Below are 230,686 nucleotides of genomic sequence, written 5' to 3'. Positions count from 1 at the left end.
AAATACTTCAAATACGTCGTCCCAGTATTCGGCGGCGAAGTTGACGGTTTTTAGTTCGATGCCTAGTTTGTCGCAAACCTGCTGTGCGTCGGCTAAGTCTTGCATCGCCGTGCAATACTCGGTGCCATCGTCCTCTTCCCAGTTTTTCATAAACAAGCCGGTTACCTTATGGCCTTGTTCTTGCAGGGCTAAGGCGGTAACAGAAGAGTCGACGCCGCCGGACATGCCGACGATGATTTGTTTGCTCATTCTAAATCGATAAAAGACTGTAAGATGGTAAGCGGATAACGGTGACCTTTCAGGTATTCGTCCACGGTGCTTAATACCAAAGGGCTGCGTAATTGTTGGCTTTTTGCGTAAATTTCATTGCGACTTAGCCAGTGAGTGTCGATAATGCCGTCATCGAGAGGTTGTTCTGGATTGTGGTTGTTGACCGTGCCGGAAAAACAGAAGCGAACAAAACTGGGCATATGCGGATTTCTACGCCATAGTTGTGTGGCGATTAATGCCTCCGGTTCAAATTGCCAAGCTGTTTCCTCCCAAACTTCTCGTTTGACGGCATTGATCAAATCTTCACCTTCTTCCAAATGACCGGCGGGCTGATTGAACGCAAGGCCTCGTGCCGTTGTCTCTTCAACCAGCAGAAAGCGGCCACCTTTTTCGATTACGGCTGCTACGGTGACGTGAGGTTTCCAAACCATGATGTTGATAGAAAACGGTAAAAGGCGCGCATTTTACTAGAAATGTTTTTTATATGCGTAAAGATTGAAATTTAATGTTTAAGACGCTATTTTTAAGACCATAATGATTCACAGCACGAAAGCTTATGTCCGATTTTGAACCCTTAAAAGATGTTGACGGTAATACTGCGCTGCAAGAAGCCAAGCCGCAGCTGAAAAGACCGCCACTGTATAAGGTTATGTTGCTTAATGACGACTTTACGCCGATGGATTTTGTCGTCGAAATATTGACTGTTTTTTTTAACATGAGCGAAGAGAAAGCCACGCAGGTGATGTTGCAAGTGCATACGCAGGGTGTAGGTGTTTGTGGTACCTATACTAAAGACGTTGCTGAAACCAAAGTACATATTGTTAATGAATATTCTCGCGAGCATCATCACCCGTTGATGTGCACGATGGAAGAGGCGTGAGGGGTAACCATGCTAAGTAAAGAACTTGAAGTGACATTGAATGCTGCTTTTACCGGAGCTCATGCCAAACGGCACGAATTCATCACGGTCGAGCATTTGCTGCTGGCCTTGTTGGACAACGTCACGACGATACCGATTTTGATTGCTTGCGGCTGCAATGTTAATGCGTTGCGGGCCGAATTGACGCGGTTTATAGACGAGACCATTTCCTTAATTCCGGAAGGTATACAGCGAGAAACCCAGCCGACTTTGGGTTTTCAGCGCGTGTTGCAACGGGCGGTTTTTCATGTGCAGGCCTCTGATAAAAAAGAAGTGACCGGTGCCAACCTATTTGTAGCCTTGTTTAGCGAACAGGATTCGCATGCCGTTTATCTGTTGAACAAACAGGATATTACCCGTCTGGATGTGGTGAATTATCTAGCTCACGGGGTTTCCAAAATCGAGCAATTCAGAAAAGAGAGTAGCGAAGAGCCGGAAGCTGACCGCGGCAGCAGTGATGCGTTGTCCAGTCCGTTAGAAAAATACGCGACCAATTTGAACGATGAAGCGCTTAAGGGCAACATCGATCCGCTGATCGGCCGCGAGCTAGAAGTGGAAAGAACTATTCAAGTGCTTTGCCGCCGCCGCAAAAATAATCCGCTGTTGGTAGGGGAGGCGGGCGTCGGTAAAACTGCAATCGCCGAAGGTTTGGCGAAAAGAATTGTCGAAGAACAAGTACCGGATATATTGCTTAACAGCGTCATTTATTCCTTGGACATGGGGGCCTTGGTTGCCGGTACCAAATATCGCGGTGACTTTGAAAAACGCTTGAAAGCCTTGATTAACCAGTTAAAAAAAGAACCCGACTCGATTTTATTCATCGACGAAATTCACACCATCATCGGTGCGGGTTCGGCTTCGGGCGGGGTGATGGATGCATCTAACCTGATCAAGCCGGCATTGGCGTCCGGACAGCTGCGTTGCATAGGTTCCACTACTTATCAAGAATATCGTGGCATTTTCGAAAAAGACCACGCCTTGGCGCGGCGCTTTCAGAAAATCGATGTGGTAGAGCCATCGATCGAAGATACCGTACTAATTTTGAAAGGCCTGAAGTCGCGTTTTGAAGAGCATCATGGCCTGAAATACACACAAGAAGCATTGCGGCTGGCGGTAGAGTTATCCGCTCGCTATATCACCGATAGACATTTGCCGGACAAAGCCATTGATGTGATTGACGAAGCCGGTGCGAGACAGCGTTTGTTTGCCGGTATTGAGCGCAAAGATCTTATCGATACCGCAGAGATTGAAGAGATTGTCGCCAAAATTGCTAGGGTACCGGCGCAATCGGTGTCGTCCAACGATATTGATAAGCTATCCAACCTGGAAAAAAACCTGAAAATGTTGGTGTTTGGTCAAGACGAGGCTATTTCAGAGTTGGCGTCGGCGATCAAATTATCGCGAGCAGGTTTGCGCGACACCACTAAAACCATAGGTTCTTTCCTGTTTGCAGGCCCTACCGGCGTCGGTAAAACCGAAGTGACTCGGCAGCTTGCTAAAGTATTGGGTATCGAGTTAATTCGTTTTGATATGTCAGAATACATGGAGCGGCATACCGTATCGCGTTTAATCGGCGCGCCTCCGGGTTATGTCGGATTCGACCAGGGTGGATTACTGACCGAGGCGGTGACCAAGCATCCGCATGCTGTATTGTTGTTGGACGAGTTGGAAAAAGCCCATCCGGATGTGTTTAACCTGTTATTGCAGGTAATGGATCACGGCACCTTGACCGACAATAATGGTCGCAAAGCGGACTTCAGAAATATCATTTTGATCATGACCACCAATGCCGGTGCGGAGGAAAGCAGTCGGGCGTCTATCGGCTTTACCCACCAAAATCATGCTTCGGATAGTATGAAAGTGATCGAACGGGGGTTCTCGCCGGAATTCAGAAACCGTTTGGATGCCATCGTGCAGTTCAAGGCGTTGGATATGTCCGTGGTCGGCAGCGTCGTCGATAAGTTTATTTTTGAGCTGGAAGCCGTGCTCGCTGATAAAAACGTCACGTTAACTTTGGAGCCTGCTGCGCGGGCTTGGCTGGCCGAACACGGCTACGATCCAAAAATGGGAGCAAGGCCAATGGCGCGATTGATTCAGGAAAAGATCAAAAAACCGCTGGCCGAAGATCTATTGTTTGGTCGTTTAGCGAATGGCGGTCACGTGCGGGTACATGTCGAGAACGATGCGTTGGCTTTTGCCATCGAGAGCAAACAGCTAATCGTTTCGGAGTTTAATCAAGTCGTGTAAAGCGAGGGAAGCAATCGCTTTCCCGGAGACGGGTTAGCGATTGCGGAAGGTAATGCGGCCTTTGGTCAAGTCGTAAGGTGTCATTTCTACACGGACTTTATCGCCAGTCAAGATGCGGATGTAGTGTTTGCGCATTTTGCCGGATATGTGGGCTGTAACGATGTGACCATTTTCCAGTTCGACGCGAAACATAGTGTTGGGCAGGGTGTCGATGACCTTGCCATCCATTTCAATCTGATCTTCTTTTGCCATAGTTAAAGCTCTAAATTTAAAACGGCTATGTTAGCATGAATCCTCTGCCGAGCCGCTAAAAAAGTCTTCCGGATAGTTGAATTAGCGCTGATGCAGGGCGTGTCAGACTTTTCTCCTTACTTCAATAATATTTGGTAAATGGCTGATACGGGTCAGCACCAAGCTGAGCTGTTCGGTATTTTCAATTTGAATCGTCATATTCAGAATGGCCGACAAATCGTCGTGAGTTTTCAATGAGGCGTTGCTGATATGCACTTTCCCGGCAGCTAATACCTGCGAAACGTCGTTCAGCAAATTTTGGGCGTTAAAGGCGTGAATCAAGATCGGCACGCTGTGATGCACTGTCTGTTGACCGCTCCAATCGGCTTTTAACAATTGCAATTGTTGCTCGGGCGATAAATGCCGGATATTCTCACAATCGCGGCGATGAATAGTGATACCGCGTTTATGCGAAATAAAGCCGATAATCTCGTCGCCCTTTACCGGCGAGCAGCAATGCGCCAGCGTGGTCACCACATTATCCATATCGGCGATAGTGATCGCTGATTGTGTAGAAGATTGGCTCGGCACCAATTTAATCGGTGTTGGTTCCAGCTCCGGAATTTTCAGTGCGCCAGCCAATTGCCGGTTATTGATGTCGCCGTGCCCCAGCGCTTCATAAAAGTGTTCTGTATCCGCGAATTTAAAATGTCTTAACAATTCATTGATATCGACTGTTTTTAATCCCAGTCTCTTACTTTCCTTCTCCAGCAGCGATTTGCCGGCGGTGATTTTTTCGGCCTGCTGCTGTTGCTTGAACCAGCTCTTAACCTTGCTGATGGCGCGCGGGGTCTTTAAATAACCGAGGTTGGGATTTAGCCAGTTGTGATTGGGCTGCCCATGTTTGACGGTGATGATTTCCACCTGCTCCCCAGAACACAGCTTGTAAGTAAGAGGTTTGATCTGGCCGTTAACCTTGGCACCGCGACAGCTATGACCCACTTCAGTATGGATGGCATAGGCAAAATCCAGCGGTGTAGCACCCTTAACCAAATCAATCAGTTTGCCGGCCGGTGTCAACACGAAAACCCGGTCGGAAAACAGCTCGGTATGAAAGTTTTCCAGCAAGTTGTCGGCGTTATCCTTGTCTTCCAGCAGTTGCCGGAGCGAGGCGATATTTTTTTCGGTAGCGGCGTTGAACTTGCTGCCTTCCTTATAGCGCCAGTGTGCCGCCACACCCAACTCGGCGAATTCGTGCATGGCTTGGGTACGGATTTGAATTTCGATGCGATTGCCGCCTTCGTCCAGCACCACGGTATGCAGCGATTGGTAGCCGTTTTCCTTAGGGTTGGCGATGTAATCGTCAAATTCGCGCGGAATATGCTGCCAGTGGCTATGTGCCAAGCCCAGTACCATGTAGCAGGCTGACAAATTGTCCACAACCACGCGCACCGCCAATAAATCGTATAGCTCGTTTATCGCCAGCTGCTTGCGGTGCATTTTGTTCCAGATGCTATAGATATGCTTGGGTCTGCCGTAGACCTTGGCCTGTATGCCTTCCTGCTTCAAACGGTCGTTAAGTGCCGCTAAAAACCGCTCAATAAACGCTTGGCGTTGTTCGCGATTGACGGCCAATGATTCGGAGACAAAGCGGTAATGCTCCGGATCGGCATAGCGAAACGCCAGATCTTCCAATTCCCACTTAAATTGATTGATGCCCAGACGATTAGCGAGTGGCGCATAAATGTCCAGGGTTTCCCTGGCAATAAAGCGGCGGATATTTTCTTGCTCGTGCTCTAGCCCTCGCAGCCGTTGGATGCGAAAAGCCAATTTAATCAGCACCGCCCGCACGTCGTGAGTCATGGCCAGCAGCATGCGTCGCAATATCTCGGCTTGGTTAGGCTGGTTTGCCATGTCGGTACTGTAAATGCTGACTTTATTCAGCCAACTCACGTCGTTAACCAAGTCGGCGACCACTGGCCCGAATTGGTCTCGTATTGCTGAGTCACTTAGTTTGCCGGCGACGCGTGAATCGCTTAGCAGCGCCGCCAGAATAGTTTCCAGATCGATATGCACACTCATTAAAATTGCAGCAACATCCACGCCTTTGGGGCGGACGTTGTCGCTGCAATCCGCCGAAAGCTGCTCAATCAGCTTCAGCGCCTGGCTTATCTGTAAGCTATCTGCTTCGGAGAAGCCGGGAAACAGCTTGGAAACGGAATTATCATTTTGAGTCATACCAATATTGTAAGGCCTGCAATGCGGGGCGGAAAGTGGCGGATTTGCTGTAAACTGGATTGGTATTGCCGGCCAAGCTGAAGTCAGAATTCGGTCGGAATCGTTTAGCCTCTGGGTCCCCGGTATCCGTCAGCAGCATGGCTATTGATACCGGTTGTCAGCTTAGAGTTGAGGAAAAGCGTCTAAATCGGGCGGCTGCCTTTTAAGAGCGGAAATCTTAAGATTTTCCAAAAACCGGCTTGGATACGCGAGCTCTTAATAAGCGTCTTTAGCCGTGATTTTGCCTTTGTTGTCGACCGCGACTTTCCATTTGCCGCCGCCCACTTCGATAAATAATTCGTATTCTTCGCCCACGCCGTTCGGATTAATGACTAATTCGGCCTTATGTAGCTTATAGCCTGGAAAGTTATCGGCCATTACTTTGGTCACGTCCGGTGATATTTCCAGGCCGTTTGCCAACAAGATTTCATTCGCAAATAATGCGCCGTCGTTTCTAAATAGCTCGTGTTTCAGTTCGTCTTCCACATCCTTAAAACTAACTTCCACCAGCTGTTGACCAAAATGGGTTTCGTGAGTCGCTTTAAGGTCCTGTGCTTGCGGGTGCCTTTTCAAAATATTGGCCCTGATCTTATCGGGAACCGGCACATTGCTGGTTTCTTGGGCTTGCACAGTCGATAAACTGCCGCAAAAAGCAGTGGCGGCGAGTAAAGAAAGTAATAAAGTACGCATGTGTTCTCCTGCAGTGGTGGGTTTCCCAGTGACTAAGATCACTGGGGATAGTTTCATTGTCATTTTTTGCTAGGGATAGCAAAAGCCGAATGTTGGGTGATTTATTCAAAATCAGCGCCCACTCCCGCAATGGAATGAAGCATTTTTTTGCGCTTAACCAGGTCCGATTATGCGATAAAAATGAAAAAGTGCCGGTATGATTTTTCCGCGAACTTCGGATAGATCAATATTTCTATATCGTTTATTCTAAAAGTCGTTTAATGCCATTGAGTTGACGGGGGAGCGGATGCGGCCCTTCAATAACTTTCCGCCGTTCCAGTCTAGCGCCATGGATTGTGCCCACTTTGCCTTTTTCTTATTAGCCTATGCCCAAACAATATCGCCGCTTTCGAGATATTTCCACCAGCGAGAAAATATTAAATACCGTATTCCTGTTGACCATCGGCCTGGGCTATCTAATGGCTTTGGTGAATTTGTACTATACCCATCAAGGTCGCGACGGCAAACGTGGTTTGTCGATAGACGACATTGTGATTATGTACCACGGCTCCACCACCCAATCTCGGCTGGGCGCGGCGATCAACGGTATCATGGCGCCAAACCTGAAGTACCAAGGCGACCAGGAAGTGATCTTGAAATGGATACAGGATGGGGCGGAGCAAGCGGCTTATGAACAGCTGATTGCGCCGATTTTGAATCGCGATTGTGTTCACTGTCACAATTCTGTTGCTAACCCAAGCCTACCCAATCTGACCCATTACGAAGGTGTGGCGGAAGTGGCGCATAAGGGTGGGGCATCGACGCCGGCGCTGGTGCGGGTGTCGCATATTCATCTATTCGGCATCGCCTTCATCCTGTTTTTCATAGGCAGAATTTTTCTGCTCTGCGATATGAATATCTACGTTAAACGGGTGGCGCTGGTGATTCCGTTCTTCGCCATGCTATTGGACGTGGTGTCCTGGTTTGTTACCAAACACATCTCTGAATTTGCCTACGTGGTGGTGCTCAGCGGGGCGTTGATGGGTTTGTCGATGGGGGTGCAAATACTGATGAGTGTTTATCAAATGTGGTTTTACCAAAAGGACTGATATCTTGACTGTTTCTCCTGCTTCATCTTTCGATACTGACTCGCGCAATTGTCCAGCCATGCTGATCAGCGCTCCGGCTTCCGGGCAAGGCAAAACCACCGTCACCGCCGCGCTGGCTTACTACCATAGACAACAAGGCCGCAAGGTAAGGGTCTTTAAAACCGGCCCGGATTTCATCGATCCGCAGATTTTGGCTTACGCCAGCGGGCAGCCGGGTTATCAACTGGATTTATGGATGATGGGCGAGGCGCATTGCCGCGAATTGCTGTATCGCGCCGCCGGCGAAGCTGATCTGATCTTGATCGAAGGCGTAATGGGCTTGTTCGACGGTGACAGTAGCAGCGCCGATTTGGCCCAAGCCTTGGCGGTGCCGGTGGGGGCGGTGATCGACGCCCAGGGCATGGCGCAAACCTTTGCTGCGGTCGCATTCGGTTTGGCCAACTATCGGCCGGATTTGGCGTTCGCGGGCGTGATTGCTAATAAAGTCGGTAGTGCCGGGCATGCGAAACTGTTGCAGGAGGCTTTGCCGGCCGACATGCCGTTATTGGCGGCAATGAGCCGTGAAGATGGGGTGGGCTTACCGTCCCGGCATTTGGGTTTATGGCAGGCAGATGAAATCGGCGATCTGGACACCCGATTGGCGCGGGCCGCGGAATTACTAAACAGCTTTACGCCCTGTGTTTTACCCGAATCGGTTACCTTTGCGGATGTTTCTACCAATCCGCCGCCACGATTATTGCAGGGTAAACGCATCGCGGTGGGGCGCGACGCGGCGTTTTCGTTTATTTATCAAGCCAATCTGGATTGTTTGCGAGCGATGGGTGCCGAGCTGTTGTTCTTCTCGCCGTTGGCCGATAGTACCTTGCCGGAAGCCGATAGCGTCTATTTGCCGGGCGGTTATCCGGAATTGCATTTACAAACGCTGGCCGATAACTGGGCGATGAAGCAGGCGTTAACCGCGCATCATCAAGCCGGTAAAGCCATCTATGCCGAATGCGGCGGCTTCTTGTATTTGCTGGATAGTCTGGCGGACAAAGACGGTCAGCGCGCGGCGATGGTTGGCTTGTTACCCGGCAGCGCCGTCATGCAAACTAGGCTAGCCAACCTTGGCATGCACAGTTTGCAATTGGCGCAGGGCGAGATTCGCGGTCACAGTTTTCATTTTTCCAAGCTGGAAACCAAGCTGGAGCCGATTGCGGTTTCCTCGCCGCAACGCAGCTTTGGTCATGGCGAGGGCTTTTTCCGCAACGGCTCCTTACAAGCCTCCTATCTGCACTTGTATTTTCCTTTCAACCCGCAACTTGCTGCCGGTTTTTTCTAGGCTTTGCAGAACGATTAAAACTGTTTCACAACCAGGGTCTATGGGATAATGCGCGGCTTTCACCGGCCAGACAACAGCAGGTACTCAAATGGACGAAAACAAAAAAAAGGCGCTGGGCGCCGCGTTGATGCAGATCGAAAAGCAGTTCGGCAAGGGCTCCGTGATGCGGATGGGCGATGTTGCGGCCAGCCGCGATATCGAAGTGGTGTCCACCGGTTCGCTGTCTTTGGATATTGCCCTCGGTGTGGGCGGCTTGCCGCGTGGCCGGATCGTCGAAATCTACGGTCCTGAATCCTCCGGTAAAACCACTTTAACGCTGCAAACCATCGCCCAGATGCAAAAACTGGGTGGCACCGCGGCGTTTGTTGATGCCGAACATGCACTGGACCCAGTCTATGCGCAAAAGATCGGCGTCAATATTGACGACTTATTGGTTTCGCAGCCGGATACCGGCGAGCAAGCTTTGGAAATCACCGACATGCTGGTGCGTTCCGGCGCAGTAGACATCGTCGTTATCGACTCGGTAGCGGCTTTGACGCCCAAAGCCGAAATCGAAGGCGACATGGGCGACTCGCACATGGGTTTGCAAGCGCGTTTGATGTCGCAAGCCTTGCGCAAATTGACGGCCAACATCAAACGTTCCAACACCTTGGTGATTTTTATCAACCAGTTGCGGATGAAAATTGGCGTGATGTTCGGCAATCCGGAAACCACTACCGGCGGTAATGCGCTGAAGTTCTATGCGTCGGTGCGTCTGGATATTCGTCGCATCGGTTCAATCAAGAAAGGCGACGAGGTGATCGGCAACGAGACCCGCGTCAAAGTAGTAAAAAACAAAGTCGCGCCGCCGTTCAAGCAAGCTGATTTCGAAATTCTATATGGCGAAGGCGTATCCTTCTTCGGCGAGTTGGTCGACTTGGGTGTGGAATTCGGCTTCGTACAAAAATCCGGTTCCTGGTATGCCTACAACAACGAGAAAATCGGCCAGGGCAAGGACAACGCCAAGCAGTTTTTACGCGATAACCCCGAAAAGGCCGTCGAATTGGAAAAAGCCATCCGTGAGAAAGCCTTTGCCAAGTTAGCCAGCGCGCCGGCAGCAGTCAGTGAAGATGACGACGCCGAGTTTGTCGACGGCGATTGAGCGTCGGCAACAGATCGAAGCAGTCTGCCTAAGGTTGCTGGCCCGGCGCGAACATAGCCGCCGGGAGCTGCTGGATAAACTGGCCTTGCGCGGCTTCAATCGCGACGAAGTAGAACCGGTTATCGATCAGATAGCCGAGCAAAATTGGCAAAACGATGCACGCTATGCCGAATGCTATATCCGACAGCGCATCCAGAATGGCTATGGTCCGATGCGAATTCGCTATGAATTGCAACAGCGCGGTATCAACGACGCCGATCTGGATGCACAGGCCGAGGAGCTGGGCGGCTGGCAAAATGTGCTGCTGGACGTGTATTCGCGTAAATACGACGACGAAAAATCGCTGACCCAAAACGAATGGCTGAAACGTAGTCGCTTTTTACAGCAACGCGGTTTTAGCGGCGAGATGATCAAGCAGGTTTTCGGAGAGTTGAAAATTAAATTTTACAGGGCGAATGCTGATAAATGATCTGTCAAATGATGGAAAAAATTCAGTTTGTATGCGGCGGACTCACTGGCGTATTCCGCTTTACCCGGAAAAATATCCTCTTCAAATTAAATATGGAGGTTTAATTGGAAAGATTTATTGGGTGGTTAAATGTCTCAAATTTGGCTGACTTTTTATCAATAATTGGTTTTTTTCTGAGCGTATACGTTTCGCTCGGGATTCGGAAAATTAAGAAAGAGTTCTTATTTAGAGCAAGATTACCAGACCTTCTAAAGCAATTGCAGAAGCATGCGACGGCCTTATCCACACTGCTTGATGACTTTCAAAATAATCAAGATAAGATTATAGAAGAACTTTCTATTGCCAAAGTAAATATTAATAGCTTATATAATAAATCTGCAGGTGAAGTAAAAGGTTCTTTAAAAAAGCTTGATATTTCTATAAATAATTTCCTACTGTGTCAAGATAAAAACTCAAAAATAATCAGAGGAATTTATTTGCAAATGAATATGGTCATACAGGAAATCAATAACTTAAAAGAGGATGAAAAGTGGAGACAAGGAAATGGCTAATCAAGAAGATCAATTAGTGAAGTTGGTTGCTAAGCTATTAGAGTTGACACAAGAATCTAAGTTGAGCTGGAAAATTGTTAGAAATGATTATGCAAAAGAGCCTGGTGGAACCAAAATAATTGGTGGAATTTTTGAATCAAAATATAAAGAAAAGGTTTTAAGAATATTCAAGCGCGAATACGATAACACAGAGGAAAACCAGTTATTTAATTTATATATGGCACAGCCATCTTATTCTATTGTTGTTGAGTTGGGATTTGCTGATAGCGAAGGAAATATAATTTGGCAGTTCCCAAGGGTTAGTGGCATAGTTGATCTGTATAAAGCAGTCGCCTTTAAAGTTGCAGGTGTAGAATCTTTTCTCAAGGATATATTGACAGAAGAAGACATCTAGCCCGTAGGATGTGCTGAACGAAGTGAAGCGCATCGATCGCGATTGATGCAGCTCTGGCATCGGCACATGCTTACAAACAATTTGTTAAAACGAAAAACATTGAAGTAACCACCATGAAAAAAATGACTAGCGCCGAATTGCGGGCCGCCTTTTTGGAATTCTTTCGCCAACACGGTCACGCCGTGCGCCCCTCCAGTTCGCTGGTGCCGGGTAACGATCCTACTTTGTTGTTTACCAACGCTGGGATGGTGCAATTCAAAGACGTATTCTTGGGGCGGGAAAAGCTCGATTTCACCCGTGCCGCCACCAGCCAGCGCTGCGTGCGGGCCGGCGGCAAGCATAACGATCTGGAAAACGTCGGTTACACCGCGCGCCACCATACCTTCTTCGAAATGCTCGGCAATTTCAGCTTCGGCGATTATTTCAAGCGTGATGCCATTCACTTTGCCTGGGACTTTCTGACCAAGGAATTGGGTATTCCCAAGGAAAGACTGTGGGTAACGGTGTTTGACGAAGATTCCGAAGCCGAAGCGATCTGGTTGGAAGACGTCAAACACGATCCGAAACGCTTCTCACGCATCGGCGCCAAAGACAATTTCTGGTCGATGGGCGATGTCGGTCCATGCGGCCCGTGCACCGAGATTTTCTACGATCACGGCGAACATGTCGCCGGCGGCCCTCCCGGCAGCCCGGACGAAGACGGCGACCGTTACATCGAAATCTGGAATTTGGTGTTCATGCAATACGACCGCGACAAGGACGGCAACCTGACGCCGCTGCCGGCGCCATCGGTCGATACCGGCATGGGCCTGGAGCGGATTTCGGCGGTGATGCAGGGCGTGCATAGTAACTACGAAATCGACCTGTTCCAAAACCTGTTAAAAGTGGCGGCGCAATTGGCCGGCACCAGCGATTTAGCCAATAGTTCGTTGCGGGTCATCGCCGATCACATTCGTTCTTGCGCCTTCATGGTCGCTGACGGCGTGTTGCCGTCGAACGAAGGTCGTGGTTACGTGTTGCGCCGAATTATCCGCCGGGCGATTCGTCACGGTTACCGCTTGGGTATTCAAGATACCTTCTTCTACAAACTGGTCGCACCGCTAGTGGCGGAAATGGGGGGGGCTTATCCAGAACTGGCGAATGCCCAGGAACAAGTCGAGCGGATACTGAAAAAAGAAGAAGAGCGCTTCGCGGAAACCCTGGAGCAAGGCATGAAAATTTTGGAAGCCTGCGTCGCCAAAATGGACGGCCATGTCATCCCCGGCGATGTGGTGTTCTTGCTGTACGACACTTACGGCTTCCCGGTGGATTTGACCGCCGACTTCGCTCGCGAGCACAAACTCAGCGTCGATCATGCCGGTTTCGAAGTGGAGATGGCCGCTCAGCGTGATCGGGCTCGCGCCGGCGGTACGTTTGCCGCTGATTACGATCAAGACATCAAACACGATAGCAGCACTGAATTTACCGGCTATTTCCACTTGGATGGTTCGGTACAAATCCTGGGCTTGTTCAAGCAAGGCCAGCCGGTCGAGGCTTTGGAAGCCGGCGACGAAGGTGTGGTTATTCTAGATCAAACCCCGTTTTACGCTGAATCCGGTGGTCAGGTCGGCGATAGCGGCCGTATCGAATGCGCTGGTGCAGTGTTTGAAGTTCACGACACCCAAAAACAGGGCGGCAAACTGTTTCTGCACAAAGGCAAGGTATTGCAGGGTTCACTCAACGAAGGCCAGGCTTGCGAAGTCAGCGTCGATGCGGAAACTCGCAAAGCCACCGAGCGCAACCATTCGGCAACCCATTTGCTGCACGCGGCATTGCGCACGGTATTAGGTGAACATGTCGCGCAGAAAGGGTCGCAAGTGAATGCTGAGCGTTTACGTTTCGACTTCTCGCATTTCGAACCGATGACGCCTACCGAAATTGCCACAGTCGAACGCTTGGTTAACGAGCAAATCCGCCTGAACAACCCGGTAGCCGCCGAAATTATGGCCAAAGACGACGCGGTGAAAGCCGGCGCGATGGCCTTGTTCGGCGAGAAATACGGCGATGAAGTGCGAGTATTGAAAATCGGTGATTTCTCCACCGAGCTTTGCGGCGGTACCCACGTTGATAGAGCCGGCGACATTGGCTTGTTCAAAATTGCCGGCGAAACCGGTGTCGCGGCAGGCGTGCGCCGTCTGGAAGCGGTCACCGGCCAAGGGGCGTTGGATTGGATGGATCAACGTGAAAAAGCCTTACTGAGCATCGCCGGTTTACTGAAAGCCGCGCCGGATAAGGCTGCCGACAAAGTCCATCAACTGATGGAAAAAACCCGCGGCCTGGAAAAAGAACTGGAAAAACTCAAGGCCAAACTGGCTAGCTCGGCCGGCGATGAAATGACTAACCAGGCTGTCGATGTCAACGGCGTGAAAGTGCTGGCCGTGAAACTCGACGATGTCGATCCGAAAGCCTTGCGCGACTTGGCCGATCAATTGAAAAACAAGTTGGGTAGCGCGGCCTTGGTATTGGCGGCGGTCAGTGGCGACAAGGTGAGCCTGATTGCCAGTGTGTCCAAGGATGCGATGGACAAGGTCAAAGCCGGCGAATTGGTGAATTTTGTTGCTACCCAAGTCGGTGGTAAAGGCGGCGGTCGCCCGGACATGGCGCAGGCAGGCGGTAACGATCCTGCCGGATTGCCGGCGGCTTTGGCGGCGGTGCCGGAGTGGGTGAGGGAAAGATTGGGTTAGGGTTAATTGTTACGGCGGGTGGTTTAAGTTTTTTGTTGGGAGATGGCGATGAAAACGGTTGAATATACTTGCTGGAAAGACGGCGATTTCTACTTGGGTTTTCTGAATGAATATCCTGATTATCTGACACAAGGTGAAACCAAGCTGGAATTACAGGAAAATTTGTTGGATTTGTTTAAGGATTTTGAAACGCAGGAAATTCCTTTCATTCGTAAAGTGGAGACTTTGCAGGTCGCCTGATGAAAAGACGGGATTTGCTAAAAATTCTTGAAGGAATGGGTTGTCGTTTATCTAGGCACGGTGGCAACCACGATTGGTATACCAACGAAGAAACGCGGCAATCTCAGGCGGTGCCGAGGCATAACGAAATTAACGATTATCTAGCCAAAACGATTATCAAGAAATTGAGTGGTAAATAGGCTATTGGTTTGGTTGTGTCGCTACCGCGACGGATTATTTTAATGTCGGTTCTCGGACCGACAACCGAGATACTTTTCTTTGCTTGTCCAAAGAAAAGTATCCAAAAGAAAAGACACCCGGACGCCGCTTGTTTCCTGCGCTCCTCGCTTTTGGCGGGGGTTGCCGAAAGGGGCTTCCTGCCCCTTCGTCAACGCGATGCATCCCTGCATCGCCCCTGCGGGCTAATCCCGCCAAAAGCTCCGGTGCTCGGCGCGGCATAAGGGATAAAACCTGCCCGGATGTAGGTTGGGTTAGCGATGGCGTAACCCAACATTTCCAGGCGGAAATTGTTGAGTTATGGCTAGGGTTGTACCTGATTAGGTGCAAGAAAATATATAGTTATTTTCTATAAATCAAATATTCCTCGAGGAGATTTTTTATGGTTGAAAAAGTACATTCAGTAGATGATGTGTTTGGAATCAACCGTGATCTTCCGCTTAATTACGTTGAAAGAGATAGCGCTGATAATGTTCTAGTGAATAATCTTGCAAGGCAGCAACATTTGGTGATTTATGGTAGTTCAAAGCAAGGGAAAACGTCGCTTAGAAAACATTGTTTAGATCCTAAAGATTATATAGTTGTACATTGTTCAAATAAATGGACATTAGATAATTTACATGAGGCTATTTTAAAACAAGCTGGATTCGAGCTTACCTTATCGCAAACGACGGCGATATCGGGGAAACAAAAAATATTTGCAAAGCTTAAGGCAGGAATATTTGGTGCTGAAATCGAAGGTGGTGGTGAGTCAGAAAACGTTCATGAGAATATTCTGACAAAAGCGCCACTTGAATTAGATCCATTAGATGTCAATGATATTATATCTGCGCTAACGAAAATTAAATTTAAAAAATTTATTGTGCTGGAGGATTTTCATTATCTCCCAATAGAAACTCAGAAGGATTTTAAGTAGCCCTAAAAGCCTTTCATGAAAACTCTGAGTTTAGCTTTATTATCATTGGGGTTTGGTTGGAAGAGAATAGGCTTAGTGTCTATAACGGCGATCTGACCGGAAGATTGCTGCCTATAAACGCCGATAAGTGGGAGCGGCATGAGCTCCAAAAAGTTATTTCAGATGGAGAAGCTTTGCTAAATATTTCCTTCGTAGATAACTTTAAAACTGGATTATTAGACTCTTGTTATAACAGTATTTATATCGTTCAAGAGGCTTGCCATCAATGTTGTATCGCTGAAGCAATATCTTTTACCCAAAATACATATAGAGAGATTGGCGGCAGCGTAAATTACGCTGATATTGTCAGTAAAGTTGTAAATCAACAAGGCGGGAGATTTAATTCATTTTTAACCCAGTTCTCTGAAGGTTTTCAAGATACAACACTTGAAATGCATAAATGGCTTCTGTATCCAATATTAACCGCTGATATAAACGAGATAGAAAAAGGATTTCGACAGGCTGAAATTCGAAGCACTTTACAAAGCGTACATCCTAGAAAGCAAGACCTTAATTCTGGAAATGTCACTCAGTCGCTTCAATCGACAGCGTCGTTACAGATTAAAAAAGATATTAAGCCTATAATATTGGATTACGATCAAACAAATCTAAGGCTGAATATTGTTGATAAAAGCTTTCAGATTTGGCTTTCAAAGCAAAACAGAAATGATTTATTAGAGTTGGTCGGTCTTCCCGCAATTCCTTAAAAAGAGAGGCAGGTTAGATATCTAGTACTTTACATTTTGTTTTGAATTTACCTGTTTTAACTTTCAAATTTAGGTGTTTTTTCCCGTATGCCGCGCCGAGCACCGGAGCTTTTGGCGGGATTAGCCCGCAGGGGCGATGCAGGGATGCATCGCGTTGACGAAGGGGCAGGAAGCCCCTTTCGGCAACCCCCGGCAAAAGCGAGGAGCGCAGGAAATAAGCGGCATCCGGGTGTCTTTTCTTTTGGATACTTTTCTTTGGACAAGCAAAGAAAAGTATCTCGGTTGTCGGTCCGAGAACCGACGTTAAAATAATCCGTCGCGATAGCGACACACTTATGTCGATCATCAACACAGATGGTTGAAAACGATGAACATTGCCGAACAAATTTACGAAACCGTCAAAACCTTGCCCGAACAAACTGCCTGTGAGGTATTGAGTTTTGCGGAAAGTTTGAAAGCCAAACAAGTCGACGAAGATCGCTTGCGTCGGGAGAAGGCGCTGGCTACGTTGGCTAAATATCGCGGCCGTTATAAAGCTGAAAAATTCCAGCGTGAAGATCGTTTTGGTCATTAAATAACTAATTTTTTGCAAAATCATGTCAACATCAATACATTTCCCTGTAATTGCAAAATAAAGGAAACAAGCGGAATGACCACGATCACATTCGATACTCATGTCTTTGTAAAGAAACTGAAAGCTGTCGGTTTTACCGAAGAGCAAGCGGAGGTTTTCGCTGCAGAACAGGCACGATTGATCGAAGATCAATTGGCTACCAAGCATGATTTGCTTGAACTCGAAACCAATTTGCGTCGTGAAGTCAAGCAATCTGAATTGCTGCTCCAAGCCAAAATGTCAGAAAGTAAAGCCGAGATGGTCCGCTGGGTTGTCGGTGTCGGTATGTTGCAAATTACATTGATAACAGCGTTGCTGTTACGGTTGTTGCCGGGGTAAAGCGAATAAGTCTACCTCGTCTGCCGGTGAGAGAGCCGCAGTAAAATAATCCATCTCCTCGTCCTTGCGCTCTCCCTGGGGGGGCATTAAAAAGCCAAAAGGTCAATAAAAACATGGCATTGTACGTCTATAAATTTGGCGGAACTTCTGTTGGTACGGTCGAACGTATCAAGGCTGTCGCCGATAAAGTTAAAAAAGCCCACGATGCGGGCGATCAGATTGTGGTGGTGGTGTCCGCGATGAGCGGCGAGACCAATCGCCTCGTGAGCTTGGCGAAAGAAATACAGCCGCAGCCGACCGACCGGGAACTGGATGTGTTGCTGTCCACCGGCGAGCAGGTCACCATTGCTTTGCTGTCGATGGCCTTGCATCAGGTGGGTTGTGAGGCGCGCTCTTATACTGGCGCTCAAGTGCGCATCCTGACCGATAGCGCTCACACCAAGGCGCGGATACGCGAGATTGACGAAGCCAATATGCGTGCCGATCTGGATGCCGGGCGGGTCGTCGTCGTCGCCGGTTTTCAGGGCGTGGACGAGCATGGCAATATCACTACGCTGGGTCGGGGTGGTTCGGATACCACCGGCGTGGCATTAGCGGCGGCCTTGAAGGCCGACGAATGTCATATCTATACCGATGTTGATGGCGTGTATACCACCGACCCGCGCGTGGTGCCAAAAGCCCGCCGTCTGGATAGCATTACCTTTGAAGAAATGCTGGAAATGGCCAGCCTCGGTTCTAAAGTCTTGCAAATCCGCTCGGTTGAGTTCGCCGGCAAATATAATGTCAAATTGCGCGTATTGTCTTCGTTCATGGAAGGCAACGGCACCCTAATTACCTACGAGGAATCAGAAATGGAAAGAGCGTTAATTTCAGGCATCGCGTTTAACCGGGACGAGGCCAAGCTGACCTTGACCGGCGTGCCTGATCTGCCGGGTGTGGCGTCGAAAATCCTGGGGCCGATCGCTGCGGAAAATATCGAAGTGGATATGATCGTACAGAATATTTCCGCCAATGGCACCACTGATTTCACTTTTACCGTCAACCGCAACGATTTTGCCCGCGCACAGAAAGTGTTGGAAGGCTTGCGCGTCGATCTGGGGGGCAATACGACTCTCATCGGCGATAGCAGTATCGTCAAGGTGTCCATCGTCGGTGTCGGTATGCGCTCGCATGCCGGCATTGCCAGTACCATGTTTAAAGTCTTGGCCGATGAAGGGATCAATATCCAGATGATTTCTACGTCCGAGATCAAGATTTCCGTCGTGGTCGACGAGAAATATCTGGAATTGGCGGTGCGCGCGCTACACAAAGCGTTTGGCCTGGATCAGGAATAATTTCAGCGCTCTGTTGTTAGTCGCAACAGCGGCTAGACAGTCAATAAATCCCCGGTTTTTTTTGTATCGAAGGCTGATACAAGGGCGGGGATTTTTTTTGATGGCTTTTTACAAAACTGTGTTAGATAACTTAAAAATAAAGAGGCATTTCCCTTATTTTTGATGTTTTTTTAAAAAGCATTTAGGTTTATTCAATATAATCAAACGATTATATTTTGGCATTCTTTGTGCATTTTACCTCCGGTGGATTTTAAGTTTTTCTGCGTGAGGTATGTTAATGGCTCAAGAATTAATTGTTGTAAATCAAGAAGTAGTGGCTCAGCAAATCAATACTGCCGGCTTGGTGCTGGGCGCGGGTTTGGCTGTGGCCTCAATGATTTTAGTGCCTGCCTTGGCGATGCGTCTTGGTTTAAGTGCTAGTTTGACTGGCGCATTGAGAATCGCATTGATGAAGGCATCCAGCCGGGCTGCACACGGTAAGCGATGACCAGCGTTGCGGTGTTCAGAGAACTACTGCCACGATAATTCTAAAGTTATCGATCACTCAGTGCTTGCAGTAGCCTTGGTTGAGCTTGCTGTAGTTTTCGAACTTGCTGTGTTTGCCTGGGTTATTTAGGCGCTATAATCCTCCCATGTGTACGGGTAAATAAAAGTGGGTTCGTGTGACAATGGATGAGAACAAGAAAAGCTGTGATCTTTGCGGATTAGCCGTAGAAGTGGAAGGGTTTAAATTAAAAACCCTGCAAGGCGAAAAGCGTTTTTGCTGCGAAGGATGCAAGGGGATTTATCACATGCTGCACGAAGCACAGGTTTTGCCTGAAGACGCCGACGATTCAACACACACCCAGTCTTAACCAGCAACGAGGATGCAGATGGCACATGTTCACAACCCAAAAAAGACTTCGAGCGATTCATCCATGACTAAGCAGGTGGTGGCTGGTACACTAGCCACTGCAACTGTAAACACTGGAGGAAAATTGATGACTAAATTAGCGAAACACCCTCTTTTGGTGTTCGGTGCAGGCATGGTGGCGGGCTATTTTGTCTACAAGTACAGAAAGGAAATTATTTCCAACGCCACAAAAACGATTGATGCGGGCAAGGATTTTGTGTTGCATCAAAAAGAAAATCTTGAAGACATCGTTGCCGAAGCGAAAGAAGACAACTAGCCCGTTCTATTCTATCGCTGATTTTGGCCATTTGGCTGTAACTTGAAACGGGTGGTTTCTGCTAAAACAGAGCCGCCCGTTTTACTTTTCCCTGTTGACTATGGCTATCCAAAAAGAATTTGTACTACGTTATCGACATGACGGCCATGTGCGTTTTCAAGTGCCCGCTCAAGTGTGTCAATCGGCCGTGGCGGCCTTGATAAGTCAGAAGCTTAGCGCGGTAAACGGCGTCCAGTCCGTGAGTCTATATCGGGGGCAGGGTAAATTGTCCATACGCTACGACGAAACGATCTGCGGATTTACTAGCTTGGCTAAGCAATTGTTTCAAATGCTTGCCGAGTTAGAGCAGCAAGGCCATTTTGAAAGCAAACCGCTAGTTGAGCAGGCTAAAAAATCGGTTCTTGGGATCAAAAAGCGTTTGCAGCGTACCCGCTTAGGTGGTTGGGTCAGTAAGAAATATCAAGCCGGTAAGGAAACGGTGCAGGCGGCCAAAATTATCGGCAAGGTCAGCACCAAAGGTCCGAAAGCCCTATTTAAAGATCCCGAGAAAGCCACGATCGATTTTTTAAACGATGTGCTGGTCTTGTATCTGATCAAAACCCACTGGACCCGCATCACCCAGGAGTGGCTAGTCAAGCCGATTGTTCATCGCTACGAGTGGATGGCGGTGCTTTATATGTTTTTCCTTTTAGTGCGTTCGCGCCGGCCTAAATAGATACTGCCAACGCCGATCCCGCGTTTTCAAGGGATCGGCCCCCTCGTCAATTACATTCTCAGTCGCCCATGGAAATCGATACTCGAAACTACGCGCATTTTTCCGTTCGACACCAGCTAAAAAATCGGATCCGTATCATTACCCCGGTGTTGCTCCGTGATCCGGAGCGCGGTTATATCCTGGAAATTCTGCTGAAAAAGCGCCCGGAAATTAAACTGGTGCGTTCGGTGTTTGAGATCGGCTCGGTAGCCATCGAATTCGATTCCGGCCAATTGCCGGTGAAAAATTTATTGATTATGTTGGATGCGGTGTTGGGCAATATCGCACTGAAGCAAACCGAGTTAAAAAAAGACAAGAAAAAAACCTTCGACGGGCCGCTGCAAGAAGTTGATTTGGCGGTACAAGGTATGAGTTGTGCCTCGTGCGCATTATTGATTGAGATGGTTTTAAACCGCGACGAACGCGTGAAAAAGGCCGGTGTTAATTTCGCCACCGAAACCGTCACAGTGCAGGGACAGCTCAGCAAGGCTGAGGTGATCGATAAGATCGAAAAATTGGGGTATGGCGCCATGCCCATCGATACGCTCTCGCAGCGGAAGCGGCTCATCGAAAAGGAGTTGCAACGAATTGACGTAGCCCGGCGTCGATTCATATGGGCAGGGCTGTTAACCGCACCCGTGGTGACGATAGCCATGACGATGGGTGGCCGCACCTGGATGCATTGGTTACAGTTTGCACTGACTACGCAGGTGGTATTCGGCACCGGCAGGCAGTTTTTTAGCAAGGCGTATCGGTTGGCCAAGCAGCGCGCGGCCAATATGGATAGTCTAATCGCGCTGGGTGTGGGTTCGGCTTATGGCTACAGCATCCCGTCTCTGTTTAGGCAGCGCGGCCACGTGTATTTCGAAGCGGCGGCAGCCATCATTACCTTTGTGCTGTTGGGCCGCTATTTGGAAGAGCGAGCCAGAGGCAAAGCCGGCGAAGCGATACGTAAATTGGTCGATCTGCAACCGCAAATTGCCACTTTGTTGCTGGATGACGGTAGCGAACGCATCGTCGATATAGATGATATTAAAATCGACGATGTAATGCTGGTGAGGCCGGGCGAAAAAATTCCGACCGACGGTTTGGTGATTGCCGGCCTTTCCACGGTCGACGAAGCAATGATCACTGGTGAGAGTATGCCGGTCGTAAAGAACATAGGCCAGCAAGTGATCGGTGGTTGTGTCAACGGCAACGGCGTGTTGCATATCAAGGCCACGGCGATAGGCATGGATACTGTGTTGGCGGGCATTGTGCATATGGTCGATCAAGCCCAAGCTGCCAAGCTGCCGATTCAGAAGCAGGTCGATAAAATTTCGGCGGTATTTGTGCCGGCGGTGATGGCAATATCCGGCGCGACCCTCGCGGGTTGGCTACTGGCTGGCGCGCCGTTTGCGTTTGCCTTTGGCAATGCGATCACGGTGTTATTGATTGCTTGTCCTTGCGCCTTGGGTTTGGCTACGCCGGCGGCGATTATGGTCGGCACCGGCCAGGCAGCCAAGCAGGGCGTGTACATCCGCAATGGCGAAAGCTTGGAAATTGCCAGCAAATTGAACGCTATTGTCTTCGACAAGACCGGCACTATCACCGAGGGCAAGCCCAGGGTGAGCAAAGTCTACAAATTATCGCGCCTGGCCGAAAACAAATTGCTGATGTTGGCGGCATCCGCCGAGAACAATTCCGAGCATTTTCTGGGCAAAGCGGTGGTGGCTTATGCCAGAGACGCGGGTGTCGAGTTGCAGGAATGCGCTTATTTTTATAGCGAAACCGGCCACGGTATTCGCGCCGAGGTGGAGGGTTATAAATTGTTGCTGGGCAATCGGGCTTGGCTGGAGAATCAGCAAGTTGATGTAAGTCGCTTAGTGGAGCAGGCCGACAATTTTGCTGATCAAGGGCAAACCCCGGTTTACATGGCGGTCAACGGCAAGGAAGCGGCTATATTCGCGATTGCCGATAATCCACGCCAGGAAGCCGCCGCCGCTATTGCGCGGCTGCACGAATTGGGTATCAAAACCATGATGGTCACTGGCGATACCGAAAGAACCGCTCACTATATTGCTGAGAACGTAGGCATAACCGATGTGGTTGCTAACGCCAAACCCGAGCAAAAATTGCAAATTATTCGCCAGTTGCAGGACGAGGGACACAACGTCGGCATGATAGGCGACGGTATTAACGATGCTCCGGCTCTGGCGGCGGCCAATGTTGGCTTTGCAGTCGGCAGCGGTACCGATATCGCTATCGAATCCGCCGATTTAACCCTGGTACAGGGCGATATTGGTAAGGTCACTGCTACTATCGAACTTAGCGCGTTTACCATTCGCGTCATCAAGCAAAATCTGTTTTGGGCGTTCGGTTACAACACCATAGCGATTCCGGTGGCGGCGTTGGGTAAACTCAATCCGATGATCGCTTCTGTGGCTATGGCCTTAAGCTCGGTGTCCGTTATCGTCAATTCACTTAGATTGAACAAATAAATGGAACACAATATGGAAGGAATGGATCATGCCATGCACGGCATGACCGAAATGGCTGCCGCTACGGGATTTGATTATTCACTGGCTTTCGTTGCCGGATTTTTGGGCAGCGGGCACTGCCTGGGGATGTGTGGCGCGCTGGTTTCCGGCTATTTCATGCGGGCCGGGAAAAGCCGTAGTTACCTGCCGTATATTGCTTATCAAGCCGCCCGTATTTCGGTGTATACGCTGATCGGCGTGCTGGCAGCATCTTTAGGTGTGGTTTTGGTGTCTAGCGGCTTGTTCGGCAAGATCCAAAGTATCTTGCAAATGATCATGGGGGCGGTTGTGATCGTGTTGGCGCTAGGCGTATTGGGCTGGATACCCTGGCAAGGCTCGGTACGATTGATTCCAATGCAATTACTACGCAAAGGTTACGCTGCGGCCAATCAAAAAGGCCCCTTGCTGGGTTCGATAATAGCCGGTGTATTAAACGGCTTGATGCCTTGCATGCTGACCTTTGCAATGGCGGTAAAAGCCACCACGGCGACAACCCTGCTTGAGGGCGGAGCATTGATGCTGGCGTTTGGTGCGGGCACCTTGCCAATGATGCTGTTTATCAGCGTCGCATTCGGTAAAATGAGCGTGAAACTACGCGGTTTGATGCTGAAGGCCGCGGCGTTCATCATGTTATTGATGGGGGCCAATACCATTAACAACGGTTTGAGTTTTTACCAAGATCAAAACTTCAACCACAGTCACTTTTTGGTGTTTGTGCAGGATAAACTTGATGAACTAATTGTTTTTCTGCATGAAACGCTCAATTATATCGGCAGTATGCTGAGCAGTATTCAAGGGGGGTGACTGCAATTCGACGAGCTAACTGAACTTAGTGCTGGAAATGTTCGAAATAACCGGTATAATGCTCGAATAATTTGCTGGTGTAGCTCAGTTGGTAGAGCAGCTGATTTGTAATCAGCCGGTCGCGGGTTCGAGTCCCATCGCCAGCTCCATATATATCAAAGGCTTAGGTGTTTTTCACCTAGGCCTTTTTTATTGCTTGTCCATAAAGTGTCCATTTTGTTGAAATGGATAATTTAAGTGATATTTGGCTTTGGATGGACAGGAGCGGTTTTAATTTGCTTTAAATAGTAGCGAATCGCTATTATATCAAATACAAAACACTGTATGTTGGTTGCAAAATCTTTTTACATACTATATATTGAATTAGCACTCTTGCTTTGAGAGTGCTAATTGATCGAAGAGAAGCCGCTAGAGGTTGCAGCCTCTAGCGGTTTGGCAGCGGTAAACTAATATCAGCGCACTGCCACCTAGCTTTTGTGAAAGGCGGCGAATAGTAAATGAATGCTTGAAGCATTTCAAGTGCTATTCCATAGGTTTCTGGCGCTGGTTCCTTATCTTAAGGAATTTGAAATGTCTAGTACAAATAAACCCGGTGGAAACACCGGTAAGAACGGCGGAATCTTTCAGGAAGTCGGTCCGCGAGGAGGTCGAAAAGACAACTTCGCGGCGGTTCCTGATAATAAAACTCTGCCGCCCACTTCTAAACCCGGTCACGCGTGGGAGCAGGTAAACCGAACTCCCGATAGTCACCGGAAGTAGTGGTTAAGGCGGTCGCAAGACCGCCTTTTTTATTTGCTCATAGTTTGCAAAGCGGATTCAACCGCTTCGCTTCCTCTAAATGCTCCGGTGCCAGGTGCGCATATCGCATCGTCATGTTTAACGAGCCGTGGCCTAGGATTTTTTGCAGGGTCAGAATGTTGCCGCCGTTCATCATAAAATGACTGGCGAAGGTGTGCCGCAGGACGTGGGTAAGCTGGCCCTTGGGTAGTTCGAAACTGCATTGCTCGGCAAGGCGCTGGAAAGTCTTATAACCGTCCCGAAATAGCCGGCCTTTGCCTTTGGGTAAACTCTCGAAAAAATCCGCATCGATAGGCACAGCGCGGCCCTTACTGTTCTTCGTCTTCTCGAAGCGAATCAGGCTCGGCTTGATTTGCTCTCCGCTGATCGTCTCCGCTTCGCCCCAACGCGCGCCGGTGGCTAGGCAAATCCGCGCGATATGGAAAGCATCGCTTTTCGATGCCTGTAAAATCCTCAGCAACTCGCCGATTTCCTCCAGGCTCAAATACTTCAGCTCGATTTCGTCCAGCTTCAGTTTTTTAACTTTGCCGATGGGATTAGTCTCCGACCAATCGCCCAGCCGAGCCAGCTCGTTAAAAATCGCATTCAGATAAGTCTGTTCGTGATTGATCGTATTGGGCGACACACCCGCCGCCAAACGTTCGTTGCGATACGCTAAAAAAGTATCGGCGTCGATCTCCGTTGCTCTGGGGTTCTTCAACCGATTACACATATTCCTAACCATCAACAGCCTGTTTTCCCCGTCCTTCAAATGCCTTCCGTGCGCCTCGTGCCATTTATCGACCAACTCCGAAAGCCTCCTGGTATCTTTTGGCGTAGGTTCCCAATCCGGCTGTTGCGTCTTATGCGCTTTAATCCAGGCTTCCCAGCGTAACGCCTCCGCCTTAGTCGGAAAGCTCTTTCGATACCGCTTTCCGTTAACTCCGTTCGGTCGAATATCGGCAAACCATTCGCCGGACTCCTGTTTTTTTATCGTCATTCGTTTTGAGTGAATTCTGCGGCAAAAATATAAATGATGTTAATGCTGTTCTTATTTCTAAGAGCTTGTTGGTTTTCCTATTATGAGATCGAATTTAATGGCTTCTTGGGGTTCTAGGTGATCCGGGAGATAGTGTTTTACGCAATCAATCAAGGAGATTACAGCTTCATTTGTCCATTTAATTTCAGGCATTACTAAAGGGTTTGGATTGAAATATCTATAAGCCATTTCATCGTTTCCAGAATGTAGACATTGCACTAAATTTATAAAGTCAGTTTCTTTTAGCGCTTGGGATGTTAAACCACTTGCCCGGCATTCGTTATATAGATTAACTAAATTATGTCTATATTTGTTTTGTTTTAGGGTTTTAGTGGGGTAATTTTTGTGTCGCAAAAATGCTTTAAGTGCTAGCTCGGTAGCATGAGAACAAAGCATGTAAATGGGGTTTAATTTTGCCTTATTTTCGCTGTCTTCTAATTTGGCTTTTAATAGTATGGAGCCTGCTTCGCAATACTCAATGGCGCCATTTAGGAAGGCATTAGGATGAATTTCGCTATCTGTTTTTTGCATCTTTGGAGGTACTTTAATTATTATGGTCATTGCTTTACATGCATCGTAATCTTGCACTTAGGATAATTCGCGCATCCCCAAAACTCCCCGCCGGCGTTCTTGCCTGATTTGGCGGTGCGCTTCACCATTTTAGTGCCGCATTTGACGCAAGTCGGCACCTGGTAATCGCCGGCGCGGGCCATGTCGTCCAAGCGCTTGTGGCTGATTTCGTCCAGGTTGTTCACCAAGCTAACGAATTCGTCGCAGTCGATCAATAACAGGTTTTTACCCTTGGCAAACTCCAAGGCATCCTTACTGTATTCCGACGTGGTCAGAAAAATACCGTGGCGCACATTATCTGCCGCCATGATGCCGTAAAGCTCTCGAATTAAGCTTACGCCGATGGGGCGGTTCCAGGATTTACATTGGCCGATGGCAAACACCTTGCCGGTAGGGTCCGCGATTTTAATATCGATACCGCCGTCGGCACCGATACACGTCACATTGGCATGGCAGTTCTTGATTCTAAGATACTCCATGCAAACATCCTCATATCGCTTCCATTCCAACGACCGCAAAAAAGGCTTGTCCCAACGGGCCGGCGCAACAGTCGGTTTCTTTTCACCGCCAACAGCCGCTAAATTATCGCCGTAACGGCCATGTTCCTTCTCTTGATGCCGCGCTGCACGGCTGGCACCGATGTTTTTAAGAATTGAATTAACCAAACTCATCATTGTTCCCTAGCTACCATTCTAATGTGTGTTTATGACTTCTGGATACGAAGCGTAAACAATCAGTAGGCTAGGCCTAAGTGATACACTTCATCGGATTTTGGAATATCTTTGACCAGCACCAGCATGTTGTATGCTTTGAAGATAGTCTTTAGTAAAGAATAAGTGTAAATATCGGATTTGACATTAGTCTTTTCCTAAGAATTAGAAGTAAAGCACAATATTGGGTTTACGAGAAATACTTAGTGTAAGCTTTTGTAAGGGGCTTATTTTTATTTTAAAATTTCTTCAATGGCGAGAGCTAAATCGCTACTTTGAAGTTCTCGATATATTACGGACATTGTATGTCCTATGAATGATAGTTCGAAATTTTTTAAAAATTCATCAAAATCTAGGGCAAAGCTTTTTCTGTTATTTTGGGAAAATCCGCAATCCGAAAATGACGCTAAAAACCATTTTCCATAGAGGCTGTTTTCATCTTTTACTAATATTAAGTTGAATCCAAAGCATTCATTTAAAATAGGGTTTCGATAATTTGATTCTAATTTGCCGAAATAAATAATTGAATTTTTTTTATAAATGCTTTCTTCGGGGCCGCTTAATATCATGCCGTACAGCTTCATTTGATTTTCTCTGTTTCTTATAATCTTTTCTTGTTCGTATTTTGAAATCTTATCCCACTCTGGAAAGTTGAATGAAACACGTTTGCTGTTAAAGTTAATTGATAGAGTTCTTCTTCTCAAATCTGAGTCATAAGGGGTTTCATGAATACTTATTTTTTGAGTCTCCAGGTGTTCGTTAACATTCTGAGAGATTTTTTTAATCTCGTCAAATATCTCCGTTATATGGAAGTTTAGTGTTTTTTTATAGGTGTTAATTCTTTCCAGCTCTTGTTGTCTTTTTAATTCTTCTTCTTGTATTTGTTGGATGGTAGTGTGGCCAATTGATGCCAGTCTCTCAAATTCTTTGCGTTCATTACTGCCTTGTTCAATTGCGTCATTTAAAGCAATAATTATTTCTTGTACGTTTTTGTATCTGTCTCCGACTCTTTTTTGAGTCATTTTTGATATTATCTGTTTAATTTTTGTTGGTATTTTTGGCTGTATTTTAGATGGGTCAGGTAGCTGTTGATAAATATGGAAGTCTCGCCATTCGTTTTCTGTTTTTGCATCAATAGGAAGCTCCCCAGTTAGCAATTCGTAAAATAATATACCTAATGAATAAATATCCATGGCAACTGAATTGTTGTCATTGAGCCAACACTCTGGTGCCATGTAAGGTATAGTCCCTGAGCCTTTGAATGACCGCGTTCTTGTTTTTTCATTTATAAGCTTGGCTAGACCAAAGTCTGCAATCGCTATATTATTGGTTTTTGATATAAGTATATTTTCTGGTTTTAAGTCTCTATGTATTATTATAGTGTGGGCTTCATTCATTCCATTTAGAATAGACTTCATTATTGAGAGACATTCGTCGAAGTCTATCCCGTTTTGCATTTTTTTTCTTAGGTTTCCATTTTCGAAGTATTCTTGGGCTATATATATGTAATCAACTTCATTAATTTTGATTTTTCCGGAATAAATTGTTTTAACTATATTTTTCCCTGTGAGTTGATGGGATATTTTAACTTCTCTTGTTAGTAGCTCTTCTTCTTCTTTGTCTGATATGGCTATTAATTTAATGGCTACAGATTCATTGCTTATTAAATCATCTCCTAAATAGACTTCGCCCATTCCTCCCTTTGCTAGGAATTTTAGATTTGAATATTGTGAAACTGAATCTATACCGGGAAGATTAGGTATTATCATGTTGTTTATCGATAGTTATTTGTTAATTAAAACAGAGCCTTTTTTCAGGCTGAGTGGCTTGGTTTTTAGTTTCGTTGTTTATCTTCGGCTGAATAAAATCTCTTCCATTTAGACAAAGCCTTATCCGCCGTCACCCAGCCCTGCCTAGTTTTTGCCGGGATTCCTCCAGTTCTGGGCTGATTTGGCCGGCCTCTGGATTGGTAGTTTCGGTGGCTATCCATAATGCATATTCGGGCCATAGCTTAAACACCGCTTCTAAGTGTTCTTCGGTCGCTCTGATCGGGTCTTTGCGCTTGATGTTTGACCATTTTGCCCGGTCAACGCCAGTCTTCTCTTCCAACGTTTTTGGGGTTTCTCCTTTAAAGTCAATTACTTCTAAAAGTCTTTCGCGTAAAGTTTTCATATCAGCGTGTAAATATAGCAATCAATAGTTGACAGGTGTTAAATTTGATTGCTATATTTACAATCAGTTTTTACCTGTAACCCAACAACCATTAATAGTAACCCATATGCCTGAAAACATGGAACAAGCCCAGCCATCGCCGCTGTCGCCCTTCGTCCCGGTGATGCATAGAGAACGATTTGCCGAACTAACCGGCATACCGTTCGGCGTGATAGACGGTTGGGTAAACCGGGGTTATCTCCCGACCATCATCATCGGCAAACATCGCCTGATAAACCTGGTCGAGCTAACCCAAACCTGTATCGAACAACTTCCGCGCTAGGCCGAGAGAGGAGACCGCAATGGATTCGTTACTTCAATTTATTTCCGAGATAGGCGCTGCCGTGTTTCCCAAAGAAATGCCGGAAACGATTGACTACTGGTTTGTGCCGCTAGTCTGGGCGGGCTTCCTGATCGCCGTTGCCTTATCGGCCGGCAATCGTCGCGACTAACACCGTAACCCGAGAGGTATCCATGATCGTTTCCGAACGCAACCTAAAACAAACCTGCGAATTCCTCGTTAACGAATACCGCTTTGGCCGTTCGAGTTACGAAGAGGCGCGCAAATCTTTCCGGGGCTTATCGCTGTTGCTGGTCGGCCATGTCGAGAAAAAACACATTCAAGCAGCGTTAGACAATATCGACGCTTTCAAGCAATCGAAAGCCAAAAAGGCGGTTAGTCATGGCTAATAAACCGAACAAACCCTCCGACTTTCCGATGTTTGCGGCCTTGGTCTACCAAGCGTCCGCCACTCGCATGGAATACACCGACTACCTGGAAACCTATGACGACTTGCTGAGGCTGTTGTTCTGGAATCCCGAGATAGACACGTTATTGGCGATTGAGTCTAGCCAGAGCGCCTTAGTGCATGGGGGCGGTCATGCTTGAGGACTTTAACCCGATTCCGGTGGATGAACTGGACGAGCGCTTACAGAAAAAGATCAGGCCGACAAAGCCATTGACGCTTGAAGAACGTGTGAAGTATGCGCGGATGAACGCGTCGATATTCCCGCGTCATTTGCGTAACGCGGCGAGCTTCAAAGCGGCCTTGGCCGCTGAAGCCGCCGACGATAACCCCCCACTACTAACAGGGGGGGAAAAAACGAAGAGCCCAGTGAATTCGACAGTTTGCCGAGTATTAAGGCCTTGGAAAAGTTTCACTTTATCGCGTTGGGTAAGGCTGGCAAGTACACGGCGGTCATGGTGCCTCTACCTGACAAGGACGCTAACCCGTGTTTGGCGTTTATCGATTGGGTCAATTTTACGTTTAAGTCGCACGCTTTCCCGTTGGAGCTGGAAACCGGCCATCCGGCGGTGAGCGACGACGATTATTTGCACTGTCTATCTGCCCGGCTTTACGACGTGTTCGGGTATGGCATTTCGCACAAATTGCCAAGCGGCCAAAACTTCTACAAAGAAACCTGGAACATGGGCATTCAAAACTGGGGAACGGTTTCGATAGGGGGCCAGCGGGATTCGGTGCTTGTCACGGTGAAGGGGCAGGGGCTTATGGCTGCTAAGCCCGGATGGGAAATGCGGCTTTACAAGTTCTTGCGGTCCATACCGGGTGCCAAGCTAACCCGCGTCGATTATGCCGCCGATAACTTCGCCAGCGAAACCGGCATGGACGATTACCTACAGCTTTACCACGCCGGCATGTTCTCGCTCAGGGGATTCCCCAAAGTCAGACAAGAGGGCAATTGGATCAGGCCCGACGGTAAAGGCCGCACCTTGTATCTGGGTTCTAAAGAGTCCGGGAAAATGCTGCGGATCTACGAAAAAGGCTTACAGCTGGCGAATGGCTTCCATGAGCTTTATCCGGATTGGATTCGCATTGAATTGGAGCTAGGCGCAAAAGATAGAGTTATCCCGTTAGATAGCTTGCTGCGTCCGGGGCAATATCTGGCCGGTGCTTATCCGGCCTTGGCAAAGTTCCATCACGTTCAAAAGCGCGTCGAGACCTTCAAAAACACGGCGAAAAGTACCGTGCAAAGATCGGTTGAAACGACTCGCCACCAGTTTGGTAAGCATATCTGGATGCATTCGGCCTTATTTGGAGCCGACGAGACCATCAAGATGCTGACCAAGGGTAAAGAACAGTTACCCAAAAACATCAATTTCGATACGCATGAACAATTGGCAATTGATGAATTTATCCACACCGAAAAACCGCTAGTTTTCGAGGCTGGCGACATACCACTCAACATTGACACAGCAAGGGGCAAATAACCATGGAAAAAATCAAAGCATTAGGCTGGAAACACTCAAAAGGCACGCTTGAAGACAGCACGCCTTATGACTTCGTCACCGTTTACGCCATCGCGCGGATGGAAAGCAAAGACAACCAGCGCGGTCTCGCCGGTGTGGATTTTCGGGCACTGCCGGAGATTAAAGAGCAGCTCCAGAAAATTCAGTTCGGACAAGGCGTGGTTGAGCTGCAAGTCGAGTTCGAGAAAATCGCCACCGGTAAAGGCATGTTTAAGGACTACATCGTCAACGTCCAGCCGCCAGTCGCTAAGGCCGGATAAACATGTCTTATCTGTGCTTAGCCGTATCGCCTTCGGGCGCGGTGTCCGGCGTCGAAGTTGCCGCCGCCAACAGTTGCACGTCAGCGGAATATATCGCGGTGATGGCGCAAGGCTACACGGATGCCCCAACGTTAACGGATTTGTTCGCTATTCCGATAGCGGACGACCTCCAGCAGGCTTTTATGATCGGGTTCGCTCTGCCGGTCATTTGTTATCTAACTGCCTGGGCGTATCAGTCGGTCATCGGCTGGTTCGAAAAAAAGCAGGGCGAATAAACCGGGCCAAAAGCCCAATTCAATCAACCTCAAAAGGGGAAATTTATGTTCAAAAGATTAGGAACGTTTTTACAAGTCGTTCTCATGAGTGCCGTGGCGTTGTTTGCTGTGGGTATCACTCCAGCAAACGCGGCTCTTGACTTTACCGGCGTCACCGGGGCGATTGATGCCACCACCATCGTGGCGGCTATCACGGCCGTCGCGGCAATCAAAATCCTCCCTGGTGTCGCCAAGTGGGGCTTTAATAAAGTCATTGGCTGGTTCCGCGGCTAATCAGGCCAAAAGCCTAAAAACAAGGCGGGGTCAAAAGCCCCGCTTTACTGTTGAACTAGGGGGTTTTATGCCTAATTTCCGAGAGTATCCACATGCGGAGCCTTGCCCATGTTGCGGCGGCGATGTCAGATGGGCAAGCGACGAATGGAAACCGTTAGTGTTTACCAAGGTAATGGAATGCTTGCGTTGCGGTTGGTATGAAGAAACTGTAGTCGATCAAAACGGCTGGTGCGACGGTGAGGATTTTGGGGACGACGACTACGGCGACGATGACGACGGGGACGAGGATTAGAAATGCTGTGGGCATTATTGTTTGTTCTGTTAGGCGTTGTGTGTTCCTGGGCGGTTATACAAGGGTTTTCGTCATGAACAAATCCAGTTCAATCGTGACTCGCCTCGCTGCTCTATTCTTATTAATGTCGTTTTCCAATATCGTATTTGCGGCTAGTCCCGGATATGCCGACACTACAGCAGCGTATAGCGCTTGTTCGGTATTCGCAGATGCTAACGGTCATAGTGCTGGCAATTGCAACTACTATGGTGCTTTAGGAACTTCTTCCGTTTGTGTCGGCGATGGTTTGATAGGTTATGCCGCGCAATGGTACGGCATGAACCAGCCTTTTACGACATGTGGGGCAGGATTCAAGCCATATTGTAGCGTAGACAATCAAGAACTCATTGCGGACGGCTCAAGCTGTGTCGCGCCTTGTACGGCAGACCAAACCCTTATAGCTGGTGTTTGTGTTGCCAATTGTCCTACCGGTAAACATCATCCAACAACATCAGGCGGAACCACGTCGGCAACGTGCGTCACTGACGGCGCGCCTATGTGTTCGGCTGTGGGTGTCGATGTAAATGCCTTTGTGCCTAAATGTTCGCAAATTGTCACGGGTTCCCCGTCTGCGTGTGTTGATGCCGATTACACCGATTTTCCCTTGGCGAGTTGTCCGCAAATCGATTGCGGCGACGGCATAACAGTTCAATACCCGGCATCGTGTCCTGATGTTAAGACATGTCCGGCAGATTTTATACTATCCCCGCTTGGTGAGGGGCTAGGTTCAACGTGTGTCAAACCTGCGCCAGATGAACAGACCGCGCCTTGTGTCTATGTCGGTACGTCTAAGGTTTGCGCGTCCGACCCCAATAATTGCGTCTATGCTGACGGGCAATTCACATGCCTTAAAGAGGTACAGACACAGCCTCCAGGCTCTACATGTTACTCCGTAGCAGGCAAAACCTATTGCTTGTCTGGTCAGCCCGAAGTTAAAACGACGGAAACGACTACAAATAACCCCGATGGTACTGTCACAAAGCAGGAAACTATCCAGCCGTCTATACAAGGCTCTCAGGCCCAAACCAGAACAACAACAACCGGCGCGGACGGTACAAAGACGACAGTTTCAACGGTGAACAACGATGTAAATTTGGCTTATGGCCTGTCTCAGCAATCGCAAAAAATAGACCTAAGCAAGGTCGAATTGAATACGGCAAGCACGGCGGCAAATACAAAGGACATAAAGGATTCACTCGCGGGGCTTAGCTCCACGCATGCTGGATACCGTCCAGGCGTCCCCACTGAAGGACTGCATCAAGATAGCGGCAAAACCTTTGGCGCGTCGATGACCAAGTTAAAGGACGGCGTGCTAGGCACGCAAATAGGCCAAACGCTAACGAACATTTTTAAGCTGACCATCCCGGCGTCTAATTGCCCAACGTGGACTATTCCGCATACTGCGCTAACGCCGGAAATTGTTATCGATCAACAGTGCGCACCTGTAATGGACTCTCACGTCTGGCCGGTGGTTCGAGCAGTCATGTATGTAGTGGCGTTGCTGATTGCGTTTACCTGGGCATTTTTGTAAGGGCGGATATGAAGTTTTTTGACTGGATGATAGACGGCATTACCAGCGCTTTCGACGCGCTCTTTGCGTGGTTGCGGCTGATCTATGAAAGCATGAAGGCGGCGCTATATGACCTGCCCCTGGTCATATTCGATAAGTTTGTTGATGCTCTGATAGGCGCGTTTAGCCTGTTCAATGGCATGCTCGACTGCTGCATGTCAGGCGCGGCAAGTTTGCAGGTTGCGGTAGATGCAATCCCGGCTGCAACCGGTACGGTGTATTTTCTCGACCGGGCGGGGCTTGTGCCGTGCTTGGCATGTTTGGGTGCGGCGGCGACGTTTCGCATGGTGCGTAAACTGGTTACATTGGGTCACTGGTAATGATAATTTTTCATGAGGGCTTGCCGAGATCGGGAAAAAGCTATGAAGCTGCTATTAATCGGATTATTCCTGCGCTCCAGGCGGGGCGCAAAGTGTTCGCGTATATTGAAGGCCTTAATCACGAAAAGTTTGCCGAGATTACCGGTAAGCCGCTTGATGAAATAAAGGGCAGGGTAGAGCATAGGACGCTAACAACTCAGGAATACGCCGCGCTGGCCGATGAGGAAAAGCAACGTGTTAGCAAGGGCAAAGATTCCTGGACTATCAAGACCTATCCAGGGCTTTTGCATCAAGTGGACGCCGAGCAAGTCAAGACCATCTATGACCATGTGGAAAATGACAGCTTAGTCATCATTGACGAACTGCAAGACTTTTGGCCGTCTGATCGCGCAAAGCTCGGCGACGGCATAACGCAATTTATCACCCAGCACGGCCACCGTGGGCTTGACATTGTTGTGATGGGTCAAGACCACCGTGATTGCCACGCGCTATGGAAACGACGCATTGACCAGCTCATAACCTTTGTCAAGCTGGACGCTGTAGGTATGGCAGACCGCTATACCTGGACGACGTTTAAGGCGAACAAAGGCAAATTTGTACAGCTCAGGTCTGGTCAAGGCAAGTACGACGAAAAGTATTTCGGCCTCTATAAAAGCCATACTGACGGCACTAGTAATAAGGCCACCTATAACGATGATAGGGCGAACCTGCTCAAGTCGTCGGCCATTCGTTACGGTTTGCCGGGTGCTTTAGCTGTTGGCGTAGTGGCCGTGTGGTATCTGGTGTCATTTATGACGGGAGGGCAAGACGTTGTAAAGGTTGCCAAGGCAAGCACGGCTGAGGTACAGCAAGGGCAGGTTGAGCAACGGGCAACGGCTAGGCGTCCAGAGCCAGAACAGGCAAGGGCGGAACAGGAAAAGCCAAAGGAATTGCCAAAGGCAATGAGTCATGCGCAATACATTGAACAGATAGTGACAAAGTTCAAGCCACGCTTGGCGGGGCTTATAACGGGGACTGGGCCAAGGGGAGAGCCAAAAACGGTTGGTTACGTAGAATTTATGGACGAAACCAACCACGTTAAAGAGCGATTCGACCTTAAGCAGCTAGAGTCCTTCGGCTGGGCATGGGGCGTGCGGCCTTATGGGCTAGAGTTGCACCGGGGTATGCAGTCTATAGCCGTTACGGCGTGGCCGATTGACGTGTACGGCAAGGTGCCGCAAAGCACGCAAACAAGGCTAAATAGCGATGAAAACCCCACATTTAGGGCCGCCAATGTCGAAAGGTCGTAATGTTTTGTTATGTAAACAGGCGGCAACGTGCAAGGGCGACATAACCGTTACCGACCAGGTAGCGGACGACCTGGCCAAGTAACGCCAAGCGTTACTGTCCGGATTCGATTTGCGCCGGCCGGGTAACATGCTGGTACTGTCCTTGTTTCCCGGTATCGGACTGCTGGATCGCGGCTTCGAAGATGCCGGCTTTTGCGTCGTGCGCGGTCCGGATCTGATCTTCGGCGGCGACATACGCCGCTTTCATGTCCCGGCCGGCCGTTTCGACGGCGTGATTGGCGGTCCGCCGTGTCAGGATTTCAGTAAAGCGCGACGTATCGAACAAACGGGCGAGGGCGCCGATATGCTGCATCAATTTGTCCGGGTGGTCACCGAAGCGAAACCGCAATGGTGGTTAGCTGAAAACGTGCCAGGCGTGCCGGATATTCGAATCGACTGCTACAGCTGGCAACGCCTCGACCTCAACGCCTCCGAGTTCGGCCACGATCAACGCCGATTGCGTCATGTGCAATTCGGCGCGCTCGACGGCTCGGCGTTACGCATCGACCGCAAAAAGTCGCCGGCGAGTAACGCCACCGTGCTTGCGAACGACAACAGGCCGCTAGCCGAGATTGTCGGCCTACAGGGCTTGCCGCCTGACTTCGACATACCCGCTTTTACGCGTGGCGCTTTAACCCGAGCCATCGGTAACGGCGTACCCTATGGCATGGCCTACGCCCTGGCTCAAGCCGTGCTAAACCGAACGACAGGCGTAACCCTTTGCGCCTGTTCCTGCGGACGTCCGGTAACGGGTCGCCGAATCTACTATGACGGTGCCTGTCGCAAACGGGCCTTTGATAGGCAATTCAAAAAGCAATTAGCGTAATGCGTTGCTAAAATTAATTATCGTAACGTTGCTTAAAACCCTTTTATAATGAAAATCAGCGAAATACTTAGGCGGCTTCAGGAAGATGGCTGGCGGCTTGATCGTACTAAAGGCAGTCATCGCCAATTCAGGCATCCAGAAAAGCCCGGCGTGGTCACTGTATCCGGTAAACCTAGCGACGACGTTGCACCAGGCACGCTTAACAGCATATACAAACAGGCAGGCTTAAAATGAAATACCTGATTATCATTGAACCCACCGAAACAGGTTTTTCCGCCTACAGTCCCGACGTACCCGGCTGCATAGCGGCTGCGGAAACCGAAGCGGAAACTCGCTCCTTGATGCACGACGCTATCGCCTTTCATCTCGAAGGCATAGCCGATGCCGGCGAACCCATCCCCGTCGCCCATTCCATAGCCGAATACGTCGAAGTGGCCGCTTGAGCCTGGGCACGTACCTTTAACAGTCAACTGAAACCCAAAAAAATCGACGCAAAAGAGCCGCAAACCTGCGGCGTATCAAGGGCTGTCTAATTTTTTGGGTTTAGCTTGCGGCGGTTGACTGCGAGACTAGAAAATCAAGCTATCAAACCCTGCCGGCAACATCCGGCAGGGGTGCCCAGCGGCGAGCGTTGGGGGTACGAGATATAAAAAAAGGGGCTTTCGCCCCTTCGTTTTTTAGTGATATGGATACATTTCTTCGGGTTCCCATTCGTCCGGATCTACGCTACTCCATTCCTCTTCAACCTCTGCCGCAATTTCGATTGTCCGGGTTCTTATTAAATCGGCAATTCGTTCGTAGTGCTTTCTCCAACGTTCGCTTAAATCATCCTGATAACGGTTTTCTAGCTCTGAAAACACTTTTGCGTGGTTAACTTCTTCTAGCTCTTTGTCGTATATCCAGCAGTTTCTGACCAGGAAAAATACGCCTGAAATTTTGTTGCTAATATTGCTTCTCCAATTCTCCAGGCTTTCAATATCCTGGCTTTTATCGTCCTTCATCAGGTTTTCGAATAGATTGATCAATTCATCCATTGTTACGATTATTGTTTCTAATTTCATGGCCTTATCTCCTTGCTGTATCAAAAAAACCGATACAGCGAGCAGGAGTGAAAGGGTCAAGGGCAAAAAGGAAAAAATCGACTCAACAAAAAGTCAAAAAATAGCGTCTATTTTTTGCTTTTTGGTGCAACGAACCCTTGAGGCTTTCACGTATTCGCTACACTCCCTTTTTTGATAGAGTGAGGTCGGCTGCTCGTCGCGTATCGCGCGGAGACACGGTAATAATCGCAGTGAGGGAGATCTACGGACTTTATCGAAGGGTGCGTTTAAATTAGAACAATTGGGTTTTTCGCGGGGGCTTCAGGCCATATATGCCCCCATAGCGAAAAACCCAACAACCGCGTAGCGCCAAGCGAAGCGCGGAGAGGATGGTAGGGAAACATATAAGCTCAGCTAACAACTATGCTTTGTTAGTGGTGTTTTAAGATGTCTATAAACTGTCCATTTTATAGTTGTGAACAGTAACTAAAAGTGACTGGATAAATTGATATGCTAATGATATTAAAAGAAATAGTAAATTGAAGTGACGCAAAGTGACTTATAAAAACGGCTTTGTAATCAGCCGGTCGCGGGTTCGAGTCCCATCGCCAGCTCCATATATATCAAAGGCTTAGGTGCTAACTCATCTAGGCCTTTTTTATTGGTGCTACGCTAGTGCTACGGCTTCGATTGAAACAAGTTGTATTAAACGTCCGCCGCCCAAAAACATCCCTTCCGACATTAAAAAACCGGCATGCTAACCGGTCTTTTTGGGGAATGGTGCAAATTTATCGATTCCCCCCACTACTACTAACAGGGGGTGAGGAGCCTAGTGAATTCGACAGTTTGCCTAACATTAAGGCCCTGGAAAAGTTTCATTTTATCGCGTTGGGTAAGGCTGGCAAGTACACGGCGGTCATGGTGCCGCTGCCTGACAAGGACGTTAACCCGTGCTTAGCGTTTATCGATTGTGTCAATTTTACGTTTAAGTCGCTAGATAGTATCGAGCGCCAGACGCCCCCGGAATTGCCCGCAAAAACCATTCAACTGGGCAAACGGCTGTACACGGTAAAACAAACCGTCGAGGCTTATCCGGCTATCAGGGAAGGTGGCCTGCGGTATTTGATATTTTACGCCGAGGACCACAAACCCAAAGGCTTTGCTCGCAGCATTCGCCGTATTGGTCGCGAGGTGTTGATTGATGCGGATAGCTTCGAAGCTTGTATAGCACAGCATTAAGGCTTGGTTTCGGATTTGTTGTAACTAACCAATTAGGTTAATATCTCAGCCATGGAAGACCAACACCCCATTGCAAGCTGTCGGTTATCAAGGCACTAATTGCCGACGGTAAGGTTAGGACGACCAAAAGCGCACGGGAAGGCGCGGCGGCTTTGGGGTTTTGTTTTGATGGCATGCTGGCGGTAATCTTGGGTTTAACCATAGTGGATTTTTTCAAGAACATGACCACCCATGCCGACCATAAGGTTTGGCAGGATGTTTATCGGCCCAAAACCTTGGCCGGCGATGTTTATCTGAAACTGACCGTCGTTGATGATGTGTTGGTCGTTTCGTTTAAGGAGTTGTGATTATGAAATGTCCGTCTTGCGGCGCTGCCGAGCTGGTGGGGGATACCCGAGACATGCCTTACACCTACAAAGGCGAGCCTACGATTATCTCGGACGTAACCGGCGAATTTTGCCCGGCCTGCGATGAAGTGATTACCGATGCCGACGAATCGCGGCGAACCATGGCCTTGATGATGGAGTTTAACAAACAGGTCAATGCATCGATTGTTGACCCCAGCTTTATTGCCAGCGTCCGTAAAAAACTGGCGCTTGACCAGCGGGAAGCATCGGAGATATTCGGCGGCGGTATCAATGCTTTTTCCCGCTACGAGAACGGCAAAACCAAGCCACCGCTGGCACTGGTCAAACTTCTAAAAGTCCTAGACCGGCACCCCGGTTTATTGGACGAGATTCGGACAGCTTAGCTTAGTTTTGGGCGCTGTCACGTGGGACACTCAGCTATAAATCAAGGCAGTAAACAGCAATGATCTTGCCCCCAATTCCCAGACACCCAGCTAAGAGAGTAATCTCAGCAACCTGAGGAGTCTTATGAAAACCAACGAATCCAAACCATCATCAGTCAAGTGCACTCAATATACGCCGCAGCTTAAGGAGCAAGCCATCGAACGAGCCAATCGCGACGGTGTGCCCAAGGCGGCTCAAGATTTGGGTATTGCCCAATCCATGCTTTACAACTGGGTGTCCTAAAGCCGCCAGACGGTCCAACCTTTTGAAGATCAAAACTGCAACAGGCCGAACTCGCACGGTTGCGATGTAAAAATGCCCGGCTGGCACAGGAGTTAGCCTTTGTAAAAAAGGCGGCAGAGTATTTATGCCCTATGGGTACTTCGCGAAAAACCCATCGTGAGGTACACCATGATTAAAAGCCATGAATCTGAATTTGCTGTCGCCCTCATGTGCCGGGCGCTATCGGTTTCCAAGGCCGGTTATTATCATTGGAAAATCCGTGCGCCTTCGCTACGGGCACAGGTTCGTGCACAATTAGCCCGTGAAGTGAAACGGGTGTTTGATGATGAGCATGCGCGTTCCGGCGCGCCGCGAATCGCCACATCATGAAAACCCATGGCTGTCGGGTGAAAGCGGCCAGAAAATACAAGGCAACCATCAATAGCAATCATTCCTGGCCGGTTGCGCCCAACCGGTTAAACCAGAACTTTGAGGCCGATCGACCGGATCAAAAATGGGTCTCCGACATCATCTATATCTGGACTGACGAAGGCTGGTTGTATTTGGCTGTCGTACTGGATTTGTATGGGCGGCGGGTGATCGGCCGGTCAATTTCAGAACGCATGACCGCCACATTATTCGGCGATGCTTTGACCATGGCGCTTTGGCGGCGTCATTTGCCCAAGGGTGTGATTGTGCATTCGGATCGCGGCAGCCAGTATTGTTCAACGGCGTACCAAAAGCTGCTGAGCAAACATCAATTAATTGGCAGTATGAGCAAGAAAGGCGATTGTTACGATAATACGGCCATGGAAAGCGGGAACCACAGCTTAAAAGTGGATGCGATCCACGGTGAGCGGCTTACAATCCGCCAAGTTGCCAAACAACATGTCTTCGCATATATCGAGGTGTACTACAATCAAAAACGGCTTCATTCAAAGTTGGGATATATGCCCCTGAAGCTTTTGAACTTAAATTTGTCGCTTAGTGAACTGTCTGTGAAATTGGGGCAAGATCATTTTCCTGAAGTCAACTTAATATCTATTCAGTCCAAAATAAGGGATAATCCAAGCTTCCATTATGGAAGTAACGTTTTTTTTAATTGAGAGAGATTTATGGCTGCACAAGTAGAAGGCAAAGTTAAGTGGTTCAACGATGAAAAAGGCTTCGGCTTCATCGAGCAAGACGGCGGCAAAGATGTATTCGTACATTTCAATGCGATTCAAGGTAGTGGCCGTAAGTCACTGAAAGAAGGTCAAAGAGTCACCATGGAAGTAACTGCCGGCGCAAAAGGTCCACAAGCAGAAAACGTCATCCCTTTATAAGCGGACAGTATTTGTAGAAAAATGCATGGCAGATAGTAAATATTTGCTGTGCATTTACAAGAATAGGTAAGCTTTTCAAATCAGACCCGATCTTGACGTTCATTGCCACGGGTGATGGCGTGTCTTCATTAGCGATACTATAAAAACCTTCGAATCTTTTTTTCTGAATCAACGATGACAGAGCCGAGTCCAGACGAAATAATGGCAGCATATGCTGCAAATGCCGTAACTTTCGCTCTTAGCAATTTTGGTATCTCGCTTGATTTTACAGTCGAGAGCATCGAACATATCGAATCGTTGGCAAATCGCTTGTTTCATACTCGACCTAAAGGGTTCATTGCTAGGTTATTTCGTAAGCAGCCCTCTGATAATGACGTCCAAAATGTTTGTAAAATGCTCGGTAGCTATATAGGCGAGGTGTATCGTCAAAATAAGGGTGGTGAATGGCAGATTAACCCAGACCACCAAGCTATCGGTTTGTTGGATGGCGAAACTTGGATTTTTCCCCTTGCCAAAGTACTTAAGCGCATCACTAATGGAAAGAAAGACGATTTGAGCGTCTATTTTGCGGAAATTCTTGAATAGCTTCCCGTTTGTCAATCAGAAGAAATTCTCGCTCGATATTTAATCAATTGGCCTAGAAACTAGCATAACATCCAGATGTGTAAGTATTTTTGTGTAACTGGGCATTAGGCAAGAAACTGCCGGTGCTTTAGGGAGGCTTATGGCCTTACCGAAATCAATCCCAACCGAACTCATCGATAGCTTGCTTTCTGACTATCAAAACCCCGAGACCTGCCTGCAACCGGCCTGCGAAACGACTGACCAAAGTGTTGGCGGAGCATGAATGCAGATGTCGACAACTGCACCGCAGACACAACAAATAGTGCTTACGCATTGACTATTCCAAATTATAACCAGTTTACAGAAGCCGCCGTGCGAATCCCTGCTGCCCTTCCGCGTTGTTAGGCTTTCTATGTGTTCGTCGCAAAGCTTACTTTAATCCAGGCTTTGGATTAAGCTAATAGCCGAATCGACCCAGAATTAATCGCTCTGCAAAATATCCTTAACCACCCGCAGTGCCGATTGGCTGGCGCCGTTGGAGTGGCTGTCCTCGGTAAAATCTCCGGCAAAATAAACGCGGCCCTGCGGTTTTCTTAACGACTCCGATAGGCTATCGAAGCGCGAGTGGCCGACCGGCCATGAAGCTATCGCGCGCGGATGGTAACGGTAAAAACTCATCCGTTTGACCGATTGCCGGAAACCCGGCCACTGTTTATCAAACGCCGCCAGCAAAGCTTCTCTAATCTGGTCCGGATCGCTCATCCGCGAGTTAAAGCGCTCCGCGTCCGCACCGCTGACCAATAAATTCAACAGCGCATCTCCGCCGGATTTTGATTCGCCCTCATAAATCACCCCCAGCGGACTGTCGGTCATAATCGGCAATATGCTGTTGCCGGCGCGGGTCCAGAAGCTGCTGGCGGCTTTATCCACCGTGACGTGTGCGGTAAAGTAGGCGCCGGCCGATTGCGTTTGGATAGCCTGTTTTCGCTCTGCGCTCAACGGCGGAGCAAACTGAATGTCGTTGAGCCGGAACAATGGAATGGCAGTGATCACGTACTTGGCGCGGAATACCCTTTGCCGCAAGCTGACCTGGTCGGACGTGAGCACTTCCACATTGTTGTCGGTGGCGGTGATGTGGGTGACTTGCTGGTTGAGTAGAATGCGGTCCCGGCCGATAAAATTGGCCAGCGCCTGCGCGGCGCGCTGATTACCGCCAACTACATGGCGGGGCGCGAGACCGTTGCCGGCAAAATAATGCCATTCGGCAATGCCGTCCAACGCGCTGATTTTTCGCCAGGAGGTGGCGTATTCCGGTTCAGTTTCGATGCGCACCAGCTCTTGGGCCTTGGGTGACAGGCCGCTGGTGCTTTCGATCCAGTCAGCGAAGGAAATCTCTTGCAGCGCCAGCATAGCCTCGGACAAGGGCCGCAAATCCAATTGCCGATACAGCTCGGCCATTTTTGCGTCCCAACGCCTATAGGCTTGCAATTCGTCGGTATCCAGCACCGATGCCAGAAACTCCGGGTTGGTATTTTGCGTAAACGGATACAGCTTGCCCTGGTAATAAAAACTGGAAAAACTGCTGTAAGCCGTTTCCATCGGCACATGTAAATCCCGGAAAATCGCGATAGCCGGGTTATTTTCCCAAAACTCTTCCAGCCCCACTTCGGCATGCGTGCCGTCCGGGTAAGTAGCGGTGTGGATGCGGCCGCCAACACGCGGACTCATTTCCAAAATCATGGCGGTTTTGCCGGCTTTCTTTAAATGATAGGCGGCGCTCAAACCCGACAGGCCCGCGCCGACGATCAATACATCGGCGGTAAGTGGTTCGGCGGGTAAGGCTGCGGAGCGCAGGCTCAGCGACACGGCCAAAACAATCAAAGAGACGAAACGGTTGAATTGCGTGAGTGATAGGGTAGTCATATGCGTCGCCTTGGGGTGTTGATGAGCTGCAAGCCGGTTAACAATCGAAATCGGCAGCGAATTCTGGCTACGGTACAAGCCAAATGTTGCAGGCAGGTGACCTGAGCGTAACTGAATGTATGCGGCCTGTCGCGTCACATAATGGTCACAAACTTGTCGTATTCTCGGGTTTTGTCCCATAGAAACCTGCCTGACTGATGAATTATTCCGCAACCGCACAAGGCAAAAGCTTTCACTTTCACGATTTGCGTACCTTGCTGGCCAAGGCGACACCGCGCCGGGCAGCGGATGAATTGGCCGGTTTGGCGGCGGATTCCGAAGTTGAGCGTGCTGTTGCTCAGCGAGTTTTGGCCGATGTGCCCTTGAGGCAGTTTATCGAAGAGCCTTTGATTGCGCCGGAACAGGATGAGGTCTCCCGCTTGATTCTGGAGCGCCATGATCCGCAAGCGTTTGCGCCGATTGCGAATTTAAGCGTGGGCGAGTTTCGCGATTGGCTGTTAACTGAGCAGAACGATGTGGCGGCAATATCCGCAGGCTTGATGCCGGAAATGGTGGCCGCGGTCAGCAAAATCATGCGCAACCAGGATTTGATTGCCGTAGCCCGCCGTTGTCGGGTCGTTACCCGCTTTCGCAGTACCATTGGCTTGCCGGGCCGCTTGTCCACTCGTCTGCAACCGAATCATCCAACCGACGATTCGCGCGGTATCGCCGCCAGTATTCTGGATGGTTTGCTCTACGGCAGCGGCGATGCGGTGATAGGCATCAATCCCGCCACCGACAATCTGCACAATGTCCACACCTTGTTGAATTTGCTGGACGAGATCATTGCGCAATACCAAATTCCCACCCAGTCTTGCGTACTGGCTCACGTGACTACCAGCATGGAATTGATGCGGCGTGGCGCGCCGGTGGATTTGGTGTTTCAATCCATCGCCGGCACCGAAGCGGCCAATCGCAGTTTCGGTATCGACCTGGCAATGCTCCACGAAGCCAAGGCCATGGCCGAAGCCTTGGGGCGCCGGAATGCTGGCTGGCAGTTGATGTATTTCGAAACCGGGCAGGGCAGCGCTTTATCCGCCAATGCCCATCACGGTATCGATGCGCAAACCTGCGAAGCGCGAGCTTATGCGGTAGCCAGGGCGTTCGATCCGTTGCTGGTGAATACCGTGGTCGGCTTCATCGGCCCGGAATATTTATACGATGGCAAGCAAATCATCCGCGCCGGTTTGGAGGATCATTTTTGCGGCAAGCTGCTTGGTGTGCCGATGGGCTGCGATATTTGCTACACCAACCATGCCGAGGCTGATCAGAACGATATGGATACCCTGCTGACGCTGCTGGGCGTGGCGGGCTGCAACTTCATCATGGGCATACCGGGCGCTGATGACGTGATGCTGGCATACCAAAGTACCTCGTTTCACGATGCGCTGTATCTGCGGCAAGTATTGGGCTTGCGGCCGGCGCCGGAGTTTGAGGCTTGGCTGGAGCGGATGGGTATTTTCGACGGTCAAAACCGTTTGGCGGATGGCCGTATTAGTACGCCACTGTTGAATAACTTCCACGGTTTGCCGAGAGCTCAACGATGAACGATCCTTGGATTGCATTAAGCCAATTTACCCAAGCGAGAATTGCGCAAGGCAGGGTAGGTTGCAGTCTGCCGACTAGCGCGCTATTGGATTTTCAATTCGCTCATGCCAGCGCTCGGGATGCGGTACACCAATCTTGGGATGTGGATGGCTTTGCCAAGGCAGCGGAAAAGCGGGCACTGGAAACGCTGATTCTGGCGACACCGGTAAGCAGTCGGACGCAGTATTTGCAACGTCCCGATCTTGGCCGCCGTCTGCTGCAATCCAGCCATGACTTACTCGCGACCCGGCAAAACCAGGCCATCGACGTGGCCGTAATTGTCAGCAACGGCTTATCTTCCACCGCGGTAGAGCATCATGGTTTGGCCTTGCTGCAAGCCGTGGTTGCCGCATATACCGAGCGGGGATTGCGGCTGGGGCCGATTTGTCTGGTCGCTGACGGTCGGGTGGCCCTGGCGGATGAAATTGGGATGTTGCTGAAAGCGCGGCTGGCAGTAATCATAGTCGGTGAGCGGCCCGGTCTCAGCGCCGCCGATAGTTTGGGTATGTATTTAAGCTACTCACCCAAACCGGGTAATACCGATGCCGAACGCAATTGCATTTCCAACATTCGTCCGCCCGCGGGTCTGTCTTTTAGCGCTGCGGCCGCCAAACTGGTCTATCTGAGCGAACAGGCCTTGCTAACAGGCTTCTCCGGGGTAATGCTCAAGGACGATATGCCGGAGTTTAAGCTGGCTGGGAATACCGATTTGTCTTGCAGTTCAGGGCCTAGCATCTCCAAAACATAAAGACTTTATCTAGGGATGGCGAGAGCGAGAGGTTCAATGCTGTGTATCGGCCATTTGCCGTAAGGCTAGCTCCGCTTCGGCGCGCGCGGGTTGTATTCTGGCCAGCTCCGTGAGTAGTGCGCGAGCAGCCTGAGCATCGGTACGCCCAAGGGCGGCTGACATGCGCAACAGCGGGTCGTACGCAGGGCGGAAATCCGGGCTGATACGCAACACGGCGAGTAGCGGTTCGCGCACTTGTGACAATATATCGCGCAGATTTGCGGACGGCAGTATGTTCTTGCCCGCCTCGATGTAGCGGTTTCGAGCAGACCAGTAAGCGGCTAGACGGTGGGTCAAGGCCGCATCGGTGGCGGCAATAATCTCCGTCGGTTCGATGGAAACTTCATGTAACAAGTTAATCAGTCTATCTCGTGGCAATGATTCCGGCGCATAGGCAATACGCGGTGCACGGTAGGCAACCACAGGGCGATCATCGGTGTTGGCTGCGGCATTGCCTGCGAAGCGGGCCAGTGCTTTCGGCCCGGCAACGAAGCTGCCAAGTAAGGCGACTTCGTCTTCAACGCCAAACTGCGTAGTGCCCATCGGCAATCTTGAGCCGGCTAAATGCGCGTGCAAGTGCTCGACGTCGAAGTGCCCGCCGATTTGTTGTCCGATCAACCCCAGCACCGGCGTTTCTAAGCTATTGCTGGCCAGAATGGCCGCCCCGTCCGGATAGACGCTTATAAACGACTGCACGATGTTACGCAGGGTTTCCAGATCGAGTTGATGTAAGGGTAGCCATTGGCAAAACAGGCCACCACTGGCAAGGCGCTCGCGCACGGCTCGGAAGTGTTCGACAGTGTAAAGCGCACCGGACCCGCTGCGCGCCGGATGGAAGTTATCCGAAACAATGACGTCGTAGTGTTGTTGGCTGGTGCGCACGTAACGGCGAGCGTCGGCCTTGATTAACCGTAGTCGAGGGTTGTCGCCTGCAAATACCAGTTGTCTGAAGTATTGCGATGCGTCGATAACCTCCGGCAACAGTTCCACGGCTTCGACCTGCAAGCTTGTATATTCGGCTGCGGAAGCTGCGGTCATCCCCGAACCCAAACCCAGGAACAGCGCGAGCTGCGGAGCCGGGTGCAGCAGTACCGGCAACAGCGCTTGTCGGGCATCGACCAACAGGCTGGAACTGCTGCCTTCTTGTTGCCGGCTATTGATACGCAGTCGCGCGACGCCGTCGGCGTCTTCCACCACGCTAACGGCGGCCATCGCGCCTTCTTGATAGCTGACCAAGCGTCCGCCAGCGGGGACTTCGACGAAAGTCAGCGGTGGCGCCCAAATGGCCAGTGCCGAAGCAAATCCTGCTGGTAGCCAAACGATGGGATTTAACCATGAACGTTTACTCGTCAGCGCCAGATAGCCAACGGCAATCACTAACAGCACGAATTTCGCTCCCAGCAAAGGAGTCATCAACACGCCGAACAACAAGGGTGCAACCGCCGCGCCTAAGGTATTGACGCCCAATGAACGCCCGAAACTGATGCCGGAGACGCTTGCACAGGCGCTGAGATGGCTGAACAAGGCCCCCATCACCAGCGTGGGCAACGCGAAGGCCGCTATAGCCAAGGCCGCTTCGGCACCGATGCCTGTTACTGTGTTGGCACCTAAAGTTTCAAGCAATGTGGCTTTAAATGGTTCGGACACCCACAGGCTAGTTGTGCCGGTTAGACAAGCCACTGCCAGCGCGCAAAGCAGTTGGTCGGTAAGCATTTCCCTATGACGGTGTTGAGTCAGCCAGCGCTGGTAAGCCGCAGCGCCAAGCGCACTACCCACCAGATACACTGCCAGCAACATTGCGAAGGTGTAGACGGTGTCTTCGGATACCTGACTCAGCACTCGCACCACTAGGACTTCATAAGCTATGCCTAGCAGGCCGGTAAAAGCCAGGCGTACCAGCGTGCGACGCGATTCTGGCGAAACGGGGTTTGCCTGTTGTACTGGCTCGCAATTATGCGGCAATGCGACAAGCGATAGCGCAGCGCAGAATAGATTAAGCGCGATGCAAATGGCTGCAGTGCGTGCCAGGCCCAATGCCGGCACTAACCAAAACGCGGCGGCCAGCACGCCGATCACCGCGCCAAAGGTGTTGGCGGCGTAATGCCTGGCGATGGACCGGCCTTCGGCCCGCAACCGGGCAGTCACTCTCTCCATGGCTGGCAGGGTTGCACCCATAGCGACAGTAGCCGGCAGCAGCAATAGAAATGTGCCGCAAAACGCTACCAGCCACTGCCACACCGGGGACGGCTGCGTACCGGTAACGTCAAGTAATTGTTCGCTTACAGGTGACATCAGAAGCGTAAGCACCACGCTCCACAACGCGATGATCATTTCACAGGCCGCATACCAGCGTAGCGGATGCGCGCTACTTTCAATGCGCGGTCCCATTGCCAGTGCGCCCAGTGCTAAGCCGCCGAAGAAGGCCGCGACTACCGCCAGCACTGCAGCGGATTCATGGCCCAGCCACAACGCGCACTGCTGAGTCCAGACAATCTGATACCCCAGGCCGGCAAAGCCGGAGGCCGTCATCAAGATCAGAGGAGCCCGGCGGGAACACATGTCAGTCGAAGCCGATAATATTGGAGATAATGAAGTATGCGAAAACAAGTCGGCGACCTTAGGTTTAGGGGCGAGGCTGATCTAGGTGGAACTGTATTTATAAACGGCGGGATGAAGTTAGCAATCAAGTGCCGAACTTGACGCTATACCCCCATGAATTCAGTTGCGTAGGTATGGCGTTCATGGCCAGCGTAAGCCGCCTCTCGCCGGCATTTGGCGGCACCGCGTGCATCAGATAGCTTGGAAACAGCACCAGATCACCCGGTTCGGGCTGTGGGCTGATCCATTTTTCCGCATTGAACGGGCCGGTGATGACGCCTTCGTGGTCATTTTTGAAAGCGAAATCCGTTCCGCCGGGGGACTTCATGAAAACCGTGCGCGACGAATCGTGCGTGGGCGTTAGATACACCACACCGGAAATAAAGCTGTTGGCATGATTGTGCATGGCCTGATAGCCACCGGTATCCAGTACGTTGACCCACATTTCCTTGATCGACCACCCCATGACTTCGCCAAACAGCAGCGCGCCAAATTCGCTTAACTTCGGCGTGATTAATGTGGCCGCTTCGACCAGCAGAGGGCTATCGCCGGGGCTGAGCATGGCGGTGTGAGAAAGCTTGGCAGACGAGTTGTTGTCTCGCATCGCCAGCGCGCTGAAATGTTCCACCAAGCCGTCTACCAGTGGGCGGGGCAGGGTTGCCGGCGCCCGCAGGATGGGGGTGGGGAAAATGCCGATGATTTCGTTCATTCGATTGCTTTAAGTAGAGGTGTGGGTGGTGGCGGGCTGTGCGCGCTTAGGTTCAGTTAAAGATGGCTAGCGTGCGCTCCCAGGACCAGTAAGCAGCCAGCGAGCCGATGCCGTAAAGCATGGCAGGCCGCGCCAGCGCGACCTTGGGCCAGCGCGAACTCAGACGCCATAACACCCACGCGACGGTCACCGTCAGCAATTGGCCGATTTCGACGCCGACGTTGAAGGTCAGCAAAGCCGGCAGCAGGTGGTTTTCGGGTAGGCCGATTTCCTTTAAAGCGCCGGCGAAACCCAGGCCGTGCACCAAGCCGAACAAAAAAGCCACCAACGCCGGATAACGTCGGGCCAGCGTCTGTTGCTTATGCAAAGCTTCGCCAGCGACCAGCATGATGGATAAGGCAATCGTGGCCTCCACCGGTGCCGAGCGCAATACCAGCCAGCCCAATGCGCTGCAAGCCAAGGTCACGCTGTGCGCCAAGGTAAAGGCCGTTATGGTCCATAGCAACTGGCGGTTGAAGCCGACCAGTAGTAGCAGGCCAATCACGAATAGCAGATGGTCAAAACCCGTGAGTATGTGTTCGATACCCAGAGTTGTGTAGGCCGACGCAATTTCTCCCAGTCCGCGCCTGTCGTCTGCCGAGCCGTATAATTGCGCGGTCGGTTGACCAGCCGTCAAGGTGTAGACCTTGGACTGACCATCGAGCCAGAAGATTTTGATAAGCGCGGCCGAAAACCGCTTGCCTACGCCTTGTATCGATAAGCTTCCTTTCAGTCCGGTATCGCCGCAATGTAATATGTTGGCTTCTGCCTGACAGCCTTCCGGCCATGCCGGTGTCAACTCTTCATTGACCGGACGTTTCTCACCAGCGCCCCACTGCCAAAAGAATTCGCCCGGCGACATTTCGCGGACTTGCATCTCGGCCATACTCATTTCATGAGCCCATGTTGTGTTGCTTAGCAATACGGTAAAAATCGCCAGCAGTATTTTTAAACTTTGCAGCTTCATTGCAGTATCACGGTTTCGTGTTTGATGGTGTATTTTTTCGCCAGGGCGCGCACGGCTGCAGTGCGTTGTTCAGCCATTGTGGCATCGGTCCAATCCTGCAAAACGACACCGTGTTGGTTTTCAAAGGTTGCAGGTTTCGGTGCAATAGCGGTGTCAACACGGATTGCTCGCCAGCCGTCACGGGTCGGCAGGGCTTGCCATTCGGCCAGTGGTGATGTTTCGAGCGCTTTGACAAATTCCGGGCCGTAACTCTGCTCGAGGTTAGCAATTGGCCGGCCTTTAAAGACCCGTAAGCCGGCCTGGACGTCGCCAGGGGTACCGGCGTTCAAACTTGCAACAAAGGCGCGCACGCTGGATTCGGAGATGTCGCCGGACAACACCGCCTCTTGAAAGTCATAGCGAGGCGGCTCATCGTATTTGGCGCGGTGGCTATCAAACCAGTCGCGCAGAATACCGTCGTCGTACGGAGGCAACTTGGTGTTGGCGTCAATCACGCTCAAGGCCTTGAAAATCACGCGTTCGCGGATGGCGTCGTCACCTTTGTCGAGCTGCATCGCCAAGCCTTCGCGATAAAGCACTTCGTTATCTAGCCAGACTTGTTGTAGCGCGGTCATTTCCTGTTCATTGGGTTCCCGGCCTCTGGACTCATGAAATAAGTCCTCCGATTCCTCGTCCACTTCCGTGGTGACGACAATCGTGTTCTTGTCGTCGGTTCTGCCAACAACCCAATAGTCGACGGCAAACAGCACGCCGCCCAGTAGAATGAAGTGCAACAGCGGTTCGCGCAGCCAGTTAGGCCAAAAGTTGGCGCAGCGGGTATGGGTGGAATCGTTATCAGTAGATCTCTGTAGTATTGTGGACATAATCAAATAGCGTAAAAAATGAGTGCCTAAGATTCCGGCAGAATCGCAAAATAAAGGGCAATTAGGTTCATTGCAGTACAAAAACCCCTAAAAACAAGAAAAGAGCCGCGCGACAAAACCTCGCGGCTCCTGGCTGCTAAAGGGTCAAATGACCCGCATCATAGAACGTTCAAATTGATGCTTTACCGCGACGGCCGACCGCGCCGAGCATTGCCAGGCCAGAGCCCAACAACCAGAACGCGGCCGGGACTGGCACTGAACTAACATTGTCCAGACCGACAAAGTTGGTTCCGGCGGCAGTCAAGTCAAACGACTGGGCAGCACCGTTGAACAAAAATGTGGCCTGCGTCCATGTGTCATATGCGCCGCTATTGTTGGCGGCTAGATCAAAGCTGCCCAGCAATGTACCGGTGCCGTTCAATCCTGAGTACGCCTTTACGGCACCAATTACGGCGACCGGACTGGAGTAGAAGAACGATAATCCGCTGTTTACGCCAGCGGCTACGTTAATGTACGCCGTGTCGTGCGCGTACGCGGTACCTTGTGCAGAAGGCGCGCCAGTGTAGTAAGTGAAGTCGGCATCGTTAGATAAACCGGACACGTTCACGAAAGACACACCGAGATTGGCGCCGCCCATGCTACCGTCAGCAGCGCTGCCGCCGTTGTAATAGTCGTTAACATCGCCGTTTGTGTAATCCCAGGTTTTCTCGAAATCCACCAGGAAGCCTGAGGCCGAAGCGAACGCAGGTGTACCGGCAAATAAGGCCACTGCAAAGAGTTGTTTAAGTTTCATTTTGTTTCCTGTCTATAAGTTACTTGACGCCGGCGACAATGGTAGAGCCATTGACCTGAACGTAAATCGGATTGCTGTAGAACCACAGATCAGACCAGGCCGCTACGTCATACGAAACCGCTTTTGCGCCAGCGATCGGACTGCTGCCGCTTGCTGTCGCCAAGTGTGATGGACACTTGTCGAATTCAGTTGTGCCGCTTGTGGCAGTACACGGAATGCTCAACCGGCTTGTGTCGCCCGCATTGGTATAAACGTCAGCCAGCGGGTTGCCGTTGGCGTCGGTCTCAAACGGTACGGCGGCTGGCAGGTTGGTGCCGCGTAGACGCACATACTGCGAGGCGGTGACAGCTGGAATGCGGTAGGTCATTTTCAGCAAGTCATTGCCAGCGTTGGTCCAGCCGGTATTGTTGAAGGTTTTGATGATTGCGGCGCTGGTGTTCTTAGCGGCTGCCGGAACGGTAGCCAAATCCGGATTGACCAGCCAGGTGTTTGGCCATTGGCCGGAATAGTCTGCCGCACCAGGCGTTTTATAGCCGGTCACTTTTCCGCTGATCACATCAATGTGATCAAGCACCGGCATGTTCAGCGCTTGGTTGATACCAACCTGAGCCAGCGACGGGTTGTTGAAGGTGTAAGGCGAATAGTTGGTTCCACTTGGATCGCGTGCCACGATGGATACCACGATTTCCGCACCCGGACGCACGACCAGTTTTTCACCCATGGTGGCGCAACCGGCCTTGTCGATGTCGGTATTGTTGGTCGCTGCGGTCAGTGCCAGCGCTTCTACAGACGCGTTGGTGCGTGCCGCTGGGCCAGGGTAAGAAGCGCAGGCGATGAAGCCCAAACGGTCGATGATTTGTCCGCTAGCCGACCAGCTGTTACCGCTACGCAAGCCGTCTACGATAGTTTGTGGACGCAATTTGTCGGATCCGTTACGCACCATGGTGTTAGTACGTTGATACTCGCCGGGGAAAAAGTCCTGTGTGGAGCGACGATCATCCGGACCGAAAGTGCCGCGGTTGTGCCAGTCGGAGCTGGCGAAGAACCACCAGTTACGGCCTTCACCCAACAGCGCATCCCAGACGCCGCCAACTTGCGCACCGTAGACACCGGTGCCACCCCAGGTTGTGCCGCCGACCGAGTCAACCAGAACGCCGCCTATGGTTTGGCGTTTAGGTTTGTATTCCCCGCGGTCGGAGGACGCGCCGTGGCCAGGTTGGGTCTCGAAACCGAAGGCGATCTTCGGCCCGGCGTTGTTGAAGTTACGTAAATGTTCGACGTTGAAGCCGTTGTTGCCGTCAGGGTTGAATGGTCCGGCGCGCTCTAAATGCGCGGGTACGTAATAGCTGCCGTTTGGATGATATGCCGCCATCCATTTCACGCCTTCGACGGTTTTCAAATGGCCCTTGGTGCCGGTGCCGGTGCCGCTAGGTTGGATCAATTTCTGGGCTGTGGCGCTCCAGCCTAATGAGGCATCGGTAGAATTAGCGCTACCGGGAATCGAGCAGTTCCAGTTGTTGCCGATCCCGCTGCCCACTGCGGTATTACCTTGGCTGGTGTCAGTGTCACCGCGGTCGAAGCAGTATTCCCATTGCGCCAGTGCATTGGCATTACCTTGGGGAGTATAGCCAGCGCTGTTAGGCAGGACGGCCGAGTCAAGTGAGCTGGGCATTTGGTCCGTAATGACGGACATCGATGTGTGTTCGTGACCGGCGACAACTGATTCGACGCCGATGAACAGCGGCAGGCTTTTCTCAGTAGCGAGGTATTCAATCAGCGGGTACTGAAATTCTTGAATAGACTGCCAGCGCCACATGTTCTTGTTGGGTGACGTACCTGACGACAAGCCCTTTGGCGTGATAGCTGGGTTGGTGTTCTGCCAAGTTGTAGTTGGCCCCTGAATTGTTACGCCATCGCTTGCGTAAACCAACGGGTAAGCCGGTGTTGCCAGGCTAGCGTCTTCGGCCAACGTACAGTTACGGTTGCCGTTACCGCCGTGCCCGGCTTGCACAAACCAGTCCAGACCCCAAGGCGTGTCGGTTTTGTCGGTGGCTTTCTTAACCAGCTTCTGCATCGAAATCGAGCCGTCCGAGCAGGTGGTATGGTTGTGAAAGTCACCAGATACATATTGGCCTGGGGCTTTGTCGGCTGCCGTTGCGACTGTAGGCGCAATGGCAAGGGCGGTGGTGCCGATGGCTGCCAGCATCGCGAGGGCGAGCGGGTTCTTTCTAAATCCTGCTTCCATTGTAACTGTTCTCTAGTAAGGGTTGGGAAATTCGAGGGTCGTACCTGACCGTTGCGAGCAACTGTGAATCCGTTAACATTTTTATAACCCAACTTTGTTACAGGGCATTTACAACCGTAAAAAACTAAATTTTTAGGGTGGGGGATTGCTGAGAACTTGCAGCGACGTGTTTTGCGTGGGGGCGAGCGGTAGCATATTCCCCGATGGCAAGCATAGTGATAAGGCTTTTCTAAGCGATAAGTCGGAACAGTGACTAGGTGGGCTTTGCGCAAAAGTAGGTGTGAAAATTGTAGGCAGGCGTAAATCGCGCGAGACGCGTTTCGCAAGTAATCCCGCTAAAAAATCATGTTTTGTGGGGTGCCTATATAACGGACAGCTACTCCGCCAAGTTTTCACGATCAATTCGGCATGATTCGCGAGAGTTTAAAATTTGCAAGACAGTTAACGCCGGACGGATTTGACTGGCTTATGGGCATTGACTAATCCGACAACACCTGAAATGAGTGGCCTATAAGGCTAGTCATATTCCTGTAACTTCATAAATATACTTTGAGTAAGCTGTGTAACGACTTCCCGTAGAGTTTTGCCACACTCTCCTTGATTGCAGCCACATTACGACCAGAGTTTTTGAAGTCGGCGTTTGTAACGAGCGTGGGTTTTTTCATATATGCGATTAAGCCGGTCTTTTAATATTGAAGGGGTGCAACATCCATTCTGGTTGCAACGATTGCAGTTTTGCTCAATTAATCGTCGGATGCTTTCTTCCAACGACCAGGCTTGTTCCACCAGTTTTTTCACTGATATTTTCACGTAACATTCTTCTTCTATTAGGGGGTTTGCCATGTCGTCTGAAAAATCAAAAGATGATAGAAAAAAGGTTGCTTTGAATAAAGAAACCTTCAAAACACTGAATACGTTTTCGAGGCTCAATGCCTTAAAATTGCGCCTGGTTGTTGATTCAATGGTTGATGTTGTCTTAAGCGACGAATATCTCTGCAGTCGGGTGATAGCACTTGCCGCCGAAAAAGAGACAATAGAAGAAGAATAGCAGAATCTGTCATTTAAGATAAAAGCATCGGTATTTGTTTGCGCGGCTCCAAGTTGAAATGCTTCGTACTGCGAAAATGGGCCGATACAACCAAGCTGAGCCCTTGGTGTTCAATACCATTGAACTTTTCAAAAAGCCGGAAACCGAATGAACGATTTTCGCTGTTTTCTAAGCGGTCAATTTCCTGCACTCATTTGATAAACCGCAGTACAAGATACTGCAGACAATCGACAGGGGGCTCCGACATGGTTTTTAAGGCTGTCTTTTTCAGGCGATTTTCCGATCTCCGTTTTTGCTGGCTGACGAGATTACACCGCGTCTGGTCTGGAAATCGGCTTGATTTGGTCGCCAATTATTTCTCGGACCTCTTGGTCGATTATGATCCATAGCCGGTGCTTCTTGGCATTGGTCGTCATACTCGCCTTAGCCCTTCAAGCCTGTACCGCGTGGAAAACCATGCCTCCTGCATTCGCGCTGGCGGCAACCGACTGCGAAGGCTTTTTCCAAGAAATGGATCGGTATATCGAAGATTACGATGTGGCGGACGCAGCTACAGCCCGGATCTCAGGCTTTCCGCAACTGCGTGTTGATCGTTTTCTGGCGTCGTTTGCAACGGAAAATATGACCGGGGAAGCTTATGCCGCATGGCTTGAGCATTTGCGGCAGTTGGATATGTCGGCCCGCTTAATAGAATGGCGTAACCTGCCACCCGAAGCAATCTCGCGGCTCGAAGTGTCTTTCGGACCTCATGTTGATACGACGGTGAATGTCTGTGGGCAGATTCTCAGCGAGCAGGCCCTGATTTATCCGAGTCGGCGCTCTCAACTGTTATCGGCGATCAATCCCCCCGATGCCTATTCGACCTGGCAGCGGTTCTTCGGTGTCTACTTTCTTACGCGTTGGACTATTGTTGAAGGTATTCGGCGCGAGCAGCAGGCGTTACGGGAGTCCTTCTTCAACGCCACGCAAAACCACTTCGGCACGAACCGGTCGATTCGATATGTGCCACCCACGGCGGATATTCTGGATGCTGCGGAAGTCGCAAAGATTCTCGAACAGTCGGCTAGCAAGCCATTGGCTATTCCGGAGCCTTCCGAAGACCAGTTGAGCCGATTATTCTCCACCTTTGCACCGGTATGGCGTGTCGATACGGCAAACGACAACGATCATATTGGTACTGTAGGAGTCGGTGCGGATGGGGAGGCCTCTATAGACACCGTGGACCCCGTTGTTTATACCCTGACCTCACATACTCGTTTCGGCGAGCAGGTGTTGTTACAGCTCAATTATGTCGTGTGGTTTCCGGCCAGAACAGCCGAAGCTTGGCTGGATCTTTACTCGGGCCGTTTTGATGGCGTGATTTGGCGGGTCACCTTGGGGATGGACGGCAGGCCCCTGGCTTATGACAGCATTCATTCCTGCGGTTGTTATTACCAGATTTTTCCGGGTGAGGGGGCGCTGGTCGTGCAAGCTCAGGACGGTTCTGAGCCAGTTTTGTCGCCAACATCGATTCCCACCCTTAAACCCAACGAACGGCTGACTGTCCGGCTAGCCTCGGGAAATCATTTCATCCGCGGCGTGATAGCGGAACAGCCGGTGCCGGAGCCTATTGTCTACGGCTGGTCTGATTACAACGAACTTCGCTCCCTGCCAGCGCCCGGCGGCCGGCATGTGAGCATGTTTAAGCCGGACGGATTGGTGGAGGGTAGCGAGCGTCTGGAGAGATTTCTACTTTGGCCCATGGGCGTGCCCAACGCTGGTGCTATGCGGCAGTGGGGAACGCACGCGATTGCCTTTCTAGGCAAACGGCATTTCGACGATCCGCGGCTTATGGAGAAACTCATCCGGCCTCTTGGAGATTAGCCGTGCAGGCTTGCCAGATCAGCATCAATCGTTTGTCTGCAGGTACCAGGTATTTATAGTTTAATTTAACAGCGGCAATACACTTACCATTCCCCAGGCAATACCACCGGCGGCTGGGATGGTCAACACCCAGGCCCAAACAATCCGTTCGATCACGGACAGTTTCAGTGTGTGCGGGTTCTTGGCAAAGCCCACGCCCATGATAGCGGTGGAAATACTATGCGTGGTGGAAACCGGCATCCCGAAATGAGCGGCGGTCAAAAGGATGGTTGCGGAACTGGTTTCTGCCGCAAAGCCGTTTATTGGATGTAGCTTGACCATCTTGTGGCCAAGTGTTTTGATAATTCGCCATCCGCCCACTGAGGTGCCGAGCGCCATGATTAAAGCACAACTGAGCACGATCCAGGTGTCGATGTCCTTTTCTCCACCATCCGGACGCAAGAATTCCGCCCAAGCAGGTAACTGATCGAGGGTGCCGGCGTTGTTTGCCGTAAAAATGGCTAGCGCGATAATACCCATGGTTTTTTGCGCATCGTTACTGCCGTGAGCAAAGCCCATATAACCGGCGGATACCAGTTGAGCCTTGCCAAATAAGGCGTTAATCCATTTTGGCCGCGAGATGTGTGCGATGAGGCCACCAGCAGCATTCATGCCGCTGATAATCGCCATCAACAGGCCCATGATTAAAATACCCAGGGTGAAGCCGGCAATTGGGGAGCTGATCATCGGAATCACAACTTTCCAGAGCAGTCCTTTGTTTTCCGTCCACACCAATGCTGTTTTTGACCAGATCAACACGTCCGGATTGTTGTGGCCGGCCGCCAGGGCCGCGCCGCATAAGCCGCCAATCAAGGCGTGGCTGGAAGAAGAGGGCAGGCCCAAGGCCCAGGTAATCAGATTCCAGATAATCGCCCCGGTCAGCGCGCAGATCAACACTTCAGAGGTGATTGTTACCACGGCGGTGTCGACCAGTCCGGACGAGATGGTTTTGGCTACTGCGGTGCCTGATAAGGCGCCGACCAAATTGGTCACCGCAGCGAGGATGACTGCCTGGCTAGGGGTTAATACTTTGGTGGCAACCACCGTGGCAATCGAGTTAGCGGTGTCATGGAAACCGTTAACGAACTCGAATATCAGTGCCGCCAGAATGACCAGCAAAAGCAGTGTCAGCATGACAGTCCTTCTATGAATTTTTTAAGACGATGTGATAAACGACATTGCCGGCATCGCGGCAGCGATCAATGGCTTTTTCGAGGATTTCGAACAAATTGGTTTTTACCAGGTAGCGGATCGGATCGGTTTCGTTGGCATAGACGTCGCGGTACAACTCCAGAATTTGGTCGTCGGCTTCCGCTTCAATGGTTTGCAGTTGATCGTTTAACCTTTTGACTTCGTCCAAATCCATGCCTTTGCGCAACTGGCCAACCATCTGCTCCAAAACCTGGCAGGCCTGCTCCAGCATCTTTGCGCGGCTGTTGAAGTCAACATCGCCGATGCGGCCCAAGGCTAAGCTATAGCGTTCCGCAAACTTTTCCACGACTTTGGGAATCTTATAAAGCGCGCCGTTCAACGCTTCAATATCCTCGCGATCCAGCACGGTCACAAAGGTATTAACCAATTCCTCGCTGATCTGGCCGAATAAATTCTTTTCCCGGCGCCGCGCCTGTTTGAATTTTTCCAATGACTGTTGGGTGGCGGATGTGCTTAGCAGCTCTATCAATGCCTTGGCCGAGGCGTGTGCCGATTCAGCACTGGCTTCAAGCAAGCCATAAAATTTATCGCCTTTGCCAAAGATGGTTTGTAGAGAGAACATGGAGTTTCCTTATTTGTGACAGTTTCATTAATTATTGTATAACAGCATAGGGCCGTGCGCAGGATCTGTCCGCACTTTAATGGAGCGCGCTGTTGGCGACTGCCCCAATAGTGGGTGTTTGCAGTTCGCTTTGCGCGGTACGCGCAGCGTCAAAAGTCGGGACAATAATGGTTTTGGCGCTGCTGAATTATTTTCGTGTTGGCCGAAAAAAAACTGGGGTTCGCGGCTTTGAGGTAGGGGGCGATGGAAAATTTTGAGACTGATTTCGTGAGGCGGAAGCGTCAAAAGTGCTATAGATCCAGGCTTGCAAATTAATGTTCAACGATTGTCGATAACGGCTGCGCCAACAGTTTTTCCAGGAAGAGGCTGGCTCGTTGTAAATTGGTTGCGCATCGCTCGCTTAATCCTGTACCCAGCTCGAAAGTTTCGGCTTGGATGCTTAGTAAATAGCACGGTGGTAGCGGTTGTTTGCCGACGGATTGATAGACCGACAGCAGCGCGGCCGGGCTCAGCGCGTGGCTGGAGTAACTGTGGTCTTGGGCTGGGGTTAATGGGGTAAAGGTAAAGCTGTCCGGGCAATTTTCCGCGGCATCGACAAACACCACCAGTTCGCGATCTTGCAAATCCAGCGCGTGTTCGATCTGTAATTGAAAGTCACTGAGCAATTCTATACTGCTTAAGTCGAGATGCTCGGCCAGATAATCCAAAAGCAAAGGGCCTACTGCATCGTCGCCACGGCTGGGATTGCCGTAACCGAACACCAGGATGGGTTTGCTCATTCGCAGCCGTGGATAAATTCGCCGCTGCTGTGCCGAACCAGTTTATCCACCAACTTGCCGTCCGCATCGACCAGTTCCAACTGCAAGGGCATTTTGCCGACCGCATGCGTGGCGCAGGACAGGCAAGGATCATAGGCGCGAATCGCCACTTCCAGGTTATTCAACAAGGGTTCGGTCAATTCGCGGCCCGACAAATATTCCGCCGCAACTTGCCGCACCGATTCGTTCATCGCTGTGTTGTTGCTGGTGGTGGAGACGATCAGATTGGCTTTGGTGACAATGTCGTTTTCGTCGATTTGGTAATGATGAAACAGCGTGCCGCGCGGCGCTTCGATCACGCCTATGCCTTCGTAGCGTTTTTCGCCCTTGGCGACCAAGTCGTTACTCAGTAAGTCCGGATCGTCCAGCAAGATTTGGATGCTCTCCGCGCAATGCAGTAATTCGATCATCCGGGTCCAGTGAAAGGCCAGGGTGCTGTGAACCATGGTTGCGCCGCCGTGCTGCTTGAACTCGACGCGCGCGGCTTCCGCCAGTGGCGTGTCGATAAAATCGCAATTGTTGACCCGCGCCAACGGCCCCACCCGATACCAGCCATCGGCTTTACCCAGCGCAGTCAGGTAAGGGAATTTCATATAGGTCCAAGAGCGCACTTCTTCGCGGATCAATTCCTGATAATCGCAGTAATCGTAATGGTCGACCAGGGGTTCGCCTTGCTGGTTTTTCACCCTAATCCCGCCGTGATAAAGCTCCAACGCACCGTCAGGTTTGGTCAAACTCAGGTAGTTGCTGCGGATGGTGGCGAAGTCGTCGTAATAGGGCAGGTTGGAGGTGTGGACTTTGGTGACCAGTTGCAAAGCGCCTTGCGCCCAGCTCACAATTTGGCCGATGTCTTGTTTCAGATAATCCCGCTCGTCTTTGCTCAGCGCTTTGTTCATGCCGCCGGGAATCGCGCCGGTGCCGTGAATGCGCTTGCCGCAGACCATGCGGATCACTTCCTGGCCGTATTTGCGCAGTTTCACGCCTTGCAAACCAATATCCGGATAATCCGCCAGCACCGCGACGATACTGCGTTTGCCTATCTCGCTTTCGAATCCGAACAGCAAATCTGGGCTGGACAGGTGGAAAAAATGCAAGGCATGCGATTGCAACACCTGACCGAAATGTAACAAGCGCCGTAACTTGTCCGCAGCCGGCGGCAGATTGGCCGGATCGACGCCGACCAACTGGTCTATGGCCTTGGCTGCGGCCAGATGGTGGCTGACCGGGCAGATGCCGCACAAGCGCTGCACCATCACCGGCAGCTCCCAGTAAGGGCGGCCCTGAATAAATTTTTCAAAGCCGCGGAATTCGACGATGTGCAGGCGGGCTTGCTGGACCTGATTGTTTTCGTCGAGCAGCAGCGTGACTTTGCCGTGGCCTTCCACGCGGGACACCGGATCGACAGCGACCCGTTTTAACTTGCCGGCTTCGACCAAGGCCGGATCGGCGGTTTCAAGATATTCGTACACGGGTTCCTCCGTTAGTCGTAATGGACTAACTCGTAAGGTAAAGTCGGGTCGCGGCCTTCGATCAATGCACTCAGGTAGTGCCAAAACACATCGGCGGATGGCGGACAGCCGGGCATAAAATAATCGATCTTGACGATCTCGTGGACCGGTCGCACCTTGTCCAGCAGCAAAGGCAATTCCGGGTCGCTGGGTATCTGCGGATTGTCCACGCCGATGCCGTCCTGGTAGGCTTCCAACAGGCAATCTTCCAGCTTGAAAAAGTTACGCAGCGCCGGCAGGCCGCCGTTGATGGCGCAAGCGCCGACGGCGATCAGAATTTTGCAGTTAGCGCGAAACTCGCGCAGCACATGCACGTTTTCGGAATTGCAAACCCCGCCTTCGATCAGGCCGATGTCGCACGGGCCGCAGTGTTCGATGTCGGTGAGTGGCGAACGGTCGAATTCGACGATGTCGGCCAGTTTCAGTAAGCGCTCGTCTATATCCAGAAACGACATATGGCAGCCGAAGCAGCCGGCCAGCGAGGTGGTGGCGATTTTGATTTTAGCGGCCATGTTTGATGTCCGGCGCGGGCGGCATCGTCGCCGCGTAGTGGGAGTCCGGGCCTCCGTTCTGCTGAGCCGCATCCGCCAACTTGGTCGGGTCGCAGCTTGGGTAGCCGCTTGCCTCACCGGCCTTGATAACTGCTTTTTCGCAGGCGACCTCGCTGATGGGATGCCCGTCATAAATGCGTTCGCCAATCGGCGTCAGGTAGGCGCTACGTTTGACCAGGATCGCTCCGGTCGGGCAGACATGGGCGGCCTCGTCGTTGACACTAATATCGCTGTCTTTCAGCTTGCCACTGGGCGAGTTGATGACTAAGCGTTTGTGGATGCCGCGTCCGGCGATGCCGAACACCTCCTTGCCGTCTTTTTCCTTGCTGGCGCGCACGCACAGATTGCAGAAAATGCAGCGGTCGTGGTCGATCAAAATATCCGGGTGCGAGGCGTCCATCTCGCGCTGCGCATAAAAATGCGGATAGTGGTTATCCAGCATGTTTTGATGGTAGGCCACGGCCTGTAACTGGCAATTGCCGGATTTTTCGCAGGACGGGCAAAAGTGGTTGCCTTCCACGAACAGCATTTGGGTGATGCGCTGGCGGTCGTGTTGCAGGTCCGGGCTGTTGCTGATCACCGTCTGACCGTCGGCAGCCGGCAGCGTACAAGCGGTATTGGTGCGGCCGTTGACTTTCACCGTGCATAACTTGCAACTGCCGTAAGGGGCGTAGCCCGGTCGGTGGCACAGATAAGGAATGTACACGCCGGCAGTGCGCGCCGCCTCGATAATGGTTTGGCCGTCGCTGAACGGTACGGCGATGCCGTCGATGCAAAGAGTGCCGCTCATATCAATTCTCCACTTGCGATAAATGCGCTGCGTCGTCATCGCGCTGCGCCATACGGCGGGCCACGGCCAGGGTGGCGTCCAAATCAAAACCCGGGGTAAAACTGCTTTGTTTTAATTGCTTAAGATACAGCTCCGGATGGCTGACCAAGGTGCTTAAAATCGGATTGGCGGCGGAATCGCCCAGACCGCAATGGCTGTTGTTTTTGACGACCAGGCATATCTCGTTGAGTTCTTCCAGATCGACCGCGGCGCCGTTGCCTTCGACAATTTTCCGCAGCTGATTTTTCAACAGCGTGGTGCCGACCCGGCACGGCGTGCAAAAGCCGCAACTTTCATGGGCGAAGAAATCGGTAAAGTTTTGCACGATGTCGAAAATACTGCGGCTATTGTTGAACACCATAAACGAGCCAGCGGTGGACAGGTCTTCGAAGGCTATGCGCCGTTGCAGTTCCCGGTTGGAAATAAAAGTGCCGGAAGGGCCGCCCACTTGCACACCCAGCACGTCATCCGCGCCGCAGTCTCGCAAAATCTCTTCAATTGATGTGCCGAATGGGTATTCATAAATGCCGGGCCGCGCGCAGTCGCCGCTGATACTGAGCAGTTTGCTGCCGGTCGATTGTGCGGTGCCGACTTCCGCAAACCATTGCCCGCCTTTAATGGCGATGTGGGTGGCGGCGAAAAAGGTCTCGACGTTGTCCACCACGGTGGGTTTGCGTTGGTAGCCGCAGATTACCGAGTTGGGCGGTTTGACCCGGGGTATGCCGGGCTTGCCTTCCAAGGACTCGATTTGCGCGGAGGCCTCGCCGCAGATGTAAGCGCCGGCGCCCATGCGAATTTCAATGTCAAAATCAAAACCTGACCGGCCGAGAATATTGCGACCCAGCAATCCGTTGGCGCGGCGGTGTTTTAACACGCGCTGCAATTGCTCGTAGAGGAATAAATACTCGGCGCGTAGATACAGTAAACCTTGATCCGAACCAATTATCGCCGCGCACAAAGTCATGCCTTCAAAGACTTGATCGGCATAGACATCGAGCAGCATCCGGTCTTTAAAGGTACCAGGTTCACCCTCGTCGGCGTTACAGATCACGTAGTGCGGCGTTTCGTTCTGTGCCGAACAGGTGCGCCATTTCAATGCCGTTTTAAAGCCGGCACCGCCGCGGCCGCGCAGGTTGGATAAGTCTACTTCCGCTAGGGTTTCCGCTGGTCCTCGGGCAAATGTGGCCGCTAGCGCTGTGCCGTTATTAAACGGCTGATTGAGCAGTAATCCGGGTTTGCGGATTTCTTCGGTAACCGCGAAAAACTCTGCAGGCCAGTCGGTCAAGGGGGCTTGCTGTTCGATCAGTTCGGCGATTACATCTATTTTGGAATAATCCAGGCGCGTCAAGGCATAGCCGTTAACCAAGCCTGCAGGGCCTTGGTCGCACATGCCGGTGCAGGAGGTATTGTTGAGGCTGACTAGACCGTCCGTACGGACTTGGCCAACTTTGACTTTCAGCTTTTCCGCCAGATAATTCAGCAGTTTTTCCTTGCCCAGCATCCGATCGGTAATCGAATCGCTGATGTAAATGTCGTAACGGCCCTGCGGCGCCAGGTGCAAGAAACTGTAGAATTCCGCGACAGCAATAATTTGGGTGCGGGGGATGTTTAGGGCTTTGGCAAGTTGCTCGATAGCTGCCTTGGGAATATGCAGGTACTGCACCTGCACGGCCCTTAGCATCTGTAAAAGCCTTTCCGGTTTGTGGTCCGCTTCTGCAAGAACAGACCGAATAAAAGTGTTCATCGTCGAGTTACTGGGCAGTTATATTGAATCGCGGTGTCCCATTGCATGTGAAAAATCATGAGCTATCCCGCATACCATTTTTAAGTGGGCGCTAGATTTTTCAAACTTATCGCTGGCAGCATACTTGGCGAATCGGCCCACACGTTTTTTGCGCGCGCCGATAGAATTCCAATTGCCAAGCGCAAGTGCCTGCCTTGTCTCTGAATGCGTAAACCCTGAAATCCTTCCGCGCGATCTTCACCGTCTTTTCCGGGAAGCATTTGCAAATGCGCCGTCATCCATGGCGCAATACTAAACAAATTAGTGGGGCGTGGACAGTAAAATATTGCCGATTAACAGGTGCTCATTCGGCTGAAGAGCTTGTGGCGTTGGCAGGAAATAGGTTTTTTACCGGACTCGCGGACGCAGTCGTGCTTGCGGTATTGATAACAGAGCACGCAACGGTTTAAGCGGCGCTGGTAACGGCCATAAGCACTAAACACCAAGCGTTCCAGGCGAGCTAATTTGCTATCGTTGACAGCAAACAGTCTGGTTTGCTTGGCGTGTAATGAGGCATAAAGTTGACGGGCTTGATCGATTAATATGTCGTTGTCCATCGTCATTACCTGGCTTAATCGCTGCTGAATCGAAAATAAACGGCGTTGGCATGTGCGATTGAACATGCTGAGCTAAATTATTACGTCTGCTTACGTTGAGCGCTTTGATTTCAATCAACGTAGCCTAAAAATGTCAATTTTGAATCAGTCCATGCTGACGGAAATAGAAGGCCACATTGACTAACCCGATCATCACCGGAACTTCGATCAATGGCCCAATGACTGCGGCAAAAGCCGCGCCGCTATTAATCCCAAACACCGCTACCGCCACCGCAATCGCCAATTCAAAATTATTGCTGGCGGCGGTAAACGCCAGCGTGGTGGTTTTGCCGTAGCCGGCGCCGATGGCTCTGCCCAGCAAGAAGCTCAGTAGAAACATCACCACGAAGTAAATCAACAACGGTATCGCAATCCGCACTACATCCAGCGGCAATTGCACGATCAAATCGCCTTTTAGCGAAAACATCACCACTATGGTAAACAACAGCGCGATCAAGGTCAGCGGGCTGATTTTGGGGACAAAATGCTGGTGATACCAATCCTTGCCCTTGGCTTTGACCAATAGAAAGCGCGTGCTAAAGCCGGCCAGAAATGGAATGCCCAGATAGATGAAAACGCTTTTGGCGATTTCGCCGATGCTTATATCAACCAGACTGCCCGGCATACCGAATAAGGGCGGCAGCACGGTGATGAACAACCAGGCATAAACGCTGTAAAACAACACCTGGAAGACGCTGTTAAATGCCACCAAGCCCGCCGCATATTCGTTGTCGCCGTCTGCCAATTCGTTCCAGACGATGACCATTGCAATGCAGCGCGCCAGTCCTATCAGAATCAAACCCACCAGGTAGTCCGGGTAATCGCGCAGAAACACGATAGCCAATACAAACATCAAGACTGGGCCGAGCAGCCAGTTTTGTAGCAAGGAAATCGCCAATATTCGCCAGTTGCGAAACACGTCGCCCAGTTCTTCATAACGGACTTTCGCCAGCGGCGGATACATCATCACGATCAAGCCAATGGCGATGGGGATATTGGTGGTGCCGACCGATACCGCTGTATTGAAGTGGGTCACTTCTGTCGGAAACAGAAAACCGATGCCAACCCCAAGCGCCATGGCGATAAAAATCCATAGGGTCAGGAAACGGTCGAGAAAGGATAAACGGGCGTTAGGGCAATGCGGGGTGTTCATTGAAATCTCCAAGACAGCTATTTACTGTGTGGTGCTATCGGCTGCCGGCGGTTTGCAGCAACTGCTGGCGGGCTCTAGTTGCACGACTTCATCGTCGCCAAATAAGGGAATGGCTTGTAAGGAATGGAAGGCTTCCCAGGCAATGCCTTGCGGATCGACAGTCCAGTATTTATCCGATTGGGCATAGCAGCAGTTGGCTTGCTTTTGCGCGGCGACCGGCAACTCGGCGGCGGCCAGATTTTGCTGGACTGCTTCCAGTTCCTCACCCGATTGAACTTGTATGCCCAAATGATCCAGACCTGGTTGGCGACCGCGACTGGAAATCGCAAAATTGACGCGCGGATCGTCCAATAGCCATTTGGCATAATCCTCTTCGCGGACGCTCGGTTGGCTTTGAAATAAGGCGTTATAAAAGTCGATATTTTTCGACAGATCCTCGACGGCGAGATGGATATGCAGGCGTTTCATCGCGTTTGCTCCGGGGTAAAAGGGTGGGTGAGGTTGGAGATTTGCTAGCGTTGTTTAGTGGGGACCTCTGAAAATTCCCTCTCCCTCAGGGAGAGGGCTGGGGTGAGGGATGTAAATAATTGATTTTAATCCCCTCATCTCAACCTTCTCCTTTATGCCCCGTAGGTACTAAGGGAGAAGGAGTTTTAGAGATTCCCCAATGGTCGCCAGCTAATGCTAGCAAGCGTTCGACGCCGGTCGGCTCGTCCTGCAACAATGGCACCAGCGCGTAGCGGCTGGCATAGTGATTGGCGACGGCAGCGATTTCCGACAATTCATTGGCGGCGCGTTGGCGTAATAGCGGGGAATGCACGGTGGTTGCCGCAACGCTGTTATTAATCACCCACGCCCAAGGTTCGATGCCGGCCCGGCGCAGATCGTTTTGCAACTGCGCGGCTTCCAGCACTGGGGTGGTTTCCGCCAACGTCACTATCAGCACCTTGGTTTGGCGCGGGTCCTGCAATTGCATCATGGGGGTGGTGAAATGCTGCTGGGAATCGCCCATTTGCCTTGACACTTCGCGATGGTAAGCGCCGGTGGCGTCGAGTAGCAGCAAGGTATGGCCGGTCGGCGCGGTATCCATCACTACAAATTTCCGGCCGGCCTCGCGGATGATGCGGGAAAAAGCCTGAAATACCGCAATTTCTTCGGTACACGGCGAGCGCAGGTCTTCTTCCAGCAAGGCGCGGCCAGGCGCGTCCAATTTGGCACCTTTAGTGGCCAACACATGTTGGCGGTAGCGTTCGGTTTCCGCATGCGGATCTATTTTGCTGACTGTCAGGTCAGGCAAAGCGCCGTTTAGCGTGTCCGTTAAATTGGCGGCTGGGTCGGAAGTGGTCAGATGTACCGGCAAACCGCGTCGAGCAAGTGCCACTGCCAACGCCGCAGCCAGAGTGGTTTTACCCACTCCGCCCTTGCCCATCAGCATCACCAGTCCATGGCCGTCCGTGGCAATCTCGTCGACTAGTGACGATAGATTGGCTGCCGATGTGGCGGGCGTAACATCATTGTCAGGCATGGATAGCGGCTCGGAACGACGCAGCAATTGTCCAAGAGCCATCAGCCCAACCAGATTGAAGGGCTTTAATTCAATGCGATCCGTCGGTAAGCCGCTCAGCGCCGCCGGCATATGGATTAAGGCGTTTTGCTCGCGACGATAGATTGCACTGGCCAGCCGATCTTGTGCGGTTTCGCTCTCCGGCAAAATACCGTTGATCAGCAAATATTGTTGCGACAAGCCGATGGCGTTTAATTCCTCATGGGTACGAGCCACTTCGCGCAAGGTCGATTGTTGAGCGCGGGCGACCAGGATCAACCGGCTGCGTTGCGGATCTGCTAGTGCGTCGACAGCAGCTTTATATTGGCTGCGCTGTTTCTCCAGACCGGCCAATGGCCCCAGGCAAGAGGCATCGCCTTTGCCTTGTTCCAGAAAGCCGCTCCAGGCGCCGGGGAGTTGCAGCAGGCGGATGGTGTGGCCGGTCGGCGCGGTGTCGAACACGATGTGATCGTAGTCGGCGGTCAATACCGAGTCGGTCAGCAGCGCGGTGAATTCGTCAAATGCCGCGATTTCCGTGGTGCAGGCGCCGGATAGTTGCTCTTCTATGCCTTTGACGATGCTGTCCGGCAACACGCCGCGCACCGGACCGACGATGCGGTCGCGATAGGCCTGGGCCGCCGCTTGCGGATCGATTTCCAAGGCCGCCAGGCCGGATACGGCCGGAATGGCGGTGATCTTGTTGCCGATGTCGATGCCAAATACCTGGCCGACATTCGAGGCCGGGTCGGTACTCACCAACAAAACCTGTTTGCCCGCATCCGCTAATTGCACGGCGGAGGCGCAACCGATGGAGGTCTTGCCGACACCGCCCTTGCCGGTAAAAAATAGAAAGCGCGGCGCTTGGTCGAGGAATTTGCGGTCGCTGTTCACAGCACTATCACCAGAAGTTAACAACAGCTGCTGCCGCTGCAACAGCCCGACGCGGCTTGCTCTTCCGCTACCTTAATCGCTGCCCAACGCGCCAATTCGGCTCGATTGGGATAACGACCAGCCAATGCGACTTCACCATCGACCAGGATCAAGGGCAGGGCTTCGGCGCCGGAACGTTCCAGAAAGGCTTTTACCACCGGGTTCTCGGCAAACGCCAAGGGCGTTTGGGCCAGATTAAAGCGCTCAATGTCGGCACCGTTCTGCTTGGCCCAATCGACATCGGCCGCAAACCCCACTAACTGCTGATCGACTTCCACACCGCAAACCCCGGTGCTGCAACACAAAGCGGGATCGAATATTTGAATGCTGGTCATGAGGTAACTCCTTAACAATTAAGGCAACAAGGTGCCGATGCGATCCAGTTCGGCTTTCAGGCGCTGCGGATCATTTTTTAATTCTTCCAACGGCAAAGCAAAAAACTGCTCGATGCGATGGCGCAGAATGCCATAAGCGACCATGAAGGCGGCGTCGATTTCCTCGTCTGTACCTTCAACATGGGCGGGATCTTCGACGCCCCAATGGCTGCGCATGACCGGACCCAAATAGGTCGGGCAGGTTTCGTTGGCGGCATTGCCGCAGACGCTGAGCACGATGTCCGGCGTTACCGGCAGGTCGTTCCAGGACTTGCTGTAATAGCCCTCGGTGGATATGCCTTCTCTGGCCAGCAAGGCCAGCGAGCGCGGGTGGATCTTGCCGGTGGGTTTGCTGCCGGCGCTCAGACCATGCCAGCCGGCCGGCGCCAAATGATTGAAAGTGGCCTCGCCAAGGACGGAGCGGCAGGAATTGCCGGTACATAGAAATAATACGTTCATGATGGAGTGTCGGTCTGGGTTGAGGGTAGAGAATCTTTGGTATCCGTGTCATTGCCGGAACAGGCTGAAAGCGACAAGCAGGCATTGCCGTTGCAACAGTTCTCGGTCAGGAACGCCAAAAGCTCGTTCATCGCCGCAAAGTTGGCGGTATAAATCACGAAACGGCTTTCGTTGCGCGAGCTGACCATGTTCGCATAAGCCAGTTCCTTCAAATGAAACGACAGAGAAGAAGGCGCAATGCCGGTGGCTTCGCTGATTTTGCCGGCGGCCAAACCTTCCGGGCCGGCTTGGACCAGCGCGCGGTAAATTGCCAAACGGGATTCTTGCGCCAGTGCAGCCAACGCGATAACAGCAGTTTTATTTTCCATATTTCAACGATAATTGAAATATGGAAGTGAGTCAATATTTGCATCGGTTTAGCGGACTGATAGCCGGTGAAATTGGCGGTATTGAAGGGGAAATTCATGCCAATAAAGAGCAGCCATTTACGCAGATGGTCCTGGGGAAGTTATTTTTCGCACGCTACACTGGCACAACGCGTGGCTTATCATGTGATGCTTGATGTGTTAAGGATGCGCAGCAGACTGGGAGCTTTTTCCCAAACCCGATTCAGGGAGTCGTCCCTGATTTTTTGAATACCGCCAAAGTGCAGGAGCCATGTTCAACACTATTTTCAAAGTATTAAGCAAACCGCTTGGTCTTGGCTTAATAAGCCTTTTGGCCGCTTGCGGCAATATGCCGGCCAAGCCCAATACCACCGATTTATCTTCGGCAAACTTGCCTGCCGTTGCCGCCGAATTTATCACCACCCGCGCGGGTGAAGAGCACGACCACGAAGCACACCAGGCATTGCCGGCAGAAGTTAGCTGGCGCTTTTGGCGCGATAGCCGGCAGATTACGATAGAAAGGCCGCAATTGGGGGTGGGGGAGCTGTGGCAGTTAAATGACCGGGAGCTTACCCATCGCAAGTTGTATCACCAAGACCGGCGGGCTATCGAATTTCAGGCCGGCGATTTGCGCATGCTGGAAATCGCGCCGTCCTGGCAAAAATTGGCGCTGTTAGTGGATAGTCAGCTGCTAGATAAGCTGATAGCCGAGGAAGTCGAATGGACCGACGGCATCCCCACTCGCGAATATCAAGGCAAAGTTGCGGACACCGAATGGCATGTGCTGATGCGTCTGGATTTGGCCTTACCGCTGTTGATCGAACGTCAGCAAGGTGATTTTTCCGAGCGCACAGAGTTATTGCACGCTTATCCGCTCCGGGCCGCGCCTTGGCAACCCACCTCCACTCAGGGCTACGATGTGATCGACTTTGCCGATTTGGGCGACAAGGAATCCGACCCGTTCGTGATCAAGGTGCAAGCGCAAATGGGCCATGAGCATCACCATTAAGCGCGGTAGATCCGTCAGGCAAAAAAAAGCCCGCTGTATCGCGTACCAGCGGGCCCGAGTACTACTACAGAGCTTACAACTAATCCATAAAACTTAAGGTGCCGGCAAAATCCGATTTTGCGGGCCGGGGGCTACAGTACCATTGACGCTAAAGTAGTTTTCCAGCGCGTCCAGATCCAGCGCGCCGCCCAGACGATTGCTGCCTTGCGTCAACACATAATACTGATCGCCGCCGTCCGCCATGAAATTGTTGACGGTAATCCGATAGCTGGCGGCAGGGTCGACCACGATGCCATTGATTTTGATACTGGCGGGATCGACGTTATCGCAAGCCGTGCCTTTTTCCTGCCATGCGTAACTGAAGCTGTTTGAGACTTGCAGGATACGGTTGAAAGGCTGGCCGGTTACGGGTGCGCTTGCCGGATAACCTACAGTGCAGCCGGTGAACTGTTGCTCCAGCAAGGTATGGATTTGCGCGCCGGTTAAGGTCAGCGTTACCACGGTATTGCCGAAAGGTTGCACGGTAAAGGCTTCCGCGTAAGTAACCTTGCCGTCACCTTCGCCGGCGGCGCTCGACGGATAGGTCAGGTTGGCGCGGATGCCGCCGGGATTCATGAAAGCCGCCACCGCTTCGCCGAAACCGACGTTTTGGGTAGCCAGCAATTGCGCGTCGGCAATCACGTCGCCCAGCGCCGATTCGCCGGCCGCGTTGGCCGTAGTGGTGATCGCCGCGCTGACGCTGCCTATCACCCGGTTAGCGATAGGGGTGGACAGGGCTTTGTAATTGTCGACGATGGTTTTAATCGCCGCGTTAGGTGTGATGCCCGTGTTGCGGCGATCAACGACGATGTTTTCCGCGTTGACGCTGCTGACTTCGCCGTTGGCGGTGTTGATGGCCACGTCGATGTCGGTCAAGACCCGGCCTTGCGAATTGGCGCTGGTCACCGAAATCAAGCGGCCGGCTTTGTTGGCGATTTGGCAGTTATAAGCTTGATGGGTGTGGCCGGAAATTACCAAATCCACTTCGTCGTCCAACTGGTTGACGATGGTTTTGATCGGCGAGCCGTCCAAACCGCCGTCGCAGCTGTTGATGGTCGATGCACTTTGCGTGATCGGTATGGTGCCGCCTTGATGAATCAACACCACCACCGCTTCGACGCCGCGCGCTCGCAATTTGGGTATCAAGGCGTTCACCGTGGCCGCTTCGTCTTTAAACTCCAGGCCGGCCACGCCGGTGGGGGTGACGATGGTGGGGGTTTCTTTCAAGGTCATGCCGATAAAGCCGACCCGCACTCCGCCCACCACTTTTACCGCGTATTGCGGAAAAAGGGTTTTGCCGGTTGCAGTTTCTACGACATTGGCGGCCAGGAATTTAAAATCAGCGCCCTCGAACGGCACCGGCGTACCGACCGCCGCGCCTTGGCAGGAGTTCGGATCGGTGGGATGGCAGCCGCCGTTTTGCATGCGTTTGAGTTCGGCCTTGCCTTCGTCGAATTCGTGATTGCCGACCGCGTTAAACTCCAGACCCAGGCGGTTCATGGTTTCGATAGTCGGTTCATCGTGAAACAGCGCGGACACCAGCGGCGTGGCGCCGATGATGTCGCCGGCCGATACCACCACGGTGCTGGGATTTTGGTTTTTCAAATCGCTAACATAACCGGCCATCCAGTCCACACCACCGACCGGAATATTGGTAGATGCCGCGCTGCTGGGTGTTTGCCGGAATGTGCCCGGCGATTCTAATTGTCCGTGGAAATCGTTGAAAGCGACGATTTTGATGGTGACGGTAGGGAGGGTGGTCACTGCATGAGCAAGGCCAAACGCGCCTAAACCCAGCGCAATGCCTGCGGCAAGTTTATTTAATGTCATTGGTTTATACCTTACTTAGTGGATTTGCGGCGACGCGAGACCCAGCCCAGCAGGCCGGCACCGGTTGCGTATAAGCCTGCAGCGGAGGGCAAAGGCACCGCCGTAAGAGTTTGTAATCGGATCGCACCGACAGTGGCGTTAAGTGGGATTCCCTCGTCATCTAAAGCTGATTGGATTAGTACGCCAGTGATGCTGTAATTTCCGGGAGCAAGTTTAAATATGCCCCGGCTGAAGTTGGCGTCGTTGAAGGCAACATCAAAATTGGTACCCAGATTGTCTGGATAGCTATTGGTCGGGGTGGACATATTTGTAACCCAAATGCTCGATGGTGAAGAACCATAGGGCGTTTGATTATTAAAGGGGATGCCGTTTCTTATTACCAGAAATTGATCGCCAGCATAGCCGCCATCTACTACCTGTAAAATAGCGGTTTTCGTTAAAGAAAAGTCAAAGCTCAAAGCATTGTTATCCAAATCTATCCATTCCAATTCACCGGAAGTAGATACTGAATTGTCTACGTCGAACGCATGCCAGGCGCCGTCGGCATTAATGGTAATGGCCTCGGCTTGCGTGCAGATTGCCGACAGCAAGGCCACGGCAAGAACAGATTTTTTGATCATTTAGAGTGCTCCGATTTCGACAGCCGGCAGGTTTTTGTTATCAGTCGCTGGCTGCTCGTTCATATTGGGTTGAGAGGTATCTGTCGCTATGGGTAAAGCAAGTACAGCCTAAGGATATTTTGTGATGAACATATGATTGCTCAATGAAGATTTCGTGAAATGTAATACACGGGGGGAGGGTTTTATCCCGGCGGTGGCTTTGGCCTGCGTGGTTAGAATGCAATCGATGGCATTCGCGGAATGAAGTATTTCTGGATGTAATTAGTCCGGCTTGGTTTTCGACTGTTTGAGCACAGAGCTTGGCTGTTGGGCAAAATAACTCCAGTGATGAGGTTCTGAGCTTGGCTGATTGAGTTCTGAAGTGGAATGATTGAGAAAAAAGCTTGGATGACGGAGAAATTTTCTCGGTTGTTCGAGTTCGGAGCTTGGTTGTTGGACAAAATAACTCCAATGATGAAGCTTTGATCTTGGCGGATTGAGTTCTGAACCGGAACGACCAAGAAAATTTCTTGAATAACCGAGTTTCGAGCTCGAGTAACCGAGAAAATTTCTCGAGTGATCGAGCTCTGACCCAGAATAGCCGAGTTATTTTCTCGATCATTGGACAAAATAACTCCAACCGTGTGGTTCCGAGCTTGAATGATGGAGAAAACTTCTCGGTTGCTTGGGGTCGAAGTGTCGCTATCGCGACGATTGTTTATAAGTCGGTTTTCGGACCGACGGCCGAGATACTTTCTTTTGCTCCGCCAAAAGAAAGTATCCAAAGAAAAGGCGGCCCGGATACCGCTTGTTCCCTGCGCTCCTCGGGTTTGCACGGGCTTGCCTGAAGGGGCTTCCCAGCCCCTGCATGCAACGCGCCGCATCCCTGCGGCGCCCCTGACGGGCTATTCCGTTCAAACCCTCCGGTGCTCGGCGCTGCATACGGGAGAAAACCCCGCCGCGAAGTTTGAAATCCAGCTAATATTTGCGCAGTTTTGTAGGGCGCATTAGCGATAGCGTAATGCGCCGAATGCTTGAGGCCATCACGCGGCGCAATAAAGCTACGCCTATTGACGCCCTATGAATTGCGCCTCATGGCCTTTTTGTTTGTGCTATATTTCTGCCCACTCTTTACGCGTTTATATGGAAATTTAAGTATGTCGGGCGCTCAGCCAGACCCAAAATTATTGATAAGATTTAGTTGCGCAGAAGGCTTCTTCGGTCTTCCGCGTCGCTACAGCCCAAAGAAGCCTTCTGCGCTTCCTTAAAGGTAAAGAGTAACTCGCGTTGGTAAAAGATTTAAGGAGGGTGTAAGAATTTTTGTGTAAACGGCCATGAGGTAGGAAACTACCGATCCTGATGAGGATGAAAAAATGACCGTATCACCCAAAGCCATTCCTGATGAATTACTCGATGCCTTAATGTCGAACTATCAAACACCCGAAGACCTGATCGGTGCCAATGGACTGTTAAAGCAGTTGACCAAAGCCATTGTCGAACGCGCCCTGGAAGCGGAAATGACCGCGCATTTGGGCCACGGCAAGCATGAGGCGGTGACCAACGCCAATAGCAATGCCCGTAACGGCAAGAGCCGGAAAACGCTCAAAGGCGACTTCGGCGACTTACCCATCGAGATTCCCCGTGACCGTCATGGCGAATTCGAACCCCAGATTATCGCCAAGCATCAACGGCGCTGGACGGGCTTCGACGACAAGATCATCTCGTTGTACGCCCGCGGCCTGACGGTACGGGAAATCCAGGCCCATCTATTGGAGATCTATCACACGGAGGTGTCGCCCACCTTGATTTCCTCGGTGACCGACGCGGTCCTTGAGGAGGTGAGCGCCTGGCAAACCCGTCCGCTGGATCCGATTTACCCCATCGTCTACCTCGACTGCCTACACACCAAAGTGCGGGACAGTGGCAGTGTGCGGATCAAGGCGGTCTATCTGGCTATTGGTGTCAATCTGGACGGCCACAAAGAGGTGCTGGGGCTGTGGATTGCCCAAAGCGAAGGCGCCAAATTTTGGCTGCAAGTGGTCACCGAGCTCAAGAACCGTGGCGTCAACGACGTTTTTATCGCCTGTGTCGACGGTCTAAAGGGGTTTCCGGAAGCGATCGAAACCGTGTTTCCCAAAGCCACTGTGCAGTTGTGCATCGTGCACTTGGTCCGTAACAGCCTTAACTACGTCAGCTACAAAAGGCGCCAGTCGGTCGCCGACGACCTCAAGCGTATCTATCAAGCCGCTACCGTCAGGGAAGCCGAACAAAAACTGGCCGAATTCGAGGCCAACTGGCACGAAGCCTATCCCACCATTGCCCCGATCTGGCGACGAAACTGGGACCGTATCATCCCGTTTTTCGACTATCCGCCCGAGATTCGCAAGGTGATCTACACCACTAATACCATCGAATCGGTGAACCGAAGCCTGAGAAAAATCATAAAAAATCGCGCGATCTTCCCCAGCGATGACGCATTATCCAAGTTGCTCTATCTGGCATTGAAGAATATCAGCCAAAAGTGGACCATGCCCGTCTATGACTGGAAAGCCGCATTAAACCGGTTTAGTATTCAGTTCGAAGACCGAATCCCTAACCGATAACTTAAACCCGTTTACACAAAATTCGGGATGCCCCCGATTTAAGATTAGAACATCTGAGCTCTTTCTCATTGGAAGGCTCAGAAGTTTTACTGACTCCTCCTATTATCTTTGCATGCGGTGGCAATACAGATGTCCGTTTGCCAGAACCTGAATCTGTTCGTGGCTATTTTATCCAACACGTCGCATCAAAAGAGCCACAGTTATCACCTTATATTCAATTGGCCGAAAATTTTAAAGATTGGCTGCACGATTCTAAGTATTCAGATCTTAAAACCTTTGAAGAAGACTTGGCGCACATTTCATCTTTGATATTGTTGTTTTTAGAAAGTCCTGGAACTATCGCTGAGTTAGGTCTGTTCTCAACGAACATTAATTTGATAAAAAAGCTAGTTATTTTTGTTGGTGCGGATCATTTTGGTAATGACTCTTTTATCAATTTAGGTCCCTTAAGATATATAGAGCAAAAAAACCAAGAAGCAATATACAGTTATCCTTGGAAAGATAAAGATATAAAAAATACTGTCAAAAATCATTTAGTAAACATCTCTCAGGATGTTAAGGATTTGCTAGAAAAGAAGCATAAAAAAGAGTTTTTTGATAAAAATAATCCAGGTCATATTGCTTTTCTGGTGTTTGAGATTGTTTTGATTTTTAAGGCGTTAAAATATAGTGAAATCTTTAATTTTTTGGCGTGCTTGGAGTTGTCGATTTCAAAGCCTAAACTTACAAGGCTTCTATTTCTTCTTGAAAAATTGGAATTAATTTCTAAAAAACGTTATGGTGGAAGTGACTTTTATTTTCCTATTCAGAAAAATAGTCGAGTCAGTCTTTCCCTAAAAGATAAGGATAATAAAATTGATAGATTGACTTTAACGATGGCTGCAATGCAGTTCTACACACAAGACCCCAACGAGAGACATCGTCAAACAATGCTTGGTAGTCTTTTTGTAAAAGAAGAAACCGGCGTCAGGTTATGATTTTACAATTTCTGTCAAATTTGCTTAATTTAGAAAAAAGAGAAATTATAAAATTTATAGCTTCTTCACCTTATCGGTATAAAGTTTATTCTATACCCAAACGGAAAAAAGGGGAGTTTAGACTGATTTCTCAGCCGTCCTCGCAGTTAAAATTTATTCAAAAAGCGACTTTGGATCATTTCTTCTCTGATCTTCCTGTACATAGCAGTGCAATGGCTTATATAAAAGGCAAAGGGATTAAAGACAATGCTTTAATGCACGCGGGAAATGCTTTTATGCTGAAAATGGACTTTCAAGATTATTTTCCATCAATTAAGCCAGAAGACTTTGTTAATCATATAAAAAGCTCATCCCAATTGAGGTTTTCGGAAGAGGATGAGTTTGTTGTTTGTAGACTCTTTTTTTGGTCGCCAGTTAGGGGTAAGCCGTTAGTAATGAGTATCGGAGCTCCTAGCTCTCCATTTATCTCGAATACTGTTATGTATCCATTTGATGAGAAAGTTGATTCATACTGTAAAAATAATGGGGTAATTTATTCACGTTACGCAGATGATTTGGTTTTTTCGACGTGCTCACCACAAATATTGTCCTTAGTGCCTAAATTTATTGAGGAAACTATAAGATTATTGTCGTATCCAAAGTTAAAGATAAACCGAGAAAAAACAGTTTTTTCCTCAAAAAAGCATAATAGACATATAACCGGCCTAACAATAACAAATGAATCTACCGTATCAATTGGTCGAGCAAGAAAGAGATATGTAAGTAGTCTTGTTCATAGATATACTCTTTCCCAGTTGGATAATGCACAGATAGTTTATTTAAAAGGATATTTGGCGTTTTGTTCTGACGTGGAAATCACATTTGTAAAACGATTGGAGAAAAAATACGGGGAAAGTGTTATTTCCGAATTGCTTAAAAATACTGGCGGATAAGCTGGATAGGGTCAACGCCGTTAAGTTAAGCCCCCTCTCCCGCGGGGACAATGCCGTTTAGTTAAGGCTTAACCGTTCGCCCTGAGCGTGTCGAAGGGTGAATGGTTAAGTCGGGTAGATACTCTGTTCAAAAGCAACAAATTTCATCATCTTTTACTCAGCGATGATCGATTCAGGGATGGCATAAAACCGTGTGTTATCGAACGGCTGGTCGTGCTTCAACATGCCATGGATCGCATGCAACAATTTACGCATGACAGCGCAGACAGCTTGTAACGGTTTCTTGCCGTTGTCGATCAGATGCTGGAAATAAGCTCGCACATGTGGATCATGCTGTTTAGCACTCAAGGCCGGCATATACAACGCGGAGCGAATATGCCGGTTACCGGCTTTGGACAGCCGCATTTTCTTGTGTATGCTTTTGCCGGATTCAAAGGCCTTGGGATCGAGTCCGGCAAACTTGCCCCATTCACGGTGCGACAGATTGGGCGGCAATAACAGCAGTTCGCCCATCAAGGCAATGGCGCTGGTTTGGGCAATGCCTTTGATGCCGGTCAACAGTTCGAATATGCGCTGAAGTTCCGGATGCTTGTCGATCAACGCTAGCGCCTCGCTAGCCAGGGTATTGATGCGCTTTTCCAGTTGACTAATCGCCAGCTTGGCATCGCGCAGCAAGGCCTTCGGAGTTTCCTCTGTCGCACTCAGCGCATGCAGATGATTTTTCGCGGCGGCCTTTTGACCGGTCAACGCATCGATGCGACGAGCATAATAGCGCAAGGCTAGGCTTTGATTTGACGGACGAGTCCAGGCGACGAAATTCATGCGCTCGACATATTCAGCCAGGGTATTGGCATCGACAGCATCGGTTTTACTGTTTTTCATCAATACCTTGGCGAAGTTATGCGAGGCCTTGGGATTGACCACCATCACAGGAATACCGGTGTCATGCAGCGCAATCGCCAGATCGAAATGGTAAATGCCGGTGGCTTCCAGGCACACCTTGATGCCGGGTAATTTGATCAGCTTATTGACCAACCGGGTACGGTCGCTACGGGTATTGGCATATTTTTGCGGATCGAACGGCTTGCCGTTCTTGCGGATCACCAACACCAATTCATCGGCTCCCACATCCACGCCGGCAAACAGGCGATGGACAGATTCAGCGGTAGTGTTGAGCGGGCGGTTCGTCATAATCGTTTTTGAATACAGTTAAAGGGAAGTACACTATTCATCGGTTCCCGACCCTGCACATGCACCTACCTTCCTTGTGTATGCAGGCTCTTAGCCTCGGATACTCCACGGTATGGGTGAATAGGGCGGGGGCCAATCTACACGGACAGGCTCTGGTAAACTACCAGTCCTCAGGGTGGGACGGCCTCCCAATGAACGATGACAGCTTAATCGGTTTTTCTGCGCTATCGGTTGTTAAAATTCATCATACAAGGGTGGGCACGGTTTTTGTGCCCACGCGGCATTAAATTATTACCGCTAACGGTGGGCAGAAAAGCGTTGCCCACCCTACGTTTTTTGATTTTCCACTTGATTTCGGGAGCGGTTTTCTCCCGTTATTCCGTCCCGAGCATCGCAGTTTTTGGCGAGAATAGCCCGCAGGGGAGCGGCAAGGATGCCGCTCGTTTTCGGAGGGCCAAGGATGGCCCTTCCGAAAACCCTCGGCAAAAGCAAGACGCGCAGGATTAAGGCGGAATGTCGAGTGGCCTTTTCTTTGGATACTTTCTTTTGGCCAAGCAAAAGAAAGTATCGCGGTTGTCGGTCCGCGAACCGACGTTAGAAAAAGCCGTCGCGCTAGCGATACCGAATTCTCAGTCCTCGAAAGGGGGTGAACAAATTTAGCCGCGCTTCCGCCGCATCCCCCCAAAACTCACCACCACCCCACTAACAAACAACCATAAAGTGGCCGGCACCGGCACGGCGGTAATATCAAACCCACGACTGGCATTAATCCCCATCGGGCCTTGGTTCAAAAATATCAAACCTTGATTGAAGTCGGACAAATCGGCAGCGATAGCCAGCGAAACCTGGCCGGCAGCCAGGGCTTTAAAATGCAACGTCGCCAGATTGAATGACTGCGCTGTCGATGGATCGCTGGCTATGCCGGGAAACGCCGAGCCGGCCGCATGCAGATTAACCAACAAGCTATCGTCGGAAAATAGTGGATTGATGGAACTGCCCTGAAATTCCAATAGGCCGGCAATCGAGCTGGTGGCATTTAAGCCAAAAGCCAATAACTCATCGGTGTTGTCGCCCGTGAACAGATCGTGCGCGACCACATCGATATCGAAAACATCGCCAACGTGGATATTATTGGTGGTCGTTTCCAGGCTGAAGGAGATGGTCGCTGCCCGGCAATTGGTGGCAGTCAACAGCAAGCTGACGCTGCATAACGCTATAGCACAAATCAAGTTTTTCATATTGTCATCCTAAAAATAATGTATCCAAGGCCACCGGCAAAGGGGTTGTCGGTGGCCATCCGGGTTATTGAGCGCTAGCTGAAGCGGTATAGCTGTTGTAATAGCCGTACCAGATCCGATAATCGGCGTAAGTCACACAACCAGTCGCGTCATAATCCGCTTCCCGGTTAAAACCAACTTTGCCGCTGCATTTACCGACTTGCGCCTTGATTAGATTGGCGTCGCTGGCATCCACATCGCCGTCGTTATCCAGATCCCCCGGTACGAACAATTTGATCAACAGCGGATCGTGGTCGGATGAACGATAAGCGTCCGCCGCGTAAAAACTGCTGATTTGGCCGGCGGTTTTAAACTCGGTGTTGTAATCCAGCGCGCGCGGTTCGTCGGCGTTGATGTGCCATTCGCCGGCGGCTTTGACTTGCGGTGCTAGGCTGGTGTTGGCTAGGCCGTGATCCAGATAACCGGCCGCGCCGTCGAACACATAGCTGTAAGCCACCTGATTGCCGACGAAAGTCTCCAGCAGGTTTTGATAGCCGGCGTTTTTCAGGGTGCTAATCGGATCTTCCTGGGCATAGCTGTTCAGGTCGCCTATGATCAGCGCATTGCTGGCACCGTTGTGGGTAGGATCGCCGGCCAGCCAGCTAGCCAAGGCTTGGGCGGCAGCCGTGCGGGTTTGGTTGCAATTGCCTTGGCCGTCGCCGGTGTCGGGGTCGTTGACATCAACGCAGTCCGAGCCTTTGGATTTCAGATGGTTAACCGCTACCGTCAGCAATTTGTTGGAGGCTTTGTCCAGGAAGGTTTGGGCGAGGGTGGGGCGGTTTTTGGTGTCGATAAACTGCGGATTGATCGAGGAATCCAGAATCGCCACATTGCCGACCACCGACACTTTCGCCGGCTTATAAAGGATGCCGACCGCGATTTCGTCGCTACCGACTTTGCTTAAACCAGGATTGATGAAAGCGTAAGTGCCGGCGCCGGCCAGTTGATTCAGGCCGTTGACCAGATCGGCAATGGCGCTGGTACTGCCGTAACCGTCGTTTTCGATTTCCATCAAGCCCACCACATCGGCGTTCAAGGCGTGGATGGCAGGAATGATTTTGTCGCGCTGGCGGTTGAATTCGGCTAGCGTATTGGCGCCGCGCGCAGTCGGGAAACCGCCGCCGACGCCGTTACCATTAAAGTAATTTAATACGTTGAAGCTGGCGATTTTCAACGAACCTAAGGCGGACAGGGCCGGAACCGGGCCGCGCGCGTTGGCGGCAACAAAGGTCAGAGGTTGGGTCGGTTGCAGGCGGTAGACGCCAAAATCGTAAGCCAGCACGCCGGTAGCTCCCACCACCGCATCGCCGCTACGTAATGGCGTGGTGGCGCTCAGGCCGGTCGGTTGCGGATAAATCACCGGGTCCGGATTTTGGGTATTGGAGCCGTCGTCCACCAGCAATTGGTTTAGCAGGTTTTGCGCGGCCACATCGTTGGCGGCCTGGCCGGGCGCGGCGACTTGGGTGGGTGTCAATAGCCGGCCGCCGGAAGACAGCAGGAATTCGCCGTAACGGGCCAGGTTGTAATTCTCGGTGACCGACAGGGTCTGCGGCAACTGCACCAGCATGCCTTCCCAACGTTCCGGATCATTGCCGGCGCTATCGAAGGGCAGGCTGACTTCCGCCGCCGCCGGCAAGGCGTTGCTGCTGGAGCAGACTTCAACCGAACTGATACTTTCCAGGCGGGTCATGCCGAAAGGTTCGGCAACGGTACCTATGATATGCACCTTATCGCCGGCATTGACCGGGATGTTGGAAACCACGAACAGACCTTCAGATGTAGCCGGGTTATTATCAGAATCGCTGCCTTGTTGGACGAAAAAGCCGCTCAGATTGCTGCTGTCTTGGAAGTCGGCGCTGACCACGGCTTCGACGTGTTGTACGCTGCCATTTAGTGGACTGACGCCGGCGCTACCCTGGATGGCGCTGATTAACGTGGCGGGTTGGCCGCATTGCGAGGTGGGCGGAGGCGGCGTGCTGCCGCCGAAAGTTTGCCCGGTATTGCTTGAGCCGAACGTATTGGCCGATGCCGCAGCCCATGTAAAATCTTCATAGCTGCTGCCGGTGCCTTTCAATTGCAGCGACTGGCCTACGGGAACACTGGATTCGCTGACACCAATGTCTACCCCCACTTTACCGGCGGCGGGGCCGCCGACAGCAGTAAAGCTGCCTTCGTAGCTTAAAAATTGCACAACGGTGCTGCCGTTGACTAAGGCCATGCCATCCGGCGCACCGTTCTGGATGCCGTCGGTTGGATAGCTGAAGCTCAGCGTACCGAAGCCAGTGCCGGATTGATCAGCAATCACACCGCTCAGCGCTTTCGTGTTATAGCTGGCGCCGCCGTTGCCGTTATACAGCACCAGCGACCAACCGCTGAGGTTGGTGCCGGCCGGTCCGGCAATTTCGATGGCTTCGCCGGAATCGGTGCCGCTGTTGTCGTAATGAATTTCGTTGATGAAAACCGGCGTGGCAGCCTGGGCGTTACCGAAGAAACCGAGGGTGCTCACTGCCGCCAGCAGCGGAAAGCTGCGCATGTTTTTTGCGATCATGGTCGGATTGTCTCTGTGCTTAAAAATCAGTAAACAGGCTTAGTGCCTGAGCTGACTCGCAGATATTCACGCTGCTCGGCCCAAGAGGCGGGCGGTGAGCGCGTCGCGGGATAGTTTCCAAAATTCTGCAAGCCCGGTCGTATTTTCCGGGATAACGCGGGAGGGAGGGTTAAGATACCGTGACGGTTTGCGGAAGTTTTGGTGACATGTAATACAAAGGCGGCCGGGCCGGTCGTGCCAGGGGTTTAGCAATTTACCGGACGGCGGTTTAACCAAGATACGGCAATTCTCCGTCATGCTGCTGTTCCAGTAGCGGCGTTTCTTGTGCCAGCCAGTGGATTAATTCCAGTCTGCCGTCCTGATGCTCAACGATAGCTGTACAACTTTCCACGAAATCGCCGGTATTGACGTACAGGAATCCCTCTATTTCCTTGATTTCGGCATGGTGGATATGCCCGCAGATCACGCCGTCCAGGCCTTCGTTTTTTAGGGTGCGGACAATGCTTTCTTCGTAATCGGAAATAAATTGCACCACATTCTTGACTTTGAATTTAACGAAGGCGGCCAGCGAAAAATGCGATTGCCTGCCGAACAGCCGTCTAAATAGCCGCAGGAATCGGTTGATTTCGATTAGCCAGTCGTAACCCAGGCTGCCGATCTTCGCCAGCCACTGATGATGTTTGGCGATGGTGTCGTATTCGTCGCCATGCACGATCAGGAAGCGTTTGCCCTTTACCGTAGTATGAATATCCGAATTTTTGACGACGATGTCGCCGAATATGTAATCGTCGTAATCGCGGACGTTTTCGTCGTGGTTGCCGGGTATATAGATGATTTGCGTACCGTGTCGGGCTTTACGCAAGATTTTTTGAATGATGGTGTTGTGATCGCGCGGCCAATACATTTTTTTGGACAAGGCCCAAAAGTCGATGATGTCGCCGACCAGATACAGCTTTTCGCTGTCGTTATGTTTCAAAAAATCCAGCAGGGCATCGGCCTGGCATTGGGTCGAGCCAATGTGCAGGTCGGAAATCCAGATGGTTCGATAAAAAGAGGTATTCATAAGCAAACGCCAAATATTGGTATCGGACGAAGGCTATTCTTGTCTGCGTTTATGACAGCAGCATGACAGCGCATGCTCGTCATTTTTCTGCGGACGAATGTGTGCAACAGTTTTTTCGGGAGTCTTTGGTAGGGCGGAGACGGTATCTTTTTGGGTGTTCTTATAAATATTTGTTTTCAAAACAATGGCTAACGCGCCAAGTTTTGCGTGTTTACATAAATTTGTCACATTCCTGTCACTTACTTGTTCTAAGGTTTTGCTATTGCCGAGCCCAGGCTAAACAAGCGTGAGAATTGCCGATGACGAATCAAATAGACACTGTAAATAATGTACATACCTTGCATATCTATGACACCGAGTTGGGGCATATGCATAGTTTGATGCTGGATATGACGGACCTTTTGGTTTATCAGCTGGAGCAGGCCATGCAGGCGCTGGACTATGGTGATGCCGAACTGGCGCAAAAAGTGATTTCGCGGCATAAAAAGGTCAAGCATTTCGAAAGCAAAATTGATGGCGAAGTGTTGAGCATCATTGCCCGGCATTGTCCGGTGGCAAATGATCTGCGCTATGTGATTACCACTTCAAAAATCGCGGTGGAGTTGGAAAAGATTGGTTTAGAGATTGTCGATTTCGCCAAGTTGATTACGGTGTTGTTCGATCCGAATACCAGCGACCCCAATCAAAAGCTGTTAACCGACATCGTCAAAATCGGCGGATTCATTAAGTTGATTCTGGATAAATTAATGGTGGTTTTCGAAAGTCGCGATTCCATGCAAGCCTATGCGCTGTTGCAGTGTGACCGGGATTGCGAATCGGAATTGCAGGAAGGCATTAAACACCAATTAGCCTTGGTGTTACACGATTCACGCATGATCCGTAGGGCTCTGGATATTATGCAAATGATGAAAGCCTTGGAGCGTTGCGGCGAGCATTGCCGGAACATCGCGGAGCATGCGATTTTCATGCTGGACGGTATTGACGTGCGGCATGGCGGTTTGGCGATGCTTGCTAACAACAGTAACAATCCAAACTGATTGACTGGAAATGCGCCAGCTTGGTTTTAGAGGCAATCTTTGACAACGAACCCTGTCAACAAAAACACTTATTTGCAAAATACTGTTGTCGATGGCGTCCTTAGAGAGTTGATGGACATTCGCGCGGAAATGGTTGCCGAAACCACGGCGTGCCAACTACGTGTCGATCAGGTTTACGTCAATAATCGGGATAGCGCTCGAAATCTCCTGCATTATCTTGCCCTGCGCCGCCGCGATCTAAGGCCTTTGCAATTAAAACTGGCGGCCTTGGGGTTGTCTTCGTTGGGGCGAGCCGAATCGCATGTGCTGGCAACCGTTGATGCGGTTTTGGAAGTTTTGCATCGCTTAACCGGACAGGACTGGATACCGCCAACCCAAGAGTCGGTAGTGGTGGATTTTGCTGCCGGCGAGCGGCTGCTTGTCGATCATACCCATTGTTTGTTGGGGGCGGCCGCAAACGGTCGCGGCGTGCGGATCATGGTGACGATGCCCAGCGAAGCGGCAGAAGACTATTCGCTTATCCATAACTTGCTTGAGCAAGGTATGGATTGTATGCGCCTCAATTGCGCCCATGATGACTCTGCTGCGTGGATGCAAATGATAGCTCATTTGCGGCAAGCCGAGCACGCCTTGGGCAGAACCTGCCGGGTAGTGATGGATTTGGCCGGCCCCAAGCTACGCACGGGTCCTCTCGATCTTCGGTTGGCGGTACTTCGAATTCGTCCGACTCACGACGACCATGGTCGGGTCACCGCGCCGGCGCGTGTCTGGTTAACAGCTGAGTCCCAGCCAACTGCTCCGCCTTCATTGGCTAACGCCGCCTTGCTATTGCAGGCTGAATGGCTGTCCCGTTTATATCTGGGCGAACAACTGAAATTCAATGATGCTCGCGGCGCCAAGCGGATGCTTACTGTCGTTGACATTACCGAGCAGGGTTGCTGGGCGGAGGCGAATCAAAGCGCTTATATCGTTCTTGGCACCGTTTTGCAGCACGAGCGGAAGGTGGCCCATTCCAATGATCGCGAAGTGACGATCAATGTGTTGCCGCAAGCGGAAAATGCCATTCTGCTAAAGCAGGGCGATTTATTGATTCTGACTCGTGACCTTGCGCCTGGTAGGCCGGCAACTTACGACAGTAGCGGTCAGGTGCTGACGCCAGCCATGATCGGTTGCTCCATTCCGGAGGTTTTTGACGATGTTAGAGCGGGGGAGCCGATCTGGTTCGACGATGGCAAGATTGGTGGCGTGATCGATAGAGTTGAGGCAGCTCAAGTTCTGGTCAGAATCACTCATGTCCGTTCGCGCGGCGAAAAACTAAGAGGCGATAAGGGGATCAATCTGCCCGAGAGTAGGCTCAGCGTCGGTGCGTTGACTCCAAAGGATATCGATGATCTAGCTTTTGTGGTTGAAAACGCTGACGTCGTAGAATTGTCTTTCGCCAATGGTGCTCATGATGTCGAGTTGCTGCATGAACATATGGCGCGTCTGGGGGATAGACGGCCGGCGATCGTGCTAAAAATTGAAACCAGGCGGGCGTTTGAAAACTTGCCGGCCATGTTGTTGGCCGCTATGCGAGCGCCTTGTTGCGGAGTGATGATTGCTCGCGGCGATTTGGCCGTGGAATGCGGTTTTGAGCGTCTGGCCGAGGTGCAGGAAGAAATATTATGGATTTGCGAAGCCGCCCATGTACCGGTGATATGGGCGACGCAGGTTCTGGAAACCCTCGCAAAGGAGGGGATGCCATCCCGTGCTGAAATTACCGATGCGGCAATGGGGGATAGGGCGGAGTGCGTGATGATTAACAAGGGGCCGCATGTGCTCAGCGCGGTGCGAGTGTTGGACGATATTCTCAGGCGCATGCAGCAGCATCAAGCCAAAAAGCGTGCCATGTTGCGCGAACTACGGCTGGCGCATACCCTGACGATCCAGCAAACCTCGATAGACGAGTGTATCTTGACCGACATAATTATTTAGCGCCATTAGGGAGTAAGGAAATGAGCCATGTTTTGCAGTTCCCGCTTCAAGATTTTGATGCTTACTGTACCGATTTGCACAAACTGAACCTTAACCCGGGTTATCTGATGTATACGAATCAGCATGCTGGTAACAATCAGCCTGCGGCTCGATTGATACCGCCAAGTCAGCTCGAGGCTGCCTTGGCTCATATCAATGCCCCTTCCGATGAGACATTTAAACATTTAGTGCAACTAGGTGCCTTATTGGATACGGAGTGGGATCGCAAAACCGATAATTGGGTGATAGTTTCTTTCGAAGGTTGGGAAGTGCTGCACAAGGCATTTTGTCGATTGAACCTTAGGGTTGAAAAAACGATGATGGAGTTAATTGGGTAAGCACTTAGCAGTAGCGCACTGCTTTGTAGCTCTCTGAAAAACAAAAAAGCCGGCATTGCCGGCTTTTTTATGTGGGTAGGCCTGTAACTGTTATTTGTGAATTTCCAAATGCAAGGCCCGGTATTCTTCGGTCAGTTTGTGCGTCGGTGCATAGTGAATCAAAGGCTGGGCATCGCTATGCGATTCGCGGACTTTCACCGAGGTGGAAATCTTGGTTTCCAGTACCGGCAAACCCTCCGCTATCAGCTCCTCAACCAGCTGCCGGGGCAGGTTGGCCTGTTTTTGATATTGGTTGACGATAACGCCTTCTACTTCCAATCTATCGTTATGATCGGCTTTGACTTCAGCGATGGCGCGCATCAGCGTGTACAGCGCTTCGCGGGCGAAGGTGTCGCAATCGAACGGGATCAGGCATTTTTCAGCAGCGATTAAGGCGGACAGGCTGTAAAAATTCAGGATAGGCGGGGTGTCGATGTAGATTTGATCGAAACCTTCCAGTTTTTCCAGCGCTTCTTTTAATTTGTAGATTTTATGCCGCGACTCCAGCCGGCTTTGTAAACCTTCCAGATCGGTATGCGACGGCAGTACATACAGGTTTGGGAAGGGGGTTTCGTGAATCAAACCGTCCAAGCCTTCCTTGCCGCCGCCGAATAAGCCCAGCCCAAGGCTGTCCTTGAAAAAGTGGGCGATGGTTTTGTCGGAATCGGCAACCTTATTGCCCAGCAGATACTGGGTGGAGTTGCCTTGCACATCGAGATCGATCACCAGGGTTTTTTTACCCTCCACGGCGCTGATGGCTGCTAGGTTGCAGGTAATGGTAGATTTACCCACGCCGCCTTTCTGATTGAAAATCACCCTGCGCATAATCGCCCTCGATTGCTAAAAAATAAAAGCCTGCATTATAAGGTTAAAGCCTGCAATATCAACAGCGTGAGAAACTGCTGCCTTTACACTCCGGGCAGGCCGGCATAATGCTGGTGGATTTAAAGGCGATTTGCTTGCCGCAGGCATCGCACACAAAAGTGCCGGGGCCGGCCACTTCGCCGCTCTTGTACGGATGATACAGTTTGGCTTCCATCTCCAACGCGGCCAGTTTGACCTTGGTTTTGTCGGCGATGTCCATGAAGGCATCCAAGGCAAAGTTTTCGATCAAATCGATGTCAAACTTCAACCATTCGGACAACGAGTTGCTGTCGTCTTGTTGCGACGGCGCGGTGGCGACATGTTCAACGTCGCGCATCACATAGTCGGCGATTTTATTGATTTCTTCTTGCGTGTGGCCGCCCAGCGCGCTGGTTTTTTCCTTGGCTATTTCCAAGGCGTCGGCGACGGAGTGCAAGGTATCGTCCAGAGCTTCGTAAAGATGGCCCATCAGATCGTCGTACGCTTTGATCAGTTTGTTTTCGCCCATGGCTGCTCCTTGTGTTGTTTTAATTTTCACGCTTTAGCTTTAAGCGTCTCTAAGGTATTCTAGCGCCTTTTTACAGCAAAAGACGAATAGGATGGAAGAGCAATACAAGCCGTCGGCGATCGAGCAAAAAGTACAGGCCGACTGGGAAAAAACCGGGGTGTTCACGGCTTCTGAAGATACCGGCAAGGAAAAATATTATTGCCTGTCGATGTTTCCTTATCCTAGCGGCAAGTTGCACATGGGGCATGTGCGCAATTACACCATCGGCGACGTGATCAGTCGCTTCCAAAGGATGCAAGGCAAGCATGTGTTGCAACCGATGGGCTGGGACGCCTTTGGTTTGCCGGCGGAAAATGCGGCGATGCAAAACAAGGTGCACCCTGCAGATTGGACCTATTCCAATATCGATTACATGCGCGATCAGCTTAAGCGTTTGGGTTTTGGCTATGACTGGAGCCGTGAGCTGGCGACCTGCGATCCGAGTTATTACCGTTGGGAACAATGGTTTTTCATCCGCTTGCTTGAAAAAGGTCTGGTTTATAAAAAAACCGCGCCGGTCAACTGGTGCCCGCATGACCAAACCGTACTGGCTAATGAGCAGGTGATCGACGGCTGTTGCTGGCGCTGTGATACTCAAGTTGAGAAAAAAGAAATTTCGCAGTGGTTTTTAAAAATCACCGCTTATGCCGACGAATTGCTGACCTCGCTGGATAAACTGCCCGGCTGGCCGGAACAGGTCAGAACCATGCAGGCCAATTGGATAGGCCGTTCCGAAGGCGTGGAAATGGACTTTGCCGTCGATGGTTTTGACGCGCCGATCCGCATCTATACCACCCGTCCCGATACCGTGATGGGTGTGACCTATGTTGCCGTGGCCGCGGAACATCCGTTGGCGTTGAAAGCGGCTGAAGCAAACGCCGACATCGCCGTGTTCATCGAATCCTGCAAGTTGATGGAAACCTCTGAAGCGGCGATGGAAACCATGGAAAAGCGCGGTATCGCCTCAGGTTACAGCGCTATCCATCCGCTGACTGGCGAATCGGTCCCTGTATGGATCGCCAACTTCGTGTTGATGAATTACGGCACCGGCGCGGTAATGTCCGTTCCGGCACACGACCAGCGCGACTATGAATTCGCGAAAAAATACGGCATTGCCATCAAGGAAGTGATAGCGGCGGCTGACGGTGCCGACGACAGCGTTGCTGAAAAAGCGTTTACCGATAAAGGCGTATTGAAAAACTCAGGCGAATTTGACGGCTTGACTTTCAAGCAAGCCTTCGATGCCATCGCCGCCAAATTGACTGGCATCGACAAGGGCGAGCGCAAAACCAATTTCAGATTGCGCGATTGGGGCGTATCACGCCAGCGTTACTGGGGCGCGCCGATTCCGGTGATTTACTGCGACGACTGCGGCACGGTGCCGGTGCCGGACGAGCAGTTGCCGGTAACCCTGCCGCGCGACGTAGTGCTGGACGGTTCGCAATCGCCGTTGGCCGCGCATCCGACCTTTCCGCATACTGATTGCCCGACATGCGGCAAGCCGGCTCGGCGCGAGACTGATACTTTCGATACCTTCATGGAATCGTCCTGGTATTTCGCCCGTTACGCCAGCCAGGATTGCGATAGCGCAATGCTGGACCAGCGCGCCAACTACTGGTTGCCGGTCGATCATTACATCGGTGGCATCGAACATGCGATTTTGCATTTGCTCTATGCGCGTTTTTTCACCAAATTGTTGCGCGATGAAGGTTTGGTGGTGTGCGATGAGCCCTTCAAAAACTTGCTGACGCAAGGGATGGTGATTGCCGAAACCTTTTATCAAATCGACGACCACGGCCACAAGCGTTATTTCAACCTGACCCAAATCGATGTCGAACGCAATGCCAAAGGCAAAATCATTGGTGCCAAATTATTGGAAGACGGCTCGCCGGTCACCGTCGGCGCGGTGGAGAAAATGTCGAAGTCCAAGAACAACGGCGTCGATCCACAGGTATTGATCGACAAATACGGAGCCGACACCGTGCGTTTGTACACGATGTTTACGTCGCCGCCCGACCAGTCGCTGGAATGGAATGACGCCGGCGTGGAAGGTGCCTTCCGCTTCCTGAAACGCTTGTGGCGGCAAGTCTATTTGCACGTCGAAGCCGGTTTGCCGAATCAAGCATTGGACAAGGCGGCGCTGAGCGACGATCAGAAAGTGTTGCGCCGCCAGTTGTATCAGGCTTTGCAAAAAGTCAGCGACGACATGGCGCGCCGCCATACTTTTAATACCGCGATTGCCGCCAACATGGAGTTGGTTAATGCGTTGAATAAATTTGAAGACGATAGTGCCAATGGCAGGGCAATCCGTCAGGAAGTACTGGAAGCCATAGTCTTGATGCTGGCGCCGATTATTCCGCATGCAGCTCAAGAGCTTTGGAATGAGTTGGGACACAACGATGACATCGCGGTCGCGGCTTGGCCGGTAATCGACGAGTCGGCGTTGCAGCAGGATGCCATCGAGATGGTGGTACAGGTCAATGGCAAGTTGCGCGGGAAATTATCGGTAGCGGCCACGGCTTCCAAGGAACAAGTTGAAGCGCTGGCTTTAGCCGACGAGAACGTGCAGCGCTATCTGGAAGGTAAGCCGGTCAAAAAGCTGATTGTAGTGCCGCAAAAATTGGTGAATATCGTTGTTTAAACGCTGGGTTTTCGAGAAACAGATGAATCAATTGAGCCGAATAATCTTGGTCGGGGTGTTGGCGCTGCTGGTCGGCTGCGGATACCATCTGCGCGGTTCGATAGAGATGCCGGAAGTGCTGAAAAACATGTATGTGTTTGGCGCTTCCACGCCGCTTCAGGGTCAGCTGCAGTCCATCATGAAAGCGTCTAAAGGTAAAATAGTCGGTTCTCCAAATGATGCGGGTGTGGTGGTCAAGGTGCTCAGGGAAGAGATGCGTAACCGGGTGCTGACGATCGGTTCCACTGGTAAATCCAGTGAGTCAGAGCTCGAGTATTATCTGCGTTTTCAGTTTTTCGACAGCAAGGAAAATGCCTTGATGGACGAGCAAGTCATCGAAATTTCCAGGGAATTTTTTAACGACCAGACCGCGGTATTGGCGAAAGGTAACGAAGAACAATTAATTCGTAATGAAATCTACAAGCAAGTTGCGCGGATGATATTGGCTAGAGCCAGAATAGCCGTCGATACTCAGAAAAAATAAGTATGCGTCTAAAGCTTGACCAGCTATCCGCGGCCTTGCACAAGGAACTGGTGCCGGTCTATCTGCTTAGCGGTGACGAGCCTTTACAGCTAGGCGAAGCTGCGGACGATATTCGGCGTGCGGCGCGTGCGGCAGGCTATTTCACTCGCGAAGTAATCTCCATCGATACTGGTAACGAGTGGCCGCAATTAAGCCTAGAAGCAGAATCCCTTTCGATCTTTTCCGACAAAAAACTCATTGATTTGCGTCTGCCTTCCGGCAAGCCGGGTTTGGAAGGCAGTAAAGCGCTAAGCGCGTATTGTCAGCGTCCGCCGGAAGATACCGTATTGCTGATCACGGCCGGTAAACTGGATAGTTCGGCTCAGAAATCGCAATGGTTTCAGGCCTTGGACAAGGTGGCGGCAGTCGTGCAAGTCTGGCCGTTGCAAGGGCCGGAGTTGTTACATTGGTTGCAGCGTCGAGCGGAGCGTAAAGGCATGCATTTGGAGGGCGACGCGTTAAAAAGTCTAGCTGTGCGGGTGGAGGGCAATTTGCTGGCCGCTGCACAGGAGCTTGAAAAGCTCTATATTCTGTATGGGGCTAAACGTATCAACAAAGCCATGGTTGAAAGCGATGTGGCTGATAGTGCCCGTTTCGATGTTTTTAAGTTGATGGATGCTTTGTTGTCTGGCAAGGTAAATCGCGCTGTTAAAATTCTTGCCGGGCTCAAGGCCGAGAGCGTTGCGGCACCGGTGGTGCTTTGGGCCATCAGCCGTGAAGCCAGAATGTTGATTAATATCAAGGCGGATTTAAAATACGGCGGAAATCAAGAAGCTATCTACAAAAAATATCAGATTTGGGATAAGCGCAAGCAATTGGTGCAGGAAGCGTTGCACAGGTTGAAAAGCAAGGATTTGCAGGGTATTTTGCAAGCGAGCGCGAACGCGGATTGCCTGATCAAGGGCCAAGCTGCCGGAGACGAATGGGAAGGCCTGTTTAGGATTTGTTTATTGTTTTCGAAAGGATTATAGCTGTAGACACTAATCCAGAATAAAACCGTCGCCCAAGCGTTAGTATAACGTGGGCGACGGATCGATGTGCTCTAGATCTTACAGCTTAAGCTATGATACTTTTGCGTTTACCGGCAGTCATCAAGCCAACCAGGCCAGTGCCGAATAGCCATACAGCTGCCGGGACAGGTACTGCTGTCAATTGAATAGAGCCATCTACCGCAGCAAGTACGCCTGTATTTTTGTTTTGGCCCAAGACGCTATTGATTCCCGACAATAAAGACGAGTTGTTCAGATTTATCGAAAAAGTCGAGTGTCCACCATTAATGCCTGGGGAGTAAACGTTGGAATCGTAGCTGCCGAAAATGCCGGAAAAATTCAAATCTAGTTGCTCGGCGCCTATGCCTGCTGGTGCTAGGACGCCGGAGCCGCTAGTGACGGTGCCTGATAGTATAGCTGCACCGTTATTGAAGCCACTATCGCCGTTAAAGCTGTAATCCGGTGTTGTGTCAAAGTACAGGTTAACGTTCCCACCGGTAAAACTAAATGATTGGAATCCAGAAAAATTAGCGTATGTGCCGCTCAGGGTTGCTGCTACCGTCAATTCAAAGCCAGAGCCGGCACCAGCAATATTCAATTCCGGAACATTGATACCGGTATTATTCAGAAAGTGCCCATCCACAATGGTTTGGAAGTAAGCAGTGAAGTGAGTTGCATCGGTGAATTGCACCAGCGTAACTCCGGAGCCGAAATCGTACGTATCAAACGGGCCAACAATCGCTTCATCGCCAGTGGCGCCAGGTGCCGCTTTATAATCGGCTGTGCCGACCCACGTACTAGCCATTGCAACAGGAGTGAACAAACTCAAACCTGCTGCCAAAAGTACGGTTTGCTTTAAACGATTAGTAAAAGTATTTATATCCATTACAACCTCAAAAAAAATAAAAATTTACGATCCCCCTTCCGTTAGGCTTATACCCGTTTTTGTCATCCAATTCAAATAACAATTCTGTTACACCGTTTTTTTGCTATTGCTTTTCGGACATAGCTCGCACAGTAAAGGATGCTCTAGGGGGCGTTTATGTGCGAGTTATTGTGAATTGACTGGTTTCATTTTGTTGATACCTTCATATATTCGTGGTTTTTTAGCAGGGATACATGAGCTACAATTCCGCCGCTTTGTTTAAACATTAATTTCAAGCCGAGGATATAAAATGGCCGAGTATAGAAAATATAAATGCAAAACTTGTGGGCATATTTATGACGAGCAGTTGGGCGATCCGCGCAACGGTGTCGCTGCCGGCACTCGCTGGGAAGATGTTCCGGAAGATTGGGGTTGCCCTAAGTGCGGCGCGGTAAAATCGATGTTTACCCTGGTTCGGTAATACCGGCTATCTGTGTCGGACAGAGAAAGGGCGCCATTTGCGCCCTTTTTTGGTTAATCTAACGACTGTTATACAAGTTTGTTCTTGATAAAATTGACTAGATTGTCGAACTCAACATTCTGGCTTTCTTTATCCATCCTACCCTGATATTCCACGGTACCGCTATCAAGGCCTCTGTCGCCGATCACGATGCGGTGCGGTATGCCGATCAGTTCCATGTCCGAGAACATGAAGCCGGCGCGGACTTTTCTATCGTCCAGTAAGACTTCGATGCCGGCATCAGTTAAGTCCTGATAGATTTTTTCGACCGTATCGATCAATCGATCAGATTTATGCATATTCATCGGGCAAATCGCCACCTGAAACGGTGCTAGTTCGTTAGGCCAGATAATGCCGCGGTCGTCGTGGCCTTGTTCGATAGCGGCCGCGACCACCCGTGAGATGCCAATGCCGTAGCAACCCATGAGCATGATCTGGTTTTTGCCGGCTTCGTTAACGATGGAAGCGTTCATCGCTTCGCTGTACTTAGTGCCAAGCTGAAAAATATGGCCTACTTCGATGCCTCTGGCAATCGTAATTTCCCCTTTGCCGTCAGGACTGGGATCGCCTTCGACGACCATGCGTAAGTCTGCAATGTGTTCAGGTAAGGCAAGGTCGCGCTGCCAGTTGACGCCTTGATAATGTTTACCGTCCTGGTTAGCGCCGCAAATAAAGTCGGACATCACTGTCACGCTACGATCAGCAACTATCTTGATACTTAGGTCGAACGGACCTATCGAGCCGGGTTTGCAGCGGCAGGCTCCGAGAATTTCCTCATCGCTGGCAAATACCAGTGGTGACAGTACGCCGTCGATTTTTTCGGCTTTTATCGGGTTTAATTCGTGATCACCGCGCAGTAATAACGCAACTAAGGTGTCGTCGTCGCCTTTGACAATTAAAGTTTTTAAACACTGCGCCGCACTGACCTTAAAAAACCCACTGACATCTTCGATGCTGTGCTGATTTGGCGTATCAATTAGGGTCCTAGCTTGTGTTGGCGCGGCGAGAGCGCCTTCCGGTGCTAAGGCTTCGGCTTTTTCGACATTCGCGGCGTAATCGCTGGCGGTGGAAAAAGCGATGGCGTCTTCGCCCGATTCCGCTAGTACGTGGAATTCGTGGGAAACTGCGCCGCCAATTGAGCCGGAGTCGGCTATCACTGCCCGGAATTTCAAACCGAAGCGGTTAAAAATATTGGTGTAGGCTTGATACATTACGTCGTAAGTTGCTTGTAGCGACTCCTGATCGAGATGGAACGAGTAAGCATCTTTCATTATAAACTCGCGCGAACGCATCACGCCGAAACGCGGACGGATTTCGTCGCGGAATTTGCTTTGGATTTGGTAATAGGTGATAGGTAGCTGCTTGTAGCTTTTCAACTCATGACGGGCGAGATCGGTGATGATTTCCTCATGCGTAGGGCCCAAACAGAATTCGCGGTCGTGGCGGTCTTTCAGTCGTGCCAATTCCGGTCCGTATTTTTCCCAGCGACCGGTTTCCTGCCATAACTCGGCGGGTTGCAGGGCGGGCATCAGCACTTCCAGACCACCGGCTTTATTCATTTCCGCACGGACAATATGCTCTACCTTACGCAATACTCGCAAGCCCAGCGGTAGCCAGGTATATACCCCGGCGGCGAGTTTGCGGATCAAGCCGGCGCGTATCATCAGCTTATGACTGGCTATTTCGGCGTCGGCAGGTATTTCTTTGACGGTGCTAAGAGGAAATTGGGAAGTGCGCATGGTGGACCTGAGGTTGGTTTATCAAAACCGCTATTTTAACGGCTAAACGCTAAAACCACGAATCACCAACGCTATTTGGGTTTATTCTATTAACTTTTAGCGTTGCTGTTGTCGATGAAATTTGGGAAACTTGGTTGGATAGAAGTCCAGGAAAAGGAAGTTATGATTAAAGTATTGCTGGTTGATGATCACGAGCTTGTCAGAAGCGGCATAGAGGCGCTATTGGCGGCTGAAAAGGATATTGTGGTGGTCGCTGTATGTAATTGTGGCGAGGAGGCTTTGCGCGTTGTCGAGCGAGAGCCACCTGATGTGATTTTGATGGATATTAATATGCCGGGAATAGGCGGGTTTGAAGCGTGTCGGCGCATACTGCAATCGCAGCCTTCGATTAAAATCATTGCGTTGTCGGTGCATAACGATGGGCCTATACCGCAGCAGTTGCTGAAATTGGGTGTAGTCGGTTTCGTGTCCAAGGCTTCGCCTGTCAGCGAAATGGTGGCGGCGATTAAATCGGTGATTTCCGGTAAGCGGTATTTGTGCCAGGATGTGGCCAGTAATTTGGCTTTTCAGTTTTTGCCTGGCGCAGATGTTTCGCCTTTTTTGCAGCTTTCCCAGCGGGAGGCGGAAGTGGTGCGGCTGATTTTATCCGGTAAGAGTATCCAGGAAATGTCGGAAGCCTTGCAGTTGAGTGACAAGACTATCAACACCTATCGCTATCGTTTGTATCATAAACTAAAGATAAAAAACGATGTGGAGTTAACCAGGCTGGCGGTCAAATTTAGTTATTTAGATGCTCTCTAAATAGCAGGGCCGTGTGTTTGATTAACGCACAGCCCTGAAGTACTTAGACCAAGGTGCGGGCTTTGGTGAAGGCTTCGCGAAAATCAAGAAATACTGGTTTTTCTGCTTCCAGCATCAGTTTTAACAACTCATGTTGCAGCTGGTATTTAACATTGCCTATCGCCAGCGCACCGACTCCGACTGCGTTAGCTGACTGATTGGCCAAGGTCAGCGGCGTAGATAAATCGTTAAGTTCTATGCCTTCTATGCCGGATGGCGGTACGGCATTAACGTCGCCCGCTACTTTTAATTGTTTGGCTTGTGCCAGCACGGCTGCATTGATTACGCGAATGCCGGCTTTTGCGGTGCAAAATACTAGGTCTGCATCGGCTATTAACGCTGCTTTTTCTTCGTCATTGCGTGCTACGCCGCCGGTCATACTGGCGCCAAAGCGCCGATTGTATTGTTTGGCTGCATCCTTGGCGGAATCTATTGATAGATGATCCACCAAGATTGTCTCGGCGCCTTGTAAGGATGCTATTACGCCGGTGGCGATGCCCACCGGACCGGTGCCGCCGAAAACAACTGCTTTGCAGTTTTTCAGTTCCTTGCCATGATGATCTTTCAGGGCTTTTTCCACGCACGCTACTAATGCCGCTGCAGTGGTGCAGGCGCCGCTGGGGTCCGCGAATACGGAAATTTCAAACGGCGGCACCATGGCCGGTTTGGTGGCTTGCAGCATGTCGATAGCCATGCCCATATCTCTGCCACCGATAAATATCGCGGTTTTTTTGCTGGCCGACGGGCTGCGCGAAAAAATCGCATCTTGGGTCAAATTGTGAATGCTCTCCAGTTTGACATTGGAGTAGGGCATGAGCACATCAAAACCTGCATCGAGTGCCATGTTAATGTCAAACGGACTGTTGTTTGGCATCGGGTCGAACATGTGGAGTATGCTGCGTTTTGCCATTTTTACCTTACCCTCTGTGATAGGCAGACTTTGGGGAGCTTAGCTAATTATTTGGTCGATTTGATGAATTCGCGGGCGACTTCAAAAGCGTGTTCGAAATGCAAAAATAGCGGTTGATCGCTTTCCAGCATTCTTTTCAGCAGACGGCTTTGTGCTTGGTATTTGATGTTGCCTATCGCCAGTGCACCTATGCCTACCGCGCCGCTGGTGGATCCCGCTAAGGGTTTGCCGTTGTCAAACGCATCAATTCCGGCAATACCGGCTGGCGGTACCGCATTTACATCGGCAGCCACTTTTAATTGTGCGGCTTTGGAAATTAATTCGGTGCTAAGTAATTCAATACCGGCCGCACCTGTTGCAAAAACCACGTCGGCGGTTTTCATGTATTCGGCTTTATCGGCGTCGGCACCTGCAAGTACCATGATTTTTCCATCGCCAAATTCTTCGCTGCACAGTTCTGCGGTGCGCTCGGCTTTATCGAGCTGTCTGCCTATAATTCTGACCTTGGCACCCGCTTGAGCAGCAATCACTGCGGCCGCTTGACCGACCGGACCTGTACCACCCAAGGCGATCACGTTTTTACCTTCCAGTGTGGTATCGAATTTTTCAGCCAGTTCTTTTTCAACGGCGGCAACCATGCCTGCAGCAGTGGTGAATGCGCCGCTAGGGTCTGCGAATACCGACACTTCAAAAGGCGGCACCATGGAATTTTTCGCCATTTTCAACATGTCCATAGCTTGCTTGGTTTCGCGACCGCCTATGAAAATGGCGGTGCGTAACAAGCCTTTGGGACTGCGCGAGAAAATGGCATCTTGGACCAAGCCCCTGACTTCGCTGGGTTCAACGTTAATGTAGGGGATTGCTGAAATCCAGCCAGCATCCATCGCCATATTGACGTCGAATGGGCTTAAATTCTTGGCTGTAGTCAGCATGTGCAGGATAAAGGGTTTTTCCATGATGGCCTCTTATAATTTGATTAGCCGATAAGTATAAAAGAAAAGGCTAGACGATAACAATTCTAGGCGAAACGCCGAATTGCGCTTTATTTTAAACGCGCCGGCACATGTGGCTCGATGGCGTGGTACATCAATTGATGCATCTTGGGGTTGCCAACGATAATGTTGCCGGATTGTAAGTATTTGTCGTTAAAGGAAAAATCCGTGGCGACGCCGCCTGCTTCCTGCACTAATAATACCCCCGCAGCAATATCCCATTCCTTGACGCCGATTTCCCAATACGCATCCAGGCGACCACAGGCCACATACGCCATATCCAGTGCGGCCGCTCCTGCACGGCGTATGCCCGCTGAGTCGGCACAGACGGCTTTGAACATGCCCAAATAGGGCTCGATATTTTCCATGGTTTTGAACGGAAAACCAGTGCCGATGAGGGCGCCGCGCATACTGCTCTGTTTGGTAACCCGGATTTTGCGATTGTTCAGCATCGCGCCTCCGCCGCGTTCGGCAGTGAATAGTTCGTCGCGGGTTGGGTCGTAAATGACGCCCAATTCCAATTTATTTTTGTTTTTTAGCGCGATAGACACGGCATATTGCGGAAAGCCGTGCAAAAAATTGGTGGTGCCGTCCAAAGGATCGATTATCCAAGTGTAGTCATTGCCTATGTGTTCGCCGCTTTCTTCGGCCAGAATCCCATGGTCGGGAAACGCGGCGCGAATGACTTTGATAATCTCATGCTCGGCGGCCCGATCGACTTCGGAGGCATAATCGTTACGGCTTTTTTGATCGATGGTGAGTTTCTCGATATTTTGTGAGGAACGTTGGATTAGGTCGCCGGCGTTCCGCGCTGCGCGGACGGCAATATTAAGCATCGGGTGCATAGATCGAATTGGAAATGAGCAGTTAGAAAACTCGGATAGGATAGCAAATTTTGCTAGAATCGCTGCTTTTTTAGCCGCAGAGGCCTGGCATTGCTATCTCATTTTAAAGTGGTTTTAGTCGAAACTTCCCATCCCGGCAATATTGGTGCGGTGGCTAGAGCCATGAAAAATATGCGGATGGATCAACTGCGCTTGGTATCGCCAAAGTTTTTTCCGCATGCCGACGCCACGGCCAGGGCCTCAGGGGCCGACGATGTACTTAGGGCTGCGACTGTCTTCGATTCCTTGCAGGATGCGATTGCCGATTGCCGGATTGTGTTGGGGGCCAGTGCGCGTGACCGAACCATCAGCTGGCCAAGTTTGACCGCACGGCAAACTGCCGAAAAATGGGTGGGTGTATTCCCAGAGCAAAATATTGCCTTGGTGTTCGGCCGCGAGAATTCCGGTTTGAAAAACCATGAACTCGATCTTTGCCATTTCTTGCTGCGCATACCGTGCAATTCCGAATACAGCTCGTTGAATCTCGCTGCCGCCGTGCAAGTAGTTGGTTACGAATTGTTCATTGCTTCGGGCCAGGAAATATTTAGTAACGTGGGAGATTACGGTGAGGAACCGTTGGCGACGGCCGAGCAAATGGAGGCGTTTTATGGCCATTTGCAGCAAACCATGGCCGACATAGGTTTCTTGCATCCGGAGCGCTCCAAATCGATTATGCGGCGTTTACGTAGAATCTTTAATCGGACCCAACTCGATACTAAAGAGCTGGATATTTTGCGGGGTATCCTGCGTTTCTCGCAAAATCACAATACCAAGTAAGCCCATGTTGTCCAGACTTAAAGAAGATATTCATTGTGTATTTGCCCGAGATCCGGCGGCGCAATCGGTTTTTGAAATATTGACGACTTATCCGGGGTTTCACGCGGTATTGATTCATCGCTGTAGTCATTGGCTGTGGCTGCGTGGTTTTAGGTGGGCGGGCCGATATGTATCCTTCCTAGGTAGATGGTTGACCGGCATCGAAATTCATCCCGGCGCCCAAATTGGCCGGCGGTTCTTTATCGATCATGGCATGGGTGTGGTGATTGGCGAAACCGCGGTGATCGGCGACGATTGCACGCTATATCATGGCGTAACCTTGGGCGGAACCAGCTGGAATAAGGGCAAACGCCATCCGACGTTGGGCAATAGTGTGGTGATAGGTGCCGGGGCTAAAGTGTTGGGACCGATTGAAATCGGTGATGGTGCCAGAGTCGGTTCCAATTCGGTGGTGGTGAAATCGGTGCCTATTGGTGTCACGGTAGTCGGTATTCCCGCGCATATAGTCGATGCCAAAGCCAAGCAAGAACAAGCGCGGCGCGATGCGATGGCCCAAAAAATCGGTTTCGACGCCTATGGTGCTACTAGCGATATGCCGGACCCTATCGCCAATGCCATCAATCTTATGCTTGATCATATTCATCAACTTGATAAGCAAATAGCCGATATGCAGCAGGTATTGAACGATGCCGGCATCAGTTGCCACCGCCAAGCAATATCCGTGTTGGACGACTGCGAGATTAAGGATAAACAATAGAAATCATTAAGAAAATGTCCCCTTACAAGCATAATATCAATTTTTCCAATTTCTGCCGTTCCAACGCTTTTTGATCAACCGCCTCGAAAATTTAAGTCCGTTTTCCTTAAGTTTTTCGAAAAATAACGAGGTATCAACCGCTGAATCCCAACGAATTCAAATTTCAGCCGCTGAAAATCTTGGAAACGGAGCGATAGCGAAGTGAAGATTTTTAGTCCCCGATAGCCGTAGCGCTGGGCGGGTTTTCGCAGCGAAGCGGAGAAAACCTGCAAGGCATCGCGACACGGCGTCAAGTCATGCGAGAGCCGATGTTTCGACCCCCTGTTGGGTCGAAACGAGGTGACGCGGACGAATCGGGGCCGCCGAAGGCATAAACTGCCAGCAAATTTTTCGCGCTGAAATCGGATGGGACCCATTTCAGCTTTACCGAAAAATGCTGGCGCTCTTGTTGATGCTTCAGATAAGAGTTGTGATCGAATACTTGACCAAATTACTGGGTTTATTTATAGTCCACCTTATTTTCATTAGTTTGTAAGGGGTATGACATGCGGCTTACCACAAAAGGGCGTTACGCGGTCACCGCGATGCTGGATTTGGCTTTTCACAGTCAATCCAATCCGGTAACTTTGACTGATATTGCGACAAGACAAACCATTTCCTTGTCCTATCTTGAGCAATTGTTTGCGCGTTTGCGCAAGGCCGGTATGGTGAAGGGTGTCAGAGGGCCTGGTGGTGGTTATACGCTTAGCCGAAGCGCCCGAGAGATCAATATTGCCGATATAATTGAGGCAGTCGACGAGCCGGTCGATTCAACCAAATGTGGCGGAAAAGCCAACTGCCATAACGATGAGCCCTGCCTGACGCATGATTTGTGGATGGGTTTGAGCGAGCAAATTCGCGCTTATTTAAAAGAAATTAGTCTTGGACAATTGCTGGAGCGCGATTTCGTCAGCGACGTGGCAAAAAGACAGAGTAAGCACGTGGAGCATGTCATCGAAATGCCACCCCGGCAGGAAAAACGCATCGCTTAATGATCTATCTGGATCATAACGCCACTACCTGTTGTGATGAGCGGGTGGTGGAGGCAATGTTGCCCTACTTGCATGCAATGTATGGTAATCCATCCAGTCTGTACAAGCTCGGTCGTGTCGCTCGCAGTGCAATAGATATAGCCAGAGAGCAAATCTCAGCACTTATCGATGCTCCTGGAGCACGGATAGTGTTTACCAGCGGCGGCACCGAGGCTAATGCGCTTGCTCTGGCGAATGCGTGTGGCTTGGGGCTAGCGATTTCAGCTATCGAACACCCCTCCATTTTCGAAAACGCCGAGTACAACCGGCAGCGTTTCCGCCAATTGCACACGCTTGAGGTGAATGAGGCTGGAGCAGTGCCCTTAGTTTCGTTGGATAGAGCAAATTGGCAGGCTGGCGACATGGCGTCCGTTATGTTGGCGAATAATGAAACCGGGCTTATTCAAGACATTGCAGCCATCACCGAACATTTGGCTGAGCGCGGTGTCAATGTGCATACCGATGCGGTTCAGGCCTTGGGTAAGATTTCATTTTCGTTCAAAAAGCTGGGCGTTAAGTTGATGAGTTTATCCAGTCACAAAATATACGGGCCAAAAGGAGGTGGGGCGTTGGTAGTGGCAGAAGATTTTGTTCTAAAGCCCTGGCTGCGCGGGGGCGATCAGCAGTATGGCTGGCGGGCCGGCACGGAAAATGTGGCGGCAATAGTGGGTTTTGGCAAAGCCGCCGAATTGGCTAAGGCAGAGGCCGCGTTACGGGGCGTGCGGGTGTTGGCACTCAGAACGCGATTGGAGCAGGCTCTACGCACCATTCCTGGTTTGGTGATTTTTGCAGAACAGGTCAAAAGATTGCCCAATACCGTGCAGTTTGGTATTCCCGGAATCAGCGGCGAAATGTTGTTAATGCAACTCGATCAGCGCAATATTGCGGTTTCCAGCGGCTCAGCGTGTTCGGCGTCGTCCGGTGAGATCAGTCCGGTATTGGTCGCTATGGGGGTGGAAGCCTCTTTGGCTAGGTCGGCCATCCGGGTTAGTCTGGGTAAGGACAATAACGAAACCGAAATCGATCAATTTGTCGATGTCTTAAAAGCGTCGATAGCAAATTAGTTAGGAGAATTAGCAATGGGTATTACCATTACCGAAAGTGCCGCCAAACAAATCCAAAAACAGTTACAAAAACGCGGCACAGGCTTAGGTTTGCGATTGGGGGTTAAAACGTCCGGTTGCTCGGGGTATGCCTATGTGTTGGATTATGCCGATCAGGCCGAAGCCGACGAGGTGGTGTTCGACCAATACGAGGTGAAAGTGCTGGTAAAACAGTCTGATCTGGACAAATTGAGCGGCATTGAGTTGGATTATGCCAAGGAAGGTTTTAACGAGGCCTTTAAGTTCAACAATCCGAATGTAAAAGGTACCTGCGGTTGCGGGGAGAGTTTTTCGGTTTAGCGTAAAAAAAACGCCGGCTTTGCGATCACGATAAAGCCGGCGTTATCGGCGTTTATTTCATATTAGCGCCGCAGTTTCCTTCCATTTTTTTGCCGTCAGCTGCTTTGTCGGCAGCTGGGGTAGCGGGTTTGTTACCTGCGCACTTGCCTTCGGTAGCGGCTTTGCTTTCAGTGCTTTTTTTCATGGAAGCGCCGCATTTACCTTCTCCACAAGAACCGTCTTTCATTTTATCGGCGCCCGCTTCAGGTTTGGCTTCGGCGGTCAACATATAGCCTGAGCTCAACTCTGACAGTGCAAATGGATTGTTGTCTGCCAGGGCTATATTACCTGCCAGCGTTGGTAGCAGAGATGCGCCGATTGCGATGGCGAACGGGGTTTTGTTGATTTTTTTCATACTGTCTCCTGTGGAAAAAACTAATTGTTGTAATAATCGGTCGGCAACACGGAATCCCGTGTTTTCGGTAACGGCCCTGTCGCTAATATCACAAAAAAGCTTTGTAAAGTAAAGGCGGGAAGATTCTGCCAATCGGCAGTATACTTGCGCCCGAAACCACCATGTTCCGCAACTTGCCGATGCGATATTCGCTATAACCATGACTTCAAAAACACCGATAGTACAACTGGGGGCCGAGGTATTGCGCTGGCGGGCGCAGCCTGTTGACGACTTTGCCTGCTCGGAGTTCCATAAACTGATTGAAACCATGCATGAGATTATGCTGGAGGCCAGCGGTGTCGGCATAGCTGCGCCACAATTGGGCGCTTCCTGGCAAATTTTGATCATCGCGTCCCGGCCTACATCGCGTTATCCTCATGCTCCGGAAATGCCGCCGATTGTGATGGTCAATCCAAGTTTCGAAATGGTGGACAGCACATTGTATAAAGACTGGGAAGGCTGTTTAAGCGTGCCGGGTATCCGGGCGCTAGTGCCGCGTTACCGGGCTATCGAAGTGCAATATCAAGATCAGCAAGGTGAAACCCACCGCTTGGCCTTACAGGATTTTCCGGCCCGCGTCTTCCAGCACGAGTTCGATCATCTATTGGGATTGGTCTATCTGGATAGGGTGGAAAATAACCAAGATATTATTGCCGAGACCGAATTTTTCAAACGCATCGCCGCATAGGAGCCAGCTGAATGAAGTTTGTGTTGTTGTTAATGGGCCTATTGACCAGTTACAGCAGTATGGCACTGCCGCCGCTGTCTTTCAGCCAAGTGGCGCAGGGTATCTATCTGCATACCGCCGCACATCATTGGCCGGATCGGGACAATCACGGCGAGATTGCCAATATCGGCTTTATTGTCGGCGAGCGTTGTGTGGCGGTGATCGATAGCGGTGGCAGTCCACAGCAGGGCGCCGCGTTGCGAAATACCATCAGGCAAGTTACCACCAAACCGGTTTGCTATGTGATCAACACCCATGTGCATCCTGACCATATCTACGGCAATATCGCTTTCAAGGAACCGGGCGTGCAGTTTGTCGGCCACCATAAGCTGGCGCGGGCCATGGCCACACGCGGCGACCATTATCTCGGTCGCGCGGCGGAATTGCTGAATATTCAAGTCAATCACGACAACATCATTCCGCCCGATATAGAGGTGAATGACAGCATGACCCTGAACATCGGTAATCGCGAACTGCTGCTGACCGCCCATCCCAGTGCGCATACCGATAACGACTTGAGCGTTTATGACAAAGCAACCGAGACTATGTGGCTAGCCGATCTGTTGTTTTTGGAGCATATTCCGGTGATAGACGGCAGCATCAAAGGCTGGTTGTCTGAGATGGAACGCTTGGAGAAAAATCACTACAAACTAGTCGTACCCGGCCACGGTCATTTGGTGAAAGATTGGCCGGCAAGTCTGCAGCCGCAAAAAGCCTATTTGAACGGTCTGGCTACGGAAGTACGGTCTATGATCAAACAGGGCAAAACCTTGGAACAGGCTGTAAATACCGTCGGCTTGCCAGCTAAAAAGAATTGGCAATTATTTGAACAATTCCACCGCAAAAACGTGACTATCGCGTTTGCCGAGCTGGAATGGGAAGATTAAACAGAGGAGATTAGAAGCATGCACAAGTCTTATAACGTTATTTATCTGCTGGCTTTAATGATTTTGCCGGTCATCGCCAGCGCCGAAGGCGACGACATTACCTGGAACACGGTTTTGAAAAGCCAGTTTTTTGCCGGTAAAAACATTGAAGAATCCAATGCGGTTATCGAATTGGACGCCCCCTATCGGGCAGAAGATCCGGCGATTGTGCCGGTTAAGGTCACCAGCAAATTTGGGCAAAGCAAAGATAAATACATCAAAAAAATCTGGCTGTTTGTTGATAAAAATCCGTTTCCGTTTGTCGGTGAATTTGAGTTCTTTCCGGAGAGCGGTAAAGCCGATTTGGCTTTGCGAGTGCGCGTCAATACCTATAGTGACATTCGCGCGGTCGCCGAAACCAATGACGGCAAGTTCAGCATGACCAAAAAATTCGTGAAAGCCAGTGGCGGCTGCTCGGCACCGATTGGTGCGGATCTGGATGAAGCCATGAAGCGGCTGGGCAAAGTTAAGTTTCGGCTTGACGACGGTATTCAAAGCGGCCAACCGGCCTTGACGCAATTGATGATCAGCCACCCGAACCTCACGGGCATGCAGATGGATCAAATGACCCGTTTCATCAGAAAATCGCACTTTATCGATCAACTGAAAGTGACTTTTAACGACAAGCCAGTGCTCAACGCTAAGATTGACATTGCGATCAGCGCCGACCCTAATTTCCGTTTCTATTTTGTGCCGGATAAGGCCGGTGAATTGAAGGCGGAATTTACCGACGTATCTTGTGAATCGCCGACCAGTCGGAACGTATGCAATAAAAGTGGCAGCTACTCGCAAAGCTATACGGTAAGTCCTTAATGGCTAGTCCTCCAATAAGAGGAATACTTTTTGCTTTAGGCATGCTGGTGTTTGCCGGCGATGCGTTTGCGCTACGTTGTGGGCATAAACTGGTTCAGGTTGGCGACTATAAAGCCGATGTGTTGGAAAAATGCGGCGAGCCGGATTCGGTGGAAGAGCGCAGGGCGATACGTGGTAGCCGCTTGCGGCATCCCTATGGCGCATTGGAGATAGACCAGTTTGAAGAAGTGCTGATCGAGGAATGGGTATACAACTTTGGACCGCGTAGGTTTCAGCAGCTATTGGAGTTTGAAGATGGCGAGCTGAAAAAAGTCCGTAAATTGAGTTACGGATACTGAACAAAAATAGTCAGGCTGATAGATGCAGCTCGGTCTGCCATCACATACTATTAAGATCGGTTAGTGCATCCGTGACCATGCTACTGCCGATGGAAATCATCAAAATGTCCGACGCAACTCGTACAAAGCGATACCCGGCAGGCGCAGCGCCTATTAGGGTGGAGGGGATGTTGTAATAAACAACATCTCTGGGCAATGGGTAACCTAAGCGCCATTTTTTAACGGCAGGCAACCGTTATGTTTCTTCTGTAGCCCCGGAGGGCAGTGACCAGAGCGGTACTGATCAGTGTAATATTGACTAATGCTTAGTCGGTGTTGGTCGTTGAAATAGCGTTCTTGGCGCGAATTAAAATCCTCGCGGTTATATGATCTATCATCATAATTTGGGTGATCTTCCCGTTCGTATTTCTGGTGTGGTTAATGCTTGTGCTCATTGCCGTGGCCATGCCCCGACTTTTCTGCGTATGTTGGAGCGACGCCGAGCGCGCTGACGAGCAATAGCTTCAATTGATGTCTGAGTTGGAAAGGTAGTTTGCGCATTTTTGTATTCTCGCGAGCTGGAGCTTGAGATAGGCGTCCGCCGGTTAACGTATGAAACATACGAAACTAGCATAGGCTGTTTTGGTGTATCTTCGGCGACAATCGCAAATTTGCGAATGCGTGCTTCGTTACTAGCCTACATTAGAAGAGTTAGATCTGCATGTATGTTTTTGAATTAGCGAGTATTTAATTTGAGGTGGCTGGATGGTTTAGCATTATTGGAGTTTTTCTTTCCTTTTTGTAAAAAAGGGCTATAATAGTCGATTCGAGTATGTTGCAGTAACAAAGCGCATTAATAGTGTAGGGAGATAGTATGCTTATCTTGACTCGTAGAGTAGGAGAGACCTTGATGATTGGTGACGATGTAACTGTTACGGTTCTTGGGGTAAAAGGAAATCAAGTTAGAATTGGTGTCAATGCACCAAAAGATATATCTGTTCATAGGGAAGAAATCTACGAGAGAATTAAAAAAGAGCAATCCGAAGAAGGGAGTACGGAAGGCTGAGTAAGTTATAGGAGAGATGGCCGAGAGGCCGAAGGCGCTCCCCTGCTAAGGGAGTATGTGCCAAAAGCGCATCGAGGGTTCGAATCCCTCTCTCTCCGCCACTAAATAAATCTTGACATAGATTAATAAAAAAAAGATAATAAGCGGCTCAGATAAGCGCCCGTAGCTCAGCTGGATAGAGTACTCGGCTACGAACCGAGCGGTCGGGAGTTCGAATCTCTCCGGGCGCGCCATATCGAGAACACGCAAAACATTAATCCCCTGTAGCTCAGTCGGTAGAGCGGGTGACTGTTAATCACTAGGTCGGCGGTTCGAGCCCGTCCGGGGGAGCCAAATAAATCAAGGGCTTAGCTAAAATGCTAGGCCCTTTTTTTTGCTCGTACGTTTGTTAATGTCGCATTCAATGTCGCTTTGTGCAATTTTTTTTGCCAATAGCGTTTCTCGTTAATTTACTGATTCAAATTTTCGCTTGTTTGGTTGTCCTTCCTTGTAATATTTTCCATATGCGAAGGAAATTTACGGTGGATGTGCAGGCAGTGCCACTCTGCATCGATTTGCTTGGTGGTGATCCAAGTGTTTCAGCTTAGCAGGTTGTTGAAAAAGGAAAATCGGTGGAGAAATTTTCCTAAAACTCCCAAATTTTCCATAAAAAGCCGTTTTTCTGGAACGAAAAATCAATGACTTACGTAATTTGGCTTTGCATGAAAGCCATTTTTTGGCAAAAAGTGGAGCAAGTTTTTAAATTTCAACAGCCTGTTAGAGAGGCGATCAAGGGTGTGGCTTTATCCGCACTCATTAAGCTGAAGTGTGGATCTATGTTGAGTGTAAATCGGAGCGATACGGCTCTGAAGCCTGTTTTATCGGAAGGCTTGTGGGTTGTCGTTTAAGAAATGACGGTCGAATCTTAAAGTGCTGATTCAATGAGTTGGTCAAGATCTTCTCTTTTGCAAACGGTCGTTCGTGACCCTATTTTTGCGGTAGGGATCTTGCCTTTCGCGACAAGGCGCCAGAAGGTTGCGATACTGATACCTAGATATTCGGCGGCAGATTTGGGTCGAAGATAAACTAAAGCCGGCTTGTCCATAATATCCTCTCTACTAAATGGGAGCGCATTGCAGGCGGTTTAATTGAATCAAATATCGTCATAAGGGCTTTATATCTATCATTTACGAAGTGACCGATAAAGGCTATCAAAAACCCTGAGTTGTAGCTCCAAGAGTTTTTCATGAGAGTTTTCTAAGCGGTTTTGCAGTAGGTGCTTCCTTGGTTCAATGAATTTGTTGATGTCTTGTGAGGTTTAATGTTTCTGCCTTGAATTGCTTGTCACCAGGTTGGTAAGTTCTCCTAGATAAGTGCGCTTAGTGTGCTGGTGGAGTCAAAAAATCTTGCAAGGAATTACTAAAAACGTTAGGCTCTGTCTTGGATAGATGTGATCAAGAAACATCTATAATTATTTTTGTTTCAAATGGTTGTGATATTTGAAATAAAAAGTAAATAATTGTTAAGAAGGTGTGGCGTGAAAATGTCAAAACCACTTCTTTTTTTCGTCATCTTGTTGCCCGAAACCATCCACGCTATGGATGATTTGGAGTTGATATACGGTAGCGACAAAATGATATCTATAGCATCCGGTCATGCTGTGCCGATAAATCGCGCGCCTAGCGTAACCTCGGTCATTACTCAGGAAGACATTGAAGCGATTGGAGCACGGCGCTTAGAGGATGTTTTAGAATATTTGCCCGGCATCCATGTGAGCAGTGCCAGAGCCGGCAATAAAGTGGTTGGGTTCCGAGGTATCTATTCCGAAGCCAATACCCAGGTTTTGGTGTTGGTGAATGGGATTCCCCTCAGAAATGCTGCAATCGGCGGCAAGCCGCTCGCTTGGACCATGCCGGTTAAGAACATATCGCATATTGAAATTATCCGGGGGCCCGGGTCTATGCTTTACGGTGGCGATGCGACTACGGGGGTGATTAACATCATTACGAAAACCGGAAATGAAATCAACGGCGGTTATGCCGGTGGTTTCTTCGGTAGCCGAGATACCTACGAAGGATGGTTGCAATATGGCGAAAAAGAAGCGGATTGGGAATACGCCGTTTCTTTGCAAGGAGGAACAACCGGCGGCACGCGGGGATATATTCAACGGGATGCCCAAACAGTGCTGGATGGGTTGTTCGGTACTGCGGCATCCCATGCGCCTGGATTCACAAACTATGGCCGTGACGATGTCGATGCGCGAATAGACTTAGCTTTCCAAGACTGGCTCAGACTTAGAGCAGGGTATCAGCGATTCAATAATGTTCAGACGGGGGAAGGTGCAGCGCTCGCGCTGGATCCGAATGGTTACACAGATGAGGATATTTATAATCTTGATCTTTCAATGAAACATCAGTTTTCCGATGCATTGGGCCTGGACACAACCTTCTATTTTGTAGGGCAAGATACGCGGTGGAATTACAATCTTTTACCCGCCGGCACTTTCGGAGGCTCGTTGCCTCAAGGGGCTGAAAGCCGAACGACATATTTTCAGGGCACGACCGGGCTAACCACCCAATTTAATTATGCTGGAATTCGGAAGCATAAAGCGACTTTGGGCGCCGGCATCATCTATCACTGGGTGACCGATGTCAGCAATAAAATCAACTACCTAATTACGCCGAACTTTGTCACGCAAATTCCATTAACCGAGGTGTCGGCATTCGGCAATGATCCGGTTTTAAGTTCCAAGACACGCACCAATTTTTACGCGTTATTTCAGGATGAATGGAATTTTGCCAACGACTTTTATCTGACCACCGGCTTGCGATACGACTATTATTCCGACGTCTTGGATGGAATCAGTCCACGCGTATCGTTGGTTTGGAATGTGAACAACAACCTCACGGCCAAGCTGCTTTATGGGCGCTCATTTCGGCCGCCGTCCTTTCTTGAAAAAAATTTGCCCTTAACGCCGGGTACAAACATCAAATCGGAATCGGTTAATACGCTGGAGTTTCAGATCGAAAATAAATGGTCGCCACGCCTTGCGACTTCCGCTAATGTGTATTGGTTTGAATTCAAAAATTTGATCACGTCGGTCAGCGATTCAACCTTGACCTCAATGACCTCGGTTTCACCGAATCCTGTCGCGTTTACCAATATCCCGAAGATCAATGGCATAGGACTGGAAACCGAAATGCGATACGCCTTTGCCGACGACTTAAATTTTTCGGTGAATTACAGCTATCATGGTGTCAGTGACAGTAATCAAACCGGTCTGTTGCCGAAGCATATGATCAAGTCATTGATCAACTGGGAATTTGTCAAAGACTGGAGAGTCGGCGCGCAATTGAATTGGATAGGGGAAAGGCATCGCCCCAAAAACGATTTGCGTGTTCCTTTGCGGGGTTATTTTATCGCCGGACTGACGCTGTCCACCCAAGTCGCAAAGCCGCTCGAGTTCGTGATAAGAGCCAATAATATATTCGGGAGTCAGGCCAAGGAACCGAGTCTAAACCCTATCTTGTTGCCGGGGGATGTTCCCCTTTACGATCGTTCCGTACTAGGACAGATTAAATGGACGTTTTAACGACTGAATTGCCGCTCATCAAGGAGCATTCACTGCTGATTCCGTTGCTGGGTTCTTTGAATAGTCCGGTGAAAACGCTGACAAGCATCCATCGGCAATACGGCGATCTGGTGCTGGGTCGTTTTTTTAACAAGAAACTGCTTTTTGTCTGTCATCCTGAGCACATTCAGGCCGTGTATGCGCAAGAAGCCCGGGGCTTGTTAAGCCGGGATTATTTATATGAGGCAAAAAAATCATTGTTTGGTGACGGCCTCGTCAATAGCAAAGGCGACGCTTGGATTCAGCAGCGGCGCCTGATGCAGCCGTTGTTTACCAAGGAAGCCGTCGGTGTATGGGAGCGGGTGTTCATCCATGAAGCGGAGAACGCAAACGCCAAATTGCTTTTGGCCGCTCCCGGTAAGGTCAATCTTTCCGAAGTGCTGAAACGATTGGTCCAGAGAATCTTTATTCAGGTCTTGACCGGGCGATCCGTTGATACCTTGGCAAATAGCGACGCTTTAATTCAAGCCATTGAAACCGTCAGCAAGGGACTATTGCCGCACCTGGTGGCCGAAATGATCACTAATGGCAAATTGATGAGGTTGATGCCCGGCAAAAGCCGCGCCTACCAGGCCGCGGTTGACTACCTATCGGATTTTGTCAGTCAAGAAATTATCCAGAACCAGGCTGGAGTGGAGCAGAGTTTGATTTCGGCTATGCGGCTGGCAGTCGATAGAAAGACCGGTTATCGCATGAGCAAGGCGTTTTTGACCGATGAGGCGATTAACTTGTTTTTTGCCGGACAAGACACCACAGTGAACGCACTTTCATGGTTTTTTTATTTTCTGGGTCAGCATGAAACCGTACACCATCGGGTCACGGCGGAAGTCAAAATCTATCGAGATGAGCCGTTGACTGCGGAGAACTTGCAGAAATACACCTATACCCGAGCGGTGCTCTCCGAAACCTTACGTCTATTTCCGTCGGCCGCGGCCCTTTCAACTCAAGCGATTGCCGAGATTGAGGTAGGCGGGCAGCGCATCGAAAAGCACACGATCATTATTTTGAGCATGTATGTTACTCATCGTCATCCCGCGCTTTGGGAAAAGCCCAATGATTTTTATCCGGAACATTTTTTAAGTCCTGGAGCGGATAAGCGGCACAAGTACGCCTATTTCCCGTTCGGCGGCGGCTTGCACAACTGTATCGGTCGGCATTTTGCGGAACTGGAAATGATGATTGTCATTGTGATCTTGCTAAGAGCTTTTACCTTTAAAACCTCGGGCAAAATTCGGGAGGCCGCGAGTATTACCTTGAAGCCGGCTCAGGACATTATCGCGACAGTAAACCCTTGTTAACGTGAAGGATGATTTGGGTTCGAATATGTTGCGTTTTTTGCCGTTCTCGGCAGCTCTCGCCGCTTCGGAGGACTTCGCACATTATTTTAGGAGTCATCGTCATGAACGCATTCGTAGTCACAGATCCATTCAGCGATACGGCGGCCATACAAGCTCAAATGATTGCGGCAGGGTTCAATGCCGAATCCGTGGTTTACGTTAAATCAGCCAGGGCGTTGATGGATGGATTGCTCACGCACCGCTGCGACGTTATCGTCGCAGAATACGCCGTCGCAAACATGGATATCTGGCGACTATCGACATTGATTAACTCGATGCGTTTTAACGCTCAGGGTCGACCCATTTTTTTGCTCAAGGAAACCTGCGAGATCGATATTCCGGTCTTACTTGCCAAGGAATATGGTTTTACTGTGGTGTCTTTAGAAAATCTGGCGGGCAGGCTAGTTGCGGTCAGCGATCCAACTAATCGACAGTTTGGCGGAAGCGCTAATCCTGTCAGGCATACAGTTCTGATCATCGAGGATGATAAGGATGCCTCCTTCACCGCTTTCCATGCCCTCAAAGATCTCTACGATGTCGATGTCGCCGACGACGGCTTGTCTGGTTATGCACTCTGGGAAGCAAAGCATCACGATCTGGTGTTGCTGGACTTGATGTTGCCCAAACTGTCGGGCGAAGACATTTTGTCCAAAATAATGGCGATCAATAAGAACCAGTCGGTCATCATCGTCACAGCCTTGGATAAGCCGAAGATTCAAAACAAAATGCTGTTGAACGGTGCCAGCGAATACCTGTGTAAGCCGTTCTCTTTGGATGCGTTAAAAACGCTTTGCCAGAAATTGTTGAATAAATCCAAGCTGCTGCATCAAGCGCATTTTGCGGAATCGAAACTCAATGCGATCAGAAACTTGGTTTGGTTATTAGATTATGCGCTGAGTCAAAATGATGCCGATAGGCTCAAACAGATCATGGCTGCTTTAAAAGGTTTGCTGCCCAATAATCTCACCGAAGACGAAAAAATAAGCCTCATTGCCAGGGAATTTTAACGGTAAACAGCGAGCCAGTACCCGGCTCGGAATATACACTGATACTGCCGCCCAACAATTCAATAAACCTCTTGGTTATGGAAAGTCCCAAGCCATGTCCGCCGTGTTCGCGAGTCAGGCTCATATCGGCTTGCCAGAAAGGTTCGAATATCAACTGCTGATATTCGGACGGGATGCCGCAGCCGCTATCGCGGACCTGAATGATGGCGCTCGCATTCTCGTGTCGCCAGCTCAATTGAATATCCCCATCAGCGGTAAATTTACAGGCATTACTCAATAAATTGCCCACGATATGCCGTAATACCTCGGCGTCGATGGTCATCATTCCCGGTTCGCCCGTCAGCGATAATCGGTTGCGGTTGCTGGCAAGGGCGGGAGCCAGCTTCGCGGCGCATTGTTCCATCAGTGCTTTGATATCGATGGTTTCCTGGTTTAGTTCGACTTTGTTGGCTTCCAGTTTGCCGTGTATCAGGACTTTGTTGATCAACTCGTTCAAATCCCGGGTACGCTCCAAGGCATTGGCATGGAAAGAGCGGCATAAGTCGAATTCCACTGTTTGCGGCAAGGCAGCCTGTATCAATTCCAGATAGGCGCCAATGCCGTGTAACGGGGTTTTCATTTCATGGGAAACCAGGGTCATGATTTGGTTCTTATAGCGATTGGCGGCGCGGCTGCCATCCAGGGCGATCTTCAATTCGCTGGTACGATCGGTCACGCATTGTTCAAGAATTTGTTCGTTACGTTCGATTTTCGCCAGCATGTCATTAAAATCGGCACTCACACGCTGCATATCGGGCGGTCCCTGAAAATTGACTCGATGACCGCGAATGCCCAGGCTAACATTCGTCAATGCAGTGACTATTTCGAGCAAGGGTGCGGTAAAAATGCCTGAAAATCGCCGCACCAGCAAGAACAGGATGACCAGCGCAGCCATCACGATAAAGCCTGACACCAAGACTATTTGCCGCATGAAGCCATCCAGATCCTGTTTGGACACCACCAGTTCGACGTAGCCCAAATAATCGTCGTCTTGATAAAGCGGGGCATAAAAACACCAGGCATCATCGGAATTGCGAACTTGAGTCTGCACGATAGGCGATGCGGGCAAATGGCATGCGAAGGCTTTGTGATTGGAAGACGCTATTAACGCATGTGGGCTTTCAAATACGGAGGCTTTTAATACATTCCTATCGCCGGCATAGGTTTGAACAATGTCCTGTGAGACCGTGGTGGCGTGCAGAATGACACTGTATTTGACTGAGTTTGCAAAGGTGAGGGTATAAGCCTTCCAGTATTGGCGAGTATAGTTGCTGGTATATTGGTAGGCTGCAAAGTACAGCGAGGCGACGATGAGCATGCCCGCCATCGCCACCGAGATCAGCACGACCAAATCGTAACGTTGCCGAAAGTCGAAGCGGTTAAGGGCGTCGAATAGCCGTTTCATTCGAGTACCAGCGAAAACGCGCTTAGCGCAGACGGATCGAAATGCATATCCATATGCTGAGCGACGCGTTGGTTTAAAGCAACGTCGACTTTTTTCATCGGCTCGTAAGTCACTGTTTGCTGGTTAGCCATGTCGCCCAATTGCTCTCCCAAGGCGAGCAGGTTCGGATTGAAGGTCATGAGCACCCCGTATTCCAAATGCGATAGATTGGTGGAGAGCAGCGCGATATTTTTGCGCCAGGCTATGTTGGACGCTTCGTAGAGTATGTCTTTTGGGATGTCGGCGGGTATCAAAATGGAGTCTTCAGGCGTGGCATCGTGCTCCAGTAATTCTCCGAGGATGCGCATAGTGGTTTTCATATCATTCCCCGTCCGGATAGTAAGCAGCGGTTTCGAGGTCGTTGCAGAGGAGTCTTGCTGCAGGATGAGGTGAGAGCTGTTTTCGACGATGAATACCTGTCTAATGCGTGGAGTCAGGCGCTGTAAGTTCGATGTCAATATTTGGCTGTCTAGCCTCAGGCTCACGCCATGAGATTCGGCATGATCGAAATACACCAAGCCAAGAAGGGATTGACTTCGATAAGGACTTGGCTTGATGAATTCGGCTGCTTGATTGCCCAAGGCGATGATAATGTCGGGGTGGATGCGGTCAATGCTTGGTTTTACGTCGGCTAGGCGTGCCGTTTCCGGAATCGCTACGGCGTCGATCCGTTTTACTCTGGTTTTAATGCCTTTAATCGTTGTGGCATAAATCGAACTGATTGGAGGGGCTGCGGCGGGGTAGAGCACTAAAACATGCGGCTCTTCGGCAATTGCCTTGCAAGAAATCAGGATGAGCCAGAGGCGCAGCAGTGCTTTAGAGATCCTTGCATTCATCGACTTGTTTTAGGCTCTTTAACTCTCGGATATAAGGTCTTGGATCGGCGCCGGACAGTAATTTCTTGCGCCAATATTTCGCTGAGTCGGCGCCTTCTTTCCATAGCACGATGGCTTGTATCGTTTTTCTGTAAATATCGGCTGCTGTATGAGCGGGAATGGCTGGATCGCTGATCCTGTGTAGGTCAATCGCTCTTAAAAGCCCGCTGACCGGATCTTCAAGGCCATTTCGGGTTTCTCCCCGGCCATCATTCAAGCGCGATAAAAAATCCTTAACGTCTTTATTAATGCCCAGCATCAGTAGCGCGCCGCCAAGCACTCCGGACACGAAGATTTCGGATTTGGGTTTCAAGTTATCGATCAAGCGCAATTCTTCACTGAACAAATGAATGGCTTTTTGAGCATTGATTTCCTCCTTTTCCCAAACAAATCGTTTGTCTTGTAGCGAGCGGGGTTTGCCTCTGAGGGCGATATTCAAGGCTTCGAGGATAAAGCCGTCTTTTAAGCGGTCGGAAGTGAATTCCAGGCCTAAGCCGGCGTAAATAAGCTTCACTGTTTCGTTGGGCGCTACTCTTTTCATGCGCCTATTTTGTACTTCGGTATTGAGCGCCGAGAAATCTTGCTCCGACAAATCGATGACCTGAGCGATCAGGTAGTCGGGCGGTGGTGTGTTGCCGGACAGCCAATCTTCTTTCCTCTGTTTGCCCGTCAATTTGTAAAGGGTGTCGCCCACTTTTACGACGACAACTAGCATCGAGTAAGCGGACAGGCTGCTCGCGTGTTTAAGTGTTAGTACGGTATTTTCTGTCCGAGCATCCGCAAAAGAAAACAAGATGGGTTCTTCGATGGCTAACCATTCCTGGAAGGAAAGGCTGATCAAAGTAAAGCCTGCAGCTGTATCGGTGTGCAATAAATTCATTAAACGTAAATTATCGTCTTGTTATACAAATTTAAGTCAATGATAAATAGATAAAAATAAGATAACGATTTTTTATAAAAAAAATCTTCGTAATTCTATACTTTTAATTTAGAGAAAGCGATGGTATTTTAGCCTCAAGTACAGAACGACGGCAACGGCGTGTGTCAGGCTAACGAAGTGTATTAACGCGTCAATCTTGAAAGCCTGTCGATGGCGAGATGGTTGAGTCATGATCAAAATAACGATAGTCAGTACGAAGGGTGGCGTTGGAAAAACCACGCTGACGGCCAATATGGGCGGCATATTGGCCGATTTTGGCTATCGTGTGCTGTTGATCGACGCCGATCCTCAGCCCACTCTGTCTAGTTACTACCGGATCCGGCAGCGTGCCGAACATGGCTTACAGCATTTTCTGGTTAACGCTACCGTCGATACCGTCATCAGCCAGACCAGTATCGATAATCTCGATATCATTCTGTCCGATGATCCGCAGGGCAAGTTGCGGGACTGGATTCGCGACACGGTCGATGGCCGGGTCCGACTTAAATACAGTTTAATGCAGTTGGAAGCGCGTTACGATTTTGTGTTGATCGATACCCAAGGTGCGGTAGGACCGTTACAAGATGCCGCGGTGGCTGCCGCCGATTTCATGCTGTCGCCCATTCCGCCGGAAATCTTGTCCGCGCGAGAATTCGTACGGGGCACGGTGGCAATGATTCAACGCCTGGAACCCATGGCTCGTTTGGGTGCGCCCATCGGGCCGTTACGCGGCGTTATTTACCGGCAGGATAGGACTATCGACGCCCGGAATATTGCCGAAGAATTACGCAAAGCCGCCTTTTTACCCAGCAAAGGTGCGATTTCGATTTTAAATACCGTGATCCCCAATGCGGTTGCTTATCGAGAGGCGGCTACGCATAAAATGCCGGTGCACCGGTTTGAACCGAAGCGCAAAGGTAAAGGCATGAGTGCGTTAGAGACCATGAAAGCGCTGGCTCGGGAACTCATTCCAAACTTACCCGATCTGGACTTATCGGTACTTGAGCAAGAGATCCTGTCATGACGACAAGAATCAAGCGGCCGAACCAGGATCAGCTCAAGGATTTACTGTTGGAAGGCCATTTTAAATCGGATACCGACCAAGCCGACCTCGCTACTAGCGATCCGATCATGCCCGCACAACTCTTGTTAACTCTGGCGCAAATCAAAACCTACGACCACAATCCCAGAAGGGAAAGAAATCCGGCTTATGACGACATCAAAGCCTCGATACGCGAACAGCGCGGCTTGAACAACCCTTTCACGGTCACGCTACGCCCGGGTGAAGAATGCTATATGATTCAGTCGGGAGGCAATACCCGCTTGGCCATCCTAAATGAACTGTATGCCGAGACCGGCGATGAGGCTTTCAATACCGTTCATTGCTTATATGTGCCTTGGCAATCGGAAGCCGCCGTTCTCTCCGCTCACCTGATAGAAAACGAATTGCGCGGGGAGATGGCCTTGATTGATAAAGCCTATGCCGTCAGGGAGTTACAGCACCAGCTGGAGACCGAATTCCGGCAATCTTTTTCCCGCACCGAATTGTGCAAACGGATTAAGGCCTTGGGTTATAGCCTGTCCCGACGCCATTTAATTCGCTTCGAGTATGCCCTGGAACTGGACCAGTTGATTCCGAATACGCTGCGGAGCGGCCTGGGTGCCAATCGAATCGATATCATCAAAAACACCGAAAAAGCCTATAAGCGAGTCTGCCAGGGCAAAACCGAGCAATTTGCCGCCTTGTTTGCGCATACGCTGTCGAGTTTTGACGATGAACAGTGGGATTTTGATGCGGTTCGCCGCGAATTGGATAAACAACTGGCGCCGTTGCTGAACATCGGCGCTAATCGTCTGCGTTTGGAAATCGATGCTTTGCTATTTAACCAATCAGCTATTGATGATGACTGGCCGGATGATCCAGGGCGACTTCCTGCTGACGTTAGTGCCAAATCACCCCCGCACAGTCATAGCCAGGATGAATCTGCCCATGACATTCCGCAAACCGATATTCGACTGCTGCAGATACCGCGCGAACCCCAACAGCACGATTCCAGTTCAGTTGCGAGCAACCAGTTAAAACAGCCAGCCAATATTCAAACACTCTACGAGCAGACCTATGGTTTGGCCAAACGGATCGCTGCATCGATTCAACTCGAAGCCAGTGTGTTGCCAATCAGTCAAGGCCTGGGCTTTATCGTCGAAAAACCGGCGGCGGCTTTCACCGCGCATGATACTTGGGGTATATGGTGGCTTTTGCTGGGGATTTCCGAACAAATCGTCAGTCAGGAGCGCTTCCCGTTGTGGCAACAGACGGCGTTGTATCGGCTCTATCAGAATGAGGATGCGGCTGAACTGCAACGGCTGGTAGGTCCTGCGCCCAGTTTGTCCCACTACCCGCACGAAGTGTTACAGAATGTGGATATCGTCAACGATCCGGTGTTTACTGATATCTGTCAATTGATCGAAACCTGCCGCCTGATTCGGCAACAATTTTCCAATACACAGCTTTGGCCCGCCGGGCCTTCCTAGCATGGAGGTGACTATGAATTATCAAGCCGAATTTGCCTTGCACACCTTGATGTATGTGTCGCGCATGGCAGCGGAAGGCGATTTTGACACGCCCCATCAATTGGGGTTGCGCAACGATCAAATCGAAAAGATCTTGACCTTGAGCACCCAGGAAATTCATGAAATGGCAATGACCACCAAGGCCCGCTATATGCGTATCCTGTTTGACGCCGATGCTCTGGATATTGCCATGATGGTCTGCGGTCGCCGTATCCGGCAGCGGGAACTGGTTATGCAGTTATTGACCGCCGGTGCTTCATTACCTGTCATGCGCACCCTGTTTGGTTTAACCAGTGCCGATACCGCCAATTATCGAAAATACCTGAATCTACCCAAAGCCGATGGCCGGCCTTTCATTCCGAACGAAGCCGAACAAGTCAAAATATGGGAACTCTGGAAATCCACCGACCAGGAACCGCTCGGCATAGCCGAACGTTTGCTTCATGTGCATCGAGAAACGCAGATCAAAATCAGTGCCATCTGGCCTTTGATCCAGACTTGGTTTGCCAGTGATCTCGATGGCCGTTGTTAATCGATACCGATCACATTAATCGCTGGATGATTACCGATGACAGTCCCAGCCATGACTTCGATCTCGGATTCGGTCCTGCAACTCGCCCAGCAGATTGCCAAAGAACTGGCCCAGTTAAAAATAGGGACCTCTACGCAAGGCAAAAACCATGACTCGCTGCTTTATATCGGTCAATGGCAGGATGCCATTCCACGCGCCATTTGGTGCGATCGACATTTAGAAGCGATCGATGTGCGTTGCTGGGGACTCATCCGGACGCAGGCCATGACCGACTCTGCGGTGATCTTATCGCTGCACCGCTTATTGCAAAGCCAATTAGGCGTCTCGAAACCGACCGCCTCGAAAGTGCTGTACGTGCTTCGTTTAACCCGCTGGATTTCATTATGCTCGGAGTTGCGCAATGAAACCGGTCAATTCAAAGGTCACATCTATGCGATCCATGACAGTCCGTTGGCTTTTACCGACGCCATCTATCTGGATCCGCATTACCTAACCTTCGTCAAACAGCAATGCCGGCACCAGCATGCGCAAATCCGGCGCCTTTCGCAAAACCTCTGGCAATCGATCAATCATTCGATAGCCGGCCAAGCGGAACTGTTTGACGAGGATGCGGGGCAAGGCATCGTGAACGATTTCTTTCGGCAGGTGAATGGTCAAGGCCGAAATCAGAACTTTACCCCTCTCCACCGGGTTAATTTATTTAACCCGGCGCAAGAAAGCCAAGTCAAAAAAGTGAACCCGGCGGAAAACGACCGGGTCAATATTTTTAGCCCGGCTTTGAGCCAAACAGAAAGCAACGAAAAACAATCGGTTAGCGATGGAGTTAACTATTTTGACCGCAGGCTCCATATAACTACTACAAGTAGTGGTAGTAGTTTAAATAAAACAACTACTACCACTGATTCAGCGATTCAGACAAAAAACTTAACCGCGCAGGCTTGCGACCCGCTGATCTATCCGCCGGACTTCAACGCCAGCGAGCGAGAGCTAGCCACGCTTTACCTGCAACAAGTCGCGCCTGAATTACAGCAGATGATACTGGATGAAACCGCGGCGCAAATACAAGCCAAACGCACCAGCAGCAAGCCGATACGAAACCCGGTCGCCTATCTGGCCTGGTTATGCCACGAACAAGCCAAAGGCAATCCCGTGTTGACCAGTTTGAATATCCGTTACCGGAACAATCGCGAACGCAAACAGCAAACGGATCAGCAGGTTCTGCAGAAACAGCAAGAACTGGCTGCCCAGAGTGAATCGACAACTAGCGCTACGAGCCGGCCTTCCGGCAAAGCAGAGCAAGAAAAACCAATTCAGCAACTCAGAGAGGCGTTAATCAACACGCGTAAAAACCGTTAATGCCCTGTGCGGGGCGCACACCCATCAACAATGTGAAAATGCCCTGTGCATGTCGCACAGGCTAAAAGCAAATTTAGGAGGCGCGAATCATGAATGCTCTTTTGGATCAAGAATCGTCACAAGCGGCAGCGTCCCAACCCGTTCGAACCCTCATCGAACAGCCCGGTGACTTGCGCAGTGAAACCCGGATGACGATACAAACCAAGCAAGCTCAGAAGTTAGTGGTTGGCCGAAAAAGCGCCGATCACGTCGAGCCCATTATCGGCTTACTGGATTTTGGTCGGCGCATGAAGTTAATCTGGCTGTCTGCCGAAGCCGATGACCCCTTTGCCGATTGGTTTTTAATCAAGATCGAGCAGTCCCTGACGGAGAGTCAAGCCTTGATTCAGGCCAAGACCGACTGGCTGAATGCTCGCCTTGCAGAGATTAGGGGTTTTGAAATTCAGGTGGCGCAGTCATTACAACCCTTGCAGGTGCCGATCTATTTCCAGAACCCGTACGGTTATATGGGTGCCTATTTGATTGCCGACTACGATGCCTTGGCGCGCAGTGTGTTTACCGCAAGGCACATAGCACTGATCGATCGCGCGGTTGCAGAGCAACTGTTGCAAGTGACCGGCAAAGCGATTCGCCGCACCTTCAATTTGGCCAGCCAATGGAAATTCACCGGTGTAACGCGGGAGGATGTTCTGGCCCAAACCTCCAATGCGCTAAGAGCAAGCGGCTTATTGGGCGTCTGTCCGGAGCCCATTTTATCCAAAACCCAACGGGCCAAGATTTCGCCGCTGATTAAAGAAAAGCCTAAAAGTCAGGCCAACATCGCTGTCAAAAAAACGAATGGCGGTGGCATCAAAACCGGTAGGGATAGTGCGGTTGAGACAGGGAAGGAACAGGGGGACGACGAGCCTTTAATACTGGTAGCAGAGTATCAACTGAGGTCGGTTATTGAAAATGACTCGACCGACAGTCAAGCAGGGTAGCTAACAGCGCTTACAAAAGGTTTTAACCTTTTAAGGGTAAGGGGAGGCTGACGCCTTTTATTCGGGTACTGGCATCGATAAACGTGAAGCATGTTAGTTGAGTTCGATAAGCACATCGCTGCCTGGTTGCCGTTTTCTACGCGGCAGGGTGTCTGGCGCAGAATTGCGCTACTTGAAGCGGAAAATCTTCAAGTGGTCAGGCTGATGAACCAGTGCGCAAGCGCTTTCAGACGGGTGATTCCGGAACCGCGGGAATTGTATCTCAACGTGCAACAGGTCCGGTCCTTGACGGTGTATATCCGATGGCGCCGTCAGGGCGTTCGCGGCAAGCAAGCTTATTGCTTGTTGAATAGCCCCGAAGGTCAGGCGTTTTTGGTGCGCCAATCAATAGAGGTGCGGCAATGTTACCAACGCTTCAACGACTGGGCATTAGCATTGAATCTAGCCCATTCATTGCGTTTGAATGAAATTCGGCGATTAAAAAAATATCTCAAGGATTTGAGTGATTCGGATTGCTGCGTTTGATTGTGGGATTCGATGAAAATCAGGTCATCGGTTTCTGAGCCTTGTCAGTTTCTGAAAGTTTTGAATCGACCAATACCCCGACCGTCGGAGCAGCTATCCAATTTCAATAGTGCAGGAATTCGGTGACTCAGTTGAATGTCAGGTATTCGGCAAGCAAGTTTACATCATGACTGATCTACTACGGCCAAAACTGGTCATTGGAGTTTTTTCAGAAAGACCTTAAATACTCAAGCGACCACCCAAAAGCTGCCACTCAGTAATTTAAGGGGCTGCAAACCCGCTACATAAATCAGCCCGGCACCCACACCCCCCAAATATTCCTATCTCGCTTGATGGACTCTATTGCCTAGTTTCTACCCCAACGACCCTATTGAGTATTATTTTTGTCCATTAATACACTTGTCATATTTGCCCGGTAGATTTTTTATCGCGGTCGTTATTTGAGCTGTTAGTCATTTCAACACGTAACCGCTTACTAGGTTAGTACGAGCCATAGATCGTAAAAGCAGTACACCTACGCACAAGCTTGTCTGATTCCGATTCGGGCGCTTAGGTTGGAGGGGGCCTGGCAGCGTCTCGTTTGGCGTTCAGGTAAAGGCAGTTTGAACAAGGTATGGTTATGGCATCGCGAGGTGCGATGGGCATCCAAATTTAAAACAACCGGTGTCAGATTTGATTGAAGCTGAGTACCTGCTCAGGTGATCGGATCAGGGAGAATATGGAAATGAAGCGTTTAAGATTGGGTGCGGTGTGCTCAGGCTTTTTCATGGCAACGACCGTGATGGCGGCGCCCGTCGACGATGCCCGACTTAAGGCCATGGCCTGGCTGATTACGCATCAGAGCGGCGACGGCAGTTGGCAGGGTGCACCGGGGTTGGAGATGGCGGAGACCGCCGCTGCGGTAGAAGCCTTGATCAATGCCGGCATGACCAAGAGCGATACCTATGCAAACGGTGTCGCCTGGCTGCAAAATCACGAAGCCTATAGCACGGACGCCTTAGCCCGCCAAGCCATTGCGCTGTATAAGTCAGGACGGGATGTCTCAGGATTGATAAATCGACTGATTGCGTTACGTAACGACACGTCTCAGAGTTGGGGCGCTTACGATCATTTCGGTGGCAGTTCTCCCGATACATCTCTGGCTTTGGAGGCTATCAAACAAACCGGAACCACTTACGCATCGGAATTTAATGCCGTTTGTTTTATTTATGGACAACAGAACACTGATTTTGGCTGGTCATATATAAAATCAGATACAGGGATTCCACCAAGCCGAGTCACCCCAACAGCATTCAATTTGATAGCGCTTCAGCGATACAACGGATATTCAGTTGACTGTACCAATGATCAAATCAGTAACCCCATTTCCGTATTGAGCTATATAACTTCCGGGATTGCCTGGCTGAAAACTCAACAGAAAACGCCCGGTGGCGGTTTCGGTGAAGGCAGCGCCGGCACTGTATTGGAAACCGCATTGGCCTATCGAGCGCTGGTAACCGTGGCCGGCGCTAACGATCCCGCCGCCGTAAGCGCTCAGAATTTTCTCATCGCCCAGCAACAAGCCGACGGCAGTTGGGGCGGTGGCGATGCGTTGCTGACTACATTGACGTTAGCGGCGCTTCCGGCAACCACCTTGGCCGATACCGATAACGACGGCTTGCCGGACGGCACGGAGACACAGGCCTTGCTCGGCACAAATCCCAACGTGCCCGATGCCTTTGGCTTGCTGAAGGGCAATGGTCGCAGCATTGCCGGTGTCACCACAGCCATCCCTCTAACCAAGGCCATCATCGATCAGCCCTATCTCTCAACGCTGACGCCCAATGACGGTGCACCCCCTTATAGTTGGTTATTGAGTTCAGGCCAACTGCCGGATGGACTCAGCCTGAATACTAATACCGGCCAGATTACCGGCATACCCACGGCGCTGGGTTTTTATAATTTCACCTACGAAGTGCTGGCAGCCGATATGCACACCTCCGTCACTAGTCAAATCGAGGTAGCCGAGCCTAGTGAACCCACACAAGTACCGGCACTACCGACCTGGGCCATGTTGCTGATGGGCGGGCTGCTTTGCCTCATCATGCGGCATATTGAGCAACATAAAACACGCGACCTTCGCTAAATATCTAAAGGCTCTGCCAAGGATTCTTCCATGTCACCCGTTTCTCGTTTTCGCTTTCTACTGGCGTTGGTTATGCTGTGCCAGGGCCTACTCGCGACCTCAACTCCATACGCCGCGCCGCAAGACCCAACCGCTTTGCCGGAGGCTGTGGTGCAATCGCTGCTCAAGGTGCATCAACAGCCGGGCAACGCCCTAGCGCAGCAACTGCGAGAGCATCTGGACGAGGCCGCCGAACTGCTCGACGAGGCGGATAACGAAGACCAATTGCAGCAGGCCGGTCAAGCCAATCTGCTACCCTCCAAACAAGAACTTTTGGAAGGCAAACGCTCGGAAATCGCCGATTTACGCCAGGATGTGGAGGCGGAACTCGACCGGATGCGCGCGAAGCTGTCCGGCCTAAAACAGCTCGACAAAGTGGTTGCCTTCGAGCGTTACACCAAGCAGGTAGCGCAGCGCTTCGACCGCATCGATCGGTCACTATCGGGCTTTTCGTCTGCTCGCGAGGACGTTGCTCGCCATCGCGCTTTGGGCAACGCCAAGGCCGAGCTGCGTGCTTTGCACCGCCGTGGACAAACCACCGAGACCACGCCCGAAGCGATTCTCACACCCACTAACCGACTGGGCACCGAAGTAACGCCCACACCGATTGCACCCAGTAAAAAATTACCGCGCTATCTGAGCGCCGGGCCATTCAAACCCGATACGCCAACCTATGCTTTTCTGCTGGATATGTTGGGGACACCAGCTGAAGCAGCGGTGCCGACGACGCCCAACGAAGCGGCGGCCTGCGGTTACGCGCCGACCGATTTGGCCGCGACGGAAGACGTGGTTATTTCCCAGGAAATCCGAGACCTTGCCGCGAAACTGAATTACTCGCCGGTCAAACTATATCAGTACGTTCATAACACTATCGGCTTCGAACCTTATTTCGGATCGATGAAAGGCTCACTCGGCACCTTGTATAGTAATGCCGGCGGCGCCACCGACCAAGCGTCACTGCTGATCGCACTGCTGCGCGCGTCCAACATACCGGCGCGTTACGTTTTGGGCGACATTCAAGTGAACGACGCCACGAACCTAGCTGCTAACGGTCGAGGCCCACGATGGATCGGCGCAAAAACCTATCAGGCGGCCGCATCCATATTGGCTACCAATCAAAACCCCGGCGCCGGCTCCTATGCGAACGGCATCCAATTACGCCACGTCTGGGTGGAAGCCTGTTTGCCTTACGGCAATTACCGGGGCGCATCTGCCGATAACACCGGCTATCGCTGGATTCCGCTAGACCCCAGTTTCAAGGACAAAACCTATCAACCGGGCATCGCGGGTGTTCAGCAAAACATTGCTTTCGACTACAGCGCCGCCGGTTATCTGGCTAGTCGTACCAATACCCTACCGCACGAACGCTACGCCGCCCAGGTCGAGACTTACATCAAAGGCCTGAACGCGGACAACACCTTGTTGGACGTACCTTATTTGGGCGAACAAACCGACAGAACCTATGACATTTTGCCGATCACATTACCATATGAAGTGGTGCAATACGGCAGTTGGGCCGGTACCAGTTCATCCGAAACCGCTAGCCTACCGAATAGCCACCGCTATCGACTATCCATTAAAGTCAGAAACAGCAGCGGCGCCGATCTGCTTGCTGAACAAATCCTGTCGCTGCCGTCCATCGTTCATCAACGTTTGACGCTATCATATGTACCGGATGCCGCTTCGCAAACGCTCTGGAACAACTGGAACGGCGACCTGGCCAGCCCGCCTGCCTTGGTGACTCTCCATCCGGTTATCAAAGTCAACGGCGTAATCCAAACAACGGGTACCGGTTCCATCGCCTTGGGAACGGAGCATCGGTTGATCATGAAGGTCACCCTGGATGACACCACGCGTAGCCCATCCTGTCCCAATGATGACCCTGCCAACAGCGCGCCCGATTCCGATCAGCATTGCTTCAACAAAACCGTCTACACCAATTTGAAAGCCGGCGCCCATCACGCCCTGATGGCCTACGCCCGGCAAGGTTCGGATCGTCTGCTGGCGGAACGATCCGACCGATTGATCCAATCGGTGCAAGCCGCCCCCACGGCACCGACACCCGCCAATGCCGCCAATTACGACGAAACGGAAGGCGAACTGCTGCATATCGCCTTGCTGAAATACCTGCGCTATGTCACCGACGCCGGACAGTACTTGGGAGAACTCAATGGCGTCAGCGGCGAAAGCGGCAACCACCTGGGGCTGACCGCTGCCGGGCTCAAAGTCGATTATCTGTTCGACCTACCCTATGCGGTACATCCGAGTGGGCCTTACATTGATGTCAAAGGCAATCTCGCACATCTGGTCAAACTCGATACGACCGCGCCGACATTGGCGGAAACCTGGCCGACATTCAAGCTGTTTGCTTACAGCGCTTCGGCCTATGAGCACTACATTTGGCAGGAGCTGATTCGTACCGACGCGGTGTCCACGGTACGTGGTTTGCAGTTTGCAGGCGAATCGGGCGGCGCCAATCCGTTGGTCACACTGACCTCGGCCAATATCGGCAACTGGTCGACGTTGATGGATGCCAGCATGGATCCATTTAAGGCCAATATTACGACCTACGTTAACGATGGTGCCACGGTGACCGTGCCCAAAAAGTCCATCGCCTACACGGACGGACAAGCAAGTAATAACCTGCAACCATGGAACGGCGGGGTTTTCATGGCTGAAAACCAGACCAAGAGCTATATCTCCGCGATGATCAACAAGCTGGGTGGCGGCTGGGCACTGATCAACCCCACCCCAGTCGCCACCAGCTTTCCGCGCGATAGCTTCCTGCCCAGCAACTTCTTCAGCAACTTCCCGATCAACTCTACCACGCTGTCCAATGGCTTAAACTGGCTGCAAAGCTGGGGTGGCGATCCGGTCAATCTGGCTACCGGCAATTTGTATCATTCAGAACGCGATATTTCGGTGCCGGGCCGGGGCTTGCCGCTGGTCTTCGAGCGTAACTACAACAGCCGCAATCCCCTGGATGGCCCCTTGGGTTTTGGCTGGACCCACAGCTTTAATCACAAACTGAACTTTTACGGCGTTGACGGCGGTTTCGTGAAAGTCGGCTGGCTGGACGGCAGCGGCGCGGAGCGTTTCTTTAAGCTGGCCGGCAGCAGCGTGCCGGTTAACAGCGCCTTCCAGGCCGCACCGGGCGTGTATACCGCGCTGAAACGCGAAGCCGACGGCAGCTGGAGCGTCACCGAGAAGAACGGTCTGCGCTACGGCTTTGAGAGCAATACCGGCGTCACCGCCGGGCAAGCGGCCCGCCTGCTGACTATCCAGGATCGCAACCTCAACACCCTGAGCCTGGCTTACAACACCGGTTGCGGCAACCTGCTGTGTACGGTAACCGACGGCCCTGGCCGGAAACTGGCATTTCATTACACCGCTAATCGCCTCGACCAAGTGCAAGTACTCGCCATCGGCGGCACGGTGTTGGCCACCCATCAATACGGTTACGACGGCAATGGCAACCTCACCACTTACAAAAGTCCGCTGGCGGTCGCCAGTCAGCATGCGCCGGTCACCTATGCCTATTACAGCAGCGCCGACGGCCAAAACCTGAACCATGCCCTGAAACGCACCACGGCGCCGCAAGGCGAAGGCATGCAGTTTTCGTACTACGTCGATGGCCGGGTGTTCCGCCACCAACGGCATAATAACGGCACGCTGTTGCCCGAGACCACCACCTTTCGTTACCAAGACTTCCGCCGCGAAACCGTCACCGTCGACGAGCGCGGCTTCGAACGTCGACATACGTTCGATGCCAACGGCAACCCGCTACGCATCGTCGATGAAGCCGGCGCCGCGCACGCTTACAGCTACGACCCGAATAACCCCTTCAATCGCCTCAGCGAGTCCGACCCGGCTGGCTTGAATGTGCAATACCAGTATGATGCTGCCGGCAACGTCACCCGCATCACCCAGCCCTCCGGCGCTACTACTGAATACTACGATTTCACCACCTTCAACGCTCCGCAGCGCATCAAGGACGCCAAGGGCAACTGGACGCTGCTCAAATACGACGCCAAGGGCAACCTGACCGACAGCGTCCGCTTGAAAGCCGGCATCGCGCCGACCGCCGGTACCACCCCGGCGCTGACCAACATCGCCGCCTGGACTAAACTGAATGTCGACGCCGCCACCGGTCAACCCACCCAAACCAAGACGCTACGCGACTTCACCGGCGCCACGCTGGGCAACTTCGCCGGCGGCACGGGACCGACCGTGACCACCACCTATGACGCCAACACCCTGTATCCGACCCAGATCGCCCGGCTGGGCGACAAAACCGGCGACGGCCTGATCAATGCCTCCGACCCGACCGACACCGCCAGCCTGCAATTCGACAACCTGGGCAGGCAGACGCTAGGCATCGACGCCGACTGGCAGACGGTCAGTAGCAGTTACGACGCCGATAACCTGCCGCTGACCGGTACCGACGCCGCCGGCCACTCGCGTGACTATTTTTACGACGGCGACGGTCGTTTGAAGGGCCAGGAATTAGTCTTGAACCAAAACAACCAGACCCGGCTGTGGGACAGCGCCTATCGCCGCTATGATACCGTTGGTCGCTTGCAACAAACCTTGGATGCCGGCGGCCACCTCGCCCAATACCAATACGACGCGACCGGCAACCTCACCCAAATCACCGACCCGGACAACTACACGCTGGGCTTCGATTACGATGCCGTCAACCGCTGGACCAAAGCCTACGACAAAGCCGGGCATCACGTCGACCGCAAACTGGATGCCGCCGGTCGGGTTAAAGCCGTCACCGACCCCAACGGCAATAGCACGCTTTACAGCTATTGGAACGCCGCGCAAGACGGCCGCCTGAAAAGCGTCACCCAGCCCAAGATCGCCAGCTATACTCTGGGGCAAATCCGCCAGTTTGACTACGATGCGCTGGGCCAGGTCGTCAAAACCACCGACACCCCGGCAGCGGGTGCCACCGAAGCCACCCGCGATACCCTGAAACATTACGACGCGCTGGGCAGGTTAATCCGCGTCGCTGGACCCGCTTATGTCGACCAAAATCCCGGCAGCGCAACTTTCAATCAAACCATCCGGCCGCTGACCCGCTACATCTACGACAACCTCGGCAATCTGAAGGAAATCAAAGCCGGCCAGACCACTGCTGACGGCGGCACCGCCATCGACGCCAACACCGGCGCGAGCAGCAGCGACACCGTCGCCACCCAGGTCAGTTACAGCTACGACGACTTTGGCCGCAAACTCAGCGAAACCGACGCCCTGGGCCAGGTCACCAGCTTCAGCTACGACCTGAACAACAACGTCAAGACTGTGCAAACGCCAGGCGCCAACGGCCACACCCTGACGTACGTCTGGGACTACGGCCATCAACTACTCAGCGTCACCGCCGAAGACGGTAGAAAGATCGACTATACCCGCAACCCGTTAGGGCAAACCACCCGCGCCGAAACCTGGAGCCCGACGCCAGGCAGCCAGCTCCAGGTGGCCTACGACTATGCGTATGACGCCGCCCACCGTCTGCAACAGGTCACCGACAGCCGAGGCCAAAAAACCCTCGACTACGCCTGGAGCCCCGGCGGCCAGCTGGACAGCCTACAAGACAACGACGGACGCGGCAGCTACTACCTGTATGACGAAGTGGGCCGGCTCATCAGCCTGTGGGCGCCTAACTTCGACCATTACACCTTCGATTACGACAACGGCGGTAGGCTGATCGAAGCCCGTTATCCCAACGGCATCGATCAAACCCTGACCTGGAACAGCGATAACAGCCTCAGCCAGGTCGCCCATAAGAACGCCGCCACCGTCATCCAACAAAGCCAATACAGCTACGACGGCCTGGGCAGACGGAAAACCAACCAGGAAGCCCTCAGCGGCCAAGCCACCCTCGGCTACACCTACAGCTACGACGCTCTCGACAGGTTGACGCAAGTCCAAAACGGCACCGCCGCGCAAACTCAAAGCTTCAGCCACGACGTTTACGGCAACCGGGTGCAAAAGCAACTCGGCGTCCCGGCCACCAGCACCACCGCCTACAAACACGATGCGGCTAATCAGCTGACCGAAGTACGGCAAACCAACCTCAGCGATACCCTGCTGGAAGCCTACCTGTATGACGCAGCTGGCCAGCAAACCAAAAAATGCAGCGGCACAACAGTCACCAGAACCAGCGACACAGTCTGCGCGGGCAGCACTCAGAACCAAACCGGCTACGACAGCTTCAACCGCCTCAATCAACTCCAGGTCAACGCCGTCACCATCGGCAGCTTCAAATACGACGACCAAGGCCGAAGAACCCAAAAAACCGAAGGCGCTATCACCACCAACTACCTGTACGACGGCCAAAATCTCTACACCGAGTATCCTGGCACCGGCTGGACCACCGCCAACGCCGTTTACGTACAAGCGGGCACCGACTATCCGCTAGCAAGACTCACCGGCCAGACCAACCTGCCCAGCGCCACGGCCCAGTACTACCACCAAGACGGCCTGGGCTCCGTGCTGGCGACCACCAACGCCGCCAAAGCCGTCACCGCCACGCAACGCTTCGACGCTTACGGCAGCAAAATCGCCAGCTCAGGCACAGTGCCGCAGTACGGTTACACCGGAAGAGAACCCGATGCCAGCGGGCTGATCTACTACCGGGCAAGGTATTACGATCCGAACCAGACAAGGTTTACCCAGCGCGACCCCTTAGGCTATTTCGATGGGCTCAACCGCTATAGCTATGTGCATAACAATCCGGTTAACTACAATGATCCGAGTGGCTCCATCGCAGCCAAGGTCACGACCTGGACGCAAAACCAAGACCAGAGTTACTATAGTTTTAATAGCAGTAATTCAAGTATCTTTAGTGCCCAGCCGACAAGCACATATAACTCATCCGGCAGCATTTTTACCGGCCAAAGTTATCAGGTGGCCGATGCGTCAGGAACAGTACCTATAGGCGGTTCGGAAGTTTCCTGCGGCCAAAGGCTTTGCAGCCAAATTGGCGGAATGCCAACACCTGCGGAACTTTTTGGGTTAGGTACCAATGTTGGCTCCACGATGATCGCTCCCGAGGTGAAGCTCGGCGGGGTGATTGCGGGCGGGGTAATTAAAGGTATTGTTAAGGCCGGAATGTTGGGTGAGCGTGGAGTTCAAACGGCAAGTAAAACGCTTTGGAAGGGCGAAGGTAGAGCAAGAATTGATGTGGAAAATCCCAATCCTGGTCAACGTCCAGGACAACTTCATTATCAAGATAATGCCGGTAATAAGTATCTGTATGACCCAACGACAAATTCTTTCCCTAACGCCCCTAAATCGGTAAACAAATTGTTGGATGATCCTAAATTTCAGCAGGCAATCGAAAAGGGTATGACAAAATATCTCGGGGAATAATATGATTCTAATGAACAAAAAAATGGCAAATGAAATATGTCTAATCGATTGGAACCAAAAAAAATTGCCTTCCATATTATCTGAAATTGTTTTAACAGGTTTTCGTAAAGAAAATGATTGTTTCTTTTTAGATGCTTTGACCAAAGGAAAAACAAATGTGACTTACAGCGATTTCCCGGATAAGACAGGTTATGAGTGTTTTATTAATTCCATTCATGTTGATGATTTTATTGGCTCAAATTATCTTGCGTACGCATGTTTATTTGTGGAGGCTTGTTTTGATATATGGAGAAGGAGTGGTTTTCAAGAAAAGCTTCAAGCAATTATTTCTAGTGACGAATTTGGTTCTTTAGTCAAGCTTCATATTGTTCGTAAAGGCGAAGCTTGGGTTAGTGATGAGCTTGATAAATATGAAGAAAGTATTCTTGTTGCAGATTCAACAGTACTGACCTTGCATTAATATTCCAATGTCTCGTAATGTCATGAGGTGCGCCGATAACGTGCGCCCATAGGATGTAGCCGACGCCAGGAGGCGCATCTATCGCACCGCTCTTTAACAATTTATCATCGGCTCCGCCGGGTGCTCCAGCGACTTGGACGCCGGCGGCCACGTCAGTCAATACCAATACGATGCCGCCGGCAACCTCACCCAAATCACCGACCCGGACAACTACACGCTGGGTTTTGATTACGACGCCGTCAACCGCTGGACCAAAGCCTACGACAAAGCCGGGCACAACGTCAGCCGCAAACTGGACGCGGCGGGCCGGGTCAAATCCGTCACCGACCCCAACGGCAATAGCACCGTCTACAGCTACTGGAATGCCACGCAAGACGGCCGCCTGAAAAGCGTCACCCAGCCCAAGATCGCCAGCTATACTCTGGGGCAAATCCGCCAGTTTGACTACGATGCGCTGGGCCAGGTCGTCAAAACCACCGACACCCCGGCAGCGGGTGCCACCGAAGCCACCCGCGATACCCTGAAACATTACGACGCGCTGGGCAGGTTAATCCGCGTCGCTGGACCCGCTTATGTCGACCAAAATCCCGGCAGCGCAACTTTCAATCAAACCATCCGGCCGCTGACCCGCTACATCTACGACAACCTCGGCAATCTGAAGGAAATCAAAGCCGGCCAGACCACTGCTGACGGCGGCACCGCCATCGACGCCAACACCGGCGCGAGCAGCAGCGACACCGTCGCCACCCAGGTCAGTTACAGCTACGACGACTTTGGCCGCAAACTCAGCGAAACCGACGCCCTGGGCCAGGTCACCAGCTTCAGCTACGACCTGAACAACAACGTCAAGACTGTGCAAACGCCAGGCGCCAACGGCCACACCCTGACGTACGTCTGGGACTACGGCCATCAACTACTCAGCGTCACCGCCGAAGACGGTAGAAAGATCGACTATACCCGCAACCCGTTAGGGCAAACCACCCGCGCCGAAACCTGGAGCCCGACGCCAGGCAGCCAGCTCCAGGTGGCCTACGACTATGCGTATGACGCCGCCCACCGTCTGCAACAGGTCACCGACAGCCGAGGCCAAAAAACCCTCGACTACGCCTGGAGCCCCGGCGGCCAGCTGGACAGCCTACAAGACAACGACGGACGCGGCAGCTACTACCTGTATGACGAAGTGGGCCGGCTCATCAGCCTGTGGGCGCCTAACTTCGACCATTACACCTTCGATTACGACAACGGCGGTAGGCTGATCGAAGCCCGTTATCCCAACGGCATCGATCAAACCCTGACCTGGAACAGCGATAACAGCCTCAGCCAGGTCGCCCATAAGAACGCCGCCACCGTCATCCAACAAAGCCAATACAGCTACGACGGCCTGGGCAGACGGAAAACCAACCAGGAAGCCCTCAGCGGCCAAGCCACCCTCGGCTACACCTACAGCTACGACGCTCTCGACAGGTTGACGCAAGTCCAAAACGGCACCGCCGCGCAAACTCAAAGCTTCAGCCACGACGTTTACGGCAACCGGGTGCAAAAGCAACTCGGCGTCCCGGCCACCAGCACCACCGCCTACAAACACAACGCCGCCCAGCAACTGACCGAAGTACGGCAAACCAACCTCAGCGGCAGCTTGCTGGAAGCCTACCTGTACGATCAAAACGGCCAGCAAACCAAGAAATGCAGCGGCGGAACGGTCACCCGAGCCAGCGACACCGCTTGCACCGGCACCACCCAAAACCAATCCCAATACGATAGCTTCAATCGACTCAATCAATTACAAGTCAACGCGGTCACCACCGGCAGCTTCAAATACGACGACCAAGGCCGCCGTATCCAGAAAACCGAAGGCGCTACCACCACCAACTACCATTACGATGACCAAAATATACACGCCGAATACCCCAACACCGGCTGGACGACAGCAAGTGCCGTCTATGTGCAAGCCGGCCAAGACCACCCGCTGGCAAGGCTGACCGGCAACGTCAACCTACCGACAGCGACGGCCCAGTACTACCACCAGGATGGCCTGGACTCCGTCCTCGCCACCACCAACGCTACCAAGGTCGTCACCGCCACGCAAAGGTTCGACGCTTACGGCAGCAAGATCGGAGGTACCGGCACCGTTCCGCAATACGGCTACACCGGACGGGAGCCGGATGTCAGCGGGCTGATCTACTACCGGGCCCGGTATTACGATCCGAATCAGACTAGGTTTACCCAACGTGATCCGTTGGGGTATGCGGATGGGATCAATCGCTATGCTTACGTTGGCAATAATCCGGTTAACTTCAATGATCCGAATGGTTTGTTTGCGAATAAGGTTTCCAACGCTTGGACTGCTGGAGCGAGTTACTACAACACTGCCAGCAATATTGCCAGCCAGATTGGTTGGGGCTGTGCAGGACAATTTGGACTGGATATATTAGCGTCCTCCGAAGTGCCAGTTGTCTCGCAAGCCGCCGGACTGGGTGCGGCCAGTATTTACGCCTATCAGGGTGATGCCTTCGGCACCTCCACCTCTCTAGCCGGCATGTTTCCGGTGGCCGGCATCATCGGCGATGCCGCCAGGATAGGACGCTGGGCTGATAAAGGGGTTGATTTGGCTAGGCAGGCTGATAATATTCCTGTACAAAACATAGCGAAGGAAATACCTATTTCTCGTGCGAAATATGGTGAAGCAGCGGACCATATTGCCGATGCGCAGAACGCTGGTCATCCCGTATTCTAACTATTGCTCGTGATGCAGCATCTACTAACAGGGATGCATCAATCGGCGGAATACCCAAAGTCACCGGCAAACAATTAGATGAGTATCCTCCGGCGATGTTTAAAGAGGGAGGAGCTGGCGCAAGTGTAAGACCAATTAATCCAAGGGACAATATGGCAGCAGGGGCATGTATTGGGAATGCTTGTCGTGGGCTCGCAAATGGAGATAAAGTTAGAATTAAGGTAACCGACTAATGTCCAAATTAGGATTAAACATTTATTTGTCATATTCCCAGCTATGTATATTTGCAAGCTCGCTAGCTCAACCATTCAATGACTGGAGTGAGCGAAACTATTCGCAGGGTTTTTCATGGAGACCCGGCAGCGTCTCGTTCCGCGGGTTGTTTGCTGATGGTGATCATAAAGTTAATTTATTTATCAACGAGCCAATTCAGAAGCTTGGCTCTGAATGTATTAGAGCATTTAGGGTGCCATTTGAAAGTTTTGATGGAAAAATTGAGATCGGAAGTATTTCAGACTTGTCTCCGCTAGAAATTCCAGCTGGGAAATATTCATTGCAAGTCGAGTTTCTTAATGATGCCGAAGGCGGTGCACCAGAAATTAATATTCGTTTCAATGAGGGGGAGACAGATTTCGAGATTATCAGGGCAGACGACGATATAGAGCTTTCAAACGAATTTGATTTAATTGCCCGTCCTGCTACGTAATTTACCATAGCTTCGAGGTGGGTTGACTGCGGGCTTAAATTAAGGATAGATTCATGACAGCAGCTTCCCGGCTTGATGCCGCATTTCCTCAATTTTCTTTGGCTTTTAAGCAAGCATCTTTATCAATGCAACGCGAGGCTGTAGCAAATGCATGCGCCATTGCAGTTTCGCGTACAAATTTAGAAGTTGATGAAATTGGAAATGCCTTGCAGTGTATTCGTGAAGATAGATTGCCTGATGAGGCTTTAATAAATAGGCTCAGTTTATTGGTTTCTAATCTTGACGATTTATACTTTCAAATAGATGAAGCGGGTGATAGCAAAGCAATTAATATTTTTTCTAAAGCAAGGGCTGCTTCCGCATTGCTTTTTGCTTTATCCGACAAGTCGCCGCAGCTCAATGAATCGATATATGAGGTATTAGCTGCTGTTGATGACCCAGCAGAAATTACAGATTCAATTAAGTTTGGTTGAGTAACCCTTAACAGGTTGGTGAAAAACTATAAAAATAGGATTAAAGCGATAACGCGCGCCCAGGATGCAAGGATTTCTTTGTAAGTGAGTAACAACACGAATTTTACCGGCAAAAGTCGTGAATGGCTTACTTTCACGCTATTCGTAGGCTGCTACGTGCTTTTTGACTACGCTTACTTTAAGATTCCGGTCGACCTGTTTTCAAATGTCATCTATTACCATGGTGTAGTCACGGTCTGCGCGGATGTGCTTAACTGGCTGGCTCCGCTGGAACATGTTTTTGCCAAGCAAAATCATCTGCTTTCCGCCAAAGCCAACCTGGAGATCGTGCGCGGCTGCGACGGTGCCGGGGTGTTATTTTTGGTGGTGTCCGCCGTTTTGGTTTTTCCATCCGGATTAAAGCGGAAGGTGCTGGGTCTGCTACTGGGCACCGGCTTGATCTATGGCCTAAATCTCTTGCGCATTTGCGTGCTGTATTTCGTCATCGCTTACCAACCCAGTTGGTTTCAGCTAATTCATACCTATGTGGCACCGACACTGATGGTTATTTTTGGGTGTTTCTATTTTGCCTGGTGGGCATTTGGCTCGACAAATAGACTCCATGAGCCGGCGTGAGCTGTTTGTTCTGACTCTGAAAGGCTTGCTAGCCTGGCTGGTGTTGTCCGGCTTGGTTTTGTATTTTGGGGAGTGGCTGGCAAAAGGGTTGTTCCCGTTGCTAAAGGCGGTCATGATCTGGATGTCTCCCGATCTATCGTCCAGCTTAAACTTGCTGAAATCAGTGCAATCTCAATTGGATTACTCGATTGAGTTGTCGGCCTGGGTGCTTAGGCCTGTTTACTTGAACGCCAATCATTTCATTCCGCCTGGCACCGAGTTGAAATCATCCGCCCATTTGCTGCATAGCTTTGTGCCGCTGGTGATTGAAGGATCGATTCTGCTGGTATGGCCGGTACAGCATTGGCGACAACGCTTTCTATTGATCGGATTGGGTTTGCTGACGGCGGTTCTGGTCGTCATGGCGACTTTGCCGGCACAGCTATTAGGCAAACTGGAAATATCGTTTCAAGACATCGCCGAGTCAGGCAGTAGCCCCCGCGCTATACCGTGGTTTGTAGACTGGATGGTGTTTTGCGAACTGGGCGGTCGCTGGCTTTTGGGGATTGTCGCCGCTTGGCTGTGTATTGTGTTACAGCGAGCCATACTTCGGGTTTGATCAACGAACGTCCGCTTTCTAAGAAATTGAACTTGATCGAAAGGATTCACAGAAAAATTTGACTGGCCGGTTTGGGTCGGTTGGACTCAGTCAGGTCTGACCGCTTCCAGGAATCGGGATTTCGTTGGCCGCTTTCCAGCAAGCAGTCTGAATACATACTTATCCCGGTGACCCTAAGGAAAGTTTGCGGTTACCGTTCGCGACTGACGCAATCATATCAAAATAGCTGCCTGGTTTTTGATCCGAATACCCTTCGCATAAAACCGATTAAAGATGGCTCAGAGTTTTGGCTGTTCATTCCAGCCAAAATTAGTACAGTTTCCCAACCATGAGTTGTAAGCCGACTGAGTTTGATTGCCCAAGTTGTAAAATCCGTTTAGTTCGACGCAAGAATCGCTACGGCTATTTTTGGGGATGTTCCAATTATCCGGAATGCCAGATGATTTTGCCGGATGAGGAAAGTAAACCCGGAAAACAGCGGTCAACGGCGAAATCTACTGGTGAAACCTGTCCTGAATGCGGTGAAGGCGAGCGGGTAGAGCGCACCATACGTAAAGGGCGGCGACGTGGGCAAACATTTATCGGTTGTAGCCGTTTTCCGGCCTGCACGTATACCGAGTATGTCGGACATCAGTGAGACAAAGACCGGTTCGTCAACGGATTTTGATAAAGCTTAGACCGAATGAAGCAGGGCACTCGTTTTTAAGCGTGATCACTGCGTTATCAGTGAGACCTTTTGCTACCGCGCATCTGCAAAACCGGTAGCCGATTCCTGCGGGAGTCGTGCAGATGTGATTCAACCATGGAAACATGGGCCAACCCTCCGGGAAATCGGTTTCCCAGTGGGAGGCACGACGTTTTTCCGGTTTTTGTCATTTTATCAACGGGAGAACGACCATGACTACAACCCCACAAACCAAATACTTCGACTTGCATATTCACGGCATCGGTTATGTCAATCGTATCCGGGAAGTGAACGTCAAACGCGGCGAAAACTTTTGGGCCTGCGATATCTCCGCCTTACACGGCGCCGAGGACGATGTGCAATATACCCGCTTCGATTGCCGGGTAAGCGGTTCGGAAGCCCAAAAACTTATCAAACGTATGCACAAAGCTTGTCAGGAAGAGAAAAAAATCCTGATCGGCTTCAAGTTGGGCGATCTGTATGCGGATACGTTTACTTACGAATCCGGTGTTAAACAGGGCGAAACCGGCGTTAGCCTGAAAGCCAGATTGTTATTCATTCATTGGATCAAAGTCGACGGTGTCAGTGTATACACTGCGCCGCCCAAAACTGAAGCGGACAACGATGTGCAGTCCGAAACCCAGCCGCTTGCCGATCCTAGTCCAACGGGATCTAACGATAGGGCACAGGCAGCCGTCCATTAAGTGCTAGGCACAGAACATCCAATGTTCTGTGCCTGCTTGATCCTATAACCAGGCGTCAGCCGTTTTCGCAGAAGGTCTTGTGATTGCTCAGCAGGGCAGGGCTTTCCGGGAAAACGCTAACTTTTAGCGTTGCCAACCGACGACACCGGCTGCCATCGCCGGCGATTGATGGAACCTTTTGTGCGGTAGACCGTGCATATTGAATATGACTTGAGATCACTCGCAAACCGGGTCAAGCAGCAATGAGGTCAGTTTAAACAACGGGAAACCGATCTCTTGGTGATGAGTGGTGGGTCTTTTTGAGACCTAAGCAAAGCATGATGGGCCGTCAAGCTGCTGTCCGTCATGGGAGTTTACCGAGTTTCACGACAAACAACGGTGTACAGGCCGGCAGTGCAGGGTGTGTACACCCGGTTTTTTCAGAATATCTGCCCCGATTCCGGCAGAGGTATTGTGAAAAACCGGTATCCGCTGATCGCTTGGGATCAACCGATATTGTTTCCGGAAACTTGAAGAAATAGCGTTTTTAACCGTGCTCACTGCGTTTCAGCGAGACCTTTAGCGACTGCGCGTCTGCGCTTCCAGTCGCCGATTCCTGCGGGAATTGCAGCAGACAATATTTTTTAACCCAGTCGGGGATCGATTTTCCCGGCGGCACGCAGTGGAAAGCATTCTTCGGCATTGTAATGTGGCGGAGAAGCTTATGAATACACCTCATGTACCGAAAGGTGAACCTTGCTTGGTTTGGGATACTGGCGAAATCGCTCAACAGCAATCCCAAGTGTTGCTCGAGACCGGCGAGGCTGACAATGCTGATCAAGCATTTGCATTAGCCTGTGAAGATGGCGATCTTTTTAGCTTTGCGTGGGAGGCGTTAACGGAACGGCTCTCGGAGATTCTACGTACCCTTAACCCTGCAGGCTATTGGCATGCCGAAGTGAGATGTTTTGGATGGCGCAGCCTCAGTGGGACTAAGGATTTTATTGCCGATGACGGCGGCCGGTTTTTGGATAATCTTCTGCCCAACACCGAGTGCACCTTCAAGGTGTTCGTGACTGATGATCATACGATTCGCCTGCAAAATTTTCACCACGATGCGCCAACCGGCAACGAGTGGTACACCGTCAAAGCGGTTGAGCCTTGGCCAAAAGATTAGTCGTCAAATCTGGCCGTCGCGAATGACGGATCTTTTCAACTGAGTGGCTTGATCCCGTCAAAACGGATGGAGCCGATTTTCATAACCCAACCGGGGAAACACATTCCCCGCGTTGCAGTGGGTGTGTTTCTTCGGTTTTATTTAACAGGAGAACGCCCATGTTATTCATTCAAGAAACCGATGGTGATTACCGTCAAGCCACCGAAGCCGATGTGCTGGATGCGGCCACCAAGCTATTCAATGGCTATTTTGCCAAAGGCACCGCCATTACCGAACCGGCCAAGGCAGCGGATTATCTGAAATTACAATTGGCACAGTACGAGCATGAAGTGTTTGTCTGCGTATTTTTAAACAGCCAACATCAAGTGTTAGCCCTCGACGAACTGTTCAGAGGCACGCTGGATGGCGCCAGTGTCTATCCGCGGGAAGTGATCAAAGCGGTATTACAGCACAATGCGGCCGCCATGATCGTGGCGCACAACCACCCGTCGGGAATATCCGAACCCAGTCAGGCGGATCGGACGATTACCGACAAATTGAAACAAGTGTTGGGGTTGATCGATGTCAAATTGCTCGACCACTTCATCATTGGTGAATCGGTTTATTCCTTTGCCGAAAACGGCTTGTTGTAACCGGTTTTAAGCCTGTCACAGCTTATTTTTTTTAACCCACCTGGGCATACCGTCCCAGTGGGGCGGTATCTCCCAGGTTTAACTGGGGAACTACCATGTTAGCTTCACGTTTTTCGACGGGTCAGATGATCCGTTCCCATTTACCGTTGACCGATGCGCAATTACGCGACGTGGTGCCATCGATTTACGCTGACGATGCGCATGCCTCGCGCTCTGATCGTTATACCCACATTCCGACTAGCGTGGTGTTAAACGCACTAAAGAAGGAAGGCTTCCAGCCGTTTATGGCGGTCCAGGCTCGAGTGCGAGACGATACTCGACATGGTTTTGCCAAACACATGATTCGGATGCGCCACGCCAGTCAAATAGAAATGCAGGATGCCGTTAACGAAATTATCTTGTTGAATTCGCATGACGGCTCGAGTTCATATCAAATGCTGGCCGGCAGTTTCCGGTTCGTGTGCCAAAACGGCATGGTCTGCGGCGATCAATACAACGACATCAGAGTCCGCCACTGCGGCAATGTGGTGGACAACGTCATCGAGGGGGCTTATGAAGTCCTCGATAACTTTGAGCTCATTACGGCCTCCAAAGCCGACATGTCGGCCTTGCAACTAAGCGAGGCCGAGCAATTGGCCTTTGCCAAAGCGGCATTGCCGTTACGTTTTAACGAAACGGATGCGCAACCGGCCGAGCAAACGGTGCTGCGGCGCAGGCGATCGGGCGATGACCGAAACGATCTATGGACGACCTTCAATGTAGTTCAGGAAAATTTGATCAAAGGCGGGCTTCCGCGCGTTAACCGCCAGGGCCGAGTCTCCAGAACTCGCCAGATCAACGGCATCGATGGCGACGTCCGTTTGAACAGGGCGCTTTGGACCTTGGCGGAAGCCATGAAAGCGCTGAAAGCCTAACTTAATCAACCCAGCCGGGGAACGCAGTTCTCCGGTTACGGGGATTTGTGTTTTCCGGTGCCTCGAATTACTTGGAGAATACCATGCAACAAATCAACCCGGAAACGACCAATCCACCGCGTCTTGATTCAACGGAACTACGAACGGCATTAAGTCAATTCACCGGTACCGAACTGTGGTATCGGCATTCTTTGAACAAACGAATGTTGTATACCGATGGCATCCGGTATTTCGCCAAAAACGGCGGCGAAATAGGTGCGTATTGGCTGCTCGATAAAACAGCGCTGGAAATTTGCCCGCTATTGGATCGCACAAATCAGGCTTTCGATGTGGTTTCGGTGATAGTAAACCTCGACCATAGCGCTGACATCATCGTGACGGACGGCAATGAAGAGCCGCTGTTAAGGCTCGATATTAACTTTACCGACCTGCAAAACGGCGAATGGCGGTTTTATCTGATCGAAGATGGCGATCATCGCGTGATGTTATTGCCTAGCGAATATTAGCGTCATTGTATGGAAGAAGACTCTATGAACACATTGACTCTCGAGCTTGAGCTCACCGAACAAGAAGCCTTGGCCTTAGCCCAATTCGTTAAACGCATTGGCTGGCAGGAAATTCGGATCAATGCCGTTGACGATGACGAAGCCTATCGCATGCGGGATGCCATTGCGCATGTTCGATCCGCTTTGTCCCGGCAAGGTTTCTCGCCCCGCTAATACCAAGCCCCGTAAGGGGCTTTTTTGTTGGCGGAACTAATCGCTTAAACAGGAACCATGATGAGCCGTCCGCTATTTACCGAACAATCAGCCGCGCACTTTTCGATTTATCGACAGTAAACCGCAACCAACTCCCGCCAGTCGGTGGTATAGCGCTGGGACAGACGTTCTGTCTTGGGTTTCCAGCTTTGGTCGATCCGTGTGCTGGCAATAGCAATCCCTTTCGGAAATCGGCGATTGATTTGGTCCAGGGTCTGCATCAATTCGGGGCTTTCTTGGGATTCTGCGTTGGCGAATAACTCGAATTGCTCCGGCGTAGTATGCGGTTGGATGTGGCTCAGTTGCACGCCGCATTTTTGATAGCTGTAGCCGGGGCGGCAAATCGCTTTCAGCAACTGTTGCACGATGCCGGTGATGACGCGGCTGTCCTGGCTGGGATTTTGGAGCTTTTGACTGGCTGCGCGTTGGTATTGCGGTTCGTATTCGGCAAACGGATTCGTACGAATGAATACCGTCACACAACCGGTCAGCGAGTGTTGTTGCCGGAGTTTTTCAGTAGCGCGACAGGCGAATTCCGCCATTGCCGGACTGAGTTCCAGCAGCGTAGTCAGCTTTCGGCTGAAACTACGCGAACAAACGATTTGCTGCTTGTCCGGTGGTATGGTTTCCAAGTGATGACAGCCGATGCCATTGAGTTCCATAACGGTTCGGGCTATGACGACGCTGAAACGTTGCTGCATTTTTTGCGGCGATTGCCGGGCTAAATCCCAAACCGTGTGAATCCCCAGTTGATTAAGTTGATTGGATAGCTGGCGGCCGATGCCCCAGATTTCATCGACTGGCACGATCTTCATCAGCTTTTCGCGCCGGATGGGATCGGACAGATTCAGTACGCCGCCGGTTTGCTTCCACTTTTTTGCCGCAAAGTTGGCGAGTTTAGCTAACGTCTTTGTCGGTCCCATGCCGACGCAGACCGGAATACCGACATAACTCTGAACGGTTTGTTTGATCTGCTTGCCGTAAGCCATCGGGTCTTGGATGCAGGGGTAAAGATCGGTGAAATCCAGAAAGGCTTCGTCGATGGAATACACTTCTACCGTGGGTGAAAAAGTTTCCAAAATCGACATCACCCGTGCCGACATGTCGGCATTTATGTGGAATTAAAATGCAAGCTATTTTTGAAAACAAACAGTTATCATTATGACGAACGGCAAAATTGGTTAAAATTTTAATAAAACCGACTTTTCAACAGAATCGGCCAAAACCGGCCGGTGATGATGTCGGCGAAATTTTTGATCCCTATCTGCAACGAATGGCGGCTTTTTGGCAAGCAACCTTGAGTCGTCTTCGGCTCGAGCCAGCCAATTCCGGACAGTTAGATTTGCATTGGGTTCGCGGCAATTGTATGCAACCCCGTCCTTCAGCACAGCAAGACCAATGATTACAACTTGACCACCGAATTTCGCGGAATTTCGAGATGTCCCGCTATTCCGGGAAGGGATCATCGAGCGTAAAAAGGCGATTCTGGACAACTTGCAGAGGATGTTTAGGAGGTTGGCTTTACCAAAGCCAACTAGAATTAACGCTGGAGGTGGGCACCGGTATCGTGCCTGTTTGTGTAAAACTTCGGATATAGCAATGCCTTTAAATGAAGACAAACTGTATGACATTGAAGAAGATTCCGCTATGAGTGATTTCATGGATGAGATATCCGATCAAGCTATTAGTGAATTTAAGCAAGATCGCCTTCGATCTTATTATCTAGATAATTCAATGGTCATGCGTCCGGCGGTGGACGCTCTTCAAGAAGGTAAACGACTTCTTGAAGATGAATATCCGTCCGCAGCACTTGTTTTTTTTGGCACATCTATTGAACTATTACTTAAAGCTACAGTTTTGCAACCGGTGGTTAAAGGTTTAGTACATAGTGATGTCTTTGCAGAAATTATTATGCAGCACACGCTTGGTCAGACGGGTTTTGATCGATATGAAAAGCTTTTGGCTGTGATATTCAGGGAATTATCCGGTGTAGAGCTTTCTAGCGTTAAAAAAAACGATGTATCCGAATCCCTTTTATCAGAGTGCAAGAGTTTACAAAAAGTGAGGAATTCTATAATTCATAGAGGTGAACGCTGTAGTCAAGAAGCGGCTAAAAATGGTTTGGATGTCGCTGTGGCTGTATATAGCCAAATTGTTGTTCCAGTTTTGAGTTCCATCCAACTCACTGTAATTGAGAAAGGAGAAATTGTGCCAAAATCATCAAATCTTCCTTCGCCATTCTGAGCACGGACTGCGTAAATGGACCTAAATCACTGCTCCAAACGGATCAATTATGGCTAAACAGCAGATATTTTGACACATATCAGGAGTTTCAATCGGATCGAGCTATGAAAGCTATGCGGACCTAAATATCGCTGGACTTCATAGACAAACCCAAGCTGGAATGGTAATCCCCCCATTTTGAGCAGAGTCTAAAAGTAGAGGTTAAGCGGCGAGTGCCGACTTTTGTTTTGGAGTGATGCCGCCAATAGCCATGTTGGGCCGTTCATGATTGTAGATCCATAACCAGTGCTCCGCAAAATCTTGAACCTGCCCGATCGATTCAAATAGGTATTGGGCAAGCCATTCGTAACGCACCGTTCGGTTGTAACGTTCAACGTAGGCATTCTGTTGCGGGTTGCCCGGTTGGATATAGTTAATCTGGATACCCTGTTGCTCGGCCCAGGTTTTTAGAGTCTCGCTGATATATTCCGGTCCATTGTCACAGCGAATGGCGTCAGGCTTTCCCCGCCACTCGATGATGCGATCCAATGTGCGGGTGACCCGCACAGCCGGTAACGAGAAATCCACTTCAATGCCTAAACCTTCCCGATTAAAGTCATCAATGACGTTGAGCAAACGGAAAGCCCGCCCGTCAGCCAGTTGATCATGCATGAAATCCATCGTCCACACGGCATTGATGTGATCCGGGACCGTCAAGGGTTGCGGGGTTTCCCGTACCAAGCGCTTCTTGGGCTTGATGCGCAGGTTGAGTGCCAGGTCCCGGTAAATCCGATAGACCCGTTTGTGATTCCAACGAAAGCCTTTCACGTTGCGCAAATATAAAAAACATAATCCAAATCCCCAGGTACGGTGCGTGGCGGTCAGGCGTAGCAGCCAGTCGGCAATTTCGGCGTTTTCAGTCGAGCGCTTTGACCGATAGCGATAACCGCTCGGGCTGATGCCTAAAGCCGCACACACCAACAGAAGACTGGCCCGCTTGGCCTGAATCAGGGGTTGCGCCATCTCGCGGAGGCAAGATGGCGTTAGGCCTTTTTTTCCAGGGCTTCCTTGATGATTTCGGCCTTCAGCCGTTCTTCGGCATACATTTTCTTCAGCCGCCGGTTTTCGTCTTCCAACTCTTTTAGGCGAGCCATCAGGGACGCATCCATGCCGCCATATTTGGAGCGCCATTTGTAAAACGTGGCAGAGCTAACGCCGTGTTCACGACAGATCTCCGGTACGGGCGTGCCGGCTTCCGCTTGCTTCAATATCGCCAGAATCTGGCTGTCACTAAATCGTGAGGTCTTCATGTAAAACTTCCTTCGTCTGTTACGAGAAAATTCTACTTTTAAACGCTGCTTTTTTCAGGGGGGATTACCGAATCTCTGGATCTGAAAAAGAAGGTGCCGATTCCATTGTAGTTTCTGGCGGTTACGAAGACGATCGGGATTTTGGAAATGTAATTATTTATACGGGCCAGGGTGGCCGAGGTATTTCTGGAAAGCAAGAAAAAGATCAAACTATGAAGAGGGGAAATCTCGCCCTCGTTGTTAATGAAATGGAAGGACTACCCGTCCGTGTCATACGAGGCGCTGACCCAAATAATTCATTTGCGCCTAAAAATGGCTACCGATATGACGGTCTATATAGGGTCGATAGTCATTGGTATGAAACCGGAAAAGCTGGCTTCAGAATTTGGCGGTATCGACTGCTTAAGATTGAAGATGAGAGCCCTTTACCACCAGCAAAATCGATTGCATCCGCTGTTACCGTTTTAGGGGGTGGCAATTTTGCGCCTGATCGAAAATCAATGACAGTTCAGCGTATCGTTCGAGACACAAAACAGGCCAAAGCTTTAAAAAGGCTATACGACTATACTTGTCAGGTTTGTAACATTCGAATTACTACTGCAACGGGGCCATACGCGGAAGCAGCGCATATTCGACCTCTCGGAAAACCTCACGAAGGCCCAGATACACCTGATAACATCATCTGCCTGTGCCCGAATCATCATGTGATGTTTGATCTTGGGGCCTTTTCTGTTGATGATAATTTCACCTTAATTGGAATTGATGGAACATTGACAGTTCGAAAAGGACACATAATCGATCTTGAGCATCTGGCGTATCATCGTAAGCATTACCTCAATCGAATACCGCCCGAGTAACTCCAATTAGCGATAGCGTAATCGACGGAATCTGGACTTCGAAATGTGCGCTTAAGCAAGCTAATAGCATATTCACTATGAATGGCGGCTTATCTTGCCTTTCCTACCCTCGCAAATTAAATCTTTTCTGGCCACAACGGGTCGGTTTGACATTGTGACGATCGTCCTCCTTCTGGTATCGGAATTCAATGACGGCTTTCCGGCGATGAATTCGAAGATCGGATGGTCGTATCACGACCCAAACCCGCCTATCGAGAGTCTCCAAAGCGGTCAGTCGGCCAAAGCCAGGCTCTGAACACTGGCGAACTACAAACCAGTCGTTGGCGAACTCAACCTATCGGCCATTAGGGGACGCTTACTTGAATCCATTCTCGGGCATATTAGTGTCCGCACTTGGAATCAAAGCGGCCAGTCAGAATAACTTTCAATACACACCGGCATGACCCTGGCAAATTGAGTTTGCTCAGGGCCTAATTAAACTAAGACTCATTTAATGCATTTGGCGAAACGCAAATCCTGATTGATGTCAGAAAATTTTACACTATTCAGGATTTATATTTCTAACTTGTTAATATAGAACATGGTTTTTTCAGGTGCAATTTTTGCTTGAGTTTTGGCAAAATTAGTATAAATGGAGAGTTTGGAATGTTGGATTTAATTTGTCCTAAAGTAAAGCGGAGAATGTTTTTTACTTCGTTAGCGTTTGTAAGCCTATTTAAGTTGCTCAGTGTAGACGCGCATGCCTCGACGACTGATGCACAAACCCCTATCGACGGCGGCGATGCGATTTTTGCAAACGCTTCTTCGGGCGCGATCATTGCCGACAACTTTAGCGTTGCCAGTGATTTTGATTTCGAAGCGCTGACCTGGTGGGGCAGTTATGACACTAGCGACACTGATGATTTCATTATCCATTTATACGGCGACGCGGGCGGTATTCCGGGCGCGAGTATCTACAGTTATAGCAGTACCAGTGTCAATGCCAGCACGACCTTGCTAACCGACATTAGTGGAGCGCCGGTTTACCGTTACGATTTCAACCTACCCAGCCCCGTATCTTTGACCGCCGGCAATTACTTCCTGTCTATAACCAACGAAACCACTCAATCCGGTTGGTATTGGCTGAACGGATCCGGCGGCGACAATCAACAATGGGCCTTGGCTTCCGACGGTATTACTTGGGCACCCGCCTCAGCTAGCGACCTGGCGTTTTCAGTGCAATACACAGAAACTGCCGTTGTTCCGGTTCCGCCGGCATTTTTGCTAATGATGTCGGGTCTATTGCTAGTAGGCAGAAACGCCCGCATCGTCAACATCGGCTAACGTCATTTTGTTTTGATGATCAATCGGGGTGACTTTACCCCGGTTTTTGTGTTGTTGTCCCATGAACGTGGCTCCTATAGCCTCCATGCCTTGGACAATGACGATTTCTCTAAAGCAATTGCCGCTGTAAAACAACAATAATCAGACGATGCCATTTCGACAAGGATTGAAACCCAACGCCAAATCCGATCTGGAGCAGGCGCTCAAAGAATGTAAAGGCGCTTTTTTCTCCGCTGCCGGCTTTAGCATGGTGATCAACCTGCTGATGCTAGTGCCGTCCATTTACATGCTACAAGTCTATGATCGGGTAGTGCCGACCGGGAACAAATCCACGTTATTGATGCTGACTCTGATTGTGTTCGTGCTATTTCTGACCATGAGTGTCTTGGAATGGGTCCGCTCGCAAATTCTGGTTAGAGTCAGCACCCGGCTGGAAACTTTGCTCAACCAGCGCGTGTTTGCGGTGGCTTACAAACAATCTTTGTATTCCGGCGGGCAACGCGCCACCACCCAAGCCCTAGACGACTTAACTGCTCTTCGCCAGTTTCTCACCGGCAACGGCTTGTTCGCCTTTTTCGATGCGCCGTGGATGCCGATTTATATTGCTTTGATGTTCGTGTTTCATGCTTGGTACGGCTGGTTCTCAGTGGTGACCTCCATCATCCTGGTGCTGATTGCGATAGCTAATGAAAAAGCTACGGCCAAGACCCTGGAAGAGGCCAATAAAGTGGCCATGCTTGGACGTGGCCAAGTGGGCAGTAATCTGCGCAATGCCGAAGTCATCGAAGCCATGGGGATGATGCCTAGAGTACGGCAACGCTGGCTGCTCACCACGCAGCAAGTCTTGCTCTTGCAATCGGTTGCCAGCGCCCGCGCCGGGTTGATCGGCGCTGCCTCGAAAGTGGTGCGTCTGACTTCGCAATCTCTGATTCTGGGCCTTGGGGCTTATTTAGTTATCGAGCGCGAAATCACGCCGGGCTTGATGATAGCCGGCTCCATCCTCTTGGGACGGGCCTTGGCGCCCATCGATTTGATGATCGGTACCTGGAAAGGTTTTGTGAATGCCCGTGGTCAGTATCAGCGCCTACACGACGTCCTCCTGCAAATTCCGGCAGATGCCGAGAAAATGAGCTTACCGGCGCCGACCGGTGTCGTTCGGTTCGAAGAAGCCCATGTTGTCCCGCCAGGTGCCAAGGTCGCAGCCTTAAAATCTGTCAATCTCACCATCGAGCAAGGCGATTTGCTAGGCGTAATTGGTGCCAGCGGTGCCGGTAAATCCACTTTTGCCAGAGCCTTGTTAGGCATTTGGCCGACCGCCAGCGGCAAAGTTCGCCTGGATGGTGCCGAAGTGTCGGCCTGGAATCGTGAAGAACTGGGGCCTTATATCGGCTACCTGCCGCAAGATATTGAATTGTTCGAAGGCAGCATCAGCGAAAACATCGCTCGCTTTGGTGCTATCGATGCGGAACAAGTGGTGGCCGCGGCGAAGATGGCAGACGTTCACGAGTTGATCTTACAGTTACCGGAAGGTTACGACACCAAAATTGCTGCCGGTGGCGGCGCACTGTCCGGCGGCCAACGGCAGCGCATCGGTTTGGCCAGAGCCTTATATGGCAATCCAGTGTTGGTGGTGTTGGACGAACCCAATTCCAACCTGGATGAGCAAGGCGAGCTGGCCTTGGCCAATGCCTTACAGCGATTGAAACAGAAAAAAGTGACGGTCGTACTGATTACCCATCGCCAAAATGTGTTGGCCAATGTCGATAAATTACTGGTGTTGGCGGGCGGTCAAGTAGCCGTCTACGGGCCTCGCGATCAAGTGATTGCCCACCTGCAACAAGCGCAACAACCTCCAGCCGGCCCGCGTGGGCCGCAATCACCGGTGTAAGCAGAATGAATTCACCTTTAAAAACGGACGCACTACCCATTCTGTTGCTGACCGATGACCGGCCGATTCGCATGATCGGGCTGATTGTCCTCATATCCACCCTAGGCGTATTTGGGCTTTGGGCCTATCTCGCTCCGATTGACGGCGCGGCACTGGCCAGCGGTTTTGTGGTCGTCAAATCGCATAAGAAAACCGTGCAGCATCTGGATGGCGGGATCGTCAGCCAGTTGCTGGTCAAGGACGGCGACATTGTCAAAGAAGGCGACTTGTTATTAACCCTGGATGGTACCGAGAACAAAGCCCAATTGGAAATTGCTCGCGGCCAATTTATAACCCTGGCGGCTCAAGTCGCTCGGCTGGAAGCGGAACGCGATGGCAAAACAACGGTGGTCTATCCGGAAACCCTAAACGACTCCGCCGACCCAAGAATTCTGGAAGCCAAAAAAACCGAGAATCAGATTTTTAGCGCACGCAAAAACGCCCACGAAGGTGAAATGGCGGTGCTGAAACAACGTATCGGCCAGCTCAATTCCAAAATAGATGGCTTGCATGGCCAACGGACCAGTAAGCAAGAGTTGATGGCCTCTTACAGCGAAGAAGTAAGGGATTTAAAAGAATTACTGGCGGAAGGCTTTGCCGACAAGCAACGCTTACGCGATGTAGAACGCAACCACACCTTAAACAGCGGTGAAGTCTCGGCTTTGAGTTCGGACATCGCCGCCGCCCAGATTCAGATCGGCGAAACCAAACTGGAAATCTTGCAGCTCGAAAAGAAGTTCCAGGAAGAAGTTGCTGGCAAGCTCAGTGAAGCCCAAACCGAGCTGTACGATGTCAATCAGCGCATGCTGGCCACTCGCGACAAGGTAGTACGGATAGACATCAAAGCACCGGTGGCCGGTCGCATCATGGGCTTGGCGGTGCATACCCTGGGTGGCGTGATATTGCCCGGTCATCCGATCTTGGACATCGTGCCGCAGCAGGAAGAATTAATCGTCGATGCCCAGGTCTCACCATTGGACATCGACCGGGTCAGCGTCGGCCTGGTCGCCGAAGTACGCTTTACCGCCTTCAAACAAGCCCTGACGCCCATCATCGAAGGCAAGGTCATCAACCTCTCCGCAGACCGGTTGGTTGAGGAAAAATCCGGTACCCCATACTACCAAGCGCAAATCGAATTGACGCAGGAAAGCTACCAGAAAATGAAAAACCTGGAACTGGTGCCAGGTATGCCAGTAGAGGTACTGATCAAAACCGGGGAACGGACGGTTTTCGAGTATCTCACCAAACCGATCAGCAATGCCTTTGCCCGTGCGTTTATCGAGGATTGATGGCATGAACCTACTTGGCAAGTTAGCACCAGCAATGCTTTTGATCGCTACTCAGCCTGTGGTCGCCGACGACTTGCTGGGTATCTACCAACAAGCTTTGCAAGCCGATCCACAACTGAGAACCGCCGAGTTAAAAGTCGATGTCGGCAACGCCCAAAAAGGCCAAGCCTTGGGCCAACTCTTACCGCAAATTACCGGCACAGCCAATTGGTCCAGCAACAAGCAAAGTGTGCCAGGCTTTACCGACCGAGATTACAACGGTACCCGCTACTACGTGTCCTTAAGCCAAAGCCTGATAGACTTTGCCAAATTCTGGGATTGGAAGCGCGCGCAGGAAGTTGAAAACCAATACAGTGCCGAATTGACAGAGGCCCAACACACCTTGATCTTCAGCGTCGTGCAGCGTTATTTCGCGGCGCTGGATGCAGAAGACCAACTGCAGCTGACGCAGATGGAACGGCAGGCTACCGAAACCGAGCTGGAGCAGGTCAAAAAGCAATTTGCCAAGCAATTGATCAAAGTCACTGACCTCTATGAAGTCGAAGCCCGGCTCGATCAACTCAAAGCCGATGAGATTGAAGCGGGGAGCAACTTGATCATCGCCCGGCAGGCGATGAAAGAGCTGACCAATACCTTGCCCACATCGCTTAACACACTACGCGAGGGTATCGAATATCACGAGCTAGAAGGCAAGCTGGACGACTGGATTGCCGTGGCTAAAAGCCAGAATCCGCAACTCGCTGCCCAACAGAGCGCCATCGAAGCCGCCAGCAACAATGTCGCGGTGCAAAAATCCAGGTACTTGCCGGTCGTGGATTTACAACTGAACTATTTCGATACCGACACCGGCTATCAAAGCGTCCAAACCAGCCATACCCAAACTCAGGTAGCGGCGATTAACGTTAATGTGCCGATTTTTACCGGCGGTACCACCACCCACCGGATGTTTGAGGCGCAAAGCCGGTTGGCGATGACGCAAGAAGAGAATGAAGCGAAAGTCCGCGCCCTAGTTAAGGAGACCAGCGACGCCTTCTCTGCGTCCAACGCCAATGCCCGCCGCATCAGTGCCTCGGAAAAAGCCCTGACGTCCGCCACTAAATCCCGGGAGGCCATGCAAAGCGGTTTGAAATACGGCGTACAAACCATCGCCGATGTGTTGCGTGCCCAGCAGGTCGAATACAAAGCCAAGCGCGAGCTGGCCAAAGCTAAGTATGAATACATCATCAACCGGGTGCGTTTCTTAAAAGCAATCGGCACGGTTAACGAGGAAAATTTACAAGAAGTCAACGGCTGGTTGAGCAGCGCGGCGGATATGGGTAGCCGTTGACAGTATCCACGAAGCGAGTTGATTGGCCCTAAAGGCTATAAACAAAAATGGCAACGCCAAGCCGCAATTTTGGGGCGGATGCCAAACCACATTCGAACAGGCAAATAGGTAGCCCACTTTATAAGCAGTGATGGAACACAATATTCAATACCAAACCCGGATCATCATTCTGGAAAGCCAGGAATTGTTCAGACTTGGTCTGCACACGTTTCTGGCTAGCCGACCCGAATTGCTGTTAGTGGCAGAGTTCGAGCGCTTTGAGCCTTTGTTGGAACATTTCGCCGAGTTGGCCCCGGATATTGTGTTATTCGATTTGCTGGCAGAAAGCGGGCTGGCGTTCCGGCAAATCCCGCAACTACGCAAATTGTTGCCCAACTGCCGCGTCCTGGCATTGGCATCCAATCAGGAGCAAGCCTTATTAGTGGAAGCATTGCATCACGGCGCGGCGGGCATTTTTGGTAAGCATCAAAGCGGCGAGTTGCTGTTAAAAGCCATAAGCAGTGTCGCCAACGGCGAACCCTGGTTTGACCGGCAACTATCGCATGCGGTCTTGCTCGCCGAGTCTAATCGCTTAGCTGCCATGCAAAGCGCCTGTCCGCCCTTGGCGGCGTTACTCAGTAAGCGTGAATATGGCATTGCCTGTCTAGTGGCCAAAGGCTTGTCGGCCAAAAAAATCAGCACCCGCCTAAATATCAGCGAAAAGACCGTCCGCAACAAACTGACCGCAGTGTATGAAAAATTGAAAGTAGAAGGCCAGATTGATTTATGTTTAAAAGCGCCTGAATTGGGATTTTGTAGGGAATTTAATCAAAGCTGTAGCTGGGATATTTGTCCCAATTATGCAGGATAAATAACCCGATTCTCCAGGATAGCTTGCTCTTACGGCAAATTAGGTAAATCGGCAATAATCTATGATGACCATCACGTTAACATAATTAGTTGCCAACTTTTTAGTAATTAGATATGTCGATAATTTCCTTCCCTTCGGCTGATAAAGAATCTAACGCAGGATATCGTCTTGTCAGGGAATATTAGGGAAATACAAGGGCTTACTGAATACCGATTTTGCACATGATATTGAAATTTGGGTTTCCAATATTAGCAACACCGCATTAACTAAATCAATTTGTGTTTTCAAGCATCAAGAGGATGTGAAGAAACATAATTTGTAGAAAGAATATTAGTTCAACAAAAAATTAAGTTTTATTGCTAATCACATATTTGATAAGGATCGATCATGACCAGCCTAGTATTCATCGATAAAAATGTTTCCAATTATGAGTTGCTAATTAGTGCGCTGCCCATGGGAACAGAATACTATTTACTGGATAGCTCACTGGATGGTGTTTGGCAGATAGCCGATATTTTGCAAGGTCGCGAAAACCTGGACTCTATTCAGATTATCAGTCATGGTGCAATAGGATTTCTGTATTTAGGCGCATCGGTCTTAAATAGCCAAACGATTGATGACTATCAGCAAAAACTACAACAGATAGGTAAGAGTCTTGCATCAAATGGTGACATATTACTTTATGGTTGTAATGTCGCCCAAGGTGACGTCGGGCTAACATTTATCAATTCTCTGGCACAACTAACTGGTGCCGATATTGCTGCTTCGGAGAATCTAACAGGTAATAATTTGCTTGGTGGTGATTGGACCTTAGAACAAAAAACGGGCGATATTGAGAGTAGGAGCCTTCTGGATCCTTCAGCACAATTTAATTACGTGGCTACTTTGGGGAATTTTGTCGGCAATGCTGGCGATAACACGTTGATCGGTAGTAATTTTAACGATTATCTGGCTGGCGGTGACGGGAAAGATTCTCTTTTTGGTGAACAAGGCAATGACAATTTAAATGGACAATGGGGTGATGATACGTTGGATGGTGGTGCGGGCAACGACCAATTGCATGGAGGTTCTGGCAACGATACCTACGTTTTTGGGGTGGGTTCGGGGCGGGATACCATCAACGAACACGATGATAGTGGGCAGGGTGGTAATGACAAAGTACTTTTTAGCGGTTTAAGCCAAGCCGACGTCAAGTTTGAGAAGATCGGTACGGCAGACTTAAAACTGACGATCAAAGCCACAGGAGAAGTGCTTTATGTCAGCAACGAATTCAGCGGCGATACCGGCTATGCGATAGAGACGTTCAGTTTCACGGATGGCAATCTGACGCTGGAGCAGGTCAATGCTAAATTCCTGGTTGGTACTGCAGGCGCCGATGTGCTTTACGGCTACGTCGGTAATGAGACCTTAAGTGGCAATGGAGGAAACGATACCCTGAATGGTCTGTGGGGTGATGATACGTTGGATGGTGGTGCGGGCAACGACCAATTGCATGGAGGTTCTGGCAACGATACCTACGTTTTTGGGGTGGGTTCGGGGCGGGATACCATCAACGAACACGATGATAGTGGGCAGGGTGGTAATGACAAAGTACTTTTTAGCGGTTTAAGCCAAGCCGACGTCAAGTTTGAGAAGATCGGTACGGCAGACTTAAAACTGACGATCAAAGCCACAGGAGAAGTGCTTTATGTCAGCAACGAATTCAGCGGCGATACCGGCTATGCGATAGAGACGTTCAGTTTCACGGATGGCAATCTGACGCTGGAGCAGGTCAATGCTAAATTCCTGGTTGGTACTGCAGGCGCCGATGTGCTTTACGGCTACGTCGGTAATGAGACCTTAAGTGGCAATGGAGGAAACGATACCCTGAATGGTCTGTGGGGTGATGATACGTTGGATGGTGGTGCGGGCAACGACCAATTGCATGGAGGTTCTGGCAACGATACCTACGTTTTTGGGGTGGGTTCGGGGCGGGATACCATCAACGAACACGATGATAGTGGGCAGGGTGGTAATGACAAAGTACTTTTTAGCGGTTTAAGCCAAGCCGACGTCAAGTTTGAGAAGATCGGTACGGCAGACTTAAAACTGACGATCAAAGCCACAGGAGAAGTGCTTTATGTCAGCAACGAATTCAGCGGCGATACCGGCTATGCGATAGAGACGTTCAGTTTCACGGATGGCAATCTGACGCTGGAGCAGGTCAATGCTAAATTCCTGGTTGGTACTGCAGGCGCCGATGTGCTTTACGGCTACGTCGGTAATGAGACCTTAAGTGGCAATGGAGGAAACGATACCCTGAATGGTCTGTGGGGTGATGATACGTTGGATGGTGGTGCGGGCAACGACCAATTGCATGGAGGTTCTGGCAACGATACCTACGTTTTTGGGGTGGGTTCGGGGCGGGATACCATCAACGAACACGATGATAGTGGGCAGGGTGGTAATGACAAAGTACTTTTTAGCGGTTTAAGCCAAGCCGACGTCAAGTTTGAGAAGATCGGTACGGCAGACTTAAAACTGACGATCAAAGCCACAGGAGAAGTGCTTTATGTCAGCAACGAATTCAGCGGCGATACCGGCTATGCGATAGAGACGTTCAGCTTTGCTGATGGCGATCTGAACAGGGACCAAGTTAATGCCCTAGCAACTTTTGGCAATAGGCTTGTTCTTACTGGTACCATTGGTGCTGATACCCTCACCGGCAACGATGGTAACGACACCCTGTACGGATTAGCCGGAAACGACAGCCTAGACGGCGGCGCGGGCGACGACACCTTGTACGGTGGAGCGGGCGATGATACCTATCGGTTTGGCATAGGTTCGGGCCAAGACAGGATTCAAGAGGATGACGGTCGGAGCGGGCGTGGCGGTACCGATCAGGTGATTTTCACCGGCCTGAACCAAGCCGACGTCAGCTTTGAAAAGGTCAATACCTATGACCTTAGAATCACCATCAACTCGACCGGGGAATCGCTTTACATCAAGGATCAGTTTTACCCGGACACCAGCTATAACATCGAAACCCTACTGTTTGCTGATGGCACGGTGACGCCGGCGCAAATCAATGAGCAACTCAGTACAGGTGGGAGCAGTGACGACACCTTGTTTGGCTGGACCGGAAACGACACGCTAACGGGTAATCAAGGAAATGATCAATTATACGGTTTGGCTGGAAACGACGCCCTAGACGGAGGTATCGGCGACGACACCTTGTACGGTGGAGCGGGCGATGATACCTATCGATTTGGCATCGGTTCGGGCCAAGACAGGATTCAAGAGGATGACGGTCGGAGTGGACGTGGCGGTACCGATCAGGTGATTTTCACCGGCCTGAACCAAGCCGACGTCAGCTTTGAAAAGGTCAATACCTATGACCTTAGAATCACCATCAACTCGACCGGGGAATCGCTGTACATCAAGGATCAGTTTTACCCGGACACCAGCTATAACATCGAAACCCTAGTGTTTGCTGATGGCACGGTGACGCCGGCGCAAATCAATGAGCAACTCAGTACAGGTGGGAGCAGTGATGACACCTTGTTTGGCTGGACCGGAAACGACACGCTAACGGGTAATCAAGGAAATGATCAATTATACGGTTTGGCTGGAAACGACGCCCTAGACGGAGGTATCGGCGACGACACCTTGTACGGTGGAGCGGGCGATGATACCTATCGATTTGGCATCGGTTCGGGCCAAGACAGGATTCAAGAGGATGACGGTCGGAGTGGACGTGGCGGTACCGATCAGGTGATTTTCACCGGCCTGAACCAAGCCGACGTCAGCTTTGAAAAGGTCAATACCTATGACCTCAGAATCACCATCAACTCGACCGGGGAATCGCTTTACATCCAAGATCAATTTTATCCGGATGCCAGTTTCAACATCGAAACCTTTGTGTTTGTCGATGGCACGGTGACGCCGGCGCAAATCAATGAACAACTCAGTACAGGTGGCAGCAGTGACGACACCTTGTTTGGCTGGACCGGAAACGACACGCTAACGGGTAATCAAGGTAATGATCAATTATACGGTCTGTGGGGCAATGACAGCCTAGACGGCGGCGCTGGCGACGACACCTTGTACGGTGGAGTGGGCGATGATACCTATCGATTTGGCATAGGTTCGGGCCAAGACAGGATTCAAGAGGATGACGGTCGGAGCGGACGTGGCGGTACCGATCAAGTGATTTTCATCGGCCTGAACCAAGCCGATGTCAGCTTTGAAAAGGTCAATACCTATGACCTCAGAATCACCATCAACTCGACCGGGGAATCGCTTTACATCCAAGATCAATTTTATCCGGATGCCAGTTTCAACATCGAAACCTTTGTGTTTGTCGATGGCACGGTGACGCCAGCGCAAATCAATGAGCAACTCAGTACAGGTGGGAGCAGTGACGACACCTTGTTTGGCTGGACTGGAGACGACACCTTAGTCGGTGGCGACGGCTACGACAAACTCTACGGCGGAAACGGAAACGACACGCTAATCGGCGGCAACGCCGGCACCAACAGCGACACTAACGGTAACGAATTATATGGTGAAGACGGCAACGATATTCTTACCGGCGGGGATCTTTCCGGATTCGGAGACATATTGTCCGGTGGTAATGGGAATGACACTTTAAGTGGTCTGGCGGGTAATGACCTCCTTAATGGTGATTCTGGTAGCGATAGCCTTCTAGGTGGAGATGGTAACGATACCTTAAAAGACTACACCAATAATATCGACGGCGTGGCGGACATTAACACCCTGAGCGGTGGCGTTGGTGACGATCAGTTCTACATCTATTCGCCGGATAGGCTTGATAGCAGCACTCTGACGGGAGGCAATGGCAGAGATATTTACCACCTGCAACTAGATAATGTCAGTACGGTCAACGTGACCGACTTTGCGGTTGGCGCAGTTGGTGATGTAATTGACATCAGTTCTTTCATCAATGCCATTGGTAGCGCGCCTTTTGATCCATTATCAGGGTACCTGCGTCTTAGACAGGATGGCGCCAATACGCTCTTAGAATTGGATCCTGATCGCGTCAGCAATAGCGCGCAAGGTTGGCGTACTGCATTGGTGTTGCAGAACGTTATTGCCACCAGCCTGACGCATGACAACTTTACACCGGCCATGCAACTCAATGGTGTCGGCCTGGATACCAGCAGCATTGCCGAAAATAGTCCGGCTGATACCGTCGTTGGTCACCTTTACACCTATGGGTTAGGGCTGGATGGCAGTCATACCTTAAGTTATACCTTGCTGGACAATGCCGATGGTCGTTTTACCCTGGTCGGCAACGAACTGCGCGTCGCCGCCGGTGCCATTTTGGACTACGAGTCGGCACATAGTTACCCGGTGGTCATACTCGCCGCCGACGGTCAAGGCGTTAGTGTCACTAGCAACCTCAACATTGCCCTAAACAATATAAATGAAGCGCCCACATCGCTGAGCTTAAGCACTACTAAAATCGACGAAGCCAGTTTAGTCAACGGCTTATTTGTAGCCAATGTATCGGCCAGCGATCCAGATGTCGGCGATAGCTTGCATTACAACTTATTGGACGACGCGGGTGGCCGTTTCACTCTTGTTGGCAGTCAACTACGCATTACTGATGCCAGCTTGTTCGATTTCACGACTCAAGCGAACTATACGGTAACTCTTAAAGTCATCGATGCTGACGGCCTCAGTTTAAGCAAAGATTTCAACATCAGCCTCGAACGGCATCCCGATCTTGCCGTTACGCAAATTGATGGCCCGCAATCCGCGCGTTCTGGCGAAAGAATTCAATTTTCCTGGATTGACGGCAACCCAGGCCTAGCGGGAGCCGATACGACTTGGACGGACAAGGTGTATTTGGATGACCCCAATACTGGTGATTTAGATCGCTTAGTGGGTACTTTTAATTTTACAGGCAATATTCCGGCGGGCGGCTCGATAGAGCGCATTCAAACCCTGGCTTTACCCAGTGATTTACCTAGTGGCGACTACCGTTTTGTCGTCGTCACCGATGTTAACAATTCAGTCAACGAAGGTGTGACCGGGGAAGCCAATAACACCACCATAAGCACGCAAACTATCCATATTTCCCCTGAACTAAAACCCAATCTTCAGGTAGGCTCGGTGACTGTACCTACCACCGCTTTCACGGGACATTCAATTGAGGTGCAGTGGACGGTAACCAATGCAGGAACGGCGGCCACCACTACTCCCGTGTGGAACGATGGGGTGTACTTATCGGCTGATAATGTATTCGACAGTAAGGATATTTATCTGGGTTCAGCGACTAATGCCGCTTATTTGGATGTCGGACAAACTTACAACAACAACGCAACGGTCTCATTACCCAAGTTAGAGGGTGACTATCATATTTTGGTTGTCGCGGACCGTAATGCGCAGGTTAGCGAAGGCAACGAAAACGACAATGTCCGGGCCAGTGCAACACTGACCATTCAGCCAATTCCCATTGCCGAGTTATCGGATTTGGCGGTTATTTCAGTCGCCGCGCCAGCGCAGGCCTTCTCGGGCCAACGCTTAAATCTCACCTATACCATTGATAACGCGGGACAAGCGGCAATTGCTGGAGATATTAAGTTTCCGGAGTGGGTAGAACAAATTTACATGTCCAAAGACGATGTGTTGGATGCTAGCGACACCCTGTTACAAACTATTGCTCGTGATCTTTATTATCAGACGGTGGTATGGGTAGATTTACCTTTTCATGATCTGCTAGGCGGCGGCGTGGGCGGAAACGGAATTGGATCCCCCTTAAACTCATCCGAACCTCAAGGCTACTACATCTGGGTAGACGACCCCAATTATATTCTCCCACTGGCAGGGGCGGGATCCAGCGGTGGAAGTATCGGTGGTTTTAGCTTTCCTGGTACATCATCAACCCAAAGGCATGGTTATTACAAATACGGCTACTACAAATACGAAACCGTCAATGATCTTCCCCAAGCCAACAACGCCACTCATTTTACGACGACCGAGAGCGTAACTTTACCGGTAGGCGAATCGGGTGACTACACCTTCTTTGTTCGGGTCATACCCGTTGCCCCCGTATCCAATGTATTCGCGTCCAATGATGTTGGTTTCGACAGTACTCCAACGGTCGTACATTTAACCCCACCGCCCGACTTAATGACTGAAAGCGTGGGGGTGCCCGGCACCGCGTTGGCGGGCCATACCCTTAACTTCAGCTACCATGTCAGCAATAGAGGCTTATCCAGCACACCCAATACCAACTGGACAGATGCGGTTTATTTATCCCTGGACAGTCTGTTGGATGCCAATGACATCAAACTAACAGAGCTCAATCACAGCGGCGCATTACAGCCGAATGAAGCATACAGCAACACTGCCACGCTGACCTTGCCGAACGGAATCACCGGTAATTATTATTTAATTGTCAGCGCTGACAGTAAAAATGAAGTTTTCGAACAAGATAACGCCAATAACGCAGTCAGTTCTGCCGCAATCACGATCAACAGCCAACCTGCTGATCTACTGGTCAACACAGTTGCCATGCCTACCACGGGCCAGGCCGGAAATGCCGTATTGTTAAGCTGGCAAGTCAGCAACCAAGGCACAGGCGACAGTATTGCCAATGCTTGGACGGATGCCATTATTGCCTCGACAGACGCCATCATCGGTAATGCCGATGATGTGTTATTGGCAACTTTTGCCCATCAAGGTTTGCTTAACCCTGGCGAACATTACAACCGCAACGAGCTGGTGGTATTGCCTAACAGCTTAAGCGGCAACTATTCAATTTTCGCCGTTACCGATTTCAACCATCAGGTTTTTGAAGCGGACCAAGAAAATAACAATGCGACAGCGCCAAGCAATCTTCTAAACATCTTGGCCAGTCCATCCGATTTACAAGTCAGCAGTGTTTCAACACCGGCAACGGCTGACTCGGGCAGAGCGATCAACATTGCCTACACCGTTAAAAACCTTGCCAACAGGACCGAAGCCAATTACTGGACCGATACCATCACCTTATCGACCGATGCGGTACTGGGAAATGCCGATGATGTCATTCTTGATACGGTCGGCCATTACGGTACGCTCGATTTCAATCAAACTTATTCCGTCAACCGCAACTTCGCGTTGCCTAATGACTTACAAGGCATTTTCAATGTTTTCGTAACCGCTGACGTCAATCACCGGGTGCAAGATAGTGTGCTGGGCAACAACAGCTTACAAGCTGCAAACACCCTCACGGTGGTACTCAGTGCCATGCCGGACTTGGTCATCAGCTCACTGGACGCGGCCAACCAAGCGGTCAGCGGCCAAAACCTGGCGTTGAGCTGGACCATAAAAAATAACGGTGCGCCAACCAATTCAACTTATCGTACGGTGTTTTATTTATCGCCCGACCAAGTGTTGGATAGAGATAGCGATATTTACCTGGGATATGCTGACAGTTTTAATCCGCTCGCTACCAGCGCAACGTTAAGCAACAGCATAAACCTGCACATACCCAGCGGCCTGTCCGGTACCTACCAAGTGTATGCTGTGGTTGACAGTAACGATGGAATCTACGAACGCGACGGCGAAAGCAATAACGTGGCTCACGACAGCACGCCGGTAGCTATCAGTCTACCGCCTTTAACCGATTTAGTCGCCGGCACCATTACCGTGCCGCAAACCAACTTGCTCGGACAGCAAGCCAGCATCACTTACACGGTCACCAATCAAAGCGCCGATAACCTGAATAGCAGTTGGCAAGATTCCGTCTATCTGTCACTGGATGATGTTTGGGATGTGCGCGATCAACTATTCGCTCGCGTGGACATCAGCAAAAACCTCAATCCCGGCGACAGCTACACCCAAACCGTGAGCGGTCAATTGCCCGGCTTGGCGGTTGGCAATTATCAAGTCATCGTCCGTAGCGACATCCGCAATGTCATCCCGGAAAGCAATGAGGCCAATAATTTAAAAGCCTCGGTCGATGCGGTAAAGGTTGATGTGGCGCAACTTAGCTTGGGTAGCGCAGCCAACGGCAGTATTGGCGCGGCAAATTCGGCTTACTACCGGGTTGATGTGGCGGCCGGCGAAACCTTGAAAGTGGCGTTCGATAGCGTCAGCGCCACCGGACGCACCGAACTGTTTATCAGGCATGGCGACATCCCTAGCCGCGCCAACTTTGATTACCGTTATAGCGTTGCCGATTCGCCCGACCAAAGTATCACCATTCCAAACACCCAGGCCGGCACCTATTACATCATGGCTTATAACGCCGATAGCGCTGCCAGTGCTTACTCGATCACTGCTGATACCCTGCATTTTGGCATCGACGACTTAAGCCTGCACCAGGGCAGCAACAAAGGCCAAGTCACCGTGCGCATCGACGGCGCGGAATTTACCACCCACACCAATGCCCAGCTGATTGGCGCGGATGGCGTCGCGCATGCCGCCCAGCAAATCGTCTGGAAAGATGGTTCCGAATTGTGGGCAACCTTCGACTTGCGCGGCATGGCGGTCGGTGCTTATGACCTTAAACTGACGGATGACACTCACACTGCCGTCTTAAGCGATGGCTTCAATGTCATTAGCGGCACATTGGGGCATGTCGAATACGGCATGGAAACCCCGCCCGCCTTGCGCGCCATTCGTAATAGTTCGAGCAGTGAGCAAGGCACGGTGCGGGTTTACTACAAAAATACCGGCGATACCGATGTCGCCGCGCCAGTGCTGAATGTCTCCGGCAACGTGTTGTTAAAACTGCCGCAAGATAGCCAATTCACAGCCAATTCCGTGCAGTTTTTAGCCGTTGACAGCGAAGGTGGCCCGGCGGGTATTCTGGCGCCGGGAGCGGAAGGCAGTTATGAACTGATCTTCAAGGCTAATTTTGCCGGCACCGGCTCCGTCAATCTTGGCGTGTCCAGCCTTGCCGGCAATCAAAGTATGGACTGGGCAAGCATTTTAGAAACCGCCAAGCCGGACGGAATTGACGCCGCTGCATGGTCAAAAATCAAAGCCAACCTGATTCAAGAGCTAGGCTCAAGCACAACCGACTACCAAACCCTGTTGGATAGCAATGCAACCCAACAAGACGCGTTGGAAGGCCGCACCAACAGTGTCGAAGACTTGTTCCGGATGGCGTTTTTACGCGCCACCAATAACGGCGCCTTACTCCAAGACACCGAGATCGGCGTATTGGGACGGGGCAGAAGCTTTGATTGGGACATTACCGCCACTCAACAAGGCAACGGCGATGTGCTGGTTAAGATTGGCGGTCTACAACAACGCTTTGTTCTGCAAACCAATGGCAGCTATACCAGTGATGGCAGTAGCACGCTTAGCAAACAATACGGCGTGTTCACCCTCCAGCAACTGGGCGGCGGCAAAATCGATTTCAATGCCGATGGCACCTTTCACGCGGTCGTCGACAGCAACGGCAACGTCTTACAGGCAACCTACAACGCCGCCGGACAATTAAGCCAAGTCAGCAATGCCTTTGGTGCCAGCCAAACCTTCATTTACAACCAACAAGGCCGATTAATCACTATCACCGACCAAGACGGCCATGTCACCAGTTTTGCTTACGACACCAATGCCGAATTCTTAACGGACATTACCACCCAAAACGGCACCACCCACTACGATTATGTCGGTACCGGCAGTACTCAACAAGTCAGCACGATTACTTTGCCCAACGGCACGGTACAACATTTTGAATATAACAGTGCCGGCCAGTTGCTTAAACAAAGCGTCAACACCGGTCAACAGACCACGACTTACGAATATGTCGGCGTCAACGAAGTGCTGGTGAAAGACGCCCAAGGCCACACCACGCATTTGTGGCTGAATGATCGCGGCCAAATCGCCCAAGTGGAAAACCCGCTGGGCCAGGTGACGCAATTGCACTACGACACCAAGGGCAACTTAATAGCTACGATCAACCCAGACGGCACGGTCAGCCAGATTAGCTACGATGGCAATAACAACCCGCTCAGCGTCCAAGATGCATTGGGCCATAGCGTTAATTTCGCCTACAACCCGCAAAACGGCCAATTGGCCAACGTCAGCGACCAGCGCGGCAACCCGCTGAGTTACAGCTACGACGTCAACGGCAATCTCAACCAAATTACCTATGCCGATGGCAGTAAAGAACAATACAGTTATAACGACGACGGTACCCTAAGCGGCATGGTCAATCGCCGCGGCGATGGCATTAGTTATCGCTACGATGCCAAAGGCAAGCTCCTGGAAAAGACGTATGCCGACGGCAGTAAAGCCAGCTACGGCTACGACGCTCATGGCAATCTGACACTAGCCACCGATGCCGACAGTTCCACCAGCTTCCAATACGATAGTTACGACCGCCTGATTAAAACCACCGATACCGAAGGACGTTGGCTCAGTTACGGCTACGATAGCGTTGGCCGTAAATCTCTAATGTCGGATTCGGCAGGGCATACCACCCACTATCGCTATAACGATCAAGGACTGCTGGATAGACTCAGCGATGCCAACGATAACACCATCGCCAGCTACCAATACGACGAAAACGGCCGCTTGAGCCGGGGCGACAACGGCAATGGCACCTATACCACTTACCAATACGATGCGGCGGGGCAACTTACCCATTTAATCAACTTCAAAGCCGACGACAGTATCAACTCGCGTTTTGATTACACCTATAACGAGGTGGGGCAACGCACCAGCATGACCACGCTGGACGGCACTACTCACTACGACTACGACGCGACCGGCCAACTCACCGGCGTTACCCTACCCGACAGCAGGCACATCGAATATCGCTACGATGCAGCCGGTAACCGCATTACCGTCAGTGACAGTGGCGTGACGACGGATTACGCCACCAACGCGCTGAATCAATACACCGATGTCGGCAATGCCAAATATGCTTATGACAAAGACGGTAATCTAAGCAGTAAGACAGAAGGCGGCGTCACCACCACTTATGCATACGATGACGAAAACCATTTAATCGGTGTTAGTACCCCTGGCGATACTTGGCACTACGAGTACGACGCTCTGGGCAACCGCATTGCCAGCATCCATAACGGAGTACGTACCGAATACCAGTTGGATCCGACCGGCATGGTCAATGTGGTGGCGGAATACGACGGCGCAGGCCAGTTGTCGGCTGTTTACACCCACGGCTTGGGTTTGGAAGCGCGTAGCGATGCCGGCGGCAACGATTATTATGACTTTGATGCGCTGGGTTCCACCACCGGTTTGACCAATGCTACCGGAAGCTATGTGGACCGCTATAGTTATTTGCCGTTTGGTGAAAACCTGACGACTAACGAAGCCGTCGCCAACCCGTTTGAGTATGTCGGGCAATGGGGGGTGATGGATGCCGGTAATGGATTGGATTTTATGCGGGCGCGGTTTTATAACGCGGATGAGGGGCGGTTTTTGTCGGTTGATCCGATTGGAATAAATGGTGGAGAAAATCTATACAAATATGCAAATAATCAACCAACCCTTTGGACTGATTTACTTGGGTTAAATCCAGGCGATACAGCTGTTATTATGTATCGTCCGATTGACATGATGGGGTTACAAAATTATCCATATACTACTACAATCACTGGTTACCTCGATGTCGACACAGTTCACAAACAAGTTGTTTTTTATAACAAAAATGGAGAGATTATAGATAACAAAGGAGTTGGCGTGGGACCTGATGGGAAGGACGATATATCATCAAATTATGACTTTATAACGAATAGTGATGGCTCCGTTACTATTTATGATGGCGATACTATGAGGGCCGCAATACAAAGAGTGGGAAATTGGGATTTTCAATCTTTTCCACCATCAAGTCCTTTCAAAAACGGAGGCAATTGCCAAGCTTATATTCATGCTATTCAATCCAAATATAGCGAGTTAGATGTGTGGCATAATTTGAATTTTTGGGATCATCTAGCCGATTGGTGGGTTGGGAATAGAGACAGTTTATGGGATAACATAATGAATGGCCTAATATCCATCATTTCCCCCAAAGACCCCAACGACATTCTCCACCCCGAAGGCTTTGGTGCCGACCACTGGCTCAGCGCGGACGATGCAATTCCTTACACCATCCGTTTTGAAAACCAAGCCACCGCCACTGCACCCGCCCAAGAAGTCACCATCACCGAAAAACTGGACAGCGATTTAGATATAAACAGTTTCCGTTTAGGCGATTTCGGTTGGGGCGACATCAGCATTCATGTCCCCGATAACACGGCGTTTTACATCAACCGTCTGGACTTGACCGCCACTAAAGGGTTTTTGGTGGATATCATCGCCGGTATCGATGTCGCCAAGGGTGAAATCTTCTGGACTTTTACCACGATAGACCCCAAAACCGGCGAAATCCCCGTAGACCCCAGCATCGGTTTCTTACCGACCAATGTCGACAAAGGCACCGGTGAAGGTTTTGTCAATTACAGCATCAAACCCAAAGCGGACGTAAGCACCGGCGCCGTGATCAATGCCCATGCCACCATCGTCTTCACCAGCCAGGAACCCATCGATACCCCGGCGGTGTTCAACACTCTGGATGCCGATAAACCGCTCAGCCAAGTGCAGGCCGCCACGGCAACCGAAACCGTCGCCAGCCCGGAGTTTCTGGTGCGCTGGTCCGGTAGTGATGCCGGTTCTGCAATTGCCGGCTACACCGTCTACGTCTCGGACAACGGCGGCGCTTACACGTCGTGGCTGACCAATACCCAGCTGACCGAGGCAAGCTATCAGGGTCAGAATGGCCACCGTTATGCCTTCTACAGCCTCGCCACCGACAATGCCGGCAACCGCGAAGTTGCGCCGGAGCAGGCCGATGTGATTGTGAATGTCGATACCGGCGGACCTGCCGTTACCGAGCTGATTCCGCCAGCCAATGGCCGCTATGCATTAGGCAGCAACCTCGACATTGCCGTGCGATTTAATGAGGCTGTGACGGTCAATCTCGGTAGTTTGGCCCCTTCGCTAGCACTGTTAATCGGCAATACCTCGGTGACTGCCGCTTATCTATCCGGCAACGGCACAGACACCTTGTTGTTCCGTCACACGGTTCAAGCTGGCGAATACGACAGCGACGGTATTGTTATCGGCAATGCCATCGCCTTAAACGGCAGCAGCATCACCGACCTTGCCGGCAACCCTGCGGATCTAGCCTTGGTTGCTGTTGACACCACCGGTATCGTCATCAACAACGCGCCGGAACTGACTCTGCAAGGCGGCAGCCAAACCCTGGAAGGCATCGACTACCAATTGACGATACAAACCGCTGACGCCGACACCGGTAATGCAGGTTTAAGTCTATCGATCGATTGGGCCGACGGATCGGCACTGCAAACCCTAACCGCCGCCGAACTATCGGCATTGGGCGGCGTTGTCAGCCATCTTTATTTGGATGGCAATGCTGATCTAGTGAATCCGACGGCTTACACCATCCAAGTCACCGCCACCGATCCTTTGGGTGTACAAACCCAGCAAAGCCACAGTCTGTTGGTCGGCAACGTTGCGCCTAACCTTACCGTGTCAGGTGCGGACAAAGTCGACGAAGGCCAAGCTTACCAACTCAACCTGGGCTCAATTACCGATCCGGGCCAAGACACTGTCAATCAAATTATCGTCCACTGGGGCGATGGCAGCCAAAATAGCTATACCGGCTTAAGCAACGTCAGCCATGTCTTTGCCAATGGCGGCGTGGTGCGTCATATCAACGTTGATTTAATCGACGAAGACGGACAATACAATGCGGTAGCCGGCAAAACTGTGGCGATTTACGATACCGAAACCTTTGGCAACGCACCCGCTACCATTAGCAAAGCCAATCCTAATGGTTGGATCAACGCCTGGAGCGCAAGCGATGTCAGCATCAGTCACAAAACCAATGTCAACAACACCGGCGAAGGCTGGAGCGCAGTCAGCTTGAATGCCTTAAACGTCAACGCTCTCAACGGCGGCGATATTTACGGTGGCGACTTGGGGGTGAGCGGCAAATCTTTGAACACCAGCAGCGTTTCGCAAGAAATAGATGGTAGCGAAGCCTTACGCTTCAGCCTGACCCACTTGGCCCACGAAGCCCAGATCAGTTTGTCACGCTTGTTCAGCAACGACGATAGTTTGAATGGTCTCAGTGAAGAAGGCAGGCTGCAAGCCTACAATGGCAACACCTTGGTCGGTGAAACCGTGTTTCGCGGTGATAGTCCGAACGGCCAAAAACTATTCGTTTTGGATGTAAACCAAGGTTTTGACAGCCTGGTTTTCACCGCAGGTGCTTACAACAATCAAAGCCAATTCGTCAGCGGTGCCTACGACAACGCCGAAGGCCAGTTCGCCAGCGTGCCCTATTCAACGGGCACTGGTCTGCATGGTAGTGATTATTTGGTGGATGTATTGTTGATTGGAGTTAAGCCTGAAGAGATTTTGGTATGAGATAGCGGGCAGTTACGTGCTGCTGGTGACTACAGACCCCGTATTGGGCTTTAGTTACCAGCGCAGATAGTCAACATTGAGGATTGGCTGTCAACGGCATAGAGTGGGATGTATACCCACCAGCGATCAAGCCTTTCTCGTTCAATACTCCGGAACCCATGCCCGTACCTTCTGCGATATGGCTAATGGGAACTGGTCTTTTGTTACCACTGCGAAAAAGTTACCTCAAAGGCTCCATTAGGAGAGTGTGTTAACCCAAGAAAAAATTGGTAGGAGTCCGCTTGCTTTTTCGACGGTAAGTCAATTTAGATGACCGTTATTAGGACTACAGCAGACTTATTCGGCGGATCCATGTGGTTGGCAGCTTAGGGTCGGTTTTACCCTTTCAATCCTGACAGATCAAGTTTAGTCAATTGCTACCTAAAGACACCGATATGGATCACCAATCCACCATGTAGCGCTAGAAATTAGGGCGCCTGGAAGCCGAGCAGGTTTTCAGCTCAGCCGCCTCGTAAAGTGGCCGGATTTCGATTTCGTTCGCCCCCAGCATGGGATTTGGGTGGCGCTACCTAGGTGATCCCAAAGCCAGAACCCGGCGACCAGTTCCCTTATTTCTGCAAATGGCTCGTCGATGGTCGTGCGACTGGTAGCCGTGCAAAAATGACGGTTTTCTCGACTATTCAAAACGGGGTTCAACTTCCGACGCCAAATGTGTCGGCGCTAAAGTGCATGCTGGGTATTGTGATGGTGACAAGGGAATTTTTTTGACCCCATAAGGGAATGAGGATATTGCCTAGATAGAAAAGGTGGGCGATGATATGCAAAAAATAATCACCCGCTTGCAATGGCTAGAGTGCAAGGTGTACCCACTAATTCAAACCCAGCGCAGCCGGTGTTATCCCCAACTCCTGTGGAAAACCCTGTGACAAAGCCGTGACAACGTAACCTAAGTAGCCGCCAGGCAACAAGGAAGGTCAAATTGACTGAAATTTGGTCAGCACTCAGTAGCGAGATATTGCGAACGCCGCGCACGGTTGACGAGGCCGTTGACCGGCTTTTGCTCATCATGAACGATACCGAACGCCATGCGGTTGCCTGCGCGGAGGAAGACGAACTGGTCGAGTTCCACTTTTGCCTTGGCGTTGCGCTCCGGAATGCGTTTGGGCTGCACAACCCCGGCAGCGAATTGGCGGCGGCTTGCGGCACCGACATTCATCCGGATGGTGCAAGTGGCCTGATTATCCGGGCGCTTTGGGAACGGTTGCAGGATAATGCTTAGCGATAACAAGCCAGGGTCTAAATATTCGGTGGAAACCGCAAGTGGACCAATTGGTGAGCGAGTTGCGACACTCCAGCGCGAGGCGAGCAAATACAAAGGTGCCAATTTGCCATCTGCCGTTACATGCTTAGAAGAGGCTGCTGAGTTGATGCGGCAACATCCCAGTAATTATCCATTGGACCGGTGGCTTCGCTTACCGGTGGTTCTTCAAAAAGCAGGGCTATTTGACGCAGCTATCGCGGAATTTCACCGGTTGTTGGATGAGGTTGAAGAGCGCGTCAAGCATGAGGCTCCCCGCCAGAGACCCGCTATCAGGCAAAAGTTTGCGCACCTCAATTATTTCCAGATTTATGAAAAAATGAGCTTGGTTTGTGAGCGCCAGAAATTAGTTAATCAAGCGCAGCAATACGCAGTACTGGCCGAACAACACTATCAGGTGTTTCTGGATATGTCGGTGGAGTCCGGTTACTATAAATCGAGACACGAGCGCTCGACCACCGATCATAGGCCTTCGGCGTGAATGACGCAAAACAGCGGTTAAAGCTCGTCGCCCTTCTCACAGCAGAGCCCATTCGGCCGCTAGACGCGGGATGTCGGCCAAGCGGTGGCAGCAACCCTAACAACTCCTGCGGCAAAGCCATTCGGAATGACTTTCGCGAATAGCGTTTACACGTTGATCGATGTTGGCCTGGAGTTTGGTCAAGGCCTTTATTCCTTCCTTTTCAATCAGCATGTTTGGGGATTTGGGCTAGAGCGAATACAACTTGAAAGAATAGATTCCGATACCCAGCCAAGTCAACAGCAGTAAGGCCCAGGGCAGCCAGTGTTGGTGATAAACAATAATTTCGACGACCTCCCTGTTATCCTGCTCGATCTCCGACGCTTTCTGTTTAGCTAATTTCTTACGCTGTTTACTGAGCTCGCGGGCTTTTTCTTTTTGCTGTCGTTTGTAAAGATCGATGCCTTGCTGAATACCTTGGGCAATGAGCTTGGTTTGCTCTTTAGTTTGTGCAGGGCGCTGAATGCTCTTGGCGATTTTTAAAGCTTCTTCCTGAGTTTGTGGGGATGACTCTTGGTAGCTGTTTCTGGACATGGATATAAGGGAGTTGCTGAATGGATGGCGGTTGCTTGGTGACGGGGGAAGTATGTCTAAATCAGCGCTGGCTGTCATCAAGTGAGTTACGCGAAGCCTCAATCCTCAGAAAGGGATCGTAGTGGTGTGACTGTACTTGGAAAGCGACTAAATCAATGCTTTTTCTCTGACAGACGCTCGATACAACCCGCATCGTCATGGCGTGGATTGTTCACCCAATCGCTAACGGGGATTGGGGTCATCTCGGCGTAAGCTTGGTTATCAAGCAGTAAATAGGCGTCATCCACATCGGCGGTTTTGTCGAGCCAGTCTTGATAGCTCTGTGTTGGCATGATCACCGGCATGCGCTCGTGAATCGGTTGCATGAGCTCAGCTGCGGCCGTGGTAATAATCGTGCAGGAATACAAGGTCTCGGTGCCGTGTTGCCACTGTTCCCATAACCCAGCGAAGGCGAATGGTTGACAGTCTTCGCGGTGAATATGAAAGGCTTGTTTACCATTTGCCTGTTTTTGCCATTCAAAATAGCCGTCGGCAGGAATCAGGCAACGGCGATGCTTGAACGCAGCACGAAACGAAGGCTTTTCACGAATGGTTTCCATGCGGGCATTGATCAAGTGTGCACTGTTTTTAGTGTCTTTCGACCAGGTCGGTACCAGGCCCCAAAACAGATTCACCGCTTTGCGCGAACCATCATCGAGTTCAACGATGTTTAAAATCTTCCGACTGGGCGCGATGTTGTAGCTGGGCTGAAACCGAATGTCTCTCAGCACCTGAAAATGCTCAGCCAGTGTTTCCGCATCGGTGGTCAGGCTATAGCGGCCACACATATCGAGCAATCAATATCAGAACAAATATAGAACAATTGCATTTTCGACGGTAGACTATGCAGCCCCAGAGTTTGCCATGGAGCGATAATGTCGAATTTGCCGTTACAGTTCAAGTTGAAGCGTCTTGTGTTCGGTGCATTAGGGTTGGAACATCCGGCGATTTTGACCCCCAAATGGCCGCTGCCTGCCTTGCGCCTGCCGTTATTTGCCAGTAAAGTCTCGGCGGGTTTCCCCTCGCCGGCAGCAGATTACATCGACAAAACCCTCGACCTAAATGAGTTACTGATTCAAAAACCCGCTGCAACTTTCTTCGTGCGTGCCCAAGGTGACTCGATGCTGGGGGCCGGCATTCACCCGAATGACATTCTGGTGGTGGATCGTTCGTTAGAACCGGTATCAGGCAAGATCGTGATCTGCGCTCTCAATGGCGAACTGACGGTCAAACGCTTGGTTAATGAAAACGAACAGTGGAAGCTCCGCGCCGAGAATCCCGCTTATCCGGATTTCTTACTGCATGATGACTTGGAATTGGTGGTCTGGGGTGTGGTCACCAATGTGATTCACGCGGTGTGAGTGGGATTATTACTCCGCACGACAAGCTGATCGGACTGGTCGATTGCAACAATTTTTACGTCAGCTGTGAAAGGGTATTTCGGCCTGATCTGATTGGCAAGCCTGTCGCCGTGCTCAGCAACAACGACGGTTGCATCGTCGCCCGCAGCAACGAAGTCAAAGCGCTGGGCATCAAAATGGGTGTGCCGTTGTTCCAGGTGCAGCACTTGGTCGACAAGCATCAGATTCAGCTATTCTCGTCCAATTACACCCTGTAGTAAGTTATTTGGAATCAAAATTATTGGTGCCATAATCTGGTGAACAGATTTAGTTCCGAGTGGAGTTACACGTTCATGGCTAATCTCGTTTGGGAACGTTACCCCTTTCTTTCTGAAAACCCGCACGGTAGATCATGGCTGGTTCTGCTGGGTAACTTGGGACGTGCCGACGCAACGCTCGACGCCTATGCGCGCGCACTCAGCAATTACTTTAGTTTTTGCCAAGGCTTGGGATTGGAAGCCGAAAAAGCCACGCTGGAGCACGTCTCCCTTTATGTTCGGTATCTGGGTGGCGATACTCAGGATGGAAAAACGTCATACCGCCACTCGAATGCTACGATGCAGCAGTACCTTACGGCCGTTCGCCTGTGGTATGACCATTTGGTTTACCAAGATATTCGGGACTTTAATCCAGTCCCTCGTGGCACTTATCTGAATCGAAATAGCGACTACCATCCTGGATTCGCGCGCGGCTTGATTCGGCGACTTAAACTACTACCTGCCATTCCCTCGGAAGAGGATTGGAAAAAACTCATCGAAGCGGTTACCCAGGAATCTCTGCGAAACCGATTGATGTTCGCGCTAGCTTATTATGGCGCCTTGCGGCGTGAGGAATTGGTGAATTTGCGTGTCACCGACTTCGATTTTGCTCATCGCCTCATTCATATTCGACCCGAAACCACAAAGAGCAGTACACCTCGAACAGTCTGTTATGCCGCTACTGCTGGAAATGCATTGAGCGAATATTTGGCTTATCGTCATCGGATCAATCAGCAAGCCGGATTAGTATTTTTCTCCGAATCACGCCGCAACGCTGGTCAGCCAATTTCGAAATGGACCTGGAGCAAAATTGTCGAAGGCTTGGCAAAACAGGCCGGTGTCGAGGGCTTTAGTACACATAGCTTGCGCCATCTGCGTTTGACTCACCTCGCACAAGCTGGCTGGAAACTGCATGAGCTGAGTGCCTATGCGGGACACCGCAACCCGCAAACGACATTGATGTACCTTCATCTTTCCGGCGCAGACCTACTAAACCGGATGACTGAGGCCATCCGTTATGCCGATGCCAAAATCGACGCGGCTTTATTTGCGAAGATGGAGTAATGCCCTATGGCTCAATTAGATTCTGTAAGTGCGAAGAATTGGCAATGGCCTCTTGATTTGGCTCAGTATGATCGAAGTCCATATCTATCGGAAACTGAAGAATGTGCATTGGTCAATTGGAGTAATACCATGAGGGTTAGAGCTGCTGTGCCAAGGCTTTATTTGCCACTACGGGATGTGGCGGCTTTGAGTTCGAAGCAAAGCCTGCTAAAAAGGCACGCCAAAGCTCAGACCGCCATCCTGCAAGAGATTCAGCGAACGCAGCAGCCCTACTGGGTTTGGAGTCAGCAGGCTTGGATTGATTTAGTCTGCCACCCATTAATCCACTCAAGCGCACGACTTTTCATCACCGCAAATGCTTATCTTCTCTGCGATTTCCGCCTCGTCCATTGCATTGGCCCTATATTTTATTTATCCGGTCTTGGGCGATTGATTTTCGGAGAAGAACTTTTCGAACACGAATGTGGGCGTTTACATCAGGCTTTACAGAAAATTGGGTATGGCAAAGTTAATCTACAGCAGAATTTTCCATCCATCCTGGCAGCGGTAATGCTGGAAAACCGCAACCCCTACTTGGAAAGTTTCGATACCGAACTCTTGGAACGCACCCGTGAAAAGTACAGCGCCCAAGCTCACGGTATCGGCAAGCTCTCCCACGGGTTGGCCGCACTGGGAATCCTGCCCGAGCCACTCCGGATGCGCAATTATGTCTCATGGAAGGAAAAAAGCGGTGGTGGTATTGCGCCGCAATGGGTCGATTATTGCCGGCGATGGCGGGAAACATCGACCTTGCAACCTAAAACACGGGAGTCTAACTACAGCTATATTCTGCGTGCAGGCCTGTGGCTCGCCCAAATTCATCCAGAAATCACCGGTCCGGCGGATTGGACGGTCGAAACCTGTGCTGATTTTCTCGCAGCCCTAAATCGGCTCAAGGTTGGCGAATGGCAGCTTCATTCGTTCGACTATACTGGGCGAGTTAATCTAGGAACGCCGCTTGGCGCTAATTCCAAACGCTCCGTACTGTACGCCATGCGGCGTTTCTTCCGTGACATTCAGCATTGGGGCTGGGTCCGGCTGAAGTTTAATCCGTATTATCATTTGGCCACACCGAATTCAATCTTGAGATTATGCGGCCCCAATCCGCGAGCCATAGACGACAATTTTTGGCTCAAATTGGTATGGGCCAGCCTCAATCTTGAAGCGAACGATAAACTGAGTGAGATTTGGTATCCCTTAGAAATGTTGCGGGCGATCAGCGTCGTATGGACTCACGCCGGACTGCGCCAGAACGAAATCATCCGCCTTCGCGTCGGCTGTGCGCGAGCCCAAAATGATCCCATCGTTGATGAAGCGAGCAGTACGACAATTGCCGCCGGCACATTATGCTATTTAGATGTGCCTGCCGGCAAAACCTTCACCGCCTTCACAAAACCGGTGAGTGCAATCGTCCGGCAGTTTATCACTGAATGGGAAGCAATTCGGCCTGAACAAGGTTTCTTAATCGATCCTAAGACAGGTGAACGCGTACGGTTTTTGTTTCAGTACCGTGGCAAGACGATTGGACACTCGGCAATCAATGATACGATCATCCCGATGTTATGCGCCAAAGCCGGATTGCCTGTAGAGGACAGCAGAGGCAAAATCAGCAGCCACAGGGGACGGGCCTCGGCTGTCACTGCCTTAGCTAGCGTACCTCAAGGGATGTCCCTATTTGATTTGATGCGATGGTCAGGGCATCGCAGTCCAAAATCTACTTTGTACTATATTCGCACGAAACCTACGCAGTTAGCCGGCGCTTTTGCGAAAGCTGATCAGATGTCACACCTAATCGAAGTACTTATCGACCATACAGCCGTGGTCAGTGGAGCTGCAGCCAAGGGTGAGCCTTACCGATATTATGATTTAGGCTCCTCTTATTGCTCGAACCCCTTCTGGAGTACCTGCCCACACCGTATGGCCTGCGCTGGCTGCGACTTCAATATACCCAAGGATTCGGTCAAGGGTGAAGCACTGGCGGCCAAAGCGTTTTTGCACCGTTATCTTGAGGAGGTGCCATTAACGCCCGAGGAACAACAGATCGTCAAGGGTGACCTGCAGAAGCTGGAAGCCATGCTGGACAAGCTAAAAAATGTTCCAACCCTGGATGGCAGAACGCCGCAGCAAATTCATGGGAATGAAGCTCCCTAATAAAATAGAACAAAATTAGAACAAAAAGTATACTTTGGCGCCACTTAAAAAGCTTATTCATATGCCCGACCCACGCAATTCCCTTTCTGCGCTGCCGCCGCGACCCCTGATTGCCTTAGTAGATTGCAACTCATTTTATGTCAGTTGCGAGTGCGTATTCCGTCCGGATTTATGGGATAAGCCGGTAGGTGTACTCAGCAATAACGATGGTTGCTTTATCGCTAGGAACAAGGCTTTAAAATCCCTCGGTGTCAAAATGGGGGTGCCGCTTTATCAAGTGGCCGACTTGGTTAAAAAATATGATGTCCATTTGTTTTCATCAAATTTCGCGTTATATGGCGACATGTCATCCAGAGTAATGGCATTATTAGAGACATTTTCACCACGCACCGAAATTTATTCGATTGATGAGGCCTTCTTGGATTTGACCGGGATTTGTCAGCAAGACCCTATTGGTTATGGTCTCACTATTAAACAATCGATCCAGAAAAATACCGGCATCCCAGTTTGCGTCGGAATGGGGCCGACTAAAACGTTGGCAAAACTGGCAAATTTTGCCGCTAAAAAATGGCCTAAAACTAACGGTGTTGTGGATTTGTCCTGCCCTCAACGGCGGGAGCGGTTAATGCGCCTGTTACCGGTCAATGAAGTCTGGGGTATAGGTTCAAGCCTAAGCCAGCAGCTCTCGCAACTCGACATTCACACCGTCTGGGCTTTGGCGCAGCAGCCTGTTCAACGAATGCAGTCGCAGTTCAGTGTTGTTTTGGCTCGAACGATCATGGAACTCAATGGCATTTCCTGCCTGGAGCTTGCAGAAATAGCGCCGGACAAACAAGAAATCATGTGTTCCCGAAGTTTTAAGCGGCCTTTAGATAATTTGAAGGAATTATCGGAAGCTTTAGCCGAGTTCTGCAGCCGGGCGGGGGAAAAGCTCAGAGCACAGGATTCGACAGCAGATCGTTTAACCGTGTTTATCAGGACTAACCCGTTTAATCCACAAGAACCTCAATATCAACGTTCAGCAACTTTGAAATTGGCAATAGGCACGCAAGATACACGCAGGTTGATCAATGTTGCCAAGCAGTTGTTGCAGGGTATTTACAAGGAGGGTTACCGTTACCAGAAATGCGGAATCCAATTAAGTGGCCTTTACCCCAATACCATGCCTGGTCAGACGGATTTGTTTGCCAACCCAAAATCTTCAAAGGAGCGAGAGTTAATGGCCTGCTTCGATAAAATCAACCATCGGTTTCCTAAGTCCATATCTATAGCCGCCACAGGATTAAACAAAAGCTGGCAGTTCCAACCCGAACGCATGTCAAAACGCTATACAACCCAGTGGGATGAGTTGGCGATTGTAAAATGCAGCTAGCTAATCATTACTCAGAGTGAGCAAAAAGATACCTGATGTGCTTACAGGATGGGTAGTGAAAGGCAAGCAACGACCCAAACCGGTCTTAGGCATGCTGTTTTTGAATGACTGGGTGGCACCAGACAACAGACGATCTTTCGGAGAAAATTACTGAGTTCGTTGTCGAGGGTGTGGCAATCAAGGACGATAAGAAGAAAATCATATAATCACTAGCTTTTTCCGAATGATTAAATATTTATTTAATAGCCCGCAAAAAAAAATTGTCGCAGGTGTTGTTTTGTTTTGTGTGGCTTCAGCTCAGGTTGATTTAGATGTTCTGCTTTTTCAACCCGCAAAATTCGATCAATTGAACATCAGTGAAGGAAAGATAGTAATTGGGCCATCTTCAGTAAGAGGAGGAACTCTTTTTGCGTTGATTATCGATAAACAAAGGATTCCATTTACTTGTGCAATGGGAAGTAGCTATAGCGAACATTGTCTACAGGGCAACGATGCAATTAAAAAGTATCAAAGCAAAACGGGTAGGGTTTGGTGGGCTTATGATGAATCGAGTTGGTTTGGTCATAAAAGTAAAAGACTATACCAATTGGAGGTCAATGGTGAAATGGCTATCAGCTATCAAGAGCAAACAAAATACTACACCATGAGGCGGTTTCCTTCATGGATAGTTTTACTTGTACTTGCTGTTTATTGGTTTATTAAGCTTCAATTTAAACGTTAATAAATACTATAGATAACATGGCGCGCCGCTTCGCATCTCTTAGTTTTCACACTACAAATGGCAGCTTTCGGAGCTTGACCCGTCGTTTAATCTACAGTTACAAACGTCAGGAAATGGCCGCTATGTTAAGCTCAACATAGCGCCCCTAAGCTGCCAAATTGGGAATCATTTTGATTGGCAGTTCAGCTTCACATTGCAGACTGACATAATCAAGCATTATAAAAACCAATGGCAATTCCAGAATTTACTACCTAGAAGTTAGTTGTTAATGGTGATATTGTCTAATGAATGTTTTTCACTGTCGTATTTTTCAACTCCACTTGGGGGTGTTCAATCCTAACTAATCAATATGCTTACGAATAAACAACTGGAGGTATACGACAAATGCACAGGATTAATGGACTTCTGATGTCGCATATATTAGGTCAAGATACTTAATTTCTGAACTCAAGGAGCTAAACCGTGACGAGAATTCGAACAATAACGTCCTTTACAAGCCTTTCGTTTCTCATTTTAGCCGCTGCCAATGTAATAGTTTCAACCCAAGCGGCCGACCTCGATAGACAGGAGCACGCATTGGCTATAATTGCGGATTTTTCTGATAAATTCTGCAAGACCGTCCCGCTCAACGGTGAAGCGGAGAATCTCGAGTTATCTGCCCAAGGCCAGGCAGAAGTAAGTAAACTACTTAGAAAAATTGCCGGCTTAGGATTTTTAGGCGCAGCGGAATACCAAAAATCAGGGTATGTCGGCGTCCTGCAACAAGATCTTGCAATGCAGCTGAAAGACAATATGACATGCAGATCGACGGTGTGGAGCGACCTCAAAGATAAACTTCTCGAACCGAAAAGGCCTCTGGCTACGACGGGCGCTAAATCTAAGCCTCCTGCCAAGACCAATGCTAACGAAATCAAAGGTAGTTCCGGAGGGCAATCGCATGATGAGGACAGGGGTTTCACCGTTAATGGAAGTTACAATAATGCCATCAAGATAAGCGGCGGAAGTGGGAACACAATCACAACCAATATAAACGAAAAGTAGCGTTGGCTCGGGCTCTAAAAATGACACTTGGTGGATTGATCTATTCCAGGTTTTGCACGTTGGTAATGCTGGTCTTCACTACCGGCTTAGCTGGCTGCGTCAGTAGCCCCAACCCAAAATATGAAAATGCCTCAAATGTCAGTAGTCTTGACTATTTTGAGTCTAAATCTATGCGTATATTTGGAAACTGCAATATTGTAGTAAATATGGTGAATAGCATTAACGCCTACGTAGATACTTCAGTGGACTGCTCTGCCGCTGGAAGTATGGGAATAGCAGATGCCGAGTATTGTCAGCAGAAGTCAAAAAGAGAATTCACGACTCTCTATCCCTCTGGAGTTTTGACAATCCCTTTATTTCCGATCTTTGCCGTGGCTAACTATATAAGTAAGGAGAGCGCTGAAAAAGATGCTGATCAAGTATTTGTAGCATGCATGGAAACGCGCGGGCATATTATAAATGGTTATGGAACATATACATTTGAAAATGGTAACAAATACCAAGGGGATTGGAGGTATGGAGCTTTTAACGGTAAGGGGGTTTTTTATTGGAAAAATGGAGGAAGCTACGAGGGACAATGGGAGGAAGGCCAGAAAAGTGGTGATGGGTTCGATATCTATAGTGACGGCGTAACGTACAAGGGAGTTTTTAATAAGAATATGAAAAATGGAAATGGCGTGATGAAATGGCCTGACGGTAGACGTTTTGAGGGATTATTTCTCGATGATAGGCCAAACGGCCTCGGGGTTTTTATCGCAGCCAGCGGGGAACGCTACGAAGGTTACTGGTCGAACGGTTGCTTTAAAGACGGAGAAAGGTGGGCCGTAGTAAGTCAAAGTGAAGCGTACTGTCGTTGATTTAAGAAACGGGAATAAGGGTACGTCACAAGGTAACCAGACGTCGTGTGGGTAGGCTTAGGGACACCGTTGGTCAAGCGGGAGTTTTAGGCACCACTAAATCCGTTAGACCAAGAAAACGCTTACATATTCGTAATTGGCAATCAAGCCTATCGCTACCCGAGCTTGGTAACGTCCATCGCTCTCAAGAATTCATTTTCAACCTCTTCAGTCGTCAGTTCATTTTTGGAGAGTAATGCATGCCCAGCAGTAATTCTGTGGGAGCCGTCGCTACCGAGCCATACAGCAACGCAAGGTCGACTATAACCCCTGGGATCGTTTGGAGCGTCCATAAGGACTTGAAGTCCTTCTGTTTTTGCATGCGTTGAAACGACACTCATCAGGGCTTTGTTGCCGATCAATTTTAGGCGACCTTTAAACGTGATTTTCCCTCTAGCTTGCACAGAGACTGTTCCAATCGCAGAAAACTCCCAAATCTCTTTCCTTATCTCGTGGGATCCATCAGGGTCTCTATAGTAGGCATACCAAGTTCCTTTGAATTGGCTTAGATCAGAAAATGACAGTAGATCAAGTTTCGTTACTAACCATGTAGCTAATGCCGACACAACAGGAGTAATCAAAGTGACCCAAATCGGAGTGTCAGCCATATTTCTTGTCCTCAACCATTTTAAGATTATTTAACTAATTCAAGACTATACATCATCCAAATATTCGGCTCAATGTACTCTGCGAAGCCACTGTTTGGTAGCACCCGAATTGGTGCGATTTGCCCCTCAACAAGGAGACGATCCCCTGTCTCGTTCAACTGAGCGCCCCATTTTTGCCAACGTTTAATGGGGGCAAGTATCCTCATGGAATTGGCGCAAATTCCCGCTATCTTTCCTCCGAGCTTCTCATGAGTGCGGATCCAAGGGTCAATGTGGTATCCATCTGGACGTCGAAGTTCAAGAAAAACTTCCGTAGGCATGTTTAGTAGAGTTGCTCCCAGGATTGGCCTGACAGGAGCTATCACATTTATGGCGCCATTCTGTCGGGCGCGTTCGAGATACTCTAAAAGCAATGCTGAAGCTATGCCTGCCCTTTGGAATCGAGGGAGTACCGTAATGGAGAGAATACAAGGAGTTTCACCACGCTCCCTTTGGCGTGGTTGCAGTAATGCTCTTTCAATAGCCCAATCCCAGCCTTCGGCTGGAAGAACATCGGGAATTGCAGTATTTGGAAGTGCGACTGCGTGCGCCACACCCACCACATTCCCGTCCTTTCTGCAAAGAGCCATGAGTTGCAAATCTGCGAATTCAGCGTCAATTGTTTCGGAATGGTCAATGCCTTTATGGTGCCCGGCTAGGAAGCTTGGCCAAATGCCCATTGATCGAAAGTGCCTCTCCCACCTGCTACGGCTAACGTATAGTTTCGGACATCGGCCAGCATCTACGATCACTATCTCCATATTTCTAACTTCGAGAGAGTCATACTTAAACAGCCTTCAATTGCATTCCAGCGACGAGCTCAGCGCCCTCATCGTTAAAGCCAATGAGCCGTAGTTGACTGACTAATGTCAAGCACTGATCGTAGGCGGACTGATATGAATCCCCCACGGTCAGAACGGCTACATATCTCTGACTCCAATTTGAATCAGAGGACCATAGATTTGCAGAAAAAAAATCACGCGAAACTGTAACGGAGTGATCGCTAGCATCTTTTGTTAGCGCACCCAAATCAAGTTGCATTGGGCCAAATATGTTCGAAGACGGTTTGGGGAAGTGAACGGCAGCCACAATGTTCGAGCGTGTTAATGGGATTTGGCGTGAGTGTTCGTGATTGTTGCAACTAAACATCGCGTCGAAAAGACGAACATACGGGTCAACACCTGTGGCCAATCGGATTAATTCCATTATTTGGTCACCAGCAGGGCGTAGCTGACCTTCGACTAGTGCCAGTTTATCTTCAGTTGTAACTATAAACTCCCAATGACTAATAGAACAGTTAATCTTCAGATCATGTAAAAGTCGTTTAATCGATGCTTCTAAGTTTGCTAAAAGTGACGGTGGGAACGACTCACTTGGGTGGTGGTGCGCGACTTCAACATGCGTTTCTCTATCAATGTATTTTTGAGTAATTCCAATTAGTTGATGATGCACATCAGTTTCTGCGGGTGTTGAAATGAATTCAGCGCTGAATTCTGCACCTGGGTGCAAGGATGCAGAACGCGGTATCATCGCTTCAACAAGTATCTCGGGAAATATACTGATGCCGAGACTATCAACATCAAGGGCCAGCTTGGTTAGCTCCTCCTTTGTTCTTGAGATTGCAACAGCAAGCTGAGCGTTGCATGATGCAACGTTAATGGCTATCGAAGCGTCAAGCGCGTTTGGCTTGACGACAAACTGCCCCTCGGACTGAAGTAGGGCTTGGTTTTCAATGTGCACAATATCCTGAAAGGTGTAGTCGCGATAGCGTATTAAGCAATATTCAACGGGGTGTAGTGTTTTGTCATCAGTACAAAGAGCATTCCATTTCTTGCGAAGTAAGTCTTTTCGCAAAACAGTGATTGCTGCCTCCGGTTCCATTGTAGGGAGGAAAGAATGTGCTGCCAAGATAGCGGCTGGGTAGACGGTATAGTCGTCTAGCCCAACTGCATACCACTGTGATGTACTTGGTAACTTGTTAAGCAGCTCCGAAACGTAATCATCCAGACTACCGTTTAGGCGATGGACTACGCTAGGTTGCTCTCCTTGGCGAGCGAGGTCGGATGTCAGCTCCTCCTGCGGGTACAGGCAAATATGAGGCTCAAAGCCAAAGCGGTAGGCTTTCTCAATAACTGCTTGGCGTCCCCATCGATGGGCACCGAAGAGGAAAAGAATTGGGGGTATAGTGGTTATAGACATTATCGAATTAAGATTGATCTGAAGGTTACTGGCCACAATATTTACATTCCACAATTCGGCATGCTAGCTGGATTTTTGAGCGAAGCCAATAACTGGCAGCAATGCGCCAGTTGGCGGTCAGAGGTAAATTCGCATTCTGTGGCAGCTTTTGGCCGCTATGTTAAGCTCAACATAGCGCCCCTATGTGTAGTACGAAACTATGAGTAGATTGTTAATCCTACCTAGATGATAGATAGAGTTCACCTGGGTTATGGCCAATATGATTAAATCGTAACTCCACATAGTTTTACCGGTGTCCTGAAGTAAAAAAATCAGTGACATCATGGATTCTAATGAATCACGTCCGGCGCCAATTTAACCAGTTGGCTATTTAAAAGCCGGTTGGCGCTCTACCGCGAGATTTCATGGTCTTTGGTATGCTCCAAACTACCGGAATCAACAATCGACCGATAATATCCGGTCGATGGCAAGTTGACGCGACATCTTCAAGTGTTGAAATTATGTGTAGTTGCGTTCGACCTTATGCCACGGATACCAAGGGCTAAGCCACAAGGTAAATTTGCAAATACACATAGGTTCGTACTACACATAGTGGCCGTAGTGACGCATTCATAAAGTCGATTTGCTTACCGAAAAGCGGCCATTCGCCGAACTTAGGAATGGAAAATTCCACCAGCATCTTCGATGGCCGGTTTTGGCCGTACCTTGGCATTCAAAATATGGGATTTTTACTACGGCCACAGCCGTGAAATATTTCATTGATTGTGGTACCGGATAAATCATCAAAAATAGCTTGCATTTTAATTCCACATAAACGCCGATATGTCGGCACGGGTGATGTCAATTCTGGAAAGCTTCTCGCCCACGGTGGAAGTGTATTCCATCGACGAAGCCTTTCTGGATTTCAGTGATCTGTCTCCCTGCACCCAAGACCCGCTCGCCTACGCGACCCAGATCAAACAAACGGTAAAACGTTATGTCGGCATTCCGGTGTGTGTGGGACTCGGCCCCACCAAAACCTTGGCCAAGCTCGCCAACTTTGCAGCCAAGAAATGGCAGCAAACCGGCGGCGTATTGAATCTGTCTGACCCGATCAGACGCGAGAAGCTGATGAAACTCGTGCCGGTCGAAGAAGTCTGGGGCATTGGTCGGCAAACGACCAAGCGTCTAAATCAATTGGGCATCCAATCAGTCTGGGATTTGGCCAACCAACCCGCGAAAACCATCCAGGCACAATTCAATGTGGTGGTCGCCCGCACAGTCATGGAACTCAACGGTATCGCCTGTCTCGATCTGGAAGAGGTGGCGCCGGATAAACAGCAAATCGTGTGTTCCCGGTCCTTTAGTCGCAAACTGACGACCCTGGACGAACTCAGCAGGGCACTGTCGGAGTACTGCACCCGCGCTGGGGAAAAATTACGTCTGCAGCAATCGGTGACCGGCTGTGTCAGTGTCTTTATCCGCACCAACCCATTTGCCGTCCATGAACCGCAATACCAACGCTCGGCGACGGTCAAGCTGGATGCGGCAACGCAAGACACGCGCACCATTATCCGGGTGGCATTGAGCAGTCTCAAAGCGGTCTATAAACCCGGCTTTGGTTATCAGAAATGTGGTGTGCAACTGAGCGCCATCCGCCTCGCTGCATCACCAGCGCAGTGCGATTTGTTTGACTTGGCGACGGGCGTGCTACCCGCCGAAAACGCGGTACTCATGCAGACTGTTGATCACATCAATCGCCGTTTTCCAAAGGCGATATCCATCGCCTCGTCAGGGTTTGAAAAAAGCTGGAAGCCCAAAGCAGAGCGCATTTCCCAACGCTATACCACCGACTGGCGGGAGTTGGTTTGGGTCAAATAGCCAATGTCGATACACTAAAGCCGATCATCCCAACCAACAGCTACAGTGGGTTGAAATGCCATATTAAGATCTTGCCCCATGTTCGAACGAAAACACAACAAGCTAGTGTCGCAAGTACGCTTTCTGAAGAGGATGCTCTTTTGCGGTTCAGTGGCCATTGGATTGATACTCCTAGCCTTAACAATTGGGGTGCTGGGCTATCACCACTTTGCGGGGTATGAATGGGTTGATGCGTTCCTGGAGGCCTAGATGATTTTAGGCGGCATGGGTCCCATCAATGCCTTGCCTTCGGATACGGCCAAAGTATTTGCCGCCTGCTATGCCTTGTTCAGTGGATTAGTATTTATCATGGTGATGGGTATTGTGTTGGCGCCACTAGCGCATCGGATGTTGCATAAATTTCATATCGATGAATCTGATTTGAAGGATTGAAACCCTTGTGCTGCCTCGTCGTAGCTATAGCTGTAAAGACCAAATTTTTTGAAAGGGTAGGTAAGGCAAATCCCGATTATGCGAATTTAAAGGGTACAAAGCTACCATTGGTGACTTCACACAATCGGCCATTATCTGACAGACAAGAAGAAAATCCCTATGGCAGCTGTTTGATCTTAAGCAGTCTTAGAGGGGTGAGTTTAAGAACCGCACTGTTTGCGAACAATACACCTGAAGGACACGGGCAGGTTGTTTACCGACCGCCATTCAAGCTCGCGCCATATCTCCCCTATTTGCTTTTTACGAGACACCTCTTGTGCATTTATCCTGCAGACTTTGCTCTCAAACAGAGGGCTGAGTGTCACCTGACTCAAACTCTACTATCCACTCATAACCCTATTGCCTCTTCGATAGCTTTCGCTGCTACTGCAACGTCGACCTTATTCGCAACATCGAGAGGCCACTTACCGGCTTTTTTTAACTGTTCCAACAATGCCGGTCCGTCACCGTTTCTGGCGGCTTTTTCCGCACCGGCGACAGCGCCTAATGCTTGATCATGCTCTGGTTCGGTTGCGGACTGGCGCAAATGACTACGCAAGACCGCTAACTCGCCGGCTAAAAGCTCGGAGTCTGCAACCTGCAACTGCTGCAATACTTGATGAAAATGGTTGCCTTCGGCTTTAGCATCAGGACCAATCGCGCCAGCTTGACCATAATTGTTATATTGATTAATCACACCAACCTCAAAACGATTGTCATTTAGCTTACTTAAAAAATCTTCCTGCGCGTTGCTTTTGATGATACCCAGCACAATGGGTAACCTATACTTGATACCGTTTTCACGATAAATTTTTTCGTCATCCCGCCAAGCATAAAGTACATTATTCCAATTGGCCCAAGATTCTTGAGTAGGCAAAGTAGAAATTCCACTGTCACTAATAAGAGCTTCGTCCGGTAAACGAATCAATTCTTCATATTCCAGTTGGGGCATGTTTGCCAAAACATCTTTGACATTCTGATAAAGCACCGAAAAATAATCCTGTAAACCCGCCCCAGTCAACCATATGGTCAAAATCCGACCGTAATCATCGCCGCGCACCAACGCACTGGCACCGCCATGATTAAAAGATTCAAGCAATACACCATGTCGCCAAACAGGGTTTTTTCTAATATCGTGATGCCGAGCCACAATCAGCTGCGGCAATAGTTGCGGTGGCAATAATCCCTCGAAGCGAAAACGAAAAGCGCGCGCCTCCCGCTCCTGAAAATCCAGCGGCGGCTCGTCACACGGTAGTACGCTTGGTATAATGAATCCAGTTTTACCTTGTGCGCTAAAGCGATAAGCCACTTTAAATGCTTCCATCGCATCCAATAGATGGCCACAACGCTCGACAGGATAAGACAATCTATTACCCAAGTTATCGACCAATTCTTGATCCTTCAGCCAAGTGAAAACATCACTTTCCAATACTTCTGAACGCTGTCGTTCGATGATTTGATACACACCATAAGTTAGCCAACGCGGATTCAACAATAACTCATCCAGCCGGTGCAAATTTGGAAAATGGATGATTACCCCCAATTTATCCAATAAATCTAGCAATACAGCTTGACCATCCTCAACAGACAACCCATGTTTGTGGCACAAGTTGCGATAATTGGATTTGGGCATAAAAGTATTTTTTGCCGAGAATCTACGCAATTCGGCAAGCACCTTAAATTCCGTCGCTGAAAATTTTTGCTGCACTTTACTGGCTTGCTGAAACTCGTCCTTTAAGGCGGAAATGAACTTCGTGAAATCGTAGCGTGGATTGTCTGGTTCGGTACAGGCCAGCTGAAAAAAGCCGCCCTTACGGATATTTGGGTATTTGCGGCGCAGCCGATTGGCGTCCCATTCCATCGGCCCCTGATCAGCTTTGTTGCCAACCAGTAAAACCGGAGATTCAGGGGCAAATGCGCGAACATGCTCCAGCCAATAATCGGCTTCGCTGCCGCCTGCAGCTGCTCGTCGTCCATCCAAGACCAATACATAAATGCAATTGGCGCGTAAAAAAAATTGATGGGTAGCATGGTACATCACTTGGCCGCCGAAGTCCCAAAAATGGATGATAAAGTCATCGCTAGGGTGATTGGAACTGGTATGGTTGTTGAAACTACTGCGATTGGCATCGAATACCGATTCCCGAACCTCAATTCCCACTGTTTTGTCGCCAATGCCCGCCACCACCGGCTGTCGATGTAAGGCATTTAATAGCGAGGTCTTGCCAGACTCCCCTGGTCCTATCAAGATCACCCGCAAGCGGTTCAATGGTTGTAGCCCACCGAATTGAGGAGCATTCGCCAATTTGAGTAAATAAGCGTTGATGGCCTCGGGTGTCTGCTGCAATTGCTCTTCGGTCAGTAAGATTTGATCGAGAACCTCCTCCAAAACGATAATTTCCCCGCGCAACCGAGCTTCGTACCAGTCGATCCAATACTGGTAGCTGGCATCGATAGCAAGCAAAGTCTTCTGCAATGCCTGCCAATGCTCAATTAATTTAGGCGGCATAGGCGTCGCTTCGGGCCATAACGGCCGATTGCTGAGTGTGTCAGCTCGCTCCGCCAGTCGTAAATCGTCGGCAATCACTTGTAACAACGCAGTGATCCCATCCGCAATAGCACTGAAGGATGCAGCAGCGTCGGCAGCAGCGTCGGCTGCTGCATCAACGTTGGCCTCGGCGACGACTCTGGCGACTTTCGCTACAGCGGCGGCGGCTCTGGCAGCGGCAACAGCGAAAACGGCGTCGTCGTCTGCGGCATAAGTGGATGCTCTAGCATCATTATCGAAGGCACTGGCGGCGGCGCTGGCAGCGGCGTAAGAAGTTCTGGCAGCAATGACGTATGCGCCTGTTATATCAAGATATGCAAATACATTGCTTACTTGACAGGAACGCAATATCTGGAAATAGAATTTAAAAGCTTTCTGTTGGTCAAATCTCTGCGAGTTCTGGCGCCAACGGTATCGTGAGAAATTTTTTTCGGGAATAGGGCTATCACTCTCAATGAGCGGTAATACCCGTAACGCCGCCCGAACCGCGACCACTATGGCCAGCTTTGGCTGCAAGCGACGAATTCGCTCCTTAAAATCTTCTATAGTTGGATAACTAGCCATTTCAAGCCACTTTTTGAAACCAGGCGGAACTTATTTGTTCGGTCATCAATTATCAAACAGTATTACTCAAGGATCAAAGACCCCCCATACGCGAACCATCAAGCCTACCATTGCTCAAAAAGTCCACTATCTCAAATTTGTAATTGGTTAATAACTCTAGTCGCAACCTACCCAGTAATCTGCTTTTGGGTAAGCACTTGCCATTTGGATATATAGCAGGTATGGCCAGTATGGGTCTGGTTGCGACCTTGGCTCGGTAAAATAATCAACGTCGGCGATAAAGAAGGACGAACTCACAGTCTCGGTCGATTACTTTGAAATAGTCGGTTTTCGGTGAATTTAGGCCAATTTCGCCTACACTCTTATTTTCAACCAATTGTATTAATAGGTAATAATTTTTAAAAAGGAGCTCTTTTTCAACAAAATCGGCCAAAAGCTCTCTATATGGATATAGTTACACTAATAGAAGGTAAGCTCCTAAAAGCTGCAGCTTAACACTTGGGCTTAGAGGCGCGACGTCAGGGGAGCGTCCCAGGAGAGCCGATTGTTATGCATTAAAAGCCGAGAACGCTCTTTGCGGCTGCTGTCGCAACACCGATTCCAATTTTTGAAGCTGTATCAAATGTCCATTTTCCTGCGGACTTTAAATATTCCATTGCTTTCGGTCCGTTGCCTGCTTCAGAGGCCTCAGCCGCAGCTTCTACTAGACCAATTGCAACACGGTGATCAGGCTCAATTGCCGCTTCCTTTAACGGAGTGAGTAGTGCCCTAAGTTCTGATGCCAATTTTGGCAAATCGAATTGTTCTGACGCTTGATTCCATACCTGTTGGAACGAATTATCATGTGCGTGAGCATTTCGTCCTACGGCCCCAGTCTGTCCTGAGACGCTATATTTGTCACCCATTACAACCTCCATATAATGATTTCTTGTTTCTGGTTCATATCGACCGTTGCTCGAAGCGTAGTCGATTTGCATTCTACTGTATAACTCTATAGTTTTATCACCTTGCGCTTTCAAAAAGTCTTGCTCAAAAAGAGAAAGCTCCTCCTCCACTACTGTATCAATTGGTCGCACAGGATCAATGTTTGCTGGCCGTGGTTGGAATTCTAGTGGGAAGGCAATATTAAACTTGAAGCCTGCATTTGTTGTTATATGGATCGTCGGAACACATATAGATGCTGTTGCACCTGACCAATATTCAGATAGACGTGATACTGAATCAGCATTACGAATAACCAGATCCAGTTTTGCAAATTCATCGTGACCATTAAACGACAACGCATTTCCAGTATTTAGCGACTCAAGGTTAAAGACTCGATAGCCGCGATTTGAAAGTATATTGGCGACAATACGTCCTTGAGTTGATTTTTTTCCTAGACCAATGAGCCCACAACTTCTTTGAAAGGCATACGGTTGATATCTAGGAGGCGGCGGTTCACCCATGTAGGTTTTTAATATGCGCATAGCGTGTAGTTGCTCACGTACCTGCCGAAAGAAAGTTCTATGCGAAAATCGTTGCTGTAGGATCCGTTGCGGAATGATCCCGTCTGGAATTCGGTCATCCATGAATACAAGCAGCGGCTTCTTGGCCCGCATTGCAAGGCTAATCTCATAAAGAATGTATTGTGACGGCCCTGATTCTCTATGTGTCAGAACGGCAATCATTCCGTCGCATGCCCGAAGATTTTGCTCAAGCTTGGCTGAATTAACCACGTCAGAAGGAGGATCGAAATTTACTACCATCCTCTCAGATTCCTCAATCAACATTCCGAAATGTCGGTTGAGAAGAGCGTCTGGCGCTCTATAACTATGTGCCCAGTATATAACGTGCATAACGAATAGGCTATTTCGTTGCTACTCTATATGGCATAACTAGTAATTAGAAAGCTTCCGTACATATACCTGAAAACGACATTTGGCATGATAATTTATTGAACTTATGAGGATTTTTACTTATGTATATCATCGGCGACAGACATCTATGGCTAGTATTGATCTAATTGTTGCCATTGAATCAGATTGAACGATAGACAGCAATGGGTCGCCATGCGACTGTCTGCTTCTCAGATTGATCGCCCGAAAGCCGTCATTGAATTCCGATACCCGATAGCTGCCGTTCGTCACTGTGTCCAACCGACCCGTTGCTGCGTGGGCTAGGACAAGCTGGCAAAGGATAGGAGTGAAAGTCCTCCACGAGACAAGGTCTAGCCCATCGTCTCGGCCCCGAGTGATGCCCGGTTACTCGCTAGGGTATCTGCGCAATGAGATCGTTGACCCGGTTTATCCGAAACGACATACCCCCAGTAAGCTCGATGCTTTTGCAGATAAGTTATCGCAATGGCTGGCAGATGAGGCTCGTAATTCCCGTAAACAACGCCGTTTTGTCAAGCAACTGCATGCCGATCTATGTGTCCTAGGTTTTGAGGGTTCGTACGATCGTGTGGCGGTGTTTGTCTGTGAAATCTGGGCAAGATTACCAGGGCGGTTCAATCTCGATGTGTCCTCTTTGCCAGAAAAGTCTCGGCGGATTCAAAATAAAGCCGGGATGCTGTCATATAACCCGCCTGAATACTAAAAATCCGCTTTATATAAAGCGGTCATTTCTAAACTAACAAGACCAATTTAATTTCTTGAGAAATAGTGTCTTAATCTTGGTGAAATATTACCTTTTTTTTTCAAGCTAATAAATCAAACTAACCCCAGAAAAATTAGTTATAAAAAGCTGTACATGAATTGTAATAAATTAATTTAAGGCAATAAGTCTATTTCCATTGGAGCTGCTTAAATAAATATATTTAATGGATCCATAGCCAGATATTTTAAAGGTAATGTAAATGAAAACAAGCAGAGTAAATTCTGATCAAACTCCAGCCGAACCTATTGCGTTAGTCGGAATTGGTTGCCGTTTTCCTGGCGGTGCACATAATCCCGAGAGCTTTTGGGAATTGCTCAAAACCGGTAGTGACGCCATTGTCGATATTCCTCAGGAACGTTGGAATTTACGTCGCTTCTACGATGCGGATACCAATAAGCCGGGCAAAATGTACGTTAAACAAGGGGGGTTTTTGCAACAGCGAGTTGATGAATTCGATGCCTTGTTTTTTGGGATTGCCCCGCGGGAAGCCGAATGTATCGATCCCCAACAACGCTTGTTATTGGAAACTAGTTGGGAGGCGTTAGAGGATGCCGGCATCCCTTATGAAGTCGTGGCCGGATCAAATACCGGGGTTTTCATCGGCGCTTTCACTTTAGACCATAAACTGACTCAAATGGGTAAGATGAATCGGCATTTGATAGGCACTCATACCGCGATTGGTTCCACCATGACTATTTTGTCTAACCGGATTTCTTACGTGTTGGACTTGCGTGGCCCCAGTATGAGCTTGGATACCGCTTGTTCGTCTTCTTTAGTGGCTTTGCACCTGGCTTGCCAAGCCATTTGGCGTGGCGAGTGTGATTTGGCGATGGCGGGCGGCGTTAACGTGATGACGCGCCCCGAATACCCGATCGCGATGTGCAAAGGCGGCTTTTTAGCGCCAGATGCGCGCAGCAAGAGTTTTGATGCCAGCGCCAATGGCTATGGTCGAGGCGAGGGGGCGGGAGTGGTGGTGTTAAAGCGCTTATCAGAAGCCTTGCGTGATGGTGATTCCATTTATGCTTTGGTGCGCGGCACGGGGGCTAACCAAGACGGCAGAACTAACGGAATTACAGTACCCAACCCGGAATCGCAAACCACGTTGATTCGACAAGTTTGCGAGCAATACGCCATCGATACCAACGACATTCACTATTTTGAAGCCCACGGCACAGGTACGCCGGTCGGCGACCCCTTAGAAGCCAATGCCTTGGGCGCCGCTTTAGGGCGACGAGACGAACAACACACCTGCTTGGTCGGTTCGGTGAAAGCCACTATTGGTCATCTTGAAGCGGCAGCGGGCGTAGCGGGAGTTATTAAAACAGCCTTGTGCTTATCGCACGGGCAAGTGCCGCCACAAGCCAATTTAAATACGCCTAACCCCAATATCCCCTTTGCAGAATTAGGCTTAAAACTGCCGCGGCAATTGGAAGCTTTTCCAACGAATGTAGCTAAAGTCTGCGCAGGCGTAAACTCATTCGGGTATGGCGGGACCAATGCCCACGCTATTTTACAAAATGCGCCGCAAGCAAAATTAACCGATCATGCTGCCGATGAATCCGGCAAAGTCTATTGCCTGCCTTTGTCGGCGCGGAGTGAAGAGGCTTTAACGGATTTGGCGAAAGCCTGGTTAGATCGTTTCGGTGAAGTTCAGTCCGCTCATTTGTCGGATTTGGGTTATTCAGCGGCATGCCGCCGAGGTCATCATAACTACCGACTGGCCATTGCCGGTGCGTCCTGGACGGAAATTCGCGGCCAGTTGCAATCTTTTGCCGAACAAGGCACAGGAGAATGGTTAGCGTCAGGTAAATTAGCCGCCGAGTCTGACCAAAAACCGGTCTTTGTTTACACCGGCATGGGGCCGCAGTGGTGGGCGATGGGGCGGGAGCTATACCACAATGAAACGGTCTACCGGACGGCAGTGGCGGAATGTGATGCGATTTTCCAACGCTTAGCGGGCTGGTCGATATTGGCGGAAATGCTCAAGGATGAACAAAATTCCAATATAACCGATACGACCATCGCACAGCCGGCCAATTTTCTGATTCAAGTGGGTTTGACCGCATTGTGGAGGTCGCTCGGCATTGAACCGGCTGCAATTGTCGGGCATAGCGTCGGTGAGGTCAGCGCCGCATATGCCGCCGGGGTGTTAAGCCTGGAAGAGGCTGTGCTGGTCAGTTACCAACGCAGCCGCATCCAGAAAAAAGCCGCCGGTTTGGGCAAGATGTTGGCGGTAGGCCTGAGCCAGGAGCAATGCGTTGGTTTATTAGAGCTGACCAATGGTGACGTTTCAATAGCGGCGATTAATAGCCCGTCATCGCTGACTTTAGCGGGTGAAGCGCACAGTTTGGAAGCCATTGCCGCGTATTTGACCGAAACAGGCGAATTCAACCGCTTCTTGCAGGTTGAAGTGGCTTATCACAGTCCTTTTATGGAACCGCTCAAGCCTGAAGTCAGAAGCGTATTGGCTGGATTAAAACCGCAGCTGCCGAAAATTCCTTTGTATTCGACCATTACCGGCGACTTAGTCACCGAGGTGCTATACGATGCCGAATACTGGTGCGACAACATCCGCGAACCCGTTTATTTTGCCAACGCCATGGCGAGTTTATTACGCGATGGGCATCGGATTTTTCTGGAAGTGGGGCCGCATCCGGTGCTGTCCACCTCCATTAAAGAATGCTGTCGCCAGCAAGCTATCCAACCACAAAGTTTTGCCTCATTGCGCCGGGGTAAAGCGGAACGCCTAACCTTAAATTTGGCTTTGGCAGAATTGTATGTGGCTGGTTGTAAAATCGATTGGCGCCAGCTTTATTCCGCCGATGCCCGCTATATCAAACTGCCGACATACCCTTGGCAACGGGAAACCTATTGGAGCGAAAACCCGGAATCCAAAGCAGATAGGGTAGGCGAGCCTATTCATCCTTTATTAGATCGTCGTTTGCCCGATCCTAGACCGACTTGGCAAAGCGCAGTTAATCGCCAATTGTTGCCATATTTAAGCGATCATCAGGTTGATGGTTTGCTGGTGATGCCGGGCGCTGCATACGTGGAAGCCGGTTTGGCAGCCTTCCAGCAATTCACCGGAAGCGCGAAATGCATATTGGAACAGCTGAATTTCCATCAAGCTTTAGTATTGGATGAAAGCGGCAACGAGCAAGTTATCCATGTTGGTTTGGACCAAGACAACGGCGAGTATAGTTTTTTTAGTCGCGATTTTGACGATCAGTTGAATTGGCGGTTGCATGCGTCCGGTAAGATTATGGCAGCTGATGAAACAAGTGTTCAGCCTATAAACCGCGACGCTATAGCCGGCCGTTGTGGTGAAACCGTCAATATCGACAAACTCTACAGCGATTTAGCCAAGCGCGGTTTGTCTTATGGCCCATATTTTCGCAGCGTTAGGCTACTGCAACGTTGCCAAGGCGAAGTGCTGGCGCGCATCGAATTAAACCCTGCCTTACTCGCCGATAATACCGATTACTGTCTGCACCCGAGTTTGTTGGACGGTTGTTTCCAGTCATTGATCGTTGCGCTCGAAGATAGCGACAAGTTCTACATGCCGGTAGCGATCAAACGCATCACTTATCATGGCAAACCCGACGCGGCTTTTTGGTGTCATGGCAAGCTCACCAGCGTCAACGATCAAGCTATAGTCGGCAATCTAAGTTTATTTGACGATGCGGGTAATCTGTTGGTTAGCGTTGAAGGCTTGCGCTGCCGTGCGCTAAGTTCGCAAAAAGAAGATCCTATCGAACAACTTAAACAATGGACTTATGCCTGGCAGTGGGTGCCACAGGCGTTGTCCAGCAACGCCGCTAAAACAGGTAACTGGCTGGTGTTTAGCGATACGCTTGGCGTTGGCGATGCGCTGTGTCGGGAGCTGGAAGCCAATCCTGGCAATCAGGTTATTCGGGTGCCGATTTCTGACGCCTATCCGCAAGAGCCACGAAACGTAAAAGCGTTGAGCGAAAATGAGCTTAACCATCTGCGTGCGGTCATGCAAAAAGCCAAAGTGGGAAATTGCGTTGGTGTGGCTTATCTATGGGGTTTGGAACACCGTGTTCATGATGACCCAATCGGCATTGACCAAGCCAGTGCAGCGTTGCAAGTTATCCAGCTATTAGCCAGTGTGTTCGACGATAAAGCGCCGCGTTTTTACATGGTCACCGAAGGCGCGCAAGTGTTATCAAAGATGGATGTTCTTGACAACATGGCGCAAACGCCGTTGATTGGGCTGGCACGCGTAGCTTTCAACGAATACCCCGCGCTCCGTAGCACGTTGGTGGATTTAGCCGCCATTAACACCAAGCCCAACGTTAACGTATTAGCTCAAGAATTGCTTGCTGACGATAACGAAGACGATGTGGCCTTACGAGGCGCTGAGCGCTATGTACACCGTTTAGAGCGGTTAGCGATTGAACCGGCGGTAGTCGAAAGACAGCACTTAAATGGCGAGGATGTCGCCGCATTCCAAATAAAAGGGCAAAGCCAAGCCGAATACCATGTCATAGCGCTGCCGCTAGCGAAAGTTGGTGAAGTGGTGGTCGCCTTGGATTACATTAACTTAACCGGCGTTACTTTAAACCCCAGTGATGATAATGACGACATCCCTGAAGGCTATTTTGCCACGGGTACGATATCCGCAGTGGCAGAGGGCGTTAGTCAGTGGTATGTAGGGGATAAAGTGGTTGTCGCTGCCAAAGGCAAACCGGCATCCCACGTAGTCTGCCCGATTGAACGAGTCTTTTCGGTTAGCCATTTTCATACCCTAACAGATGCCGAAGTCACCGCTTTAACGACTACTTTAATCCCAGCCTATTACGCTTTGCACACTATTGCTCGAGTCGCCCCCGGTGAAGCGGTGTTAATTGATGCGGAATTGGGCGCGAGTGCGATAGCGGCTCATACGATTGCCCGCTGGTTGGCGGCGCGTCCCCATTTTTATAGCAATGCTGAAGGTCTGCAATTATTGGATGGCGAACCAGTTATTAGTACCAAGCAGCCTGATATCTCAGCCTTATTAACAGATAACGATAGGGTCTTGAATGTTCGAGCTAGGGTGCATGGCGCTAATGCGGATAAGCAAACAGCTATCGATAGCTTGCTTGGTCTTGACGCCCATGAACTGATATTAGCGGATAAGGCTAGCAATCAGTCTGCGCCCGCCAAATTTAGCCGTTGTTCCGACATCAACGCCTTGAAACTGGCATTTAACGCACCTCAGTTATTCGGGAAATTGTTGGCGGAAGTGGCACAGTTATTGGAATTCCATCAAAAACCGCTTTCGTCGGCACAGATACTATCGCCGTTAGAAGGTTTAGCTTGGTTAACCGCAAACAATGCAGAGCCAAAAGTCAAAACGCCGATTTTATCCTTAGCTGATAAAAAAGACATTGCAGTGTTTGACAACAACGCCGCCCCGCTGTTTGATGCGGAAGCAGCCTATCTGATTACCGGCGGTTTCGGCGGTTTTGGCTTGGAAGCGGCGCATTGGCTGGCTAAAAGGGGCGCTAAGCATTTAGTGTTAGTCGGTCGCCGTGGCGCGGCGGATGAGAATGCCAAAGCCGCCGTGCAGTCTCTGGAGCGGCAAGGTGTAACAGTACAGGCAGTGGCCGCCGACATAGCGGACGAAATGCAGGTAGCTGGCATTCTGGCGCAAATCGCCAAGCAATTGCCGCCGTTGAGAGGTGTGCTACATGCGGCTGCGGTATTGGACGATGCGCCGATGTCTGAGTTAGATCCGGAGCGCTTGGCGAGGGTAATGAAAGCGAAAGCCTTGGGCGCTTGGCATTTGCACAAACTCACTCAAGACCATCCGTTAGAGTTTTTTATGTTGTTCTCTTCGGTTTCCGCTTTGATCGGCAATGCCCGCCAAGCCAATTATGTAGCGGCCAATACCTTCCTGGATGCGTTGGCCAGCCATCGTATAGCCTCAGGATTACCTGCTACTTCGATTAACTGGGGCGCGATTGCCACGGGTATGGCAGTGGAAAGCGTCGAAGTTGCCAAGCATTTGGAATTGATGGGTATGTACGCTATCACCGTGGAACAAGCCCTAGAAGCCTGGGCTTGTTTACGCGAAATTGACCAACCGCAATATGGTTTGATGAACTGTGTTTGGCCTCGCTGGCAAGAGTTTGAACCCACTGGCGGTAATTCCCCGCGCTTTTCAAAACTGATGACAGCCGGCGCTGCGCAGAGTAATGCGCTGACCGAGCTATGTCAAGCGATCAGCGAATTGCCTGAAGCAGAAAGGGTGGAGGCAATGAGTCATGCGGTCTCTGAACAGCTCGCGAAAATACTGCGCATACCCGTCGCTAAGATCGATCTACAACAGTCATTATCGCAGATGGGTGTGGATTCATTGATGTCGGCGGAATTGCAAGCCACGATCACTCAAGTATTCGGTGTGCGGATTTCCACTCTGGAGCTAATGCGTAGCCAAAACTTGATTCATCTGGCTAACCTGCTGATAGAGCGGACCATTTTAGCGGCGGATAACTCAACCCCGGATACGCAGGATCATGAAGCCTCATTGGTCGATCGGATGTCTTCAGATGAAATCGATATTCTGCTGAACCAAATATTGTTGGAAGAGGAGAAGTGACATGTCCGAACAGCCCGGCGACTTGGTCAATAGAGCGGAAGAAAAAAAACGCTGCCAAAGCTTAATCCATCTGGCGAATCTACTGCTGGATCGGGCCATTATGTCGATTTCTTCCGCCAATGCCGATAGCGTTGAGGAAAGCCGGAAAACGCGTTTAGTGGATCGGTTGTCGACAGAAGAAATTGATATTTTGCTTAGCAACATTTTGCTAGAAAAGGATAAATGATATGAATAATCAAGCAACTAATTTGGTCAATATGACTGAAGAAAAAAAACGCTTATTGCTGAAACAACTATTGGCGCGAAAAGAACAAGTTGATGGAGTAACTCAGGCGACCGGTGAAATTTCCGAAGAATATTATCGGGTTGATAAGTTTCCAGGCTTTCGTTTGTTGATGGAGCAAACCTCAACCTTTAAGGCGCTCGCTACCGAAAATCCTTATTTTAGCGTCCACGAAGGGGTTAGCGACCATATCACTAGTATTAATGGGAAAGATTACATTAATTATTCGGGGTACAACTATTTGGGTCTGTCCGGTCATCCTGACGTATCGGCTGGCGCTAAGGCGGCTATTGACCAATATGGCACTTCAGTGTCCGCCAGTCGTATTGTTTCCGGTGAAATTCCGTTGCACCGGGAGTTGGAACAAGCCCTCGCGCATATACATGGCACCGAAGATGCGGTGGCATTAGTTAGCGGTTACTCAACCAATGTGGCGGTAATAGGTCATTTGTTTGGCCCCAACGATTTGCTACTGCATGACAGTTTGATCCATAACAGCGTGATTACCGGTTGCCAACTGTCCGGCGCTCGCAGGTTGGCCTTTCCGCATAACGATTGGCAAGCCTTGGATAGCTTGTTAGAGGAAAATCGCAGCCAACATCAACGGGTGCTAATTATCGTTGAGGGCGTGTATAGCATGGATGGCGACATTCCCGATTTGCCCCGTTTTATAGAGGTTAAAAATCGCCACAAGTGCTTGTTGATGGTCGATGAAGCCCACGCGGCGGGTGTAATTGGATCGCGCGGTTTTGGGTCTCGAGACCATTTTGGTATCGATGCCTCGGAAGTGGATATTTGGATGGGTACTTTAAGTAAATCGTTTGCAAGCTGCGGCGGTTATATCTGCGGCTCGAAAGCCTTGGTCGATAATCTTAAATACAACGCACCGGGGGCGGTGTTATTTAGTGTCGGCATTTCACCCGCCAATACTGGCGCTGCTTTAGCAGCTGCCAATATTATGATCCGTGAGCCGGAGCGTGCGGTACGCCTGCGCGCCAGGGCCGCGTTATTTTTAGAGCGCGCCAAACTCCTGGGCTTGGATACCGGGCCTTCCGCCGGTACCGCAGTGGTGCCGATTATTCTCGGTAATTCCATGCGCTGTTTAAAGCTAGGCCAAAAACTGGCCCAAGCGGGTATTAACGTACACCCTATTATGTATCCTGCGGTACCGGAAGCGGCATCCAGGTTGCGCTTTTTTATCACCAGTAATCTTACGGAAACGGAAGTTATCTACACAGTTGATACGCTGGCAAAAGAGTTAGCGGTTTTAGCATGAAGGCGAACGCAATCATTAAACCAACAAGAGACCGATCAATGCTACGCAAATATTTCGACTGGTTGTTGCGTATTCCCTGGCTGATTATTGTCTTAAGTCTGGCGCTAACTGCAGCGGCGGGTTATGGCACCCGCTACGTGCATTTTAAAAGCGATTACCGGATGTTTTTCAGTGATGAAAATCCGCAGTTAATTGCTTTTGAAACTTTGCAAAAAACCTATACCCGCGATGACAATATTCTGCTGGTGGTCACGCCCAAAAATGGCGATGTCTTTACCGCGCAAAATCTGGCTATTGCTGAACACTTGACTAAAAGCCTTTGGCAAACGCCGTACTCAACGCGGGTAGATTCTATTACGAACTTCCAGAACAGCACTGCGGAAGGCGACAATTTGATTGTGAAGGATTTGATTGGCAACGCCGCTCAACTTTATCCCGTAGACATTGAACGCTTAAAGCAAATCACCCTAGAAGAACCGTTACTGGTCAATCGTTTGGTATCACCCGACGGCAAGGTGATGGGTTTTAATGTGGTCGTGCAACGTCCCGGTAAAAACCAAGATGCTGAAACCTTGGAAGCCACCACGTTTGTCCGTAAGTTGGCGAATGATTTGCAAACCGCACATCCTCATATGGAGGTGCGTCTGACCGGTTCGATTATGATGGATACGGCGTTTGCCGAATCCTCGGAGCTGGATCTGAAAACCCTGACACCGGCTATGTTGGTGATTATCGCCATCGCTCTGTGGTGGTTTTTAAAATCGTTCATGGGTATGTTTGCGGCATTAACGATGATGACGTTATCAATAGTCTCGGCGGTCGGTTTGGCCGGTTGGCTTGATATCGCCTTCTCGCCGTCCAGTATTCCGGCGCCGACTATTTTATTAACCTTGGCTGTGGCGGATTCGGTACATATTCTAAGTACTTATTACAACGGTTTAACCCAGGGTTTAGATAAACGGGCGGCGATGAAAGAAAGTCTTGGGGTTAACTTTAAGGCCATTTTTTTCACCAACCTGACCACCGCCATCGGTTTCTTGTCGATGAATTTTAGCGATGCGCCGCCGTTCCGCGACTTAGGCAACATAACCGCTATGGGTGTGGGCGCGGCGTATTTTCTGACAATTGGTTTCTTGCCCGCTTTTATGATGTTGCTACCGGCTAAACCAGGTCATGCCGAAATGTCAGACAGCAAATCATTGGCTGGTTTGGCTGGGTTTATTATTAAGCATCGATATTCGCTATCGGCATTTTTGTTGTTGTTGACCGCGAGTTTAATCGCTTTCATTCCTCTGAATAAACTCGATGACGAATACGTCAAATATTTTGATGAATCAGTCGGATTTCGTCGCGACACCGATTACACCACGGAGCATTTGACTGGTATTTACAGCATTGATTATTCATTGGCGCAAGGCGAGCAAGGCGGTATTAACGATCCGGCCTTTTTTAATCAAGTCGAAAGCTTTGTGAAATGGTATCGCCAGCAACCGGAAACCATCCATGTCTACGCCCTTAACGACATCCTAAAACGCCTGCATCAAAACATGCACGGTGATGATCCGGCCTGGTATCGCTTACCTGAAACTAGGGAGCTGGCCGCGCAATATCTTTTGTTATTTGAAATGTCATTGCCTTATGGTTTGGATTTGAACGATCGGGTCAATGTCAGCAAATCGGCAACCCGCATCACAGTCACCTTGCGCAGTTTATCCAGCCAGCAAGTGATTGATTTGGAAGCGCGCGCCCAAGCTTGGTTGAAAGCAAACGCCCCGTTAATCAGGCAAGCCGATGGCACTGGCTCAACCTTGCTGTTTTCGCATATTGGCCAACGTAATATCATCAGCATGATTAGCGGTGAATTGATGTCGATAGTCTTAATCTCGCTGATTTTGATATTTGTGTTGCGCTCCTTGGGCTTGGGTCTGCTCAGCCTGATTCCCAATCTAGTACCTGCAGGCATGGCATTTGGAGTTTGGGGTTTAGCGGTTGGGCAAGTAGGTATGGCCTCTTCGGTAGTGGCAGCAATGACCTTGGGTATTTTGGTCGATGACACCGTACATTTTCTCAGCAAATACCAATATGCCCGAAAAGACAAAAATCTGGATCCCGAAGCCGCCCTGTATTATGCCTTTGCCACTGTTGGAAATGCCTTGTGGGTGACTTCGGCGGTGTTAATTATGGGCTTTTCGTTATTCATTTTTTCCAGTTTTAAAATCAATTACGAAATGGGGCTGTTGACCGCCATCATTTTCGCCTTAGGCCTATTTGCCGAGTTTTTGTTATTGCCGCCGATTTTATTGATTTATGAAGACATCAAGCGAGGCATACACAATTTATTTAGCAGACCCGTACTCAGTAACCTATCACCAGGACAATTCAAATGAACAAATCAGCTTTTCTTGCCTTATTATTGGCTTTGGCAATGCCAGCGCTACACGCCGAAACCCCTGAGGAAAAAGGTCTGGCTATCGCCCAAGAAACCGATAAACGCGATTCAGGTTTCGGCGATAGTTCAAATGACGCCCTATTTACCCTGCGTAATGCACAGGGCGAAGAAAGCACCCGTGAATTTGCCACTAAAACCTTGGAAGTCCCTGGAGATGGCGACAAGGACTTAGGTATTTTCCATAAACCCGCGGATGTGAATGGTACGGCGGTGCTAACTTTTTCGCATGGACTGAAACCTGACGACCAATGGCTATTTTTACCAGAATTAAAACGGGTCAAACGGATTTCTTCCGTGAATAAATCCGGCCCTTTTGTCGGTAGCGAATTTGCCTTTGAAGATATTGCTTCATGGGAGATCGACAAATATAAATATAAATACCTACGTGATGAAGTATTAGATGGTAATGACTGTTTTGTGGTTGAAAACACGCCTGCCTATGAATACTCCGGCTATGCCAAGCAAATTGAATGGGTCGACAAAACTATTTACCAACCACGCAAAATCGAGTTTTATGACCGTAAAGACACTTTGTTAAAAACCTTAACCTTTAGCGATTACCACCAATACCTCGATCGTTACTGGCGGGCCAGCAAATTGGATATGGTCAACCACCAAACTGGCAAGAGCACCACTTTAGCGCGGAGTAATTACCGGTTTCGTAACGGCTATAAAGATAACGATTTTTCCGAAAGCGCCCTTAAAAACGTGCAATAAACCTAGAAATCAAGGGTTGGGTTAACCAGGTAATTCCTAGCGTTGCAATCGTGAAAGAGGTGTACCGAATAGTCAGTTTGGAAGAAAATTTTTCGGGCTCCTTACGGGGAAAAATCAGCAACATTGACGCGAGTGGCTCATAGCTAGGCGTCCTGATGCATCCCCTTCGACTCGTCCCGATCCAACTCAATGAGAGGCTCCGGACTGAGATGCACATAACTTAACACCGTGTCGCGATGGCTTGCGGGTTTCCTTTACTCACACTCTGTTTCCAAGCTTTTCAGCGGTTGACGCAGTTTTCCCGCCATTAACAACCTGGGATGCTGATACATTAACTAAAATCATGAAACTAACAACGGCGATTATTACAGCGTTATTAACGGTATCGGTCGGTAATGTCCAGGCCTCGGAATGGTCTGGATTTGCCGCGCTTGATCTGCGTTTGTTTACTGAAACCGCCGCTTTTCCTACTCAAAACACGAGTTTTGCCGATCCATCCGTGTTAATGCAACCTGAATTTCGCCATGAATGGAATAATAGTTCGGATCGTTTTACCGCCATTCCCTTCGGCCGTTACGATAGTCTCGATAGCAACCGCTCACACTGGGATTTGCGCGAACTCAATTGGCTGCATCGGGACGATGGTTGGAACCTGCAAACTGGCGTAGGTAAAGTGTTTTGGGGAGTGGCTGAATCACGGCATTTAGTTGACATAGTTAACCAAACCGACTTTGTAGAAAATATCAACAGTGAAGAAAAGCTGGGGCAGCCCATGCTGAATCTGAATATTCCGACTGACTATGGTAACTTCAATTTACTCTATCTACCTTATTTTCGAGAGCGCACGTTTCCGGCTGCGAATGGGCGCGTTAGATTTGAACTACCAGTAAACGCCAATAACCCCAATCTGAATGGCATCAGCCATTTTCACCCTGATTGGGCGCTGCGTTGGAGCCGTACTTTAGGTGATTGGGATGTTGGAGTCGCTCATTTTAGCGGTGTTGGTCGCGAGCCACGGCTAGCGGCCTATTTTCCAAATAATTCACCGTATCCCACGGAACTCATCCCAACGTATGACTTAATTAATCAAACCAGCTTGGATGTGCAAGGCGCTTTGGGTAATTGGTTGTTAAAACTGGAAGCAATGACTCGTAGCGGTCAAGGTAGCCGTTTTCTCGCTCTAGTTGCAGGTTTTGAATACACCAATTATGGCATTCTTGAAAGCAACGCCGACTTAGGATTGTTGATGGAATATCAGTATGATGGACGCGATAAATCCACACCAAGAAAAGCCTCTGACGCCCCCCAACGCCTGCTGATAATGACGTATTTTTAGGTACGCGCCTGTCGCTGAATGACGAACAGAACTCCCAGCTACTTCTCGGTATTACAGTCGATTTAGACACCCAAGCCACGGTCATGAGCTTTAAAGGGAGCCGTAGACTCGGTGATAACTGGAAAATTGAACTGGAATCCAGGTTGTTTAACAATATACCTAACACAGACATTCTAACAGGCATGAGTAAAGATGATTATGTTCAAATCCGGTTAGTGCGTTATTTTTAAATTAGTCATTCAGCGGATTAGATCTGAAAATTAACAATTACCTATTGATCGACATAAGATGTTTTTTTGCGTAAAGCGATGGGCTACTACGCGCTATATACTTCTTGGAGTGACAAAATAAGAGAAATGCGCCTCAGATACATGGTTTTAAAGTGACTTATCGACCTAATTCTATTTATATGCTTAACCATTCCCAGTACTTGCTCCCATCACCGCCATTTTATGGTGTTTCCCATAATAAACCTTGTACGCTCCAAGCGTTACATCCGGAAGAACTTCCATTAATTAATGGTGCCAGCGTTAAACGTATCGGTGAATTTTGTGCTGGTCGCTATTGTGCGCACCAAGTACTTGAACAACTAGGTTTTAGTCATGTACCGGTATTAAAAAATGAGCATGGTGCACCCGTTTGGCCTAAAGGCATTGTCGGCAGCATCAGCCACAGTAGTGAAATGTCTATTGCTGTAGCCGCAAGGTCAGAGGATATTCAGGCCTTAGGCGTTGATATTCAATATTACGACCGTCCCTTTCCAGATCAAACCTTTGCCACATTATTTCGGCACCAAGAAATCCGCAGCATACTGAGTGCTCAGCGAGGACTAGCCGATCGATTTGCATACAGTATATTTGCATCGAAAGAAAGCGTTATTAAATGTATTTATAACGCTTTTGGCTATTGGTTAGATTTTACTGATATTTTGATAGAAATAGACTTGACGCGTGGCTGGTTTTTGATATCTATACCTAAAAAACGCGCATTTAATCGGCCTGGATGGTTTGGACGGGTATATTTTGATACCGCATATATATCCACTGCAACTTGGTTAACGCATAGCAAATAATTATGTAATAAATTACCGTATATGGAAGTGAATTTTACGCAGAAAATTGATGTAGACTTATTTTATAGTAATCATCAACTGGTTAAGGTTATAGGAATCAAAGCCAATTATATATTAAGTCATTATAGTAATGGCTTATAGTTTCATGCCTGCTATTTCCTGAGGGTAGGAGCGAAAAATGAATGCGAACCTAGTCAATAAATCTCTATTAAACCTTATAGAGTCACATATTTCTCCCATTCCGGAGTGTGGATGCTGGTTGTGGGATGAAGATGAGAGCACCCAGATCAATTACGACAAACTATCCATTGATGTTGAAGTATTTATGTACCAGATTTATCGAGGAGAGGTTGCCGAAAATCAGAACGTTGTGCATACATGTCAGATCGCTTGTTGTGTGAATCCAGAGCATCTGTCCCTACGTACGAAAACAGATGGAATAAAAAATGACAACGGAGGGACTTGCAAAACTAATGAGTTGGAATCGGCCTAAATGAATTTTTGACTCCTAAAAGAACCCGTTTTTTTGAGCGGGTAGATCGATTTCCTAGAAACTTTGTTGTTTTTATAAAATTAAGGGCATAGCTGTCTCTGTGAGCCAGAACGCCAAACATTAATTTGCTCGCCGAATAGCGGACAGCCGAGTTGGTTATAGAGTGCCTTAACTAATGAAATTGGATAGTTACCCTGACCGGCGCTTTTTGGCCGTAGTGACGCAGTCATAAAGTCGATTTGCTTGCCGAAAAGCTGTCATTCGCTGAACCTAAGGATAGAAAATTTCGCCGACATCCTCTGTGGCTGGTTGTGGCCGAACTTGCTCTGCCAGGCGACGTGAAACGCTTACCCAGTCAATGTCAGCTATTGAAAGCCGCATATCGACGTCATATGAATTATCGCAGCTTGTTACTTGCGATTTTTAATCAGGCTGTTGCGCTGCTCGGTACATAACACGCTTGCTGTTTGTTCGGTAATGCTGCCGTCATGCACTAATTGGCATAAGCCTAAATATTGCGCGTACAAGTTGATAATTCCTTCGTCCTTGGGGTACTGTTTGAAAAGATCCCGCTGCTTTTGATCGCTGAGTGAATTACAGAACTCGCCGGGAATCGGCATAAAATCAAATTTGTCGCCATCGCCAATAGCAGCAAAGCCTGTGGTGGCAAACAGCAATAGCGTCGTGAATATGCATTTTGAGACCATCAATTACTCCGGTAGCATGATGCTGTTGACGTGAAAACTCGCCCGTTGAAGATAACTGGATACAAGGGTGCGTATTACATTTTGTTGTCATTTTTTTCTCGATGAACTGTTTGGTCGCATTGAAAATCCAACAGCCCAATGCCGGAAAAGTGATTGATGGTCACGGCGTTACTCCTTAAAACCAAAGATTAGCAACGACAGATTAGCGATGATTATGCGATAGAAAGCAGGGCGCATTAAGCCGGTTCAGACGCTTGTGTCTGAGATTTACGCCGATCAATGTACGTGGCTTCCTCTTTGCTCACGATGCCGGATTCCTGGCCTTGCAAATTTACTCGGGCAGTATCTGCCACTATACACTCGCGGTAACGTTTGCCCTGACACCATTTTTTCAAGGCCGCGCGAATGTCGGCGGCTGAAAGTCCGAGCTGTTCGGCATGTGCCGCTAGGTCATGATGAATGCCGATTTTTAGCGGGACTTTAGGCGCCGGTTTTTTCGGAAATGCCAGTGGAAAGTTCTTCTGCAGCAAGCCGATGATAGACACCAGCGGGTCGGCTTTGCGGGCCGGTTTGGCCGTTGTTTCATCGACCATCTTCCGACGGGGTTTTATCGGCTTTTCAGTCTTTGTTTGCTGAGCCAGTTGATCTCTTAGTGTGGCCAGTTGTTCAAATCCCATGGTGTTACCAATGTCAGTGACAAATCAAAATTGTACCTGGAGATGTCGCAGGGTCGTAACTTTTCAGGCCTTAGAAGCATTGTGTGCGGGAGAGCATGGGCTAAGAGCTGTCACACTTGTCACCGTTCCAACCCGGTCAGGGCCATGGCTGCCATTTTGCGTGCAAAAAGGAAAAAGGGTGAAGAAGAAGCAACGGGAATAAAAAACCTAACGGCAAAAGGTTTAAAAAGGCCGCAAGGGAAGGGGCCTTTAACGGGAAAGGGCCTATCCGAAAAAGGCAGAACGCTTTGATCAAATGGCGGGTTGCGCAGGGTTCTGCTGAAACCCTCGGCAGGCGAGTCAGGGTTTTAGCTTCAATTTCAAGTGCCGACTTGGCAGACTGCTTCTCAAAATGACGGATACCGGACGCCTGCGATGGGCATCCTGACTATTTTGAGCGAGCTTACATGAATCCAAACGCCCTACACCCCGCTGGTTTGATTGTGCTGCCAATCCTAATGGAAATCATAGCCGGATGCGCGCCGAATAAACCTGAACGGATCGGTTTGACCGGCCCCGATGTCAGCAAGGTTAGCAGGATTGATCCAGACCACGAGCCGCAAGCTGTTGCAGCTGCCGGGGTGCCGTCAATCGACCGGAAAAGCGCGGCAAACCGACCGGCACCGATAGTTCAAACAGGCCGGTACAGTGTCTTGGCGGCAACGCCATCGCATGCACAATGGCATCCCTTGGATGTGATCATCGATGTGACGGTTCCGGAGGAATGCATCTCTATCGAACACGCCATCCATTTTCTATTGAGGCGCAGCGGTTATGACTTAGAGACTAGTCTGCAAGCCGATGTCACGGAACTACTGGCTAAGCCGTTGCCGGCCGTACATCGAAAACTTGGCCCGATGCCATTGAAGGACGCGCTGACATTGCTGGTTACGCCGGGTTTCGTGTTACAGGACGAGCCAATCAAACGGTCGATACGTTTTTTCCCCGTTGACGAAAACCGGGGAGGGCCATAATGGATCACGAACCCGAAACAGCGTTTTCAATCGATTCGGAGCCGGACACTGGGCAACGCGAACGGCGTTCAGCACCGTACCGGCTCAAACTTGTCGGCGGCGGCCTTGCTGCATTATTTGTACTGCTTCTGTGTTGGATCGGCATGGCCCGTATGTATCCCCCGCAACCAACATCTATGCTGGATGTTGAGACTCGGGTCGATGATCGGGCCAAGCCGGGAGGTGACCCAGCGATTGCACCCGTAACTACGCTGGATCTATCACCTGCTGAAGCCCGTGACGATCCTGAAAGCCTTGCCGCGGCCGGTAAACAAAGCCGCCCACTTGCCGCAGCGAGCCCGCAGACAGCCGAACTGACCCAGGCTTTCGCGCCGTTGAAAGCTGCATTGGACTATCAGATGAGTCAATCCGAAGTCTGGCAAGGCCAACAGACCGAGCTATTGCGTACATTGCAGAGTCAACTGGCTGAACAGGCCACAAAACTAGAGCAACTGACAGAGCTGTTAAATCGAAATACTCCCGCCAAAGTCGAACCGGTCAAACGGACATCATTCAAATCGGCACATCATAGAAAACGCCGGAAGCTAACAGTACCGTTCGACTTGGTCAGTATCGATCAATGGGGCGATCAGATGTATGCGGTATTGCGGCATAGCGGGCAGTGGTATGAAAAAACAATCGGCCAAGCCTTAGCGGACTGGCGCATCGTCTCCATAAATCGGGAGACGCAGACATTGACAGCTATAAGCCAGCAGGGCCGAACTCAAACCTTGTCGCTCGACGCTAACCCCAACCAGCAGAAAGGCCGGTAAGATGGTCGCTAAGCGTTTGTTGCGAGTTGTCGGCTTTGTGGCGCCTCTTATCGCATTTCAAAGGCCGGCGCAGGCAAACGAATCCCGGACACAGCCACTCACTTACACCGAATCGCAAGCCCAGCCCGTCGCTGAAGACACGTTACGCAGAGAACAATGGTCGCTGTCGACAGACGAATGGAACCGCTATAAAAGCCTGATGCAAGGCATCCGCGGCAGCATTAGTCCGGCGAGCATTTCGCCGATTGAAGTCTTAGGTACCCATGCGCGTGATGATCAAGAACGCAAGCGGTACGCCGAAATCTGGGCCAGAATGCGTCATGAAGATGCCGAACGTATCCTGGTTTTTCAGCAAGCCTATGCCGAAGCGTTTCAGCGCTTGTATCCCAACGAATTGCTCGTCGACTTGAGGCGATTGAAATTTCCCGGCCAACAGGCCTTAGACTCGGGCGAGCGCTTATTGGTGTTCCTAAAAAGCAAACACTGCCCGGCGTGTGAAAGCCTGGTGCAGCGCCTCTTGCGGCAGCCCGCATTCCAAACCCAGCGAATCGATCTGTACTTTGTCGATACCCAACCGCAGCGAGATGACGGCTTGATCCAACAGTGGGCGAAACAGCAGCATATCGACAATGACCGTATAAGACAGGGCTTGCTGACGTTGAACCATGACCAGGGCAATTATTTTAAAGTGACTCAGCAATTGGTGGGGACCATGCCGCAAGTCTTCAAACTCAAAGGCCAAACGCTGGAAGCTCTGCGATTATAAGCGGTTGCCGCCAATCTTCGGCCTGCTTCAGTCAGAGTAAAGAAAATCAGCGTGAAACCAAGCAAATCGCAACAGATGACAGAGTGCCGGTTTAGGACGACGATGACGATCGTTTCTGCAAAACCATCCTTATACCGATCGGCATTACCAAGCCCGATTGGCGCGATGATAGCGGCCTTACTCTGTAGCTGGACCCCTGCAAGCTGGGCCAAGGACGGTATCCCGGCAAATTTTCAGCTTATCGCCGGTGAACACAGACTGCCGGCCGAAGTGCTGTATAGCGTTGCCGTCACCGAAAGCGGCCAAAAACTGCGTAGCGGCAAGCTGAGGCCCTGGCCGTGGACTCTGAACGTGGCCGGCAAAGCCCAGCGTTATCCAACCCGGCTGGCTGCCTGGCAAGGTCTAACGGAATATCTGCAACAAGGTGTCGATTTAATCGATATCGGCATCATGCAAGTCAATTGGCGTTATCACCGGGAACAATTGGGTTCCCCCTGGCAAGCCCTGGAACCCTTTCACAATACCCGTACCGGCGCCCGGATACTTAAGCTCGAATACCAAAAAACCGGCACCTGGAAAACGGCCATTGGCCGTTATCATTCACCGGGTAGTAAAACTAAGCAGCAAGAACGTGCCAAACACTATGCGCAAAGGGTAGTCAAACGCATGGCACAGTTACGAAGTGAATAATCAGATTCGGGGCACTTATAACCCAACCACATTACAGATTGTGCGCAATCTCAGCCAGCATTTTGCGATGATCGACATAATCAATATTGATCGTGATTTGTCTATCTCCCAGTAATAATCGCAAGGAGGGATAGGCGGCTACGTCCATTGCACGTGCCGCTTGAATCTCCTGCTGTAACTCAAGCTCGATTGCCGGGCTGAGTAGATCTTGGTTAAACGCCTCACTATCCAAACCAATTTCGGAGACACAGGCTAGTAGGGTAGGGAGCAGCGAAGGATTTTTGGCTTGCTGGTAATACGCTAACTGAACGGCGCTCAGTAGCCGAGTCTCACAGTCAGCACCTTGCCGCCTGGCTGCTAATAGCGCCCGGCAAGCCGGATAGGTTGAACGTATTGGTGTGTTCAAGCGCCAGAAATCAAAATTAAACACAACTCCAGGCACCGTAGTTTCGATACGGCGCCAAGTCTTTTGTATCGCTTCTTGCATGTCCAACGGCATCGGTGTGCGGGTATCCGGCGCTAAACCGCCCAGCAAATACACAAACTCGATAGAGGCAGGCAAGTCTTGTTGCAAAGCTTGCAAGCTGGCACTGAAGGCATAGCACCAGCTACACATCGGGTCATGGATATAGAACAAACGCGGTGCCGGTATCATTGTATTCATGAATTTAGCTCAAGATAGAAAACCGAAGACGGTCATTGTAGGCACGGCTTTGACGCCAACGCCAGCATCATCTTGGCAGGCTTGGTTGCCATACGTTAAACGGATTATGCGCCAATTGACGCATTGTCAGCCCTTAGGCAAGCTCTCTACAATGGTTATAACCGCTACTACCGAGATGAGTAATGCTTGCCACCAAACGCTACGAATACTTAAGTACCGCACGCTGCCCGCAAATAGCTGTCAATCTGGTTTAGTCTGCCATTCTGGATCGCCGGACTAAGCGTGAAGTGCAGATTGTACAAGTCTTCCTCATTCATGGCGGCAATGGCCAACTTGTCTTCGTTGCTAACAACTAAAAGCAGGTGTTCAACGGTTTCCGGAATTGTGGCGGGCGGGGTCGTCAGTTCGAGTTTTAGAGCTGGCCAATTCTTAGTCAATTTAAGCGTCCTTGTTGTCTGACGGCAGCTTAGGGCGATTTGTCACCGGGTTGTCACAAAGTTATCCACAAGTTTTGGGGATAAAAGTGATAGGTCAGCCAAGAGGTATGTAGGATTAAATCCCTTTTGGTAGTTTCGAACGCATCAATTCCCTTCTATCCAACCGGTTGCCATCCACTATGAATGTACCGTCACCGACTGCGTGTAAGGTGCGTTGTTCTTCTCGGTCGCCATCAAAATAAGCTTCAACGCCTTCAAGGATGACGATGTTATGCTTTTCGACCAAATCAATAACCCGGCATTCAATATTTGCCAGGCATTCTTTAATTAAAGGTGCTCCCACGTGCATTCCCTTCATCGGTGTCAGTCCGAATTTTGCAAATTTATCCGTCTTCGCGCCGGAACAAATACCCACCCCAACGACCTGATCGATCAGATCTAGAGTGGGAATAGCAATGACGCATTCTTTGGTGCTTTCGATTGCATGATACGAATAATTCCAAGGGCCCGTCGTGATGGCAAAGCGCGGGGTAAAATCCATCACCATGGTCCAGGAAATGGTCATGATATTATTTTTCAGCCCGTCAAATGTTGTCACGAGAACAACGGGGCCTGATTCAATTAAGGTGAATGCCCGGCTAATTGGCATCGTCGGCATTTCGACATCTCCCATTGCTTACGCAGTAATCCCTAGCGATAAGATTACCAACGAAACAAAACGAATCGGCGTGTAAAGAGTGGCGACCACAGGTTTTGCGGTCACCACGGGTTTCGTTCACTAAATTTCTGTTTGCTCTGAAATCTCCAAAGCATCGTCAACTTCAATGCCTAGATATCGCACAGTACTTTCAAGTTTAGTATGACCCAACAACAGTTGAACTGCCCGCAAATTTTTGGTTCGACGGTAAATCAAGGTCGCTTTGGTCCGGCGCATCGAATGGGTGCCGTAAGCAGCCGGATCAAGGCCAATCGATGTCACCCAATGTTCGACTATGCGAGCGTATTGCCGCGTTGAAAGGTGCGGCGATTCATGAATCCGACTCGGAAAAAGATACTCATCGGATTTCAGTTGAGCCTGGCTAATCCAATTTGCCAAAGCGTCTCTGGTTTGCTCTGTGATCTCGAATTGTACTGGTCTATGCGTTTTTTGTTGCATGATGATTGCGCGCGACGAGACTCGGCCCGCTTGAGCAATATCGCAGACTTTCAGCTTCACCAGATCGCATCCGCGAAGTTTGCTATCGATAGCAAGATTGAATAACGCAAGTTCGCGTGTGTTTTTGGACATCTGCAAACGAATGCGTATGGCCCAGATTTCCTTCAGCTTTAACGGCGATTTCTGACCAATTAACTTGCCTTTGTTCCAGGGGGAATGTCCCACGATTGAGTTTTCTGAGTTCATTACAAAACTCCTAACGGTTGATTAAGGAGATCTATTGTCATGCTTGTAATCGTTCAAAGTCGGCTGTTCCTATCCTGGGCAAGATCGCTTCAGAGAAAACCCTGAATCATTGAGATAGGGTTTCCGGTGGGTTGTAAGGCGCGCTTGAATAAGAATGCAGTCGTGTAAAAGCCTGGAGTTAGCCGTCATGCGGTATCAGCTGACCGTCTGTGGTGTTCTATTAATCAGTTCGCCTTTGCTTAGTATGGCGGAACCGGTGGTGATTTTTGACAGCGGCCGCACCACGCGCTTGCCTCATCAGCCGCAGACACTGCATCTGCAAACACCGGTCGCCGTTGACTTTGATGTGCAAATCGATGCTTTGCCGGTCAAAACTCCGTCGATGTCGCCGGGAAAGGTAGAGTCGCGCACCATAGACCGGCCTTATCTGGACCGCCCTATGTTCATAGTAGGTGCCGATCCTTTGTCGATGCGTTGGTTGTTGTTACATCATGCCCAACTTAAGCAGATCAACGCCGTCGGTCTGGCGGTCAATGTCGAAACCCAGGCGCAATTACAGCAGTTGCAAAACGCCGCTGGCGGCTTGGAGATCCATCCGCTGGCCGGCGATGCCATTGCCGTGCAATTAGCCCTGCAGCATTACCCGGTGTTGATCACGGCGTCGCGGATCGAACAATGAAGTCCCAGTATCCGATCGAAGCCTTGCTGCGGCCGCCGGTCGAACTGTGGTCGGCAGTTTGCGCTTTTGCTTGTGCGTTGCTGGCCGGTCTGGCGCCCTGGGCTGTCATGATGACGCCCTCGGTGGGATATGCCACGGCTGGCATATTGACGCTGCTCGGTTTGATCAGAACCCGGCAAGCGTTATTCGTCTTGCGTTATCAACGCAACATGCGCAAGCTGCCGCGCTATGACATCGCGGCGAAAGACATTCCGGTCAGCCGGCAGCGTTTGTTTTTGGGCAAAGGCTTTTTGTGGCAGCAAAAACACACCCAGCGGCTACGCGATACTTTGCATCCTAAAGCGCGGCGCTATATCGAACCGTCCTTTGCCTATCAACTGGCTCGGCGCCTGGAGCGTCGCTGGGAATCGTCGCCGATGTTGCAGCCATTGGCCAAACTGATGCAACGTCCTGCCTGGTGGAACCCGGTCGCGCCGTTACCGCCGCTTGGCGGCAAACCGCAGATTCATGCCGTGGAACTCGAAGAGCAGCCGGTCACCATGGATTTGCGCGAACGGGTCGGGCATACCCTGGTGCTGGGTACCACCCGGGTCGGCAAAACCCGGCTGGCCGAACTTTTGATCACTCAGGATATCGCCCGCGGCGATACCGTGATCGTGTTCGATCCGAAAGGTGATGCCGATCTGATGAAACGCATGGTCGCAGAAGCCAAACGGGCTGGCCGAAGCCAGGTACTGTACATTTTTCATCTGGGCTATCCGGAGATTTCCTGCCGCTATAACGCCATTGGTAATTTTTCCCGCATCACCGAAGTGGCTACCCGCTTGACCAATTCCTTGCCCAGCAGCGGCAATTCGGCGGCGTTCCGGGAGTTTGCCTGGCGCTTTACCAATATGATTGCCGTGGCGCTGGTCAAAATGGGCAAACGCCCGGATTATAAATTGATTACCCGCTATATCACCCATATAGAGCCGCTGTTGACCGAATACTACCGGCAATGGCTGCCGGACGTGGCGCCGCCGGACTGGGAGCAACAGGTACAGCGCATCGCCGCCGCCATCAACGAACGCGATTTACCGTTCGCCCTCAAAGGCCGCTCGCCGGAGGTGATAGCCCTGGTGCGCTATGTCAAAGACAATGGCTTTTACGATGCCGTCGCCGATGGGCTGCGCTCAGCTTTCGAATACGATAAGACTTATTTCGATAAAATTGTCGCATCGTTATTGCCGTTGATGGAAAAACTGATTACCGGCAAAACCGCGGCGCTGATCTCGCCGGACTACACCGATATCGCCGACACCCGGCCCATCATCGACTGGCGGCAAATCATTCGCCGGCAAGGCATCGTCTATGTCGGGCTGGATGCCCTATCGGATATGGCGGTCGCGTCCGCGGTCGGCAATTCCATGTTTGCCGATCTGGTGTCCGTCTCAGGCGAAATCTACAAACACGGCACCGACCACGGTCTGCCGGACGCGGTAAAAACTCATGGCCTGCCGACGATATCCTTGCATGCCGACGAATTCAACGAATTGATCGGCGACGAATTTATTCCCTTGCTCAACAAGGCCGGCGGCTCGGGCTTTCAAGTCACGGCCTATACCCAAACCTGGTCGGATGTGGAAGCCCGCATCGGCAACAAAGCCAAAGCCGGGCAGGTGGCCGGCAACTTCAATACCCTGATCATGCTGCGGGTCAAAGAACTGGCCACCGCCGAAATGCTCACCAACCAAATCGACACCTGTAACATCAGCACACTGATGGAAGTATCCGGCGTCAACGATTCGGCCGATCCCAATTCCCCCATCGATTTTACCTCGCAAAACCAGGACCGCATTTCCGTCACCGAAATGCCGATGATCTCACCGGCCACCGTGATGGCCTTGCCCAAAGGCCAGGCTTTTGCCTTGCTGGAGGGCGGCAATCTGTGGAAAATCCGCATCCCGTTGCCGACCCAAGCCAACGATGCACTGTTGCCGAAAAACCTGCAGGAAGTGGTCACGGAAATGCAGCGCCGCTATATGACCAACGACCATTGGTGGGCAGGCTGACATGGCGACCCAAACCCTGCAGCGTCATTCGGCTCAGCAAGCCGCAGAGCAGGGCATACTGGTCAAACTGCTGACAAAACTGCTGCAAGCGCTGATCTTTCTGATCATGACCTTAGGCTTTTCCATTGCCACCGAATGGATCGGTATGGCGACCGGTTTTTGGGATGAGCCTGGCACCCGGCACAGTCAAGCCATGCTGGAACAAGAGCTCAGTGTGCTGAATACCGACTTTCGCCGCAGTGTCATCGTTGAACAACCCTCCCGGTTTGCCAGGCGATTCGCCGATAATTTTTATGACCTGAGCTTTCGTAAAACCGGCATCGAAAGCCTGATCATTGCCTTAGCCAAACCGACCCCGGGCGTCGATGACGGGAGCTTTAGAAACCGTTCACGCCGCTATTATCAACTGGCACAGGATTATATCTTGGCCGCCATGCTAATTACCCAAGTGTTTGCCGCACGCCTGGCTGTGTTGATTCTGGCACTGCCGGCGTTTATTTTATTAGGGTTGATGGGTTTGATCGATGGCCTGGTGCAGCGTGACATTCGTCGATGGAGCGGTGGGCGGGAAAGCTCGTTTGTCTATCACTGGGCCAAAAAACTGCTATATCCTGCATTGATACTGCCCTGGATATTGTATCTGGCCATTCCCAGCAGTCTCCATCCCAACCTGATCGTATTGCCGTTTGCAATACTGTTTGCGCTATCGGTCAGGGTGATGGCTTCGATGTTTAAGAAGTATTTGTAATGTTGTAAAGTAAACGAGGTTTCAAGACGTATGTTGAATCTCGACTCATTTTCGGCAGGGTTTCTTCAAACAGGCCAGTCGTACAAATTCGGATTCTCCGAACTTGAAGTCTACAAAGCGGTCGCTGGTGACCTTACTAATCCGGCCATCTTCAGTCATTGGGGCTGCCCACATCGAGCGACAGTAATCCTGCATTTAGCAGTCATTCGATGTGAGACTATCCGTATTTGCTAAAGCCAACGTAAATAGCGCCGCCATAAAATATATCGGAAAAACCAGCCGATAAATACGCCAACAATTATCGCGACTTTGTGGATAGATTAATCATTGCCATGAAGCGGAAAAATACCAAACAAATGTAAGTGTCCTGGAGACCAGAAAATAAGGAAAATGAGGCCTAAGAATAAAATTAAGAATAAGAAGCCTCTCAGACTCCAGATCGGCGCATAAAGGGCACGCAATACCCAATGATGATAGCCAATATGAAACGCTTGTTCACGTTCGGCGTCCGAATTTCGAAAAAGAAAGCCCAGTAATATACCCGACAGCAAGCCAGTGCTAATGATTAAAAGGATTTCGAAATTGCAGACCATTGCTTAATTGGTAGTGAGATGGTTAGCGTTGTGCACATCGTCTAAGCTTACCCTAATTTCGGAACAGAATTTCAAGAATGAATACAGAAGCAACAATACCAGCAATAAATAACAATGGTCGGTGATGATCGAATTGCCGCCATTCGATTATATGGAGCGACAGACCGCAAAGGGTCGCTATGGATAGCTATCCATAGCGGCCACTATGTATAGTGCCCAACTATGGGTAGAAGCGATTTATCTCGATTTGCAACCCACGCGGGGCCAGACATTACTGACAAGTGCGCTATGCATAGTTTTGACGCTTGTCGAAACCGTATCAATTTCTCACCAACCGGATGACAACCATCATTCGTATTGATATATGGCGACAGCCAACTAATGAGGCGCGAAAGCATCAACATAGAGTCCCAATTAGCTCTCAGGTAGCCAGATTAAAATTGGTTGGTAGGCAGATTTCATTAAAATCTCTTGAGGCGAGTAAATTTCACCGTCAGAACAGCGGCAAAACTATGTAAAGCTTATTGACTGATGGTTGGCTCAAGTGTCAGAGAAACCAAGTTTTGCCGTCGATAGTAATTTACTGCTATACATAGTTGAGCACTATACATAGGGGTCGTCAAGCGACCGTCCGTTCTTCAGATTCATCGCCGGATACCGGTCATTGAGCTTCCGGCTCCTGAACATTGAGATCATGCGGTCGGTTCCGTTCTATCGTCTTGATTCCCAAACATAGCTGGTAACTGTACCCCAAAAATTCTTTCCATAAAACCCTAGCGCCATGACTAAGGGTTTCAACTAGGCTTTCGCGTGCTTGTTGTAAACAATGCGATCCAACGATTCCAGGTCAGGAGCGGGTTTCAATGCTTTGCAATACGCGGCTTTTGCTAATTCTACTGTGTTTGCCATGGCCGGTGTTGGCCGATTTAGATGGAGAGCGGACATCTTTGGCCAAGCTCATGCATGAGCTGGATGGTTTGAAACCGCTCATTGCTGAAGCGCAGGCTCAAGCGGATCAATCGGGTCGCTTGCAATTTCAATACGATTGGCTGCGGCTGGATATTGAACGCATCAAGCTGGGTATACAAGAGCACCTGACCGTACCTCGGCAGGCCCGCAGTTTTCCGCCACTGAAAGGCGATTACCGACGTTGAGACTGGCAGCATGTCCAATACCCAGCTCTCGGCCTTTTCGCACGCTACCAGCGGTGTGGCGCCTGGCAACTTGGTATTGGCGATCGCCGGCGTGCTGGCGGTGATTTATCTGATCTGGTTAGCCTGGTTGGCCCATGCGCAACTGGTGGCCTGGCAAACCGGCCAAGCGGTGTTTTATGACCTACTGTTGACCATCTTGCGCGGTGCCGTGGTCGCGTTGTTGCTCGGTTTCTTAGTCCGTTAATGCCTGACTCATCTGAGGGGTTAATCATGTTAAAACGCTTACGACACACGTTTTTTTCTCAATCTCTGGCGCTAGCGGCCGGTTTGACCTTACTCAGCGGTAATCTGTATGCCGCATTGCCCACCGCGGTGGCGCCCAGTAATGCCCCGAAAGCCGGCGACTGGCTGACCTTGATCAAAGGTTATGCCAAAGATGCTGGTTTGGTGATCGGGTTGGTATTGGCGGTGGTGGCTTTTTTGTGGATTGCCTGGATCACCATCTCCAAATTTAACGAAGCCCGCACCGGCAGAGCCGAATGGGGCGAGGTAGGTTTGACCGCCGTGATCGCGGCCGGCGTAATGATCTTCATCAGTTATCTGCTCACCGAGGCGTCTAAGGTCATTTGAGCATGGATGATTCCGGCGAAACCTTGGCCGACCGCCTCAATCAGGAGCCGGTCATCTTCAGAGGCAGCACACATTCCGAGTTAGGGCTGATTTTGCTGTTGGCCACGCTGTTCTGGTTGCCGGTTAGTGTGCTGATTGCCGCCTGCATGGGGGCGCCGGCCATGGGTTTAGGGTTGGCGATGTTCGGCGTGTTGGTGACCATCGTATTCGGTTCGACTTGGTTTCAACGCATCAAACGAGGCCGGCCGGATTACTACTACCAGCATCGCTTGATGATCATCCTGCATCGCCTCGGGCTGCGTAAAACCCGGCTGATTCTGCTCAGCGGTGTGTGGGATCTGGGCCGCACAGCACCATCACTTATCACAACGACATGATGCGCTATCACGATGTGAATAGCCGGCTAGAGGCGCATATCCATACCCTGCGTACCGTGATTGCCGGATTGATGGTGCTGTTATTGCTGCTGGGCTATGCCTGGCATGCCGCTCGCAGCGATATCCGGATTCACATTCCACCGGATCTGCGTTCTGGTGCGGTGGTCAAAGCCGATGATATCGCTCCGGCCCATGTTTATGCCTTTGCAGCGTACATTTTTCAGCAGCTCAATCACTGGGACCGCGATGGCGAAACCGATTACGGCCAACAGATTTTCCGCATGGCGGCGTATTTAACTCCGGATTTTCGTGAATACCTGAGCAACGATTTGGCTATCCGCGGCAAACGCGGCGAACTGGCAGGCCGGGTGCGTTCGATTCAACCCGTGGCCGGTCGCGGTTACGAAGACCGCCGGGTCGAGGTCATCGATCCCCACACCTGGCTGGTCTGGCTGGATTTTACCATTCAGGAAACCGTGCGCGGCATGGACGTCAAACAAGTGCACATTCGCTATCCGATAACGGTGGTGCGTTACGACGTCGATCCCGAACTCAATCCCTGGGGACTGGCCTTAAGCGGTTTTGCCGGCGACGGGCCGACGCGTATTCAAGCCCATGAACAGACCGCAGCTGCTGACGAGTGAGGTTGACTGGATGCCAACGACTAGCCAACGGCCTTTCATCAAACTCAGCTTACTCGGCGCTTTGTTATGCTTTGGCACTGTCTGTACTCAACCGGCTTGGGCCGATACGGACGTGGAACGCTTGTTTTGGGACAAAGTGCCGCTACGCATCAGCTTGCCAGTGGGCCAGGAACGTTTGGTGAGCTTCCCCGGCGACGTTCGGGTGGGTATTCCGCAGCCCTTGACGAGCAAATTACGCACCCAAAGCCATGCCGGTACTGTCTATTGGTTAGCCAAAGAGGCGTTTGAACCGCAGCGCATTGAAGTACGTGATCTGGCGGGGCAGGGCATTGTATTGATCGATCTGAGTGCCGGGCAGTCGCCGGGTTTGCCGGATAATCCGATTGAAATTCTGTTCAAGCCCGGACAACCTGCAACGGCTGAAGGCTTGTTAAGCGCGGACGCGGATTCAACACCCGCGACCAGCCACCGAAAATCAAAACCAGGTAAACAACCGAAATCTGCAAATCTCGTGGCCTTGACCCGCTTCGCCGCCCAGCAGCTCTATGCTCCGGCCCGCTTGTTAAAAGCCGCTCCCGCGATACAGCGGGTGTCGGTCAGTCAAACCCCCATCGAACATTTGCTGAGAGGGGAAAGTCTGATAGCGACGCCGATGGCCAGTTGGCGTAGCGGCCGATTGTATGTCACGGCGCTGGAAATCAAAAACACCGGCCCGGATGCGATCGATCTCGATCCTAGCCAACTGCACGGCCAATGGCGGGCGGCGACGTTTCAGCATAGTCGTTTGCATCCGGCCGGCAGCGAAGCCGATACCAGTGCCGTGTATCTGGTTTCGGACCGACCCTTTCACGAGGCACTTTGAGATGGGCGCGAATCGGCTATTACCCCTCATTGCCGGGCTTATCTTAGTCATGCTGGTGGTGGTCGGTGTCAAGACCAGCCGGCAAGTATCGGATCCGGTGCACTTGGCCGCCGTGCCGCAAGCCGGCCGTCCGGATGTGGATTCACCGGCCGACACCATACGCACGCTGACCGCAGAAGTCGCCACTATCAAGAGCGAAAGCGAAAAACTGCAGATGCAAAATGAGGCCTTGCTCAAACAGCGCGATGAAATTGAAACCCGGGTCAAAGCGGAATTGCAATCGCAACTTGCCCAGGATGCCGAACAACAGACCAATGAAGCCGTCAGCCAACTGGCGCAGCAAGTCGATTATTTTAAAAGCCGGCTGGATCAACTGAGTACTTCAGCCACTCAAACCCTGGCGGCGTCGGGTCATGATATTCCGATCGGTTTTGGCATCGGTGCGGACGACGGTTTGCAGGCTTTCGAATCCCCGTTGACCTGGATTGAACCCTTGGGCAGGTCGAGCGATGTTAAAAACCAACCGATACTTCAGAATGCCGCCGATAGCGCAGAGCGTTTATTGCACGGTGGCCAACAAGCTGCAGGTACCACCGAAGCCTATCTTACAGAATCAGCAAGCGCCTTAACCGAACCGGATCGCCCGGTCTATACCGTGCCGCGTAATGCCACGTTAATCGGTGCCACCGGCATGACCGCCTTGATCGGCAGAATCCCCATTAAAGGCACGATCGAAGATCCGTTTCCGTTCAAAGTGATTGTCGGCCGCGATAATTTGGCCGCAAACGGCATCGAAATGCCCGGCTTGGACGGGATTGTATTCAGCGGCAAAGCGGCCGGCGATTGGACCTTGTCGTGCGTGCGCGGCGAAGTCGTGTCGGCGACGTATGTCTTTGCCGACGGTACCATACGCACGTTGTCGTCTGACGACAATAGCTTGAGTCGGGATAAACAATCCTCAGGCACCGGGACAAATAATGGATCGCGCACCTTGGGCTGGATTTCCGATCGACGCGGGATTCCGTGCGTGACCGGCGCTCGCGTCAGCAACGCGGCCAGCTATTTGTCGGGACGCATACTGGCCTCGGCGGCCGAAGCGGCAGCCGGGGCGTTTAGTCAAAGCCAGGTGACTAACAGTATTTCGGCCGCCCAGGGCGTGGCGACGTCGGTGATCACAGGCGATGCGGCACAGTATGCCGGCGGCAAAGCCTTGGCCGGCGGTGCCACAGAAATCGGCGAGTATTTACGCGAGCGCACCGCGCAATCGTTTGATGTGGTGTATGTCGATACCGGTTCAGAACTGGCGGTTCATATCGATGTAGCTTTGCCGATCGATTATGAACCCGACGGCCGCAAAACCCAGTACGACTTGGCGGAAAACGAGGTGAACGATGATCTGGATTAACAGGCTTTCAGTGTGTCTATGTGCCGTGTCTATGCTTGGTTTACTCAGCGGCTGCGCCATCGGCGAAAAAGAAAGTATCCTGCCGCAAGACGGGCCGACCATGAAAGAAGTATATCAAAGGCATTTTTCCAAGGCTTCGGACAAAGCCACTGAATCCGCTCTCTCTGCGTTGATCAAGCCTTACAGTCCCAAAGACTCAACCGATCAATCATCGGGACAAAACCAAAATCCAAGTTCAACGCCCTATACCCAGTCGGCGGAGCAAGCGCTTCAGCAGCAGTTTCCCCGCCTGAAAAATCCCACCCTGATTTTGTATGTGTTTCCGCATCTCAGTCGCGATGGACAGACACCGGTACCGGGCTACGCCACCGGCTTCAGCTTTTATGAGACGATCGAGTTCGCCTTGCCGGGTGAAGCGGAGGCGGGATACTGATGGCTTGGTTTCGACCGTTACTAACCCGGCAACAGAGGGATTTCGAGCACTATCAGCGCCGAGCCACCGACAAGCCGCCAACCGAAATGCGTATCCGCCAAGCATACGAACGGCCAACCTCGTTTACCAATTTACTGCCCTGGCTGGAATACTTGCCGTCTGCCCAATGCTTTTTGCTCGACGACGGTTACAGTGTCGGTGCGCTGTTTCGGATTCACACCGTCGGAACGGATGCTCGTAGCGAGGCGTTTTTAACTGATCTGCGCGACAAACTACAAACGGCATTGATTTCAGTACCCGAAGAACTGGAGAATCCCTGGATCCTGCAGTTGTTCGTGCAGGATGAACCCCATCTTACCGATCTGGTCGACGAGATTCGCCGCTATGCCCAGCCGCGTGCCTGCCGTAGCCGGTTCAGCGAACGCTACTTTAACGTGTTGGAACAACATCTGGCCGCTATCTCTCGCAGCGGCGGCTTGTTTGACGATCAATTAGTCACCGGTGGCCCGTGGCGTGGTCAAAGGCGCATCGTTAGAGCAACCTTATATCGGCGGCGAAAAGCCGGTCAGCCCGCGTATGCTGATTATCACATCTCGCCGGCGGATGAACTCAACGATGTGGCGGATAAATTGACGACAGCGCTATTGACCACCGGTATCAAGTCCAGCCGCTGCAACGGGCAGGATCTCTATGACTGGCTGTTTCGCTGGTTCAACCCCAGACCCGTGATCACAGACGGCGACACGGAAGCCCTGTTGAAACGGGCGCCTTATCCCGGCGATAGCGACATGCCGTTCGGACATGACTTTGCCGAGCGCTTGATGTTGGGCATGCCGCATTCCGATGCTCGGCGTGGGCTGTGGTGGTTTGACGGCTTGCCGCATAAAGTCATCACCGTGCAGGCCTTGCGGAATATCCCGGGGATCGGCTTATTCGGCGCCGAACGCCAGGTCGGGGAACATCGCTTTGCCCTGTTCGACCGGATGCCGGAAAGCACCGTGTTGAGCATGACCCTCACCGTCAAAGCCCAGGATGCCGTGCGTAACCATTTGGCGCAAGTCCAGCGCGGCGCGGTGGGCGATTACCCGGAGGCCAAACTGGCGGCGCGGGATGCCGATAAGGCGCATATGGAGATTGCCCGGCACAATAAGTTGTTTCCGGTGCAACTAGCCTTTTATGTACGAGGCGATACCGAAGCGGCCTTGCACCAACACATCAACCAGGTGCATTCCTTGTTGTTGGCCAATGGTCTGCAACCGATCCGGGAAGCCGACGATGTGCTGGCGTTGGACAGTTATCTACGCAACCTGCCCATGGCTTACTGTGCCGAGCATGATCAACGCGCTGCCCGGCGCTCCAGGTTGATGTTTTCCAAACATGCTGCCAATCTGGCGCCGATTTATGGCCGCAGTACCGGCACCGGCCATCCGGGTTTTGTGTTTTTCAATCGCGGCGCCGAACCATTAGTGTTCGATCCTTTGCACAGCGAGGACCGCAAAAAGAACGGCCATGCCTTGATCATCGGTCCGACCGGGGCCGGTAAGTCGGCAACTTTGGTGTATTTGATTTTACAGATGATGGCCATTTATCGGCCGCGGATTTTTATCATCGAGGCCGGTAATTCCTTTGGATTGTTGGGGCAGTATCTGCAAGCGCACGGCGTCAGTCTGAATCAAGTGACGCTGGCGCCGAATGTCGATGTCAGCTTGCCGCCGTTCAGTGATGCCTTAAAGTTGCTTGATCAGCGGTCACAAACCGTTGGCAGTTCAGCTCATAATGAAAATACTGACTGGCTGGCCGATGAACTGGACAACGAAACCGTCGATGGCGACAAACAGGACGTCGACAGCGAGGCAGGGGACGACCCGGATAGCGAAGATACCGCGCGTGATTTGCTGGGGGAAATGGAAATCGCCAGCCGCATCATGATTACCGGCGGCGATTCGCGCGAGGATGAGCGCATGACCCGGGCCGATCGCTTTCTGATACGCAATGCCATTTTACTGGCGGCGAAAACGGTATTCGACGCCGGCCGCGGCCAGGTGTTAACGCAAGATGTCGCCCAAGCCTTGCGCGATTTGCCGGGGTTATCTGCTCAGCGCCAGGAGCGGGCGGTGGAAATGGCCGACGGCATGAGTTTGTTTTGTCACGGTTTGGCCGGACATTTCTTTAACCGGCCCGGCAGCCGCTGGCCGGCGGTCGATGTGACCATCGTCGATATGGGTATTTTGGCTCGGGAAGGTTACGAAGACCAATTGACGGTGGCGTATATCGGCCTGATGAATCATATCCATGATTGCGTGGAACGCCATCAAAACGATGCCCGGCCCACGTTGGTGATCACCGATGAAGGCCATATCATCACGACTAATCCGTTGTTATCGCCCTATGTCATCAAGATCGTCAAAATGTGGCGCAAGCTCGGTGCCTGGTTCTGGATCGCCACCCAGAACCTGGACGATTTTCCAAACGCCAGTAAGCGCATGCTGAATATGCTGGAATGGTGGCTATGTCTGGTGATGCCCAAGGAGGAGGTGGAACAGGTTAGCCGCTTTAAGGACTTGAGCGCCGAACAAAAGTCGATGTTGCTGGCGACGCGCAAATCGCCCAAACAGTATACCGAAGGCGTAGTACTGACCGATGAACGGGCTTTACTGTTTCGCAACGTGCCACCGCCGTTGGCTCTGGCTCTGGCCATGACCGAAAAAGACGAAAAAGCCCGCCGGCACCAGATCATGCAGGAACAGGGCTGCTCCGAGCTGGAAGCGGTGAATGTGGTGGCCGAAGAACTTAGCCGGATGCGCGGGTGACGCTATGTGTCACTTAACGGATGTAATCTTGCAAAAGATCAGCTGGCTATACATTGGCCTGTTCATGATCTGGATCGAGCCAGTAATGGCTCAGGTAAACCAGACTAATCAAGACAAACCCGTTATTGAAGTGATAGTCAGCGATGCGGATAGGGTGACAGGGCTGGCAAATCTGCGTCAGCAAGGTTACGACGTCAAACTCTACAATCTGGATGCACCCAAACAGTTGTTTGCATCTTTAAGTCAAAACTTACCGGCGAAACCGGAAGCGGCCAAACGCATGCTGGAACAACGCATGCAACAACATGGCCGGCAAGCGTTGCAACAGCAGTTGGTCACAGCGTATCAAGGGCTGTCCGTAGCCATTCAGTACCAAATCGATCGCTATCCTGCCGTGGTGTTCGATCGGGGAAAGGCGGTTATCTACGGCGTCACCGACTTGCAGCAGGCTCTGGGTTGGTATCGGCAGTGTCAAATAAGTTTAACGCGATGAAAATTCGACCATGCCGAATGGCTAGCTACATCGTCGCTACTGCCGCGCTGTTGATTGGTGCAGCACTCGCCGACGATTGCATTCATTTGCGGCTGGTTGGGATCTGTATCTGGATTATCTGCACGCCGTTTGGCTGCGATATCGACGTCACTCCGAAGATCGGTCATTTCAATCCGGATGTGCTGGTAAAAGTGACCAATCCACAAGGCGTAGAGCGGGTCGAAGATCCGCAACGCAGCGATACCTACAACCGCAATCACAATAACCTGATTCAGCAGGATGCAGTAGCGGTGGGCCATCCTCTGACTGGACGGATTTATTGCCCGTCCAATACCTCGGCGGGTTCGCCGTACTTCGTTTCCAATCTCGATAAACCTTCCTGGCGTTGGGGCGGTTTGGATGCGCTAAATCCGGCATCCTGGGTACCGGGCTTGCGTGAAATAGGACATTGGCCGCTGAACTATTGGGGGCATGTTTATCCGCGAACCGGCTGGACCATGCAGGCGGAAGCACCCAAGGCTGCCGCGGTGGTGGCGCAACGGGTGGGTGACATCATTACCCGCGACGGCCAGCCGCACGTGTATCGCAGTATTCTTGGCCCGAGTTTATTTGTCGATGATCAAAAACTCACCTGGTCACCCAGCAGCCTGATCGAGAACAGCAATGAAGCGGGCTGGTGGCAACCGACCGAACCGAAACTGGAGCAATGTTTGCTGTTCGGTGTTAACGATGTGCTGGATAGTCGCGGCTGGGGCGGCGGGCGCGTAGCGGAAGACGGGGCATACATCCATGCGCTCTGGCGGCCTTATACCTGCTGCGAAGTCAAGGACGGTGTGTTGATCGTGATTGATTTCATGCCGTATCCGAGTCCTATTGTAACGAATTGAGGAGGAGGTCCATGCGAACTATAGTCCGTTTAGTCATGCTAGGCTGCTTGGCGAACTTCAGTGCGCCGCTTTGTGCGGCCCCGTTGGCCAATAGCGACAACAGCGATTTTTACTATGAAATCGGCGGAGCCCGCTCAATCTCGGTGCCTGCCAATACGCAAGTGAACAGCTACGCCATTAACGGCGCGCTTGAACTCGGTTTGGGTTACAGCTGCGGAAATTTTGATCCCACCCTGGGGTGGCGAATCTACTCAATGGCTTGCAGCAAACCGGCAACAACCTGGTCAACGGTGCCGTCGGTGCGGTGCAGGCCGCGATCGGCGGCTTACCGGCCCTAGTGTTGCAGCGCATCGATCCGGGGTTGTACGACTTGTTTCAAAATGCCGTGATCCGGGCGGAAGCGGCGATCGCACTGGCCAATAAGACTTGTGAAGACTATGAACAAGAAATTCGCCAGGGCAAAAACCCGTATGCAGGTTGGGGCGATTTATCCAAAATCATCGACTGGAAAGTCCAGATGGGCAAAAACGGCTACGGCAGCTCCAAGGTCGATGTTGTGCAAGCCAAGCAACAGGTACAAAAAGCCAACGGCCGGAACGGTATTCCGTGGATAGGCGGCAAGAAAGCCGGCGGCGTTCAACAAGCGGCTATACAGGTGACTCAGGATAGCGTTGTGGCAGGCTACAACCTGACATTGAACCGGACAGCCGATGACAGCTCGGCGCCCAAAAAGTCGAAAAGTAAGCCGCGCCTGGTGGAAGTGTTCGCCGATCCGGGCGAAGCTTCGCAATGGGCGGTCGACGTGTTGGGCGATGTGCATATCCGCACCCACGACAACCATCCGGTTGAAACTGTTCCGGGATACGGTTTATTGCCCAAAGTCGAAAAAGACATGCAGAGCATTCAAAAGGATCTAAGCGATTTGGTGTCAGGCAAAACCCAAGCGACGCTGTCTAATCTGGAAAAAGTTTCCAGCGATGCCGTGTTGATTAACGGCGACGTCATTGCCGCGATTAAAACGCTGAAACCTTCCGAACGAGCGGTAGCTGTCAGCAAACTGGCTTCTGAAGCGGCGATGACGCGCACGGTGGAAAAAGCCATGCTGATACGGCGCCTGTTGCTGACCGCCAGTCGCGAACCCAATCTCGGTGCCACCGAGGCTAACACCGCCATGCAAGCGTCCGTTGCCCAGCTGGATCGGGACATCGCCGATGTGTTGTTCGAACGGCAAGTCCATAACGAACTGGGCTCGAAAACCTCGGCATTGCTATTGGCTTTGCAACGGCAACAGACCGAACGCGGCAGGGCCGCGTTGCGTCCGGCCGGTTCCGATGACGCCATTTTGCAAGACGGGGCCATCACGCCATGAGGAGTAAGCGGCACCCCGATCACCGCCGCGGCAATGGGTTTGTTTACGCAGCTTTTGCTGTTACGGCGGGTGTTTTTTTGCTGGTTTTGCTGTTCGCGCAAACCTTTTCCGGTTGGGACGGCCTCGCAAGCGTCATGCAAGCCGGCAAGTTTGGGCTCACGCTGTGGCGGCTGTCGTTATTTTTATTGTTGATCGGTGGCTGGCCGGTTTTTACGAATCAGTATGCCGATTGGGTTGGTTTGACTGCCGAACAAACGGCCAGTCTTAAAGCCTATCGCTGGAGAATGGCGGTATGGCTGTTGGTGATGGAAGCGCTGTTTTGCCAAACGTTGTGGCTGGGCTTTACACGGACCCTGGTCGAGATGGGGGACAGGGCGACATGAGCGTATCCAGTTATTTGGAAATTTATCTGACCCAGTTTGGCTGGTCGCTGTATGGCCTGTTATGGGACATTCTGGTGCAAACCGGCTTGGCCTATTTACCGTTTATTGCCATGTTGCTGCGTAATATCGCAGAACCCATCAAGAGCCAGGAAGCCAAGGATGCCTCCAGCACTTCGTTACGGCGGATCGAGATCGATTTGATTAGTATGTTTACGGTGATTGTGTTGGCGGTTCAACCGGTATTGACCATACAAACCACCGGCTTGAACGTCAGCAAAGCCTGCGCGAATGGAAAAGCCGTCACAGGCGGCAGCACCGGGACTACTTATGACAGCACGTTTACTAAGGCGGCTTTGGGTGGCGTCAGTGCCAAGATTCCTGTTTGGTGGTACGGCGTATTGGCGGTGACCGGCGGCATCGACGATGCGGCGATTGTCGGCATCCCCTGCAGTGCCGACTTGCGGCTGACTTCTTTTAAAATCAGCAATGCCCGCATCAAAGACCCGCAGGTGAGACAGCAGACCCGCTTATTTTTTAACGATTGCTATGCGCCCGCCATCGCGGCGTTTTTGGATACCGGCCAAAGCTTGCCGAACAATCTCGCGCCTGACGATCTGGACTGGTTGGGTTCGACGTTGATGCTGAACGGGGCTTATCAAACCCTGCGCGCCAGTACCAACATTCCGGGGTTTAGTTTCGACAAAAACCGCGATCTGGAATACAACCCGGCAGTTTATCTGCCAAAGGACGGCAAGCCGACCTGTGCCCAATGGTGGACCGGGCAGGGGCATGTCAACAACATAGGCTTGCGCGACGCATTAATTGGCCAGATCGACGTCTCTTATCTGACCGATTTTAAAACCACGGTCGCTGCCTTATCCGGCACGTCCAAGCAAGACGTTGAAGATATCGCTCTTAAATCGCTGATCGCACGAGAGGAAGGCTACTTCAACGGCCTGCGTGATCTCAATCAGTACAACGATCCCAGTATGGCTAATGTCGGTAAGTCCGTCGCCGCTACGCTGGGCAGCTTGGTCGAAGCGATGTCGTTTTATCCGGCGATGTACATGATGAAAGCGGCCGCGCCCATCGTCCAAGCGGCGATTCTGATGCTGATTTACGGCTTGATGCCGTATTATTTTCTGTTTTCAGCGTACGACATCAGCAAGGTGGTGTTTATGTCCATTATCGTGTTTTCGGTCAAATTCTGGACCGTGTTATGGGCCGTCGCCCATTGGCTGGACAATCATTTGTTAACCGCCATCCAACCTGGCTGGTTTCAACTGCAGGATGCCGTCAGCCAAAACAATATGGTCGTGACCATGGTGGTGGATTTTGTGGTTGCCGGGTTGTTTGTGGTCGTGCCGCTGTTTTGGTCTGGCGTGCTGGGATGGGCGGGGTATCGGGTTGGGAGTGAAATGATGAGCAGTGTACATCGGATGAGAGACAACGCCGGAGCAGCAGGGATGGTGGGAGGAGCTGTTGTAGCGAAAGCAGGTGGAAAAATTATCAAATAGCTGTCTTCAACTCGTCTACGAGGGGTGG

At 50.6% G+C, this 230,686-nt stretch carries 209 protein-coding genes, 4 tRNA genes and 4 pseudogenes (1 of these 217 cut by a window edge); 150 read left to right on the top strand and 67 right to left on the bottom strand.

Features of this window, described 5'->3' with window-relative positions; genetic code table 11:
* Window positions 1-249, bottom strand: partial view of a tRNA 2-thiouridine(34) synthase MnmA gene (gene mnmA, locus EBA_RS16960; protein WP_192375800.1) — the 5' portion only. The gene continues 849 nt to the left of window position 1, outside the view; the window shows 249 of its 1,098 coding nt (coding positions 1-249); the start codon lies at window positions 247-249; its stop codon lies off the left edge, out of view.
* Window positions 246-701, bottom strand: coding sequence for an NUDIX hydrolase (locus tag EBA_RS16955; RefSeq protein WP_192375799.1), 456 nt, complete (start codon window positions 699-701; stop codon window positions 246-248). The genes mnmA and EBA_RS16955 overlap by 4 nt, the downstream gene beginning before the upstream one ends.
* Before the next feature lie 125 nt (window positions 702-826).
* Here EBA_RS16955 and clpS point away from each other — a divergent pair, with 125 nt between their 5' ends.
* Both clpS and clpA read left to right on the top strand, forming a co-directional pair.
* Window positions 827-1,150 (top strand): ATP-dependent Clp protease adapter ClpS, encoded by a 324-nt coding sequence (clpS, locus tag EBA_RS16950; protein ID WP_192375798.1) that lies wholly within the window; start codon window positions 827-829, stop codon window positions 1,148-1,150.
* 9 nt (window positions 1,151-1,159) lie between these two features.
* The gene (gene clpA / locus EBA_RS16945; RefSeq protein ID WP_192375797.1) at window positions 1,160-3,436 is read left to right on the top strand and encodes an ATP-dependent Clp protease ATP-binding subunit ClpA; all 2,277 of its coding nucleotides are present in this window, start codon (window positions 1,160-1,162) and stop codon (window positions 3,434-3,436) included.
* A 33-nt stretch (window positions 3,437-3,469) separates the two neighbouring features.
* Here the strand turns inward: clpA and infA are convergent, their stop codons facing one another.
* The 3 genes from infA to EBA_RS16930 form a co-directional block, all read right to left on the bottom strand.
* A complete protein-coding gene (infA, locus tag EBA_RS16940) occupies window positions 3,470-3,688 on the bottom strand; it encodes a translation initiation factor IF-1 (protein ID WP_013819653.1) in 219 nt (72 codons plus the stop codon).
* A gap of 102 nt (window positions 3,689-3,790) precedes the next feature.
* A complete protein-coding gene (locus tag EBA_RS16935) occupies window positions 3,791-5,905 on the bottom strand; it encodes a RelA/SpoT family protein (protein ID WP_192375796.1) in 2,115 nt (704 codons plus the stop codon).
* 255 nt (window positions 5,906-6,160) lie between these two features.
* Window positions 6,161-6,634: a hypothetical protein gene (locus EBA_RS16930; protein ID WP_192375795.1), complete on the bottom strand. Its 474-nt coding sequence runs from the start codon at window positions 6,632-6,634 to the stop codon at window positions 6,161-6,163.
* A 365-nt stretch (window positions 6,635-6,999) separates the two neighbouring features.
* Here EBA_RS16930 and EBA_RS16925 point away from each other — a divergent pair, with 365 nt between their 5' ends.
* The 11 genes from EBA_RS16925 to EBA_RS16875 all read left to right on the top strand — a co-directional run bounded on the left by EBA_RS16925 (window position 7,000) and on the right by EBA_RS16875 (window position 16,439).
* Window positions 7,000-7,722, top strand: a complete 723-nt coding sequence (locus tag EBA_RS16925) for a hypothetical protein (protein WP_192375794.1) — start codon at window positions 7,000-7,002, stop codon at window positions 7,720-7,722.
* 4 nt (window positions 7,723-7,726) lie between these two features.
* Window positions 7,727-9,043, top strand: coding sequence for a cobyrinate a,c-diamide synthase (locus EBA_RS16920; protein ID WP_324615361.1), 1,317 nt, complete (start codon window positions 7,727-7,729; stop codon window positions 9,041-9,043).
* Window positions 9,044-9,131: 88 nt separating this feature from the next.
* Complete coding sequence (gene recA / locus EBA_RS16915) at window positions 9,132-10,184, top strand: recombinase RecA (protein WP_192375793.1); 1,053 nt, start codon at window positions 9,132-9,134, stop codon at window positions 10,182-10,184.
* A complete protein-coding gene (locus EBA_RS16910) occupies window positions 10,153-10,653 on the top strand; it encodes a regulatory protein RecX (protein WP_192375792.1) in 501 nt (166 codons plus the stop codon). Before recA ends, EBA_RS16910 begins: the two co-directional genes overlap by 32 nt.
* Before the next feature lie 104 nt (window positions 10,654-10,757).
* Complete coding sequence (locus tag EBA_RS16905) at window positions 10,758-11,204, top strand: hypothetical protein (RefSeq protein WP_192375791.1); 447 nt, start codon at window positions 10,758-10,760, stop codon at window positions 11,202-11,204.
* Entirely contained in the window at window positions 11,197-11,598 is a 402-nt protein-coding gene (locus EBA_RS16900) for a hypothetical protein (protein ID WP_192375790.1), read from the top strand. Before EBA_RS16905 ends, EBA_RS16900 begins: the two co-directional genes overlap by 8 nt.
* Before the next feature lie 113 nt (window positions 11,599-11,711).
* Window positions 11,712-14,321, top strand: a complete 2,610-nt coding sequence (gene alaS, locus EBA_RS16895) for an alanine--tRNA ligase (RefSeq protein ID WP_192375789.1) — start codon at window positions 11,712-11,714, stop codon at window positions 14,319-14,321.
* Between the two features lie 48 nt (window positions 14,322-14,369).
* Window positions 14,370-14,561, top strand: a complete 192-nt coding sequence (locus EBA_RS16890) for a type II toxin-antitoxin system HicB family antitoxin (protein WP_192375788.1) — start codon at window positions 14,370-14,372, stop codon at window positions 14,559-14,561.
* Complete coding sequence (locus tag EBA_RS16885) at window positions 14,561-14,740, top strand: type II toxin-antitoxin system HicA family toxin (protein ID WP_192375787.1); 180 nt, start codon at window positions 14,561-14,563, stop codon at window positions 14,738-14,740. The genes EBA_RS16890 and EBA_RS16885 overlap by 1 nt, the downstream gene beginning before the upstream one ends.
* 419 nt (window positions 14,741-15,159) lie before the next feature.
* A complete protein-coding gene (locus EBA_RS16880) occupies window positions 15,160-15,693 on the top strand; it encodes a hypothetical protein (RefSeq protein WP_223146704.1) in 534 nt (177 codons plus the stop codon).
* Between the two features lie 56 nt (window positions 15,694-15,749).
* On the top strand, window positions 15,750-16,439 hold the full coding sequence (locus EBA_RS16875; protein ID WP_223146703.1) for a hypothetical protein: 690 nt from the start codon (window positions 15,750-15,752) through the stop codon (window positions 16,437-16,439).
* Between the two features lie 13 nt (window positions 16,440-16,452).
* Here the strand turns inward: EBA_RS16875 and EBA_RS16870 are convergent, their stop codons facing one another.
* Window positions 16,453-16,785 (bottom strand): hypothetical protein, encoded by a 333-nt coding sequence (locus tag EBA_RS16870; RefSeq protein ID WP_192375786.1) that lies wholly within the window; start codon window positions 16,783-16,785, stop codon window positions 16,453-16,455.
* Window positions 16,786-16,806: 21 nt separating this feature from the next.
* Here EBA_RS16870 and EBA_RS16865 point away from each other — a divergent pair, with 21 nt between their 5' ends.
* The 10 genes from EBA_RS16865 to EBA_RS16820 all read left to right on the top strand — a co-directional run bounded on the left by EBA_RS16865 (window position 16,807) and on the right by EBA_RS16820 (window position 24,120).
* Window positions 16,807-17,013: a DUF2281 domain-containing protein gene (locus EBA_RS16865; RefSeq protein ID WP_192375785.1), complete on the top strand. Its 207-nt coding sequence runs from the start codon at window positions 16,807-16,809 to the stop codon at window positions 17,011-17,013.
* 12 nt (window positions 17,014-17,025) lie between these two features.
* Window positions 17,026-17,391 carry a CCDC90 family protein gene (locus EBA_RS16860; RefSeq protein WP_225616351.1) on the top strand — a complete coding sequence of 122 codons (366 nt, stop codon included), beginning with the start codon at window positions 17,026-17,028 and terminating at the stop codon, window positions 17,389-17,391.
* Between the two features lie 113 nt (window positions 17,392-17,504).
* Window positions 17,505-18,725: an aspartate kinase gene (locus tag EBA_RS16855; protein ID WP_192375784.1), complete on the top strand. Its 1,221-nt coding sequence runs from the start codon at window positions 17,505-17,507 to the stop codon at window positions 18,723-18,725.
* A 277-nt stretch (window positions 18,726-19,002) separates the two neighbouring features.
* On the top strand, window positions 19,003-19,212 hold the full coding sequence (locus EBA_RS16850; protein WP_026601374.1) for a hypothetical protein: 210 nt from the start codon (window positions 19,003-19,005) through the stop codon (window positions 19,210-19,212).
* 181 nt (window positions 19,213-19,393) lie between these two features.
* Window positions 19,394-19,579 carry a heavy metal translocating P-type ATPase metal-binding domain-containing protein gene (locus EBA_RS16845; RefSeq protein ID WP_192375783.1) on the top strand — a complete coding sequence of 62 codons (186 nt, stop codon included), beginning with the start codon at window positions 19,394-19,396 and terminating at the stop codon, window positions 19,577-19,579.
* A 63-nt stretch (window positions 19,580-19,642) separates the two neighbouring features.
* Entirely contained in the window at window positions 19,643-19,894 is a 252-nt protein-coding gene (locus EBA_RS16840; protein ID WP_225616350.1) for a hypothetical protein, read from the top strand.
* Between the two features lie 100 nt (window positions 19,895-19,994).
* Window positions 19,995-20,609 (top strand): ubiquitin family protein, encoded by a 615-nt coding sequence (locus EBA_RS16835; protein WP_192375781.1) that lies wholly within the window; start codon window positions 19,995-19,997, stop codon window positions 20,607-20,609.
* A gap of 68 nt (window positions 20,610-20,677) precedes the next feature.
* Window positions 20,678-23,128, top strand: coding sequence for a heavy metal translocating P-type ATPase (locus tag EBA_RS16830; protein ID WP_192375780.1), 2,451 nt, complete (start codon window positions 20,678-20,680; stop codon window positions 23,126-23,128).
* Window positions 23,129-23,971, top strand: coding sequence for a sulfite exporter TauE/SafE family protein (locus EBA_RS16825; RefSeq protein WP_225616349.1), 843 nt, complete (start codon window positions 23,129-23,131; stop codon window positions 23,969-23,971). It abuts the gene before it with no gap.
* Window positions 23,972-24,044: 73 nt separating this feature from the next.
* Window positions 24,045-24,120, top strand: a tRNA-Thr gene (locus EBA_RS16820).
* Window positions 24,121-24,767: 647 nt separating this feature from the next.
* On the opposite strand, the gene EBA_RS16815 is transcribed toward EBA_RS16820, so the two are convergent.
* The 5 genes from EBA_RS16815 to EBA_RS16795 all read right to left on the bottom strand — a co-directional run bounded on the left by EBA_RS16815 (window position 24,768) and on the right by EBA_RS16795 (window position 29,239).
* Window positions 24,768-25,748: a phage integrase gene (locus EBA_RS16815; RefSeq protein WP_192375779.1), complete on the bottom strand. Its 981-nt coding sequence runs from the start codon at window positions 25,746-25,748 to the stop codon at window positions 24,768-24,770.
* 57 nt (window positions 25,749-25,805) lie between these two features.
* The gene (locus EBA_RS16810) at window positions 25,806-26,348 is read right to left on the bottom strand and encodes a hypothetical protein (protein WP_192375778.1); all 543 of its coding nucleotides are present in this window, start codon (window positions 26,346-26,348) and stop codon (window positions 25,806-25,808) included.
* Window positions 26,345-27,028 (bottom strand): restriction endonuclease, encoded by a 684-nt coding sequence (locus EBA_RS16805; protein WP_225616348.1) that lies wholly within the window; start codon window positions 27,026-27,028, stop codon window positions 26,345-26,347. Before EBA_RS16805 ends, EBA_RS16810 begins: the two co-directional genes overlap by 4 nt.
* A 272-nt stretch (window positions 27,029-27,300) precedes the next feature.
* A complete protein-coding gene (locus EBA_RS16800; protein ID WP_192375776.1) occupies window positions 27,301-28,836 on the bottom strand; it encodes a serine/threonine-protein kinase in 1,536 nt (511 codons plus the stop codon).
* A 130-nt stretch (window positions 28,837-28,966) separates the two neighbouring features.
* The gene (locus EBA_RS16795) at window positions 28,967-29,239 is read right to left on the bottom strand and encodes a DNA-binding protein (RefSeq protein ID WP_192375775.1); all 273 of its coding nucleotides are present in this window, start codon (window positions 29,237-29,239) and stop codon (window positions 28,967-28,969) included.
* Between the two features lie 106 nt (window positions 29,240-29,345).
* On the opposite strand from EBA_RS16795, the gene EBA_RS16790 reads away from it, so the two are divergent.
* From EBA_RS16790 to EBA_RS16720, 15 genes are all read left to right on the top strand, one after another.
* Entirely contained in the window at window positions 29,346-29,561 is a 216-nt protein-coding gene (locus EBA_RS16790) for a hypothetical protein (protein ID WP_225616347.1), read from the top strand.
* A gap of 19 nt (window positions 29,562-29,580) precedes the next feature.
* Window positions 29,581-29,730, top strand: a complete 150-nt coding sequence (locus EBA_RS16785) for a hypothetical protein (protein WP_192375774.1) — start codon at window positions 29,581-29,583, stop codon at window positions 29,728-29,730.
* Window positions 29,731-29,752: 22 nt separating this feature from the next.
* A complete protein-coding gene (locus EBA_RS16780) occupies window positions 29,753-29,968 on the top strand; it encodes a hypothetical protein (RefSeq protein ID WP_192375773.1) in 216 nt (71 codons plus the stop codon).
* Complete coding sequence (locus EBA_RS16775) at window positions 29,961-30,167, top strand: hypothetical protein (RefSeq protein ID WP_192375772.1); 207 nt, start codon at window positions 29,961-29,963, stop codon at window positions 30,165-30,167. Before EBA_RS16780 ends, EBA_RS16775 begins: the two co-directional genes overlap by 8 nt.
* 258 nt (window positions 30,168-30,425) lie before the next feature.
* The gene (locus EBA_RS16770) at window positions 30,426-31,508 is read left to right on the top strand and encodes a replication initiation factor domain-containing protein (RefSeq protein WP_192375771.1); all 1,083 of its coding nucleotides are present in this window, start codon (window positions 30,426-30,428) and stop codon (window positions 31,506-31,508) included.
* 2 nt (window positions 31,509-31,510) lie between these two features.
* A complete protein-coding gene (locus EBA_RS16765) occupies window positions 31,511-31,807 on the top strand; it encodes a hypothetical protein (RefSeq protein WP_192375770.1) in 297 nt (98 codons plus the stop codon).
* A 2-nt stretch (window positions 31,808-31,809) separates the two neighbouring features.
* Entirely contained in the window at window positions 31,810-32,082 is a 273-nt protein-coding gene (locus tag EBA_RS16760) for a hypothetical protein (RefSeq protein WP_192375769.1), read from the top strand.
* A 45-nt stretch (window positions 32,083-32,127) separates the two neighbouring features.
* The gene (locus EBA_RS16755; RefSeq protein WP_192375768.1) at window positions 32,128-32,355 is read left to right on the top strand and encodes a hypothetical protein; all 228 of its coding nucleotides are present in this window, start codon (window positions 32,128-32,130) and stop codon (window positions 32,353-32,355) included.
* Between the two features lie 67 nt (window positions 32,356-32,422).
* The gene (locus EBA_RS16750; RefSeq protein ID WP_192375767.1) at window positions 32,423-32,647 is read left to right on the top strand and encodes a hypothetical protein; all 225 of its coding nucleotides are present in this window, start codon (window positions 32,423-32,425) and stop codon (window positions 32,645-32,647) included.
* A gap of 73 nt (window positions 32,648-32,720) precedes the next feature.
* On the top strand, window positions 32,721-34,217 hold the full coding sequence (locus tag EBA_RS16745) for a hypothetical protein (protein ID WP_192375766.1): 1,497 nt from the start codon (window positions 32,721-32,723) through the stop codon (window positions 34,215-34,217).
* A gap of 8 nt (window positions 34,218-34,225) precedes the next feature.
* Window positions 34,226-34,576: a hypothetical protein gene (locus EBA_RS16740; protein WP_192375765.1), complete on the top strand. Its 351-nt coding sequence runs from the start codon at window positions 34,226-34,228 to the stop codon at window positions 34,574-34,576.
* On the top strand, window positions 34,576-35,865 hold the full coding sequence (locus tag EBA_RS16735) for a zonular occludens toxin family protein (RefSeq protein ID WP_192375764.1): 1,290 nt from the start codon (window positions 34,576-34,578) through the stop codon (window positions 35,863-35,865). The genes EBA_RS16740 and EBA_RS16735 overlap by 1 nt, the downstream gene beginning before the upstream one ends.
* A gap of 127 nt (window positions 35,866-35,992) precedes the next feature.
* Entirely contained in the window at window positions 35,993-36,730 is a 738-nt protein-coding gene (locus EBA_RS16730) for a DNA cytosine methyltransferase (RefSeq protein ID WP_192375763.1), read from the top strand.
* A gap of 48 nt (window positions 36,731-36,778) precedes the next feature.
* The gene (locus EBA_RS16725; protein WP_192375762.1) at window positions 36,779-36,964 is read left to right on the top strand and encodes a type II toxin-antitoxin system HicA family toxin; all 186 of its coding nucleotides are present in this window, start codon (window positions 36,779-36,781) and stop codon (window positions 36,962-36,964) included.
* Window positions 36,961-37,173, top strand: a complete 213-nt coding sequence (locus EBA_RS16720; RefSeq protein ID WP_192375761.1) for a type II toxin-antitoxin system HicB family antitoxin — start codon at window positions 36,961-36,963, stop codon at window positions 37,171-37,173. The genes EBA_RS16725 and EBA_RS16720 overlap by 4 nt, the downstream gene beginning before the upstream one ends.
* Before the next feature lie 234 nt (window positions 37,174-37,407).
* Here EBA_RS16720 and EBA_RS16715 read toward each other — a convergent pair whose 3' ends face one another.
* Window positions 37,408-37,791, bottom strand: a complete 384-nt coding sequence (locus EBA_RS16715; RefSeq protein WP_192375760.1) for a hypothetical protein — start codon at window positions 37,789-37,791, stop codon at window positions 37,408-37,410.
* Window positions 37,792-38,616: 825 nt separating this feature from the next.
* On the opposite strand from EBA_RS16715, the gene EBA_RS16710 reads away from it, so the two are divergent.
* From EBA_RS16710 to EBA_RS16675, 6 genes and pseudogenes are all read left to right on the top strand, one after another.
* Entirely contained in the window at window positions 38,617-39,009 is a 393-nt protein-coding gene (locus EBA_RS16710) for a hypothetical protein (RefSeq protein WP_192375759.1), read from the top strand.
* Between the two features lie 74 nt (window positions 39,010-39,083).
* Window positions 39,084-39,356: pseudogene (locus tag EBA_RS16705) on the top strand (type II toxin-antitoxin system MqsR family toxin); the annotation flags it as partial.
* A 2-nt stretch (window positions 39,357-39,358) separates the two neighbouring features.
* A complete protein-coding gene (locus EBA_RS16700) occupies window positions 39,359-39,760 on the top strand; it encodes a type II toxin-antitoxin system MqsA family antitoxin (protein ID WP_192375758.1) in 402 nt (133 codons plus the stop codon).
* Window positions 39,761-39,884: 124 nt separating this feature from the next.
* Window positions 39,885-41,010 (top strand): annotated as a pseudogene (locus EBA_RS24960) (IS3 family transposase).
* A gap of 127 nt (window positions 41,011-41,137) precedes the next feature.
* Window positions 41,138-41,347 (top strand): cold-shock protein, encoded by a 210-nt coding sequence (locus EBA_RS16680; protein ID WP_192375757.1) that lies wholly within the window; start codon window positions 41,138-41,140, stop codon window positions 41,345-41,347.
* Window positions 41,348-41,521: 174 nt separating this feature from the next.
* Window positions 41,522-41,932, top strand: a complete 411-nt coding sequence (locus EBA_RS16675; RefSeq protein WP_192375756.1) for a hypothetical protein — start codon at window positions 41,522-41,524, stop codon at window positions 41,930-41,932.
* Between the two features lie 459 nt (window positions 41,933-42,391).
* On the opposite strand, the gene EBA_RS16670 is transcribed toward EBA_RS16675, so the two are convergent.
* Complete coding sequence (locus EBA_RS16670) at window positions 42,392-43,834, bottom strand: flavin monoamine oxidase family protein (protein ID WP_225616344.1); 1,443 nt, start codon at window positions 43,832-43,834, stop codon at window positions 42,392-42,394.
* A gap of 197 nt (window positions 43,835-44,031) precedes the next feature.
* Here EBA_RS16670 and EBA_RS16665 point away from each other — a divergent pair, with 197 nt between their 5' ends.
* Entirely contained in the window at window positions 44,032-45,420 is a 1,389-nt protein-coding gene (locus EBA_RS16665; RefSeq protein ID WP_192375755.1) for an ethanolamine ammonia-lyase subunit EutB, read from the top strand.
* Window positions 45,417-46,208: an ethanolamine ammonia-lyase subunit EutC gene (eutC, locus tag EBA_RS16660; protein ID WP_192375754.1), complete on the top strand. Its 792-nt coding sequence runs from the start codon at window positions 45,417-45,419 to the stop codon at window positions 46,206-46,208. Before EBA_RS16665 ends, eutC begins: the two co-directional genes overlap by 4 nt.
* A gap of 33 nt (window positions 46,209-46,241) precedes the next feature.
* On the opposite strand, the gene EBA_RS16655 is transcribed toward eutC, so the two are convergent.
* The 6 genes from EBA_RS16655 to EBA_RS16630 all read right to left on the bottom strand — a co-directional run bounded on the left by EBA_RS16655 (window position 46,242) and on the right by EBA_RS16630 (window position 54,461).
* Complete coding sequence (locus EBA_RS16655) at window positions 46,242-48,806, bottom strand: spermine/spermidine synthase domain-containing protein (RefSeq protein ID WP_192375753.1); 2,565 nt, start codon at window positions 48,804-48,806, stop codon at window positions 46,242-46,244.
* 124 nt (window positions 48,807-48,930) lie between these two features.
* Window positions 48,931-49,554: a putative 2OG-Fe(II) oxygenase gene (locus tag EBA_RS16650; protein WP_192375752.1), complete on the bottom strand. Its 624-nt coding sequence runs from the start codon at window positions 49,552-49,554 to the stop codon at window positions 48,931-48,933.
* Between the two features lie 52 nt (window positions 49,555-49,606).
* Window positions 49,607-50,560 carry a HupE/UreJ family protein gene (locus EBA_RS16645; RefSeq protein ID WP_192375751.1) on the bottom strand — a complete coding sequence of 318 codons (954 nt, stop codon included), beginning with the start codon at window positions 50,558-50,560 and terminating at the stop codon, window positions 49,607-49,609.
* A complete protein-coding gene (locus EBA_RS16640) occupies window positions 50,557-51,423 on the bottom strand; it encodes a peptidylprolyl isomerase (RefSeq protein ID WP_223146701.1) in 867 nt (288 codons plus the stop codon). The genes EBA_RS16645 and EBA_RS16640 overlap by 4 nt, the downstream gene beginning before the upstream one ends.
* Window positions 51,424-51,592: 169 nt before the next feature.
* Window positions 51,593-52,216, bottom strand: a complete 624-nt coding sequence (locus EBA_RS16635; RefSeq protein WP_192375750.1) for a VPLPA-CTERM sorting domain-containing protein — start codon at window positions 52,214-52,216, stop codon at window positions 51,593-51,595.
* Between the two features lie 19 nt (window positions 52,217-52,235).
* Window positions 52,236-54,461 carry a hypothetical protein gene (locus EBA_RS16630; RefSeq protein ID WP_192375749.1) on the bottom strand — a complete coding sequence of 742 codons (2,226 nt, stop codon included), beginning with the start codon at window positions 54,459-54,461 and terminating at the stop codon, window positions 52,236-52,238.
* An 841-nt stretch (window positions 54,462-55,302) separates the two neighbouring features.
* Here EBA_RS16630 and EBA_RS16625 point away from each other — a divergent pair.
* Together EBA_RS16625 and EBA_RS16620 are read left to right on the top strand one after the other, a co-directional pair.
* Entirely contained in the window at window positions 55,303-55,509 is a 207-nt protein-coding gene (locus EBA_RS16625; protein ID WP_192375748.1) for a hypothetical protein, read from the top strand.
* 456 nt (window positions 55,510-55,965) lie between these two features.
* Window positions 55,966-57,372 (top strand): hypothetical protein, encoded by a 1,407-nt coding sequence (locus EBA_RS16620; protein WP_192375747.1) that lies wholly within the window; start codon window positions 55,966-55,968, stop codon window positions 57,370-57,372.
* A 60-nt stretch (window positions 57,373-57,432) separates the two neighbouring features.
* Here EBA_RS16620 and EBA_RS16615 read toward each other — a convergent pair whose 3' ends face one another.
* The 14 genes from EBA_RS16615 to EBA_RS16550 form a co-directional block, all read right to left on the bottom strand.
* A complete protein-coding gene (locus EBA_RS16615; RefSeq protein ID WP_192375746.1) occupies window positions 57,433-58,545 on the bottom strand; it encodes an inorganic phosphate transporter in 1,113 nt (370 codons plus the stop codon).
* Window positions 58,546-58,555: 10 nt separating this feature from the next.
* Window positions 58,556-59,185 (bottom strand): DUF47 domain-containing protein, encoded by a 630-nt coding sequence (locus tag EBA_RS16610; RefSeq protein WP_192375745.1) that lies wholly within the window; start codon window positions 59,183-59,185, stop codon window positions 58,556-58,558.
* Between the two features lie 311 nt (window positions 59,186-59,496).
* Complete coding sequence (locus EBA_RS16605; RefSeq protein WP_192375744.1) at window positions 59,497-59,964, bottom strand: hydrogenase maturation protease; 468 nt, start codon at window positions 59,962-59,964, stop codon at window positions 59,497-59,499.
* Window positions 59,961-61,472 (bottom strand): Ni/Fe hydrogenase subunit alpha, encoded by a 1,512-nt coding sequence (locus EBA_RS16600; RefSeq protein WP_192375743.1) that lies wholly within the window; start codon window positions 61,470-61,472, stop codon window positions 59,961-59,963. Before EBA_RS16600 ends, EBA_RS16605 begins: the two co-directional genes overlap by 4 nt.
* 11 nt (window positions 61,473-61,483) lie before the next feature.
* Window positions 61,484-62,023 (bottom strand): NADH-quinone oxidoreductase subunit B family protein, encoded by a 540-nt coding sequence (locus EBA_RS16595; protein WP_033157914.1) that lies wholly within the window; start codon window positions 62,021-62,023, stop codon window positions 61,484-61,486.
* Window positions 62,013-62,852 carry a 2Fe-2S iron-sulfur cluster-binding protein gene (locus EBA_RS16590; protein WP_192375742.1) on the bottom strand — a complete coding sequence of 280 codons (840 nt, stop codon included), beginning with the start codon at window positions 62,850-62,852 and terminating at the stop codon, window positions 62,013-62,015. The genes EBA_RS16595 and EBA_RS16590 overlap by 11 nt, the downstream gene beginning before the upstream one ends.
* A gap of 1 nt (window position 62,853) precedes the next feature.
* Complete coding sequence (locus tag EBA_RS16585; protein WP_192375741.1) at window positions 62,854-64,635, bottom strand: NAD(P)H-dependent oxidoreductase subunit E; 1,782 nt, start codon at window positions 64,633-64,635, stop codon at window positions 62,854-62,856.
* Between the two features lie 332 nt (window positions 64,636-64,967).
* The gene (locus EBA_RS16580) at window positions 64,968-65,231 is read right to left on the bottom strand and encodes a hypothetical protein (protein ID WP_192375740.1); all 264 of its coding nucleotides are present in this window, start codon (window positions 65,229-65,231) and stop codon (window positions 64,968-64,970) included.
* Window positions 65,232-65,364: 133 nt separating this feature from the next.
* The gene (gene arsB / locus EBA_RS16575; RefSeq protein ID WP_192375739.1) at window positions 65,365-66,423 is read right to left on the bottom strand and encodes an ACR3 family arsenite efflux transporter; all 1,059 of its coding nucleotides are present in this window, start codon (window positions 66,421-66,423) and stop codon (window positions 65,365-65,367) included.
* Window positions 66,424-66,444: 21 nt separating this feature from the next.
* Window positions 66,445-66,891 carry an ArsI/CadI family heavy metal resistance metalloenzyme gene (locus tag EBA_RS16570; protein WP_192375738.1) on the bottom strand — a complete coding sequence of 149 codons (447 nt, stop codon included), beginning with the start codon at window positions 66,889-66,891 and terminating at the stop codon, window positions 66,445-66,447.
* Window positions 66,892-67,030: 139 nt separating this feature from the next.
* A complete protein-coding gene (gene arsA / locus EBA_RS16565) occupies window positions 67,031-68,857 on the bottom strand; it encodes an arsenical pump-driving ATPase (RefSeq protein ID WP_192375737.1) in 1,827 nt (608 codons plus the stop codon).
* A gap of 17 nt (window positions 68,858-68,874) precedes the next feature.
* Window positions 68,875-69,231, bottom strand: coding sequence for an arsenite efflux transporter metallochaperone ArsD (gene arsD, locus EBA_RS16560; protein ID WP_192375736.1), 357 nt, complete (start codon window positions 69,229-69,231; stop codon window positions 68,875-68,877).
* 18 nt (window positions 69,232-69,249) lie between these two features.
* Complete coding sequence (locus tag EBA_RS16555) at window positions 69,250-69,729, bottom strand: arsenate reductase ArsC (protein WP_192375735.1); 480 nt, start codon at window positions 69,727-69,729, stop codon at window positions 69,250-69,252.
* The gene (locus tag EBA_RS16550) at window positions 69,726-70,097 is read right to left on the bottom strand and encodes an ArsR/SmtB family transcription factor (protein ID WP_192375734.1); all 372 of its coding nucleotides are present in this window, start codon (window positions 70,095-70,097) and stop codon (window positions 69,726-69,728) included. Before EBA_RS16550 ends, EBA_RS16555 begins: the two co-directional genes overlap by 4 nt.
* Window positions 70,098-70,386: 289 nt before the next feature.
* Here EBA_RS16550 and EBA_RS16545 point away from each other — a divergent pair, with 289 nt between their 5' ends.
* Window positions 70,387-71,124 carry a hypothetical protein gene (locus EBA_RS16545; RefSeq protein WP_192375733.1) on the top strand — a complete coding sequence of 246 codons (738 nt, stop codon included), beginning with the start codon at window positions 70,387-70,389 and terminating at the stop codon, window positions 71,122-71,124.
* A 93-nt stretch (window positions 71,125-71,217) separates the two neighbouring features.
* Here the strand turns inward: EBA_RS16545 and EBA_RS16540 are convergent, their stop codons facing one another.
* The 3 genes from EBA_RS16540 to EBA_RS16530 form a co-directional block, all read right to left on the bottom strand.
* Window positions 71,218-72,993 carry a bifunctional metallophosphatase/5'-nucleotidase gene (locus EBA_RS16540; protein ID WP_192375732.1) on the bottom strand — a complete coding sequence of 592 codons (1,776 nt, stop codon included), beginning with the start codon at window positions 72,991-72,993 and terminating at the stop codon, window positions 71,218-71,220.
* Between the two features lie 11 nt (window positions 72,994-73,004).
* Window positions 73,005-73,613, bottom strand: a complete 609-nt coding sequence (locus EBA_RS16535; RefSeq protein ID WP_192375731.1) for a VPLPA-CTERM sorting domain-containing protein — start codon at window positions 73,611-73,613, stop codon at window positions 73,005-73,007.
* 212 nt (window positions 73,614-73,825) lie between these two features.
* Complete coding sequence (locus EBA_RS16530; protein ID WP_192375730.1) at window positions 73,826-74,476, bottom strand: hypothetical protein; 651 nt, start codon at window positions 74,474-74,476, stop codon at window positions 73,826-73,828.
* A gap of 489 nt (window positions 74,477-74,965) precedes the next feature.
* On the opposite strand from EBA_RS16530, the gene EBA_RS16525 reads away from it, so the two are divergent.
* From EBA_RS16525 to EBA_RS16515, 3 genes are all read left to right on the top strand, one after another.
* Window positions 74,966-76,195, top strand: coding sequence for an IS256 family transposase (locus EBA_RS16525; RefSeq protein ID WP_192374356.1), 1,230 nt, complete (start codon window positions 74,966-74,968; stop codon window positions 76,193-76,195).
* 68 nt (window positions 76,196-76,263) lie between these two features.
* Window positions 76,264-77,172, top strand: coding sequence for a retron St85 family effector protein (locus tag EBA_RS16520; RefSeq protein WP_192375729.1), 909 nt, complete (start codon window positions 76,264-76,266; stop codon window positions 77,170-77,172).
* Complete coding sequence (locus EBA_RS16515) at window positions 77,169-78,104, top strand: retron St85 family RNA-directed DNA polymerase (RefSeq protein ID WP_192375728.1); 936 nt, start codon at window positions 77,169-77,171, stop codon at window positions 78,102-78,104. The genes EBA_RS16520 and EBA_RS16515 overlap by 4 nt, the downstream gene beginning before the upstream one ends.
* A gap of 153 nt (window positions 78,105-78,257) precedes the next feature.
* On the opposite strand, the gene EBA_RS16510 is transcribed toward EBA_RS16515, so the two are convergent.
* From EBA_RS16510 to EBA_RS16495, 4 genes are all read right to left on the bottom strand, one after another.
* A complete protein-coding gene (locus tag EBA_RS16510) occupies window positions 78,258-79,295 on the bottom strand; it encodes an IS110 family RNA-guided transposase (protein WP_192374473.1) in 1,038 nt (345 codons plus the stop codon).
* A gap of 656 nt (window positions 79,296-79,951) precedes the next feature.
* Window positions 79,952-80,533, bottom strand: a complete 582-nt coding sequence (locus tag EBA_RS16505; RefSeq protein WP_192375727.1) for a PEP-CTERM sorting domain-containing protein — start codon at window positions 80,531-80,533, stop codon at window positions 79,952-79,954.
* Window positions 80,534-80,597: 64 nt separating this feature from the next.
* A complete protein-coding gene (locus EBA_RS16500) occupies window positions 80,598-83,120 on the bottom strand; it encodes an ExeM/NucH family extracellular endonuclease (RefSeq protein ID WP_192375726.1) in 2,523 nt (840 codons plus the stop codon).
* Between the two features lie 268 nt (window positions 83,121-83,388).
* A complete protein-coding gene (locus EBA_RS16495) occupies window positions 83,389-84,183 on the bottom strand; it encodes a UDP-2,3-diacylglucosamine diphosphatase (protein ID WP_192375725.1) in 795 nt (264 codons plus the stop codon).
* A 299-nt stretch (window positions 84,184-84,482) separates the two neighbouring features.
* On the opposite strand from EBA_RS16495, the gene phoU reads away from it, so the two are divergent.
* Genes phoU through EBA_RS16480 form a run of 3 tightly spaced genes read left to right on the top strand, consistent with a single transcriptional unit; the run spans window position 84,483 to window position 87,571 of the window.
* On the top strand, window positions 84,483-85,220 hold the full coding sequence (gene phoU / locus EBA_RS16490) for a phosphate signaling complex protein PhoU (protein WP_192375724.1): 738 nt from the start codon (window positions 84,483-84,485) through the stop codon (window positions 85,218-85,220).
* A 39-nt stretch (window positions 85,221-85,259) separates the two neighbouring features.
* On the top strand, window positions 85,260-87,194 hold the full coding sequence (locus tag EBA_RS16485) for a pyruvate kinase (RefSeq protein ID WP_192375723.1): 1,935 nt from the start codon (window positions 85,260-85,262) through the stop codon (window positions 87,192-87,194).
* Window positions 87,195-87,214: 20 nt separating this feature from the next.
* A complete protein-coding gene (locus tag EBA_RS16480) occupies window positions 87,215-87,571 on the top strand; it encodes a hypothetical protein (RefSeq protein ID WP_192375722.1) in 357 nt (118 codons plus the stop codon).
* A gap of 90 nt (window positions 87,572-87,661) precedes the next feature.
* Here EBA_RS16480 and EBA_RS16475 read toward each other — a convergent pair whose 3' ends face one another.
* Complete coding sequence (locus EBA_RS16475; RefSeq protein WP_192375721.1) at window positions 87,662-88,435, bottom strand: ParA family protein; 774 nt, start codon at window positions 88,433-88,435, stop codon at window positions 87,662-87,664.
* A gap of 58 nt (window positions 88,436-88,493) precedes the next feature.
* Entirely contained in the window at window positions 88,494-88,982 is a 489-nt protein-coding gene (locus EBA_RS16470; RefSeq protein ID WP_192375720.1) for a zinc ribbon-containing protein, read from the bottom strand.
* A gap of 91 nt (window positions 88,983-89,073) precedes the next feature.
* On the opposite strand from EBA_RS16470, the gene leuS reads away from it, so the two are divergent.
* From leuS to holA, 3 genes are read left to right on the top strand one after another with little or no spacing between them, the layout of a single operon-like run.
* On the top strand, window positions 89,074-91,662 hold the full coding sequence (gene leuS, locus EBA_RS16465) for a leucine--tRNA ligase (RefSeq protein WP_192375719.1): 2,589 nt from the start codon (window positions 89,074-89,076) through the stop codon (window positions 91,660-91,662).
* A 22-nt stretch (window positions 91,663-91,684) separates the two neighbouring features.
* Entirely contained in the window at window positions 91,685-92,185 is a 501-nt protein-coding gene (locus EBA_RS16460; protein ID WP_225616342.1) for an LPS-assembly lipoprotein LptE, read from the top strand.
* A gap of 2 nt (window positions 92,186-92,187) precedes the next feature.
* Window positions 92,188-93,195: a DNA polymerase III subunit delta gene (gene holA, locus EBA_RS16455; RefSeq protein ID WP_192375717.1), complete on the top strand. Its 1,008-nt coding sequence runs from the start codon at window positions 92,188-92,190 to the stop codon at window positions 93,193-93,195.
* Window positions 93,196-93,280: 85 nt separating this feature from the next.
* On the opposite strand, the gene pepA is transcribed toward holA, so the two are convergent.
* Window positions 93,281-94,099 (bottom strand): flocculation-associated PEP-CTERM protein PepA, encoded by an 819-nt coding sequence (pepA, locus tag EBA_RS16450; RefSeq protein WP_192375716.1) that lies wholly within the window; start codon window positions 94,097-94,099, stop codon window positions 93,281-93,283.
* A 289-nt stretch (window positions 94,100-94,388) separates the two neighbouring features.
* Here pepA and EBA_RS16445 point away from each other — a divergent pair, with 289 nt between their 5' ends.
* Window positions 94,389-94,559 (top strand): rubredoxin, encoded by a 171-nt coding sequence (locus tag EBA_RS16445; protein WP_192375715.1) that lies wholly within the window; start codon window positions 94,389-94,391, stop codon window positions 94,557-94,559.
* A 68-nt stretch (window positions 94,560-94,627) separates the two neighbouring features.
* On the opposite strand, the gene EBA_RS16440 is transcribed toward EBA_RS16445, so the two are convergent.
* Window positions 94,628-96,337 (bottom strand): proline--tRNA ligase, encoded by a 1,710-nt coding sequence (locus tag EBA_RS16440; protein WP_192375714.1) that lies wholly within the window; start codon window positions 96,335-96,337, stop codon window positions 94,628-94,630.
* A gap of 162 nt (window positions 96,338-96,499) precedes the next feature.
* Here EBA_RS16440 and EBA_RS16435 point away from each other — a divergent pair, with 162 nt between their 5' ends.
* Window positions 96,500-97,138, top strand: coding sequence for a response regulator (locus EBA_RS16435; RefSeq protein WP_192375713.1), 639 nt, complete (start codon window positions 96,500-96,502; stop codon window positions 97,136-97,138).
* A gap of 43 nt (window positions 97,139-97,181) precedes the next feature.
* Here EBA_RS16435 and EBA_RS16430 read toward each other — a convergent pair whose 3' ends face one another.
* The 3 genes from EBA_RS16430 to EBA_RS16420 all read right to left on the bottom strand — a co-directional run bounded on the left by EBA_RS16430 (window position 97,182) and on the right by EBA_RS16420 (window position 99,924).
* On the bottom strand, window positions 97,182-98,087 hold the full coding sequence (locus EBA_RS16430; protein ID WP_192375712.1) for an NAD(P)-dependent methylenetetrahydromethanopterin dehydrogenase: 906 nt from the start codon (window positions 98,085-98,087) through the stop codon (window positions 97,182-97,184).
* A gap of 47 nt (window positions 98,088-98,134) precedes the next feature.
* Window positions 98,135-99,043, bottom strand: a complete 909-nt coding sequence (locus tag EBA_RS16425; protein ID WP_192375711.1) for an NAD(P)-dependent methylenetetrahydromethanopterin dehydrogenase — start codon at window positions 99,041-99,043, stop codon at window positions 98,135-98,137.
* Window positions 99,044-99,129: 86 nt separating this feature from the next.
* On the bottom strand, window positions 99,130-99,924 hold the full coding sequence (locus EBA_RS16420; protein WP_192375710.1) for an inositol monophosphatase family protein: 795 nt from the start codon (window positions 99,922-99,924) through the stop codon (window positions 99,130-99,132).
* A 90-nt stretch (window positions 99,925-100,014) separates the two neighbouring features.
* Between EBA_RS16420 and EBA_RS16415 the strand changes: the two genes are divergently transcribed.
* From EBA_RS16415 to EBA_RS16395, 5 genes are all read left to right on the top strand, one after another.
* Window positions 100,015-100,740, top strand: a complete 726-nt coding sequence (locus EBA_RS16415; RefSeq protein WP_192375709.1) for an RNA methyltransferase — start codon at window positions 100,015-100,017, stop codon at window positions 100,738-100,740.
* 4 nt (window positions 100,741-100,744) lie between these two features.
* A complete protein-coding gene (cysE, locus tag EBA_RS16410) occupies window positions 100,745-101,497 on the top strand; it encodes a serine O-acetyltransferase (protein WP_192375708.1) in 753 nt (250 codons plus the stop codon).
* 545 nt (window positions 101,498-102,042) lie between these two features.
* The gene (gene iscR / locus EBA_RS16405; protein WP_192375707.1) at window positions 102,043-102,528 is read left to right on the top strand and encodes a Fe-S cluster assembly transcriptional regulator IscR; all 486 of its coding nucleotides are present in this window, start codon (window positions 102,043-102,045) and stop codon (window positions 102,526-102,528) included.
* Window positions 102,528-103,631 carry a cysteine desulfurase family protein gene (locus EBA_RS16400; protein ID WP_192375706.1) on the top strand — a complete coding sequence of 368 codons (1,104 nt, stop codon included), beginning with the start codon at window positions 102,528-102,530 and terminating at the stop codon, window positions 103,629-103,631. The genes iscR and EBA_RS16400 overlap by 1 nt, the downstream gene beginning before the upstream one ends.
* Before the next feature lie 15 nt (window positions 103,632-103,646).
* The gene (locus tag EBA_RS16395; RefSeq protein ID WP_192375705.1) at window positions 103,647-103,970 is read left to right on the top strand and encodes a HesB/IscA family protein; all 324 of its coding nucleotides are present in this window, start codon (window positions 103,647-103,649) and stop codon (window positions 103,968-103,970) included.
* A gap of 52 nt (window positions 103,971-104,022) precedes the next feature.
* On the opposite strand, the gene EBA_RS16390 is transcribed toward EBA_RS16395, so the two are convergent.
* The gene (locus EBA_RS16390; protein WP_192375704.1) at window positions 104,023-104,364 is read right to left on the bottom strand and encodes an HvfA family oxazolone/thioamide-modified RiPP metallophore; all 342 of its coding nucleotides are present in this window, start codon (window positions 104,362-104,364) and stop codon (window positions 104,023-104,025) included.
* Between the two features lie 199 nt (window positions 104,365-104,563).
* On the opposite strand from EBA_RS16390, the gene def reads away from it, so the two are divergent.
* The 9 genes from def to EBA_RS16345 all read left to right on the top strand — a co-directional run bounded on the left by def (window position 104,564) and on the right by EBA_RS16345 (window position 109,139).
* Window positions 104,564-105,091, top strand: coding sequence for a peptide deformylase (gene def, locus EBA_RS16385; RefSeq protein WP_192375703.1), 528 nt, complete (start codon window positions 104,564-104,566; stop codon window positions 105,089-105,091).
* Between the two features lie 11 nt (window positions 105,092-105,102).
* Window positions 105,103-106,017: a quinoprotein relay system zinc metallohydrolase 2 gene (locus tag EBA_RS16380; RefSeq protein WP_192375702.1), complete on the top strand. Its 915-nt coding sequence runs from the start codon at window positions 105,103-105,105 to the stop codon at window positions 106,015-106,017.
* 18 nt (window positions 106,018-106,035) lie between these two features.
* Window positions 106,036-106,869 (top strand): quinoprotein dehydrogenase-associated SoxYZ-like carrier, encoded by an 834-nt coding sequence (locus EBA_RS16375; RefSeq protein ID WP_192375701.1) that lies wholly within the window; start codon window positions 106,036-106,038, stop codon window positions 106,867-106,869.
* On the top strand, window positions 106,869-107,207 hold the full coding sequence (locus tag EBA_RS16370; RefSeq protein WP_192375700.1) for a DUF2845 domain-containing protein: 339 nt from the start codon (window positions 106,869-106,871) through the stop codon (window positions 107,205-107,207). The genes EBA_RS16375 and EBA_RS16370 overlap by 1 nt, the downstream gene beginning before the upstream one ends.
* Before the next feature lie 853 nt (window positions 107,208-108,060).
* Window positions 108,061-108,252: a carbon storage regulator CsrA gene (gene csrA / locus EBA_RS16365; protein WP_192375699.1), complete on the top strand. Its 192-nt coding sequence runs from the start codon at window positions 108,061-108,063 to the stop codon at window positions 108,250-108,252.
* 10 nt (window positions 108,253-108,262) lie between these two features.
* Window positions 108,263-108,353, top strand: a tRNA-Ser gene (locus EBA_RS16360).
* 55 nt (window positions 108,354-108,408) lie between these two features.
* Window positions 108,409-108,485: transfer RNA gene (locus EBA_RS16355), tRNA-Arg, on the top strand.
* Window positions 108,486-108,509: 24 nt separating this feature from the next.
* Window positions 108,510-108,585, top strand: a tRNA-Asn gene (locus tag EBA_RS16350).
* Between the two features lie 344 nt (window positions 108,586-108,929).
* Complete coding sequence (locus EBA_RS16345; protein ID WP_192375698.1) at window positions 108,930-109,139, top strand: hypothetical protein; 210 nt, start codon at window positions 108,930-108,932, stop codon at window positions 109,137-109,139.
* A 17-nt stretch (window positions 109,140-109,156) separates the two neighbouring features.
* Here the strand turns inward: EBA_RS16345 and EBA_RS24955 are convergent, their stop codons facing one another.
* Window positions 109,157-109,336: a helix-turn-helix transcriptional regulator gene (locus tag EBA_RS24955; RefSeq protein ID WP_192375697.1), complete on the bottom strand. Its 180-nt coding sequence runs from the start codon at window positions 109,334-109,336 to the stop codon at window positions 109,157-109,159.
* A gap of 438 nt (window positions 109,337-109,774) precedes the next feature.
* On the opposite strand from EBA_RS24955, the gene EBA_RS16335 reads away from it, so the two are divergent.
* From EBA_RS16335 to EBA_RS16325, 3 genes are all read left to right on the top strand, one after another.
* On the top strand, window positions 109,775-111,823 hold the full coding sequence (locus tag EBA_RS16335) for a TonB-dependent receptor plug domain-containing protein (RefSeq protein WP_225616341.1): 2,049 nt from the start codon (window positions 109,775-109,777) through the stop codon (window positions 111,821-111,823).
* Window positions 111,811-113,160 carry a cytochrome P450 gene (locus EBA_RS16330; RefSeq protein ID WP_192375695.1) on the top strand — a complete coding sequence of 450 codons (1,350 nt, stop codon included), beginning with the start codon at window positions 111,811-111,813 and terminating at the stop codon, window positions 113,158-113,160. Before EBA_RS16335 ends, EBA_RS16330 begins: the two co-directional genes overlap by 13 nt.
* Before the next feature lie 101 nt (window positions 113,161-113,261).
* Window positions 113,262-114,206 carry a response regulator gene (locus EBA_RS16325; RefSeq protein ID WP_192375694.1) on the top strand — a complete coding sequence of 315 codons (945 nt, stop codon included), beginning with the start codon at window positions 113,262-113,264 and terminating at the stop codon, window positions 114,204-114,206.
* Here EBA_RS16325 and EBA_RS16320 read toward each other — a convergent pair.
* From EBA_RS16320 to EBA_RS16310, 3 genes are read right to left on the bottom strand one after another with little or no spacing between them, the layout of a single operon-like run.
* Window positions 114,187-115,650, bottom strand: a complete 1,464-nt coding sequence (locus EBA_RS16320; RefSeq protein ID WP_192375693.1) for a sensor histidine kinase — start codon at window positions 115,648-115,650, stop codon at window positions 114,187-114,189. The genes EBA_RS16325 and EBA_RS16320 overlap by 20 nt on opposite strands.
* Entirely contained in the window at window positions 115,647-116,525 is an 879-nt protein-coding gene (locus EBA_RS16315; RefSeq protein ID WP_192375692.1) for a hypothetical protein, read from the bottom strand. The genes EBA_RS16320 and EBA_RS16315 overlap by 4 nt, the downstream gene beginning before the upstream one ends.
* Entirely contained in the window at window positions 116,506-117,444 is a 939-nt protein-coding gene (locus EBA_RS16310; RefSeq protein WP_192375691.1) for a hypothetical protein, read from the bottom strand. The genes EBA_RS16315 and EBA_RS16310 overlap by 20 nt, the downstream gene beginning before the upstream one ends.
* 229 nt (window positions 117,445-117,673) lie before the next feature.
* Here EBA_RS16310 and EBA_RS16305 point away from each other — a divergent pair, with 229 nt between their 5' ends.
* The 22 genes from EBA_RS16305 to EBA_RS16200 all read left to right on the top strand — a co-directional run bounded on the left by EBA_RS16305 (window position 117,674) and on the right by EBA_RS16200 (window position 143,387).
* A complete protein-coding gene (locus EBA_RS16305; RefSeq protein ID WP_192375690.1) occupies window positions 117,674-118,507 on the top strand; it encodes a ParA family protein in 834 nt (277 codons plus the stop codon).
* The gene (locus tag EBA_RS16300; RefSeq protein WP_192375689.1) at window positions 118,504-120,015 is read left to right on the top strand and encodes a ParB family protein; all 1,512 of its coding nucleotides are present in this window, start codon (window positions 118,504-118,506) and stop codon (window positions 120,013-120,015) included. Before EBA_RS16305 ends, EBA_RS16300 begins: the two co-directional genes overlap by 4 nt.
* Before the next feature lie 13 nt (window positions 120,016-120,028).
* Entirely contained in the window at window positions 120,029-120,586 is a 558-nt protein-coding gene (locus tag EBA_RS16295) for a DUF2857 domain-containing protein (RefSeq protein ID WP_192375688.1), read from the top strand.
* A 51-nt stretch (window positions 120,587-120,637) separates the two neighbouring features.
* On the top strand, window positions 120,638-121,942 hold the full coding sequence (locus tag EBA_RS16290) for an STY4528 family pathogenicity island replication protein (protein WP_192375687.1): 1,305 nt from the start codon (window positions 120,638-120,640) through the stop codon (window positions 121,940-121,942).
* Window positions 121,943-122,031: 89 nt separating this feature from the next.
* Window positions 122,032-122,922: a PFL_4669 family integrating conjugative element protein gene (locus EBA_RS16285; protein WP_192375686.1), complete on the top strand. Its 891-nt coding sequence runs from the start codon at window positions 122,032-122,034 to the stop codon at window positions 122,920-122,922.
* Window positions 122,923-123,012: 90 nt separating this feature from the next.
* Window positions 123,013-123,447, top strand: coding sequence for a hypothetical protein (locus tag EBA_RS16280; protein ID WP_192375685.1), 435 nt, complete (start codon window positions 123,013-123,015; stop codon window positions 123,445-123,447).
* A 724-nt stretch (window positions 123,448-124,171) separates the two neighbouring features.
* Window positions 124,172-125,572: a putative Ig domain-containing protein gene (locus tag EBA_RS16275; protein WP_225616340.1), complete on the top strand. Its 1,401-nt coding sequence runs from the start codon at window positions 124,172-124,174 to the stop codon at window positions 125,570-125,572.
* A gap of 30 nt (window positions 125,573-125,602) precedes the next feature.
* Window positions 125,603-132,991: an RHS repeat-associated core domain-containing protein gene (locus EBA_RS16270; RefSeq protein WP_225616339.1), complete on the top strand. Its 7,389-nt coding sequence runs from the start codon at window positions 125,603-125,605 to the stop codon at window positions 132,989-132,991.
* A 10-nt stretch (window positions 132,992-133,001) separates the two neighbouring features.
* On the top strand, window positions 133,002-133,451 hold the full coding sequence (locus tag EBA_RS16265; protein WP_192375683.1) for a hypothetical protein: 450 nt from the start codon (window positions 133,002-133,004) through the stop codon (window positions 133,449-133,451).
* A 133-nt stretch (window positions 133,452-133,584) separates the two neighbouring features.
* Window positions 133,585-136,185 carry an RHS repeat-associated core domain-containing protein gene (locus EBA_RS16260; protein WP_225616338.1) on the top strand — a complete coding sequence of 867 codons (2,601 nt, stop codon included), beginning with the start codon at window positions 133,585-133,587 and terminating at the stop codon, window positions 136,183-136,185.
* Entirely contained in the window at window positions 136,179-136,418 is a 240-nt protein-coding gene (locus EBA_RS24950) for a NucA/NucB deoxyribonuclease domain-containing protein (RefSeq protein WP_192377320.1), read from the top strand. The genes EBA_RS16260 and EBA_RS24950 overlap by 7 nt, the downstream gene beginning before the upstream one ends.
* The gene (comJ, locus tag EBA_RS16250; protein ID WP_192375682.1) at window positions 136,418-136,891 is read left to right on the top strand and encodes a competence protein ComJ; all 474 of its coding nucleotides are present in this window, start codon (window positions 136,418-136,420) and stop codon (window positions 136,889-136,891) included. The genes EBA_RS24950 and comJ overlap by 1 nt, the downstream gene beginning before the upstream one ends.
* Before the next feature lie 53 nt (window positions 136,892-136,944).
* A complete protein-coding gene (locus tag EBA_RS16245) occupies window positions 136,945-137,364 on the top strand; it encodes a hypothetical protein (RefSeq protein ID WP_192375681.1) in 420 nt (139 codons plus the stop codon).
* Window positions 137,365-137,448: 84 nt separating this feature from the next.
* Window positions 137,449-137,979 carry an exosortase family protein XrtM gene (xrtM, locus tag EBA_RS16240; RefSeq protein ID WP_192375680.1) on the top strand — a complete coding sequence of 177 codons (531 nt, stop codon included), beginning with the start codon at window positions 137,449-137,451 and terminating at the stop codon, window positions 137,977-137,979.
* Entirely contained in the window at window positions 137,966-138,577 is a 612-nt protein-coding gene (locus tag EBA_RS16235) for a hypothetical protein (RefSeq protein ID WP_192375679.1), read from the top strand. Before xrtM ends, EBA_RS16235 begins: the two co-directional genes overlap by 14 nt.
* Window positions 138,578-138,905: 328 nt before the next feature.
* Window positions 138,906-139,214 carry a DNA topoisomerase family protein gene (locus EBA_RS24945; RefSeq protein WP_192375678.1) on the top strand — a complete coding sequence of 103 codons (309 nt, stop codon included), beginning with the start codon at window positions 138,906-138,908 and terminating at the stop codon, window positions 139,212-139,214.
* A gap of 260 nt (window positions 139,215-139,474) precedes the next feature.
* On the top strand, window positions 139,475-139,966 hold the full coding sequence (locus tag EBA_RS16225) for an STY4534 family ICE replication protein (RefSeq protein ID WP_192375677.1): 492 nt from the start codon (window positions 139,475-139,477) through the stop codon (window positions 139,964-139,966).
* Between the two features lie 703 nt (window positions 139,967-140,669).
* Window positions 140,670-141,122 carry a hypothetical protein gene (locus EBA_RS16220; RefSeq protein WP_192375676.1) on the top strand — a complete coding sequence of 151 codons (453 nt, stop codon included), beginning with the start codon at window positions 140,670-140,672 and terminating at the stop codon, window positions 141,120-141,122.
* A gap of 158 nt (window positions 141,123-141,280) precedes the next feature.
* Window positions 141,281-141,754: a JAB domain-containing protein gene (locus EBA_RS16215; RefSeq protein WP_192375675.1), complete on the top strand. Its 474-nt coding sequence runs from the start codon at window positions 141,281-141,283 to the stop codon at window positions 141,752-141,754.
* 95 nt (window positions 141,755-141,849) lie between these two features.
* Window positions 141,850-142,668, top strand: a complete 819-nt coding sequence (locus EBA_RS16210; RefSeq protein ID WP_192375674.1) for a DUF932 domain-containing protein — start codon at window positions 141,850-141,852, stop codon at window positions 142,666-142,668.
* An 83-nt stretch (window positions 142,669-142,751) separates the two neighbouring features.
* Window positions 142,752-143,174, top strand: coding sequence for a DUF6876 family protein (locus EBA_RS16205; RefSeq protein WP_192375673.1), 423 nt, complete (start codon window positions 142,752-142,754; stop codon window positions 143,172-143,174).
* A gap of 24 nt (window positions 143,175-143,198) precedes the next feature.
* Window positions 143,199-143,387, top strand: a complete 189-nt coding sequence (locus tag EBA_RS16200; protein WP_192375672.1) for a DUF7706 family protein — start codon at window positions 143,199-143,201, stop codon at window positions 143,385-143,387.
* Window positions 143,388-143,494: 107 nt separating this feature from the next.
* Here the strand turns inward: EBA_RS16200 and EBA_RS16195 are convergent, their stop codons facing one another.
* Window positions 143,495-144,529 (bottom strand): Y-family DNA polymerase, encoded by a 1,035-nt coding sequence (locus EBA_RS16195; protein ID WP_324615360.1) that lies wholly within the window; start codon window positions 144,527-144,529, stop codon window positions 143,495-143,497.
* 496 nt (window positions 144,530-145,025) lie between these two features.
* Between EBA_RS16195 and EBA_RS16190 the strand changes: the two genes are divergently transcribed.
* Entirely contained in the window at window positions 145,026-145,670 is a 645-nt protein-coding gene (locus tag EBA_RS16190; protein ID WP_192375671.1) for a hypothetical protein, read from the top strand.
* A gap of 201 nt (window positions 145,671-145,871) precedes the next feature.
* On the opposite strand, the gene EBA_RS16185 is transcribed toward EBA_RS16190, so the two are convergent.
* A protein-coding gene (locus EBA_RS16185) for an IS3 family transposase (RefSeq protein ID WP_192375670.1) occupies window positions 145,872-146,959 on the bottom strand; the annotation gives its coding sequence in 2 pieces (ribosomal slippage) (window positions 145,872-146,698 and window positions 146,698-146,959; 1,089 coding nt in all).
* Here EBA_RS16185 and EBA_RS24740 point away from each other — a divergent pair.
* From EBA_RS24740 to EBA_RS16135, 9 genes are all read left to right on the top strand, one after another.
* Window positions 146,947-147,816, top strand: a complete 870-nt coding sequence (locus EBA_RS24740) for a YDG/SRA domain-containing protein (RefSeq protein WP_223146699.1) — start codon at window positions 146,947-146,949, stop codon at window positions 147,814-147,816. The two genes, EBA_RS16185 and EBA_RS24740, sit on opposite strands and share 13 nt — an antisense overlap.
* A 645-nt stretch (window positions 147,817-148,461) precedes the next feature.
* On the top strand, window positions 148,462-149,139 hold the full coding sequence (locus tag EBA_RS16170) for a hypothetical protein (RefSeq protein WP_192375669.1): 678 nt from the start codon (window positions 148,462-148,464) through the stop codon (window positions 149,137-149,139).
* Between the two features lie 148 nt (window positions 149,140-149,287).
* Window positions 149,288-151,027 (top strand): type I secretion system permease/ATPase, encoded by a 1,740-nt coding sequence (locus EBA_RS16165; protein ID WP_192375668.1) that lies wholly within the window; start codon window positions 149,288-149,290, stop codon window positions 151,025-151,027.
* A 5-nt stretch (window positions 151,028-151,032) separates the two neighbouring features.
* Complete coding sequence (locus EBA_RS16160; RefSeq protein WP_192375667.1) at window positions 151,033-152,355, top strand: HlyD family type I secretion periplasmic adaptor subunit; 1,323 nt, start codon at window positions 151,033-151,035, stop codon at window positions 152,353-152,355.
* 4 nt (window positions 152,356-152,359) lie between these two features.
* On the top strand, window positions 152,360-153,682 hold the full coding sequence (locus EBA_RS16155; RefSeq protein ID WP_192375666.1) for a TolC family outer membrane protein: 1,323 nt from the start codon (window positions 152,360-152,362) through the stop codon (window positions 153,680-153,682).
* 130 nt (window positions 153,683-153,812) lie between these two features.
* A complete protein-coding gene (locus EBA_RS16150; protein ID WP_192375665.1) occupies window positions 153,813-154,532 on the top strand; it encodes a response regulator transcription factor in 720 nt (239 codons plus the stop codon).
* A 387-nt stretch (window positions 154,533-154,919) separates the two neighbouring features.
* On the top strand, window positions 154,920-169,940 hold the full coding sequence (locus tag EBA_RS16145) for a CARDB domain-containing protein (RefSeq protein WP_192375664.1): 15,021 nt from the start codon (window positions 154,920-154,922) through the stop codon (window positions 169,938-169,940).
* Between the two features lie 979 nt (window positions 169,941-170,919).
* Window positions 170,920-171,219: a DUF6794 domain-containing protein gene (locus EBA_RS16140; RefSeq protein WP_192375663.1), complete on the top strand. Its 300-nt coding sequence runs from the start codon at window positions 170,920-170,922 to the stop codon at window positions 171,217-171,219.
* Entirely contained in the window at window positions 171,212-171,739 is a 528-nt protein-coding gene (locus EBA_RS16135; protein WP_192375662.1) for a hypothetical protein, read from the top strand. The genes EBA_RS16140 and EBA_RS16135 overlap by 8 nt, the downstream gene beginning before the upstream one ends.
* 228 nt (window positions 171,740-171,967) lie before the next feature.
* Here EBA_RS16135 and EBA_RS16130 read toward each other — a convergent pair whose 3' ends face one another.
* On the bottom strand, window positions 171,968-172,312 hold the full coding sequence (locus EBA_RS16130; RefSeq protein ID WP_192375661.1) for a DUF2956 domain-containing protein: 345 nt from the start codon (window positions 172,310-172,312) through the stop codon (window positions 171,968-171,970).
* A 152-nt stretch (window positions 172,313-172,464) separates the two neighbouring features.
* Window positions 172,465-173,139: an SOS response-associated peptidase gene (locus EBA_RS16125; protein WP_192375660.1), complete on the bottom strand. Its 675-nt coding sequence runs from the start codon at window positions 173,137-173,139 to the stop codon at window positions 172,465-172,467.
* Between the two features lie 87 nt (window positions 173,140-173,226).
* Here EBA_RS16125 and EBA_RS16120 point away from each other — a divergent pair, with 87 nt between their 5' ends.
* From EBA_RS16120 to EBA_RS16085, 8 genes and pseudogenes are all read left to right on the top strand, one after another.
* On the top strand, window positions 173,227-173,712 hold the full coding sequence (locus EBA_RS16120; protein WP_192375659.1) for a translesion error-prone DNA polymerase V autoproteolytic subunit: 486 nt from the start codon (window positions 173,227-173,229) through the stop codon (window positions 173,710-173,712).
* Window positions 173,709-173,966, top strand: a pseudogene (locus tag EBA_RS16115) (Y-family DNA polymerase); the annotation flags it as partial. The gene EBA_RS16120 and the pseudogene EBA_RS16115, both read left to right, overlap by 4 nt.
* Before the next feature lie 78 nt (window positions 173,967-174,044).
* Window positions 174,045-175,073, top strand: a complete 1,029-nt coding sequence (locus EBA_RS16110; RefSeq protein WP_192375658.1) for a tyrosine-type recombinase/integrase — start codon at window positions 174,045-174,047, stop codon at window positions 175,071-175,073.
* A 6-nt stretch (window positions 175,074-175,079) separates the two neighbouring features.
* Window positions 175,080-177,263, top strand: coding sequence for a site-specific integrase (locus tag EBA_RS16105; RefSeq protein ID WP_192375657.1), 2,184 nt, complete (start codon window positions 175,080-175,082; stop codon window positions 177,261-177,263).
* A 34-nt stretch (window positions 177,264-177,297) separates the two neighbouring features.
* Window positions 177,298-178,635 carry a Y-family DNA polymerase gene (locus EBA_RS16100; protein WP_324615359.1) on the top strand — a complete coding sequence of 446 codons (1,338 nt, stop codon included), beginning with the start codon at window positions 177,298-177,300 and terminating at the stop codon, window positions 178,633-178,635.
* 223 nt (window positions 178,636-178,858) lie between these two features.
* Window positions 178,859-179,356 (top strand): hypothetical protein, encoded by a 498-nt coding sequence (locus tag EBA_RS16095; RefSeq protein WP_192375656.1) that lies wholly within the window; start codon window positions 178,859-178,861, stop codon window positions 179,354-179,356.
* A 462-nt stretch (window positions 179,357-179,818) separates the two neighbouring features.
* A complete protein-coding gene (locus EBA_RS16090) occupies window positions 179,819-180,397 on the top strand; it encodes a hypothetical protein (protein ID WP_192375655.1) in 579 nt (192 codons plus the stop codon).
* A 65-nt stretch (window positions 180,398-180,462) separates the two neighbouring features.
* On the top strand, window positions 180,463-181,254 hold the full coding sequence (locus tag EBA_RS16085; protein ID WP_192375654.1) for an MORN repeat-containing protein: 792 nt from the start codon (window positions 180,463-180,465) through the stop codon (window positions 181,252-181,254).
* 155 nt (window positions 181,255-181,409) lie between these two features.
* On the opposite strand, the gene EBA_RS16080 is transcribed toward EBA_RS16085, so the two are convergent.
* The 3 genes from EBA_RS16080 to EBA_RS16070 all read right to left on the bottom strand — a co-directional run bounded on the left by EBA_RS16080 (window position 181,410) and on the right by EBA_RS16070 (window position 183,821).
* Window positions 181,410-181,901, bottom strand: a complete 492-nt coding sequence (locus EBA_RS16080; RefSeq protein WP_192375653.1) for a hypothetical protein — start codon at window positions 181,899-181,901, stop codon at window positions 181,410-181,412.
* A gap of 26 nt (window positions 181,902-181,927) precedes the next feature.
* A complete protein-coding gene (locus EBA_RS16075; protein WP_192375652.1) occupies window positions 181,928-182,620 on the bottom strand; it encodes a GNAT family N-acetyltransferase in 693 nt (230 codons plus the stop codon).
* 106 nt (window positions 182,621-182,726) lie between these two features.
* Entirely contained in the window at window positions 182,727-183,821 is a 1,095-nt protein-coding gene (locus tag EBA_RS16070) for an ATP-grasp domain-containing protein (RefSeq protein ID WP_192375651.1), read from the bottom strand.
* Window positions 183,822-184,961: 1,140 nt separating this feature from the next.
* Here EBA_RS16070 and EBA_RS16065 point away from each other — a divergent pair.
* Both EBA_RS16065 and EBA_RS16060 read left to right on the top strand, forming a co-directional pair.
* On the top strand, window positions 184,962-185,999 hold the full coding sequence (locus tag EBA_RS16065; protein WP_192375650.1) for a Y-family DNA polymerase: 1,038 nt from the start codon (window positions 184,962-184,964) through the stop codon (window positions 185,997-185,999).
* A gap of 249 nt (window positions 186,000-186,248) precedes the next feature.
* Entirely contained in the window at window positions 186,249-186,431 is a 183-nt protein-coding gene (locus EBA_RS16060) for a hypothetical protein (RefSeq protein WP_223146698.1), read from the top strand.
* 388 nt (window positions 186,432-186,819) lie between these two features.
* Here EBA_RS16060 and EBA_RS16055 read toward each other — a convergent pair whose 3' ends face one another.
* Together EBA_RS16055 and EBA_RS16050 are read right to left on the bottom strand one after the other, a co-directional pair.
* Entirely contained in the window at window positions 186,820-189,366 is a 2,547-nt protein-coding gene (locus EBA_RS16055; RefSeq protein WP_192375649.1) for a COR domain-containing protein, read from the bottom strand.
* A 770-nt stretch (window positions 189,367-190,136) separates the two neighbouring features.
* Window positions 190,137-191,327, bottom strand: coding sequence for a hypothetical protein (locus EBA_RS16050; RefSeq protein ID WP_192375648.1), 1,191 nt, complete (start codon window positions 191,325-191,327; stop codon window positions 190,137-190,139).
* Window positions 191,328-191,835: 508 nt separating this feature from the next.
* On the opposite strand from EBA_RS16050, the pseudogene EBA_RS16045 reads away from it, so the two are divergent.
* From EBA_RS16045 to EBA_RS16005, 9 genes and pseudogenes are all read left to right on the top strand, one after another.
* A pseudogene (locus EBA_RS16045) lies at window positions 191,836-192,036 on the top strand (IS21 family transposase); the annotation flags it as partial.
* A 382-nt stretch (window positions 192,037-192,418) separates the two neighbouring features.
* Entirely contained in the window at window positions 192,419-198,829 is a 6,411-nt protein-coding gene (locus EBA_RS16040; protein ID WP_192375646.1) for a type I polyketide synthase, read from the top strand.
* Window position 198,830: 1 nt separating this feature from the next.
* A complete protein-coding gene (locus tag EBA_RS16035) occupies window positions 198,831-199,055 on the top strand; it encodes a hypothetical protein (RefSeq protein WP_192375645.1) in 225 nt (74 codons plus the stop codon).
* A 1-nt stretch (window position 199,056) separates the two neighbouring features.
* Window positions 199,057-200,388 carry an aminotransferase class I/II-fold pyridoxal phosphate-dependent enzyme gene (locus EBA_RS16030; RefSeq protein ID WP_192375644.1) on the top strand — a complete coding sequence of 444 codons (1,332 nt, stop codon included), beginning with the start codon at window positions 199,057-199,059 and terminating at the stop codon, window positions 200,386-200,388.
* Window positions 200,389-200,426: 38 nt separating this feature from the next.
* Window positions 200,427-202,775, top strand: coding sequence for an efflux RND transporter permease subunit (locus EBA_RS16025; RefSeq protein WP_192375643.1), 2,349 nt, complete (start codon window positions 200,427-200,429; stop codon window positions 202,773-202,775).
* Between the two features lie 26 nt (window positions 202,776-202,801).
* Window positions 202,802-203,554 carry an outer membrane lipoprotein-sorting protein gene (locus EBA_RS16020; RefSeq protein WP_225616337.1) on the top strand — a complete coding sequence of 251 codons (753 nt, stop codon included), beginning with the start codon at window positions 202,802-202,804 and terminating at the stop codon, window positions 203,552-203,554.
* Between the two features lie 343 nt (window positions 203,555-203,897).
* Window positions 203,898-204,890 (top strand): hypothetical protein, encoded by a 993-nt coding sequence (locus tag EBA_RS16015; protein ID WP_192375641.1) that lies wholly within the window; start codon window positions 203,898-203,900, stop codon window positions 204,888-204,890.
* A gap of 382 nt (window positions 204,891-205,272) precedes the next feature.
* Window positions 205,273-205,962, top strand: coding sequence for a 4'-phosphopantetheinyl transferase family protein (locus tag EBA_RS16010; protein ID WP_192375640.1), 690 nt, complete (start codon window positions 205,273-205,275; stop codon window positions 205,960-205,962).
* Window positions 205,963-206,140: 178 nt separating this feature from the next.
* Window positions 206,141-206,455 (top strand): hypothetical protein, encoded by a 315-nt coding sequence (locus tag EBA_RS16005; protein ID WP_192375639.1) that lies wholly within the window; start codon window positions 206,141-206,143, stop codon window positions 206,453-206,455.
* A 410-nt stretch (window positions 206,456-206,865) separates the two neighbouring features.
* Here EBA_RS16005 and EBA_RS16000 read toward each other — a convergent pair whose 3' ends face one another.
* Together EBA_RS16000 and EBA_RS15995 are read right to left on the bottom strand one after the other, a co-directional pair.
* Window positions 206,866-207,162 (bottom strand): hypothetical protein, encoded by a 297-nt coding sequence (locus EBA_RS16000; RefSeq protein WP_192375638.1) that lies wholly within the window; start codon window positions 207,160-207,162, stop codon window positions 206,866-206,868.
* Window positions 207,163-207,398: 236 nt separating this feature from the next.
* A complete protein-coding gene (locus EBA_RS15995; protein ID WP_192375637.1) occupies window positions 207,399-207,839 on the bottom strand; it encodes a ProQ/FinO family protein in 441 nt (146 codons plus the stop codon).
* Window positions 207,840-207,983: 144 nt separating this feature from the next.
* Between EBA_RS15995 and EBA_RS15990 the strand changes: the two genes are divergently transcribed.
* The 5 genes from EBA_RS15990 (at window position 207,984) to EBA_RS15970 (ending at window position 211,120) form a co-directional block, all read left to right on the top strand.
* A complete protein-coding gene (locus EBA_RS15990; protein ID WP_192375636.1) occupies window positions 207,984-208,130 on the top strand; it encodes a hypothetical protein in 147 nt (48 codons plus the stop codon).
* A 155-nt stretch (window positions 208,131-208,285) separates the two neighbouring features.
* Window positions 208,286-208,852, top strand: coding sequence for a PFGI-1 class ICE element type IV pilus protein PilL2 (pilL2, locus tag EBA_RS15985; protein ID WP_192375635.1), 567 nt, complete (start codon window positions 208,286-208,288; stop codon window positions 208,850-208,852).
* The gene (locus tag EBA_RS15980) at window positions 208,852-209,664 is read left to right on the top strand and encodes a hypothetical protein (RefSeq protein ID WP_192375634.1); all 813 of its coding nucleotides are present in this window, start codon (window positions 208,852-208,854) and stop codon (window positions 209,662-209,664) included. The genes pilL2 and EBA_RS15980 overlap by 1 nt, the downstream gene beginning before the upstream one ends.
* Before the next feature lies 1 nt (window position 209,665).
* On the top strand, window positions 209,666-210,430 hold the full coding sequence (locus EBA_RS15975) for a TIGR03759 family integrating conjugative element protein (RefSeq protein WP_192375633.1): 765 nt from the start codon (window positions 209,666-209,668) through the stop codon (window positions 210,428-210,430).
* A 102-nt stretch (window positions 210,431-210,532) separates the two neighbouring features.
* Window positions 210,533-211,120, top strand: a complete 588-nt coding sequence (locus EBA_RS15970; protein WP_192375632.1) for a transglycosylase SLT domain-containing protein — start codon at window positions 210,533-210,535, stop codon at window positions 211,118-211,120.
* A gap of 31 nt (window positions 211,121-211,151) precedes the next feature.
* On the opposite strand, the gene EBA_RS15965 is transcribed toward EBA_RS15970, so the two are convergent.
* The 4 genes from EBA_RS15965 to EBA_RS15950 all read right to left on the bottom strand — a co-directional run bounded on the left by EBA_RS15965 (window position 211,152) and on the right by EBA_RS15950 (window position 213,623).
* Window positions 211,152-211,784, bottom strand: coding sequence for a DsbA family protein (locus EBA_RS15965; RefSeq protein ID WP_225616336.1), 633 nt, complete (start codon window positions 211,782-211,784; stop codon window positions 211,152-211,154).
* 209 nt (window positions 211,785-211,993) lie between these two features.
* Entirely contained in the window at window positions 211,994-212,221 is a 228-nt protein-coding gene (locus EBA_RS15960; RefSeq protein ID WP_192375631.1) for a hypothetical protein, read from the bottom strand.
* A gap of 115 nt (window positions 212,222-212,336) precedes the next feature.
* Window positions 212,337-212,894, bottom strand: coding sequence for a flavin reductase family protein (locus EBA_RS15955; RefSeq protein ID WP_225616335.1), 558 nt, complete (start codon window positions 212,892-212,894; stop codon window positions 212,337-212,339).
* A gap of 105 nt (window positions 212,895-212,999) precedes the next feature.
* Window positions 213,000-213,623 (bottom strand): tyrosine-type recombinase/integrase, encoded by a 624-nt coding sequence (locus EBA_RS15950; protein ID WP_192375630.1) that lies wholly within the window; start codon window positions 213,621-213,623, stop codon window positions 213,000-213,002.
* 187 nt (window positions 213,624-213,810) lie between these two features.
* On the opposite strand from EBA_RS15950, the gene EBA_RS15945 reads away from it, so the two are divergent.
* The 17 genes from EBA_RS15945 to EBA_RS15865 all read left to right on the top strand — a co-directional run bounded on the left by EBA_RS15945 (window position 213,811) and on the right by EBA_RS15865 (window position 230,658).
* Window positions 213,811-214,302 (top strand): integrating conjugative element protein, encoded by a 492-nt coding sequence (locus tag EBA_RS15945; protein WP_192375629.1) that lies wholly within the window; start codon window positions 213,811-213,813, stop codon window positions 214,300-214,302.
* Window positions 214,299-216,353 carry a type IV conjugative transfer system coupling protein TraD gene (traD, locus tag EBA_RS15940; RefSeq protein ID WP_192375628.1) on the top strand — a complete coding sequence of 685 codons (2,055 nt, stop codon included), beginning with the start codon at window positions 214,299-214,301 and terminating at the stop codon, window positions 216,351-216,353. Before EBA_RS15945 ends, traD begins: the two co-directional genes overlap by 4 nt.
* A gap of 1 nt (window position 216,354) precedes the next feature.
* Window positions 216,355-217,101 (top strand): TIGR03747 family integrating conjugative element membrane protein, encoded by a 747-nt coding sequence (locus EBA_RS15935; RefSeq protein WP_192375627.1) that lies wholly within the window; start codon window positions 216,355-216,357, stop codon window positions 217,099-217,101.
* Between the two features lie 1,456 nt (window positions 217,102-218,557).
* On the top strand, window positions 218,558-218,848 hold the full coding sequence (locus EBA_RS15930; protein WP_192375626.1) for an integrative conjugative element protein, RAQPRD family: 291 nt from the start codon (window positions 218,558-218,560) through the stop codon (window positions 218,846-218,848).
* Window positions 218,849-218,858: 10 nt separating this feature from the next.
* Window positions 218,859-219,092 (top strand): TIGR03758 family integrating conjugative element protein, encoded by a 234-nt coding sequence (locus EBA_RS15925; RefSeq protein ID WP_192375625.1) that lies wholly within the window; start codon window positions 218,859-218,861, stop codon window positions 219,090-219,092.
* A 26-nt stretch (window positions 219,093-219,118) separates the two neighbouring features.
* Entirely contained in the window at window positions 219,119-219,478 is a 360-nt protein-coding gene (locus tag EBA_RS15920) for a TIGR03745 family integrating conjugative element membrane protein (RefSeq protein WP_192375623.1), read from the top strand.
* Window positions 219,479-219,480: 2 nt separating this feature from the next.
* Complete coding sequence (locus tag EBA_RS15915) at window positions 219,481-219,855, top strand: TIGR03750 family conjugal transfer protein (RefSeq protein ID WP_223146697.1); 375 nt, start codon at window positions 219,481-219,483, stop codon at window positions 219,853-219,855.
* The gene (locus EBA_RS15910; RefSeq protein WP_225616334.1) at window positions 219,852-220,499 is read left to right on the top strand and encodes a PFL_4703 family integrating conjugative element protein; all 648 of its coding nucleotides are present in this window, start codon (window positions 219,852-219,854) and stop codon (window positions 220,497-220,499) included. The genes EBA_RS15915 and EBA_RS15910 overlap by 4 nt, the downstream gene beginning before the upstream one ends.
* The gene (locus EBA_RS15905; RefSeq protein WP_192375621.1) at window positions 220,471-221,361 is read left to right on the top strand and encodes a TIGR03749 family integrating conjugative element protein; all 891 of its coding nucleotides are present in this window, start codon (window positions 220,471-220,473) and stop codon (window positions 221,359-221,361) included. The genes EBA_RS15910 and EBA_RS15905 overlap by 29 nt, the downstream gene beginning before the upstream one ends.
* A gap of 1 nt (window position 221,362) precedes the next feature.
* The gene (locus EBA_RS15900) at window positions 221,363-222,766 is read left to right on the top strand and encodes a TIGR03752 family integrating conjugative element protein (protein WP_192375620.1); all 1,404 of its coding nucleotides are present in this window, start codon (window positions 221,363-221,365) and stop codon (window positions 222,764-222,766) included.
* Window positions 222,767-222,797: 31 nt separating this feature from the next.
* Window positions 222,798-223,199, top strand: coding sequence for a TIGR03751 family conjugal transfer lipoprotein (locus EBA_RS15895; RefSeq protein ID WP_192375618.1), 402 nt, complete (start codon window positions 222,798-222,800; stop codon window positions 223,197-223,199).
* A complete protein-coding gene (locus tag EBA_RS15890; RefSeq protein ID WP_192375617.1) occupies window positions 223,199-226,009 on the top strand; it encodes a conjugative transfer ATPase in 2,811 nt (936 codons plus the stop codon). Before EBA_RS15895 ends, EBA_RS15890 begins: the two co-directional genes overlap by 1 nt.
* A 4-nt stretch (window positions 226,010-226,013) precedes the next feature.
* Window positions 226,014-226,502 (top strand): TIGR03757 family integrating conjugative element protein, encoded by a 489-nt coding sequence (locus EBA_RS15885; RefSeq protein ID WP_192375615.1) that lies wholly within the window; start codon window positions 226,014-226,016, stop codon window positions 226,500-226,502.
* Complete coding sequence (locus tag EBA_RS15880; RefSeq protein ID WP_192375614.1) at window positions 226,499-227,389, top strand: TraU family protein; 891 nt, start codon at window positions 226,499-226,501, stop codon at window positions 227,387-227,389. Before EBA_RS15885 ends, EBA_RS15880 begins: the two co-directional genes overlap by 4 nt.
* A gap of 238 nt (window positions 227,390-227,627) precedes the next feature.
* A complete protein-coding gene (locus EBA_RS15875; protein WP_192375613.1) occupies window positions 227,628-228,758 on the top strand; it encodes an integrating conjugative element protein in 1,131 nt (376 codons plus the stop codon).
* Window positions 228,755-229,141, top strand: coding sequence for a hypothetical protein (locus EBA_RS15870; protein ID WP_192375612.1), 387 nt, complete (start codon window positions 228,755-228,757; stop codon window positions 229,139-229,141). The genes EBA_RS15875 and EBA_RS15870 overlap by 4 nt, the downstream gene beginning before the upstream one ends.
* On the top strand, window positions 229,138-230,658 hold the full coding sequence (locus EBA_RS15865; RefSeq protein ID WP_192375611.1) for a conjugal transfer protein TraG N-terminal domain-containing protein: 1,521 nt from the start codon (window positions 229,138-229,140) through the stop codon (window positions 230,656-230,658). The genes EBA_RS15870 and EBA_RS15865 overlap by 4 nt, the downstream gene beginning before the upstream one ends.
* The last annotated feature ends 28 nt before the right edge of the window (window positions 230,659-230,686 follow it).

It is taken from the genome of Methylomonas albis (assembly GCF_014850955.1).
Lineage (GTDB): Bacteria > Pseudomonadota > Gammaproteobacteria > Methylococcales > Methylomonadaceae > Methylomonas > Methylomonas albis.
The sequence above is the reverse complement of the archived record's forward strand: the minus strand, read 5'-3'. Positions and strand labels throughout refer to the sequence as shown.

Excerpts from the sequence above, each read along its gene's own strand:
- EBA_RS16955 (WP_192375799.1), bottom strand. The coding sequence starts at position 701 with ATGGTTTGGAAACCTCACGTCACCGTAGCAGCCGTAATCGAAAAAGGT.
- clpS (WP_192375798.1), top strand. The coding sequence starts at position 827 with ATGTCCGATTTTGAACCCTTAAAAGATGTTGACGGTAATACTGCGCTG.
- clpA (WP_192375797.1), top strand. The coding sequence starts at position 1,160 with ATGCTAAGTAAAGAACTTGAAGTGACATTGAATGCTGCTTTTACCGGA.
- infA (WP_013819653.1), bottom strand. The coding sequence starts at position 3,688 with ATGGCAAAAGAAGATCAGATTGAAATGGATGGCAAGGTCATCGACACC.
- EBA_RS16935 (WP_192375796.1), bottom strand. The coding sequence starts at position 5,905 with ATGACTCAAAATGATAATTCCGTTTCCAAGCTGTTTCCCGGCTTCTCC.
- EBA_RS16930 (WP_192375795.1), bottom strand. The coding sequence starts at position 6,634 with ATGCGTACTTTATTACTTTCTTTACTCGCCGCCACTGCTTTTTGCGGC.
- EBA_RS16925 (WP_192375794.1), top strand. The coding sequence starts at position 7,000 with ATGCCCAAACAATATCGCCGCTTTCGAGATATTTCCACCAGCGAGAAA.
- recA (WP_192375793.1), top strand. The coding sequence starts at position 9,132 with ATGGACGAAAACAAAAAAAAGGCGCTGGGCGCCGCGTTGATGCAGATC.
- EBA_RS16910 (WP_192375792.1), top strand. The coding sequence starts at position 10,153 with ATGACGACGCCGAGTTTGTCGACGGCGATTGAGCGTCGGCAACAGATC.
- EBA_RS16900 (WP_192375790.1), top strand. The coding sequence starts at position 11,197 with ATGGCTAATCAAGAAGATCAATTAGTGAAGTTGGTTGCTAAGCTATTA.
- alaS (WP_192375789.1), top strand. The coding sequence starts at position 11,712 with ATGAAAAAAATGACTAGCGCCGAATTGCGGGCCGCCTTTTTGGAATTC.
- EBA_RS16890 (WP_192375788.1), top strand. The coding sequence starts at position 14,370 with ATGAAAACGGTTGAATATACTTGCTGGAAAGACGGCGATTTCTACTTG.
- EBA_RS16885 (WP_192375787.1), top strand. The coding sequence starts at position 14,561 with ATGAAAAGACGGGATTTGCTAAAAATTCTTGAAGGAATGGGTTGTCGT.
- EBA_RS16880 (WP_223146704.1), top strand. The coding sequence starts at position 15,160 with ATGGTTGAAAAAGTACATTCAGTAGATGATGTGTTTGGAATCAACCGT.
- EBA_RS16870 (WP_192375786.1), bottom strand. The coding sequence starts at position 16,785 with ATGATCGACATAAGTGTGTCGCTATCGCGACGGATTATTTTAACGTCG.
- EBA_RS16865 (WP_192375785.1), top strand. The coding sequence starts at position 16,807 with ATGAACATTGCCGAACAAATTTACGAAACCGTCAAAACCTTGCCCGAA.
- EBA_RS16855 (WP_192375784.1), top strand. The coding sequence starts at position 17,505 with ATGGCATTGTACGTCTATAAATTTGGCGGAACTTCTGTTGGTACGGTC.
- EBA_RS16850 (WP_026601374.1), top strand. The coding sequence starts at position 19,003 with ATGGCTCAAGAATTAATTGTTGTAAATCAAGAAGTAGTGGCTCAGCAA.
- EBA_RS16845 (WP_192375783.1), top strand. The coding sequence starts at position 19,394 with ATGGATGAGAACAAGAAAAGCTGTGATCTTTGCGGATTAGCCGTAGAA.
- EBA_RS16840 (WP_225616350.1), top strand. The coding sequence starts at position 19,643 with ATGACTAAGCAGGTGGTGGCTGGTACACTAGCCACTGCAACTGTAAAC.
- EBA_RS16835 (WP_192375781.1), top strand. The coding sequence starts at position 19,995 with ATGGCTATCCAAAAAGAATTTGTACTACGTTATCGACATGACGGCCAT.
- EBA_RS16830 (WP_192375780.1), top strand. The coding sequence starts at position 20,678 with ATGGAAATCGATACTCGAAACTACGCGCATTTTTCCGTTCGACACCAG.
- EBA_RS16825 (WP_225616349.1), top strand. The coding sequence starts at position 23,129 with ATGGAACACAATATGGAAGGAATGGATCATGCCATGCACGGCATGACC.
- EBA_RS16815 (WP_192375779.1), bottom strand. The coding sequence starts at position 25,748 with ATGACGATAAAAAAACAGGAGTCCGGCGAATGGTTTGCCGATATTCGA.
- EBA_RS16810 (WP_192375778.1), bottom strand. The coding sequence starts at position 26,348 with ATGACCATAATAATTAAAGTACCTCCAAAGATGCAAAAAACAGATAGC.
- EBA_RS16805 (WP_225616348.1), bottom strand. The coding sequence starts at position 27,028 with ATGAGTTTGGTTAATTCAATTCTTAAAAACATCGGTGCCAGCCGTGCA.
- EBA_RS16800 (WP_192375776.1), bottom strand. The coding sequence starts at position 28,836 with ATGATAATACCTAATCTTCCCGGTATAGATTCAGTTTCACAATATTCA.
- EBA_RS16795 (WP_192375775.1), bottom strand. The coding sequence starts at position 29,239 with ATGAAAACTTTACGCGAAAGACTTTTAGAAGTAATTGACTTTAAAGGA.
- EBA_RS16790 (WP_225616347.1), top strand. The coding sequence starts at position 29,346 with ATGCCTGAAAACATGGAACAAGCCCAGCCATCGCCGCTGTCGCCCTTC.
- EBA_RS16785 (WP_192375774.1), top strand. The coding sequence starts at position 29,581 with ATGGATTCGTTACTTCAATTTATTTCCGAGATAGGCGCTGCCGTGTTT.
- EBA_RS16780 (WP_192375773.1), top strand. The coding sequence starts at position 29,753 with ATGATCGTTTCCGAACGCAACCTAAAACAAACCTGCGAATTCCTCGTT.
- EBA_RS16775 (WP_192375772.1), top strand. The coding sequence starts at position 29,961 with ATGGCTAATAAACCGAACAAACCCTCCGACTTTCCGATGTTTGCGGCC.
- EBA_RS16765 (WP_192375770.1), top strand. The coding sequence starts at position 31,511 with ATGGAAAAAATCAAAGCATTAGGCTGGAAACACTCAAAAGGCACGCTT.
- EBA_RS16760 (WP_192375769.1), top strand. The coding sequence starts at position 31,810 with ATGTCTTATCTGTGCTTAGCCGTATCGCCTTCGGGCGCGGTGTCCGGC.
- EBA_RS16755 (WP_192375768.1), top strand. The coding sequence starts at position 32,128 with ATGTTCAAAAGATTAGGAACGTTTTTACAAGTCGTTCTCATGAGTGCC.
- EBA_RS16750 (WP_192375767.1), top strand. The coding sequence starts at position 32,423 with ATGCCTAATTTCCGAGAGTATCCACATGCGGAGCCTTGCCCATGTTGC.
- EBA_RS16745 (WP_192375766.1), top strand. The coding sequence starts at position 32,721 with ATGAACAAATCCAGTTCAATCGTGACTCGCCTCGCTGCTCTATTCTTA.
- EBA_RS16740 (WP_192375765.1), top strand. The coding sequence starts at position 34,226 with ATGAAGTTTTTTGACTGGATGATAGACGGCATTACCAGCGCTTTCGAC.
- EBA_RS16735 (WP_192375764.1), top strand. The coding sequence starts at position 34,576 with ATGATAATTTTTCATGAGGGCTTGCCGAGATCGGGAAAAAGCTATGAA.
- EBA_RS16730 (WP_192375763.1), top strand. The coding sequence starts at position 35,993 with ATGCTGGTACTGTCCTTGTTTCCCGGTATCGGACTGCTGGATCGCGGC.
- EBA_RS16725 (WP_192375762.1), top strand. The coding sequence starts at position 36,779 with ATGAAAATCAGCGAAATACTTAGGCGGCTTCAGGAAGATGGCTGGCGG.
- EBA_RS16720 (WP_192375761.1), top strand. The coding sequence starts at position 36,961 with ATGAAATACCTGATTATCATTGAACCCACCGAAACAGGTTTTTCCGCC.
- EBA_RS16715 (WP_192375760.1), bottom strand. The coding sequence starts at position 37,791 with ATGAAATTAGAAACAATAATCGTAACAATGGATGAATTGATCAATCTA.
- EBA_RS16700 (WP_192375758.1), top strand. The coding sequence starts at position 39,359 with ATGAAATGTCCGTCTTGCGGCGCTGCCGAGCTGGTGGGGGATACCCGA.
- EBA_RS16680 (WP_192375757.1), top strand. The coding sequence starts at position 41,138 with ATGGCTGCACAAGTAGAAGGCAAAGTTAAGTGGTTCAACGATGAAAAA.
- EBA_RS16675 (WP_192375756.1), top strand. The coding sequence starts at position 41,522 with ATGACAGAGCCGAGTCCAGACGAAATAATGGCAGCATATGCTGCAAAT.
- EBA_RS16670 (WP_225616344.1), bottom strand. The coding sequence starts at position 43,834 with ATGACTACCCTATCACTCACGCAATTCAACCGTTTCGTCTCTTTGATT.
- EBA_RS16665 (WP_192375755.1), top strand. The coding sequence starts at position 44,032 with ATGAATTATTCCGCAACCGCACAAGGCAAAAGCTTTCACTTTCACGAT.
- eutC (WP_192375754.1), top strand. The coding sequence starts at position 45,417 with ATGAACGATCCTTGGATTGCATTAAGCCAATTTACCCAAGCGAGAATT.
- EBA_RS16655 (WP_192375753.1), bottom strand. The coding sequence starts at position 48,806 with ATGTGTTCCCGCCGGGCTCCTCTGATCTTGATGACGGCCTCCGGCTTT.
- EBA_RS16650 (WP_192375752.1), bottom strand. The coding sequence starts at position 49,554 with ATGAACGAAATCATCGGCATTTTCCCCACCCCCATCCTGCGGGCGCCG.
- EBA_RS16645 (WP_192375751.1), bottom strand. The coding sequence starts at position 50,560 with ATGAAGCTGCAAAGTTTAAAAATACTGCTGGCGATTTTTACCGTATTG.
- EBA_RS16640 (WP_223146701.1), bottom strand. The coding sequence starts at position 51,423 with ATGTCCACAATACTACAGAGATCTACTGATAACGATTCCACCCATACC.
- EBA_RS16635 (WP_192375750.1), bottom strand. The coding sequence starts at position 52,216 with ATGAAACTTAAACAACTCTTTGCAGTGGCCTTATTTGCCGGTACACCT.
- EBA_RS16630 (WP_192375749.1), bottom strand. The coding sequence starts at position 54,461 with ATGGAAGCAGGATTTAGAAAGAACCCGCTCGCCCTCGCGATGCTGGCA.
- EBA_RS16625 (WP_192375748.1), top strand. The coding sequence starts at position 55,303 with ATGTCGTCTGAAAAATCAAAAGATGATAGAAAAAAGGTTGCTTTGAAT.
- EBA_RS16620 (WP_192375747.1), top strand. The coding sequence starts at position 55,966 with ATGCCTCCTGCATTCGCGCTGGCGGCAACCGACTGCGAAGGCTTTTTC.
- EBA_RS16615 (WP_192375746.1), bottom strand. The coding sequence starts at position 58,545 with ATGCTGACACTGCTTTTGCTGGTCATTCTGGCGGCACTGATATTCGAG.
- EBA_RS16610 (WP_192375745.1), bottom strand. The coding sequence starts at position 59,185 with ATGTTCTCTCTACAAACCATCTTTGGCAAAGGCGATAAATTTTATGGC.
- EBA_RS16605 (WP_192375744.1), bottom strand. The coding sequence starts at position 59,964 with ATGAGCAAACCCATCCTGGTGTTCGGTTACGGCAATCCCAGCCGTGGC.
- EBA_RS16595 (WP_033157914.1), bottom strand. The coding sequence starts at position 62,023 with ATGGCCGCTAAAATCAAAATCGCCACCACCTCGCTGGCCGGCTGCTTC.
- EBA_RS16590 (WP_192375742.1), bottom strand. The coding sequence starts at position 62,852 with ATGAGCGGCACTCTTTGCATCGACGGCATCGCCGTACCGTTCAGCGAC.
- EBA_RS16585 (WP_192375741.1), bottom strand. The coding sequence starts at position 64,635 with ATGAACACTTTTATTCGGTCTGTTCTTGCAGAAGCGGACCACAAACCG.
- EBA_RS16580 (WP_192375740.1), bottom strand. The coding sequence starts at position 65,231 with ATGGACAACGACATATTAATCGATCAAGCCCGTCAACTTTATGCCTCA.
- arsB (WP_192375739.1), bottom strand. The coding sequence starts at position 66,423 with ATGAACACCCCGCATTGCCCTAACGCCCGTTTATCCTTTCTCGACCGT.
- EBA_RS16570 (WP_192375738.1), bottom strand. The coding sequence starts at position 66,891 with ATGAAACGCCTGCATATCCATCTCGCCGTCGAGGATCTGTCGAAAAAT.
- arsD (WP_192375736.1), bottom strand. The coding sequence starts at position 69,231 with ATGACCAGCATTCAAATATTCGATCCCGCTTTGTGTTGCAGCACCGGG.
- EBA_RS16555 (WP_192375735.1), bottom strand. The coding sequence starts at position 69,729 with ATGAACGTATTATTTCTATGTACCGGCAATTCCTGCCGCTCCGTCCTT.
- EBA_RS16550 (WP_192375734.1), bottom strand. The coding sequence starts at position 70,097 with ATGGAAAATAAAACTGCTGTTATCGCGTTGGCTGCACTGGCGCAAGAA.
- EBA_RS16545 (WP_192375733.1), top strand. The coding sequence starts at position 70,387 with ATGTTCAACACTATTTTCAAAGTATTAAGCAAACCGCTTGGTCTTGGC.
- EBA_RS16540 (WP_192375732.1), bottom strand. The coding sequence starts at position 72,993 with ATGACATTAAATAAACTTGCCGCAGGCATTGCGCTGGGTTTAGGCGCG.
- EBA_RS16535 (WP_192375731.1), bottom strand. The coding sequence starts at position 73,613 with ATGATCAAAAAATCTGTTCTTGCCGTGGCCTTGCTGTCGGCAATCTGC.
- EBA_RS16530 (WP_192375730.1), bottom strand. The coding sequence starts at position 74,476 with ATGCGGCGCGTTGCATGCAGGGGCTGGGAAGCCCCTTCAGGCAAGCCC.
- EBA_RS16525 (WP_192374356.1), top strand. The coding sequence starts at position 74,966 with ATGACCGTATCACCCAAAGCCATTCCTGATGAATTACTCGATGCCTTA.
- EBA_RS16515 (WP_192375728.1), top strand. The coding sequence starts at position 77,169 with ATGATTTTACAATTTCTGTCAAATTTGCTTAATTTAGAAAAAAGAGAA.
- EBA_RS16510 (WP_192374473.1), bottom strand. The coding sequence starts at position 79,295 with ATGACGAACCGCCCGCTCAACACTACCGCTGAATCTGTCCATCGCCTG.
- EBA_RS16505 (WP_192375727.1), bottom strand. The coding sequence starts at position 80,533 with ATGAAAAACTTGATTTGTGCTATAGCGTTATGCAGCGTCAGCTTGCTG.
- EBA_RS16500 (WP_192375726.1), bottom strand. The coding sequence starts at position 83,120 with ATGATCGCAAAAAACATGCGCAGCTTTCCGCTGCTGGCGGCAGTGAGC.
- EBA_RS16495 (WP_192375725.1), bottom strand. The coding sequence starts at position 84,183 with ATGAATACCTCTTTTTATCGAACCATCTGGATTTCCGACCTGCACATT.
- phoU (WP_192375724.1), top strand. The coding sequence starts at position 84,483 with ATGACGAATCAAATAGACACTGTAAATAATGTACATACCTTGCATATC.
- EBA_RS16480 (WP_192375722.1), top strand. The coding sequence starts at position 87,215 with ATGAGCCATGTTTTGCAGTTCCCGCTTCAAGATTTTGATGCTTACTGT.
- EBA_RS16475 (WP_192375721.1), bottom strand. The coding sequence starts at position 88,435 with ATGCGCAGGGTGATTTTCAATCAGAAAGGCGGCGTGGGTAAATCTACC.
- EBA_RS16470 (WP_192375720.1), bottom strand. The coding sequence starts at position 88,982 with ATGGGCGAAAACAAACTGATCAAAGCGTACGACGATCTGATGGGCCAT.
- leuS (WP_192375719.1), top strand. The coding sequence starts at position 89,074 with ATGGAAGAGCAATACAAGCCGTCGGCGATCGAGCAAAAAGTACAGGCC.
- EBA_RS16460 (WP_225616342.1), top strand. The coding sequence starts at position 91,685 with ATGAATCAATTGAGCCGAATAATCTTGGTCGGGGTGTTGGCGCTGCTG.
- holA (WP_192375717.1), top strand. The coding sequence starts at position 92,188 with ATGCGTCTAAAGCTTGACCAGCTATCCGCGGCCTTGCACAAGGAACTG.
- pepA (WP_192375716.1), bottom strand. The coding sequence starts at position 94,099 with ATGGATATAAATACTTTTACTAATCGTTTAAAGCAAACCGTACTTTTG.
- EBA_RS16445 (WP_192375715.1), top strand. The coding sequence starts at position 94,389 with ATGGCCGAGTATAGAAAATATAAATGCAAAACTTGTGGGCATATTTAT.
- EBA_RS16440 (WP_192375714.1), bottom strand. The coding sequence starts at position 96,337 with ATGCGCACTTCCCAATTTCCTCTTAGCACCGTCAAAGAAATACCTGCC.
- EBA_RS16435 (WP_192375713.1), top strand. The coding sequence starts at position 96,500 with ATGATTAAAGTATTGCTGGTTGATGATCACGAGCTTGTCAGAAGCGGC.
- EBA_RS16430 (WP_192375712.1), bottom strand. The coding sequence starts at position 98,087 with ATGGCAAAACGCAGCATACTCCACATGTTCGACCCGATGCCAAACAAC.
- EBA_RS16425 (WP_192375711.1), bottom strand. The coding sequence starts at position 99,043 with ATGGAAAAACCCTTTATCCTGCACATGCTGACTACAGCCAAGAATTTA.
- EBA_RS16420 (WP_192375710.1), bottom strand. The coding sequence starts at position 99,924 with ATGCACCCGATGCTTAATATTGCCGTCCGCGCAGCGCGGAACGCCGGC.
- cysE (WP_192375708.1), top strand. The coding sequence starts at position 100,745 with ATGTTGTCCAGACTTAAAGAAGATATTCATTGTGTATTTGCCCGAGAT.
- iscR (WP_192375707.1), top strand. The coding sequence starts at position 102,043 with ATGCGGCTTACCACAAAAGGGCGTTACGCGGTCACCGCGATGCTGGAT.
- EBA_RS16400 (WP_192375706.1), top strand. The coding sequence starts at position 102,528 with ATGATCTATCTGGATCATAACGCCACTACCTGTTGTGATGAGCGGGTG.
- EBA_RS16395 (WP_192375705.1), top strand. The coding sequence starts at position 103,647 with ATGGGTATTACCATTACCGAAAGTGCCGCCAAACAAATCCAAAAACAG.
- EBA_RS16390 (WP_192375704.1), bottom strand. The coding sequence starts at position 104,364 with ATGAAAAAAATCAACAAAACCCCGTTCGCCATCGCAATCGGCGCATCT.
- def (WP_192375703.1), top strand. The coding sequence starts at position 104,564 with ATGACTTCAAAAACACCGATAGTACAACTGGGGGCCGAGGTATTGCGC.
- EBA_RS16380 (WP_192375702.1), top strand. The coding sequence starts at position 105,103 with ATGAAGTTTGTGTTGTTGTTAATGGGCCTATTGACCAGTTACAGCAGT.
- EBA_RS16375 (WP_192375701.1), top strand. The coding sequence starts at position 106,036 with ATGCACAAGTCTTATAACGTTATTTATCTGCTGGCTTTAATGATTTTG.
- EBA_RS16370 (WP_192375700.1), top strand. The coding sequence starts at position 106,869 with ATGGCTAGTCCTCCAATAAGAGGAATACTTTTTGCTTTAGGCATGCTG.
- csrA (WP_192375699.1), top strand. The coding sequence starts at position 108,061 with ATGCTTATCTTGACTCGTAGAGTAGGAGAGACCTTGATGATTGGTGAC.
- EBA_RS16345 (WP_192375698.1), top strand. The coding sequence starts at position 108,930 with ATGACTTACGTAATTTGGCTTTGCATGAAAGCCATTTTTTGGCAAAAA.
- EBA_RS24955 (WP_192375697.1), bottom strand. The coding sequence starts at position 109,336 with ATGGACAAGCCGGCTTTAGTTTATCTTCGACCCAAATCTGCCGCCGAA.
- EBA_RS16335 (WP_225616341.1), top strand. The coding sequence starts at position 109,775 with ATGTCAAAACCACTTCTTTTTTTCGTCATCTTGTTGCCCGAAACCATC.
- EBA_RS16330 (WP_192375695.1), top strand. The coding sequence starts at position 111,811 with ATGGACGTTTTAACGACTGAATTGCCGCTCATCAAGGAGCATTCACTG.
- EBA_RS16325 (WP_192375694.1), top strand. The coding sequence starts at position 113,262 with ATGAACGCATTCGTAGTCACAGATCCATTCAGCGATACGGCGGCCATA.
- EBA_RS16320 (WP_192375693.1), bottom strand. The coding sequence starts at position 115,650 with ATGAAACGGCTATTCGACGCCCTTAACCGCTTCGACTTTCGGCAACGT.
- EBA_RS16315 (WP_192375692.1), bottom strand. The coding sequence starts at position 116,525 with ATGAATGCAAGGATCTCTAAAGCACTGCTGCGCCTCTGGCTCATCCTG.
- EBA_RS16310 (WP_192375691.1), bottom strand. The coding sequence starts at position 117,444 with ATGAATTTATTGCACACCGATACAGCTGCAGGCTTTACTTTGATCAGC.
- EBA_RS16305 (WP_192375690.1), top strand. The coding sequence starts at position 117,674 with ATGATCAAAATAACGATAGTCAGTACGAAGGGTGGCGTTGGAAAAACC.
- EBA_RS16300 (WP_192375689.1), top strand. The coding sequence starts at position 118,504 with ATGACGACAAGAATCAAGCGGCCGAACCAGGATCAGCTCAAGGATTTA.
- EBA_RS16295 (WP_192375688.1), top strand. The coding sequence starts at position 120,029 with ATGAATTATCAAGCCGAATTTGCCTTGCACACCTTGATGTATGTGTCG.
- EBA_RS16290 (WP_192375687.1), top strand. The coding sequence starts at position 120,638 with ATGACTTCGATCTCGGATTCGGTCCTGCAACTCGCCCAGCAGATTGCC.
- EBA_RS16285 (WP_192375686.1), top strand. The coding sequence starts at position 122,032 with ATGAATGCTCTTTTGGATCAAGAATCGTCACAAGCGGCAGCGTCCCAA.
- EBA_RS16280 (WP_192375685.1), top strand. The coding sequence starts at position 123,013 with ATGTTAGTTGAGTTCGATAAGCACATCGCTGCCTGGTTGCCGTTTTCT.
- EBA_RS16275 (WP_225616340.1), top strand. The coding sequence starts at position 124,172 with ATGAAGCGTTTAAGATTGGGTGCGGTGTGCTCAGGCTTTTTCATGGCA.
- EBA_RS16270 (WP_225616339.1), top strand. The coding sequence starts at position 125,603 with ATGTCACCCGTTTCTCGTTTTCGCTTTCTACTGGCGTTGGTTATGCTG.
- EBA_RS16265 (WP_192375683.1), top strand. The coding sequence starts at position 133,002 with ATGAACAAAAAAATGGCAAATGAAATATGTCTAATCGATTGGAACCAA.
- comJ (WP_192375682.1), top strand. The coding sequence starts at position 136,418 with ATGTCCAAATTAGGATTAAACATTTATTTGTCATATTCCCAGCTATGT.
- EBA_RS16245 (WP_192375681.1), top strand. The coding sequence starts at position 136,945 with ATGACAGCAGCTTCCCGGCTTGATGCCGCATTTCCTCAATTTTCTTTG.
- EBA_RS16235 (WP_192375679.1), top strand. The coding sequence starts at position 137,966 with ATGAGCCGGCGTGAGCTGTTTGTTCTGACTCTGAAAGGCTTGCTAGCC.
- EBA_RS24945 (WP_192375678.1), top strand. The coding sequence starts at position 138,906 with ATGAGTTGTAAGCCGACTGAGTTTGATTGCCCAAGTTGTAAAATCCGT.
- EBA_RS16225 (WP_192375677.1), top strand. The coding sequence starts at position 139,475 with ATGACTACAACCCCACAAACCAAATACTTCGACTTGCATATTCACGGC.
- EBA_RS16220 (WP_192375676.1), top strand. The coding sequence starts at position 140,670 with ATGAATACACCTCATGTACCGAAAGGTGAACCTTGCTTGGTTTGGGAT.
- EBA_RS16215 (WP_192375675.1), top strand. The coding sequence starts at position 141,281 with ATGTTATTCATTCAAGAAACCGATGGTGATTACCGTCAAGCCACCGAA.
- EBA_RS16210 (WP_192375674.1), top strand. The coding sequence starts at position 141,850 with ATGTTAGCTTCACGTTTTTCGACGGGTCAGATGATCCGTTCCCATTTA.
- EBA_RS16205 (WP_192375673.1), top strand. The coding sequence starts at position 142,752 with ATGCAACAAATCAACCCGGAAACGACCAATCCACCGCGTCTTGATTCA.
- EBA_RS16200 (WP_192375672.1), top strand. The coding sequence starts at position 143,199 with ATGAACACATTGACTCTCGAGCTTGAGCTCACCGAACAAGAAGCCTTG.
- EBA_RS16195 (WP_324615360.1), bottom strand. The coding sequence starts at position 144,529 with ATGTCGGCACGGGTGATGTCGATTTTGGAAACTTTTTCACCCACGGTA.
- EBA_RS16190 (WP_192375671.1), top strand. The coding sequence starts at position 145,026 with ATGCCTTTAAATGAAGACAAACTGTATGACATTGAAGAAGATTCCGCT.
- EBA_RS16170 (WP_192375669.1), top strand. The coding sequence starts at position 148,462 with ATGTTGGATTTAATTTGTCCTAAAGTAAAGCGGAGAATGTTTTTTACT.
- EBA_RS16165 (WP_192375668.1), top strand. The coding sequence starts at position 149,288 with ATGCCATTTCGACAAGGATTGAAACCCAACGCCAAATCCGATCTGGAG.
- EBA_RS16160 (WP_192375667.1), top strand. The coding sequence starts at position 151,033 with ATGAATTCACCTTTAAAAACGGACGCACTACCCATTCTGTTGCTGACC.
- EBA_RS16155 (WP_192375666.1), top strand. The coding sequence starts at position 152,360 with ATGAACCTACTTGGCAAGTTAGCACCAGCAATGCTTTTGATCGCTACT.
- EBA_RS16150 (WP_192375665.1), top strand. The coding sequence starts at position 153,813 with ATGGAACACAATATTCAATACCAAACCCGGATCATCATTCTGGAAAGC.
- EBA_RS16145 (WP_192375664.1), top strand. The coding sequence starts at position 154,920 with ATGACCAGCCTAGTATTCATCGATAAAAATGTTTCCAATTATGAGTTG.
- EBA_RS16135 (WP_192375662.1), top strand. The coding sequence starts at position 171,212 with ATGCTTAGCGATAACAAGCCAGGGTCTAAATATTCGGTGGAAACCGCA.
- EBA_RS16130 (WP_192375661.1), bottom strand. The coding sequence starts at position 172,312 with ATGTCCAGAAACAGCTACCAAGAGTCATCCCCACAAACTCAGGAAGAA.
- EBA_RS16125 (WP_192375660.1), bottom strand. The coding sequence starts at position 173,139 with ATGTGTGGCCGCTATAGCCTGACCACCGATGCGGAAACACTGGCTGAG.
- EBA_RS16120 (WP_192375659.1), top strand. The coding sequence starts at position 173,227 with ATGTCGAATTTGCCGTTACAGTTCAAGTTGAAGCGTCTTGTGTTCGGT.
- EBA_RS16110 (WP_192375658.1), top strand. The coding sequence starts at position 174,045 with ATGGCTAATCTCGTTTGGGAACGTTACCCCTTTCTTTCTGAAAACCCG.
- EBA_RS16105 (WP_192375657.1), top strand. The coding sequence starts at position 175,080 with ATGGCTCAATTAGATTCTGTAAGTGCGAAGAATTGGCAATGGCCTCTT.
- EBA_RS16095 (WP_192375656.1), top strand. The coding sequence starts at position 178,859 with ATGATTAAATATTTATTTAATAGCCCGCAAAAAAAAATTGTCGCAGGT.
- EBA_RS16085 (WP_192375654.1), top strand. The coding sequence starts at position 180,463 with ATGCTGGTCTTCACTACCGGCTTAGCTGGCTGCGTCAGTAGCCCCAAC.
- EBA_RS16080 (WP_192375653.1), bottom strand. The coding sequence starts at position 181,901 with ATGGCTGACACTCCGATTTGGGTCACTTTGATTACTCCTGTTGTGTCG.
- EBA_RS16075 (WP_192375652.1), bottom strand. The coding sequence starts at position 182,620 with ATGGGCATTTGGCCAAGCTTCCTAGCCGGGCACCATAAAGGCATTGAC.
- EBA_RS16070 (WP_192375651.1), bottom strand. The coding sequence starts at position 183,821 with ATGGAACCGGAGGCAGCAATCACTGTTTTGCGAAAAGACTTACTTCGC.
- EBA_RS16065 (WP_192375650.1), top strand. The coding sequence starts at position 184,962 with ATGTCGGCACGGGTGATGTCAATTCTGGAAAGCTTCTCGCCCACGGTG.
- EBA_RS16060 (WP_223146698.1), top strand. The coding sequence starts at position 186,249 with ATGATTTTAGGCGGCATGGGTCCCATCAATGCCTTGCCTTCGGATACG.
- EBA_RS16050 (WP_192375648.1), bottom strand. The coding sequence starts at position 191,327 with ATGGTAGTAAATTTCGATCCTCCTTCTGACGTGGTTAATTCAGCCAAG.
- EBA_RS16040 (WP_192375646.1), top strand. The coding sequence starts at position 192,419 with ATGAAAACAAGCAGAGTAAATTCTGATCAAACTCCAGCCGAACCTATT.
- EBA_RS16035 (WP_192375645.1), top strand. The coding sequence starts at position 198,831 with ATGTCCGAACAGCCCGGCGACTTGGTCAATAGAGCGGAAGAAAAAAAA.
- EBA_RS16030 (WP_192375644.1), top strand. The coding sequence starts at position 199,057 with ATGAATAATCAAGCAACTAATTTGGTCAATATGACTGAAGAAAAAAAA.
- EBA_RS16025 (WP_192375643.1), top strand. The coding sequence starts at position 200,427 with ATGCTACGCAAATATTTCGACTGGTTGTTGCGTATTCCCTGGCTGATT.
- EBA_RS16015 (WP_192375641.1), top strand. The coding sequence starts at position 203,898 with ATGAAACTAACAACGGCGATTATTACAGCGTTATTAACGGTATCGGTC.
- EBA_RS16005 (WP_192375639.1), top strand. The coding sequence starts at position 206,141 with ATGAATGCGAACCTAGTCAATAAATCTCTATTAAACCTTATAGAGTCA.
- EBA_RS16000 (WP_192375638.1), bottom strand. The coding sequence starts at position 207,162 with ATGGTCTCAAAATGCATATTCACGACGCTATTGCTGTTTGCCACCACA.
- EBA_RS15995 (WP_192375637.1), bottom strand. The coding sequence starts at position 207,839 with ATGGGATTTGAACAACTGGCCACACTAAGAGATCAACTGGCTCAGCAA.
- EBA_RS15990 (WP_192375636.1), top strand. The coding sequence starts at position 207,984 with ATGGCTGCCATTTTGCGTGCAAAAAGGAAAAAGGGTGAAGAAGAAGCA.
- pilL2 (WP_192375635.1), top strand. The coding sequence starts at position 208,286 with ATGAATCCAAACGCCCTACACCCCGCTGGTTTGATTGTGCTGCCAATC.
- EBA_RS15980 (WP_192375634.1), top strand. The coding sequence starts at position 208,852 with ATGGATCACGAACCCGAAACAGCGTTTTCAATCGATTCGGAGCCGGAC.
- EBA_RS15975 (WP_192375633.1), top strand. The coding sequence starts at position 209,666 with ATGGTCGCTAAGCGTTTGTTGCGAGTTGTCGGCTTTGTGGCGCCTCTT.
- EBA_RS15970 (WP_192375632.1), top strand. The coding sequence starts at position 210,533 with ATGACGATCGTTTCTGCAAAACCATCCTTATACCGATCGGCATTACCA.
- EBA_RS15965 (WP_225616336.1), bottom strand. The coding sequence starts at position 211,784 with ATGAATACAATGATACCGGCACCGCGTTTGTTCTATATCCATGACCCG.
- EBA_RS15955 (WP_225616335.1), bottom strand. The coding sequence starts at position 212,894 with ATGGGAGATGTCGAAATGCCGACGATGCCAATTAGCCGGGCATTCACC.
- EBA_RS15950 (WP_192375630.1), bottom strand. The coding sequence starts at position 213,623 with ATGAACTCAGAAAACTCAATCGTGGGACATTCCCCCTGGAACAAAGGC.
- EBA_RS15945 (WP_192375629.1), top strand. The coding sequence starts at position 213,811 with ATGCGGTATCAGCTGACCGTCTGTGGTGTTCTATTAATCAGTTCGCCT.
- traD (WP_192375628.1), top strand. The coding sequence starts at position 214,299 with ATGAAGTCCCAGTATCCGATCGAAGCCTTGCTGCGGCCGCCGGTCGAA.
- EBA_RS15935 (WP_192375627.1), top strand. The coding sequence starts at position 216,355 with ATGGCGACCCAAACCCTGCAGCGTCATTCGGCTCAGCAAGCCGCAGAG.
- EBA_RS15930 (WP_192375626.1), top strand. The coding sequence starts at position 218,558 with ATGCTTTGCAATACGCGGCTTTTGCTAATTCTACTGTGTTTGCCATGG.
- EBA_RS15925 (WP_192375625.1), top strand. The coding sequence starts at position 218,859 with ATGTCCAATACCCAGCTCTCGGCCTTTTCGCACGCTACCAGCGGTGTG.
- EBA_RS15920 (WP_192375623.1), top strand. The coding sequence starts at position 219,119 with ATGTTAAAACGCTTACGACACACGTTTTTTTCTCAATCTCTGGCGCTA.
- EBA_RS15915 (WP_223146697.1), top strand. The coding sequence starts at position 219,481 with ATGGATGATTCCGGCGAAACCTTGGCCGACCGCCTCAATCAGGAGCCG.
- EBA_RS15910 (WP_225616334.1), top strand. The coding sequence starts at position 219,852 with ATGATGCGCTATCACGATGTGAATAGCCGGCTAGAGGCGCATATCCAT.
- EBA_RS15905 (WP_192375621.1), top strand. The coding sequence starts at position 220,471 with ATGAACAGACCGCAGCTGCTGACGAGTGAGGTTGACTGGATGCCAACG.
- EBA_RS15900 (WP_192375620.1), top strand. The coding sequence starts at position 221,363 with ATGGGCGCGAATCGGCTATTACCCCTCATTGCCGGGCTTATCTTAGTC.
- EBA_RS15895 (WP_192375618.1), top strand. The coding sequence starts at position 222,798 with ATGCTTGGTTTACTCAGCGGCTGCGCCATCGGCGAAAAAGAAAGTATC.
- EBA_RS15890 (WP_192375617.1), top strand. The coding sequence starts at position 223,199 with ATGGCTTGGTTTCGACCGTTACTAACCCGGCAACAGAGGGATTTCGAG.
- EBA_RS15885 (WP_192375615.1), top strand. The coding sequence starts at position 226,014 with ATGTGTCACTTAACGGATGTAATCTTGCAAAAGATCAGCTGGCTATAC.
- EBA_RS15880 (WP_192375614.1), top strand. The coding sequence starts at position 226,499 with ATGAAAATTCGACCATGCCGAATGGCTAGCTACATCGTCGCTACTGCC.
- EBA_RS15870 (WP_192375612.1), top strand. The coding sequence starts at position 228,755 with ATGAGGAGTAAGCGGCACCCCGATCACCGCCGCGGCAATGGGTTTGTT.
- EBA_RS15865 (WP_192375611.1), top strand. The coding sequence starts at position 229,138 with ATGAGCGTATCCAGTTATTTGGAAATTTATCTGACCCAGTTTGGCTGG.